Source organism: Rhodobacter capsulatus (genome assembly GCF_052363175.1).
Lineage (GTDB): Bacteria > Pseudomonadota > Alphaproteobacteria > Rhodobacterales > Rhodobacteraceae > Rhodobacter > Rhodobacter capsulatus_D.
Window position 1 is genome coordinate 2,941,493 of record NZ_CP198946.1, and the last position, 227,086, is coordinate 3,168,578.

Consider the following 227,086-nt stretch of genomic DNA (forward strand, 5'->3'; position numbering starts at 1 on the left):
CGACCTTCTCGAAGCCGAAGATCCTTGTTTGCGTGCCGCATGGCGCGACGCCGGTGGAAAAGCGGGCGATCCGGCAGTCGGTCCTGTCGGCGGGCGCCCGGCGCGCGGGTCTGGTGGCAGAGCCGATCGCGGCCGCCATCGGCGCGGGCATGCCGATCACCGATCCGACGGGGAACATGGTCGTCGACATCGGCGGCGGCACCACCGAGGTGGCGGTCCTGTCGCTCGGCGACATCGTTTACGCCCGCTCGGTCCGCGTCGGCGGTGACCGCATGGACGAGGCGATCATCTCTTATCTGCGCCGCAACCTGAACCTTCTGATCGGTGAATCCACCGCCGAGCGGATCAAGACCACCATCGGCACCGCCCGCATGCCCGACGATGGCCGCGGCACCAGCCTTCTGGTGCGGGGCCGTGACCTGCTCAACGGCGTGCCGAAGGAAATGGAAATCAATCAGGCGCAGGTCGCCGAAGCGCTGGCCGAGCCGGTGCAGCAGATCTGCGATGCGGTGATGCAGGCGCTCGAGACCACCCCGCCCGATCTGGCTGCCGATATCGTCGACCGCGGCGTAATGCTGACCGGCGGCGGCGCGCTTCTGGGCGAGCTCGACCTGTCGCTTCGCGAGCAGACCGGGCTGTCGATTTCCATCGCCGACCAGCCGCTCAACTGCGTGGCTCTGGGTACCGGCAAGGCGCTGGAATACGAAAAGCAACTGCGGCATGTGATCGACTACGACAGCTGAGGCCCCCGCCCAGTTTCAGTCGTGACCGGAGGCTTGCGTGGCGAGAGACCGCGACGAGGACTATGCCGGACCGCTGCGCCGCATCCTGATTGCGGCGTTGGCGATCGGCCTTGCCCTTTCCTTCCTGCTCTGGCGCATCGACGGCCCGCGGGTCGAACGGATGCGCTCGGCCTTTGTCGACCGCTTCGTGCCGACCTTCGACTGGGCGATGGTGCCGGTGTCGAAAGCCCTCGGCATGGTCGAGGGGTTCCAGAGCTACGCCCGGATCTATGCACAAAATCAGGAGCTTCGCCGCGAACTTCAGCAGATGAAGGCGTGGAAGGAAGCGGCGGTTCAGCTGGAACAGCAAAACGCCAAGCTGCTGGCGCAGAACCAGGTGCGGCTGGACCCGAAGCTGACCTCGGTGTCGGGCGTGGTGCTGGCGGACAGCGGCTCGCCCTTCCGGCAATCGGTGCTGCTCAATGTCGGCTCGCGCGACGGCATCGTCGATGGCTGGGCGACGATGGACGGACTCGGGCTTGTCGGGCGCATTTCGGGCGTCGGCAAGACGACGAGCCGGGTGGTACTCTTGACCGATACCGCCTCGCGCGTGCCGGTGACGATCCAGCCTGCCGGGCAGCGCGCGCTGCTGGCGGGCGACAACTCCACCCTGCCGCCGCTCGACTTTCTGGAAAACCCTGACCTCGTGCGGCCGGGCGACCGGGTCGTGACTTCGGGCGATGGCGGGGTGTTCCCGGCCGGGTTGCTTGTCGGTCAGGTCGTGCAGGGGCAGGACCGCCGCCTGCGCGTTCTTCTGGCCGCAGATTACCAACGCCTTGATTTCCTGCGCGTGCTGCGCTCGCATCCGGCCGAGCAGATCACCGATGTCGGCCCGCTGGTGCCACCGCCCGCGGTCGAGCCGCTGCCGCCCCCGGCGCCGGAGGGGGACGATGGTTGACCCGGTCACCTCGCGTCGCCTGATCCATGCAGCGCTTTACATCGGCCTTGTGCTGGTCGTCCTGTTCCTGCGAATGCTGCCGATCAACCCGGTCTCGGACGGATTTCCCGGCCCGGACCTGACGCTGGCGCTGACGCTCGCCTGGGTGATGCGCCGCCCCGATTATCTGCCCGCGCCGCTGATCGTCGCCGCCTTCCTGCTCGAAGACTTCATGTATTGGCGCCCGATCGGGCTCTGGACGCTGATCGTGCTTGGCGGCACCGAATTCCTGCGTGCGCGCGAGGAAAGCTCGCGCGATCTGCCCTTCGTGCTGGAGGCCGTGCTGATCGGCACGGTGATGATCGGCATGCTGATTGCCAACCGCTTCATTCTGGGTCTGGTCATGGTCGAACAGCCGCCGCTCGGGCGCGAGCTTTTGCGGATGCTGGCAACCTTTGTCGCCTATCCTTTCGTCGTGGCCCTGTCGGCGCTGGCTTTCGGGCTGCGCCGGGCCGCGCCGGGCGAGGTCGACGACCTCGGGCGGCCGTTGTGAGCGGAGGGCTTTGAGATGCTGAAGGGGCTCAGACAGCGCAATCAGGCCAATGCGCAGGCCAGCCGCACCTCGATCACCCGCCGCGCGCTGCTGCTCGGTGGCGCACAGGTCGCGGTCGTCGCCGCGCTGGGGCTGCGGATGCGCCACATGCAGCTGGAACGCGCGGACGAGTTCCGCATGCTGGCCGATGGCAACTCGATCAAGATCCGGCTGATTCCGCCCGCACGTGGCCTGATCTATGACCGCAACGGCCTGCTTCTGGCGGGCAATGAACAGAATTACCGCGTGACGATGACGCGCGAGGATGCCGAGGACGTACCGGGCGAACTGGCCGCGCTGCGCCGCCTGATCCCGATGACGGATGAGGAAGCGGCCGCGCTGCTCGAAGAAATCGACCGCCGTCCGGCCAATGCGCCGATCACCCTCGCCGATCGGCTGAGCTGGGAGCAATTCTGCTCGGTCTCGATCAACACCCCTGCCCTGCCCGGGATCACACCTGAGGTTGGCCTGTCGCGGCATTACCCGCATGGCGCCGATTTCGCGCATGTGCTGGGCTATGTCGGGCCGGTGTCGGATTACGACCTCTCGAAGCTCGAAAACCCCGATCCGCTGTTGCGCATTCCGCGCTTCCAGCTGGGCAAATCGGGGATCGAGGCGAAGCTGGAAGACGAGCTGCGCGGCAAGGCCGGGCAGCGCCGCGTCGAGGTGAATTCCGCCGGGCGCGAGATGCGCGAACTCAGCCGTCGCGAGGGCGATCCGGGCGTGGCGTTGCAGCTGACGCTGGATGCGCGGCTGCAGAATTTCGCCATGCAGCGGCTGGCGGGCGAAAGCGCCGCAACCGTGGTGATGGATGTGACGAATGGCGACATCATGGCCATCGCCTCGGCGCCGTCCTTCGATCCGAACCTGTTCGTGCGCGGCATTTCGGGCGCGGATTACAGCGCGCTGATGGAAAACGACCACCGGCCGCTCGCCGACAAGACGGTGCAGGGGGTCTATCCGCCGGGCTCGACCTTCAAGCTGGTGACGCTGCTTGCCGCGCTTGAGGCGGGTGTCATCGGCCCCGAAGAGACTGTCTATTGCCCGGGCTATGTGACCGTGGGCGGGCGCCGTTTCAACTGCTGGAAGCACTCCGGCCACGGCCGGGTGAATTCGGTCTACAGTCTCGAGCAGAGCTGCGACAGCTATTACTACGAGGTCTCGCAGCGCGTCGGCATCGAGGCGATCGCGGCGATGGCGAAGCGGCTGGGCATCGGCGTCAAGCATGATCTGCCAATGTCGGCGGTGGCCGAGGGCAATGCGCCGACCAAGGACTGGAAGCTGAAGCGCTATGGCAAGGACTGGCTGATCGGCGACACGATCAACGCCTCGATCGGTCAGGGCTATGTGCTGGCCTCGCCGCTGCAGCTGGCGGTGATGGCCTCGCGCGTGGCCTCGGGCCGGGCCATCGCGCCGCGGCTGGTGCGCGCGCGCGACGGGGTCGAGGTGCCTGCGCCCGAGGCCCCTGCCCTCGACATCGATCCGCGGCATCTGGCCGTGGCGCGGCGCGGCATGTGGGCGGTGGTGAACGGTTCGCACGGCACGGCGGGCGGCTCGAAAGTCGTGGCCGAGGAATGGCTGATGGCGGGCAAGACCGGCACGTCGCAGGTGCGCTCGGCCGTCGTCAACAACAAGGTGGTGCCGTGGATTCAACGTGACCACGCGCTTTTCATCTGCTTCGCGCCCTATGAGGCGCCGAAATATGCCGTTTCGCTGATCGTCGAACATGGCGGCGGGGGCTCGGCCGCCGCGGCGCCGATCGCGCGCGATATCCTGCTGTTTGCCCTCGCGGGCGGGCTGCCGCCGCTCTCGGCCTATCCATCGGCGCAGCGCGAGACGGTGAAGACCCGCTTCGAGGCGCTGGATCTGATCGATCCGGCCCAGTTCGCGGCACCGACCCGCGGCCGGGCGTAAGGGGGGGCGATGAGCTATCTCGAGAACAACCTCAAGACGATCCCGACCGGGCCGACGAAGATCCTGTTCCTGAACTGGCCGCTGATCTTCCTGCTGACCGCGGTGGCGGGCGCCGGGTTCCTGATGCTCTACTCGGTGGCGGGGGGCAATCTCGAAACCTGGGCCGAGCCGCAGATGAAACGCTTCGGCGTCGGCATCGTCGCGATGATCGCCGTCGGCATGACGCCGATCTGGTTCTGGCGCAACGTCTCGGGCGTGATCTACACGGTGGCGCTGCTGCTGCTGCTCGCCGTCGAGTTCTTCGGCGATATCGGCATGGGGGCGCAGCGCTGGCTCGATCTGGGGCCGGTGCGGTTGCAACCCTCTGAAATCATGAAGATCGGGTTGGTGATGCTGCTCGCCGCCTATTACGACTGGCTGCCCACCGAAAAGGTCTCGAGCCCGATCTGGGTTCTGGTCCCGGTGACGCTGATCCTGATGCCGACCTTTCTGGTGCTGACCCAGCCCGACCTTGGCACGGCGGTGATGCTGACGCTCGGCGGTGGCTTCGTGATGTTCGCGGCGGGCGTCAGCCTTTGGTATTTCGGCACCGTCATCGCGCTCGTTGTAGGGCTGGTGGCGACGGTGCTCGAAAGCCGTGGCACCTCCTGGCAGCTTCTGCACGACTATCAGTTCAAGCGCATCGACACCTTCCTTGACCCTGCCGCCGATCCGCTGGGCGCGGGCTACAACATCATGCAGGCGCAGATCGCGCTTGGCTCGGGCGGCTGGTCGGGGCGCGGCTTCATGCAGGGCACGCAAAGCCATCTGAACTTCCTGCCCGAGAAACACACCGACTTCATCTTCACCACGCTGGCCGAGGAATTCGGCTTCGTCGGCGCCTTTGGCCTGCTGGTGCTTTACGCCGGTATCATCGCCTTCGCGACCTATACGGCGCTCTCGACCAAGGACCGCTATGCCTCGCTCGTGTCGCTGGGCGTGGCCGGAACCTTCTTTTTCTTCTTTGCGATCAACATGGGGATGGTGATGGGGCTGATGCCCGTCGTCGGCGTGCCCTTGCCGATGGTCAGCTACGGCGGCACGGCGATGATGATCCTGCTTGCCGCCTTTGGGCTTGTCCAAAGCGCCCATGTCCACCGCCCGAGGTAAATCATGCTGACCGTCCTCTTCGCCGACCGCATCGAGAATTGGCCCGCCTATGAGCAGGCGCTGACCGCCGCGCTGGCCGAAGCCGGGATCGCCGCCCGGCTGGTGCTGCCGCCCACCGAGCCGGCGACGGTCGATTACATCGTCTACAGCCCGCGCGGCCCGGTGCAGGATTTCAGCGCCTACACGCGGGCCAAGGCGGTGCTGAACCTCTGGGCCGGGGTCGAGCGGGTGGTGGGCAACCCGACGCTGACCCAGCCCTTGTGCCGGATGGTCGACGAGGGGCTTGAGCGCGGCATGGTCGAATGGGTGACGGGCCATGCCCTGCGCGCTCATCTCAACATCGATTTTTTCCTGTCGCATCAGGATGGTGTCTGGCGGCAGGAGGGCAACGTGCCGCCCCTTGCCCGTGATCGCTCGGTCGTGGTTCTGGGGCTTGGCGCGCTGGGGGGGGCCTGCGCGGAAACGCTGGCCGGGCTCGGGTTTCAGGTCACCGGCTGGAGCCGGACGCAGAAGACACTGCCAGGCGTCACCTGCCTGTCCGGCGCCGAGGGGCTGCGCGCGGCGCTCTCGCGGGCCGAAATCCTCGTCACCGTGCTGCCGAACACGCCCGAGACCACCGATCTGCTGAACGCCGACACGCTGGCGCTTTTGCCGAAGGGCGCGGTGATCCTGAACCCCGGGCGCGGCAATCTGATCGACGACGACGCGCTTCTGGCCGCGCTCGACAGCAGGCAGGTCGGCCATGCGACGCTCGATGTCTTCCGCGTCGAACCGCTGCCGCCCGAGCACCCCTATTGGGCGCATCCAAAGGTCACCGTCACCCCGCATATCGCGGCGGAAACCCGCCCCGCCTCGGCCGCGCGGGTGATCGCCGAGAACATCCGCCGGTTCGAGGCGGGCGAGACGCCGCTGCATCTGGTGGATCGCAGCCGCGGGTATTGAGGCCGCGGCTCAGAGGACGGGCTTCGCGACCCCAAGCTGCGCACAAAGCGCCGCGAAAGGCGCTTCAAGGCCCGCCCAATCCGCAGAACGCGCGGCAAACAGCGTCGCCTGCGACTGGTGGATCATGCCGTCCGACAGGATCTTCAGGTGGTTCGCCCGCAGCGTTTCCCCCGACGAGGTGATATCGGCCACAGCCTCGGCGGTGAGGTTCTTCACCGTGCCTTCGGTCGCGCCCTGACTGTCGACCGACTGCCAGTCGGCCACGCCTTCACGCGCCAGAAACTCGCGCAGCAGACGATGATATTTCGTCGCGATCCGCATCCGGTGCCCATGCGCGGCCCGGAAGGCATGCGCCGCAGCATCAAGGTCTTCGAGCGTGTCGACATCGCTCCAGCAGGCAGGCACGGCGATGATCAGATCGGCATGGCCAAAGCCCATCGGCGCCAGATCGGCCACCTGCGTCTGCCAATCGGCCAGTTTCTCGCGCACGAGATCCGAGCCGGTGACCCCCAGATGGATCCGCCCCGCAGCCAGTTCACGCGGGATCTCGCCCGCCGAAAGCAGAACCAGTTCAACGGCTTCCGCGCCTTCGACCGCGCCCGCATATTCCCGATCCGAGCCCGTGCGTTTCAGGGTCAGGCCGCGCGCCGCGAACCAGTCGAAGCATTGCTCCATCAGCCGCCCTTTCGAGGGCACGCCCAGTTTGATCGCGCTCATGCCAGCCCCCCCAGATCGGCGACAAGACCCGGACGGATCACACCGCCCACCGCCGGAATTTCGCGCCCGCCACCCAGAACCCGGGTCAGCGCATCGTAGCGCCCGCCCGAGGCGATTGGCGGGAAGCCCGGATCGGCGGTCTCGAAGCTGAAGACGAAGCCGTCGTAATATTCCATCGTCGCACGCCCGTGGCTGGCCTCGAAAGCGAGCGCCGTCAGGTCGATGCCGCGCGCATCAAGCGCCGCGAGCCGCCGTTCGAGCCGCGCAATCGCCGGGGCCAGCGCCGCGATGCCAAGGTCGCTCAGCTGCGCGGGCGCCCGGTCGGCGGTGCAGCGCAGCGCAAAAAGTGCATCGAGCCGGGCCACATCCTCGGCCGCGATCGGCGCGGTCTCGGCATCGGCTTGCAGCACGGCGATGCGGGCGGTCATCTCTTCGGGCGTGCGCAGACCGATCCAGGGCGCGTCCGTCGTCGCCCCCGCCAGCAGCGCCGCGCGGCTTTCCGTCACGGGAACAAGCCCCGCGTAGCGTTCCATCAGCCGATGGAAGCGTTTGGGGCGCCAGATGTGCCGGGCGAGCGCCGCCTTGCGCGCGGGCAGCGTATCGAGCCCCTCAACCGCGGCGCGCAGCAGACCGATATCGCCGATGGTCGCGGAAAGCGCGAGCGGTTTCAGAAGCTTGGCGAAAAGCGCAAAGACTTCGGCATCGGCAGCCTCGGGGTCTTCGCGGTCAAAGACCTCGTAACCGGCTTGGAAATATTCGGCCACCCGCGCCGCGCCGCGATGATCCTGTTTGCGGAAGACCTCGCCCATATAGGCGTAGCGGGCGGGTTCCGCCCCCTCGGCCATGTGGGCCTGCACGACGGGCACGGTGAAGTCGGGGCGCAACATCATCTCGCCGCGCAAGGGGTCGGCGGTGACATAGGCGCGGGCGCGGATATCCTCGCCGTAAAGGTCCAGAAGCGCCTCAGCCGGTTGCAGGATGTCGGGGGTGACTTCCACCGCCCCCGCAGCTTCAAAGGCGGCCAGAAGACGTTGCCCGATCGATCGCGCTTCGGCCTTGGACGCCATCACTTCACCCCGTAACGCGCAAGAACCTCTTGCACTTTTGCAACCATTTCCCCGGTTGAAACCTCGAATTGCGCCGGTTGCGCTTTCCATTCTTCAACACTGGCGGAAGCGGCGATCTTTGCGCCCAGGATCAGGTCCTTGATCTGCACGACACCGCGGGCAGCCTCGTCGGCGCCCTGGATGATCGCCACCGGGCTTGCGCGCTTGTCGGCATATTTGAGCTGGTTGCCGAAGTTTTTCGGGTTGCCCAGATAAACCTCGGCGCGGATCCCGGCCCGGCGCAGCGTCGCCGCCATGGCGAGATACTCGCCCATCCGGTCGCGATCCATCACGGTGACGACGACCGGGCCTTGTGCCGTGCCGCCGATCCGTCCCTTGGCCCGCAGCGCCGCCAGCAGTCGGTCGACGCCAATCGAAACACCGGTCGCAGGTACTTCCTGTCCGGTGAAGCGCTTCACCAGATCATCATAGCGCCCGCCCCCCGCAACCGAGCCGAAGCTGCGTTTGCGGCCCTTTTCGTCCAGGATTTCAAAGGTCAGTTCGGCTTCGAAGACCGGGCCGGTGTAGTAGCCAAGGCCGCGCACAACGGAAGGGTCGATCACGATCCGGTCCGGGCCATAACCTTGGGATTCAAGAAGGGTGGCGATGATGCTTAGCTCATCAACACCTTCGTTGCCGACCTCGCTCTCCCCAACGATGCTTCGGAGGTAACCGATGGTTGCCTGATTTCTTGTCCATCCTGCAATTGGGTCTATCCCCAAGATCGACCGCACATCTGGATCGCTCGAATTTCTGGCTCGGGACAAATCGTCAGCCACATCAGACGCGCCATGATCCCGAACCCTTGCTTCTAATTGCAGCAAACGTCGGCTTATTGCTTTGTCTGCACCCACAAAGTTCATAATTACATCGGCTTGCGCGTCCGACAGCCCCGCGCCCTTGGTAAAATCGCCCGACTCGTCGAGCCGCCCCTTGCCCATCAGCGCGCGCACGCCCGCCTCGCCGAACTTGTCGAACTTGTCGATGGCGCGCAGCACGATGCCGCGTTCCTCGGCAAAGCGGTCGGAGTCCGAGGGGTCGAGCACCCCCGCCACTTCCATCACGCCGTTCAGCACCTTGCGGTTGTTCACCCGCACGATGTAATCGCCGCGATCGATGCCCACGGCCTCGAGCGCATCGGAAAGCATGCCGCAGATCTCGGCGTCAGCCGCCACCGAAGCCGCCCCAACTGTATCAGCATCGCATTGATAGAATTGACGAAACCGGCCCGGACCGGGCTTCTCGTTGCGCCAGACCGGCCCCATCGTATAGCGCCGATAGGGCGAGGGCAGGTCGTTGCGGAACTGCGCCGCAACGCGCGCGAGCGGCGCCGTCATGTCGTAGCGCAGCGCCAGCCAATCGCCGCCCTCGTCCTGCCAGGCAAAGACGCCCTCGTTCGGGCGGTCGACATCGGGCAGGAACTTGCCCAGCGCCTCGACCGTTTCGACGGCCGAGGTTTCCAGCGGGTCGAAGCCATGCGCGCGATAGACCTCGGCGATCTTGCCAAGCATCGCGGCCCTCTCGGTCACCTCGGCGCCGAAATAGTCGCGGAACCCCTTGGGCGTCTCGGCCTTCGGACGGCGCGGTTTCTTCTCGCTGGACATGGTCTTGCACCCGATCGTTTCTCGGGCGAGGGTGTAGCGGATGGGGGCCACCCCGGCAAGCACGAGAGGGCAAATGAGCGACAGGATCGAGCGCGCCGAGGAAGAACTGGCGCATCTGCGCAAGACCGTGGACGAACTCAGCGACGTTCTGGCGGCGCAGGGCCGCGACATTGAGCGGATGTCGCGGCTTTTGGGCATGCTGGTGGAGCGCGAGGCCGAGCGCGAATTTGCCGCAGGCGGAGCTATTCCCCTTGCGGATCAGAAGCCGCCGCACTGGTGAGCAGGCTCAGACCTCTTCCACCTGCACGACGCCGCGCAGGCTGCGCAGCGCGCCCTTGACCTGCGGGTTCACCGGCAGTTCGCGCCCGGCGGCAATCTGGTAGCGACGGCGCTTTTCCGGATCGAAGACGGAAAAGGTCACTTGTCCGCGCGATTTCACCCGCCCTTCGGCGGCAATACGTTCGAAAAGTGCTGCCACGGCCGAAACCGCCTCGGGCGTTTCGAGATGGATCAAAAGCCCCGATCCGGCCCCGGCATCGCTTGCCACGGTGTCGATCGGCGCCGCGGTCTGGCACAGCATCTTCACCGTCTCGCCCTCGACATCGACCTTGACCGTCAGCACCACGGCCAGCCCGGGTTCCAGATGCGCGCGACAGGCTTCGAGCGTGTCGGAAAAGACCGTGACCTCGTAAGGCCCGGTGGGGTCAGATAGCGACACGAAGGCAAAGCGGTTGCCCTTGGCCGATTTGCGTTCCGACCGCGCCGCGACCTGCCCGGCGATCTTGCCGATGAAAGGCCCCTGCCCCAGCGCCTTGGCCGTGACATCGGCCAAAGTCAGCACCTTTTTGCGTTTCAAAGCAGGCAGATAGTCGTCGAGCGGATGGCCCGAGAGGTAAAAGCCGATCGCCTTGTGTTCCTCGGCCAGACGTTCGCCCGGCAGCCAGTCGTCGGTATCGGCAAGCCGTGGCGGCGGCAGATCGTCGCCCGCCTCGCCGAAAAGCGACACCTGCGCCGAGGACTTCGCCTCGGTCACCGCCGCCGACCAGGCCATCAGCGATTCGAGGCTTTCGAACACGCGTTTCCGGTTCGGGTCGAGCTTGTCGAAGGCCCCCGCCCGCGCCAGCATCTCAAGCGGCCGCTTGCCGATCCGCTTGAGGTCACAGCGCCGCGCGAAGTCGACCAGATCGCGGAAGGGCTTGTCCTCGCGGGCTTTTTCGATGAGCCGCATGGCCTCGACGCCGACGTTCTTCAAGGCACCCAAGGCGTAGATCAGCTTCTGATCGACGACGTCAAAGGTCGCCAGCGAGCGGTTGACGCAAGGCGGCACCACCTCGATCCCCAGCCCCCGCCGCGCCTCGGCCGTGTAGATGGCGAGCTTGTCGGTCAGATGGATATCGCAGTTCATCACCCCGGCCATGAATTCGACAGGGTGGTTCGCCTTCAGCCAGGCGGTCTGATAGCTGACAATCGCATAGGCGGCCGCGTGCGATTTATTGAACCCGTAGTTCGCGAATTTCTCAAGCAGGTCAAAGACTTCGCCCGCCTTTTTCGCGTCGATGCCATGCGTGGCCTTGGCGCCCTCGATGAATTTCGGACGCTCTTTCGCCATTTCCTCGGCGATCTTTTTCCCCATCGCGCGACGCAGAAGGTCGGCACCGCCCAGGGAATACCCCCCCATGACCTGCGCGATCTGCATCACCTGTTCCTGATAAACGATGATGCCCTGCGTTTCCTTCAGGATCGGATCGATGGTCGGATGCAGCGATTCGAGCGGCCTCAGCCCGTGCTTCACCTCGCAATAGGTCGGGATATTCTCCATCGGGCCGGGGCGATAAAGCGCCACAAGCGCCACGATATCCTCGATGCAGGTCGGTTTCATCCGCCGCAGCGCATCCATCATGCCGGTGGATTCGACCTGGAACACCGCGACCGTCTTCGCCGCCGCGTAAAGCTCATAGGTCTTCGCATCGTCGATCGGGATCAGGTTGATCTCGTTCGCGGCCCCCTCGGCGGGCGTATAAAGCGTTTCCCCCAAGGGGTTTACATGCAGCGGACGGCCGGATTTGAGGATCAGGTTGACGGCGTTCTGAATCACCGTCAGCGTCTTCAGCCCCAGAAAGTCGAACTTCACCAGCCCCGCCTGTTCGACCCATTTCATGTTGAACTGCGTCGCGGGCATGTCGGACCGCGGATCCTGATAGAGCGGCACCAGCGCATCGAGCGGCCGGTCGCCGATCACCACCCCCGCGGCGTGGGTCGAGGCGTTGCGCAACAGCCCCTCGATCGCTTGGGCGTAGTTCAAGAGCCGCGCCACCACCTCTTCGGATTTCGCCGCTTCGCGCAAACGCGGCTCGTCCGCCAGCGCCTTTTCGATCGAGACCGGCTTCACCCCCTCGACCGGGATCATTTTCGACAATTTGTCGACATGTCCGTAAGACATCTGCAACACCCGGCCGACGTCGCGCACCGCAGCCTTGGACAAAAGCGCCCCGAAGGTGATGATCTGCCCCACCTTGTCACGACCATATTTGCCCTGCACATATTTGATCACCTCCTCGCGGCGATCCATGCAGAAGTCGATGTCGAAGTCGGGCATCGAGACCCGCTCGGGGTTTAGAAACCGTTCGAAAAGCAGCGAGTAGCGCAGCGGGTCAAGGTCGGTGATCGTCAGCGCATAGGCGACGAGCGACCCCGGCCCCGAACCCCGCCCCGGCCCCACCGGAATCCCCTGCGACTTGCCCCATTTGATGAAGTCGGCCACGATCAGGAAGTAGCCGGGGAAGCCCATCTGCTCGATGATGCCAAGTTCGAATTTCAATCTTTCTTCGTATTCGGCCACCGGCACCGCATGGGGGATCACGGCGAGCCTTGCGCTCAGCCCTTCCCAGGCCTGACGGCGGAGTTCCTCCACCTCATCATCGGCGAAGCGCGGCAGGATCGGCTTGCGCTTGAACGCGGCAAAGGCACAGCGTTTGGCGATTTCGACCGTATTTTCAAGCGCCTCGGGCAGATCGGCAAACAGCGCCGCCATCTCGGCTTCGGTCTTGAGATAATGCTGCGGCGTCAGACGGCGACGGGGCTCGATCTGGTCGACATAGGCACCCTCGGCGATGCAGATCATCGCGTCATGCGCCTCGTACATGTCCGATTTTGGAAAGTAGACGTCGTTCGTCGCAACGATCGGCAGGCCTAGGTCATAGGCCATTTCAAGGAACGGACGCTCGGTCATCCGCTCGCCCTCGGTCAGCTGCCCGCCCTCGCCCGGATGGCGTTGCAGCTCGACATAAAGCCGGGTCGGATAGCAGGCGGCAAGCCGCTCCATCAAGAGCCGGGCCTTGCCCGCCTGAGAATGCTGCAAGAGCTTGCCCACCGGCCCCTCGGCCCCGCCGCTCAGACAGATCAGACCCTCCGCATGGCGCTCCAGATCTTCGAGCGTCACCTGCGGCAGCTGCCCGCCCTTGTCGACGTAAAGACACGACGAGAGCTTCATCAGGTTCATGTAACCCGCTTCGTTCTGCGCAAGCAGCACAAGCGGCGCAGGCAGCCGTGGCTTCTCGCCGGGGGCAGCAATCTCATAGGCGACCGAGACCTGGCAGCCGACGATCGGCTGCAGCCCAGCCCCTTGTGCCAGAACGGAAAATTCAAGCGCCGCGAACATCGCATTGGTGTCGGTCACGGCAACGGCGGGCATGTTCATCGCGTCGCAAAGCTTGATCAGCTTCTTCACCGGAACCGCGCCCTCGAGCAGCGAATATTCGGTGTGCACACGCAGATGGATGAATCGGGGATCACTCATTGCGGCAGACTACGGGCCGCAAAGGGGCTGGGCAAGGGTGCGCGCGAACGCCCAAATATTGACCATCCGGTGCATTTTCATGCACCCCCACATCGAAATTCTTGCCAGAACCCGAAGCTTACGCAAAGCTGGTCTCAGGGAGAGCCCCTCGCTCTACGCCGCATCGGGTGGGGGAAGCCGAAAATCGGTATCGCGGCGGAACAAGCCATGGAAATTGCGTTTCTTCTCAATGGAGAAACCCGGCGGGTCAGGGTCGAGGACCCGCTGCAAAGCCTGCTCGACTGGCTGCGCGCCGAGGGTCTGACCGGCACCAAGGAAGGCTGCAACGAGGGCGATTGCGGCGCCTGCACGGTGATGGTGAGCGATGCGGCGGGCCGCCGGGCGGTGAACGCCTGCCTGACGATGCTGCCGCAGATCGCGGGCAAGGCGCTGCGCACCATCGAGGGGATCGCCGCGCCCGACGGCACCTTGCACCCGGTGCAGCAGGCGATGATCGACCATCACGGCAGCCAATGCGGCTTTTGCACGCCCGGTTTCATCGCGTCGATGGCCACTGCGCATGAGAACCGCCGCACGGATTACGACGATCTTCTGGCGGGCAACCTCTGTCGCTGCACCGGCTACGTGCCGATCCTGCGCGCGGCCGAAGCCGCCGCGCTGGAACAGCCTGCAGCGTGGCTGCGAACCGATGCCTCTTTCCCCTTGGCGGAAATGGCCACGGGGGGTCTGGGGCAGACAGACCCCGCCTTCCTGCCCGAAACTGGGGATGAGCTTGCACAGTGGTATCTTGCCCATCCCGAAGCGACGCTGATTGCGGGGGGAACCGATGTCAGCCTGTGGGTGACGAAAGCCCTGCGTGACCTGCCCGAAGTGGCGTTTCTAAGCCATTGCAAGGACTTGGCGCAAATCCGCGAAACCCCGGACGGCTTCGTGATCGGCGCAGGCGTCACCATCGCGGCCCTGCGCGCCTGGGCCGAGGGGCCGCATCCGGCGCTGGCCGGTTTTTTGCGCCGCTTTGCCTCGGAACAGGTGCGGCAGATGGCCACGATCGGCGGCAATATCGCCAATGGCTCGCCGATCGGGGATGGGCCGCCCGCGCTGATCGCGATGGGGGCCAGCCTGACACTGCGTCGGGGACAGGACCGCCGCAGGATGCCGCTGGAAGAGTTCTTCCTTGACTATCGCAAGCAAGACCGACGCCCGGGCGAGTTTGTCGAAAGCGTAAGCCTGCCGAAATCCGCACCGGGGCTACGCTGCTACAAACTGTCAAAAAGGTTCGATCAGGACATTTCTGCGGTCTGTGGCGCGTTTAATTTGACGATAAAAGGTTCGAAAATTGAAACTGCCCGCATAGCCTTTGGTGGCATGGCGGGGATCCCGAAACGGGCTTCTCGGTTCGAAACGGCGCTGATCGGGCAGCCCTTAACGGAAGAGTCGATGGCCGCCGCCTTGCCGCTGCTGGAACAGGATTTCACGCCCCTGTCCGACATGCGCGCCTCGGCCGCCTATCGGATGAATGCCGCGCAGGCGATGGCCCTGCGCCATGTGCGCGCGCTTTCGGGCGCGGCCGTTTCGGTGCTGGAGGTCACGCCATGAGCGTCGGAACATCCCTTCCGCATGACTCGGCGCGGGCGCATGTGACCGGACAGGCCCGCTACCTGGACGATCTGCCCTGCCCGGCAAACACCTTGCACCTGGCCTTCGGTCTTTCGACCGAGGCGTCGGCCGGGATCACCGCGCTTGACCTTGACCCGGTGCGGCAAAGCCCCGGCGTGGTGGCGGTTTTCACCGCGGCCGACCTGCCGCATGACAACGACGCCTCGCCCGCGCCCAGCCCCGAGCCGGTTCTGGCCACGGACGCGGTGCATTACCATGGCCAACCGATCTTTCTGGTCGCGGCAACCAGCCACCGCGCCGCCCGCATTGCGGCTCGGAAGGCGCGCATCACCTATGCCGCCCGCCCGGCGATCTTGACTCTGGATCAGGCGCTTGCCGCGAACAGCAGGTTCGAGGGCGGCCCAGTAATCTGGGCGCGCGGCGACGTAGAGACCGCCTTGGCCGGGGCCCTGCATCTGGCCGAAGGCACGCTCGAAATCGGTGGGCAGGAACATTTTTATCTGGAAGGCCAGGCGGCGATGGCGCTGCCCGCCGAGGGCGGTGTGGTCATCCACTGCTCGAGCCAGCATCCATCCGAGATCCAGCACAAGGTGGCCCATGCGCTGGGGCTCGCCTTCCACGATGTGCGTGTCGAGATGCGGCGGATGGGCGGGGGGTTTGGCGGCAAGGAAAGTCAGGGCAATCATCTGGCGATTGCCTGCGCCGTCGCCGCGCAGGCGACGGGCCGACCCTGCAAGATGCGCTACGACCGCGACGACGACATGGTGATCACCGGCAAGCGGCACGATTTCCGCATTCGCTACCGGATCGGCGCCGATGCCTCGGGCAAGCTGGTGGGGGCAGATTTCGTGCATCTGGCGCGTTGCGGCTGGTCAGCAGATCTGAGCCTGCCGGTCTGCGACCGCGCCATGCTGCATGCCGACAGCAGTTATTTCGTGCCTGCCCTGCGCATCGAAAGCCATCGGCTGCGCACGAACACGCAATCGAACACCGCCTTTCGGGGTTTTGGCGGCCCGCAAGGGATGCTGGGAATGGAACGCGCCATTGAGCATCTGGCGCGGGTGATGGGCTGCGATCCGGCCGAATTGAGGGCACGGAATTTCTACGCTCCGCCGATCATCAAGAATAGTCAGACCAAAGCACAAACCACCCATTACGGGCAGGAGGTTGAGGATTGCGTGCTGTCCGAGCTTGCCGCTCGCTTGCAGAAATCTGCGAATTTCGAGGCCCGGAAGGCCGATATCACCGAATGGAATAGCACAAATCGAACCTTGGCGCGGGGCATCGCGCTGTCGCCGGTGAAGTTTGGGATCTCCTTCACGCTGACCCATCTCAATCAGGCGGGAGCGCTGGTGCAGATCTATACTGATGGCTCGGTGGCGCTCAATCATGGCGGCACCGAGATGGGCCAGGGTCTTCATGCGAAGATGGTGCAGGTCGCGGCGGCAGTGCTGGGCATTGATGCGGCACAGGTGCGGATCACCGCGACCGACACCTCGAAAGTGCCCAATACCTCGGCCACGGCGGCGTCCTCTGGCGCGGACATGAACGGGATGGCGGTAAAGGACGCTTGCGAAACGCTGCGCGGGCGTCTGGCCGATTTCGTTGCCGCACGCGAGGGCTGTGCACCGGGCGAGGTGATCTTCGAGGGCGGCAAGGTGCAGGCGAAAGGCCAAAGCTGGCCCTTTGCCGAGATCGTCGCGGCCGCCTATATGGCGCGGATTTCGCTTTCCGCAACAGGGTATTACGCGACACCGAAACTCTCGTGGGATCGGTTGCGCGGTCAGGGGCGGCCGTTCCTGTATTTCGCTTATGGCGCCGCGATCACCGAGGTCGTCATCGATCGGCTGACCGGTGAAAACCGCATCCTGCGCGCCGATATCCTGCATGATGCCGGGGCGAGCCTGAACCCGGCGCTCGATATCGGGCAGATCGAGGGCGCCTATGTGCAGGGGGCGGGCTGGCTCACGACCGAGGAACTGGTCTGGGACGGTCGCGGGCGGCTGCTGACCCACGCGCCGTCGACCTACAAGATCCCGGCCTTTTCCGACCGGCCGCGCATCTTCAACGTCGCGCTTTGGGATCAACCGAACCGCGAGGACACGATCTTCCGCTCGAAAGCCGTGGGCGAGCCGCCCTTCATGCTGGGGATTTCGGCCTTTCTGGCGCTGACGGATGCCTGCGCCGCCTGCGGGCCGCAGTGGCCCGATCTGCAGGCCCCCGCCACGCCCGAGGCGGTGTTGGCGGCCGTCAGACGCGCCGAGGGGCGGGCATGAGTCTGCATCTTCAGGCCCTTGGACAGGCGGCGACCAAAGGGCCTTTCGTGCGCGTGCTGGTGGTCGAGACGAAGGGCTCGACCCCGCGCGAGGTGGGAGCCGAGATGCGGATCTGGCCGGACCAGACCGAAGGCACGATCGGCGGCGGCACGCTGGAAGCCGAGGCGATCACGATCGCCCGGGGCCTAAGCGGCCCCGCCCTGCGCCGTTTTGCACTGGGCCCGACGCTGGGTCAGTGCTGTGGCGGGTCGGTGACACTCGCGTTCGAACCGCTTGATACGGGAAAACTGGCACAAATCCGCGGGCCGATCCATGCCCGCCCGCTGATCTGCTCCGAAATGCCGCTCTCGGTGCAAAGGGCCCTCGCAAAAGCACGCAACAGCGGCGAGACCCCGCCGCTGCTTCTGGACGGCTGGTTGATCGAGCCGCTCTCAGCCCCGGCGCAGGAGCTTTGGATCTGGGGGGCGGGCCATGTCGGGCGCGCGCTGGTCACCACGCTGGCCCCGCTGCCGCATTGGTCGATCCGCTGGGCTGACATCGACCCGAGCCGATTCCCCGAGGCGATTCCCGACAGTGTCACCCCGGTCATCGCAAGCAATCCCGCCGATCTGGTTCCGCTTGCCGCTTCGTCAGCACACCATCTGATCCTGACCTTCTCGCACGCGCTCGACCTTGAGTTGTGCCACCAGATTCTGCGTCAGGACTTTGCCGCCTGCGGGCTGATCGGCTCCGCGACCAAATGGTCAAGATTTCAGCACCGACTGCACGATCTGGGGCATTCCCCCGCGCAAATTTCGCGCATTGCCTGCCCGATAGGCGATCCGGCGCTTGGAAAGGAGCCGCAAGCCATTGCGATTTCGGTCGCCGCCGCGCTACTGAGGGATCGGGTCAGCCGAGCCTCGCTGGCCGTCAACACGGAAGGACAGACCGGGTGACAGGGTCGCTGCTCAAGATCGAGGGCCTGACCAAGGCCTATCCCGGGGTCGTGGCGAACGACGGGGTCGGGTTCGAGGTCGCGCCGGGCAAGGTGCACGCGTTTCTGGGCGAAAACGGCGCCGGCAAGTCGACGCTCGTGAAGATGATCTACGGGCTGGTGAAACCCGATGCCGGGCGCATGGTGTTTCAGGGCCGCCCCTATACACCTGCCGAACCGCGCGCCGCGCGCGCCGCGGGCGTGGCGATGGTGTTTCAGCATTTCTCGCTTTTCGAGGCGTTGAATGTCGCGGAAAACGTCGCGCTTGGCATGGAAAATCCGCCGCCGATGCGCGATCTGGCCGAACGCATTCGCGCGATTTCAACGGCTTACGGGCTTCCCCTCGATCCCGCGCGCATCGTCGGCGATCTCTCGGCGGGTGAGCGGCAACGGGTCGAGATCATCCGCTGTCTTTTGCAGGACCCGAAGCTTCTGATCATGGACGAGCCGACCTCGGTGCTGACGCCGCAAGAGGTCGAGATCCTGTTTCACACCCTGCGCAAGCTCGCGGCCGAGGGCACGGCGATTCTTTATATCAGCCACAAGCTTGAGGAGATCCGCAGCCTGTGTGACGGCGCGACGATCCTGCGCGGCGGCAAGGTGGTGGCGAGCTGCATCCCGCGCGAGAAATCGGCGCGCGAACTGGCCGAGCTGATGGTGGGCGGCGAATTTGCCGCGACCGACCGGGCCGGGCGCGTCAGCGGCGCGACGATCCTTGAGGTTGCTCAGCTGAACCTGCCGCCGATGACGCAATTCGGCCCGGCGCTGAAGAATGTGAGCTTCAGTCTGGCCGCAGGCGAGGTGCTGGGCATCGGTGGCGTCGCGGGCAACGGGCAGGAAGAGCTGCTGGCCACCCTGTCCGGGGAACGGCCCTCGGGCGCGGGCACCGTCAGCCTGCATGGGCAGGATATTTCCGACCTTGGGCCGAACGACCGCCGCCGTCTGGGGCTGCTGGCGGCCCCCGAGGAACGGCTGGGTCATGCCGCCGTGCCGAACCTGAGTCTCACGGAAAACGCGATCCTGACCGGGACCGTGCGCCGTCCGCTGACGCGAAACGGCTTTCTGAACATGGGCGCGGCGCGGCGCTTTGCCGAGGAAATCATCAAGGGCTTTGACGTCCGCACGCCGGGGCCGCATGTGGCCGCACGCGCGCTGTCGGGGGGCAATCTGCAGAAATTCGTCATCGGCCGCGAGGTGCTGCAATCGCCCGAGGTTCTGGTGGTGAACCAGCCGACCTGGGGCGTCGATGCCGCCGCCGCCGCCGCGATCCGGCAGTCGCTCCTGGATCTGGCGGCGAAGGGCGCGGCCGTGATCGTGATCAGCCAAGACCTTGACGAGCTTATGGAAATCGCCGATCGCTTCTGTGCGCTGAACGAGGGGCGGCTGTCCGCGCCGCGCCCGACCGAGGGGCTGACAATGGAAGAGATCGGGCTGATGCTGGGCGGCGCCCATGGCATGCAGGAGGCGGCGCTGTGATAACGCTGATCAAACGCCCGACGCCCTCGCGATTCTGGTCCTTCACCACGCCGGTTCTGGCGGTCATCGCCACGATGATCGCGGGCGGCGTGCTGTTTGCGCTTCTGGGCAAGGATCCGGTCGCTGCCATCAAGGTGATCTTTTACGACCCGCTTTTTGGCGCGAATGCAGCCTATTTCCGCGGGCAACTGCTGGTGAAGGCGGGGCCCTTGATCCTGATCGCCGCGGGTCTGGCCGTCGGCTTTCGCGCGGGGATCTGGAACATCGGCGCCGAGGGGCAATACATCATGGGGGCGCTTGCGGGCGCCTCGGTCGCGCTGGCGGCCTATCCCGCGGAAAGCCATTGGCTGTTCCCGGCAATGGTGGTGGCGGGTGCGCTTGGCGGCTGGATCTGGGGGATGATCCCGGCGGTGCTGAAGGTGCTCTTTGGCACCTCGGAAATCCTTGTGTCCTTGATGCTCGTCTATGTGGCGCAGAATTTTCTGGCCTGGGCGGCGTTCGGCCCCTTGAAGAACCCCGAGGGCTACGGCTTTCCCGGCTCGCGCAACCTGCAGCAATATCCCTCCGCCCATAACCCTGAGTTGATCGCGGGAACGGGCATGCATTGGGGCGTCGTCGCGGCCCTCATCGCCGTGATCGCCACCTATGTGCTGATGCAGCGCCACATTGCGGGCTTCCGCATCCGCGTCGCGGGCGAGGCGCCGCGCGCCGCGCGCTTTGCAGGTGTTCTGCCCGCAAACCTTGTCATGTTCTGCCTTGGGCTTTCGGGCGCGCTTGCGGGCCTTGCCGGGATGTTCGAGGTCTCCGGCCCCTCGGGCCAGATCACCGACAGTTTCAACGCGGGCTATGGCTTCACCGCGATCATCGTGGCCTTCCTCGGGCGGCTGAATGCGATCGGCATTCTGCTTGCGGGGCTCCTCATGGCGCTGACCTATATCGGCGGCGACATGGCGCAGCTGATGCTGGGCCTGCCCACCGCGGCGATTCAGGTTTTCCAAGGCATGTTGTTGTTTTTCCTCTTGGGATTCGACCTGCTGACGCATTACCGTCTGCGGCTTGGAAAGGGCTCGAAATGATCGGCGGCATCGATATCGTCACCCTGATGGCGGCGCTGATGGCCGCTTCGACGCCGGTTCTGCTGGCGGCGACGGGCGAGCTCGTCGCGGAAAAGGCGGGCGTTCTGAACCTTGGCGTCGAGGGGATGATGATTGTGGGCGCCGTCGCAGGCTTTGCCACCGCCGTCACCACCGGCAGCCCGGTTCTGGGCTTCGCGGGCGGCGCCTTGGCGGCCGCGCTGATGGCCTCGCTTTTTGCCCTGCTGACGCAGGTGTTCCTGTCGAACCAGACCGCCACCGGCCTTGCGCTGACGCTGTTCGGGCTGGGGCTCTCGGCCCTTGCGGGCAAGGGCTTCGAGGGCGTGCGCCCGCCTGCGACCGGCAAGGTGCCCTTCGGCCCGCTCGCCGATCTGCCCGTCGTCGGTCCGATCGTCTTTGGCCATGACTGGATGGTCTATGTGTCGCTGGCGCTGGTGGCCGTGGTCTGGGCCTTCCTGAAATATGCCCGCCTTGGCCTGATCCTGCGCGCGGTGGGCGAGAACCACGACGCCGCCCATGCGCTTGGCTACCGGGTCATCGCCGTGCGCTTTGCCGCGCTTGCCTTCGGCGGCGCGCTGGCGGGGCTGGGCGGGGCTTACCTCAGCCTCGTGCGGGTGCCGCAATGGACCGAGGGGATGACTGCGGGCGCGGGCTGGATCGCCCTTGCCATCGTCGTCTTCGCGTCGTGGCGGGCCGAGCGCGTGCTGATCGGCGCCTATCTTTTCGGCGGCATCACCGCACTGCAATTGCAGCTGCAGGCGGCAGGCTATGCGATCCCGGTGCATTTCCTGTCGATGGCGCCTTACGTGATCACCGTCCTTGTGCTGGTGGTCCTCTCCGCAACCCACCGTCACGGAGCACCGGCCGCGCCGGCGGCGCTGGGGCGGTCGTTCCACGCCTCGAACTGAGGCCAAACCCGGGCCATTGCCCGCAACAAGGAAGCTCCCATGGACCGCAGATCCTTCCTGAAGACCACCGCCGCCACCGCGACCCTCGCCGCCGTCGGCCTGCCGGTGCGTGCCGCCGATCCGTTCAAGATCGGCTTCATCTACGTCGGCCCGGTGGGCGACATGGGCTGGTCGTATCAGCATGACGTCGCGCGCCGCGCGATGGAAGCGGAGCTGGGCGGCAAGGTCGTCACCTCGTTCATCGAGAACGTGCCCGAAGGCCCGGACGCCGAGCGCGCCCTGACCCAGCTCGCCCTTGAAGGCAACCAGCTGATCTTCGCGACCTCGTTCGGCTTCATGGAAGCCACGGTGAACATCGCCGCGAAATTCCCGAACGTGAAATTCGAGCATGCGACGGGCTACAAGCGCGCCGACAACCTCGCCACCTATGACGCGCGCTTCTACGAAGGCCGCGCGGTGCAGGGCACGATCGCGGGCCGGATGACGAAGACCAACAAGATCGGCTACATCGGCTCCTTCCCGATCCCCGAGGTGATCCAGGGCATCAACGCCGCCTATATCCACGCGAAAAAGGTGAACCCGGATGTCGAGATCAAGGTGGTCTGGGCCTACACCTGGTTCGACCCGGCCAAGGAAGCCGACGCCGCCGCCGCGCTGATCGCCGAGGGCTGCGACTTCATCCTGCAGCACACCGACTCGACCGCGCCGCAGGCGAAGGCTCAGGAAGCCGGCAACGTCTTCACCTTCGGGCAGGCCTCCGACATGGAAGCCTTCAAACCCTCGCCGCGCGTCGCCTCGACGATCGACAACTGGGCGCCCTACTACATCAAGCGCGCGCAAGCGCTGGTCGATGGCACCTGGAAATCCGAAGGCACCTGGGGCGGCATCGGCACCGGGATGGTGAAGATCGGCGAGATCACCGATGCGGTCCCCGCCGAAGTGAAGGCCGAAGCTGAAGAGCTGATCAAGAAGATCGGCGACGGCTCCTATCACCCGTTCACCGGCCCGCTGAAGAAGCAGGACGGCTCGGAATGGCTGGCCGACGGCAAGACCCCGGACGATGGCGAACTGGCTGGTCTGAACTTCTTCGTCGAGGGCATTGCGGCTGAAATGCCCAAGTGACCTGAGCATTTTTCCTGTTAAGGTTGTGGGGCGGACGCGAGTCCGCCCCCTTTCTTTTGGCCCCGGTCCAGCGGAACCGATCTTCTCGCTTGACAGGTCATAGATTCATATTCCCATATATGCATATACGGGCCTCGGCCCGACAGCCAGTTCGGGGAGGGACAGATGGCTCATATCGTGGTTCTGGGTGCCGGTTTGGGCGGTGCCATCATGGCGTACGAGTTGCGCGAACAGGTGCGCAAGGAAGACAAGGTCACCGTTATTACCAAGGACCCGATGTATCATTTCGTGCCCTCGAACCCCTGGGTGGCGGTGGGCTGGCGGTCGCGCAAGGACATCACCGTGGACCTTGCGCCGACGATGGCGCGCAAGAACATCAACTTCATCCCGGTGGCGGCCAAGCGGCTGCACCCTGACGAAAACCGGGTCGAGCTCGAAAATGGCCAGTCCGTCAGCTATGATCAGATCGTCATCGCCACCGGCCCGGAACTCGCCTTTGACGAGATCGAGGGTTTCGGCCCCGATGGCCACACGCAATCGATCTGCCACATCGATCATGCCGAAGATGCGCGCGTGGCCTTCGACCGCTTTTGCGAAAACCCGGGCCCGATCATCATCGGCGCGGCGCAAGGGGCGAGCTGCTTCGGCCCGGCCTATGAATTCGCCTTCATCCTTGATGCCGCGCTGCGCAAGCGCAAGATCCGCGACAAGGTGCCGATGACCTTCATCACTTCGGAACCCTATGTCGGCCATCTGGGCCTCGACGGCGTGGGCGACACCAAGGGGCTTTTGGAAAGCAACCTACGCGAAAAGCACATCAAATGGATGACCTCGAGCCGGATCAAGCGCGTCGAAAAGGGCAAGATGGTGGTCGAGGAGGTGAACGAGGACGGCTCGGTCAAGCCGGAAAAGGAAGTGCCCTTCGGCTATGCGATGATGCTGCCCGCCTTCCGCGGCATCAAGGCGTTGATGGGGATCGAGGGGCTGGTCAATCCGCGCGGCTTCGTCATCGTCGATCAGCACCAGCAGAACCCGAAATACAAGAATGTCTTCGCCGTCGGCGTCTGCGTCGCGATCCCGCCGATCGCCGCCACGCCCGTTCCCTGCGGCGTGCCGAAAACCGGCTTCATGATCGAAAGCATGGTCACCGCCACCGCCCATAACATCGGCCGCATCGTGCGCGGCTTCGAGGCGGACGAGGTCGGCAGCTGGAACGCCGTCTGTCTGGCCGATTTCGGCGATCAGGGCATCGCCTTCGTCGCGCAGCCGCAGATCCCGCCGCGCAACGTGAACTGGTCGAGCCAGGGCAAATGGGTGCACTGGGCGAAAGAGGGCTTCGAGCGCTATTTCATGCACAAGCTGCGCCGGGGCACCTCGGAAACTTTCTACGAGAAGGCGGCGATGAAATTCCTCGGCATCGACAAGCTGAAGGCGGTGAAGAAGGGCTAAGCCCCGTTCCGACCGGACTTGGACAGGCAGGCGCGGGATACCGCGCCTGTTTCATTTCAATTCGCCGGGGCTGCGGCCGTGCTGGCAGCAGGGGCTGGTTTCGCCGCGGCTGCAGCCGCGGCAGCTGCGGCCTGTGCCTTGGCCCGCTCCTCGTGCCGCCAGATCCCCAGAAATTCGAATCCCCCCAGAAGCAGGGCTATTCCCATCGCGATCAGATAATTCTTCGACGTGCCGAGCGGGGTCGGCGGCAGGTTCGACATCAGCATGCTCCTTTCGGATCGGCCGGAAGTGGCGCAGTCTTGATGGTAGGGCCGCCCGCGCGAAAGGACAGGGTCACAGGCCCGAACGCAGGAAACGCGCTTCGAAAGCCTGTCGCGACAGCGGCGGCGCCATCAGGAAGCCCTGCCCCATGTCGCAACCGATCTCCGCCAGCACGGCGGCCTCGGCCTCGGTCTCGATCCCCTCGGCGAGCGTGGCATAGCCGAAGCGTTTCGCCAGTCCGGTGATCGCCTCGACAATCAGCCGGGCATTGTGATCCGCCTCGATGCCGCGCACGAAATGCGCATCGATCTTCAGCATCGAGACCGGCAACCGCGCCAGATAGGCCAGCGAGGAATAGCCGGTGCCGAAATCGTCAATGGCAAGGCGCAGCCCCTGCGCCCGCAGCCGCTCCAGCGCCGCGACCGCTCCGGGCACGCGGTCGGCCAGTTGCTCTTCGGTCAGCTCGATCTGCAACCCGGCACAGCCGCAGCCGCAGCCGTGGCACCCCATCAGCACATCGGCCCAATCGGGCGCGGCCAGATCCGCCGCCGTCTGGTTGATCGACATCAGCCAATCCAGGCCGACCAGCCCCGATTTGCGCCAGCGGCACATCGTGGCCAGCGCCTCGGAAAAGACCCAGCGATCGAGCGCGGGCATCAGCCCGGCACGCTGTGCGACGGGCAGGAACTCGCCGGGCGAGATCAGCCCGCGGCCCGGCCTGTTCCAGCGGATCAGCGCCTCGCAGCCGCGCGGGACACGATCGCCAAGCCCGAAGAGCGGCTGGAAATGCAGCACCATCTCGCCCCGCTCCACCGCCCCGGCAAGGGCGTTGCGCAAATCCAGCTCGCGCGCAGCCTCGATGCCCATTTCCGGTTCGTAGACCATCACCCGATGCCGCTGGATCTTGCCCGCATACATCGCCAGATCGGCATTGCGCAACAGCACGTCGCGGCTGTCACCGTGGGCGCCGAAACAGGCGATGCCGACCGTCGCCGCAGGCCGATACTGATGCAGCCCCGGCAGATCGATCGGCGCCGCCAGCGCCTCGAGCAGGGCCTGCGCATGGGCCAGCGCCTCCGCCGCCCCGGCGTCGCCCAAAAGCAGCACGAATTCGTCGCCGCCGATGCGGGCGATGAAATGATCCGTGCCCTCGCCGATCCGCAGCCGCTGCGCCACCGCCGAAAGGAGCAGATCGCCGGTCTCGTGGCCCAGCGTGTCATTGACCGCCTTGAACTGGTCGAGGTCGATGAACAGCACCGCGAAAACCCGCCCGCTGCCGCCTGCAAGCCGGATCCAGGCGTCGATCCGCTCGGCCAGCATGTTGCGGTTCGGCAGCCCCGTCAGCAGGTCGTAATTCGCCAGCCGCAGATTGTCCGCCTGCGCCTGACGCAGCGGCGTCAGATCCGCAAACATCGCCACATGGCCCAGCATCCGTCCCGCCGAGTCGGCCAGCCGGGTGATCCGGCTCCAGCAGATGATCGTCTCTCCTTCGGAAGAGCGCACCGCCACCTCGCCGCGCCAGCTGCCCCGCTCGCGCAGTTCGGTCCGCAGCGTGCGCGAGGTGCCGGTCGGATCGCTCGGCCCTGCGGTCGCGACCAGTCCCTCGATCATCCGGCCGGCGAGCTGGGCATGCGCGAAGCCCGCGATCTGCTCGAACGCGGCATTGGCCCGCAGGATGCGCAGATCAGGATCGGTCAGCACGATGGCTTCGGTCGACTGGTCAAACACCATCTCGGCAAGTTCGCGGGCCCGCAGTTCCTCGGTCACATCGTGGCTTTGCGTCACCACACCGATCAGCTGGCCTGAAACATCAAAGAGCGGGCGCTTTTCGGTCTGATGCCGTTGCCAATTCGCGCCGATCACCCCCTCGGTCGCCATCATGACCTCCTCGGGCAAACGCCGCCGCGTCTGCTCGAAGGTAACTGCGGTCTGCGTCGCGCGCACCCTTGTATCGAGCTGCGTCGCATGCAGCGCCTCGATCAGCGGCAGGAATTCCTTCGGCATACGGCCGATCACCTCGGCCTCGGCGCGGCCCGTCTGCCGCAGATAGGCGCGGTTGGCCAGAGTGATCCGCCCCTCGGTATTGGTGACGCTCACCGGATCGGGGAACGCATCGAACAGAAGCCGCATCAGATCGGCATCGGCCGCCCCGGGCACCTGTTCGGGTTGCAGCATCAGCCACCAGGCATTGGGGCTGTCGGGATGCGGCTTGCGCGCCCGCAAGACCGAGGCCTGTGCCCCGCACTGCTGCCCGGCATCGGTGCGGAACATGAGCGGCACCACAATCTCGCCGGTCTCGGGTTCGTCGGCCTGTGTCAGCGCCGCCATCAGCCGCACGATCTGCGCGCGCGTCAACGCCCGGCGCAGCGCGGCCCCGCCATTGCGCTCAAAGCTCTCCCCCAGAAACCGCCGCGCCGCCTCGTTCGAATGTTGCAGCGCCAGATGGGCATCGATGCGCAGGACCGGCAGCGGCGCATTGCGCAAAAGCGTCCGCAACTCGTCCAGCGCTTCCTGCTGCCGTTCGCCTTCGTCGATCAGCTCCGACAGCGCGGCCGCCTGTTCCGCCACGCCCAGCCGCAGCCGGTTGAAGCCCAGCAGTGTCGTCTCGTCGAGCCCCGCCGCGATCAGCTGCTGCTCGACCAGACGGAACTGCATGTCGGTCAGGGTGACAAGATCATGGCCGAAGCCCCCCGCCAGCTCGGCGCGATCTGCATCGATCGTCGGTGCCGAAACCGAGGGGGGCGGGCTCATGAACCGGCCACCTCGTCGGTCTGACTGTGCCAGCGGGTGATCTCGATATGGCTGACCACCGCCCCGCCCTGCAGCCCGTCAAGCGGACGGGCATGCATCACGAACCAGCGCTGTTGGCCCGGGGCGTCACAGGGATATTCCATGGTGAAATGGCGCTGCTTGCCCGCCAGAACCCCCCGTATCCCCTCCACCGCACGTTTCGCATAGCTGGAATCGATCGCCGCCTCGCCGATGTCGCAACGTCCGACGTAGTTGGTGCCGACCCCGGTGTGCGCCAGCGCCGGATCGCCATTGTCGGTCGCAAACCGGGTCCAGGCGGCGTTCACCAGCAAAATATCGCCATGCCCGTCCAGCACCGCCACATGTTCCGCCAGCCCGTCGATCACGGCCTGCAACAGCTGCAGGTTGCGGGTCTGGGTGATGTCGACGAAGGTGACCACCGCGCCCTGCGCCGCCGAGGACGGCACGCGGTAAGGCAGCATCCGCACCAGATAATGCCGCCCGTTCAGCCCCGAAACCTCGCGCTCGGTGCGCGACTGGCCCTGCAGCGTGCGGCGCAGATCGTCGAGCAGCCCCGGATAATCGAGCCGATGCGTCAGATCGCCCAAGGGGCGGCCGATGTCGACATCGCGGATGCGGAACAGCTCGGCCGCATCCGGGCTGAAGCGCGTCACCGTCAGCTCGCTGTCGACGAAGATCGTGCCCATCGCCATGATCTCGGTCAGGCTGTCCAGATCGGCATTCGAACGGTTCAGAAGGTCGATCTTTTCCTGATATTCCGCATTGAGCGAGTTCAGCTCCTCGTTGACCGACTGCAATTCCTCGTTCGCCGATTGCAGTTCCTCGTTCGAGGCCATCATCTCCTCGTTCGTCGCCTGCAGCTCTTCGTTCGAGGTCTCAAGTTCCTCGATCATCGCCTGCAGGCTTTCGCGCGTCATCGCGAGTTCCGCTTCGAGCATCTCGATGCGCGCACCGACCTCGCGGTCGATGTCGATCCCCGAGATGCCATCATCGGCACCCTCATCGGGCTCGAAAGCCAGAACGTAAAGCCGCCCCTCGTCACTGTCGGTGCCCTGCTTCACTGGCACGACGCGCAGCCGCAGCCGCATCGGATCGGGGCCGATCAGCCCCTCGGCGATCGGGATCGAATCCGAGGCGGCTTCCTCGCCCAGCCGCGCCGATTTGAACAGCAGCGCCGAGGCCACGGGCAAGAGCGGCTCGACCAGCATCCGCCCGATTTCCAGCGAGGCCGCGCCTTCGCGCATCTGCATGAAACGGCTCACATCGCCATAGGAATGCAGAATCTCATGATGGCTGTTGACCAAAAGCGCGGGCGGCGGGGCATAGGCCCGCGACAGCGTGGCAAAGCCGCGCTCGACCGCGGTGACGGGGGCATTGTCGGCGCGCGTGCGCGGCGGACGCGGCGTGACGTAAAGCCCGGCGCGGCGGTCGGTGAGCGGCGCCGCCCCGGGGCGCAGCGCCTGCCAGATCCGGTGCCGCGCCGACAGGACCGAGAAATCATCTTGCACCTGCACCAGCGCCTCGGAGCCGCCAAGGAAGAGATACCCCCCCGTGCGCAGCGCGTAATGCATCCGCCGCAGCGCGCGTTCCTGCGCTTCGGGGCGGAAATAGATCAGCGTGTTGCGGCAGGTGACCAGATCCATCCGGGTGAAGGGCGGATCGGACAGCAGGTTGTGCCGGGCAAAGACGATGGTCTGCCGGATCTCCGGGCGGATCGTGTATTGGCCCCCGCGGGTGGTGAAGAACCGTTCAAGGAAGGTCGTCGGCAGGTCGGCGGCGATGGTTTCGGCAAAGAATCCGGCCGCCGCCGTCTCGATGTTCATCGGCTCGACATCGGTCGCAAAGATCTTCAGCGTCGGCCAGCGCCCGGCCCGCTCGAACGCGTCGAAGAACAACATCGCCAGCGTATAGGCCTCTTCGCCCGTCGCGCAGCCCGCCGTCCAGACCCGCAGCGTCGACCCCACCGCGGCCTGCGCCACCAGCGGGTCGATCACCTTCTCGGCCAGTTCGGCAAAGGAATCCGGGTCGCGGAAGAACGAGGTAACCGGGATCAGCATTTCGCGCCGCAGGCTCGCCAGTTCATTGCGGTCATGCGTCAGCAGTTCCAGATAGGAGGTCAGGTCCGGCACCTGCCGCACCCCCATCCGCCGTTCGATCCGACGCTGCACCGTGCCCGGCTTGTAATCGAGGAAGTTGACCTCGCCCGAAAGCGACAGGATCTCGACGATCCGGCCCAAAGCCTCGGCCGGTTCCAGCCCGTCGAACTGCCCGACCGCCAGACGGTCATCGTCCACCGCCGCGGTCCCCGCATCCGGGTGCTCGGCGCCGGTCAACTGACCAAGGCGCGGGCGGCGGATCAGGTAATCGGCGATCCAGGGGCCGATCCGCTCGATGCCCAGCGCGGAATCGATGAAGCCCGTCGCAATGGCCGAACGCGGCATGCCGTCAAAGCGCGCATCGCGCGGGTCCTGCGCGATGGCGACCCCGCCCGCCGCATGCACCGCGCCAACGCCGCGGGTGCCGTCCGACCCGGTGCCCGACAGCACGACCGCAACCGAGCGGCTGCCATAGCCCGAAGCCATCGACGTGAAGAAAGCATCGATCGGCAGCGACAGCACGCGGCGATCCTTCGGTGCCAGCCGCAGATGCCGCCCTTCCAGCGTCATGATCGTTGCGGGCGGGATCAGAAAGACCGTATCGGCGGCCAGTTCCATCTCGTCTTCGACGGTGACGACGGGCATCTTGGTATGCCGCGCCAAGAGCGAGGCCATGATCGACTTGTGGTCGGGCGACAGGTGCTGGATCACCACATAGGCCGCGCCGGTATCGGCGGGCAGCCCGTCAAAGAGACGCTCAAGCGCATCCAACCCCCCGGCCGAGGCGCCAATCGCCACCACCGCACGCGGTTCGGGCGCCGCCGACACCTCGGTCGCGCTTTGCGTCTGCAGGTCCGTCTCTTGCTCAGGAACGTCCATCATGATCGCTCCTTTCCGGGCCTCGCCCTAGCATTTTCGCCGGTTCCGGCCGCCTTCCGCGGCTCTCGCGGATTTCCTGCCCAACCACCGAAATTTCCCCGATTGAGAAGCACTTGGCCTCTCGCTGTCAACCCATTTCCTGACGAGGCCGGTCCGGCCCCGCCGTTCCGCTCCGCCGCTCAACAAATCCGCGGCAACTGCTCACCCACAAGCATGTCCACGATCCGCGCACCGCCGAAGGCCGTCCGCATACGCACCTGTCCCGCGTGCTCTGCCACCGCCCGCCCAACGACGCAAGCCCCTGCGCCCTCGGGCCGCGCCCGCATCGCCGCAAGCGCCGCCGCAGCCTCGTCTTCAGGCACGAAGACGACAAGCCGCCCCTCGTTTGCAAGGTAAAGCGGGTCAAGACCCAGGATCTCGCACAGCCCCACCACCTCGGGCCGCAGCGGCAGCGCGGTTTCGTCCAGCGTGATGCCACACCCCGCCGCTTGCGCGATCTCGTTCAGCGCCGAAGCAAGACCGCCCCGGGTCAGATCCCGCGCCGCGTGAATGCCCGGCGCCGCCGCAATCACATCGGCCATCAGATGGCCGAGCGCCGCGCAATCGCTTTCGATGTCGCTTGTCAGCGCCAGATCGCCCCGCGCCGCCAGAATGGTCGCGCCATGATCGCCCAGCACGCCATTGACGATTGCAACATCGCCGGGCTGCACCAGCCCCGCCGCCATCTCGCGGCCCGGCGGGATCACCCCCAACCCCGCGGTGGTGACGAAGACGCCATCACAGGCGCCGCGGCCGACCACCTTGGTGTCGCCGGTGACGATCCGCACCCCGGCCGCTTCGGCCTCGCGCGCCATCGTGGCAACGATCCGGCGCAACAGCGCGATCTCGGTCCCCTCTTCGATGATGAAAGCGGCCGAGAGCCAGAGCGGCCGCGCGCCCCCCACGGCCAGATCGTTCACCGTGCCGCAAACAGCGATCTTGCCGATATCGCCGCCCGGAAATTCAATCGGCGTCACCACATAGCTGTCGGTGGTAAAGGCCAGCCGCGCGCCCGGCTCGGCCAGCGCCGCCTCGGTCAGACGCGCCTGATCCTCCATGCCGGGCGGTTGAAAGACGGCAGTGAAGACCTCCTCGATCAGGTCCCGCATCGCCTTGCCGCCGCCGCCATGGGCCAGCGTCACCCGCTCATCTCTCAACGCCATTTCATCTTGCTCCAGATTTCGCAGGGGTCCGGGGGGGAGAGCGCCTCTCCCCCGGGCAGGGGGTGCGGGGGGCAGCCGCCCCCCGCCTGGGTCGGGGGCAAACGCCCCCGAGCCTATTCCGCCGCCCGCATGCCACCGTATTGCCAATATGCCGCGCAGGCCCCCTTCCGAACTCACCATCAAGGCGCCCAAGGGCATCTCGGGCGTGCAGCCCTTGCCGAATTGCGCACAGGCGACGGGCTTCATCCGCCCGGTCATCACCGCGCCGCAGGCACAGCCCTCGGCCTCCTCGACCTCGACGCGCTTGCCGGCATAACCGATGCCGAATTTCTCCTCGGCATCATAGGCGCGATATTTCGGACGGATCCGCAGCCCCGAGGCGTCGATCTCCCCCAGCCCCCGCCATTCGAACGAGGGCCGCCGCTCATAGACATCCGCGATCGCGGCGAGCGACACCTTGTTGCCATGCTCGGGCACGACGCGGGCATATTGGTTCTCGACCGCCGCGCGACCCTCGGCGATCTGGCGCAGCACCATCAGCACCGATTGCAGCAGATCCGTGGGTTCAAATCCCGCGACGACCAGCGGCTTGCCGTAGTCTTGCGCAATGAAATCATAGGGATGGATGCCGATCACCATCGACACATGCCCGGGCCCGATGAACCCGTCCAGCATCATGTAGGGGTCGTCAAGCAGCGCCTTGATCGGCTCGGGCACGGTAATGTGGTTGCAAAAGACGCTGAAATTCGTCAGCCCCTCGCGCGCCGCCTGTTGGATCGCCAAGGCGGTCGAGGGCGTCGTCGTCTCGAAGCCAAGGCCAAAGAACACCACTTCGCGCCCCGGATTGCGCCGGGCGAGTTCCAGCGCATCAAGCGGCGAATAGACCATGCGGATATCCGCCCCCGCCGCCTTCGCCTGCATGAGGCTCAGCTTCGAGCCCGGAACCCGCATCGCATCGCCGAAGGTGCAAAAGATCACCCCCGGACGCCGGGCGATCTCGATACATTCATCAACCCGCGCGCGCGGCAGCACGCAGACCGGACAGCCCGGCCCGTGGATGAATTCGATGCCCGGATGGATGAGCTTGTCGAGCCCGTAACGAAAGATCGAATGCGTATGCCCGCCGCAGATCTCCATGATGTGGACGGGCTTTTCGCGGGTGGCGCCGATCTGATCGGCGAGCCGGGCGATCTCGGCCAGCAGCCCCTTGGCCAAGGCCGGATCGCGGAATTCCGAGGCGAATTTCATCCCCGCCCCTCCAGCGCCGCGGCGCCCTCGGCCATCTGCGCCAGGGTCTCCTGCGCCTCGCCCAGATCGCGCAAAGCCTCCAGCGTGCGCGCGGCTTCGGCCTCATCGATCAGGCTCATCGCAAAACCGACATGGATCAGCGCCCAGTGCCCCAGAAGATCCTCAAGCGGCCCTTCGGCGACGCAGGCCACGTTCACCTCGCGCTTCACCCCCGACACATCGGCCAGCGCCATCATCCGACCGGCGTCGGTGATCGCCACGATCTGGCCCGGAATCCCCAGACACATCAGTCTTCCTCCTCTTCCTGCACCCGCCCCGCCGGATGCTCGATGCCGTAGCGGTCCAGCTTGGCGCGCAGGCCGACGCGGCTCAGCCCCAGCTCCGCCGCTGCCCGGCTCTTGTTCCAGCGGTTGCGGGTCAGCGTCTCGCGCAGGATCCGCATCTCGATCAGCTCGATGCGATCCTTCAGCGTGCCATCCGCCGTCATCACCTCCTCGGCCGACCGATCCGCGCCGCTTTCCGAGGGCGCGGCCTGCAGGATGTGGCGCGAAATCAGCTCGGCGCCGAGCACATTGTCCTGCGCGAAAATCAGCATGCGCGTGACTTCGTTGTGCAATTCCCGCAGGTTGCCGGGCCAGTCGTAGTTTTCCAGAAATTCGAGCGCCGCGGCATCGAAGCCAAGCGCCTGCTTGCCGTGCCGCACCGCCGCCTCGGCCAGCATCGATTGCGCCAGAAGCGCGACATCGCCCCGCCGCGCGCGCAGGGGCGGCAGCGCGATTTCCCCGGCCGAAAGTGCGTAGTAAAGATCGGATCGAAACCGTCCCTCGGCCACCATCGCACGCAAGTCGACCGCCGCCGCCGTGATCAGCCGCAGGTTGGTCGAGGCCGTTTCCTGCCCCCCCAAGGGTGTGATCGCACCATCGCCCAGCATCCGCAAAAGCGCCAGCTGCAGCGCTGGACTGGCCGCCTCGACCCCGGCCACGAAGAGCGTACCCCGGTCGGCCTTTTGCGCCAGACCGATCTTCGCCACCCCCCCCGGCAGCACGCCGCGACGCGCCCCGAACAGCTCGATCATCGCCAGATCCTCGGGCAGACCGGCAAGGTTGATCTCGTAAAACGGCTTGTCCGAGCGCAGCGAGACATAATGCATCGCCCGCGCCAGCTGTGCCCGGCCTGAGCCCGGCTCGCCGCGCAGCAGCACCGGCACGTCGAAACTGGCAAACTGCCGCGCCAACGCCACGGCCCCGTTCATCGCAGAATTCGGCGTGCGCAGGATCGTCTCGAACCCCATCCCCTCGCGCAGCGCGCGGCGGCGCTTTTCGACCCGGCTTTCCGAAGTGGAATTCAGAAGCCGCATCTCCAGCGAGAGCCGTTCGTTTTCCCGCGCCAGCGTGAACATCCGCGCCGCATTGCGGGCCGAGGACAGAAGCTGTTCGGGATGCCAGGGCTTGGTCAGAAACTGATGAATGCCCGCATCGTTGATCGCCGCCATCATCGAGGCGCTGTCGGTATAGCCGGTGATGATGATGCGCACGGTTTCCGGCCAGCGCTCGCGCACTTCGGTCAGGAAATCGACCCCGGTCCGGCCCGGCATGCGCTGGTCGCAGATGATGACCTGCACCCATTCCTCTTCCAGAATCGCGATCGCCGCCTCGGCGCCCTGCGCCGTCAGAACGTCGAAATCGTCTTCCAGCGCCAGTTTCATTGCCGCCAACGAATGCGGCTCGTCATCGACCAGAAGAATTGCGGGGGTCGAGGCGGACATCAGCGCGCCTTCCGTGCCAGACCTGCGCGCAGCCAGTCGATCCAGGCCTCCATCCCCGCCCCGGTGCGGGCCGAAACCCGCAACACCTCGATGGTCGGGTTCACGCGCCGGATATTGGCTTCGTAAAGATCAAGATCCACATCGCAATGTGGCGCCAGATCGACCTTGTTAAGGATCGCAAGCCCGGCCGCCGCGAACATGTCAGGGTATTTCAGCGGCTTGTCCTCGCCCTCCGTGACGGACAGGATCGCCACCTTGGCATCCTCGCCCAGATCGAAGGCGGCGGGGCAGACCAGATTGCCGACGTTTTCGATGAAGAGAAGCGCCCCCTCGGGCAGCGGCAGATGCGCCAGCGCCTGTTCGACCATCGCCCCGTCCAGATGGCAGCCCTTGCCGGTATTGACCTGAATCGCCGCCGCCCCCGTCGCACGGATACGGTCGGCATCGTTCGTCGTCTGCTGATCGCCTTCAATCACGGCCAGGGGCTGCGCGCCCAGCATCTGGATCGTCTTCACCAAAAGCGTCGTCTTGCCCGAACCGGGCGAGGACACGAGGTTGGTTGCAAAAACACTCTTTTGCGCCAGTCCGGCCCGGTTGCGCGCCGCATATTGGTTGTTTTTCGACAGGATGTCGGTCTCGATCTCGATCAGCCGCGCCTGCGACATGCCCGGCACTTCGGTCCCCGCAGGACCGTGGCCCAGATGAATGTCGTGCGCGCAAGCCTCATGCGAATGGCCGTGATCATGGCCATGCGCATGGGGATGATCGGTTTCCGCCTCGGCGCCATGACCGGCGTCGTGGCTGTGCGAATGGTCATGCGGGTGGCTGTGGCTCGTGCCATCGGCATGGGTGTGCCAATGGCTGTGGGAATGGCTGTGCGTGCCCTTCGCCTCGGCCAGAACGGCAAAGGGGGCGGGTTTGTGCGCCTCGGGGCCTTTGCCCTGAGCTTTGAGATGTTCCTTGAACTGGTCCTCGACGCTGTGACCGCCGCAACCGCATACCGTGCACATCAGAGCACCTCCAAGTCCTTGATCCGCATCTCCTCGCCCCCCTGCACCAGCAGACGGGCGCTGCCGCATTCCGGGCACAGATCCAGCCGATGTTCGATTTCGACAGTTTTTCCGCAGTCAAAGCACGCTGCCCGCCCCGGAATGTCGAGAATCTGCAACTCTGCCCCCTCGGCCAGAGATCCGCGCAAGACCACGTCAAAGGCGAATTCAAGCGCAGAACGCTCCACCCCGGCGAGCCGCCCGATCTCGAGCCGCACCTTCGTCACCTTTGAAAACCCGTTGGCGCGGCCAGCCTCCTCGATCGCCGTGCGAATTCCCTCGACGATCGACATTTCATGCATGCGCCAGCTCCTCCACCGAGACTGCCACACAGGGATCGAGAATGTCGATGACCAAAGCCGCAAGACCGGCTTTCGCCGCGGGCAACGTGGCCAAAGACAGCGCCAGCGCTCCGCCCGGGGCCAAGAGATGATCGGTGGGGGTCACGCGCGCGAGCGCCGTGACCATCCCGGCCTCGGCCCGGGCCGAGAGCGCATAGGTGCCACGCGCCGCCGCCACGACCGCCAGCCCCGGCTGTCGCGTCTCCGTAACCGTCGGCATTTGCGCCAAATGGTGCAGATCAAGGATGCGCCCCAGCGCCCGCCAGAACGGACCACGGCCGAAGCGCGCCTCGGCCTGACGCATCAGCGGATCCTCGGCCATGCGCCCGGCGGGAGAGTTTTCCTGTGCCGTCGCCGCCATCGGATCAGTCAACGGCGGCAGGACCGCCACCGCCTCGCCCGGAGCAAAGGCATGACCAAGGGTCGCCATCAGCGGCGCCAACCCCTGCCCCGAGGTCACGAACTGCCACAGATCCGCGGGTTTCGTGCCGCCCCAAAGCCAGTGCTGCAAGGCCGTCCCGCCCTCGGCCCAGGCGGCGGGCAAGGGCTGCGGTGCCAGACCCAGGAACTTCGGCCAGATCAGACAGAGCTTCGCCAGATGATCGCGCAGAATCTCGCGCCGCGAGGGCGCCTCGTCAACCTGCAACCCCAGCGCCAAGCGCGCCGCATGGCCCTGGGCCGCACCACAGAGGTTGAAAAGCCGCGGCAGCAGCACCGCCACCTCTTCGGGAGGCTTTCCCAGCATCAGCGCCGCCACCGGCAGCGGTTCGGGCGTATTCAGTGTCACCTCAAGCCGCTGCCCCGCGGGGCGCAGCACGACAGTCAGCGCAGCACTCATTCCGCACCCTCCTCCGCGTCATTGGCAAGACCCGCCGAGATCAACCGCCGCCGGGTCGGCTGCGCCATCGCCTCGACGCGGGCTTCGGTGGCCGTTTCTGCCGCCTCGGCCGCAGCAACTTCGGCCGTGCGCGTGGCACGGATTTCGGCGGCGCGATCGGTCTCGGCGCGGTTTTCTTCCTTGAAGAGCTCGATCATCACCGCGCGGGCCAGATCGACCGCCTGCATCTGGGTCTGGAAATCGCCCATCGTCGAATAGAGCGAACAGGCCTTGTAGCCGCCCACCATCTCGCGCCGGTTGTGAATGAATTCATAGGTGCCCGAGGGGAAATGGACGTCTTCCTTGACCCCCGGAATGAAGCCCGACCAATCTTCGCCCTCGGCGGGCAGCTGGATCAGGTTCATGAACCACGGGCTGACGAGCACGCCAAGGCCACGGCCCGCATGACTGCGAAAGCCCACGGCCTCGATCGACAGCGCCTTGTTCACCAAGGGCACGTCGCGCATTTTCGAATGCCAAATCTCGCGGAAATCGGCGACAAGGGCCGCCACCTGCGCATCGACGCGCTGCTGCTCCAGAAGCGCGGGCGCGCCGGGGTCGCTTTGCACAATGAACTGCGCTTTCGGCGCATCGCAATTCGGGCAATGCCAGTCCTCGGGCAGCTGGGTGAAGGGCGTGCCCGGCAGCACCTGCCGGAAATCATCGCCCGTCGCCGGATCGTAGGGCGTCCAGCAGATCTTGCATTCCATGATCGCCAGATCGGAAATCCGGTCATTGGCGCCAAGATAAGAGCCCTCGAACCCCGCGCGTGCCGCCCCGCTCAACGGATCGCCTCCAGCACTTCGCGGATGCGGGCGGCCGAGTCTTCAAGGTCTTCGCGCGCGGCCAAGGCCACTTCGGGCATTGTCGTCACTTCGATCGTGTCGAGGATCAGCGCATCGGTCGAATTGTAGAACTGCACGCGCCAGACATGCGGCGTCGCGGTCGCGGTGATCCGGCAATTGCCATAGCCGCGCGAGAGGATCGTCACCGCGCCCTCGCCCAGCATATAGTCGAGCAGCGTCAGGTCTTCTTCGGTATGCGGCAGGAGCGTCAGGTTGATCACATCCGCCGCACCGCCCACATAAGCCGCGGATTTGTCAAAGAGTTCCGCGATCAGCGCCGGGGCATTCACGACCCCGTCCGCAAGCGGCGGCAGCGCGGTCTGACCCTTGCGGAAGGGCTCGAACGCACGCGAGAGCGTCGCGGCGGGCACCGCCCCCACTTCGATGCGATCGACGCCCACGCCCGCCACCGACCAGACCCCGGCAAAGACCGATTCCTGCACCATCAGCGCCGGGATGCCGCGGATCTTCATCGCGACCTCGCCCTGCCCCATCGTCTCGGCGATCAGCGCGCGGTTCTGCGCATCAAGCCCTTCCAGATCGAAACTCGCCATGCCGCCCAGCGCACAGGCCTCGGCCGCCGCGGCGACGTCGGAAAGCAGTTTCAGCGCCGGGGCAACGGCGGAGGTATCCTCGACCTCGGGCAGATGCGCCGAATAGGTCCGCATGCCCGAGGGCAGCTGCATGTAGCCCAGTTCCTCATCGCCTTCGGGCTGCGAGCCGGGACCGAAACCGACGGGGGGCAGGTGGAAATTCGAAACCATGGCTCAGCCTTTCGCGGCAAGGATGTGGGACGTGCGGGCGATGTAATCGTCCCAGTCGCGGATCTTCTCGATGCCGCCAAGGAAGTCGCCGTCGCGGAAGAACAGGAACGAGGGGGTCTTCAGAACCCGGGTCGTTTCGCGCAGTTCGGCCTCGATGCCGTCACCGACCACGGCGCAGTCGAAGGCATTCTGGAAGGCCTGACGCAGCTCGGGCAGGACCACGGCCGCATCAGGGGTTTCCAGATTGCGCGCGCTGTCACCCGGCACGAACAGGCAATGCGCCCCGGGCCGCGTGGTGAATTCACGCAGGTCATGCGCATTGTCGAGCCGCGGCCAGCCGAAGTCGGTCGAAAGTCGGGCCACCAGCGGATGGGTCTTGCCCGAAGGCGCCGCCGTGTCGGGCATGTGAAAGTCGTGCATGGAAACCTCAGGCGCTGGTCTTGCCGGCGTCGAGCGCGGCTTGAAGATGGGGGGGAAGCTGGGGGCCGCGGGCTTCGAGATCGGCGAAGGCATCGCCCAGATCGCCACCTGCCATCAACGACCGCAGCCCACCAAGGGCCGCAGAAATCTGTGCCGCCTGTTCCGGCGTCAGCACTTCGCGCGCGGCGCCGAGGAAAGCCAGAACCCAGTCGCCGGGCCGCGCCTCGGGCGTCAGCGAGAGATCGACGAGACCCGGACGGCCATCCTCGATCACCTCGCCGCGGATACCCTCGACGGCGATCAGTTGCACGGGAATACCGACGCACATCAGGCGCGGACCTTCGCGGCGGAGGGGAAGAAGCGGTGATCGCCGATGCGGCAGGCCTCGTCTTCGGAGGGGCGACCGCGCTCGTAGACCTCACGGGCGAGCGAGGGATCGACGAGATCGTTGCTGACCGTCGCGCCTTTCGCCACATCGATGCCCCAGCCGTGCAGCTCGCGCACGGCCTCGAGGATCGCGTGATCGACCTGCTCGGCCACGGCCGGGCGCAGGGAGCCACCATAATCTTCAAGTTCGACCGGCTGGCACCCGATCAACGTCATGCGGCGCGGGCAATAGCCCATCAGCTGCGCCGTCGCGATCACGTCCTGAAAACCGGTCTGATGCAGCGACATCTTCTTCGCCCCCATGAAGGCGGGCACATCTTCATCACGCATCGTCACCAGCGTGCCGGGGGCGAAGCCGAAATCGACCGCATCAAAGACGATCAGCGCATCGGCCTCTTCGAGGAAGGGCAGCAGGTAAAGCCCCTGCGTGCCGCCATCAAGCAGGCGCACATTGGCCGGCAGGGCATGCGTTTCGGCCATGCGCTCGACACAGCGCACGCCAAAGCCCTCGTCGGCCCACAACACGTTGCCGATACCAAGAACAAGCACCCGTTCAGGTTGGAATGCTGGCATGGGTCCCTCCCTAAGACCGCCGCTCGCGCGGGCGTTCAGCCCCCTATGATGACCCAGCCCCCAGCCCCGGAAAACCCCGGGAAGAGAGTCGGATTATCGCAGATTTCGGAAACTAACTTATCAGTGTTTGATCAATTGCGGAAGCATAATTTCCACATCAAAACCGGGCGCAGATCGATCTGCGCCCGGCTCACAGCCTTGACCAAGGTCACTCGATACGGTCGTCCTTGAACGTCCGGTGGCCCGAGATCATCGTCGAGACCATCGACTGGCGGCTCATCACGTCCTCGCGGACCGCGGCGTAGATATGGATGATCGCGAAGATCACGATCGACCACATGCCGAGATGGTGCAGCGTATGCAGCCGTTGGCTGTTCTGCACGAGGCCCAGCACCCAACCGAAGAGCGTATCGGGAACCGAGCCTTGCCCCTCACCTTCGGCGTAAAGCGCCCAGCCCGTCACCATCATGAAGGTGATGCCGAGCGTGATGAAGGTGAACATCGCCGCCTGTGCCAACGGGTTGTGGCCGATGTACTTCTTCGGCTCTTCCTCAAGGAACAGATACCAGCGGAGTTCGAAGAAGAATTCCTGCCAGTAGCGCTTGTTGAAGACCGGGATGTAGAACATCTGCCAGGCGTGGCGGTTGCCCACGAAAGCCCAGTAGATGCGCCCGAAGAAGCCCACCGACAGCACCACGCCACAGGCGAAATGCGCAAAGCGGATGTAGCCCATGACGAACTGCTGCGTCGCCTCGCCGATCTGCATCGAGGGCAGCGGCGAGCCGATGAAGTAGCCGGTGATCACCAGAATGGTGATCGCCAGCGCGTTGACCCAGTGCCAGACCCGGACCGGGGCCTCGTAGACATAGACGGACGTGCGCCGCCGGATGCTTTCGAGGTCTTCGCGGGTGGCGTCACCGGTCAGTCGCGAGGCCTCGAAGATCTCGTCGGGGCCGCGGACTGGTGCGTTTATCCTTTCGTCGGAAACTCCCTTCATGGCGTCCCCCTTACCGGACCTTGACGGTGGTCAGGGGTTCGCCTTCGGCCGACATGACGTGGGTCGAGCAGGCCAGGCACGGGTCGAAGCTGTGCAGCGTGCGCAGGATTTCGACCGGTTCCTCGGGACGTTCCATCTTCGTGTTCAACAGCGAGGCCTCGAAGGCACCGATATTGCCCTGGCTGTCGCGGGGCGAGCCGTTCCAGGTCGTCGGCACGACGCATTGGTAGTTCTCGATGCGGCCGTCCTTGATCTTGACCCAGTGACCCAGCGCGCCGCGCGGCGCTTCGGTCATGCCGACGCCCTTGGCTTCCTTCGGCCAGGAGGACGGGTCCCACTTGTCGACATTCGCCGTCGAGCTGTCGCCGTTCTTGATGTTGGTGACGAGCTTGTCGAAGAAGTGCTTTTGCAGCCGCGTGCAGTATTCGGCCTCAAGCGCGCGCGCCGCAGTCCGGCCGAGCGTCGAGAACAGCGCCGAAACCGGCAGGTTCATGTCGCGCAGCAGGCCCTCGACCTGGTTCTTGATGTCTTCGTGACCCTTGGCATAGCCGACGATGTAGCGGGCAAGCGGCCCCACTTCCATCGCATTGCCGCGCCAGCGCGGCGCCTTGATCCACGAATATTTCGCGCCTTCGTCGATGTTCTCGATGTTGGTGCGGGTGCCCTTCAGGTTCGGGCCCAGCTCGAATTTCGGCTTGGTCTCACCATCCCAGGGGTGCAGACCCTTGCCCGGCTCGCCATACTCGTACCACGAGTGATCGACGAACTCCTGCACCTGCTCGGGGTCGGTCGTATCGACGTCATGCACCTCGTTCAGGTTGCCGTTGATGATCGCACCGCGCGGCAGATGCAGCTGCTCGGGGCTGAAATCATTCGGGTTTTCCGGGATATCGCCATAGGACAGCACCGACTTGCCCGAGAGGCCGCCGCCGTAGAGCCATTCCTTGTAGAAGCCGCCGATGGCCTTGAGGTCGGGCAGATAGACGTTGTTCGTGAATTCGATGCAGCGGTCGATGATCGAGGAGACGAGGTTCAACCGCTCCATGTTGATCGCGCCGACCGAACCCACGCCATCGACGTTGATCGGGCAGGGCACGCCGCCCACGAGCCAGTTCGGATGCGGGTTCTTGCCGCCGAAGATGGTGTGGATCTTGACGATGTCCTTTTGCAGGTCGAGCGCTTCCAGATAGTGCGTCGTCGCCATCAGATCGGCTTCGGGCGGCAGCTTGTAGGCCGGGTTGTCCCAATAGCCGTTCTTGAACAGCCCGAGCTGCCCGGATTCGACAAACTTCTTCAGACGGTTCTGCACGTCGCGGAAGTAGCCGGGGGAGGAGAGCGGATGGCTCGGGCTCACCATCTGCTGCAGTTCCGACGTCGCCTTCGGATCCGCCCGCAGCGCGTTGACCGGGTTCACCCAGTCGAGCGCATGCAGATGGTAGAAGTGCACGATGTGGTCGTGGATCTGCAGGTTCAGCTGCATGATGTTGCGGATCGAGTTCGCGTTGTCGGGGATGGTGATCCCCAGCGCGTTTTCGACCGCGCGGACCGAGGTCAGCGCATGGGTGCCGGTGCAGACGCCGCAGATGCGTTCGGTGAAGGCCCAGGCGTCGCGCGGATCGCGGCCCTTCAGGATGACTTCAAGGCCGCGCCACATCGTCCCGGTCGAGACGGCGTTGGTGATGATGCCCTGATCGTTCACGTTCACTTCGCAGCGCATGTGGCCTTCGATCCGGGTGACCGGGTCGACGACGATCCGCTTGCCTGCGTTGTCGAGGGTGAAGCCGTTCGGCGTTTGGGTCGTCATGGCTTACGCCTCCTCGTTCTTTTTCTGCGCGCGTTTCAGCACGGAGACGGCCGCATGGGCCGCGACGGCAGCACCGACCAGACCGGTCGCGGTCCAGCCGATCTTGTCAGCGGTGGCCTCGATGCCGAATTGCTTGATCGTGGTCAGCCGGTCATAGAAGCTGCCCTGATCCCAGAACCCGTCTTCCGAACAGCCGATGCAGCCGTGGCCCGACTGGATCGGGAAGCTGACGCCGCCGTTCCAGCGCACCGTCGAGCAGGCGTTGTAGGTGGTCGGGCCCTTGCAGCCCATCTTGTAAAGGCAATAGCCCTTGCGCGCGTTCTCGTCGTCCCAGTGCTCGACGAACTGACCGGCGTCGAAATGCGGGCGGCGGTAGCATTTGTCGTGGATGCGCTGGCTGTAGAACATCGCCGGGCGCCCCTGACGGTCGAGTTCCGGCATGCGTTCGAAGGTCAGCATGTAGGCGATGACGCCGGTCATGACTTCCGCGATCGGCGGGCAGCCCGGAACCTTGATGATCGGCTTGTCGGTGATCACCTTGTGCACCGGCGTCGCCTGCGTCGGGTTCGGCGCCGCGGCCTGCACGCAGCCATAAGACGCACAGGCGCCCCAGCTGATGATCGCCTTCGCGCCCTCGGCGGCATGGCGCAGTTTCTCGACGAAGGGCTTGCCGCCAGTGATGCAGAACATCCCGTCTTCGTTGAGCGGCGGGTTGCCCTCGACGGCCAGAATGTAGTTGCCCTTGTATTTCTCGATGGTTTCCTCGAACGCCGCTTCGGCGGCGTGACCGGCGGCGGCCATCAGCGTGTCGTCGTAATCGAGCGAGATCATCGACAGGACAACGTCCTTGGCCAGCGGATGCGCCGAGCGGATGAAGCTTTCCGAGCAGCAGGTGCACTCAAGCCCATGCACCCAAACGACCGGCGTGCGCGGCTTGGTTTCCATCGCTTCCGCAATCTTCGGCACGAAGGACGGGCCAAGACCCAGCGCCGCTGCGGTAAGCGAACAGAACTTCATGAAACTGCGCCGGGTGATCCCCTGACGCCGCATCACGTCATAGAAAGTTTCGATGTCCGACAATTATCCCTCCCTTGCCTCGGGATGCGTCGTGACCTGCAAGACGCGCCCATGGGTAGAGTGGAATTGTCACGGTTGGGTCGGTTTCCGCCAACGAGAAACGGCAAAATGTCGCAGAAAAAATTATCCTTCAATTTCAATCATGTGTAATTTTGTCACGCAAAAAATCTGGAAGGTTTTGGATCATTAAACCTTCCATTATGGTCAGAAGCCTTCCAATTTCACTGCCGCGACCAGCGCCTGCCCAAGGGCCAGCCCCCCATCGTTGGCGGGGATGCTGCGGTGCGTCAGAATCCTTTGCCCTGCCAGCATTTTTCGCGTCAAGGTTGCAAGTTTCGCATTCTGGAAACAGCCGCCCGACAGAGCCACCGCTTCGGCTCGACCGGTCTCGATCAGCCGTGCCGCCTCTGTGGCAAAAGCGCGGGCAAGGCTTGCATGCACCGCATGGGCGATGCGCGCGGGGCTCTCGCCTGCCGCCAAAAGTTGCAAGAGCGGCGCGGGATCGATCTCGCCCGCGACGACGGGCAGATCGGGGGCGGGTCCGGTGTCGGACGCCAGTGATTCCAACCGCATCGCCGCCTCGCCTTCGTAGCTTTGCCGCATCGGACAGAGGCCGAGACAGGCCGCAATCGCATCGAAAAGCCGCCCGGCGCTGGACGACAGCGGCGCGTTGATCCCCTTCGCTGCCATCTGCCGTGCCAGATCGCGCGGGGCATCCGGAAAAAGCCGATCCGCGAGATCGGAGAGCCCCGCCGCATCAAGCCGCACCAGCGCATTGCGCCAAGGCTCCATCTGCGCGCGATCCCCGCCGATCAGGGGCGCGGGCTTGAGCCAGGCGATGCGCTCGAAGCCGGTGTAATCGCCCAGAAGCAGCTCGCCGCCCCAGACCGTGCCATCGGGCCCAAGCCCGAGCCCGTCGAGCACGATCGCCGCCACCTTGCCGCCGTCCTTCGGCCAAAGGTTCTCGCCCAGACAGGCGGCCATATGGGCGTGGTGGTGCGCGACTTGGATCATCGGCACGCCAAGCGCCTCGGCCCGATTGGCGCCGTGGCGGGAGGCGCGGAAGTCGGGGTGCAGATCGACCGCCACCGCCTGCGGATGGTGGCCGAAAAGGCCCGCATAATCGGCATCGGCCTGCAGGAACGCCTCCCAGGTCAGGGCCTCGTCCAGCTCGCCAAGGTGATGGCCGAGCAGCGCCTGCCCGTTCTTGATCAGGCACAGCGCGGCCTTCATCTGCCCACCGTAAGCGACGACCTGCGGCGCGGTCTCGAACCCCGGCGGCAGCGGCAATGTGCCCGGCACCTGCCCGCGCGCGCGACGCAGCACCATCGGCGGATCGACCCGCACGACCGAGTCATCCAGCCGCCGGGCAATCTCGCGGTCATGCATCAGGAAGGAATCGGCAAAGGCCGACAGCTTGTCGCGCGCTTCCGCGTTGCCGATCACCTGCGGCTCGCCAGAGAGATTGCCGGAAGTCATCACCAGCACGCCGCCAAAGGCATCAAGCAACAGATGATGCAACGGCGTATAGGGCAGCATCACGCCCAGCTCGGCCACGCCGGGGGCGACGGTCTCGGGCAGCACGCCGCGCGACGGCATCAGCACGATTGGCGCGGCAGGATCGCGCAATGCGGAGAGTGCCTCGAGGCTGACGGACACGATCCGCTCCAGATCGCCTTCGCGGGCCATCAGCGCAAAGGGTTTTGCGGGGCGGCGTTTGCGCGCGCGCAATAGATCGACCGTCCCGGCATTGGCGGCATCGCAGGCCAGATGAAAGCCGCCGAGCCCTTTCACCGCAAGGATTTCCCCTGCCTTCAGCCGCTTAGCCGCCGCGGTGATGGCATCCCCCGCGACTTCGACGCCCCCGGCCTCGAGCCAAAGCCGCGGCCCGCACTCCGGGCAGGCAATCGGCTGAGCGTGAAACCTCCGGTCCGCCGGATCACCATACTCCGCGCGACAGGCCGGGCACATCGCAAAGGGGGCCATCGTCGTGCGGGAGCGATCATAGGGCAGCGATTGCAGGATGGTGAAGCGCGGCCCGCAATGGGTGCAGTTGGTGAAAGCATAGCCGCGCCGCCGCCCCTGCCCCCGGATTTCTTCCAGACAGGCCGGACAGGTCGCGGCATCGGGCGTCACCCGCGTCTCGGCCCCTGCCCCACCCGAGGCAATGATCTCGAACCCTTCGGGCAGGTCGTCAATAAAAACTGCGATCACCTCGACCGCATCAACCCGCGCCAGCGGCGGCGCCTGATCCCGCAAGGCATCGGCGAAATCGCCAAGCGCCCCGGCGATCCGCACCAGCACCCCCTCGGCGTCGTTCAGCACCACTCCGCGCAACCCGCGCGCCCGCGCCAATTGCCAGACGAAGGGCCGGAACCCGACCCCTTGCACCTGCCCGCGCACCCTGATCTGCCAACCCTGCATTTATCTTGCCTCAAATATCTCGGGGGTGTGGGGGCAGAGCCCCCACCGCGCTCAATGCACGGTGCACACCATGCAGGGATCGAAACTGCGCACGATATGCTGCACGGCGATCGGACTGTCCTCGCCCGGTTCGACCGGAGCCCCGACCAGCGCCGCCTCCAACGGCCCCGGCACGCCCGCGGCATCGCGGGGGGAAAAGTTCCAGGTCGTCGGCGCGATGATCTGATAGGAGGCGATCTTGCCGCCCTCGATCCGCAACCAATGGCCAAGACTGCCGCGCGCGGCCTCGACCAGCCCCGCGCCCGCGCCCGCCTCGGGCATCCGCCCCTGCCGCATGAAGACCGCGCCGGGGTCGAGCGCCTCGGCCCAGGCCTCCATCAGCGCCTGCGTCCGCGCCAGTTCCAGCAGCCGCCCGGCCACCCGCGCCAGCACGCCGCCGCCCGCAAGCTGCCCCGCCAGAGGATGGCCGTCGATCAGTTGTCGCGCCAGCGCGCCCACCTCGACCGGGGCGCCCTCCAGCCGCGGCGCTTTGCACCAGCTGTAGGCGCCCTCGCGCATCGTCTCGTCGGGGCGGGTCACGCCGTCGAAGGGATGCGCACTGCCGCCCAGCATCCACGAATGGCTCAGATCCTCGGCAATCGCCGCCATGTTCGGCGCCGTGACCTCGCCCGCCTGCCACAGGCCGGGGGCGAAGCCATGCCCCTCGACCAGCGGATAGGCGCCGAAACTCAGATAGCGCCCGGCGCCGCGGCCCAGCGCGTCCAGATCCAGATCGGCAGCGATTTCAAGGAAAAGCCCCGCATCGCCACGATCCCAGCGCATCAGCGCCGACCGGCTGTCGAGCGCCGCGAAGTCTTCCAGCGCGCCGCCGAAGACCTGCGTTTCCAGATGTTTGCGGAACATCCGCAGCTCGGTCTGGATGCGCAGCACGTCGCGCGCCCCCGGCGTGCGGGTGACGCCGCCCGGCTGCAGCGCCAGCGTATGCGGCCATTTCCCGGCGACAAGGCCAAGGATGTGCATCAGCCCCGCGCGCGCGGCGATGGCGGCCCGGGCCGCCTGCCCCTCGATCGCGGCGAAGCGCGCGACGGCACGCGGAGACCACGGCCGCGCGGCGTAACAGGGCCGGGTGAAATCGGGCATGAAGAACAGGTTGAAATGCACAAGATGGTCCGAGACATTCTCGACCGCATGGATCAGCGCCGCGAGCATCGCGCCCTGATCGGTCGGCACCAGCCCCATCGCCGCGCCGAGCGCCCGCGCGGCGGCGGCCGATTGCGAGATCGAGCAGATGCCGCAGATCCGCGGCGTCAGCGTCAGCGCATCGCGGGGATCACGGCCATCGAGCATGCGCTCGAACCCGCGATAGAGCGGCGCATTGACCCGGGCCGCGGTGACGCGCCCTTCGGCCACATCGAGATGCACTTCCAGATCGCCCTCGACCCGGTTGAAGGGGCCGACGACCAGACGCGGCGTCTCGCTCATCGCCGACCTCCGGGCTTGCGGATCGTCGGCGGCACGGTGATGCGCGGGGCCACGGCGTTCTTGGCGATCCGCTCGGGCGTGGCAGCTTTCGAGAGCGAGGCGAGCGCCATGAACCAGGCCTTCGGCATGTCGGCGGGCAGCCCCACCGGAATGCCTGCCACTTTCGGCGTTTCGGTGAAGGGGTGGCGGGGTTCCTCGAACTCGGGCGCGGTGCAGGCGATGCAGGGATAGCCGCCACGGGTGCACGACCCCTCGCCGTTCCAGGGGCGGATGTTGCAGTCGCCCACGGCCTGCGTGCCGACGCAGCCCAGATGTTCCATCATGCAGCCCAGATCCGACAGCTCGCGGGCCGAGGCCTTGTATTCATAGAATTCGTTGCGCGGGCAGCCGTGATGCACAAGATGCTGCGCATAAAAAAGCGGCCGCCCGAGACTGTCGAGATCGGTCTCGGTCAGCCGCGCCTTGGCCAGCAACATCAGCGTCTCGGTCACCCAGCCCGGATGGGTCGGGCAGCCCGCGACATTGACGACGGGCAGGCCCAGCCCGGCCCGGAAGCCCGCCGCCAGCACCCCGCCCGGATGCGCGCCGTCATACTGCAGCCCGACCGCATCGGACGGGTTCCCCCCGGCCGAGGTCACGCCGCCATAGGCCGCACAAGACCCCACCGCCACCACATGCGCGGCCTTCGGCGCGAGCGCCCGCACCCAGTCGAGCATCGAGCGCCCGGTGCCCGAGAGCATCTGAAACCGCCCGGTGCCCATCGGCCCGCGCGCAATCGCCCCTTCGACCGCCAAACAATCGAGCGCGATCTCGCCCGCCTCCAGCGCCTGCAGGAGCTGCGTCACCTCGCCCCCCGAGGCAAGGCTCAGCGCCGGATGCCAGAGGAACTCGACCCCCGCCGCGGCCAGCGTATCGATCAGATCAGGGGCCTCGGCACAAAGCGCCGACATCGTGCAGCCGCCGCAGCCCGAGGCCTGAAGCCACAGAACCTTCATTGCGGTTCCCCTGCCAGCGCCAGATCGAAGCAGAAACAGGCGCCGCCAAGCGGGCTTTCGGGCAAAAGCCTGAGCCGCCCGCCGTGTTCCTCGACGATCTTGTGACTGATCGAGAGGCCCAGCCCGGTGCCCTTGCCGACGTCCTTGGTGGTGAAGAACGGATCGAAGATCGTCGCGGCCACGTCCTCGGGCACGCCCGGCCCGGTGTCGGAGACGACGAGTTCGCCGCGGTCCCCGGCGATCCGCGCCTCGATGCGGATGCGGCCGTCCTGAAAATCGCCCATCGCATCGATGGCATTTTGCACCAGATTCATCACCACCTGCTGGATATGGCCGGGCCGCCCGATCACGTCGAGCTTCGGCAGGCCGGTGAAATCGACCGCTACCGCCGTTTTCGAGCCGCGCCGCACCCAATCGGCCGCCACCCCCGCCGTCGCCACCAGATCGAAGACGACCTGCTCGCCCGTGCCTTCGGAGGAGAGCCGGCGCAGATCTTCGACGATGGCGCGCACGCGCTCGGCCCCGTCGCGGGCGCCATTGATCGCGGTTCGCAGATTGCCGACCTCGCGTTCCAGCTTCAGATTTTCACGCAAGCTGACGAGCTCTTCGCGCGAGGCGCCCGCCTGCACCGCGGCGAAATAGGTCTCGAATTTCGCCGCGTAACGCTCCATCGCATGGGCATTGGCATAGACGAAGGAAATCGGGTTGTTCAGTTCATGCGCCACCCCCGCCAGCAACCGGCCAAGCGAGGCGAGCTTTTCATTGCGCACCAGCTGTGCCTGTGCCGCGATCAGCGCGGCATGCGAGCGTTCCAGTTCCGAATAGGCCTGCCGCAATTCGCCCAAGGGGCGACCGGTCAGCACATAGCCGATGATGCGGTCGCGCTCATCGAGCCTCGGACTGACCGAGAGTTCGAGTGGCGCGGGGCCGCGCGGACCCAGCAGCGCCGCCTCGACGGTGACCGGGGCGCGGCGGTTCGCGGCCTCGGCCATCGTCCGTTCAAGCCGCGCGCCCGAGGCCGGATCGAACATCGCCGCGAGGGGGCGACCCTGCCAGACCTCCGACCGCACGCCGGTCAGCGCCTCGACCGAGGCCGAGGTGCCCAGCACCTCCCCCGTGCGCGAGGCGACGATCAGCGCATCCGAGACCGAGGCGAAAATCGAGCCAAGATAGGACCGCAGATCCTCGAGTTCGTGGTTCTGCCGCTCAAGCCGCTCCTGATAATCGACAAGTTCGGCATAGGTGCGGTCGACGGCCGAGAGCACATCGACCCAGACGGCATCGCTGGCCTCCATGCCGGGCAGGAGGCCGCCCAGATTGGCCGGGTCGAAACGGGGCGGACTGTCCTTGACGGGCGGTCGGGGCATGATGCAGCTCCGGTATGGTCGGGGCTCAGCATATCGGGCCAAGAGCCCCGCGCAAGGGGCTGGCCCCGGCAGACCGCGCTGAAACGGGGGGCTTACTCGGCCGCCGGGCGACGGCGATCTTCGTGCAGGGGCGAAAGATCCTCAAGCGGGCCGGTCTCGGCCGCCTGCCAGCGATCCAGCCCCGGCCAGGACAGCAGCGGGATCAGAAAGCCCCAGGCCTTCGCCAGATTGGCCCGGGCGGTCTCGCTCAGGCCTTCCTCCAGCGCGAAGCTTTCCCCGCGCAGGCACAGGACGAAGGCGGGCGGCGGCTCGTCATGCATGACCTGTCGGAAGGCCTCAAGCACGCCTTCGGGGCCGATGCCGTGGCTCGTCGAATGGCCAAGGAAGCGGCGCGGCGCGGTCTGCACGAAGGCAAAGGGCGCGGGCGTGCCCATCCCGGCATCGATGAACAGTGCCATATCCTGCCCGACGAGATCGAGCGCATGTTCGACCTGCAGCTGCATATCCTCGATCAGCGTGATGTGCTGCCATCCCGCCGTCGCGATCCGGGCCGCCAGACGCGGGCCAAGCCCGTCATCGCCGCGACTTTCATTGCCCCAGGCAAAGACGACCAGACGCGGGCCTAGGATGGAACGCAGCATGATACCCCCCCGTCGGCGCCCCGGCGCAGGCCCGAGACAACCGCGCCCCCGGCGTCGATCAGTTCGACCGAGAGCGGCATCTGCCCCAGCGCATGGGTGGCGCAGGCCAGACAGGGGTCATAGGCGCGGATCGCGACCTCGATATGGCCCAAGAGCCCCTCGGTGATCTCGCTGCCGTCGAAATACTGCGCCGTAACGTTGCGGACCGCCTCGTTCATCGCCTGGGTGTTGTTCGTGGTCGAGATGATCAGCTCGCAGCGGCGCACGCGGGCGTCGTCGTCGACCTCGTAGCGGTGGAAAAGCGTGCCGCGCGGGGCTTCGATCACACCGATCGCCTCGCGTTGGGGCATGCCCCGGTCGGCCATCAGATCGTGCCCCAGCAGCTCGGGATCGTCGAGCAGGTCGCGGATCAGCTCGGCCGCATGCAGCAGCTCGACCAGCCGCGCCCCATGATAGAACAGCGTTCCATGCAACGGCTTCCCGCCACCGGCGGCGAGAAGCCGCTGCCGTTCGGTCTCGGCCTTCTCGGAGGTCAGAAGGTCGCAGACCTGCAAGCGGGCCAGCGGGCCGACGCGATACCAGCCCGTCTCGGGGCCAAGCGCGCGAATATGGGGACCGCCCGGGCCGGGCTCTTCGGCCAGAACGCCGCGATAGGCTGCGGGGGCGACACCGTCGAAGAGCGTCGCGCCCAGCGCATCGCGGGCCCGCAACCGACCGGTGTAGAAATCCAGCGCCCCACCCCGGCCGACAAGGCCGATCATGTTGCCGCCGACTTCGCCGAAATGATCGTAGAAGGCCGGGTTGGTGTCGTGCAGACGTTCGAGCACGCGCAGCGCGCCCACCGCCCAGTCGATCACCTGATCGACATCGGCGCGCAGCAGGTCACGGCTTTCCCGCGCCAGCGCCCGGCGCATGCCCCCCGGCACCGCGCCCGCCCCCGCAAGACGACGGCCCGCGACGGCGCGGACCACCTCCTGCCCGAAGCGGCGCATCAGCACGCCTTCGGTGGCGAGTTGCGGAAAGCCGCGCGCCACATCGACAAGGCCGCGCCGGTTGGTCTCGTTGTCGAAGCCCAGCAGCAGGTCGGGCTCGGTCAGATGATAGAGATGCACGGCATGGCTCTGCACGAACTGGCCGCAATGCATCAGCCGACGCAGCTTTTCCGCCGTGGGGGTGAGCCGGTCGTAGCCCGCGATCCGGTCCATCGCCTTGACGGCGGCCAGATGATGGCTGACCGGACAGATGCCGCAAAGCCGCTGCACCGCCTCTGGCACTTCGTCATAGGGACGGCCCTCGATGAATGCCTCGAAGCCGCGCAGGGCGAGGATCTGCAGATCGACCTGATGCACCCGCCCCCGCGCATCAAGCTGGATCGTGACCTTGCCACGTCCTTCGTGGCCCACCTCCTCGGACAGTGCGACCGGCTCGGGAAGCATCCGGGCCGGAAACCGGGGAACTGGGGTCGTCTCGAGGGCAAGCATCAGGGCACTCAACGGCAGTAGCGGGCGGCGGAACCGCCGAACGAGGGGAAAGGACCGGAGGGGCACGTGGCAAAGGAACAAGTCGCGCCAACGTCCGGTCGAGGGTCATGGAGAGGTCGAGCACAATCGCCCAAGGTCTTGTGGTCTGGTGCGGGTCTGTTCCGGCACCGACGCCATGTCATCAGGGGTCTTTGTGTCCGACCCGACCCCGTATCCATGTTCCAAGACCAGCGGCACCGCGCGGCTCGAACCTCTCCATCCTCCACCCTTCCCTTGGGATGAGTCAAAATTGCGCCCAACCGGGGGGGCGGGTCAAACGTTTTGCCCTGGTTGGTAAAAAGCTTTTCACCACGCCCTGACGAACCGCACCCCGCCCCGAAAAGCGCCACGCGGACAAACGTAATGCATACTGACCATTATGCCCGCGACCATTGAGACCCGGGCAGCGCCAGACAGGATTATCGGGGCGCCCCGGGCAATCCGGCTGAAAAATATAGACGAAAAGCCCTCCATCCGAAGCCCGCGCCGCGAAAACGAGCCTCAAAACACACGGAGCCGTGACTTGCGTGCGATTTTCGCACCGAAATATGGCCACATCGGCCTCATTTGCAGGCGGAGTTCGCGCGCGCAAATTTCGCCTCATGATTGATTATTTCTGAATAATACACCATCAATACGTGCATTTCCGCAAATATGCGCGGATCAGAGGACGCCCACAAAATACCCCGAGAACGGCGCGCTTGCCATCAGGGGAAAAAAATGGAAGCAAACTTTCCATTGACACCTTTTCAGCCAGAGTCACCCCTCATTCCCGGCTCCTTGCCCCCATCGGACGAAAGACACAGCCCCCAAACCAGAAGGAAAAACCGGAAAGCGACCCTTTGAAAGTCGCATGCGACATTAAGTCAACCTGAAACAACTCCAGAAATTCGAGGATTTCCGCCGATCTGTAAGGGATTATTGACAGATGGCTGCGACATTTGAGCTCCACTCCGCGATGTTTCCCAGTTTCGTCCGTAGCGTTCTGCGGCCCGGCCCGTCCAACCCTCCCAGTCTGCAAGGCCCATGAAAAACAAATTCTTCGGTATATCCGCTCGCATCTATGCGATCGTGGCCATCGCCGCGATCGCGCTGGTCATCCTGTCCGAAACCCTTGTGCATTTCGCAGTGAAAAACGCCTATGACATGAGGGAACAACACCTGAGCGACGTGGTCGATACCGCGATCGGCGTGCTGTCCGATCTCGAAGCACAGGTGCAGGCAGGCAAGCTCACCCCCGCCGAAGCAAAGGCGGAAGGGGCGCGTCGTCTGACGGGGCTGCGCTTCGACAAGTCGGGCTATTTCTTCATTCTGGACCATGACGGGGTGATTCAGGCGCATCCGACGATGCCGGCTTGGGTCGGGCAGTCGCAGCTTGATTACACCGACCCCTACGGCAAGAAGATCTTCGTCGAGATGCTCGACATCGCCAAGACCGCGGGCAGTGGCGAAGTGCATTATCATTTCAAGAAACCCGACAGCGAAACGCCGGAGGAAAAAATCGGTTTCGTGCGCGATTTCGCCCCCTGGGGCTGGATCGTCGGGACCGGATCCTATGTGGCCGATATCGCCGCAGCGTTGGCCGAATTGCGCAAGCTTTCGCTGATCTCGATGATCGTCGCCCTGCTGGCGCTGGGGGGCGCTGCAACGGCGCTGGCACGTTCGGTCACCGGGCCGTTCGGGGCCGTGCATGACCGGATGCGCAAGATGACCGAGGGGGATACCGAGACGGCGGTGCCCTGCACCACGATCCGCGGCGAAGTGGGCGAGATGGCGCGGGCGCTGGACGTGTTCCGGGCCTCGCTGGCGGAAAAAGCGGAACTGTCGCGGCAGCAGCGCGCGCAGGAAGCCGAGATGGCCCGGGCCGAGATGCAGGCGCGCGAACGCGAAGAAGCCCTGCGCAAGCGCGAGCAGGAGGCCGAAGCCGAACTGCAGCGCGCCGAGGCCGCACGTCAAGCCGAACGCGAAGCCGAACGTCAAAGGATCGAGGCCGAGCGCGAGGCGCAGATGCGCGAGCAGCTGAATGTCGTCACCGCTCTGGCGCAGGGCTTGCAGGCGCTGTCTTCGGGCGACCTGACGGCCCGAATCACCGAGATTTTCCCCCCCGCCTACGAGGGATTGCGCAAGGATTTCAACGCAGCCATCGACAAGGTCGCGGGGCTGATCACCTCGATCGTGCAAACGACCGACGTGGTCGAGACGGAAGCAGGGCAACTCGGCACGGCCTCGATGGAGCTTGGCCGACGCACGGAAACCCAGGCTGCGTCTCTTGAGGAGACCGCGGCGGCGATGAACGAGATGGCAGCCTCGGTTGCGCAATCGGTCGAAGGGGCGCGGTCTGCGGCGCAGGCGGTGAACCGCACCCGCGCCACCACCGCCACCGGGCGCGACGTGGTGCGTCAGACGCAGCGGGCGATGGACGACATTGCGCAAAGCTCGGACAAGATTTCGCGCATCACCCATGTGATCGACGACATCGCCTTCCAGACCAACCTTCTGGCGCTGAACGCCGGGGTCGAAGCGGCCCGTGCGGGCGAGACCGGGCGCGGCTTTGCCGTCGTCGCCTCCGAGGTGCGGGCGCTCGCGCAGCGTTCGTCGGAAGCGGCGCGCGAGATTGCGGCGCTGATCGACACGTCCTCGCGGCAGGTCGCGGCCGGGGTCGATCTGGCGGCACGGTCCGACACCGCTCTCGGCGAAATCGAAACGCTGGTCACCGAACTCGACACGCTGCTTGACGGGATTGCGAATGCTGCCGCCGAGCAATCCTCGGGCATTGCGGAGGTGACGGCCGCGGTGAACCAGCTCGATCAGGTGACCCAGCATAACGCCGCGATGTTCGAAGAGAATTCGGCCGCGACGCAGGGGCTTTTGCATGAGGCCCGCACGCTGAAGGAATTCAGCGCCGTCTTCCGCATCGGCACGCATGCCTCGGGAAATTCCTGGGATCATCAGATCGCTTGCTGAGGCACAGACCGCGCTGCGGCGCGGCACCTTTTCGCAAAGTCACGCAACCCCGGTCATCGCGCCGGGGTTCGTTTTGTGGCATCGGCGCCGGGGCGCCTGCGACAAAAACAACAAATTTATCAATCTGAGCGCGGCTTCACCTGCCTTTAATTCCTTTGGCGGATTTTGCGATGGCGAACTTTCGGAGCAACCGCATGGCACGCGCAGGCACGTCCCGCAGCTTCCTTTCCTACCTCACCCGCATGGGCCTCGTCATCGTCATCTGTACGGTGGCGGTCTTTGCAACTGTCTTCTATTCCGCCTTGATCGACCGGCATGCCGAACGTCAAAGCGTTGCCATTGCGGAATTGAATGCTGATCTTGCCACGCTCGAACGCACACTTGCTTCGGCGCGCGACCTCGAAGCGAAGTTCCGCATCGCGCGCGAAGAAGCGCAGATCGAGGATCATGCCCACAAGATCGCCCGGGCCTCGAACGAGCTCAAGAATCTGGTCGCCGAGGCCAATGGGCTCGGGCTGACCGATGCGGCGACACAGGCAGCCGCGATGCAAGATCTGCTCGACACTTATGAAGAGAATTTCGCGCTTTATGCGGACACCCGCAGGGTGCTTGGTCTCGATGCGGATTCGGGACTTGAGGGGCAATTGCGTGCCGCTGTCCACGCCGCAGAAAAGATGGTCAATTCGGTTTCCGTGCCGAAAGTCGAGATCACCTTGCTGAAGATGAGGCGGCACGAAAAAGACTTCATCATGCGCCTCGACCCAAAATACATCGGGAAACTCGACAAGGAGATCGAGACCTTCAAGACCTTTCCCGAATCGATGTTCCTGTCTCCACAGCACCGGGATCGGACCCTTGCCAAGCTGACGGAGTATCAGGAAGCCTTCCATCAATATGCAGATCTGGCCCTGCAGATCGACGACACCACCCGCGCCTGCGACGAAAGCTATGACACGATGCCGAAGGCGCTCGATGCCCTGCGCGCGCATTTCACCAATGACGTCGAAGAGATGCTGGCGCAGGCGGACGCGCAAAAGACCCGCGGCTACATCCTGATGGCGATTGCCGGCGTGATTGGAATGCTGGTGCTCGCCTTCTCCGCAGTGCGGCTGTTCCGGGCCACGGTGATGCCGCTGCGCGCGGTGACGGCGGCGGTGCAGGAATTGGCGGACGGCCGAACCGACATCAGCGTTCCGAACGCCCGAGTGAGCGAGGTGCGTTCGATCTCTGCAGCACTCGAAAGCTTCCGTGCGACGATTCTGGAACGGCAACGTCTCGAGGTTGAAAGTGCCGCCGCCGCCGAACGCGAGGATCAGGCGCGTGCCGCAGCCGCCGCGCAGGAGCGCGCCGAGATTGCCGAACGAGCCCGCAAGGCCGAAGAAGAGCGCGCCGCAGCCGCCGCCGCACAGGAACGCGAACATGCGGCCGCACAGGAAATTGCGGCAGTGGTCGCCGCTTGCGCCGAGGGTGACTTCTCGCGTCGGCTGCGCACCGATGACAAGACCGGGGTGTTTGCCGATCTTTGCGCCGGGATGAACCGGATCGGCGAAGCTGCGGATGAGGGTCTGACCGCAGTGCGTGTCGCGCTGGAACGTCTGGCGGAACGAGACCTGACGCATCGCATGCCGTCCCGCTTCCATGGCGTTTTTGCCGAGATCGCCGAAACGATGAACCGCACCACCGAGAGCCTGACCGGCACGCTGACCGACATTTCGGTCTCGGCCACGGCCGTGGACACCTCGGCCCGCGAAATTGCTGGCGCGGCTGACGATCTTGCCCGCCGCTCGGAACGCAATGCCGCGATGCTGGAACAGACCGCTTCGGCTCTGGAGCAGATGTCGGCGACGGTGCGGTCGGCCGCCAATTCCGCGCAGACGGCGCGCAGCGCCGTGACGGCGATTTCGACCCGGGCCGGAAAAGGGCATGAAGTCGTGAGCCGCGCGGTTTCGGCCATGGACGAGATCAAGGCCTCTTCCGAGGCGATCGGGCGAATCCTGCAGGTGATTGACGACATCGCCTTCCAGACCAACCTGCTGGCCCTGAACGCCGGGGTCGAAGCCGCGCGGGCGGGCGATGCGGGACGCGGTTTTGCCGTCGTTGCCTCGGAAGTGCGGGCGCTGGCGCAGCGGTCTTCCGAAGCCGCGCGCGAGATTGCCCGGCTGATCGAGACGGCCTCAAACAACGTGAACCACGGGGTCGGGCTCGTGCATGATTCCGGTCAGGCGCTGCGCGAAATCGTGGCCGGGGTCGAGGATGTGGCGCAAAAGATCGCCGAGATCGTCACCGCCTCGCAAGAGACAGCCACCGGCATCGGCGAGATTTCGAATGCCACGACGGAACTCGACCGCACCACACAACAGAACGCCGCCGTGTTCGAGGAAACCAATGCCGCCGTACGCTCGCTGCAGGGCGAAGCCACCTCGCTGGCAGAAGCGGTTGCGGCATTCCGGTTGAAGGGCGAGGAAATGACGCCCCGCTACGCGCCCGCAACGGAAGAGCCCGCTCCCGCGCTTTTCGTATCGCGGCGCAGCGCCTGAAACCTCGCGATCAGCTGGTCAGCGGCGTATCAAGCCAGCTGCGCAGCACCGCCGAGACCTCAAGCGGTTGCTCCAGCGGCGCCAGATGCCCGGCGCCAGGAATCAGCCTGAACTCGGCTTGCGGCATGAGTTCTGCCAGGAACTCGTGCCGCCGTGGCGGGCAGATCGTGTCATGTTCCCCGCAGATCAGCAGTGTTCGGACCCGGGTCATGCGCAGCGCACGCTGTTGGTCGGGCCGACGCATCAAGGCCCGGGATTGATTGGTGAACACCTCCGGGCCGAGCGTCCCGGCCATTTCCAGAAGCATTGCCTGCACTTCCGCCCGCCCTTCCCCCGGAGCAAGCGCACTGGCAGGAATTTCCTCGAGCATCACCTCATCGAGCCGCCCGGTCCGAGCGCGGATGATCCGTGGTTCGCGGCTCGCGGCCGTCGCCGGGGTCTCGGACAGATGCGAAACGTCGCTCATCACAAGGCCCGAGACCCGCTCGGGCACGCGGCGCAAAACTTCCATCGCAACAAGCGCGCCAAGCCAATGTCCAACGAGACAGAACCGCGGCGGGGCGACGGCGATGACAGCTTCCGCCATCTCCTCGATCGTCGCCCCGACCAGCGGCACGGCCATCACGGTTCGATCGGCGGAAAAATCGATGATCTGATGCCAGAACAGCCGCGCATCACACATGAAGCCCGGCAGAAAGATCAACGGATCGGCAGACATGCTCACCCCAGCCCCGCGCAGTTTCGCGCTTTTCCGCCAAGCTAGCGCGAAGGCCGAGTGAGGGCAAACCCCCGCCGCGCAAAGATCCGCGACCGGGGATCAGATCGGCGAAATCTCGTCGATCGTCGCCTTGATCAGGTCCAGATTCTCGGGCGCCGAGAAGTTGTGATCCGCGCCCTTCACCATCGTCAGCCGGATATCAGGACCCGAGGCATGGTGGAAGAGCTTCACCGCCCAATCGGGCGGCACGGCGCGGTCCTCGGACCCCTGCAACAGCCGCGTCGGGAAAGGCAACGGCAGAGGCTGGCGCAGCACGAAGTGATCACGGCCATCGACGATGAACTTGCGGCTGATGCGATAGGGCACCGGCCCGCCGTGGTGCAGATCAAGATAGCCTTGTTCCATCAGCTGCGCCTGCTGTTCGGGAGAGAGGCTGGCCCAATAGCCGTCCTCGGTAAAATCGGCAGCCGCTGCGATCGTCACCAGACCGGCGACCTTTTCCGGGCACTCCCGCGCCAGAAGCAACGCCAGCCAGCCGCCCATCGAGGAGCCCACCAGCACCTGCGGCCCCTCGGCCAGATGCAGCAGCACCGAGCGCGCATCCTGATACCACTCCGCGATCGAGGTTTCGGCATAAACCCCCGAGGATTGCCCGTGCCCCGAACAGTCAAAGCGCAGAAATGCCCGGCCGGTATCCCCCGCCCAGGCATCAAGCGCGGTGGCCTTGGTGCCGGTCATGTCGGAATGCAGCCCGTGCAGGAACATCACCCCCGGCCCCTTGCCCGGACGGCGGTCATAGGCGATGCGGTGGCCCTCGGGGCTGTCGAAGAAATCGGTCATGGCTCTCTCCTGTGACGTCGGGCCTGAAGCTTCGAGCCAGCCTAATCCGCAAGCCCGGCCCGGCTCAACCCGGCAATGCGGGTCGCGGCAAATCGCCCGCCGCCGGTCGCTTTCGGGATGGACGCCCCCTGCCCCGCAGGCTAGGCGAAAGCATGAGCCATCAAGACCGTATCCTGCCCGGCATCCTGCTGATGCTCGGCTTTTGCATCATCGCGCCGCTGATCGACGTCGCCTCGAAACTGGCTGCCCAAGCCGTGCCGGTCGGCACGGTCACGCTGGGCCGCTATGTCGCGCAGCTGCTCCTGATGGTGCCGATCGTCGCGCTTCTAGGACATCCCTGGGGGATGAGCCGCCGCGCCCTTGGCCTGACATTCGCCCGCGCCGCGGTTTCTGTCATGTCGACCTATTCCTTTGTCGCGGCCGTGCAGCACATGCCGATCGCCGATGCGCTGGCCATCGCCTTCGTCGAGCCCTTCGTCATCCTGTTCATCGGCCGCTTCTTCATGGGCGAAGAGGTCGGACCGCGCCGCATCGGTGCCTCGGTCGTGGGCTTCATCGGCGCGCTCTTCGTGATTCAGCCCTCGTTTGCGGTTTTTGGCGCCGTCGCGCTTTACCCCTTGGGCACGGCGGTCGGCTTTGCACTTTACATCCTGCTGACGCGGGCGCTGTCGCGCCACATGCATCCGGTGCCGATGAACCTGCACACCGCCTGGGCCGCGATCGTGATCCTGGTCCCGATCCTGGCCCTTGGCGGCAGCCTCGACATCGGACAGGTCCGGTTCGAGATGCCGGAGGGGATCTTCTGGCTCTGGTGCTTCTGCGTCGGCCTGGCCTCGACCGTCAGCCACATGTCGATGAGCTATGCGCTGAAATACGCCCCCTCCTCGACGCTGGCGCCGCTGCATTACTTCGAGATGCTGACCGCGACGCTGTTCGGCTATCTGGTCTTCGGGGATTTCCCGAATGCGCTGACCTGGGTCGGCATCGGGATCATCACCGTCTCGGGACTTTACATCATTCACCGCGAGCGGCTGGCGGCAAAAGCGCGTGCAGCACGGGCGTAAGCTGATCCTTCGGCACCAGCACCAGCATCGGGCCGTCGATCTGCACCTCGACCGGCCCGACCGCTTCATTGGAGGTGCCGGTACGGGTTTCAGGCGCGAAAGCGAGCCCGTCTATCGGCCAGCGCAACCCGGTCGAGCGCCCGGATGCTGGCCCCATCGGATGCAACGACACCCGCGTACCGACCGGCAGATCGAGGCAAAGCCGCGGCGGCGCGCGAAAGATCACCTCATCCTCGGCGATCAGGATCACGATCTGATCGGGGCGCGAGGTCAGCTCGGTCAACGCCGCCAGCGTGTGATCAAGGCGAAGCCCGGTGAAACCAAGGCACAGATAGAACCGCGCCGCGACATGCCGCAGGCATTTGCCGAAATCGGTGCTGTCCTGCTCGCCCACCGGATGGAGCCGCCCGGCCAGCGCCGCACGGCCCGCCGCCGACAGGCTGTCCATGTCGCCGATCACCGCCGCAGGCGTCAGACCCAAGGCAAGCGCCCGATCTCCGCCGCCATCCGCGGCCACCAGCACGGGCGCGATCGTTAACGAAATCGCAACATCCGTTGCAGAGGCGATTCCCCCGCCAAGGAGCGTTACCCCCGCTTCGCAATGGACAATTTCATCGTTCATGGCATGATTGATTACGATTAAGGCAAAGCCATGCAACCGATATCGCTAAAATTCCCTGCATTTGCCCTTTTTCGTTCACCGGAAAGAACCAGTTCTCGAAGATGGTGAATGCAATGAGGATCAGTAGAGGCGAAAGGCCCATGGTTGGAGCGAGCAAGATCTTAACCGTGTCCTACGGCACCTTCTCGTGCACGCTTGAGGGGTTCGACGAACCTTTCACCACGATGAAGGCGATTGCGGAATATTTCCGCGATCTGGCCGCAGAGGACCGGTATTTCGGCGCCGAGCCGCCGCAGCCCGATGCGGAGATGCTGCATCGCATCGCCGAGCGCGAAATGGCGCGTCGGGTCGAGGCGAAAATACAGAAAAATGGCGTGATCTTGCGGCCGGGCGATGCGGTGGCGCTGGAACAGGTGCAGGCCGCGCCTGCCCCCGTGGCGGTGACCGCTCCGACCAGCGTGCCGGGCACGGCGGCGCCCGTCGCCGACGCCCCTGCCGCAACGTCGCGGCCCGAACCGGCCAGTGATCCGATCAGCGAATCGGTGGCGGCGAAATTGCAGCGCATCCGCTCGGCCGTGGCGCAGGCCCGCGCCGCGCAGGCGGTCGCCGAACCGGAGCCCGATCCCGAGCCCGAAATCCGCACCGCCGCGGAACCCGCCACCGCGGCGCCCGAAGATTTCGGTTTTGCGCTCGATATTTCGGGGCCGCTCAGCGCCGATGAAGCCGAGGACATCGAGACCGATCTGCCCGCGCAAGACGAGGCGCCCGAGCACGACGACGAGGAGGAGGCGACGGCCTCGGGCATGGACCCGGAAAAGATCGAGCGCATGCGCCGTCGCGCCGAACGTCGCGCCGCACGTGTGCTGCAGGCCGACCCGGAGACGCCGACTGCAGAGGCGGCCGAAGCCGCTTTTGATGTCAGCGCCGATCCGGTTGAATCCACCCCGGCTCCCGTCGCCGAAACCGCCCCCGCCCCTGTAGAGGCCTCGCGGCCGGTGATCCGTGCCCGGGTCATCAAGCTGCGCCGCTCCGACGCGGCTGCGGATGGCACGCGCGCTGCCGAACGCATCGTGGAAGTTGCGCTGCCGCAAGTCGCCCCCGTGGCCGAACCAGTGGCCGAACCCGTCGCGGAAGCGACCTCGGCAGATGACGAGCTTGCGCAGATGATCGCCGCCGTTTCGGCAACGGTCGCCGCGCCGGGCAGCGACTCGGCCGAAGAGACCGCACCCGGGCTGAGCCCTGAGGCAGAAGCCGAGCTGATGGCAGAACTGGCGGCGCTGACGGAAAATCTGGACGATACCGATTGGGGCATCGAGGGCTGGAACACCGAACGCGCCGCAGAGACGCCCGAAGTCGCGGCCGCCCCCCTCGAAACCGAGGCCGCCCCCGTCACGACGGCGGAACGGGCCGAGGTGATCGAAGACCCCGAGGTCGCGCTCGAAGCGCTGGTGGTGGAGCTTGATGCCGAGCCGGAAGCCGCGGCCGAAGAAATCAGCACCCCGGTTGCTGCGCCCGAAGCGGCCGCTCCGACCATGTCCGAGATCGATATCGACGCGCTTTTTGCCGAAGATGAACCGGAACCCGAGTCGAAAGCGCCCCCCGCGCCGGAGGCCGCGCCCGCGGCCTCGATGGTGATCACTGCCGAACCCGAAGAGCTGCCCCCCGGCTTCGTGGATCGGCGCACCCATCCGACCGAGCCAGTCATCGTGCCCGTGCGCACGGCCTCGAAAGTGCCGCCGCTGCCCGAAGGCGACCTGCCGCGGCTTCTGGAAAAGGCCGATGCGCAGATGGCGGGCAACGAGAACCGGCGCCGGATCTCGGCAATCGCGCATCTCAAGGCCGCCGTTGCCGCCACCGTGGCCGAGCGCCGCGTGACGGGCGAAGGCGTCGAAAAGGATGAGACCGCACCCTACCGTCAGGATCTGACGCAAGCGGTGCGGCCGCGTCGGCCGGTGCTGCCCTCGGTCGGCGAAAGCCACCACCAGACCGCGGCCCGCCCCGAAGTGCGCCCCGCGCCGCTGGTGCTGGTGTCGGAACAGCGCGTCGACCGCGCCCCTGCCGAAACCGCAGCCAAGGCGCAGGCGGTCCGTCCGCGCCGGATCAGCGCTGCGAGCCTCGCGCAGGACACGGCGACCGAGAGCCTCGACGAGGATGAGGTGGAAGTGCCGCTGAGCCCCGAAGAGGCCTCGAGCTTTGCCGAATTCGCGCAAAGCCGGTCGCCGCAGGGTCTGGCCGAACTGCTCGAAGCCGCCGCTGCCTATACCGCGCAGGTCGAGGGGCGGCCGCATTTCTCGCCGCCGCAGATCATGAGCAAGGTCTCGGCGATCGGCGATGCCAGCTTCAGCCGCGAAGATCGGTTGCGGATGTTCGGCACGCTGCTGCGTCAGGGCAAGATCGCCAAGGTGAAACGCGGTCAATATGCGATCACCGAGGCGAGCCGGTTCTTCAAGGCCCGGGCCTGAAACCACGACCGAGAGAAAAGCAAAACGGAGGGGCAAGCCCCTCCGTTTTCATTTGTCATTCGTCTGCGGCGCGTCCGGGTCGGGTTTGCCGACGCCGATGAAGATCGGCTTCATCGGCGCGATCCAGAGGAAGCCGAGCACAACATAAACGAGCACCGATCCCCACCAAGGCATCGCCCCCCAGCGCCCTTCGGCCCAGGCCACGGCGCTGACCGCCACAACGATATAGGCGGGCAGGCCCACGACCAGAACGAACAGCGCAAGGCGGCGGCGGGTCTTGTAGGGGATCACCGGATCAATCCTCGAAGGGGTCGGTCACAAGGATGGTGTCGTCGCGCTCGGGGCTGGTGGAGAGCATCGCCACCGGGCACTGGATCAGCTCCTCGATGCGGCGGACATATTTCACCGCCGCGCCCGGCAGGTCGTTCCACGACCGCGCGCCCTGGGTGCTTTCCGACCAGCCCGCCATTTCTTCGTAGATCGGCTTCGCCTTCGCCTGCAGCGCGGCCTGCGTCGGCAGATAGTCGTAGCGCACACCATCGACATCGTAAGCGACACAGATCTTCAGCGTCTCGAAGCCGTCGAGCACGTCGAGCTTGGTCAACGCGATGCCCTTCATGCCCGAGATCGCACAGGTCTGGCGCACCAGCACCGCATCGAACCAGCCGCAGCGGCGCTTGCGCCCGGTGACGGTGCCGAATTCATGGCCGCGCGTGCCCAGACGCTCGCCGTCGTCGTCTTTCAGCTCGGTCGGGAACGGGCCTTCGCCGACGCGGGTGGTGTAAGCCTTGACGATGCCCAGCGAGTAATCGACCGCATTCGGCCCAAGGCCGACGCCCGTCGCCGCCTGCCCCGCGATCACGTTCGACGAGGTGACGAAGGGATAGGTGCCGAAATCGATGTCGAGCAGCGAGCCCTGCGCGCCTTCGAACAGGATGCGCTTGCCGGCCTTGCGCAGCTCGTTGAGCACTTTCCAGACCGGCTTCGCATATTGCAGGATCTCGGGGGCAATCTCGCGCAGCTGCGCCAGAAGCGCCTCGCGGTCGATCGGGCCAAGCCCGAGACCGGCGCGCAGCGCATTGTGGTGCACGAGCGCGCGATCGACGCGCAGTTGCAGGGTTTCGTCATCGGCCAGATCGGCAACGCGGATGACGCGACGGCCGACCTTGTCTTCGTAGCAGGGGCCGATGCCGCGGCCGGTGGTGCCGATCTTGGCGACCGAGGCCTGCGCCTCGCGGGCGCGGTCAAGCTCGCCGTGGAACGGCATGATGAGGGGGGTGTTTTCCGCGATCATCAGGTTCTCGGGGTTGATCGCGACGCCCTGCTCGCGGATCGCCGCGACTTCCTTGACCAGATGCCACGGGTCGAGCACGACGCCGTTGCCGATCACCGACAGCTTGCCGCCCCGCACGACCCCCGAGGGCAGCGCGTTCAGCTTGTAGACCTTGCCACCGATGACGAGCGTGTGGCCCGCATTATGGCCGCCCTGAAAGCGGGCGATCACGTCGGCCCGTTCCGAGAGCCAGTCCACGATCTTGCCCTTGCCCTCGTCGCCCCATTGGGCGCCGACAACCACCACGTTGGCCATTCGATTTCTCCGCTGGTCTGAAAACCGCGCGACATATAGCGGGGTGAGCGCCCGGGGGAAACCGATTTTTCGCCGCAATCGCCCGGGCCGCGGCTCTGCGCGGCAGAAAACCGGGTTGCGCGCAGACGGCCAAGCGCCTAGATAGGCGCGTCGATTGAAAAAAGGCGCGGCCCCCCTCATGGAAAACGTCCAAAACGTCATCCTCGTCGTCCACCTCGTGCTGGCGCTCCTCCTGATCGGGGTGGTGCTGCTGCAGCGCTCGGAAGGTGGCGGCCTTGGCATGGGCGGCGGTGGCGGTGGCGGCGTGATGACCGGGCGGCAAGCGGCCAATGCGCTGACCAAGCTGACCTGGGTCTTTGCCATCGCCTTTCTGACAACCTCGATCACGCTCACGGTGCTTTCGGCCCGGGCGGGCAAGGAAGCCTCGGTCGTCGACACCACCCCGGCGGAAGCGCCCGCCGCCCCGGGCGGCACCGGGACTGCGCCGCTGATCTCGGCGCCGCCGCCCTCGACCGATGAACCCGTCGTGCCGCCGGTGACGCCGCCCGCCGCGACCGAAGCACCGGCCCCGAGTGAGGCGCCCGTGCAGCCGGAAACCCCGGCGTCGGGCATGCCGGCACTGCCGGGCGGTGTGTCGCCCTATTCGCAGGCGCCCGCCTCGAACTGAGCCCACAACTACTGGGCGTTCGGCTCTTAGTTTACTCCAAGTCTTGCGGTCTGGTTGCGGGCAGGCTGCGAATCGTGTAACAGTCAAATCCCGTGGTTCCGGTCGATCCCGACCGGAACAAGCCTTTCTTTTGCTTGTCACGGGGGTCTCATGGCGCGTTATGTCTTCATCACCGGGGGCGTGGTTTCCTCGCTGGGCAAGGGCTTGGCTTCGGCCGCCCTCGGCGCCCTTCTGCAGGCCCGCGGCTTCTCGGTGCGACTGCGCAAGCTCGATCCCTATCTGAACGTCGATCCGGGCACGATGTCGCCCTTCGAGCATGGCGAAGTCTTCGTCACCGATGACGGCGCCGAGACCGACCTCGATCTGGGTCACTACGAGCGCTTCACCGGCGTCAGCGCCCGCAAGACGGATTCGGTGTCCTCGGGGCGGATCTATTCGAACGTGCTGGAGAAAGAGCGCCGCGGCGCATACTTGGGAAAAACCATTCAGGTGATCCCGCACGTGACCAATGAAATCAAGGACTTCATTGCCGTCGGTGATGACGAGGTCGATTTCATGCTCTGCGAGATCGGCGGCACCGTCGGCGATATCGAGGGCCTGCCCTTCTTCGAAGCGATCCGCCAATTCGCGCAGGAACGCCCGCGCGGGCAATGCATCTTCATGCACCTGACGCTGCTGCCCTATCTGGCGGCCTCCGGCGAATTGAAGACGAAACCGACGCAGCACTCGGTCAAGGAACTGCGCTCGATCGGCTTGCAGCCCGACGTGCTGGTGTGCCGCTCGGAGCATCCGATCCCGGACAAGGAACGCGCGAAGATCGCGCTCTTTTGCAACGTGCGGCCCGACAGCGTGATCCCGGCCTATGACCTGCGCTCGATCTACGAGGCGCCCTTGGCCTATCACCGCGCCGGGCTGGATCAGGCCGTGCTGAACGCCTTTGGCATCTCGCCCGCGCCGCGGCCCGACATGAGCCGCTGGGAAGACGTGATGGACCGGCTGACCCATGCCGAAGGCGAGGTCCGCGTCGCCATCGTCGGCAAATATGTGCAGCTCGAGGACGCCTACAAGTCGATCGCCGAGGCGCTGACACATGGCGGCATGGCGAACCGGGTCCGCGTGAAGGCGGAATGGATCGACGCCGAGATCTTCGAACGCGAAGACCCGGCGCCGCATCTGGAGCCCTTCCACGCGATCCTCGTGCCCGGCGGCTTTGGCGAGCGCGGCACCGAGGGCAAGATCCGCGCGGCGCAATTCGCGCGTGAAAAGGGCGTGCCCTATCTCGGCATCTGCCTTGGCATGCAGATGGCGGTGATCGAAGCGGCGCGCAACATGGCAGGCGTGACGAATGCCGGGTCCGAGGAATTCGACCATGAGGCGGGCGAAAAGCGTTTCACCCCCGTGGTTTACCACCTCAAGGAATGGGTGCAGGGCAACCACCGGGTCGAGCGGAAAGTGACCGACGACAAGGGCGGCACGATGCGGCTTGGCGCCTATTCGGCGCATCTGACCGAGGGCTCGAAAGTCGCCGAGGTCTACGGCAAGACCGAGATCGAGGAACGCCACCGCCACCGCTACGAGGTCGACATCACCTATCGCGAGGCGCTGGAAAACTGCGGTCTGGTGTTCTCGGGCATGAGCCCCGATGGCCGCCTGCCCGAGATCGTCGAGCACAAGGACCATCCGTGGTTCATCGGCGTGCAGTTCCACCCGGAACTGAAGTCGAAGCCCTTCGCGCCGCATCCGCTCTTTGCCGGTTTCGTGAAAGCCGCGCTGGCGCAAAGCCGTCTGGTCTGAACGCGCACGTCTGATCTGATACGAACAAGGCGCCCGCGACAGCGGGCGTTTTCATTCGACGCGTAGCGCCGCCGCAAGCCACGGCGCCTCGATCAGCGCGGGCGCCACGATCCGCTCGGCCAGGAGCCCCCGCAACCGCAAGGCCACCGCGCCGGGCAGATCGCCCATAGTTCCCGCCCGCGCGCTCAGCACGATACGGCGGCTCATCCCCGGCCCTGTCAGCGGCGCCAGCGCCACGCCCGCGCGCTTGCCATGCAGCACGCCCGAGGGGGTCAGGATCGACCAGCCCTGCCCCGCCGCCACCATCGCCAGAATCGCCGGGGTGCTGTCGATTTCGAACCGGTGCCCCGGGCTCTCGCCGATCCGCCCCAGATAGGCCGCGATCTGCTGGCCCATCAGCGTGCGGCGCGAATAATGCAGAAGCGGCAGATCGGCGCCCACCTGCCCCTCCGGCCAGACCGCCACGAAAGGCTCGGACAGAAGCGGATGCAGCTCCAGCCCCTCCTGCGCGCCTTCGATCTCGGCCGCCACCACCATGTCGAGCGCCCGCGCCTCGAGCTGCGCCGCCAGCCGATGGCTCGGCCCGGTTTCCAGCAGGAAGCGGCAGGCGGTCAGCTCCGCCCCCATGCCCGCGAGCAGAAGCGGCGTCACCTCGGCCTCGAAATCCTCGATCATGCCAAGACGAAAACTGCGCAGACCGGCGGGATCGGCGAGCCCCACCCCGGCACGCCCGCGCGCCAGTTCATCGAGCATCGCCTCGGCATGGGGCAAAAAGGCCCGGCCCGCGGCGGTCAATCCAAAGGGCCGCGCGGTGCGATCGACCAGTTCCGCCCCCAGCGCGGTTTCCAGCGCCACGATCTGCTGACTGACCGCCGAGGCCGAAACGCCCAGCCGCCGCGCGGCGGCGGTGATCGCGCCTTCCTCGGCCGTCGCCACCAGCATTTCGACCGCCCAGAGGCTGATCTTCTCGCCCCGCCCTTTCGCCTTGCCCGTCATCCGCGCCCCCCTGTCCGGGCCAGAATGACGGCCCCGGTCTTGCTTTGGCAAGCCCGCACCCATCGAAGCCCCTGCAATTTCAAGAAAAAAGGCCCGGATCAGGGCCGGGGGTCTCGGGGGCACGCCCCCGAGCGGGGGACCGGGGGGCAGCGCCCCCCCCGCCCTGCTCAAAGTTTCGACAGCTTCGACTGCAGATCGGCCAGTTGCTTCTTGATCGCGTCAAGCTCTTCGCGCCCACCGGCGGTATCACCGCCGCCCGCTTCGGGCGTGGTGCCGACCGCGGCGCCCCAGCCCGCCATCATCGTCTTCAGGAACGCTTCCTGCTGCCGCTGCAGCGCCTCGAAACCGGGAACCGCCGGGAAGGTGGCCAGATTCTCCATCATTTTCGACTGGCCTTCGCGCAGCATCTCGAAGCTCGCGGCCAGGAATTGCGGCACCACCGATTGCGCCTGCGTCGTGTAACTGCGCACCAGATCGGTCAGCACATCCACCGGCAGCACGTTCTCGCCCCGGCTTTCATGTTCCGCGATGATCTGCAGCAGATATTGCCGCGTCAGGTCGTCGCCCGATTTCAGATCGACGATCTGCACCTCGCGCCCCTGGCGGATGAAGGATGCGATGTCCTCAAGCGTGACGTAATCGCTCGTCTCGGTGTTGTAGAGCCGCCGGCTCGCATACCGCTTGATGAGCAAGGGTTTCGCCTCTTCGGCCATGGACTCTCCTCCCCGTGGTTTTTATTGGCGCTGCAGCAATGTTTAGGCCGCGCCGCGGCAAAAGCAACAAAAGGAAAGGGCGCACCGAAGTGCGCCCATGGTCAACCCGGCAGGGAGGAGAGAACCGGGTGGTTCCAATCACTTCGCCGCGACGGTCTTCTTGGCGGCGGCGGTCACTTCCTCGGTCGCTTTCTTCACGGCAGCGGTGGTTTCCTCGGTCATTTCCTTGCCAGCGGCCAGCATCAGCTCGACGGTGTCCATCTGAACCTTCTTCGCCACTTCGGCGAAGGCGGCGAGGTTTTCCGTCGCCATTTCGACCGAGGCCGAGGCGAAATCGCTCATCACCTTGGCGTAATCGGCCGGCTCGACTTTCGACGAGGTCAGCGCGCCGACTTTGGCCAGCGAGTCCTTGGCCCATTTCGCCGAGATGTCGGTCGATTTTTCAGCGGCGTCGATGGCAACCTTGGCCATCTTTTCGGTCAGCACGGTCTGCGCCTTGAACGCATCCTGCATCTTCGACATGTCCATCGGCATCGAAGCCATCATGTCTTGCATCATCTTGGTGAAATCTTGGGTCTTGGCCATTTCTGTCGCTCCGGTCAGGGGGGCCCTTCGAGGCGGCGGGGCCCGTTCGCTTGACTCAGATATAAATGCTGCAGCGCAGCATTGCAAGAAATAATTTCTGCATCGCAGCGCGTTTTTTCGCGCCCAGGTTGATTTGCATCAAGGTGTCTCACCAAAAGGAAAGGGGGCCGAAGCCCCCCTTTCGGGATCCTCCCGGCATCAAAGCACGACGACCTCGGCCACATAGGTGCCGGGCGCGGGGGCAAGCGGCGGATGGCGAGCGTCGCCCGGTTCGCGCGCGGCGACCATCTTGCCCGAATGGCCGGAGAGCCAGGCCCCCCAGCGCGGCCACCAGCTGCCCTTGGTATAGGTCGCACCAGCCCGCCATTCCTCCGGGTCCTCGATCGGCACCTCGGAGGTGTAATGGCCGTATTTCTCCTTCGTCGGCGGGTTCACGATCCCGGCGATATGGCCCGATTCCGACAGGATGAAGGTCTTGTCACTCGACCCCATCTGCGCGACGCCATTGAACGACGCGACCCATGGCGCGATATGGTCGGTCTCGCAGGCAATGGCGCAGAGCGGCACCTTGACCCCCGAGACATGCAGCACCTCGCCCATCAGATCGAAGCCGTCGGTGGTGAAGGCATCGGCCTGACAAAGCCCACGCAGATATTCCACCGCCATCTTGCCCGGCAGGTTCGTGCTGTCGCCGTTCCAGTAGAGCAGGTCAAAGGCTGGGGGTGATTCCCCCATCATGTAGCTGCGGATCGCGGGCTGATAGATCAGGTCATTCGCCCGCAGATAGGAGAAGGTGCGCGTCATGTAATAGCTCGACAGCACCCCGTCCATGCGCACCTGACGCTCGATCCCGTCGACGAAATCATCCTGCAGGAACGGGGTGAACTCGCCCTGATCGGAGAAATCCGTCAGCGTGGTAAAGAAGGTCGCGGTCTTGATCGAGCGGTCCTTGCGCTTCTCCAGCAGCGCCAGAACCAGGCTCAGCGTCGTTCCGGCGATGCAATAGCCCACCGCATTGACCTGCTTCTCGCCGGTGATCGCCTTCACCTCGTCGATCGCGGTCAGATAGCCGTCGCGGATGTAATCCTCCATCCCCACATCGGCGTAAGACCGGTCCGGGTTCTTCCAGCTGACGACGAAAAGGGTGAAGCCCTGATCGACGATCCAGCGGATCAGGCTGTTTTGCGGCTTCAGATCGAGGATGTAGAACTTGTTGATCCACGGCGGGAAGATGATCAGCGGTGTCTTGTGCACGGTGGGCGTCGTCGGCGTGTACTGGATCAGCTCCATCAGCCGGTTGCGATAGACCACCTGCCCCTTCGCCGTGCCGATGTTGTGCCCGACACTGAAAGCGTTCTTGTCCGCGAGCGTGATCACCAGATCGCCCCGGTTCGCCTCGATGTCGCGGACCAGGTTCTCCAGCCCGCGCACCAGGCTTTCCCCTTCTGTCGCAACGGCTTTTTCCAGCGCATCGGGGTTCGTCGCCAGAAAATTCGTCGGCGCCATCATGTCGATGATCTGCTTCGAGAACATCTCGAGGCGCCGGCGATCGACGGGATCAAGCCCCTCGATCTTCGCCAGCGCCTCTTCGATCGACGAGGAGGCAATCAGATATTGCTGCTTGATGAAGTTGAAATAGGGATGTGTATCCCAAAGCGGATTGGAAAAGCGGCGATCCTTCGGCCCCGGGTCGGCCGGCGGTTTGAACGTGCCTTGCGCGAAAGCATGGGTGGCGTCGATGTAATGCGTCATCGCCTGCGCCCAATAGTTCACCTGCGCCTCGAAGATCTTCGCGGGATTCGCCGTCATCTCGCGCATCAGCGCGGTCGAGGACGACACGTAAAGATCCAGCCCCGGCCCTTCCAGGGCCGGATTCAACGGGCGCTTTTGCGCGATGGCTTCTACCATGCGTTGCGTGAGTGTCTCAATTCGCGCCAGATTGTCCCGCATTTGCTGCGATGCAGCAGATTCGACCTTTTCAGGCGTTGTCATAACTATATTTCCTCCCTATCCTTGACTAAGAAACATAACGTCCGCTTGGACAGGGACAAGCGGCGATTGAGCGGTTTCTTGGGGAGCGCCAATGAAGGGCATGATGAGCTATGACCTGATGGAGACCATCAGGAACACGAATGAGTGGATGGGCGCCTCGGCCCGGGCCATGGCGTCCTACCCTGTCTGGGGGCTGACGCCACACCCGATGTTCAAGCTGATGTCGGCCTGGGGCCGCGTGACCGAGCGCAGCTTCGCGCGCATGGTCATCAAGCCCGACTGGGGCATCCGCTCGATTCCGGCCGCCGACGGCAAGGATCACCTGATCGAGATCGAGACGCTGGTCGACAAGCCCTTTGGCGCTCTGATCCATTTCAAGGTGCAGGGCCGGGCGCCGATGGCGCGGCGCATCCTTCTGGTGGCGCCGATGTCGGGCCATTATGCGACGCTCCTCCGCTCGACCGTGGCGAGCCTGCTGCCCGATGCTGACGTCTATGTGACGGATTGGCATAACGCGCGTGACATCCCTGTTTCCGCGGGCAAATTCGACATCGAGGATTACACGCTTTACCTTGTCGAGTTCATGCGCCTGCTTGGCCCCGACATCAACGTGATCGCGGTCTGTCAACCCGCGCCGCTGACGCTGGCCGCGACCGCCTATCTGGCCGAGGAAGAGCCCGAGGCGCAGCCGCGCACGCTGACGCTGATCGGCGGGCCGATCGACCCCGATGCCGCCGCGACCGAGGTGACCGATTTCGGCCGCCGCGTCACCATGGGGCAGCTGGAACACATGGTGATCCAGCGCGTCGGCTTCAAATACAAGGGCGCCGGGCGGCTGGTCTATCCGGGGCTGATGCAGCTTGCCTCGTTCATCTCGATGAACATGGACAAGCACACCAAGGCCTTCTCGGACAAGATCCTGATGGAGTCGAAGGGCGAAGGCTCTGAACATGACCATCACAACATCTTCTATGATGAATATCTGGCGGTGATGGACATGACCGCGGAATTCTACCTGTCCACGGTGGAACGGATCTTCAAGGGGCTCGAAATCGCGCAGAACCGCTTCGAGGTCGAGGGCAAGCGCGTCGATATCGGCAAGATCACCCGCGTTGCGGTGAAGACGGTCGAGGGCTCGAACGACGACATCTCGGCGCCCGGGCAATGCGTGGCGGCGCTGCGGCTTCTCACCGGCCTGCCCGAGGAGAAGAAGGCGCAGCATCTGGAACCGGGCGCGGGCCATTACGGCATCTTCGCGGGCTCGTCCTGGCGCAACAACATCCGGCCGCTGGTGCTGAATTTCATCGATGCGAATGCGGCTCCGCCGAAGGCGAACGTGACCGCAATCCGCGCCGTCTGAGTCCCCTGCCCCGTTCAATGCAAGACGCGCGCCTTCGGGCGCGCGTTTTATTTTGCCCTGCGCCTTTGCGACAAGGCCAAAAGCAAAAACCCGGCCGCGAGGCCGGGTTTTCGATCTGGTCTGGAAATCGGCTCAGTTCAGCCGGGTTTCCACTTCCGCGATCGAGGCGTCGATCATCTTCGACTTCTCGGCCGCCGACATCTGGTTCGCCAGAACCTCGGCCGCAGCGGCAACCGCCACTTGCACAGCGCGGTCCTTCACGTCCTTCAGCGCAGCGGCTTCCGCCGAGGCGATCCGGTCTTCGGCACCCTTCAGGCGGCGCGCGATGGCCTCCTTCAGGTCCGCCTTGGCTTGCTCGGCCGCCAGTTGCGCGTCGCGCTTGGCAGCGGCGACGATCTCGTCGGCCTGCCCTTGCACTTCGCGCGCCTTGCGCTCGTAGCTCGCCAGGATCTTCTGCGCTTCGTCACGCAGCGCCTTGGCCTCGTCCAGCTCCGACTTGATGCCTTCGGCACGCTTGTCAAGCATGGCCATCAGCATCGACGGAACCTTGAACTTGATCAGGACGCCGATGAAGATGAGGAACGCGGTGAGGATCACGAAATGCGCGTTGCGCAGCGAGACGAACGGGCCTTCTTCCGAAGCGAAAGCCGGGTTCGCCGCCAGAGCAACGAGCAGGAACGTCAGTTTCTTCATCGCGTTACCCCTTCACCCGCTGATCGACCGCGGCAGTGACCGCGCTCGTATCGGCTTTGCCGCCCAGCGCCGTGACGATGGCCGTGGCCGTGTCGGTGGCGACGATCTGCACCGCCTCCAGCGCACCGGCGCGGATTTCGGCGATCTTCACTTCCGACTGCGCGACCCGGGCCCCGATATCCGCATCGGCTTTCGCCGCGGCGGCATCGAGGTCCTTCTGGATCGCCGCACGAGTCTCGGCGATGATCTTTTGCGCTTGCGCACGGGCGTCGGCCAGCGCCTTGGCATAGGCCGCTTCCGCGTCCTTGGCCTTCAGCTTGTACTGTTCCGCCGCTTCGATATCACCGGTGATGGTGCCCGCGCGGTCCGCAAGGATCCCCGCGATGCGCGGAATGGCGATGTTGGTCAGAAGCCAGTAGATGGCGCCCAGAGCCAGCAGAAGCCAGAAGATCTGGTTCGGGAAGGTCGAGAAGTCGAGTTGCGGCATCCCGCCTTTTTCCGCAGCCTCGGCAGCGTGTCCGGCGACAGCAGCAGCGGCTTCGACCGCTTGAGTTTCGTTTGCCATGTCGTCCCCCTGGACCCCTCAGTTACCGGGTGGGTGCAGAACACCCACCCGACCGCAAGGATAGGTAGCAGGGATCAGACGGCGAACATCAGCAGAAGCGCGACGAGGAACGAGAAGATCCCCAGCGCTTCGGCGAACGCGATACCGATGAACATGGTGGCGGTTTGCGAAGCGGCCGCCGACGGGTTACGCAGCGCGCCCGAGATGAAGTTGCCGACGACGTGGCCCACACCGACGGCGGCGCCGCCCATGCCGGTGCACGCGAGACCAGCACCGATGTAGGCACCCATTTGAACGATATCGCCTTCCATGATGGACACTCCTTGAGGTTGGAATTGGCTGAATTGAGGTTGTTTCGAAGACCTGTCTGCGGTCCGGGCCTCAGTGGCCCGGATGCAGCGCGTCTTTCAGGTAGACGCAGGTCAGGATGGTGAAGACGTAGGCCTGCACGAAGGCCACGAGGATTTCGAGCGCATACATCGCCACGATCGCCAGCACCGACAAGGGCGTCACGATCACGCCGACGAAGGAGAACAGGATCAGCGGAGCGAAGGCCGCGAACACTTCCATCACCGCGTGGCCAGCCATCATGTTGCCGGCAAGACGAATGGAGTGGCTGACGGGACGCACGAAGTAGGAGATGACCTCGATCACGGCCAGGATCGGGCGCAGCGCCAGCGGCGCGGCCGAGACCCAGAACAGGCCGAGGAAGTGGCTGCCGTGCTTCATGAAACCAAGCGCGGTGACGCCGATGAACACACCCATCGCCATGACCGCGGTAACCGCGATGTGCGAGGTGGGGGTGAAGGCGCCGGGGATCAGGCCGAGGAAGTTCGAGAAGACGATGAACAGGAAGAGCGTGAAGATATAGGGGAAGTAGGCCAGCCCCTCTTTACCCGCAACGTCTTCGACCATCTTGTGGATGAAGCTGTAGGCCAGTTCCGCCACCGACTGGATGCGGCCCGGAACGATGGCGCGACGCAGCGTGCCCACGACCATCAGCAGCGCGATCATCAGAACGCCGATCGCCATCCACAGGGTGGTGTTGGTGGGAACGAAAAATTCGTACCAGCTGATCGGCTCGCCGCTGAACAGCGAGTGAATCTTGAACGGTTCCATCGGGTGGAACACAAGGCCGGTGCCAGCTTCTTCTGCCACGACTATTTCCCCTCTTTGCCAGCTGCGGCCGCAGCTGCCTGTGCCTTTGTCAAGTCCGCGGCCGAGCGAAGCATCACCTTCACCCCCGCCGCGAGACCGAGGAAGACGAAGATCAGCATCAGGAGAGGCTTGGTGCCGAAAACAGCGTCGAGCCCAAATCCGATGCCGAAGCCGATCCCCAGCCCCGAAACCAGTTCGATGACCATCCGCCAGGCCATGTCGGCCATCCGCAGATCCCCATCCGCTGCGCGTTTGGGCGCCTCCTCCGTCTTCTTCAGTTGCGAAATCCGTTTCTCAAGCGCCGCCAGGCGCTCGGGATCGGGTTCTTCCGCACTTTCATCGGACATGGATGCTCCCCGCAGGTTGAGGCTGTGTCTAACGGCGCAAGCCCGATGAGTCAACGCCGTTGACAGAGTCTTTCCGGCGCTGCAAGCTCATGTTTTCAAATACGTTTGCGCAACCATCCCCGCGCGGCGGACCGGGTTTTCGCACGGGTCGGGCCAAAGTGATATTCAACCGATCGGTTGACGTTTTGCCGCAGCATGCGCAAAGTCGGCGCATGACCCATGACCCTTCCTCTGCGCTTGATGCCGTCTTTGCGGCGCTTGCCGACCCGACGCGGCGGGCGATCCTGACCATGCTGCTCGAAGACGACATGGCGGTGACCGACGTGGCCGAGCCGTTTCAGATGTCGCTTGCGGCGATCTCGAAACATCTGTCGATCCTCGCCGAGGCTGGTCTGATCTCGCAGGAAAAGCGCGGCCGGGTGAAGTGGTGCAAGCTCGAACCGGCGGCGATGGAGGGGGCGATCGTCTGGATCCAGAGCTTCGGGCAGTTCGAGCCGCTCGATCTGGAAGCCTTCGAGCGGTTTCTGGAAACCGAACTGCACGCGCCGCAGGCGGAGTAAGGGGGCCAGCGCCCCCTGCCCCATCAGTCGAGATCGCAGCCATGCGTGCGATCGTAGCCATTGCGCGCAGGCGATACCCAGCCCGCGGGCGGGGCTTTCGGAGTAAACACTTCGACCAGCAGCGGATAGCAGGCCGCCGCATCCGAGGAATGCTCAGACGAGCAATCCCCGCCCGGGCAGGCCGAGAGCGCGCCGCCCAGATCGATCTCGGCGAAGAATTCCAGATAATCGCCCGGCCGCACCGGCGAGGCCTTCATGAAATACTGCCCGGTATCGCGGGTGAAGCCCGTGCACATGAAGACATTGAGCACGTCATGCACATGGAATTCGCAGGCGTGTTTCATCAGCCCCGTCGCCTCGGTCAGCGCGCGGGTCAGGTTCGAATGGCAGCAGTGGTGGTAAGTGTCGCCGCCCGACAGCATGTGATGCGTATAGGGGTCGCAGCGCGTGCCGATCACGTCATGCACCGAGCCGCCGTGCTCGTCGATGCCATACCAGTCGAGCGTGTCATCGGTGATCGTCGCCATCGGCCGCAGATAGGGGATCGAGGACCAGAGCTGATCTCCCGTCGACAGATGCGTGCCGTGCAGCGCCCGGGTCTTGCCGGAAAAGAAGCGCTCGTTCAGATCCTCGGCCGCCCAGAGGTTCAGGTCACCGACCTGCGGCCCCTCGATGGAGGTGATGCGGAAGAAGCACCCGGCCGGGACTTCGAAATATTTCGCCTCGCGCGCAGGGACGATCACCTCGGCGGTCTTCGTCCAGCTGTCGCGGGCGGCGCGCAGCGCGGCAAGATCGGGGCGCGGCAGCGTCTCGACCGGATAGCAGATCACCGGCTTGATCGCGCGCGCGTGCGCGGCATCGGCGGGCGGGGCATGTTCGGGATGGGTCAGTTTCACGGGGCGCGGTCTCCTTTACCCCAGTCTCACCCGGCTTTGGCGCAAAAGCAAAGCCCCCGCCGACCGGCAGGGGCGCTTTTGCGGCACGCGTGGCTCAGGCCGCGTAATATTCGAACATCTGTTCGATTTCGGTCTCTTCGATCAGGTCGGCCTTGCCACGGGCGGGCGTGTAATAGGCCCAGGCATCGGCCAGAATTCGCAGCGCTTCAGCGGCTTTTTCCTGCTCGGATTTCTTCCGGAAGGTGACGATCTTCGACATGGGATGCTCCTGTAGGTCGCTGGTCTCCCCTGCGACAATATATCCCACGTGCTCCCCGCCCGACAGCACAAATGCTGCAACCGCGATATGCATTTTCTGCAACGCAGCAAAAAGGCCCCTGCAGTACGGGGGCCTTTTGCGGGTCGAGACCGGATCAGACGTGCCGGTTGATCATCAGTTTCTTGATCTCGGCAATCGCTTTCGCCGGGTTCAGCCCCTTCGGGCAGGTCTTGGCGCAGTTCATGATCGTGTGGCAGCGATACAGCTTGAACGGGTCTTCAAGCGCATCGAGACGCTCGGCCGTGGCCTCGTCGCGGCTGTCGATGATCCAGCGATAGGCATGCAGCAGCGCCGCCGGACCAAGGTAGCGGTCGGAGTTCCACCAGTAGCTCGGGCACGAGGTCGAGCACGAGGCACACATCACGCATTCATAAAGACCATCGAGTTTCTTGCGGTCCTCGATCGACTGCAGCCATTCTTTCTCCGGCTTGTTCGTCGTCGTTTGCAGGAACGGCATGATCGAGGCGTGCTGCGCGTAGAACAGCGTCAGGTCGGGCACGAGATCCTTGACCACAGGCATGTGCGGCAGCGGGTAGATGCGGACATCGCCCTTGATCTCGTCGAGGCCGTAGATGCAGGCCAGCGTGTTGATCCCGTCGATGTTCATCGCGCAGGAACCGCAGATCCCCTCGCGGCAGGAGCGCCGGAAGGTCAGCGTCGGGTCGATCTCGTTTTTGATCTTCAGAAGCGCATCAAGAACCATCGGCCCGCAACGGTCCATGTCGAGGAAATAGGTGTCGACCCGCGGGTTTTCACCGGTATCCGGGTCCCAGCGGTAGATCTTGAACTTGCGCACGTTTTTGGCGCCCTCGGGCCGCGGCCAGGTCTTGCCGACGCGGATCTTGGAGTTTTTCGGAAGCGTGAACTGAACCATTGGGCGTCCTTTCAGTGCGAAGCGGACCGGGCCGGGGGCGGCTCGGCCAAGTCGAGAAGCTCGTCGGGCGTGGAAATCTGCTCGAGGAGGCGGATGAGATTGAGAACGGCCTGATCGACCGGGGCGGCCTGCGCCACAAGCCAGCGCAGGGCATCGTCGAGTACGGCCGCGCGCCAGGCCTCGTGGTCCCAGTGCCGGGCCAGCGGCACGCCCAGATCGGCGAAGGCGGCAAAGAGCGCGGGCAGGTCGTAGAAGGCCGCGTAAAGATGGCGGAATTCGCGCGGGGTCGTGTGCTCGGGCCCCTTGAACGTGCCCGAAACCGTCAGATGCCCGGCGACGACGTCGTGATAGTGCAGACTGCGGCAGCGCGGCGTCAGCACGGCCTTGCTGACATCCAGCCCCGAGCGGCGGCGCAGGATGTGAATGTCCTGATCGAGACGGCCCAGCAGCTGGCGGCCATGCAGCGCCGAGCCTTCGGCGAAGACCAGCACCTCGGCCTGCGCATAGCACTGCATCTGCGCGCGGATCGGCATCCGGCCCGGGTCGATCACGGTCACGCCCAGCTGCCCCAGCAGCCCGGCCAGATAGCCCTCGCCCAGATGGCCGCCACGGCCCGCTGCCACCATCCCGGCGCGGCTGACATAGACCAGCGGCAAGCGCTTTTGCCGGTCCAGCCCGTGATGGGTGGGCAGCCCGTCGAGCAGGTCCAGATAGGCCGGATCGGGGGCGATATCGCCCATCATCTCGCCCTGGGCGCAGACGCGCAATTCGGGGGCGAGGCTCGGCTCGGTGACAAAGCGCGCGCGACGTGGCGGCATCGTCAGCCAAGCGAAGATATCCTGCACCCAAAGCGCAAGCCCCTCGGGCGCAACGCCGGTGGGCAGGGTGAACAGCACCACGTCATCGGTGCGCTGATTGATGGCAGGCAACAGCCGGGTGATGTGTTCGGCAACGAGATGGCCGAATTCATGGCTGAGATAGCCGCCCCAAAGCGCCGGGCGGTGGAACTGCCGCACCGGCTTGCGCAGCGGCGGCGCGCTGTCGAGCGGGCGCCCGCCACGGCAAAAGCGCGGCGCGGTCTGACGCTCGAAATCGGGCCAGATCGGCCCGCCCAGCGGCACATGTTCGGAAATCCGGGTCACGGGCATCACGGGCACGTCGCTGAAGCAGAGCATCTCCATCTCAGCGCCTCCCCCCCACGTCGTAATAGGGGCGGCTCGGCGCCTGCCCGGCCCGGGCGCGGACGCAATTCGCATAGGCGACGCCGGGGTCTCCGGCAGCGCCCAGATGGAAGGTCAGATCGATATCCGAATGGAAGTTGCCATCCGAAGCAACGCCCATCCGGCCTTCGCCGGAAAGGGGCGCTTGCGGGGCAACGGCTTCGGCGCACAGCTCTTCGGCTTCGGGCAGGGCCATGGGGCCGCAACCGGCAAGGGCAAGCCCTGCCGCCGCGATCCCATATGCCCAGACCCGTGCCATCTCAGAACGTCCGCGCTTTCGGGGCGATCTTGGCGAGACTGATGCCGCCTTCGGCTTCGGTGGTCAGCGGTTCGGTGATCACCGGGCGGTAGGTCAGCTCGACCTTGTTGCCTTCGACCCGCATGATCGAGTGCTTGCGCCAGTTCACGTCGTCGCGCGTCGCATGGTCTTCCGAGGCATGGGCGCCGCGGCTTTCCTTGCGGGCTTCGGCACCGACGATGGTGGCCAGCGCGTTCGGCATCAGGTTCGTCAGTTCCAGCGTTTCCATCAGGTCGCTGTTCCAGACGAGCGAGCGGTCGGTGACTTTCAGATCCGACACTTTCGCCGCGATCTCGGTCATCTTCGCCTTGCCTTCGGCCAGCGTCTTGTCGGTGCGGAAGACGGCCGCATCGGCCTGCATCGTGCGCTGCATCTGCAGACGCAGATCCGCCGTGGGCGTGCCGCCCTTGGCATGGCGCAGCCCGTCGAAGCGATCGAAGCACTTGTCGACCGAGGCCTGATTGTAGGCCGCCGGACGCGCCTTCGGATCGACGATCTCACCGGCGCGGATCGCGGCGGCACGGCCGAAGACCACGAGGTCGATCAGCGAGTTCGAGCCAAGGCGGTTCGCCCCGTGCACCGAGGCGCAACCAGCCTCGCCCACGGCCATCAGGCCCGGAACGACGGCGTTCGGATTGTCCTTGGTCGGGTTCAGCGCTTCGCCCCAGTAGTTCGTCGGAATGCCGCCCATGTTGTAATGCACCGTCGGCAGAACCGGGATCGGCTCCTTGGTCACGTCGACACCGGCGAAGATCTTCGCCGATTCCGAGATGCCCGGCAGACGTTCGGCCAGCGCTTCTTTCGGCAGGTGGCTCAGGTTCAGGTGGATGTGGTCCTTGTGCTCGCCCACACCGCGGCCTTCGCGGATTTCCAGCGTCATGCAGCGCGAGACGTAATCGCGCGGCGCCAGATCCTTGTAGTGCGGCGCATAGCGTTCCATGAACCGCTCGCCTTGCGAGTTCGTCAGGTAACCACCCTCGCCGCGCGCGCCTTCGGTGATCAGGCAGCCCGAGCCATAGATGCCGGTCGGGTGGAACTGCACGAATTCCATGTCCTGCAGCGCAAGACCCGCCCGCGCCACCATCCCGCCGCCGTCGCCGGTGCAGGTATGCGCCGAAGTGGCCGAGAAATAGGCGCGGCCATAGCCGCCCGTCGCCAGCACGACCATCTTCGCGTTGAAGACGTGGAAGGTGCCGTCATCGAGTTTCCAGCAGACGACGCCCTGACAGACGCCATCGTCCGACATGATCAGATCGAGCGCGAAATATTCGATGAAGAATTCCGCGTTGTTCTTCAGCGACTGGCCATAGAGCGTGTGCAGGATGGCGTGGCCGGTGCGGTCGGCGGCGGCACAGGTGCGCTGCACCGGCGGGCCGTCGCCGAATTCGGTGGTGTGACCGCCGAACGGGCGCTGGTAGATCTTGCCCGCCTCGGTGCGGGAAAACGGCACGCCGTAATGTTCCAGCTCATAGACCGCCGCCGGGGCGGAGCGGGCCAGATATTCCATCGCATCGGTGTCGCCCAGCCAGTCCGAGCCCTTGACGGTATCGAACATGTGCCATTGCCAGCTGTCCGGGCCCATGTTGCCCAAGGAGGCCGCGATGCCGCCCTGCGCCGCCACGGTATGCGAGCGGGTCGGGAAGACCTTGGTCACGCAGGCGGTGCGCAGCCCCTGTTCGGCCATGCCCAGCGTTGCCCGCAGGCCCGCGCCACCGGCACCGACCACCACCACGTCATAGTTGTGGGTTTCATAAGTATAGGAAGCCATTGTCCGGGTATCCCTGTCAGTTCGCCGAGTTCAGCACGATGCTGAGGAAAGTCATTTTCGCCAGAGCGTAAAGCACGAGGGCCGTGATCACGTAGGACAGCGAATAGACGAGGATCACCAGACCCTTGCGCAGGCTGCCCTGGGTGTAGTCTTCCAGCATGACCTGCGCGCCCTTGGCGAAGTGGCGCATACCCACCAGCGTGACGAGGCCGGTCAGGATCGCCGGGAAGGGCCGGGCGAAATGCGCGATCACCTCTTCCTGCGTGCCGCCGATGGCCGAGCCGAAGACGAAGATGAAGGTCGGAACGAGGAAGGCGAGCGCCACCGAGGACATCGTCATCCACCAGAAATGCTCGGTCCCGGACCCCGAGGCCCCCTTGCCGACGGCGCGTTTGCGATCGGTCAGATAGCGCATGGTTGCCTCCTCAGAAAATCGCCAGAATGATCAGGGTCAGGAGCGTCAGCACGACCGAGCCGATGATCGCCCCCCAGCCGAGTTTCTCGGCGGTTTCGATATCGAGCCCCTTGCCGGTGTCCCACAGCAGGTGCCGCAGCCCGGTCAGGTAGTGATACCACATCGACCAAGCCATCCCCGCAAAGACGAGATAGCCCAGCCACGAGGTGACGATCCAGTTCACGAAGGCAAAATAGCCGGGGCTCGAAGCGGCGGCGATCAGCCACCACGCGCCGAGCACGAAGCCCGCAATGAGCGCGTTGCCGGTGATCCGGGTCAGGATCGAGCTCATCGACGTCATTTGCGGACGGTAATACGGGCCGATCATGAAGGGGGAAAGGGGTCGCTCGACCCGTTTCGGTTCAGCCATTTGGGGTCCCTCACTCGCTGGGCCGTCTGCGCGGGCCAGAGAGTGGAGGCAGACGGGTTGGCCGGAATTGTGAAACCTGAATAGGCGGTCACGGCGCCCAAGTCACGCATCCAGATCAAATTTCACCCGCGCAGTTGCAAAAAAACGCACGAAATTTCGCTTTGTGATCACAAAAATGAACAACCGGCAATTGTCGTCCGGTAACATTCAAATGCCGTTTTTCATCCCGGGCAAGGCGGCTTCCAGCCCGACGCATGGCAGCGCAAACAGATGGGGCGGAAACCGTGACCCGGTTTCCGCCCCGTTTGTCCGACTCACCCGCCACGCGGACGAATTTGCGATCACACCGGCATCAGCGCCCAGTAATCGAGATCAAGCAGCACCTCGGGCGCGTATTTTCCGTCCTCGCCCTTGAGCGCAAACGGCGCCGCGCCCTGCTTCACGGCGACAAGCCGCAGCCGGATCGCGCCGACGCCGGGGGCCTCGGTCTCGGCCTTGTCGAGAACCTCGGACCAGGCCTTGACGGTATCGCCCGCAAAGCAGGGATTCGCATGCGCGCCGCCGTTCAGCGCCACGATCATCTGCGCATTGGCGAGCCCGTTGAACGAAAGCGCCCGCGCCATCGAGATCACATGACCGCCGTAGATCAGCCGCTTGCCATCCTCGCGGAAGGTGGCGTCGAAATGCACCTTGGCGGTGTTCTGCCACAGCCGGGTGGCCAGCATGTGCTCGGCTTCCTCGATCGTCACGCCATCGACGTGGTCGATCTTTTCGCCGATCTCGTAATCGCCCCAGCGATGCGGCTCGCCCGACAGGATGAAGTCGTAATCCTCGAAGGTCAGCCCCTCGGGGATCACCAGATCCTCGGCGGGCACGACCTTGCGCAGCTCGGGCAGCACGGCCTCGGGCGCGGGGCTGGCGGCATCGCGTTTGCGCACCATCACCCAGCGGACATATTCCAGCACGACCTCGTCATTCTGGTTCAAGCCCTGCGTGCGGACATAGACATTGCCCGACTTGCCGTTCGAGTTTTCCTTGACGCCGATCACTTCCGAGACCGAGCGCAAAGTATCCCCCGAGTAGACCGGCAGCAGCCAGCGCCCCTCCGCATAGCCAAGGTTGGCGACGGCATTCAGCGAGACATCGGGAACGGTCTTGCCGAAAACGACATGGAAGGCCACGAGGTCATCGAGCGGCGAGCCGTCCAGACCAGAATTCGCGGCGAAGACATCGCTCGAATAGAGCGCATGCCGGGCCGGATAGAGCGCGTGATACAGCGCGCGCTCGCCTTCCGCCACGGTGCGGGGGACAGCGTGTTCGATCACCTGCCCCACCTTGTAATCCTCGAAGAACCGTCCGGGGTTCGTCTTCGCTGCCATTCACTGCTCTCCCAGTTTCAGATCGGGGTGGTAGTCGCCCGGCACATCCTTCACCACCGCCTGCGCACAGCGCATCACGCCGCGCGCGGCGTCGAAGCCATAGGCCGGGTCGCCATGCAGCGCCCAGCCTTTCGAGAGCGCCAGCGAGACCTTGTGACAGAAGGCCGACGTGTCATCCTCGGTCAGGAGCCGGTAGAGTTTCATGGATAGGTTCCCAGAAAGAGGCCGTGGCCGATGACGAGCTGGTGCACCCAGACGATGATGCCATAGAACATCAGCGTGCCGATCAGGTTCTTCAGATCGCCCTTGAGCGAGCCGGGTTTCGGTTTCTTCCACGGGCCGGCGCGGTTGATCAGCACCATCTCGGCCACCGCCCAGAGGCCCAGCGCGCCAAACAGCACGACCGAGGCCGGATCACCATTCACCAGCAGGTGCGCGACCGACCACAGAAGCATGCCCGTAAGCATCGGATGGCGCATCTTGTCGATCAGGATCGACCGCGACCCGCCGACGCCGAACAGATAGATCGCGATCAGCATCAGCGTATTGTTCGCATGCCCCATGCCCGGCAGCGGGTCGTAAAGGTTCGGCATCGCCTCGGTCGCGCGATAGCCGATCACCATCAGCGCAGTGCCGATCAGGATCAGCGCAGCGTCGATCGCCTTGATCTGCGGCATCAGCATGAGGTGCTTGCGCGGCGCAAGGCGCTTGAAGGAATGGGGCAGCACCCAAAGCAGGATGCCGAGGATCATCAATGACATGGCTTGCCTCTCAACTTGCGAGTGCGGCAATCGCCTCCGCTTTCGCAAGGACCTGCCGCGCCGTCACGATATGCAGGTTTTCGACAATCTTTCCATCCACAACCGCGACCCCCTGGCCTGCCGCTTGCGCCTCGTCAAAGGCGGCAATCTGGCGCCGGGCGAGGTCGATCTCGGCCTCGGAGGGCGCAAAGGCCGCGTTGGCAATCTCCAGCTGCGCCGGGTGGATCAGCGTCTTGCCGTCAAAGCCCATGTCGCGGCCCTGATCGCATTCGGCCTTCAGCCCCGCGTCATCCTTGAAGGCATTGTAGACGCCATCGACGATGATCTTGCCGAAGGCTTTCGCAGCGAGCAGGCACAGGCCCAGCCCGGTTTGCAGCGCCAGACGATCGGGGCGGAAGCGGCTTTGCAGCTCTTTCGCAAGGTCGTTCGTCCCCATCACCATGCCTTCAAGACGCGGATGCGCGGCGATGTCGGCCGCATTCAGCATGCCGAGCGCCGTCTCCATCATCGCCCAGAGCGGCACGGTCGGGATCAGGTTCGCCACCGCATCAAGGTCGGATTTGGTCGAAACCTTGGGGATCAGCACGGCGTCGATCTTCACGCCGTCCTTCAACGCCGCGGCCATGGCCAGCGCATCCTCGCGACCCCAGTCGCTGTCGAGCCCGTTGATCCGCACGATCCGCATCCGCGCGCCGAAATCGGCCTCGCGCAGCGCCGTGATCAGAATGGCACGCGCATTGACCTTTTCCTCGACCGCCACGGCATCCTCAAGGTCGAAGATGATCGCGTCGCAGGCCAGACCCGTGGCCTTTTCCAGCGCGCGCTCTTTCGAGCCGGGGATATAGAGCACCGAACGGGTGGGGCGGGCAGCGGTCATGATTCTCTCCTCGCAACAATCTTGCGCGATGAAGCACAAAGCGGACAGATTCAGCAAGTCCGGATTTGCCGCAGCGCAGAATAACGTCGCGAAATCGGGTCAGATCGGGGCCTGCGGCGCATTAACCTTATTTTGAATGAGTCGGGCGCAGCCTTTTTGCATCCCCAACCGCAAGAGGCATCCGATGCGCCCGCTTCTGTTCACGCTGTTCTCCGGCTTCGCGGCGCTTCTGGCCGCGGCCCTGCCCGCTGCCGCCGAAGGCCCGGCTTGCGGCACCCGTGCAGAAATCGTCCAGCAACTGGAAAACCGCTACGCCGAAAGCCGTCACGGCATGGGCATCGCCTCGAACGATTCCGTGCTGGAGATCTTCGCCTCTGATGCGAGCGGCACGTTTTCGGTGCTGGTCACTCTGCCCTCCGGCCAGACCTGCCTGATCGCTTCGGGCAATGACTATCAGAGCTTGGCAGAACCGCTGCCCGCCAAGGGCAAGGGCGCCTGACGCGGTCCGGCCCAAAGGGGGCTCTGCCCCCCGTCCCTGCGGGACTCCCCCCGGGATATTTGCGGCAAGGTAAAACAGCTCTCATTTATCTTGCCGCAAATATCCCGGGGTGCGGGGCAGCGCCCCGCTCGACGTGTCAGACAAGCACATCCCACAAAAGCTTGAGCGAGATCAGCAACAGCGCCCAGGTGACAAGCTTGTAGAAGATCTCGTGCGGCAGGATCCGCACCAGTTTCACGCCCAGAAAGACCGACAGCGCCGCCACCGGGGCCAGTTTCAGCGCGATGCCGAGGCTGCCAAGGTTGATCTGCCCCAGCGCCGCATAGGGGATGAGCTTGATCGCATTCACCCAGGCAAAGAGGATCGTCGAGGTTCCGGCAAAGACCGTGCGCGGCAGGTTGAGCGGGATCGTATAGGCCTGAAACGGCGGGCCGCCCGAATGGCTGACGAAGCTGGTGAAGCCGGTGATCGTGCCCCAGAAGATCCCCGGCGCCAGTCGCGCCTCACGCGCCGCGCCAAGGTTCGGGCGCACCAGCGCGTTCAGGGCAAAGACCACGCCGATCACGCCGACCAGCGCCGTCACCGCGGCTTCGGGCACGATCGAGGCCGTGGCCCAGCCCAGCCCCACGCCCACCGCCGTCGCGGGCACCATGATCTTCAGCACCCGCGCGTCGAACTCGCGCCGATAGGCGATCAGCCCGAACACATCCGACACGATATAGACCGGCAAAAGCAGCCCCGCCGCCGCGACCGGGTTCATCACCCCCGCCAGAAGCGGCACCGACAGCGACGAGATCATCGGCAAGCCCCCCTTCGCCATGCCGACGCTGACCGCCGCCAACACCGCCATGAGCCAGCCGAAAGCATCCAGTTCCATCGCCCCTCCGAGAATCACCTGCGCGCCCGCCCGGCTCTCCCCGATCAGGGGCCGCGCCGCAAGGAAATGTTTAGCGCAAACAGCAGGCAGATAGCGGTATGCAATCGCATACTATGCGAAGGAAGCGGCTTTGCTGCCCTGCAGCGCCCTTGCCAGACCTGCCCCGAGACGCTAGTCCTTCGCCACGCTTACACCATTCCCGACCTGTGGAGGAACCCATGGCCCGACCCAAGATCGCCCTTATCGGCGCCGGTCAGATCGGTGGCACGCTTGCCCACCTCGCCGCGATCAAAGAACTGGGGGACGTCGTCCTCTTCGACATCGCCGAGGGCACGCCGCAGGGCAAGGCGCTCGACATCGCCGAATCCGGTCCCTCCGAGGGCTTCGACGGCTGCTTCAAGGGCACCAACACCTATGAAGACATCGCGGGCGCCGATGTCTGCATCGTCACCGCCGGGGTTCCGCGCAAGCCGGGCATGTCGCGCGACGACCTGCTGGGCATCAACCTGAAAGTCATGAAATCGGTCGGCGAAGGCATCGCCAAATACGCGCCGAACGCTTTCGTGATCTGCATCACCAACCCGCTCGATGCGATGGTCTGGGCGCTGCAACAATTCTCGGGCCTGCCGGCCGAAAAAGTCGTCGGCATGGCCTGCGTGCTCGACTCGGCGCGCTTCCGTCACTTCCTCTCGGTCGAATTCGGCGTCTCGATGCGCGATGTCACCGCCTTTGTGCTGGGCGGCCATGGCGACACGATGGTGCCGCTGGCCCGTTACTCGACCGTCGCGGGCATCCCGCTGCCCGATCTGGTCTCGATGGGCTGGACCACGCAGGACAAGCTCGACGCGATCATCCAGCGCACCCGTGACGGCGGCGCCGAGATCGTCGGCCTCTTGAAAACCGGCTCGGCCTTCTACGCCCCGGCCACCTCGGCGATCGAGATGGCGGAAGCTTACCTCAACGACCAGAAACGCCTGCTGCCCTGCGCGGCCTGGGTGGATGGCGCCTTCGGCCTGGATGGCATGTATGTCGGCGTGCCGACGATCATCGGCGCCGGTGGCATCGAGAAAGTCATCGACATCAAGCTGAACGACGCCGAACAGGCGATGTTCGACAAGTCGGTCGACGCGGTCAAAGGTCTGGTCGCGGCCTGCAAGGCGATCGATCCGACGCTCGCCTGAGCGATCTGACATCTCTCGAAAGGGCGGGGTTTTCCCCGCCCTTTTTCGTTCGTCACGCAAGGCTTTCCGGGTCAAAGCCGAACTCGGCCCGAAGGCTTGCCAGCAAGTCCTGCTCGCGCGCGATCAGCGCCCGGTCAAAGGCGGCAGGGCTGAGGTCGGGGCAAAAGCCGAGCCGCGCCTCGAGACTTTGCGCGATGCCGGGCGCGTCGTGGCTCAGCACCCCGCGCGCCTCGAGCGCCGCCGCCTGCGGGCGGTCGAGCGTCTTTGCCAGTCGCCAGATCCGATGCAGCCGCTGCGCATCGCCCGCCCGGCCTGCAACCGCCGCAATCTGCACCAGACGCGCCGCGCTGTGGCGCGAGGGGGCGCCCGGAACAACCCCCTGCGCCCGGCGCAAGATCTTGAGAAGATAGTGCAATTCGGTCAGCCCGTCGAAATGCAGCAGACGCAGCCCCGGCAGCGACCCGTGCGCGGGCGCGCGCTCGCCCGCCCAGGTCTTCAGCCCGTGATGCACGCCCACGAACAGCCCCCGCCCGGCCCGCGCGCAGCATTTGCCGTTGTGATGCCCGGCGATGCCGTGATGCAGATACTCGCGCGCCGGCGCGGCGAAGACCTCGGCGCCCTCGGTGGCAAAGGCGCGCCAGGGCTTGCGGAAGGCACCCGCGAAAATATCGGCACCGGCGCGCCCGCCGATCTGCACCCGCTCGGCCACATCGACCGCGCCCCAATCGAGCGCCGCGGGGGCGGCGGCCAGCGCCTCGGCCACGCTGCCGCCCGATGCGGTCAGGAACTCGTCGGCGTCGCAATGCATCACCCAGTCGAGCCGGGTCTCGGCGAGCGTCTTCGAGGCGATATACTTCTGCCGCGCGGTATGCAGTTTCGGGCGCGGCCCGCCGCCCTGAAATGCCCAGCCATCCTCGCCCGTGTGGTGCAGATGCACCCCCGCCACCGCGCCCAGAAGATCGGCGGCCTCCGGGTCGGGCCGGTCAAGCCACAGGTGCACCTCGGCCGCCCCCGCCGCAAGATGATGCGCCGCATGAGCCGCCAGCAACACCGCCGGTTCATCGACCAGCGCAACCACGCCCCAACTTGCCATAGCGACCCCGGTTTTGAAATTTCCTTGCGAAAACCAAAGCCGATTCCGTTAACGCAATCAAGTTCGCTGCTCCGCGGCATATTGTGATCACACATTTGCGGGGCGTGATCACAAAGCCGATTTTTCTGCCCGGATGCCCTGTCTTTGCGCGATTTTGGGTTTGTGCCCGGGTCGGAATGTGCCAAACCACGCCAAACACATCAGCATGGGATAAATGCCATGAATATCCACGAATACCAGGCCAAGCAGTTGCTCAAGAGCTACGGCTGCCCGGTCTCGAACGGTCGCATCGTGCTCAAGGCAGATGAGGTCAAGGCAGCTGCCAGCGAACTCGACGGCCCGCTCTGGGTGGTCAAGGCGCAGATCCACGCCGGTGGTCGCGGCAAGGGCCATTTCAAGGAAGCCGAAGCGGGCGAAAAGGGCGGCGTGCGTCTGGCCCGTTCGGTGGCCGAGGCCGAAACGCTGGCCCGCCAGATGCTGGGCCGCACCCTTGTGACCCACCAGACCGGCCCGGCCGGCAAGCAGGTCAACCGCATCTATATCGAGGAAGGCTCGGACATCTCGCGCGAGCTTTACCTCGCGCTGCTCATCGACCGCAAATCCTCGCGCGTGTCCTTTGTCTGCTCGACCGAGGGCGGCATGGACATCGAGGAAGTCGCGGCCCACACGCCCGAAAAGATCCTCTCCTTCTCGGTCGATCCGGCGACGGGTCTGAGCGATTTCCACGGCCGCCGCATCGCCTTTGCGCTGGGTCTGGACGGCAACCTCGTCAAGCAATGCGTGGCGCTGATCAAGAAGCTCTACAAGGCCTTCCTCGAGAAGGACATGGAGATGCTGGAGATCAACCCGCTGATCGTCACCACCGACGGTCACCTGAAGGTTCTCGATGCGAAGCTCGGCTTCGACAACAACGCGCTTTACCGTCAGCCCGACGTGATGGACCTGCGCGACGTGACCGAGGAAGACCCGAAAGAACTCGAAGCCTCGCGGTTCGACCTGAACTACATCGCGCTCGATGGCGAGATCGGCTGCATGGTGAACGGCGCGGGTCTGGCGATGGCCACGATGGACATCATCAAGCTTTACGGCGCCGAACCGGCCAACTTCCTCGACGTGGGCGGTGGCGCCACCAAGGAAAAGGTGACCGAGGCGTTCAAGATCATCACCTCGGATCCGAAGGTGAAGGGCATTCTGGTCAACATCTTCGGCGGCATCATGCGCTGCGACATCATCGCGGAAGGCGTGCTGGCGGCGGTGAAGGAAGTCGGTCTGAAGGTGCCGCTGGTCGTGCGTCTTGAGGGCACGAACGTCGAGCTTGGCAAGGACATCATCGCCAAGTCGGGGCTCAATGTGATTGCCGCGGACGATCTCGCCGACGGCGCGAAGAAGATCGTGGCAGCGGTGAAAGGCTAAGAAGATGGCAGTCCTCGTCAACGAAAACACCAAGGTCATCTGCCAGGGCTTCACCGGCTCTCAGGGCACCTTCCACTCTGAACAAGCCATCGCCTATGGCACGAAAATGGTCGGCGGCGTGACCCCGGGCAAGGGCGGCACCGAACATCTCGGCCTGCCGGTCTTCAACTCGGTCCACGAGGCGAAACATGTCACCGGCGCCCATGCGACGGCGATCTACGTGCCGCCGCCCTTCGCCGCGGACAGCATCCTTGAAGCGATCGACGCCGAGATGGAGCTGATCGTCTGCATCACCGAAGGCATCCCGGTTCTGGACATGATGCGAGTGAAACGCGCGCTGATCGACAGCAAATCGCGCCTGATCGGGCCGAACTGCCCCGGCGTGATGACGCCGGATGCGTGCAAGATCGGCATCATGCCGGGCTCGATCTTCAAGCGCGGCTCGGTGGGCGTCGTCTCGCGCTCGGGCACGCTGACCTATGAAGCGGTGAAACAGACGACCGACGTGGGCCTTGGCCAGTCCTCGGCCGTGGGAATCGGCGGCGACCCGATCAAGGGCACCGAGCATATCGACGTGCTCGAGATGTTCCTCGCCGACCCGGAAACCACCTCGATCATCATGATCGGCGAAATCGGCGGGTCTGCCGAAGAAGAAGCCGCCGAATTCCTGATGGCGGAAAAGAAAAAAGGCCGCTGGAAACCGACCGCCGGTTTCATCGCGGGCCGCACCGCGCCTCCCGGGCGTCGCATGGGCCATGCCGGCGCCATCGTCTCGGGTGGCAAGGGTGATGCGGAAAGCAAGATCGAAGCGATGAAACGCGCGGGCATCGTGGTGGCGGACAGCCCCGCCCACCTCGGCGAAGCCGTGCTGAAAGCGATCAAGGGCTGAGGCCCCGCGGGGCCGCGGCAGAGGAGGCCGCGGCTCCACCCACTGGTAAGACGGGGTGTCGGGCCCCGAAAGACGAGTGCCACAGCGGCCGAAAGGCCAGAACGGGAGGTTCGAATGATGCTGAAACCTACGGCGGGGGCGATAGTCCTTGGGGCGCTGGCCCTCTCGGGCTGCGGCAATCCGACCGTGATCGACCCCTCGGCTTCGGGTCCGATCACCACCTATCCGATCGTGACGACGCAAAAGGTCCCTGCCGGCATGACCCCCACCGGTTCGACCGGCTATGCGGTGGCGAATTCAGCGCGCACGAATGGCACGATCGTCGATGGCACCGCCGCGACCTGCGGCCCGGAAAACACTGGTGGCAATTACGACATCGCCTGCAACGCTGCCGCCGGGCTTCCCGGCGTCGCTTCCCCCTACCGTCGCTAACCTGCCAGAGGCACAGAATGCTCCGTTCCGCGTCGGCCCTTCCGGCCGTCTTCCTGATGTTCACCCTTTCCGCCTGCATGCAGGTTGATCTTGCGCCGTCCTCGACCGGACAAGAGCTCGCGCCGCCGATCCCGGTGGACAACCGGCCCAAGGCGGATTTCGCGAAGATGACCGGCATCAACAGCGATGCCGTCGCGGCGATCTCGGGCGATGCGAAACGGTCCTATGTCTATTTCGACCTGTTCGCGGCCGACAAGGCGGCGGTGAAAGGCGCACCGGAACGACTTTGCAACCATTATGGCAGCAGTCTCAAGTCGTCCCATATCGCCGAGCCCGGGGACCATGTCCCGGGGATGAAGACCCTTGTGGTGGAGTGCAACTAGGCTCGCAAGGCCTCAGTCCTGAAAGGAAAGACGATGCGTCCCCTCACGCTCGCTCCGATCCTCCTCCTGCCGCGCGATGCGGCCCGCACCGGGGTGACCGCCCCGGTGCCCCGGGTTCTCTCGGCCCCCGCCCGCGGACGACCGCACCGGGCAAAGCGCCGCCTTTCCGTCAGCCCTTGAAGTAACCCGTGCCGGCGCGTCCCTCGCGCGCCGGAACCCCGTATCCCTCCGGCCTCCGGCCGTCCCGCAGCCGATCTCGCAAGGATCATCCCATGAACGACCACACACCGAACGACCAGTTCCACGCTTCGTCCTTCCTGCAAGGGGCGAACGCGGATTATGTCGAGCAGCTTTACGCCCGTTACGCCGCCGATCCGACCTCAGTCGATCCGAACTGGGCCTCTTTCTTCGAAAGCCTTGGCGACACCGAGCTTGACGCCAAGCGCTCGGCCCACGGGCCGAGCTGGGCGCGTGCCGACTGGCCGCCCTCCCCCACTGACGACCTGACCGCCGCGATGACCGGCGAATGGCCGATGCCCGTCGCGCCGAAGGAAAACAAGGCCGCGGCCGAGAAACTGGCCGCGGCGGTGAAGGCCGCGGGGGTGCAGGTCTCGGACGAGGCGATCAAGCGCGCCGTGCTCGATTCCATCCGCGCGCTGATGATCATCCGCGCCTACCGTATCCGGGGCCACCTGATCGCCGATCTCGACCCGCTTGGCATGCGCTCGGGCGAGTCGCACCCGGAACTTGACCCGCGCTCCTACGGCTTCACCGAAGCCGACATGGACCGGATGATCTTCATCGACAACGTGCTGGGCCTGCAGGTCGCCTCGATGCGGCAGATCCTCGACGTGCTCAAGCGCACCTATTGCGGCACCTTTGCGCTGCAATACATGCATATCTCGAACCCCGAGGAAGCCGCCTGGCTCAAGGAACGGATCGAGGGCTACGGCAAGGAAATCCAGTTCACCCGCGAAGGCCGCCGCGCCATCCTGAACAAGCTGGTAGAGGCCGAAGGCTTCGAGAAATTCCTGCATGTCAAATACACCGGCACCAAGCGCTTCGGCCTTGATGGGGCCGAGGCGCTGATCCCGGCGATGGAACAGATCATCAAGCGCGGCGGTGCGCTTGGGCTCAAGGAAGTCGTCGTCGGCATGCCGCACCGCGGCCGTCTGAACATTCTGGCGACGGTGCTGGCGAAACCCTACCGCGCGATCTTCCACGAATTCCAGGGCGGCTCCTACAAGCCCGAAGATGTGGACGGCTCGGGCGACGTGAAGTACCACCTCGGCGCGTCATCGGACCGCGCCTTTGACGGCCATACCGTCCACCTGTCGCTGACCGCGAACCCGTCGCACCTTGAGGCGGTGAACCCGGTCGTTCTGGGCAAGGTCCGCGCCAAGCAGGATCAGGCGCATGACGAAGACCGCACGCAGGTTCTGTCGATCCTGCTGCACGGCGATGCGGCCTTTGCGGGTCAGGGCATCGTCGCTGAATGTCTGCAGCTTTCCGGCATCAAGGGGCACCGCACCGGCGGCTGCATCCATATCGTCGTGAACAACCAGATCGGCTTCACCACGGCACCGCACTTCTCGCGGACCTCGCCCTATCCGACCGATATCGCCCTGATGGTGGAAGCGCCGATCTTCCACGTCAACGGCGATGACCCGGAGGCCGTCGTGCATGCCGCCAAGGTCGCGACCGAGTTCCGGCAGAAATTCCACAAGGACGTGGTCATCGACATCTTCTGCTACCGCCGCTTCGGTCACAACGAAGGCGACGAACCGATGTTCACCAACCCGGCGATGTATAAAAACATCAAGGGCCACAAGACCACGCTGCAGCTTTACACCGAACGTCTGGTCGCCGACGGCCTCATCCCCGAGGGTGAGATCGAGGATATGAAAGCCGCCTTCCAGGCGAAGCTGAACGAGGAATACGAAGCGGGCAAGACCTTCCGCCCGAACAAGGCGGACTGGCTGGATGGCCGCTGGAAGCACCTTGACCGGCAAAGCTCGGATTACGACGCGGGGGTGACCCCGATCTCGCCCGAACTCATGGCCGAGGTGGGCAAGGCGCTGACCTCCTATCCGGACGATTTCGACATCCACAAGACCGTCGCCCGCCAGCTTGAGGCGAAAAAGGCGATGTTCGAAACCGGCAAGGGCTTCGACTGGGCCACGGCCGAGGCGATGGCCTTCGGCTCGCTTCTGGCCGAGGGCTTCCCGGTGCGTCTGGCCGGACAGGACTGCACGCGCGGCACCTTCAGCCAGCGCCATTCGGGGCTGATCGATCAGGCGACCGAAGAACGCTACTACCCGCTCAACCACATCAAGCCCGGTCAGGCGAAATACGAAGTCATCGACTCGATGCTGTCGGAATATGCGGTGCTTGGCTTCGAATATGGCTATTCGCTGGCCGAACCGAACGCGCTGACGCTGTGGGAAGCGCAGTTCGGCGACTTTGCCAACGGCGCGCAGATCATGTTCGACCAGTTCATCAACTCGGGCGAACGGAAATGGCTGCGGATGTCGGGCCTTGTCTGCCTCTTGCCGCATGGCTTCGAGGGTCAGGGGCCGGAACACTCCTCCGCCCGTCTTGAGCGCTATCTGCAACTCTCGGCCGAGGATAACTGGATCGTCGCGAACTGCTCGACGCCCGCGAACTACTTCCACATCCTGCGCCGTCAGATCCACCGCAACTTCCGCAAGCCGTTGATCCTGATGACGCCGAAATCGCTTCTGCGCCATCCGCTCTGCGTGTCGAAAGCCGAGGAGTTCACCACCGGCTCGTTCTTCCGGCGCGTGATGTGGGACGATGCCGATGCGCAGCATCACGGCAATTCGGAAATGACGACCAAACCCGATGCCGAGATCAGCCGCGTCGTGATGTGTTCGGGCAAGGTCTACTATGACCTGCTCGCCGAGCGCGACAAGCGGGGTCTGGAAGACGTCTACATCCTGCGTGTCGAGCAGCTTTACCCCTTCCCGGCGCATTCGCTGGTGACCGAGCTTGGCCGCTTCAAGGACGCCCAGATCATCTGGTGTCAGGAAGAGCCGAAGAACCAGGGCGCCTGGAGCTTCATCGAGCCGAACCTCGAATGGGTGCTCTCGAAGATCGGGGCGAAGCATGGCCGCGCGCGCTATGCGGGCCGCGCCGCGTCCGCCTCGCCTGCCACGGGCCTCGCCTCGCGCCACAAGGCCGAGCAGGACGCCCTCGTGAACGACGCGCTGGAGGGCTGAGATGACCGAGATCCGCGTTCCCGGGCTTGGGGAAAGCGTCTCGGAAGCCACTGTCGCCACCTGGTTCGTGAAACCGGGCGAAATGGTCGTGGCCGATGCGATGCTCTGCGAGCTTGAAACCGACAAGGTGACGGTCGAGGTCCGCGCCCCCTCTGCGGGGGTGCTGAGCGAGATCGTCGCCAAGGAAGGCGAGACGGTGGCGGTGAACGCCCTGCTGGCCGTGCTTTTGTCCGCAGGCGCGATGGCGCCCGCGCAACCCAAACTCGACGGCCCGGCAGCCCCTCAAAAAGCCGCGCCGCAGATTCAAGAGGTCAAGATGACGGATGTCATGGTCCCCGCGCTGGGCGAAAGCGTTGCCGAAGCCACCGTTTCCACCTGGTTCAAGAAACCGGGCGATGCTGTCGCGCAGGACGAGATCCTGTGCGAGCTGGAAACCGACAAGGTCTCGGTCGAGGTTCCGGCGCCGGTCGCGGGCGTGCTGAGCGAGATCCTCGCCCCCGAGGGCGCCTCGGTCGCCGCGGGCGGGCGTCTGGCGATCATGGCCGCGGGGGCCGGTGCTGCTGCCGCTCCGGCCGCTGCCGCCCCTGCCCCGGCCGCGGCGCCTGCTGCCGCGCCCGCGAAGGACGTGGAACATGCGCCCTCGGCGAAAAAGGCGATGGCCGAAGCCGGTCTGTCTCCCGATCAGGTCGCGGGTTCGGGCCGCGATGGCCGGATCATGAAGGAAGACGTGGCGGCCGCCGCTGCCGCCCCGGCCCCGGCGGCGCCCGCTCCGGTCGCCACGGCGCAAGTCTCGATCGCGCCGCCGCCCGCCACCGTGCCGCGCGCGCCCGTCCCGGCCGAGGATGCGATGCGCGAAGAACGGGTCAAGATGACCCGCCTGCGCGCCACCATCGCGCGCCGCCTGAAGGATGCGCAGAACACCGCCGCGATGCTGACCACCTACAACGAGGTGGACATGTCGGGCGTGATGGACCTGCGCAACGTCTACAAGGACCAGTTCGAGAAGAAACACGGCGTCAAGCTTGGCTTCATGGGCTTCTTCGTGAAGGCCTGCTGCCACGCGCTGAAGGAAATCCCGGAAGTGAACGCCGAGATCGACGGCGGCGACATCATCTACAAGAACTACGTCCACATGGGCGTGGCCGTGGGCACGCCCTCGGGCCTTGTGGTGCCGGTGGTGCGTGACGCCGATCAGAAAGGCTTCGCCCATATCGAGCGCGAGATCGCCGAGCTGGGCAAGCGCGGCCGCGACGGCAAGCTGACGATGCAGGAAATGCAGGGCGGCTCGTTCACGATCTCGAACGGCGGGGTTTACGGTTCGCTGATGTCCTCGCCGATCCTGAACCCGCCGCAATCGGGCATCCTTGGCATGCACAAGATCCAGGATCGCCCGGTCGTCGTGAACGGTCAGATCGTGATCCGCCCGATGATGTATCTGGCGCTCTCCTACGATCACCGCATCGTCGACGGCAAGGGCGCGGTGACCTTCCTTGTGCGCGTGAAAGAAGCGCTGGAAGATCCGCGCCGTCTGCTGATGGATCTCTGATCCGGTCCGATGCCGCAGGGGGCGGTCCACCCGCCCCCTTCCTGCAAACCGCTCCCCTTTATCTTGCTGAAAATATCCCGGGGGGCTCGGGGGGCAGCGCCCCCCGCCATTCGACAGGGGAATGACCATGGCAGAATTCGACGTCATCATCATCGGCGGCGGCCCGGGCGGCTATGTCTGCGCCATCCGCTGCGCGCAACTGGGCTTGAAAACGGCCTGCGTCGAAGGGCGCGGCGCGCTCGGCGGCACTTGCCTCAACGTGGGCTGCATCCCCTCGAAGGCGCTGCTTCATGCCACGCATGAACTGCACGAGGTCCACGAGAACTTCGAAAAGATGGGCCTGATGGGCGCCAAGGTGAAGGTCGACTGGGCGAAGATGCAGTCCTACAAGCAGGACGTCATCGACGGCAACACCAAGGGCATCGAGTTCCTGTTCAAGAAGAACAAGGTGACCTACCTGCAGGGCTGGGGCTCGATCCCGGCGCCGGGTCAGGTGAAGGTCGGCGACGAGGTCCACTCGGCGAAGAACATCGTCATCGCCACCGGCTCGGAATCTTCGGGCCTGCCGGGCATCGAGATCGACGAGCAGACTGTCGTCACCTCGACCGGGGCGCTGTCGCTGGCGAAGGTGCCGAAGTCGATGGTAGTGATCGGCGCGGGGGTGATCGGGCTGGAACTCGGCTCGGTCTATGCGCGGCTCGGCGCCGAGGTGACGGTGGTCGAATATCTCGACGCGATCACGCCCGGCATGGATGGTGAAGTGGCCAAGGGCCTGCAGCGCATCCTGTCGAAACAGGGGCTGAAATTCGTGCTGGGCGCTGCCGTGCAGGGCGTAGACAAGGCGAAGGGCAAGAACACCGTGCGCTATAGCCTGCGCAAGGACGAGAGCGCCCATGCGATCGAGGCCGAGGTGGTGCTGGTCGCGACCGGCCGCAAACCTTTCACCAAGGGTCTGGGGCTTGAGGCACTTGGCGTCGAGATGCTGCCGCGTGGTCAGGTGAAGACTGACAGCCATTGGGCGACGACCGTGCCGGGCCTCTATGCGATCGGCGATGCGATCGTGGGCCCGATGCTCGCGCACAAGGCCGAGGACGAAGGCATGGCGGTGGCCGAAGTGATCGCGGGCAAGCATGGCCATGTGAATTACGACGTCATCCCCGGCGTGATCTACACCACGCCCGAGGTGGCCTGCGTCGGCAAGACCGAGGAAACGCTGAAGCAGGAAGGCCGGGCCTACAAGGTCGGCAAGTTCTCCTTCATGGGCAACGGCCGGGCGAAAGCGGTGTTTCAGGCCGAGGGTTTCGTGAAGATCCTCGCCGATGCGGCGACCGACCGGGTTCTGGGCTGCCACATCATCGGGCCCTCGGCGGGCGACATGATCCACGAGATCTGCGTGGCGATGGAATTCGGCGCCTCAGCGCAGGATATCGCGCTGACCTGTCACGCGCATCCGACCTATTCGGAAGCGGTGCGCGAAGCCGCGCTCGCCTGCGGTGACGGGGCGATCCACGCCTGATATATTTCGCCTCGCTTGCGCGAGGCGACCCGCGGGGGGCTCCGCCCCCCGCACCCCCCGGCGTATTTTACCAAGGAAAAGCTGAAGGCTCGGCTTTGACCTTTGCGGGATGGCTCCATCCGAGTCTTCGGAAGCCTGCCCTTCCCCCCAAAACCGACCCATCAAGCGTTCGACGCATTCGCCGGGCGCTCTTTTATCTTGCTCAAATACCTTGGGGTGAGACGGGATCGAAAAGCCTTCCAGTGGAAGGCTTTCCCGTCGAACGGGCTGCCCGTGGCAGCCCAGGGGAGCGAAGCCCCCGGCGGGTCGCAGAGGCCACACCGGGGCGAAATGAAAAACCCCGCCGTTTCCGGCGGGGCTTGTCTTGGGTTCTGATCCTAATCAGTGCCGGATCAGATGCAGCAGTTCTTCCAGCGATTTCTTCGCATCGCCGTAGAACATGCGGGTGTTTTCCTTGTAGAACAGCGGGTTCTCGATCCCCGAATAGCCCGTGCCCTGACCGCGCTTCGACACGAAGACCTGTTTCGCCTTCCAGCATTCCAGCACCGGCATCCCGGCGATCGGCGAGTTCGGATCTTCCTGCGCCGCCGGGTTCACGATGTCGTTCGAGCCGATGACGATCGCCACGTCGGTGCTCGGGAAGTCCTCGTTGATCTCGTCCATCTCCAGAACGATGTCGTAAGGCACCTTCGCCTCGGCCAGAAGCACGTTCATGTGCCCGGGCAGACGGCCCGCGACCGGGTGGATGGCGAAGCGCACGGTCTTGCCACGGCCCCGCAGCACCGAGGTCAGTTCCGACACCGCCATCTGCGCCTGCGCCACCGCCATGCCATAGCCCGGGATGATGATGATGCTGTCAGCCTCGTTCAGCGCATCGGCCACGCCCTGCGCGTCAATCGCGATCTGCTCGCCCTCGACGGCCATCGCCGGGCCCGAAGTGTTGCCGAAGCCGCCCAGGATCACCGAGATGAACGACCGATTCATCGCCTTGCACATGATGTAGCTCAGGATCGCGCCCGAGGAACCCACCAGCGCGCCGGTGACGATCAGAAGATCGTTGCCAAGCGAGAAGCCGATCGCCGCCGCGGCCCAGCCCGAGTAGCTGTTCAGCATCGACACCACCACCGGCATGTCGGCGCCGCCGATGCCCATGATCAGGTGATAGCCGATGAAGAAGGCCAGCAGCGTCATGCCGATCAGCGGCAGCGAGCCATAGCCGAGCATGAAGAACACGAGCATCGCGATCGAGGCCAGCGCCGCCGTCGCGTTCAGGAAGTGACCACCCGGCAGTTTCTTCGCCTTGGTGTCGACCTTGCCCGCGAGCTTGCCGAAGGCGATGATCGAACCCGTGAAGGTCACGGCCCCGATGAAGACGCCCAGGAACAGCTCGACGCGCAGGATCGCAAGCTCGGTCGGCGTCTTGTGGGCGACGAGCGCCGCAAAGCCCTCGAGCGCCGCTTTCGCGGCATCGTCCATGCCCGGCACGCGCACCGATTCAATATAGGCGTTGTAGCCGACCAGAACGGCCGCCAGACCGACGAGCGAGTGCATCGCAGCCACAAGCTGCGGCATCTCGGTCATCTGGACCTTTTTCGCGACCTTCATGCCATAAAAGCCGCCCGCGCCCAAGAGGATCAGCGACAGGACCCAAAGCCCCTGCCCCGGCCCGACGAGCGTCGCCGCCACGGCCAGCGCCATGCCGACGATGCCGTACCAGACGGCGCGTTTCGCGCTTTCCTGACCAGACAGGCCGCCCAGCGAGAGGATGAACAGAACTGCCGCAACGACGTAAGCGGCCGTGGTGAAACCGAAATCCATTGTTCTTTCCTCCGCTTACGACTTCTGGAACATCGCCAGCATGCGCCGGGTGACCATGAAACCGCCGAAGATGTTGATGCCCGCCATGAAGACCGAGATGCCCGAGAGCAGGATGACGAGGAACGAGCTCGACCCCACCTGCAGCAGCGCGCCGAGGATGATGATCGAGGAAATCGCGTTCGTCACCGCCATCAGCGGCGTGTGCAGCGAGTGGCTGACGTTCCAGATCACCTGGAAGCCGACGAAGCACGACAGCGCGAAGACGATGAAGTGCGCCATGAACGAGGCCGGAGCCACGAGCCCGATCGACAGCAGCAGCGCGCCGCCGATGCCCAGCATCAGGATCTGGTTGCGGGTTTCGCGGCGGAAGGCGGCTTTCTCGGCGGCCCGGATTTCTTCGGGCGTCAGGACCTTGGCCTTTTCCTTCGGCTTTTGCGCCGCGATGGCCGCGATTTTCGGCGGCGGCGGCGGGAAGGTGATCGCGCCTTCAAAGGCCACGGTCGCGCCGCGGATCACGTCATCTTCCATGTTGTGCACGACGACGCCATCCTTGCCGGGCGTCAGGTCGGTCATCATGTGACGGATGTTGGTCGAGTAAAGCTGCGACGACTGTTGCGCCATGCGCGACGGGAAGTCGGTGTAGCCGATCACGGTCACGCCGTTCTCGGTGACGACTTTCTCGTCCTTCTTCGTCAGTTCGCAGTTGCCGCCACGCTCGGCCGCCAGATCGACGATGACCGAGCCGCGTTTCATCTTCTCGACCATGTCCTTGGTCCAGAGGATCGGCGCATCCCGGCCGGGGATCAGCGCCGTGGTGATGACGATGTCCATCTCCGGCGCGAGTTCGCGGAATTTCTTCAGCTGAGCTTCGCGGAATTCCGGCGACGAGGGCGCTGCGTAACCACCGGTGGCGGCGCCATCCTGGGCCTGTTCCTCGAAATCGAGATAGACGAATTCGGCGCCCATCGATTCGATCTGTTCGGCCACTTCCGGGCGCACGTCAAAGGCATAGGTGATCGCGCCCAGCGCCGTCGAAGCGCCGATCGCGGCCAGACCCGCAACCCCGGCGCCAACGATCAGCACCTTGGCCGGGGGCACCTTGCCCGCCGCCGTCACCTGACCGGTGAAGAAGCGGCCGAAGTTGTTGCCCGCCTCGATCACCGCGCGGTAGCCCGAGATGTTCGCCATCGAGGACAGCGCATCCATCTTTTGCGCGCGCGAGATCCGCGGCACCATGTCCATCGCGATGACATTCGCCCCGGTGGCCTTGGCGGCCTCGAGCAGATCCTTGTTCTGCGCCGGATAGAAGAAGGAAATCAGCGTCTTGCCAGACTTCAGGCGGGCCACTTCGGCGTCAACCGGCGGGCGCACCTTGGCCACGACGTCCACCGCGTCGAAAAGCGCCTCGGCGCCCTTCACGACGGTCACGCCGACGGCCTCGTAGGCGGCATCCGCAAAGCCCGCGGCATGACCCGCGCCCGCTTCCACGAAACAAGTGTGCCCCAGCTTCTGAAGCTGGACCGCAGAGTCGGGGGTCAACGCAACACGCGCCTCTCCCTCGAAAATCTCCTTCGGAGCGCCGATTTTCACTTCTGTCTCTCCCAATGCTGCCCCGGGACGATTTCAGCCCGGGGACAAAACGTGGCGAGACCTCTTAACACTGCGTAAGAAAGTTTCACAAGCGCTTGGTCACACGTAAGAGTCGCAAAACTGGTTCCGGGTCGGGCCACCCCCGCAGTATACCTTTGCATACCATGTTACCGCTGACAATTTTGGCACGGATTCAAGGGTTTGGCAGGGGTCCCCTTCCCCGCCGCAGCGCGGATTTGGCACAAGGATTCCGAGGGGGTGCGACGATTTTTCTGCAATGCAGCAAATAGGTCACAGCCAGCGGCGGACGCGGGCACGATAGGCCTGATATTCGGGGCCAAAGAGGGTGGCGATGGCGACTTCCTCGCCGCGGATATAGCGCCGGGTGATCAGCGCCATGAAGGCCGGAACCAGCGGCGCGGCAAGGGCGGCATCCCAGACAAGGATCAGCCCGGCAAGGATCATCGCATCGGCCAGATAGATCGGATTGCGCGAAACCGCGAAAACGCCCGAAGTCACCAGCCGGCAGGGCTCGCGGCGTGGAATGACCGTCGTGCGCATCAGCACCATCTGCCCGGCGGCGACCAGCGTCAGCACGACGCCTGCCAGCACCAGCACATAGCCAACCGGATGCGTATAGGGCAGCGCCAGCGGCACGACGCTCCCGGTGATCCAGACCACGGCCGCGAAAGCGGCAAGCCAGAGCGGCGGCAGGTCGATGTCCCTCAGCGCGTCTTTCACGGTCATGATGGCCCCCCTGCCCCAAGGTGACGTCGGATCAGGCGCGGCGCACCCCCCCTTGCGGCGGCCGGGCGCCCGCGCCAGTTTGGTCGAAAGGAGACCGCGATGAGCACCGATTTTACCGCCACCAAGGCGCTTTTCGACCTGCCCCCGGACGTGATCTATCTGGACGGCAATTCGCTTGGCCCGCTGCCGCGCGCCGTGCCCGCCCGGGTCGAGGCCGCGATCCGCGCCGAATGGGGCGCGATGCTGATCACCGCCTGGAACAAGGCCGGGTGGATGGACCTGCCCGAGCGTCTGGGCAACCGGATCGGGCGGCTGATCGGGGCGGAGCCGGGCTCGGTGACGCTGGGCGATACGCTGTCGATCAAGGTGTTTCAGGCGCTTGATGCGGCGCTGCAACTGCGCCCCGAGCGTCGGGTGATCCTGTCCGACAGCGGCAACTTCCCGACCGATCTTTACATGGCGCAGGGGCTGACCGGGCTCTTGGGTCAGGGCTACGAGCTGCGCGTCGTCGCACCGGAGGAGGTCGAAGCCGCGATCGACGAGACCATCGCCGTCACCATGCTGACCGAGGTCGATTACCGCACCGGGCGCAAGCACGACATGAAAGCGCTGACCGCCAAGGCCCATGCAGCCGGGGCGCTGGCGTTCTGGGATCTCGCCCATTCGGCGGGCGCGGTGCCGGTCGATCTGGCCGGTGCGGGCGCCGATTTCGCGGCAGGCTGCACCTATAAATACCTGAACTCCGGCCCCGGCGGCCCGGCTTTCATCTATGTTGCCCCCCGCCATGCGGCGCAGGTGCAGCCGGTGCTCTCGGGCTGGCTCGGCCATGACGCGCCCTTTGCCTTTGAAGCCGGCTACCGCCCCGCCCCTGGCACCGCACGGATGCGCGTCGGCACGCCGCCGGTGCTGCAACTCGCCGCCCTCGACGCGGCGCTTGATGTCTGGGACGGCGTCTCGATGGCCGAGATCCGCGCCCGCTCGATCGAATTGACCGCGCGCTTCATCGCCGCGGTCGAAGCCGCCTGCCCCGATCTGACCCTTGTCACCCCGCGTGATCCGCAAACCCGCGGCAGCCAGGTCAGCTTCGCCCATCCGCAAGGTTACGCGATCATGCAGGCGCTGATCGCCCGCGGCGTCATCGGCGATTTCCGGGCACCGGACATCCTGCGCTTCGGCGTCACACCGCTTTACATCTGCGAGGCCGAGATCGACCGCGCCGCCGCGATCCTGACCGAGGTGATGGCGACCCGCGCCTGGGACCGGCCCGAATTCCACGCCCGGGCGAAAGTCACCTGAGGTCGCAAGACCGCGACAAGCCGCCGCAGCCGGGTCTTGCCGGGCGGCGGCACATCGCCTAATTTCAAGGCATGGAACGCCTGACCGACCCTTTTGCGCGGGCCATCACCTACCTGCGGGTTTCGGTGACGGATCGCTGCGATTTTCGCTGCAGCTATTGCATGGACGAGGGCACGCGGTTCCTGCCGCGCCGCGATCTGCTTTCGCTCGAAGAACTCGACCGGCTCTGCACCGCTTTTGTCGGGCTGGGCGTGAAGAAGCTGCGCATCACCGGCGGCGAGCCGCTCTTGCGGCGCAACGTGATGAGCCTGTTTCGGGCGCTTGCGCGGCATCTGGAAACGGGCGCGCTGCGCGAGCTGACGCTGACCACGAATGGCGCGACGCTCCCCACCCATGCCGCCGATCTGGCCGCCTGCGGGGTGAAACGGGTGAATGTCTCGCTCGACAGCCTGCGCCCGGATCGCTTCGCCGCGATCACAAGGCGCGGTGATCTGGCCGCCGTTCTGGCAGGCATCGCCGCCGCGAAAACGGCAGGGCTGCGGGTGAAGATCAACACCGTCGCCCTGCGCGGCGTGAACGAGGACGAGCTGCGCGATCTGGCCAGCTGGGCCGGGGCCGAGGGCCATGATCTGAGCTTCATCGAGGTGATGCCGGTGGGCGAAATGCCGATGACCGACCGCGCCGCCACCTTCCTGTCACTGGCCGAAGTGCGGGCGCGGCTCTCCGAGCATCTGACGCTGAGCGATTTGCCCGAAACGACCGGGGGGCCTGCGCGCTATGCACGGGCCGCCGAGACGGGGCAGAAGATCGGCTTCATCACGCCGCTCAGCCACGGATTTTGCGAGAGCTGCAACCGGGTGCGGATCAGCGCCACGGGCACACTTTACCCCTGTCTGGGGCAAGAGGGCGGCACCGATCTGCGCGGCCCCCTGCGCGGCTCCGAGAGCGATACGACCCTGATCACGGCCATCCGCGCCGCGATCGCGCGCAAGCCGCAGGGCCATGATTTCGGCTATGGCGCGACGGGCATCTCGGGCCGGGTCGGGCGCGGCATGAACCATACCGGGGGGTAAGTCCGGAACCGGACAGAAATCGTGACCTGTATCAAGGCGCCCGCCTGTTTATCGGGCAGAATGAAAACATCCGAAACGACGCCTTCAAAGGAGTCCGCCATGTATTCCAACATCATCGTGCCCGTCGCCTTCGACGCGGAACATAATCCCGACACCGCGCTGAATGTCGCGCGCACACTGGCCGCCCAGGGGGCGCGCATCACCATCGTGCATGTGATGGCCGATGTGCCCGGCTATGCGATCTCCTACATGCCCGAGGGCTATGACGCCGACCTGCGCCAGACGTTGCAAAACCAGCTCGACGCGCTGGCAAACGACTTCGAGAACGGCGCGGGCGTGCTGCGCCAAGGCCATGCGGCGAACGAGATCCTCGATCTGGTCGACGAGATCGGCGCCGACTGCATCGTGATCGCCGGACATCGGCCCGGCTTTGGCGATTTCCTGATCGGCTCGACCGCCGCCCGCGTCGTGCGCCATGCGCCCTGCTCGGTCATGGTGCTGAGGTAAGGAAAAGGGGGCTCCGCCCCCACGGCCTTGCGGCCGTCCCCCCGGCGTATTTGCGCCAAGAAAAAACCGATGATCTTTTTCTTGGCGCAAATATGCCGGGGGGTGAATTTGCCGACAGGCAAAGAGGGGGGCAGCGCCCCCCTTTCGCGTCTCAGGCGGCGGGCATCCGGCTTTCGACCATCCCGGCATACCAGCTCGATCCGAAGGGAATCGCGCTGTCGTCGAAATCATAGGCCGGGTGGTGCACCATCGCGCTGTCGCCATTGCCCAGGAAGATATAGGCCCCCGGCCGCGCGTTCAGCATGTAGGAGAAATCCTCGCCCCCCATCATCGGCGCCACCGTCGTATCGACATGGCCCGAAACCGCCTGCGCCACTTCGATGGCATAATCGGTGTTTTCGGGCGTGTTCATCGTCACCGGATAGCCGCGGATATAGCTGATCTCGGCCGTCGCCCCATGCGCGGCGGCGATGCCCTCGGCCACCGCCTTCACCCGCGCCTCGGCCAGATCGCGCACGGCGGGGTCAAGCGAGCGGACCGTGCCTTTCAGCGCCACCGTCTGCGGAATGACGTTATAGGCCTCGCTCTCGGTCCGGAACGTGCAGATCGAGACCACGACCTGTTTCAGAGGATCGACATTGCGCGAGGCGATCTGCTGCATCGCGACGACGATATGCGACGCCACAAGGGTCGTATCGATGCAGTCATGCGGTTTCGCCGCGTGCCCGCCCTTGCCGGTCACCACGATGTCGAACTGATCGGTGGCGGCCATCATCGGGCCCGGGCGGATCGCGAAGCTGCCGACCGGGAAGCCCGGCATGTTGTGCATGCCGTAGACTTCCTGAATGCCCCAGCGCTCCATCATGCCATCGTCGACCATCGCCTTGCCGCCGCCGCCGCCCTCCTCCGCCGGTTGGAAGATGACGACCGCCGTGCCGTCGAAATTCCGCGTCTCGGCCAGATATTTCGCGGCGCCAAGCAGCATCGCAGTGTGGCCGTCATGGCCGCAGGCATGCATCTTGCCCGGCACTTTCGAGGCATGCGCCGCCCCGGTCTGTTCCACGATCGGCAGCGCATCCATGTCGGCCCGCAAGCCCACCACCCGGCCCGCCGTATCCGTGCGGCCCTTGATCACGCCGACGACGCCGGTCTGGCCGATGCCCTCGACCACCTCGTCGCAGCCGAACTCGCGCAGAAGTCCCGCGACCTTGGCGGCGGTGCGGTGCACTTCATAGAGAAGTTCCGGGTTTTCGTGAATGTCGCGCCGCCAGGCAGTGATCTCGGGCAGCAATTCGGCGAAGCGGTTCTTGACAGGCATGTGCTTGCTCTTCCTATGGAAAACGGCAGGATCGCCTGGGCAGGCTGGCAGGGACGCCCGCCCTTGGCAAGGTCAGAAGGTGGGGCCGAGGTCGATTTTTGATCCGTCGGTAAAACGACCCCAGCGGAAGCGGGTCAGATCATGACCGGGGGCTTGACCGGTCATCAGGCTGGCCATCACCCGCCCGACGCCCGGCCCGATGCCGAAGCCGTGCCCCGAAAGCCCGGTGGCGACGTAAAGCCCGGAGATCGGCGCGGCATCGAGCACGGGCACGGTGTCGGGCATCACGTCGATCATCCCCGCCCAGTCGCGCACCAGTTTCGGTTCGCCCAGAGACGGGAAGGCCCGACCGAAAGCGCGCTGGACGTTGTGCAGGAACACCCGGTTCGGCGCAGGGTCGAGAATGCGGCAGCGCTCGAACGGGCTTTCGCGATCCTCCGACCAGCTGCGTGCCGTCGTCCAGCCATCAGGCCAGCCCGGCTCGGGCGCGCGCGGATGGATCGAGGTCTTCGACAGGTCGCGGGCCATCTGCGGCATGTATTTACGGAAATGCCGCAGCCCATCCGGCCCCATGTAGAAGTCGTGCGAGGTCCCGGGCGCAACCGTGTAGCTGCCATCGAGCCGCCGCCGCCAGGCAAAGACATCATCGACGCCCGACACTTGCGTGATCTCGGGCAGGGGCGCGGTCTGCGCCACGGTCGAGCGGACAAGCAGCTGCGGCAGGCTCAGCCCGTGCCGACGCAGGAACAGCGAGGACCAGGCCCCCGCCGCGACCAAAACCTGCTCGCAGCGGATGCGGCCATTTTCGGTGACGACGCCCGCCACCTGCCCGGCCGCGATATCCAGCGCCCGCACCGCGCAATGCTCGATCACCGTCACACCGGCCCGCCGCGCGCGCTCGGCCAGCATCGGCACGGCGACAAAGGGCTCGGCCCGCGCATCCGACGGCGTGATGAGGCCCGCCACCCAGGTCGTCGCATGGGGAATCGCTGCGGCCAGTTGCGCCCGGCCGAGCAGGTGACTTTCGAGCCCATGCGCCCGCGCCAAATCGACCCAGGCCGCGAAGCCCTCTGCCGCGGCGGGCTTGTCCGACAGATAGGCGACACCGCAGCGGCGGAAGCCAAGCTCGGGGCCAAGCTCGGCCGCGATCTCCTCCCAAAGCCGGATCGACTCCTGCATGATCGGCAATTCCGCCGGATCGCGGCCCTGTTGCCGGATCCAGCCCCAGTTTCGCGAAGATTGCTCGCCCGCCACCCGGCCCTTTTCCAAAATCACCACCCGACGCCCGGCGCGCGCAAGATAATGAGCCGCCATCACACCGGCGACACCTGCGCCCACGATCACGACATCGGTGGTTTCAGGCAGTGCCGCAGAAAAACGGACGGGATCATTGAGCGAAATCACAAACGGCATCGGGCGCTCCTTCGGGTCGGGACAAGGCAGGCTTGACCGCGAACCGACCAAGGTCAAGCCCGGACAGACGCCAAAGGGACATGCGCAGGCCGCAGGGCTTCCCCAGCGTTAGCGCTTGCACTGGCCGTGAAAATCTCTAACACTCGGTCAAATTCGATCACCGATTGGTGAGCGGCAAGAAAAACCAGCGCAAAAAACGCTGCAAATACAAAGACTGGGGGACGCCATGCGCGATGGGGCGCAGCCCGTGCTTGAGGTGACGAACCTCAAGACGATTTTTCGCACCCGTGGCGGCGAGGTGCATGCGGTCAACTCTGTCTCGTTCGATCTGAAGCCCGGCGAATTGCTGGGCGTCGTTGGCGAGTCGGGGTCCGGCAAATCCGTCACCATGATGTCGCTGATCGGGCTTCTGCCCTCGCCCCCCGCCGAGGTGCGGGACGGGCGGGTGATGTTCGACGGGCTTGATCTGCTCAAATGCACCCCGGCCCAGCTGCGCGCGGTGCGCGGCCCGGGCGTCGGCTTCATCTTCCAAGACCCGATGACCTCGCTCAACCCGGTCTTCACCGTGGGCTATCAACTGCGCGAGCCGCTGATGAAGCATATGGGGATGACGAAAGCGCAGGCGCAGGTCCGGGCCAAGGAGCTGCTGGAGCTTGTCGGCATTCCCGATGCGGAACGGCGATTGAAGGATTTCCCGCACCAGTTCTCGGGCGGGATGCGGCAGCGGGTGATGATCGCCATCGCGCTCGCCTGCGATCCGAAAGTGCTGATCGCCGACGAGCCGACGACCGCGCTTGATGTGACGATTCAGGCGCAAATCCTTGAACTGGTGAAGGATCTTCGCCAGAAGCTCGGCATGGCGATCATCTGGATCACCCATGATCTGGGCGTGATCGCGGGCATCGCTGACCGGATCATGGTCATGTATGGCGGCCAGATCGTCGAACATGGCACGGTGAAGGAAGTCTTCGCCAAACCCCGCCACCCCTACACGCGCGCGCTGTTGCAAACGGTGCCCTCCGTGCGTGGCGAGCGTGCCGAGAAACTGAACGTGATCGAGGGCCAGCCGCCGATCCTGCGCGCCGCGCCCGCCGCCTGTCCGTTCCGCGACCGCTGCAGCTTGCGCTTTTCGGCTTGCGACGCGGCCAACCCGGCGCGTTATGATGTCGGCCCGGGCCATGATGCGGCCTGTTTCTGGGATTTCGACGCGAATGCCCCGCGCAAGGAAGTGACGGAGAAAGCCCATGTTTGACGGCGGCAAGCGGCCTCTGGTCGAGGTCGAAGGGCTGAAGATGTATTTTCCGATCACGGCGGGGCTGTTCCGCACCAAGGTCGGCGATGTGAAGGCCGTCGATGACGTGACCTTCACCATTTACGAAGGCGAGACGCTGGGTCTGGTGGGCGAATCGGGCTGCGGGAAATCGACCTGCGGCCGGGCGATCCTGCGGCTTTACGAACCGACCGCGGGCTCGGTGACGATCGATGGCGAGGATGTTCTGGCGGCACCGCCGTCCGAATTGCGCGCGATGCGGCCGAAGATGCAGATGGTGTTTCAGGACCCGCAGGCGTCGCTCAACCCGCGCATGACGGTGGCCGGGATCATCGGCGAGCCGCTTGACGAGCACACGACGCTCTCGAAGGCGCAAAAGCTCGCCCGGATCTACGAGCTGATGGACAAGGTCGGGCTGAACCGCGATTTTGCCAACCGTTATCCGCACGAGTTTTCCGGCGGCCAGCGCCAGCGCATCGGCATTGCCCGGGCGCTTGCGCTCAACCCGCGCTTCATCGTTTGCGACGAGCCGATTGCCGCGCTTGACGTGTCGATTCAGGCGCAGGTGGTGAACCTGCTCGAAGAGCTGCAGGACAGCCTTGGGCTGACCTATCTGTTCATCAGCCACGATCTGTCGATGGTGCGCCACATCGCCGACCGCGTGGCGGTGATGTATCTGGGGCGGATCGTCGAGCTTGCCTCGCGCGATGCGCTTTACGAAGCGCCGCTGCATCCCTACACGCAGGCGCTGCTCTCGGCCGTGCCCGAACCTGATCCGAATGCGGAAAAGACGCGGCAGCGGATCATCCTGACGGGCGACGTGCCCTCGCCTGCCAATCCGCCCAAGGGCTGCAACTTCTGCACCCGCTGCCCGAAGGTGATGGATCTGTGCCGGTCGGTGGAACCCGAGTTCCGCGAAGTGGCCCCCGGTCACTTCACCGCCTGCCATCTGCACAATCAGACCGCCGGGCAAACGGCGGCATGACACGCGGGCAAGAGCCCGAGCAAACGTGATCTCTGCATCCATGAAGGAGAGGACGCATGAAACTCAAGACCGCATTGATGGGGGCCGCCGCCGTGCTGGCCTTTGCGCCCGCCGCGTTCGCCGAACGCGGTTCGGACGGTGAACTGAAGATCATCCAGTCGCAGGCCGCCTCGACGATGAACCAGTATCTGTCCTCGGGCACCAAGGACATCAACGCCTCCTCGATGGTCTCGGAACCGCTGGCCTCCTACAAGCCCGATGGCACGCTGATGGCCCGCCTCGCCTCGGAAATCCCGACGCTGGACAATGGCGGCGTCTCGGCCGATGGCAAGACCATCACCTGGAAACTGCTGCCGGGCGTGAAATGGTCGGATGGCACCGATTTCACCGCCGATGACGTGGTCTTCACCGGCCAATACTGCATGGACCCGGCGGGCGGCTGCGCGCAGCTGTCGAAATTCGAAGGCATCGAGAAGATCGAAGCCGTCGATCCGCTGACCGTGAAGATCACCTTCCTGAAGCCGAAGACGAACCCCTATTCGGCTTTCGTCGGCGCGCTGGCGCCGATCCTGCAGAAGAAACAGTTCGAGAAATGCCTCGGCGCGAATGCCTCGAGCTGCACCGATGCGAACTTCAAGCCGATCGGCACCGGCCCGTTCGCGGTCACCGACTTCAAGACCAACGACGTGGCCGTCTTCGTGGCGAACCCCTATTACCGCGACCCGGCGAAACCGGCCTTCGCCACCGCCACGCTGAAGGGCGGCAACGACGCGATGTCGACCGCGCGCGCCGTGATGGAAACCGGCGAATACGACTACGGCTGGAACACCCAGATCGAGCCGGAAGTGCAGGCGCAGATGGTTGCCGCCGGCAAGGGCAAGTTCATGACCGCTTACGGCGGCCTTGTCGAACGGCTCGAGCTGAACATGACCGACCCGTCTTCGGCCCTGCCCGAGGGCGAGCGCTCGACCGCCAAGCATCCGCATCCGATCTTCTCGGACATCCGCGTGCGCGAAGCGCTGTCGAAAGCGATCGACCGTGGCCTGCTCGTTGAAATCGGCTACGGCGAGGCCGCCCGTCCGACTTGCAACCTGGTGCCCGCGCCCGAGATGTTCGCGTCGGACAACACCGGCTGCCTGACGCAGGACGTGGAAGGCGCCAAGAAGCTTCTGGATGAAGCGGGCTGGACCGACAGCGACGGCGACGGCATCCGCGACAAGGACGGCAAGAAGCTGAGCCTGGTGTTCCAGACCTCGGTCAACCCGATCCGCCAGAACTTCCAGGCGATGATCAAGCAATGGTGGAACGATGTCGGCGTGGAAGTCGAGCTGAAACAGATCGACCCGTCCGTGTTCTTCGGCGGCGATGCGGGCTCGCCCGACACGTTCCAGAAGTTCTACGCCGACGTGCAGATGTTCGCGAACGAATGGGACGGGACCGACCCGCAAGCCTATCTGGCGCAGCTGACCTGTGAAAAGGCGCCGAAGCCGGAAGACCAGTGGCAGGGCGAGAACATCCCGCGCTTCTGCAACCCGGATTATGACGCGCTGATCAAGGAAATGCTGACCACCGCCGATCCGGCCAAGCGCGCCGACCAGATCAAGCAGCTGAACGACATGGTCACCAAGGATGCGATGGTCACCGTGCCGCTGGCGAACCGCGCGCGCTTCTCGGCCGTGTCGAACACCCTCGTGGGCGTCGACATGAACGCCTGGGACAGCGAATACTGGAACGTGGCCGACTGGTCGCGGGCGAAGTGATCGCAGCATAAGAGACCGTGAGGTCGGACCGGCAGGGCCGGTCCGACCCGGGCGGGGGGGACGCCGGGCCGTTGGCCCGGCGTCCCCCGCCACCCCCCGAGAGACAAGAGAGACGAGCCGAGGCGCCGATGTTCCAGTATACCCTGCGACGATTGCTGATCGCGATCCCGACGCTTCTGATCATCTCTCTGGTGATCTTCCTGCTTCTGGAGGCCGCGCCCGGCGACCCTCTGGGCGAGGTTCCGCTGACCGTGCCGCCGGAAGTGAAGGCGAAGATGCGCACCGCGCTTGGCCTCGATGCGTCCTGGTATGTGCGCTATTTCCTCTGGCTCAAGCAGATGTTCTGGATCGAGCCGATGCATCTGTGGGACAATTTGTTCGGCACCCACATGGCCGATGACATGCAGCGCGTGATCTCGTTCCAGTCGCGCCAGCCGGTGATGGACATCATTGCGCAGCGCATGCCGCAAACCCTGATCGTCGTCGGCTCTGCCTATGTGATCGGCGTGCTGATCGCGGTGCCCATCGGCATCCTGTCCGCCTACCGGCAATATTCGTGGTTCGACAACCTTGGCACCTTCATCTCGATGATCGGCTTTTCGGTGCCGACCTTCTTTACCGGCGTCGTCCTGATCGTGATCTTCGCGGTCAAGCTGCAATGGTTCCCGATGGTCTACGACACCACCTTGCAGGTCACCGACTGGGAAAGCTTCACCAAGCAGCTCCGGCAGATGGTGATGCCGGTCACGGTGCTCTCGCTGTTCAACGCGGCGCAGATCTCGCGGTTCATGCGCTCGTCCATGCTCGACAACCTCGGCCAGGACTACGTCCGCACCGCCCGCGCCAAGGGCCTGACCGAGCGCGTCGTCGTGCTGATCCACGTGCTGCGCAACTCGCTCATCCCCGTCGTCACCGTGATCGCGCTTGGCGTGCCCTCGATCTTCGGCGGGGCGATCATCACCGAGCAGGTGTTCAAGGTGAACGGGCTCGGCCAGCAGCTGATCCTTGCCATCCACGCGAACGACCTGCCGATGGTGATGACGCTGACCTTCATCTTTGCCGTGCTGATCGTGCTCTTCAACCTGATCGCCGACCTGCTTTATGGCATCCTCGACCCGCGGATCCGTTATGACTGACACCACCGTTAAAATCCGCCCGCCCCGCAACCAGTGGTGGGATGTCTGGGACCAGTTCAAGACCCACAAGGGGGCGCTGGTCGGCCTGACGATCTTTGTCGCGATCCTCGCGCTGATCCTGGTCGGGCCGATGATCTGGCACATGGACCCGACCTATGTCGACTTCCGCGCCCGAAACAAGGGCTTCTCGTTCGCCCATCCCTTGGGCACCGACCAGCTGGGCCGCGATCTCTTGGCGCGGATGATGGCGGGGGGCAAGGTCTCGATCTCGGTCGGGCTGACGGCGATGTCGCTCTCGATCTTCCTTGGCGCCGCGATCGGCGTGCTGGCGGGCTATTTCAAGCGGCTCGACGGGCATCTGATGCGGCTGACCGACCTGTTCCTTGCCCTGCCGCTGCTGCCGCTGCTGCTGCTGATGGTGACGCTCTTCCGCGATCCGCTGTCGAAAGGCTTCGGCCCCGAGGGCGGGATTTTCCTGCTGATCGTCACCGCGATCGGGGCGACCTCGTGGATGCAGACCGCGCGGATCGTGCGCGGCGAGGTGCTGGCACTTAAGGAACGCGAATTCGTTCTGGCGGCGCGCTCGATCGGCACGCCCGCGCATCGGCTCGTGTTGCGCCACATCCTGCCCAACGTCATGTCGCCGATCATGGTCTCGGCCACGCTCGGCATCGCCTCGGCGATCATCACGGAATCGGCGCTGTCGTTCCTTGGCCTCGGCTTCCCGCCGGACTTCCCGACCTGGGGTCGGCTCTTGTTCGATGCCGTCGATCAGATCCAGCTTTACCCGATGCGGGTGATCCTGCCCGGCATCGCGATTTCGCTGACGGTGCTCTCGGTCAACTACATCGGCGATGGTCTGCGTGACGCGCTTGATCCGCGCATTCGCGGCCGCTGATCACCACGGCATCGAGATCTGCGCCGGAGGCTCTGCCTCCGGCGTTTTCATTTTGGCAAGGAACGCCTCGGCCTCGGCGGTGATCGCGGCCCGCTCCCCCTTCCCCATCGCCGCCAGCGCCTTGTAGGGCAGGGCCATGCGCGGGTTCTTTCCGAACCGCGCCTGATGGGTGATCAGGAAATTCCAGTAAAGGAAATTCATCGGACAGGCATTCCGTCCGGTCCGCGCTTTCGCATCATAGCCACAGCCGCGGCAGTAATCCGACATCCGCCCGATATAGGCCGCCGCCGCCGCATAGGGCTTCGAGCCGAGCCGCCCGCCATCGGCATGGGCCACCATGCCATGCACATTCGGCAGCTCGACCCATTCGAAGGCATCGGCATAGACGGCCAGATACCACGCCTCGATCTCGGCAGGGGCAATCCCAGCCAAAAGCGCGAAATTCCCCGTCACCATCAGGCGCTGAATGTGATGAGCATAGGCATTCTCGCGCGTGCCCCGGACCACCTCGGCGATGCAGCGCATCCGCGTGTCGCCGGTCCAGTAGAACGACGGGAGCGGCCGCGTCGCGTTCAAGGCATTCGTTTGCGCATAGCCGGGCATCTCGGTCCAATAGATCCCGCGCACGAATTCGCGCCAGCCGATCACCTGCCGGATGAAGCCCTCGACCGCATTGAGGGGCGCCCTGCCCTCAAGGTATTCCCGTTCCGCCGCTGCCGCGACCTCGAGCGCGGTCAGCAACCCGATGTTCAGCGCGGGCGCGATCAGGGAATGATAGAGGAAATCCTCCCCCGCCTGCATCGCATCCTGCCAATCGCCAAAAGACGGCAGAGCGACGCGCAGGAAATCATCAAGCGCCAGAAGCGCCTCGGTGCGCGTCACCGGCCAGCCGAATTGGTCGAGCGTGCCGAAGTGATCGGCAAAGCGCGTCTCGACCAAGGTCATCACCTCGGCCGTCACGGCATCGGGGGCAAAGCGCTTGCGCTTCGGTGCGCGATGGCCGCGCGGCAGCGCCTTGCGGTTCTCGGCGTCGTAATTCCACTTGCCGCCGACGGGCTTGGCCCCCTCCATCAAGAGCCCGGTGCGACGGCGCATCTCGCGGTAGAAATATTCCATCCGCCCGGTCTTGCCCGCCGTGGTCAGGCGCGCAAATTCCGCGGGCTGGCACAGGAAGCGATCGTCGTCGCGGATCTCGACCGGAAGTCCCAAAGCCTCGGACCAACCCTGCATCAGTTGCAGCACCCGCCATTCACCGGGATGCGTCACCACCACCGCCTCGGGCAGATGCCGGGCGACAGCGCGGGCGAGTTCCGCGCAGAAATCCTGCCGGTTTTCGGGGGCGTCCAGACGGACGTAATCGACCCTGATCCCTTCGGCCCGCAGCTCCTCGGCAAAGTGGCGCATGGCCGAGAGGATCAGCACCAGCTTCTGCTTGTGATGGCGGACATAGGTCGCTTCGGCCGCGACCTCGACCATCAGCACCACATCGCGCGCAGGGTCGATCCCGTCGAGCGACGAGATCCCCCGCGTCAGCTGATCGCCCAAGATGAAAACCAGCCTCATCGCGCGCGGCGGCAGCGGTCCGAGCAGAACCGGACGTTTTCCCACTCCCGCGCCCATTTCTTGCGCCAGGTGAACGGGCGACCGCAGCAGGCACAAAGCTTTTGCGGCAGATCGCCCTTGCGCAGCATCTTCGCCAAATCAGGCCCCCGGCAAAAGCGGCTCGAACGCGCCGCGGATCGCGCTGCCTTCGGGCTTCGTCATCGAGCCCCAGGTGGCCACAACCTTGCCATTCCCATCCAGCAGCACCTTGTTGAAGTTCCAGCGCGGCACGAAGCCCTGCGTTTCCTTCAGCCATTTGTAGAACGGATGCGCCTCGTCGCCGAGCACATGGGTGATGTCGGCCATCGGGAAGGTGATGCCATAGGTCACGGTGCAGAACTCGGACACTTCCTTGCCGTTGTCCAGCTCCTGCTTGAAATCGTCCGAGGGCACGGCGAGCACGATCAGCCCCTTCGGCCCCCAGACCTTGTGCAGCGCCTGCAACCCTTCGAGCTGCGAGGTGAAGCCGCAGAGCGAGGCGGTGTTGACGACCAGCACCGGATGGCCGCGATAGGCGGCCGTGTCGATCACGCCCCCCTCGATCGAGGGGAAGGTGAAGGTCGGGGCCTCGGCCTCGTCCGCGCGCGCTGCGGGGCTGGAAAGCGCCCCGAAGCCGGTCAGGACCGCGGCCGCCATCAGCTTGAGATTCATTGCAGTTTCCTCCTGCGCAAAAGAAGCGTTGCCGTCACGAGCGAAAGCCCGACAGCGGCGAGTGAGAGCACCGGCCAGTCCCCCGCCCGGGCATTCGACACGATCACCCCAAAGAGCGCCCAGCCCGCGCCAAAGGCGTAGCTGGGCACCTCGGGGCGGCGCCAGACGATGATCAGCGCGGCAAGAATGACCCCCGTCAGCGACAGATAGGCCGCCTGCGCGCCGGTCAACACCCCTTGCCCGCCCAGCGTGATCGCGATGGCGACGCCACAGGCCGCCGTCACCCAGCCCGCATAAAGCCCGACCGGCCCCGCCGCCCAAAGCCCGGCCCCGCCTTTGCCGGTCGGCGCGCGCAGAAAGGCGGCAATCGCGGTCGCGGCCATGAAGATCAGCATCACCGTCGCCAGCACCGGTTGCAGGTTCGCCACCGTGATCCAGAAACTGCCCACGGCCAGCGACAGGATCAGCGCAAGCCGCATCTCCTGCCAGTCCGGGTTGCGCCATGCCCGGACGAGCCCGTAACCCGCGCCCACGATCAGCCACAGATAGATCGCCCCCCAGATCGAGAAGGCCCAGCCCACCGGCTGCACCGGCCAGCGATCGGCGACGACCGGGAATTGCGACGGCGTGAAGCCGCGAAAACCGTCGGACAGGAAGGGCGATCCGGCAAAGGTCAACGCCACGATCAGCGTCAGCGGGGCAAGCAGCTTGCGGTCCATCCTCGTCCTCCCTTTGCAGCCATCCTGCGGGCCCGCGCCGCCAAGTGCAACCGCGGCGGTTGTCATCGCGGCGGGCCTCGTGGCATTCTCCTCTCGACAAGACGCAACCGGCGGGCAAAAGGTTGCGTCCGAAACGACAAAAGCGGCGAAAGGCAACCGGATCAGATGGCGGATGCAGGACAGGATCTGGGCGAATTGCTCGCGCGGGTGGCGTTGGCCGACCGTGCCGCCTTCGAGCGGCTTTATTCCGTGCAGGGCGCGAAACTTTTTGGCCTCTGCCTGCGTCTCCTCAAGGACCGCCGGGAAGCGGAGGATGCCTTGCAGGATGTGTTCGTGAAGATCTGGATGAATGCCGACCGTTATGTGCCGGAGGTGGCGAGCCCCGCCGCCTGGCTCAATTCGGTCACGCGCAACCTGTGCATCGACCGGCTGCGGCGGCGCAAGGGCGGCGAGATCGGCGTCGAGGCGCTGGAAGAGCTGCCCGCCGAGGCCCCCGGCCCCGAGGCGGCGGCGATCCGCGCCTCGGAAGGGCGGCGGATTGACGATTGCATGACGCGCCTTGACACCACCCGCGCCGAAGCCGTGCGAAGGGCCTATGTGGAGGGCGAAAGCTATCTGGAACTGGCCGAGCGCTTTGCCGTGCCGCTCAACACGATGCGGTCCTGGCTGCGCCGGTCGCTGATCTCGCTGCGGGAGTGTCTGGAAGGATGAGCGGGTTGCGGCAGGACGATATTGCGCTCGCGGGCGAATATGTGCTGGGCACACTGCCCGGCACGGAACGGCAGGCGGCGACGCGGCGGATCGCCACCGATCCGGATTTCGCGCGCGAGGTGGCCCGCTGGGAAAGCCGCTTCGATCCGCTGGCCGACGAGGTGACGCCGGTGGCCCCGCCCGGTCGGGTCTGGGGCGGTGTCGAGACGCGAGTCTTCGGGCGCCCCGAGCGGACGGGCGCCGGGCTCTGGCGCTGGCTCGCCGGGGCTTCGGGGCTGTCGGTCGCGTTTCTGGCGGCGCTGCTGACGCTTGGCGAGCCGATCTTGCCCGCGCGCGGGCCCCTGCTGGTGTCGGACATGGTGTCTCAGGATGGCGCGGTGCGGCTGGCGGCGCTTTATGACAGCGAGACGGGCGAGATGCGGGTCTCGATGGGCGGCGATGCGCCCGCGCCGGGGCATGATTTCGAGCTTTGGGTGATCGCGGGCAACGCCGCGCCGATCTCGCTTGGCGTGATGCCGCGGCAGGGCAAGGCGGCGATGCCGATCCCCGAGGCGATCCGGCCGATGCTGGCCGATGCGACGCTCGCCATCACCGAGGAACCTTTGGGCGGCTCCCCCGAAGGCGTGGCGACCGGACCGCTGGTGGCCAAGGCGGCGCTGCGGCGGATCTAGCCTTCCACGCCGGGACCAAAGCCACCCGTCATCGGGGTGCTGGGCGCGCGGCGCTGGTGCAGGCTTGTCACCACTTCGTCGATCTGCGCGCGGCATCCCGGGCAGATGACGTAATCCACCGCCGCGGGGTGATCCGCGCCCAGATCCTCGGCAAAATTCCAGCCCTGTCCGGGCTGATGCACCGCGCCGCAGAACGAGCATTTCCGCGCCTCGGCCGCTTCGTCGGCGTGCCAGCGCGGCAGCGCCTCCTCGAAACTGCGGGCATCGCGCAGGTCATGCACCATCAGCACGCGCCCGTCCTTCATCGGCTGGATCGTCATCTGGAAACGCCGCAACAGCGTCGGGCTGTCACAGCGATAATCGATGCGCAGCGGCCCCTGCGTCTCGCGCACGGCGTCGATCATCCGCGCCAGCGCCGCCCGCGTTTCTGCCCCCACCACATGATGGGCAAGCGGCGTGGCCAGCACGGCGTTCGAGCGCGCGCCCGAGCCACCATTCGCCAGCGCAAACTCGTCCCACTCGCCGCCGATCCACAGAATCCGGCTCTCGGGGTCAAGGACATAGTAAACCTGTTGGAATTTCAAGAGCTTCGTCCGACTTCAGGCGCCGCCCGACCGCGACACCCTGTCAGACTGTCTCACGTGCACCTTGTCGCAGGCAAGACAAATGCACGGACGCGGCAAATTAATGCCTTGTCCGTGCATCTTTGCGGGATTGCGCAGCGCTTATGCGCTGTGCACGATCCGCACCGATTTCGACGGCCGCGCGGCGGCCATCGCCGTATCACGGATGTCATTCGCGGTCAGACCGGCCCAAGCATACATTTCCTCGGGCGAACCGTGGTCGATGTAGCGATCGGGCAGCGTCATCGTGCGGATGGCCCGGCCCTTCTCGAGCTGCCCGGTGCGGGCCAGATGGTGCAGCACCATCGCCCCGAAACCGCCCATCGCGCCCTGCTCGACGGTGATCAGCGCCGCGTGGTTGTCGAGCAGCCGGTCGATCAGATCGGTGTCGAGCGGACGGCAGAAGCGCGCATCGGCAACGGTGGTCGAGACGCCTTCGGCTTCCAGCATCTCGGCCGCCTTCAGCGCCTGCGAAAGATGCGCGCCAAAGGACAGGATCGCGACCTCGGTGCCTTCTTTCAGCACCCGGCCCTTGCCGATTTCCAGCACTTCGCCGCGTTCGGGCATCTCGACGCCGCGACCCTCGCCACGCGGATAGCGCAGCGCGATCGGGCCGCTGTCATGCGCCGCCGCGGTGACAACCATGTGGCACAGCTCCGCTTCGTCGGCGGCGGCCATGACGGTGAAGTTCGGCAGGTTCGCCAGCATCGAGACGTCAAACGCCCCGGCATGGGTCGCCCCGTCTTGCCCCACCAGACCCGCGCGGTCGATCATCAGCCGCACCGGCAGGTTTTGCAGCGCAACGTCATGCACGATCTGGTCATAGCCGCGCTGCACGAAACTGGAATAAAGCGCGAGGAAGGGTTTCAGCCCGGCAGCCGCCATCCCGGCGGCAAAGGTCACCGCATGTTGCTCCGCGATACCCACGTCGAAAACGCGGCGCGGGAAGCGTTTTTGCATGATGTCGAGGCCGGTGCCGGTGGGCATCGCCGCCGTCACCGCCACGATCGACTGATCGCGCGCGGCTTCCTCGGTCAGGCGCTCGCCGAAGACGGCGGTATAGTTCGGGGCGTTCGGGATCGATTTCTTCTGCTTGCCGGTCTCGATGTCGAATTTCGACACGCCATGCAGCTTGTCCTCGGCGCCTTCGGCGGGGGCATAACCCTTGCCCTTGGTGGTGCAGACATGGATCAGCACCGGGCCCGAAGCGCGGGCGCGGGTGACGCGCAGCGTTTCGACGAGTTCCGCCATGTCGTGCCCGTCGACCGGACCGATGTAGTCGAAGCCAAGCTCTTCAAACAGCGTCGCGCCGCCGGGCATCGCCGTCACCATCTGCCGCGCGCGTCGGGCGCCATCGCGCACCGGGCCGGGCAGATGCATCTCGATCCCCTCGGCCGCGGCCTTCAGCGCCGCGAAGGGTTTTTGCCGCGCGATCGTGTTCAGATAGTGCTGCAGCGCGCCCACCGGCGGCGCGATCGACATGTCGTTGTCGTTCAGGATGACGAACATGCGCGATTTCAAGTGGCCCGCGTGGTTCAGCGCCTCGTAGGCCATGCCCGCGGTGATCGAGCCGTCCCCGATGATGGCAATCGTGTCACCGACCGGCTGGCCCAGTTCCCGACCGACTGCAAAGCCCAAAGCGGCCGAGATCGAGGTCGAGGAATGGCCCGCGCCAAAGGCGTCATGCGGGCTTTCCGACCGTTTCGGAAAGCCCGAGATCCCGCCCGCCTGACGCAGCGTCAGCATGCGCGCGCGGCGACCGGTCAGGATCTTGTGCGGATAGCATTGGTGCCCCACGTCCCAGATCAGCTTGTCGCCGGGCGAGTTGAAGACCGCATGCAGCGCGACCGTCAGTTCGACGACGCCAAGCGAGGAGCCAAGATGCCCCCCGGTCTGGCTGACCACTTCGACGATCTCGCGCCGGACTTCGGAGGCGAGCGCCGTCAGATCGGCAATGCTCATCGCCTTCAGGTCGGCGGGACCGGTCACACGGTCAAGATGGGGGGTGCGGGATGGCGTGGCGCTCATGGCTGCGTCCTCCGATGAGCCTTCTGGTCTAAAAGGGTGCCGCGGGGGTCGGACCTGCGGCACCAGGTGCCTGAATTAACAGGGAAGGGATTCGGGGCTGTGGGCCCCGGAGTTTCCGGAGCCTTGGCCCGGAACGGAATACCCCGGCCGCGCGCATCGACGCGCGGCCGGGGGAAGGGGTCTTACACGACTTCGGTCGTGTGCATCACCACGATTTCGCTGGTGTTCGGGTAGGGCGTCGGCGTCTGGTGCGACCGCTCGGGAAGCATCAGGCCGAGACCGTAGGAACCCATCACCAGGCCGAGGCCGAGCAGGAAGGGGATCGAGCCAAGGAAGGCACCATAGGCCATCTGACGACCGATCCAGAGTCCCATCTCGAACTTGGAACCGTTTTCGTAGTCGAAGGGTTTGTCGAACATGGACATGGTCTCTTCTCCTTACGGGGTCACGGGGGCATAGCCGTGGACTTGCGCCCAGACATACCAGTTGTCGACAACGGTGCCCGAGAGCAGGATGCCGATACCACCGGTCAGCGTCACCATCACGGCCATCCAGATCGCCCAGCGGTGGATGCCTTCCATGGTGGCGTTGAAGCCCATCGTCCAGCGCCAGAACAGGGCGGCGCGTTCCGAAGCAGTCCCGCGGTCGACGATCTGTTCGAGTTCGCGGTCACCACCGAAGCGGGTCACCGCAAGGATGGTCGCGCCGTGCATGGCAAACAGGAGCGCCGAGCCGTAGAGCGAAGCGATCGAGAGGCCGTGGAACGGGTTGTAGAACAGGTTGCCGTGGTCGAGCGAGAACTGGTTGGTCCAGTCGAGGTGCGAGAAGATGCCGTAGGGCGGAGCCACCGACCACGACCCCATCAGGATCGGGCGCCAGAAGCCGAGGACCGACCACAGCCAGATCGCCGAGAGGAAAGCCCAGGCCATGTGCTTGCCCATGCCGAGCTGGTCGGCGCGGGTATAGACACGGACCCACCAGGCGATGACCGAGATCGCCATGAACAGCGAGGCGATCTGCCACACACCACCTTCACGCAGCGGAGCAAGCGCAAGGCCATATTCGGCTGGCGGCGGCTCCAGGCTGAAGAAGAACAGGTCGCGCATGAAGATGAAGGGATCGAAACCGGCTTGATACCAGTACCACACCCCGATCGTCATGAACCAGGCCGCGCCGAACACCAGAGAGGTGATGCCCGCGATGCCGAGATAGATCGGCCCGAGCTGGGCGTTCCCCATCCAGCCAAGCAGGCTGAAGAAGGTGGCGGGGGTACGTTCGAACGTGTCGACCCCTTCCTTGAGCCCCATTTCGGGCTCGCCCTTCACCTGCACCTGGGTAAAGAAGTTCTGATACTCAGCCATTGATGCCTCCTGCCATGTCAGCCCAGAACGGCATGTTCACCCACCAGTACCACCAGTCACTCCACAGATCGAAGTAGATGGTGCCAGAGACGAGCATGCACATGGCCGACCAGAACACCGCGTTCAGCGCGAGCAGCAGACCGAGGCGGTGGATGCCGAGCGTGCCGAGCGAATAGCCGATGAGGTCACGGAAGTAGGTGTCCTCGTGGTCCGGCGTCCGCATCGTCTTGCCTTTGACGGGGTTGGCCGCCGAAAGGATCAGAGCCCCGTGCATCGCCAGCGCCCAGGCGGTGGTGAAGAACAGGCTGATGCCCAGCATGTGGAACGGGTTGTAGTGGAAGTTGCCGTAGGTGTAGCCGGTGTTCGACACCCAGTCGAGGTGCGTCCAGATACCATAGGGGAAGGCGTAGCCCCACGACCCCATCAGCATCGGACGGATGACGACGAGGACCAGATAGGCGAAGATCGCCATCGAGAAGGCGGCCGGAATGTGGAAGCCAATCCCGAGTTTGCGGCAGATTTCGACTTCACGCAGCGCCCAGCTGCAGAAAGCCCCCGTCGCGCAGACGGTGATAACCTGCCAAAGACCGCCCTTGTCGAGCGCGGCCACGTTCAGACCATTTTCCACCGGCGGCGGAACGATGGAGATCAGTTGGGGGTTCCACGTGCCCTGCATCGCGGCTCCCCAAAGGATAAGCAAAAAGCCGAGCGTGGCGAAGAAGATGGTGGTGACCCCGAAGAACCCGACATAGAAGGGTCCGACCCAGAAGTCGAAAAGGCTCCCGCCAATCAAGGTGCCGCCCGGCACACGGTATTTTCGTTCGAAGCTGAGCAAAGCCATGCCCGTGTCTCCGCTGTTGCGGGACGGTCCTTGGCCCGGCAAAAGGCCTCAGATCGTGCCGATGGGTTGCGTCTTGCGGTATGGTCGCGGGCGGGGCGAGGGTCTCGCCCCGCCCGCAACGCTCAGTAACGCTTACTGGGCAGCAGCCACGTAGCCATGCTTGGCAGTGGCAACGGTCAGCCAGTTGAAAGCGGGGGTCGAGAGCAGGATCAGGTGGATCAGCACCGCGAGCAGGAACAGGAACACGCCCTGAGCCACGAACACGCGACGGGGGTCGAAAACGAGCCAGATTTTGTAGAACTTGGACATTTTCAGTTTCTCCTCAGAACCACGGACGCCAGATCATGACCGCCAGATGGGCGAGCACCGCGACGGCGATGAACGCCGACAGCCCGCTCATGTAGACGGCATGCAGTTCTTGCGCTTGCTCGTCGGTAAGACCTGTGAAGCTCAGGTCGTTCTTATCAGCCATAACAACCTCCGGATTGGCAGACTGACGCCGCATTCCCTGCGGCTGGGCAAACGAAATGGCACCTGCCATCCCGCATTTCCACCACGAGGGGCTCATCCCACCCGTGGAGAACTTGACCCGACGGGGCTATGGCCCCCGCCGGAATTCCGTACCGGCTCAGGGCCGGAAAATCTCGGGCGTGATCTCGCCTGCCTCGCGCCAGGCGCGGGCGAAGGGCCCGCACTCGGGAAGACGGCGCTCGCGCACCAGGGACATGACCCAGCCGACCAGCGCGAAGGGCACCGCGACGATCAGGATCAGCGAAAAGTAAAGCGCGAACTCGGGACGCGGCACACGGTCGACATGTTGGACCCCATGAGCGCGAAGACGCTGGCTTTGCATTTCAGTTCCCCCCCTTCCGATCCATGGTCGCATCCCCAAGGGCTTCGACCATTTCAAGAACCACTCTTTCAGCCCCCTGATCGAGAGCCACCTTCTCGGCCGCGTCACGCAGCGACTTGGCCGCCGAAATCCGTGTCAGAACCGGGTGTTGCGACACGATCCGGTCCAGAGCCGCCTGCGCATCCGCATCCCAGGGCATGTCACGACGCAAGGTTGCCGGTGTTGCCGCAGCGCTGTCCATTTCGGAAGCAAGCGGCAGGATATTGAACAGCGCGTCGAACAGTCCGTTACAGATTTCTTGCAGCAGGTAGACGCTACCCATGTAACCCATGAAGGGGGTGCCCGTCGCGCGGCGGATCGCCGCGCCGGGGAAGGAAGCGGGCACGAACGAGGCCGCAGGGCCGTGGCCTGCCTTGGTTTCGGCCAGATAAATCTTCTCGTTGATCGAGCCGAACACAACCAAGGGGCGAGTTTGGCGGATCAAACCGCGAACTTCGTCGCTTTTCGTCTTCTCTCCGGCCTTTCGGGCCACCGCAAAGGCGCAAGGCAGGCCCAGATCGCCCTCGAGATAGGCTTTTATGCCGCGGGCATAGGTCTCGGTGGCGCAGATTCCGAAGCTCGCCGTCGCAAAGAAGTCTTGCGTGACAGATCGCCACAGATCCCACAAGGGCTTCAAAGTTGCATGTTTTTCGCGCTCGATGAAGGGCTCGGGGTCCAATCCGAGCAGTTCGCCAAGGCTGCGCAGGAACTTTGTCGTGCTCTCAAGCCCGATCGGCGCCTGCAGATAGGGTTTGCCGAGAATCTCTGCCAGGTTCCGGCCGAATTCGCGGTACATGACGACGTTCACATCGGCATTCACGAGGTTGCGGACCTCGCTCAGGTGAGTCCCGAGCGGGAAGACCATGTTCACCTCGGCGCCGATTCCCTCAACCAGACGGCGAATCTCGTGCAGGTCCGAGGCCATGTTGAAGGCGCCATACATCGGCCCCAGGATGTTGACCCGCGGCTTCGCCCCTTCGGGCCGCAAACGCTCGCCCGGCATCCGGCCTTTGGTCATGCCGTATTCGGTGAAAAGCCAGGTCATCGCGCGGTCGGCGCATTGCCACTGGTCTTCGTCGATGGTGCGGGCAAGGAAGCGTTGCAGGTTCGTGCCCTGCGGCGTCACGCCGCCGCCGATCATCTCGGCGATCGAGCCGGTGACGACGACCGAGGGCAGCAGCGGATCGAGCGTCTTCCACGCCCGACTCATCGCGCCTTCGGTGCCGTCGCGACCCAGCTCGGCCTCACCGAGACCGGTGACGACGATCGGCAATTCATGCGGCGGCAGCCCGTCGGTGTAATGCAGCACCGAGGTCACCGGCAGGTTTTCGCAGCCCACCGGACCATCGATGACCACTTGCAGGCCCTTGACGGCGCAGAACGTATAAACCGCGCCCCAATAGCCCCCTGCCCTGTCGTGATCGAGGAGAAACATCAGATCATCTCCTCGGCTTTGGCCAGTTTGGCGGCTTTTTCCATCTTCTTGCGCTGTTGTTCGCGGAAGTCGGGGTAAAGCTTCGGCGTATCCTGCCAGATCCCGGCCGTGTCACCCTCGCCCACGCCCTCGAAGAAGGCCTTCATCTTGCCCATGCGTTCACGGTTGCCCATGGCGGCATTCATCACCTGCGCCAGCGATCCGGCGCCCGCAGGCCCCATCAGCGGCCGGGCCGAGATCAGGTTGGTGAAGTAAAGCGCGGGAATGCCGAGCGATTTCGCCTTTTGCACCAAGGGCGTCGTGCCGATGGCCAGATCGGGTTCAAACCCCTCCATCGCGGCACAGTCGTCTTCGAGGCTGGCACGGTATTTGACCACCACGCCCCGCGCCTCGAGCCAGTCCTTGTCCCAGGCGCTCCAGGGCGTCCGGGGGGCGGCGGTGCCGACATAGGGCACTTCGGCGCCGGATTCGATCAGAAGACGCGCCACCAGCAGTTCCGAACCCTCATAGCCCGAAACGGTGATCCGCCCCTTGATCGGCGCGCCCGCAATGGCGCCCTTGATCGCAGGACCAAAGGCATTCTGCGCGGCGGCAATCTTGTCAGCCGAGACGTCATAGGCACGGCCGATATTGGCGAGCCATTCCATCGTGCCGTCGTGACCGACAGGCGCCGAGCCGACGATGGCGCGGCCTGCGGTTTCGAACTGCCGAATGGCCGAGGTGTAGAACGGGTGGATCGCCGCGATGACCTTGCTGTCGAGCGCGGCATAAAGCTCGCGCCAGTCGCGCATCGGCACGGTCGGACCGACAGCCAGCCCCATCGGTGCCAGCATCGCCCCAATCACCATCGGATCGGCGGGGAACATCTCGCCCAAAAGCGTGACAGTCGGACGGTCGGACCGGCCCGAGACCGGCGCAGGCACCGGTCCGGCCATGATTTCCTGCCGCGCATAGGCGAGCATCGCGCCCGAAAGCACGTCCTTGGCTTCCGCATGGGTCGGAACGCCAAAGCCCGGCACGTCGATGCCCACAACGCGGACACCGTTGATTTCGTTCGGCAACAGCTGCAGCGGCACGCCCGAAGCGGTGGGCACACAGAGGTTGATGACGACAATCGCATCATAGCGCGCGGGATCGGCCAGATCATGGACCGAGGCGCGGACATCCTCGAACAGTTTCCCGGTGACGAGCGTTTCGGAATCGAAGGGCACATAGCCCACCGAACGCCGCGCGCCATAGAAGTGCGAGATGAACGACAGCCCGTAGACGCAGCAGGCCGAGCCGCAAAGCACGGTGGCGACACGGCGCATCCGCAGCCCGACGCGCAGCGCGCCGAAGGCCGGACACATCGTCTGCGGCTTGTCATGCGGGCCGACCGGATAGTCGGCCTTGAAACGCGCCATCAGCTCGGCATTGCCCGAAGCGGCGGCTTGCGCTGCCAGACGTTCGGCCCCCGCGCCACAGCCGCCTTCGGCTTGAGGAAGATCGGTCATGCCCGGCCCTCCTTGCAAGCGGCCCGGACTTCAACGGCAGTGCAGTCAGACATCGTCGTAGATCACTTCCAGAGATTTCTTCGGCGCGGCGTTCGAGCCACGCAGGTCTTCGTCGGTCGCCGGAACCAGATCGACGATCCGGTATTCCTCGTCGGTGTCGAAGAGGCCCAGCAGCCCGTCGGGCGTCAGCGGACGCGGCCGCAGCGGCGGCGCATCGGCGACATTGCCCGCGAGCTCCTCGAAGAGCTTGCCCCAGGGCGTCGCATGGGTGCCGACGATCTGATAGGCGGCCGACTTGCGGCGCAGCTCCTCGTCGGCCGGGATCGCGGCAAGAACCGGAATACCCACGGCTTCCGCAAAAGCATGCGCCTCGCCGGTGCCGTCGTCCTTGTTGATCACGATCCCCGCCACGCCGACGTTGCCGCCGAGCTTGCGGAAATATTCCACCGCGTTGCAGACGTTGTTCGCCACATAGAGCGACTGCAAGTCGTTCGAGCCGACCACGATCACCTTTTGCGCCATGTCGCGGGCGATCGGCAGACCGAAGCCGCCGCAAACCACGTCGCCCAGGAAGTCGAGCAGGACGAAGTCGAAATCCCAGTCATGGAAGCCGAGCTTTTCCAGAAGCTCGAAGCCGTGGATGATGCCCCGGCCGCCGCAGCCGCGACCGACTTCCGGCCCGCCGAGTTCCATCGCGAAGACGCCGCCCGATTTGAAGCAGACGTCGCCGACTTTCACCTCTTCGCCCGCAAGTTTCTTCTTCGTCGCGGTCTCGATGATCGTCGGGCAGTTCTTGCCGCCAAACAGCAGCGAAGTGGTGTCCGATTTCGGATCGCAGCCGATCAGCAGCACGCGCTTGCCCATTTCGGCCATCATGTGGCTGAGGTTGGCAAGGGTGAACGACTTGCCCGAACCGCCCTTGCCGTAGATCGCGATGATCTGCGTTTTCTTGGTCGGCGGATGCTCGGGGATTTCGAGCGTCGGATCTTCGGCGGCTTCTTCCCGCAGGCGGGCGTCAAATCCCTTCAGGTTGGGTGCGTCAGTCATTATTTTGCATCTTTCCAGTCAAGGATCATCTTCAGGCAGTCAGGGTTTTCGAAAGCGGTCTGATAGGCCTCGGCCGCCTCCGCCGCGGGGCGGCGATGCGTGATGAGACCATCCAGCGAGAGTGCCCCGCTTTCGATCAGCGCGCGCGTCGCCGAAAGGTCGGCTGGCTGCCATTCGGCAGCGATGCGCAGGCGCATTTCCTTCATGAAGGCAGGGACGAAGGCGAAGCTGACCGGCACGGTATAGAAGCCGCACAGCACCAGTTCGCCACCCTTGCCCAGACGCCCGACGAGCTGGTCGATCAGACCGGGCGCGCCCGAAGCGTCATAGATGGCCTTGTAGTCGCGACGGGGGTCGGCTTCGGGGTCCAGAACCTCGTAGCCCACCGCACCCGAGCGACGCGCAGGATTGGTTTCCCACACCATCGGCGGCTTGCCACCGGCAGCAAGGGTCAGACGCGCGAGCAAACGGCCAAGGGTGCCGTGGCCCACGATCAGATCGGGAAGAGCATTGTCGAAACCGGCCAGCGCATGACGCGCGGTCGCGGCGAGTGCCAGCAGGGCCCCCTCTGGCCCCATCGCGGCATCGAGGCGGCAGACCCGCGACGCAGCCGTGACAAGACGTTTGGAGGCCCCACCGAACAACCCGCGCACACCGCCGGTAAAGCAGTTTGCGCCGGGTACGAAGACGTGATCGCCCGGTCGGAAGCCGGTGTCGGGGGCGGCTTGAACGACCTCTCCGAAGCTTTCGTAGCCAGGAACAAGCGGGTATCCCATGCCCGGGAAGGGTGGCATGGTGCCGAGCCAGAACAATTTCTCGGTGCCAGTCGAAATGCCAGAGTAGGCGATGTCTACGACGAGATCCCCCGGTCCGGGGTCGGTCAGACCGGCGATGCCCGTCGAGATGGCCTTGGGCCCGGACATTATGACGACTTGCGTTTCCATTTCTTGCTCCCGGTATGATCGAGCCGGAGAGTCGGGCTGATCACGCCTGTGTGTATCATTGAACTTACACGCCCGACTGTCAATTTGATTAGACACTTTTGCGACAGACGGATGTGCGACTTTCTGCCCCTCGAACACCGGAAGGGGTCAGAACGCGGCCATCTCAGCCGCGTTCGGCCTCGATCACGGAGGTGATGAAGGGACGCAGGGCACGCGGCTTCGAAACCTTCGAGAACCCAGCCTTTTCAAGCATTTGCTTGATCTCTTCGGGGGATCGCGTGCGCCCCGAGCTCATCGCCATCGTGTAGAAGGCGAAGTAGACATCGCAGGCGCGATCGGGCTTTGCGCCGCCCGCCATCGCTTCCGAAATAATTAGACGCCCGCCCGGCGGCAACGCGGCATGCACCTTGGCCAGAAGCGGCTCGACCACGCTGTCAGGATGGTCATACAGCACGCGCACCAAAGTGATGACATCGGCGCCCTGCGGGATCGGATCGTCACGGAAACTGCCCGGCGCGAAGTCGAGCTTCGGGCTGAAGCGGTCCGCCACGGCCAGCACATGCGGCAGGTCGAACAGCGTCAGCGGCAGCTCGGGATATTGCTTGGCGACCGAGCGCAAGAAGGCCCCGGTGCCGCCGCCCACATCCATCACCCGCTTGGCGCGGCGCAGATCGACCATGCGCAGCGTGTCATCGGCGACGACGCGCTGACTGTCAGCCATCAGCTGCGAATAGCGTTCGGCCAGCCCCGCGTCTTCCTGCGCCAGCGGCCCGAAGACATAGGGCCAGAAACCCGCCAGCTCCGGCTCGGTGTCGCCCTTCAGGAAGGCCACCGGATCGGCCAGATCGCGGTAAAGGACGGGGTGATGGCGCACCATCGCCTCAAGCCCCGGCACGGTGATGAAGGCAGCCCCGCGCGGGGCGAGCTGCCACATACCGCGGCGGCATTTCACCAGCTTCAAGGCAGCAGCGGCTTGCATCAGCACCGCCAGCCGGTTTTCCGGCAGGCCCGTGCGCTCGGCCAGTTGCGGCAGCGGCCACGATGCCCCGGCCAGAATGTGCAGCACCCGGAATTCGACGACGGCCAGAAGAACCTGACTTTGCACGAAGCCCGAGACGACATCGAACAGCGCTTCGCCCTCGCGCCGGGTGACCCGGCGCATCAGCGGCATGCGTTCGAAAATCTCATGCAGTCGCGGCGACAGCGCGATGCGGGTGAAGAAATTCACCCGGCCCGGCTGCACCGGCACGGCCCCGGGCTGGCCCGGAACCAGAGGTTGTTTTCCCGTCGCTGTCGGCGCCGAGGCCCGCTCGGACGTCGCGCCTTTGTGGTCGTCCTTCGGCACGATCAGCCCCTCTCGGCGCTGGCCGGGATGTCCATGATCTTGTGCGCGTAAAGCTGCACCATCTGGGCGAGCTTCGCCTCACCCGGGCAGGACGGGATCGAGGCGATCGCCCCGGCCAGAACATCCTGCAGATGCTTGCGCGCCCCCTCGATGCCCATGGTCTTCACGGCATTCGGGCGCTCGTTCGCGATGTCCTGCCCGGCGGGTTTGCCCATCGCCTCGGCCGACATCAGCGCGTCTTTCAGATCATCGGCAATCTGGAAGGCGGAGCCGATCCGCATGCCGAGATCGAACCACGGCTCGGCCTCATAGCCCGCCGCAATCGCGCCCATCTGGGTCGCGGCAATGAACAGCGCCCCGGTCTTCGCCTGATGATAGGCGGCCAGATCGACCTTGGATTCGCTTTCCCAGGCCTGCCCGGCGCAGATGCCGCCACGGGCGCCCGAAAGCTGACCGAGTTTCGAAATCAGTTTCAGCGCGCGGTCGGGGTTGACGTGCCCCACATCGGCCAAAACTTCGAAGCCGCGGATCAGCAGGCTGTCGCCCGCCAGAACCGCCAGCGGCTCGTTGTAGGCCTTGTGCAGGCTCGGCTTGCCGCGCCGGATGTCGGCATTGTCGAAGGCGGGCAGGTCGTCATGCACGAGGCTCGCGCAGTGCATCAGCTCCAGCGCCACGGCCGCGGCATCGGTGACGGCCGGGCAATCGTCACCACAGGCGAGCGCGACCGACACAAGGATCGTCGGCCGGATCCGCGCCCCGCCGGGGAACACGCCATAGGGCAGCGCAGTGGCAAGCAGAGGCGGACATTCGCCCAAAGCTTCGGGCGACAGCGCCTTAAGCAGCGCCGACTCGATACGTTTATCCAGAGACATGACAGAGCCCTCCGCTGCGTCACGACGCACATTGGCATTCGCACCTACCTGTGTAAACTGAAACTTACACCCAAGAATATGGGACAAAATTGCACTCCCGAGGGGGTGCGGATGGCGGTGCGTGCGGGAGCGAGCGATGCGGAGTGAAACGGACGTCGTGGTGATCGGCGCCGGAATGGGCGGCCTTGCGGCGGCCATCGGTGCGGCGGCGGCGGGCCTGCGGGTAACGGTTGTTGAGGCGGGCGACGCGCCCGGAGGCAAGGCGCGGGCGGTTCCGACCCCCGGCGGGCCTGCGGATACGGGGCCCACGGTCTTGACGATGCGGCATGTTCTGGATGCGCTCTTTGCCGCCTGCGGCACCCGCACCGATGAACATCTGACGCTGATCCCCCTGCCCCGACTCGCCCGGCATTTCTGGCCCGATGGCTCCTCGCTCGACCTCTTCACAGATACCGAGGCCAATATCGAGGCGATCCGCGCCTTTGCAGGCGACAAGGAAGCTGCGGCATTCCGCCGCTTCGATCGACTGACACTCGGGCTCTGGGAGGCGTTCCACAAGTCCGTCATCGCGGCGCCGAAGCCGGATCTGCTGCGAATCGCTGCGGCAACGGTGACGCGCCCGCAGCTTTGGCCGGCGCTGCGGCCCGGCCTGACGATGCGCGATCTGCTCGGCGCGACCTTCAAGGACCCGCGGCTGGCGCAGCTCTTCGGTCGCTATGCCACCTATGTCGGCGGCCGTCCGGGGGCGACGCCCGCGGTGCTGTCGCTGATCTGGCAGGCCGAGGTTCAGGGCGTCTGGGCGATCCGCGAAGGGATGCATGGCGTTGCCGCCGCCCTTGCCCGCGTCGCCGAGGCGAAGGGGGTCCGGTTCCATTACGGCGCCAAGGCCAAGCGCATCGTGCGCAAGGAAGGCCGGGTGACCGCGGTCGAGATCGAGACCGGGGCCTCGATCCCCTGCAACGCCTGCATCTTCAACGGCGATCCGGGCGCGTTGCGCGACGGGCTTCTGGGCGATGCCGCCCGCGCCTCGATGGAGAAATCCGCCCGCCCCGATCCGAGCTTGTCCGCCTGGGTCTGGGCCTTCGGCGCGACGCCCATTGGCGTTGATCTGGCGCATCACAACGTCTTCTTCACCGCCGATCCGGAACTGGAATTCGGCCCGATCGGCGCGGGCGAGATGCCCGAGGAACCCACGCTCTACATCTGTGCCCAGGACCGCGAGATGGCCGCCCCGGTGCCGGAGATCGAGCGCTTCGAGATCATCATGAACGGCCCCGCAGGCCATCAACCCTTTCCTCAGGAGGAGGCACAATGCAGGGCACGCACCTTCCCGATGCTCGCCGCGATGGGACTGACCTTCAGCCCGGACCCGGAAAGCAAGGCGCTGACAACCCCGGCGCTGCTGTCACGGCGGTTCCCGGGCTCGCTGGGGGCGATCTACGGCGGCTCGCCGGAGGGGACGCTGGCGACGTTCCGGCGGCCCTTGGCGCGGACGGGGCTCAAGGGGCTTTATCTGGCGGGTGGGGGAACGCACCCGGGTGCCGGGGTGCCCATGGCGCTGACTTCCGGGACGCATGCAGCACGGGCCTTGCTGGCGGACCGGACTTCCGCCGCGAAGTAGGGCCGAACGGCTACGCCTGGTGGTATTGCGACGGCATTTCCGACGACGGCGAAAAGGCCTTCTCGATGATCGCCTTTATCGGCTCGGTCTTCAGCCCGTGGTATCGCTGGTCGGGGCGGCGCGAGCCGCAAAACCATTGCTGCATCAACATGGTGACGACCGGCACGGACGGGCGCTTCACGATGACCGACCGCGGCCGGTCTGCCCTGCGGCAGTCGCGCGATGTGTTTCAGGTCGGGCCGTCGAAGCTGACCTGGACCGGCAAGGAACTCGTCATCGACGTCGATGAATGGGGGGCGCTGCCGAAGCTGGGCAAGCTCAAGGGCCGGGTCGTGCTGACACCGCGCGCGGTGACCGGGGTCGAAGTGCGGCTTACGCCCGATGCAGGCCACACCTGGCGCCCCTTTGCCCCCATCGCCGATGTCGAGGTCGATCTGGCGCCGGGGCACAAATGGACCGGGCATGGCTATTTCGACGCCAATTTCGGCACTCGGGCGCTGGAGGAAGATTTCTCGTTCTGGACCTGGGGGCGGTTCCCGCTGAAAGACCGGACAGTGTGCTTCTACGATGCGACGCGGCTCGACCGGTCCAAAGTGGCGCTCGCCGTGCAGATCAACCCCGATGGCTCGGTCTGCGAGATCGACAGCCCTCCCCCGCTCGTCAAGATGAAGCGCACGCCCTGGTTCGTGCGCCGTGAAACCCGCTGCGATCCGGGCGCGCATCCGGCAGGCGTTTATTCGCTGCTCGAAGCGCCGTTCTATTCGCGCGCGCTGATGCGGACGACGATCGACGGCGAGGAAACGGTGGGGATGCACGAGGCGCTGGATCTGGTGCGGTTCCGCCAGCCGGTGCTGAAACCGATGCTCGCCGTGCGGGTGCCGCGCCGGGCCGGATGGACCCACAGGGACTAAACAAAAGGCCCCGCCGGTCATCCCGGCGGGGCCTTTGCAAGCTTGGGTCAGGTCAAAGCTCGATCGGCTTTTCGCCCGGGTTGAGCCGCCAGACGCTGAAGTTCAGCGCGCCCGCGGCGGTGACCCAGGCCACATAGGGCACGAACATCAGCCCCGAAACCCAGTCGACCATCCAGAACAGGACGCAGGTGGCAAAGACGCTCAGCCACAGCAGCACCAGAACCAGCATCCCGCCCGCAAGACGGTGCAGGCCGAAGAAGATCGGCGTCCAGAGCGTGTTGACCGCGATCTGCACCGCCCAGAGGCCGAGCCCCAGCACGGCCAATTCATTTTCCATCGCCAGCCCGGAGATGCGGGCAGCCGAAATCGACATCAGGATGTAAAGCGTGGACCAGGCAACGGGAAACAGCCAGTTCGGCGGGATCCAGCTCGGCTTCTTCAGGCTGTCATACCAAGCGCCCGGGCGAAAGATCGCGCCGGTCGCGCCCGCACAGGCGCAGGCGACGAAATAGACGGCAAACAGGGTCAGGCTCATGATGGCCTCCGGTTGTGAACACGCCCCGTTGTGGACCCGGGGCGCGCACACGTCCAGTGACTTTCCGTCGCGGTCGCTCACGAAGCCCCGCGTCAGGACGCCCTGTCGACCACCAGCCCCCGGTCCCGCGCCTTCAGCGCCATCAGCGCCGAGATCAGAACCTCGGACCGTTCGGGGTTCAGGTTGCGATGCGCCGCGGCATCGACCAGATAGGCCACCTCGGGTTCGGGCTTGGCATGAACCCGAGGCGAGAGCGGCAGCATCGAGGTCGCCGTCGCCGACATGGCGGAATTCGCCAGAAGCCACATCTTGCGGCCCTTGGTGGTATGGGCGCGTTGGGTGATGTTGTCGTATTTCGCCTTGGCCACTTCCGTACCGATCGCGGCATAGATCTTGCCCGCGGCCAGAATCCCCGGACGGCAATCGAAGGGCAGAAGCCTCACCCCCGTCGCCGCACGCCAGTAAAGCCGGTCGGCGCGGTTCAACAACCGCTCGGTCACCCGGCGGATCCCCTTGGTGGGTTGCGGATCGCGCAGGAAGTCGTGCGGATCGATCCCCTCCTCAAGCATCCAGTCAACCGGCAGGAAAAGACGCCCGGCGCGGGCATCCTCGCCCACGTCGCGGGCGATGTTCGACATCTGCATGGCAAGACCGAGATCGCAGGCCCGCGCCAGCGCATCGGGGTCGCGCACCCGCATCAGCACGCACATCATCGCGCCCACGGCGGCGGCGACGCGCGCCGAATAGGCCTGCACGTCCGAAAGCGTGTGATACCACCGCCCCTCGGCATCCCAGGCGAGACCCTCCAGCAGTGCCTCGGGCAGTTCCCGCGGCATCTCGAATTCCTCGACCACCGCCGCAAAGGCGCGGTCGCAAGGGGTGTTGCGCGGACGGCCGGAATAGATGTCCTCCAGCCGGTCGCCCAGTTTGCACACCGCAGCCGCCTTGTCGCGATGACCGACCTCGTCGACCTCGTCATCGGCGATCCGGCAAAAGGCGTAAAGCGCCAGCGCGGGGTTTCGCACCCGCTCCGGCAGAACTTTGGACGCCGCATGGAAGGAGTAACTGCCGGTGCGGATCAGCTCCCGGCAGATCTCCATATCCTCGGTCGAGATCATTGCGCCGCCTTGGCCCGGGGCGTCCGGGCCTTGGGCGCAGCCGCCGCGGGGGTCTCGGGCTTCGGCGCATCGGGGATCATCTGCGCGACGATCTCGCCCGAACCGATCACCGAGGGCACACCGGCGCCCGGATGGGTGCCCGCGCCGACGAGATAAAGCCCGTCCACCTCTTCCGAGGCATTGTGCGGACGGAACCAGGCCGATTGCAGGATCCGCGGTTCGAGCGAGAACCCGGCGCCCAGCGGCGACAGATAGCGGTCGCGGAAGGTTTCGGGCGTGAACACCACTTCCTCGGTGATCTTGTCGGCAACGCCCGGCAGCAGCCGTTCTTCGATCACTTTCAAGACTTTGGCCTTGTATTTCTCGGCCTCGACCGACCAATCCACGCCATTGTCGAAGCCAAGGTTCGGCACCGGCGAGAGCACATAGAAGGTGTCGTCGCCCTTCGGCGCCGCGGTCGGATCAGTGACCGAGGGACGGTGGACATAAAGGCTCATGTCCTCGGCCAACTCGCCCTTGATGAAGATGTCCTGCACATGTTCCTTGTAGCGCGGCCCGACGACGACGGTGTGGTGCCCCACATCCTTCCACATCTTGGCCGTGCCTTTGGTGCCAAAATACCAGACGAAAAGCCCCATCGACCAGCGCTTCTTGTCGAGCTTCTCGTCGGTCCAGCGCCAGCGGTCACGGTTGCGCAACAGGCGCTTGTAGGTGTGGCCCGCATCGGCGTTCGATACGACAACCTGCGCCGGAAGCTCGGTGCCGTCCATCAGACGGATGCCGGTCGCCTTGCCGTCGCGCGACACCAGAATCTCGTCGACCTCGGTCGACATCCGCATTTCGCCGCCCTGCTCGGTGATCACCTTGGCCATCGCATCGGCAATCGCCTGCACGCCGCCGATCGCGTAATGCACACCGAATTTCTTTTCGAGCTGGCTGACGAGGATATACATCGACGTCACATGGAAGGGGTCGCCGCCGATGAAGAGCGGGTGGAACGACAGCGCGAAACGCAGATGTTCGTCCTTCACCATCTTCTTGGCATGGCCATAGACCGAGCGGTCGGCGCGCAGCCAGCCAAAGGTCGGCAGAACCTTGATCAGGTCCCACAGCTTGCTCATCGGCTTGCGGCCGAGATTTTCATAGCCGAATTCATAGCGGGCCTTGGCGTCCCACATGAAATGGCGGAAGCCCTCGACATCGCCGGGGCTGATCCGCGCCACTTCGGCCTTGACCTTGGCGTCATCGCCGTAAGCGGTGTATTTCTCACCATCGGGGAAATCGATGGTGTAAAAGGGCTCCATCGGCACAAGGCTCACGTCCTTGTCGAAATCACGCCCGCAATCGGCCCAAAGCTCGCGCAAGCGGTCCGGCACCGTGACGATGGTCGGCCCAAGGTCGAATCGATGCCCGCCCTTGGTGATCGAAGAGCCACGCCCGCCGGGCCGATCAAGACGATCGACGACCGTCACCTTGTAACCTTTTGCGCCAAGCCGCATCGCCGCAGCAAGACCGCCAAGGCTGGCACCGATAACAACGGCGCGACCCATACCTTCTGTGTTCTTGGACATGGTTTCTTCGGTAGTTTCAGGTTTCATTGTGGGGATGATAGGTCGTCAATTCCGATTTACAACTGTCGACGCCGTCTCGCGACAAAACGTCTGAGGCCTTCCATTACAAGGGTGCCAGATGTAAATATCGCGTTACACTTCATAGGGGAGGACGTAGATGCCTGTCGCCTCACTCAGCCTGTTCCGTTTTGACGGCACAAGCTCGCTGCCCTGGGTCATCAGCCAGATGATCCTGTCCCGTCGCCCCCTGAACGACGAGCCGCGGGTGAAGTTCTACAAGCTTTGCGGATCGGGCACCGGCGAGGGCTTCACGCCGAAGCCGAACTGGCGCGTCTGGGCGATCATGGCGGCTTTCGATACCGAAGCCGATGCCCGCGACGTGACAACGAACCACCCGGTCTGGAAGCGCTGGCGCGCGCATGCGGCCGAAACGCTGGTGCTGCATCTGCAACCGCTGTCCGCGCGCGGCACCTGGGGCGGTGTGAACCCGTTCCTGCCCGAAAAGGCCGCCGAGCCGAGTGGCGACGAACCCGTCGTCGCGCTGACCCGCGCCGCGATCAAACCGCACAAGGCCAATGCCTTCTGGTCGCGCGTGCCCAATATTTCCGAGAAAGTCGGCGAGGATCAGAACCTGATGTTCAAGATCGGGATCGGGGAAATTCCCCTTTTCCATCAAGTGACTTTCTCGATCTGGCCGGATGTGGCAAAGATGAATGCCTTTGCCCGCGGCGACACGCCGCATGGCAAGGCGATCCGCGCTGCGCGTGAAGAAGGTTGGTTCACCGAAGAACTCTATGCCCGGTTCCGTCTGCTTGGGACCGAGGGGAGCTGGATGGGCAAGGACCCGCTCGCCAGCCAAGTCTTGGAAAGGGAAACTGCATGACTACCGCCGTCGCTCGACTTCAACCCTCCGCCTCCGGGGCGAAGACGAGACCCGTATTTCCCTTTTCCGCCATCGTCGGTCAGGAAGACATGAAACTGGCGCTGCTGTTGACCGCGGTTGATCCCGGCATCGGCGGCGTTCTGGTCTTTGGCGACCGCGGCACCGGCAAATCGACCGCCGTGCGCGCGCTGGCTGCCCTGCTGCCCGAAATCGAGGCGGTCGCGGGCTGCCCGGTGTCCTCGCCCAATGTGGACATGATCCCCGACTGGGCCACCGTGCTTTCGACCGAGGTGGTGCGCAAGCCGACCCCGGTGGTCGACCTGCCGCTGGGTGTGTCCGAAGACCGCGTGGTGGGCGCGCTCGATATCGAACGCGCGATCTCGAAGGGCGAGAAAGCCTTCGAACCGGGTCTTCTGGCCCGCGCCAACCGCGGCTATCTCTACATCGACGAATGCAACCTGCTTGAAGATCACATCGTCGACCTGCTGCTCGACGTGGCGCAATCGGGTGAAAACGTGGTGGAACGCGATGGTCTGTCGATCCGTCACCCGGCCCGTTTCGTTCTGGTAGGTTCGGGCAACCCGGAAGAGGGCGACCTGCGGCCGCAGCTGCTGGACCGTTTCGGCCTTTCGGTCGAGGTTCTGTCCCCCCGCGACGTCGAAACCCGGGTCGAGGTGATCCGGCGCCGCGACACCTATGACGCCGATCCGAAAGCCTTCCTGGAAGAATGGCGTCCGAAAGACATGGACATCCGCAACCAGATCCTGGAAGCGCGCGAACGTCTGCCGAAGGTCGAGGCGCCCAATACTGCGCTTTATGACTGCGCTGCGCTCTGCATCGCGCTGGGGTCGGACGGTCTACGGGGCGAACTGACGCTTCTGCGCTCGGCCCGTGCTCTTGCGGCGCTCGAAGGGGCAACGGCGGTTGGTCGTGATCACCTGAAGCGGGTGGCGACGATGGCGCTGTCGCACCGTCTGCGCCGCGATCCCCTTGATGAAGCTGGCTCGACGGCCCGCGTGGCCCGGACGGTCGAAGAAACGTTGCCGTAACATGGACCACGAACGCCTGAAGTCGGCCCTTGCGGTGCTGACGGTCGACCCCGCCGCGGTCGGAGGATTGTGGCTGCGCTCGCGCGCCGGTCCCATTCGGCTGGCCTTCACCGACACGCTGGCCAAGCTGCCCTTCCCGATGGCGCTGCGCCGTCTGCCGCCGAACGTGGATGATTCCGCGCTTTATGGTGGCCTCGACGTGGCCGAGACGCTGCATTCCGGCAAACCCGTCCTGAAGGGCGGGATGCTGGACCGGCCGAGCGTCTTCATCCTGCCGATGGCGGAACGCTGCACGGCGAAGCTGGGCGCGCGCTTGGCGCAGGCGCTGGATGTGCGCCAGCATGCACTGATCGCGCTGGATGAAGCCGCCGAACCCGACGAGGCGCTGCCGCATGCGGTGGCCGACCGGCTCGGGCTGTTCGTCGATCTCTCCGAGGTCCGCTCGATCGACGGGCCGGGGCTTCTGCCAGACACCGCGCAGATCGAGCGCGCGCGCGAGCTGCTGCCCCAGGTCACGATGCCCGCGGAGCGCGTCAGCGAGATTGTCGAGGGCTGTCGGCAGCTCGGCATCGCCAGCCTGCGTGCGCCGATGCTGGCGCTGACCGCGGCGCGGATCCTGACCGCTTTGGCAGGCCGCACCACCGTCGAGGCCGAGGATGTGCTGCACGCCGCGGAACTGACGCTGGCGCATCGGGCGCTGCCGCTGCAAGACGCGCCGCCGCCCCCTCCCCCGCCGCCGCCGGAACCGCCGGAACAGAACGAGGGCGAGAACCAGCAGGACGAACAGGATCAGATCGACCCGCTCGACGGCATCCCGCCCGAGATCGTGGTCGAGGCCGTCCGGGCGATGCTGCCCGACAACATCTTGCAAACGCTGAACATGGGCAGCCGGTTGCGCGCGGCCTCGGGCGGTCAGGGTGCCGGGCAAGAGCAGATCGGCAACCGTCGCGGTCGCCCCCTGCCTGCGCGCAAGGGCAAGCTGGAAGACGATGCCAAGATCGATCTGGTGGCGACGCTGCGCTCGGCCGCGCCGTGGCAGGGCCTGCGGCGCCGTCAAGCGCCCGCGGGCACCGAACGGGTGCTGCTGGTCGAAAGCTCCGACATCCACATCAAGCGCCGCAAGGAAATGTCCGACCGCGTGCTGATCTTTGCCGTCGACGCCTCGGGCTCGGCGGCGGTGGCGCGGCTTTCCGAAGCCAAGGGCGCGGTTGAACTGCTGCTGGGCCGGGCCTATGCGGCGCGGGACCATGTGTCGTTGATCACCTTCCGGGGCACGGCGGCGCAAGTTCTGCTGCAACCGTCCCGCTCGCTGACGCAGACGAAGCGGCAGCTGCAGGGCCTGCCGGGCGGCGGTGGCACGCCGCTCGCAAGCGGGCTTGAAATGGCGATGGTGACGGCGAAACAGGCGCGCTCGCGCGGCATGACGCCGACGATCGCGGTGCTGACCGACGGTCGCGGAAACATCGCGCTGGATGGCACGGCGAACCGCGAACTCGCAGGCGAGCAGGCGACCAAGGTCGCCCGTGCGATCCGGGCCAGCGGCATGCCGGCGGTGATCATCGACACGGCGATGCGGCCCAATCCGGCGCTGGTCGACCTTGCCCGCAACATGGACGCCCACTACATTGCCCTCCCAAGGGCGACGGCGCACAAGATGGCCGACGTTCTGGGAGCGGCTCTGGAGGCGTAACGATGGACCCACGCGTGCTGCCGGCAAACTGGCCCTATCGGTCGGCCGCAGCGCGCCACAGGGTCGGGCCCATCGACTGGTGGGTGATAGACACCGGCCCTGCTGACGGGCCGGTGTTGCTTTTGCTGCATGGGCTTGGCGCCTCGGGCCACAGTTTCCGCAAGATGATCCCGGGGCTTGTGGCCGCGGGCTATCGGGTGATCGTGCCCGATCTGCCGGGGCATGGCTGTTCGCGTTCGACCGCGCGCAACCGCTTTGGCCTCAAGCCGATGGCCGAGGATGTCTGGAAGCTCTGTCAGCAGATGGCAATCAAGCCTGCGGCGGTGATCGGCCATTCCGCGGGCGGCGCGATCGCGCTGCAGCTCGCGCTCGACACCCCGGTGCCGCGGGTGGTGGGGGTCAACGCCGCGCTCGATCACTTCGAGGGCGTGGCGGGAGTGATCTTCCCGATGATGGCGCGGGGCCTCGCCGCCCTGCCCTTCACCGCGCCGCTGGTGACGCGGTTCGGCGCCTCTCGCCAAAGGATCGGGCAGCTCCTCGACATGACCGGCAGCACGATCGACGCGGCGGGCAAGGCGCAATACACGTTCCTGATCCAGAACCCCGAGCATGTGGATGGCGGGCTGCGAATGATGGCGCAATGGGAGCTCGGCCCGCTGATCGGCGCCCTGCCCCGAATCGCCAAGCCGGTATTCCTGATTGCGGGGAATGGCGACAAGGCGGTGCCCGCCCATGTTTCCGCCGATGCGGCGCGGTTTCTGCCGTTGCCCACACTCAGGCGGATCGACGGCGGACACCTGATCCACGAGGTGGCACCGGACGGGCTGTCGGGGATGATCCTGGACTGGCTCGAGAGGTGAGATTTCGCCTTGGCTGCGCCAAGGCGACTCGCCGGTGGCTCCGCCCCCCGGACCCCCGAGATATTTGGAGCAAGATAAAGAGGAACCCGGGGGATCCGCCCCGCGAAGCGATCAAACGCTCAACCCACTCCGGCTTTTTCCTTGGCAAAATACGCCTTGGGGGGTGCGGGGGGCGGAGCCCCCCGCGGGTTGCCCGGGGCGCAAGCCCCCCGGGCGAAATCTTACGCCACGACCGGCGGAAAGATCATGTCGCGGTGTTGCTCGATGTAGATCTTCAGCCAGGGCGTGAAGCGCTCCGGATTGGCGTGGATCTCCGAGCGCAGCGCGTCGATGCGGACCCATTCGGTATCGGCGACCTCTTCCGGATCGGGCTGCGGCTCGACGCCTTCGGGCGCTTCGGCGGTGAAGACCTCCACCACCTCATGCTCGATCATGCCGTTGTTCACATCGGCCCGGTATTCGAGCTGCCCCATGTGGCGCAGCTTCAGCCCGACGATGCCCAGCTCCTGCCCCAGACGCCGCGCAGCGCAGGTCGGCGCGTCCTCGCCCCAATAGGGATGGGTGCAGCAGGTGTTCGCCCAAAGCCCCGGCGTGTGATATTTCGACAGCGCGCGTTGTTGCAGCAGCACCTTGTTGCCGCGTGTCACGAAGACCGAGATCGCCAGATGCCGCAGGCCCTTCCTGTGGGCCTCCAGCTTCTCGACGGGTTGCAGCACGCCCTCGACCCAGGCGGGGATCATTTCCTCGGCCATGATCAGGTCCACTGCGGCGACACGAGGCCCGACAGGTGCGCCAGGTTCTTGAAGCCGATCTTCAGGTTCTTCATCGGCTGGAACTTGGTCATCTTCTTGTTCATGTAGCTCTCGAACGTCATGCGCTGCACGTCGACGTCATGGCAGAGCGACACGAAGCGCTCGCGGCGCTCATCGCTGTGGTAATACTTGTCCTGCATCATCCGCAGCACCTTGAAGACGGTGCCATGCTCTTTCATGAACCCGGCCCGCGCCAATTTCAGATCGGCAGGCTTGCCCGATTTCAGAAAGGCCATCGCGGCTTCCGCCGCATAGCGGCCACCGGCATGGGCGTAATAGATCCCCTCGCCCGAGGAGGGTGCCACGACGCCCGCGGCATCGCCCGAAAGCACCACGTCCTTGCCGTTGTCCCAGACATCGAGCGGTTGCAGCGGGATCGGCGCGCCTTCCTTGCGGATGGTTTCCTCGCCCGCCAGACCCGACATCTCGCGCAGAAGCGCGGTGCAATCCTTCAGGCTGACATCGGGAAGCTCGGTCCCCATGCCGATCGAGGCGGTCTTGCCATGCGGGAAGACCCAGCCGTAGAAATCCGGGCTGATCCGGCCGTCATAATAGACATCGCAGCGCGTCGGGTCGTAGTTCGCAACATTGGTCGGCGCCTTGATGATCTCGTGATAGGCGAAAACCAGCGGGATCTTCGTCGCGGGCACTTCGTTGCGCACCTGCGAGTTTGCGCCGTCGGCACCGATCACCACGCGGGTCTCGGCCTTCATTTCCTCGCCCGTGACCTTGTCGCGCCAGACGACGACGGTCTTGCCGCTGTCGCGCTCGATCCGCAGCCAGGTGCCGGTGATCCGGTCCGCCCCCGCCTTGCCCGCGCGCTCGCGCAGCCATTCGTCATAATCCTCGCGGTCGACCATGCCGACGAAGCCGTTCTCGATCGGAATGTCGACGAAGCGGCCCGTGGGCGAGATCATCCGCGCCGAGGTGATCTTGGCCACCAGCAGGTGATCGGGAATGTCGAAGTCGCGGATCAGCCGCGGCGGGATCGCGCCGCCGCAGGGCTTGATGCGACCGGCCCGGTCAAGCAGAGCCACCTTGAGACCCGCGCGGGCCATATCCCATGCGGCAGTAGACCCGGCAGGGCCGCCACCAACCACGAAAGCATCGTATTTCATTTCATTCACCCGCCATGACCGTGGGAACCCGTGCCGCGCCCCGTGCTGCGACCGTGCCGGTCGCCATCATGGCCGCGACGATGAACAGGAGCGCCTGCGCCCCGAAAACCACCCCGAACGCCGTGGCGTCGGGCAAAACCAGCCGCATCACATCGGCCGCTCCAGCGCCCATCAGACCGCCGAACCCGGCCGCAATCCCCTGTGCCGCGCCCCAAAGGCCCATCCGCGTGCCTTCGCGGGCCGAGCGCCCCTCGCCCGCCAGCGACATCATCGCGCCAACGGCAGACACGGCGAAGACGCCGTTGAAATATCCAAGCGCCCAGACCGCGGGCAGGATGCGTCCGCCCTCGACCTGCCCCATCGCGGCAACCCCGGCGATGGCGGCGGCAGAGCCGATGCAACCCGCCACGACCCAGCCGCGCAGGGTGCCGATCTTCAGCCCCGACAGCGCCAGCCCGACCGTGGCCATCCCCAGAAACACGCCCTGATGCTGCACCGAGGTCAGCTTCGTCGTCTCGCCCGCGGTGAAGCCGAAGACGAGCCCCGCATAGGGTTCAAGGATCAGCTCCTGCAGGAAATAGGCGGTCATCGACAGGAAGATGAAGAGGGTGAAACGTCGCGCCTGCGGTTCCGCCCAGACCTCGCGCAGACCGTCGATGAGCTTGACCGAGGCTTCCTCGGTCGCGGGGGCGCCAAGCTTGCGCTCGATCCCCCAGACGGCGGCGGTGGTCACGGTAACGGCGATCAGCGCCACGGCGGCGACGATCCAGAGAAGCCGCACGGGCGAATAGGGGTCGAGCAGGCTGCCCACCACACCCGCGGTGACGGCAATGCCGAAGATCATCATCAGCCAGGTGATCGTCGCGGCCGCGGCGCGGCGGCGCGGGTCGGTGCCCGAGGCGAGCAGCGCCAGAAGCGACGTGCCCGAGGCGCCAACCCCGAAGCCGATCAGCACATAGGCCAAGACCGAAAGCACCAGCGCCTGCCATCCGGCAAGCGGATAGATCGCAACGGCCAGCGCGGCAAGGAAGGTGCCAAGACCAAGCGCCGCCATGCCGCCGATGATGAAGGCGGTGCGGTTGCCCTTGGTGTCCGAGCGCAGGCCAAAGGCCGGGCGGCTCATCTGCAGCGCATAGTGAAGCGCGACGAGCGCGCCCGGAAGAATCGCAGGCAGGGCCAGTTCCACGACCATCAGCCGGTTCAGGGTCGAGGTGGTCAGCACCACGACCGAACCGATGCACAGCTGGACAAGACCCAGCCGGACGATCTGGCCCCAGCCCAAGGTCATGACGGCAGGCCCGTGAAGCCCCGCAGCGCAAAGGCGGTGATCATCATGCCCGAGACATACATCACGACGCCGGTGCCGTTATACCAGGGCGCCTTGCCCTCGGGGTCGCGCATCCAGACCGCCATCGCCCAGAACTGACCGAAGAGCAGGAACAGAACGGCCGTGGCATGGTAGGGCTTCGAGAACAGGAAGAGCATGGTGATGACCAGCGACTGCGCCAGCCCCATCACCGTGCAGGCAATCTTCGCCGCGATCTCCGGGCCGTAGACGGCGGGCAGCGATTTGATGCCAAGCTTGCGGTCGCCCTCGATCGCCTTGAAATCGTTGATCGTCATGATGCCATGCGCGCCAAGCGCATAAAGCGTCGCCATCATCACGATCGGGAAGCCGGGCGAGCTGTCCGTGGTCGCCAGCAGCACGGCGGCGCCGGTGATCCAGGGCAGGCCTTCATAGGCCAGACCCACCAGCCCCGGCCCCCACCAGCCCGAGCGTTTCAGCCGGACCGGCTCGACCGAATAGGCCCAGGCGGCGGCGACGCCCAGAAGCGTCGCGACAAAGCCCCAGCTGCCCAGTTGCCAGCCGACGACGAGCGACAGAAGCGACATGGCGATGGCGATATAAAGCCCCCAGAGGCCCGGGATGCGCCCGGACGGGATCGGCCGGTGCGGCTCGTTGATCGCGTCGACATGGCGGTCGCACCAGTCATTCGCGGCCTGGCTCATGCCACAGACGATCGGACCGGCCAGAACGATGCCCAGCACGACGACGCCCTTGTTCTCCCAGATCGGCACGTTCGACGAGACCGCACCGCAGAGATAGGCCCACATCGGCGGGAACCACGTCACCGGCTTGATCAGTTCCAGCATCGCCCGCGGTTCGGGGATGCTGCGGCGGCTGGGCGAAAGGTCTTGGGCGCTCATGGGGTCAGGTCACCGGAAGTTGCGGGGCATGGGCCCGAAGGGGCCTCAGCCGGAGTGGACAGAGCTGGGCATAGCCGCTTTCTTGCCATGCGGATGCAGGACAAAAAGGCACGGCCCCCCGCTGACCGAGGCGCAGGAGATTTCCTCCACCGCCACCTCGGGCCAGACAAGCGTGCCGAAAAGCCGTTCGAACACAGCCGCATGCCAGAAGCACGAGGGGCGTTCAGCCGCGTCGGCGCGCAGCGGATTGTCATCGATGCGGAAGGTCAGCGGGCGAAAACTTTCCACCCGGAACCGCCCGGAGCCGACAAAGGTCCAGGCGTGTTTGGTGATCGCAGAGGCAAGGAAGCGCGCGCCGAGGAACCCCGGCAGCGCGCGGATGATCGCCTTGGCGAACCCCGGAATGCGGTTGGCAAGGATATAGTCGCCGGTCGCAAGCCCCGAGAGCCACAAGAGACCCTCGGAGGCTTCGCCCTGATCGACACGCAGCGCCTGATGCACGGCCCGGCACTGGCTTTCCGGCAGCATGCCCGAGTCAGGCGGCGGGACGGGCACGCCCGCCAGCCGCATGATCCGGTCGCGCTCGGCACGGCCAAGGTGGCGGTCGAGCACGCCGATCGTTTGCAGGATGGCATTGGGCCCGATCCGGGGCTCGTCATCCTGCGGCGCATGCTCGGCACCGCTCATGGCCGTCTCTCCTTCTTATTCCGCGGCGTCGACCATCTGGTCTTTGCCGCCACCGCAGGCCATCGCCGCATGTTCGGCGCTGCGTGCTTCGTGCGTTTCGGCCGAGAGGTCGAACTCGTCTTCCGCATCCGCGGGCATCACGAAGTTCGCGGTATTGCGGTCGGCGGCGCGGTCCTTCATCTGGGCGCGCAGCGCTTCCTGCCGTTCCTTGTGCTTGCGCGACCGATCCGCGGCAGCTTCCCAGTCGGCCACCTGCGCCTCGGCGATCTGCCGGGTGGTGTCGAAGTGGAAATCGACCGTATCCTTGGTCTGCGGGCCCCAATAGCCGGCCTTGCCGAGGTCATAGAAGGTGCGCCCCACCCCGGCCTTGAGGAAGGCCTTGAGGCAGCCGAGCAGATAGCGGCGGCGGAAGCCGGTGCCGCGCCACGGATAGTGGAACAGCGCCTTGCGCATGTAGAAGCGGCGGTAGTTCTTCATCACGCCGTCCAGAAGCTCGCCGCGGGTCAGCGCCTTGGGCTTCATGATCGGGGTCACGAAGTTGTATTTCGAGAAGTCGAAGACCTCGACCTGATCGCGCAGCTCCTGGAAGAGCGGCGTGAAGGGCCAGGGCGTGTACATCGACCAGTTCGCCAGATCCGGCTGCCAGTCCCAGGCCATCTGGAAGGTTTCTTCCAGCGTTTCCTTGGTCTCGTTGTCGAGGCCAACGATGAACTGCGCTTCAGTGAAGATGTCGGCCTCGCGCAGAAGGCGGATCGCCTCCTTGTTCTCGGCGACGGTGGTTTCCTTGTTGAACAGGTCGAGCTTCAGCTGCGCCGCGGCTTCGGTGCCGAGCGAGATGTGCACGAGGCCCGCTTCACGGTAGAACTTGAGCAGGTCGCGGTCGCGGTAGATGTCGGTCACGCGGGTGTTGATGCCCCATTTGACCTTGTGGTTCAGACCGCGGTCGATCATCTCCTGGCAGAATTCGACGAATTTCTTCTTGTTGATCGTCGGTTCTTCGTCGGCCAGGATGAAGAAGCCGACATCGTGGTTCGTCACCAGATCTTCGATTTCATCCACCACCGCCTTGGGCGAACGAACGCGGTAGTCGCGCCAGAATTTCCATTGCGAGCAGAACGAGCAGGTGAAGGGGCAGCCCCGCGCCATGTTCGGGATCGCCACGCGCACACCCAGCGGGATGTAGATGTAGTGTTTCCAGTCGATCAGCGACCAGTCGGGTTTCAGGCTGTCGATGTCCTTGACCGTCGGCGCGGCTTGCGTCGCAACGATCTCGGTGCCGTCATGATAGGCCAGACCCTTGATCGAGGCGCGATCTTCCGGCCAGCGGCCTTCGGAGACGCATTTGGCCAGCTCGACCATGATTTCTTCGCCCTCGCCGCGGACGATCGCATCGACCCAGGGCGCTTCCGACAGCACCTGACGGAACATGAAGGTCGCATGCACGCCGCCCAGAACGCGCACCGCATTCGGCACGACTTCCTTGGCGATCTTCAGCGTCTCTTCCGCCTCGTAGATCGAGGGGGTGATCGAGGTCACGCCGATCAGGTCGGGCTGCAGTTCGGCAAATTTCTTGCGCAGTTCATCGTGGGACACGTTGAGCGTCATCGCATCGATGAAATGGATGTCGTCGAAACCCGCTTTTTTCAGGTGACCGGCAAGATAGGGGACCCATGACGGGGGCCAGTTCCCCGCGATCTCGGCCCCGCCGGAGTGGTAATTGGGGTGGACGAAAAGGATGCGCATGGCTGACCCTCCAGGGCGTAGGTGTAAACCTCAGTTGACATGTATCCCAACCATATTAAATCGCACAGGTCAAATGCAGAAAATTGCCGCACCCCTGTCGCGGCGGTCAATCAGTGCTCGCAAGTTTTTGATATTCCTTGATTCTGTTTGAGCCCCCTTCCCCACCCGGGGGACCTGCGACGGGGTGGCGCAGCCGGAAATGGACAGGGGGAAAGGGTGAACAGCGACCCCGGAAAAAGGGGCCACGCGGCCCTCGCGGGCAGCGATGTTTTCAAAGGTGAATCAGGTATGGGGAATTTAGGGCCTGAAGGATCAGAGTCTCGGGCAGATCGGGCAAGGCCCCGCCTTTCCCGCCCCGATCCGATCTTCAGCGGTGGTCTTATTCCGCGTCCTTCGACAGCAGCCCGAACTTGCGCAGCTTCACGTAAAGCGACTGGCGCGACAGAGACAGCAGCTCGGCCGCCGCCACCCGGTTGTTGCCGGTCAGCTCCAGCGCGGTCTCGATGCACATCTTCTCGATGATCTCGGTGGTTTCCGAAACGATATCGCGCAGCGTCGCATAGCCGACCATCTGCATGACATTGCGCAGCCCCTCGTTGCTGGCCATGCCGGGCATGATCCGCGTCGCATCGGCCAGGTTGCTGTCGCGGATCACCAACGCGATCGTCGGCGTCGCCCGATCATGGAACAGCGTCGCCGAAAGCTCGACCGTGACCTGCCCCGAGAAATCGGTGTTCAGCCGCGTCACGTAATGGCGCAGGTGACCGATGCGCTTGACGTTGTCCAGAAGCACGTTGAGGTCGATCGCGCCGCGCGACATGAATTCCGCAAAGGACCGCCCCTGCACCAGCGCCGCCGAGCCCGCATCGGTCAGATACAGAAAGGCGTCGTTCGCCGCCCGGATCGTGCCGTCGGCGTCCAGAAACACCATCGCATCGATGCCCTTGAGGAAGAGCCGTTCGCTCAGCTCGACCGTGTCATCGACGCGGGTGCGTTGCGCCTCGGCCTCGCCCAGACGGCACAGCAGCAGACGGTCGCCCGCCGCGCGGAACAGCGTCGCCGTCACCGTCACCTTGCGGCGCGAGCGACGGATCGTCAGCTCGATCCCGCCAAGCGGGTCGGACCCGGCCAGCTTCGCCAGATTCTCAAGGAATTCGCCGCGCCGACGGCCGTCCAGCTCCTGCCCCACCGGCGCATCGATCAGCTCGGCCCGGGTGGCGCCGATCATCTCGGCAGCGGCAATGTTCAGATCGGCAATCCGCCCGGTCGACATCGATACGATCAGAAGCGGCGACGGATGCGCCTCAAGCAGAACACGATAGCGGGTCTCGATCTCGCGCTGTGCCTCGTAATCGCGTTCCAGCGCCAACTGCGCCTTGACCAGCTGCTGCTGCACCTCGGCCAAGGGCTGCATGTCCCGCCCGATCATCAGAAGCGTGCCATCATCGCCGGAACGGGTGATCGAATAGCGGATCGGCAAGGTGAAGGTGTCGCCGCAATGGGTCAGCTCCAACTGCAACGTCCGACCGGGCTCCGGCCCGTCGGCAAGACGGCTGTCCAGCTTCTGCGCGCTTTCGGGGCTGAAGAGCGCGCCAAGACGCGCGCCTTGCCACTGCGAAAAGCGCTCGGACGGACCAAGATTTGGGCTGACCATGACGGATTCGATGACCCGCCCGGGCGACACGACCAAAGCGATATCACAGGCTGATGTCACGATGTCAGACAACAGCTCGGGGGCGACCCTTTGCAGGGCCTCCCGGCGCATCAAGAAGCTTCCATCAGATGTCACGGCCGCAACCTTTCCACAACCCGTGTCTCTTCGTCAGCCTTCCCTCGTCATCCTCGACCCACAACCGTTTTCAGTCATACCAGAGAAAATTCCGAAATGACGAGCGAAAGATCGTTCGTCACCAGATCCGCTCCGGTTCTTGCGAGTGCTTCCGCGCGTTGCGATACGATGGCCCCACCTACCGCAACCCGCATCCGCCCCTTTGTCAGGCTGGAAAGGGTTTTGACAAGTTTAGCGCAGATTTCAACCCTGTCCATGCTGCCAACCGTGATCAAAGCCGCATCGAACCGGGTTGTCGCCATCAAACGCGACAAATCACTCAACCCCGGGGCGAAAAGCATCCGTACGGACACCCCCCTGCGGCGGAGTTCCGTCGCCACGATCAGCGACCCGAGGGTATGCTGCTCGCCCGGCGGCACGATCAGAAGCACCGTCGCACCGTTAGCGCAACCAACTGAGTCGGCCGTCACCAGCGTCTGCGCGGCATGCACCAACTCCTGCAGGCGCGAAATCGCGATTGTCACCTGCGCAAAACCGATCCGGTCTGCATCCCAGGCGGCGCCGACCTGACGGGCCGCCTCAGGGATGTATTGAGTGATCATCTCATCGACCGAAACGTGTGCAACGCGGAATTCATCGAACAGCAGGTCCATCGCACCAAGCTCCGGTCCCGTTGCAAGCTCGACCATCCTGTTCACAAGCACGGCCTGCAGTTCCGACACTCCATTCATGCGACGCGCGACAAGCCGCCCGATCGCTTCGAGCGCAAGACCGACGAAACCATCAAGGCATCCCGTCGAGCCATGCTCGAGTTCAACACTTATATCCCGCATTCGAGTCCCCGAAACCCAACGTCGTCAAGGATCGTTCCTCATCCTCGACGAGCGGAACATGACATGGGTCAATAAACCCACATCTTTTACACATCAACTCGCTGTTCCTGTCCATCCGAAGCCGCAAATTTCGACGATGTTCCCATCGCCGCGCCGCAAGGCTCGGGCCAGACTTGGAAAAGCGCGTCCCGCCCCGCCCGGACTTCTGCACGGACGAGTCGTGGCACGGGTTTAGCCGGGGGGGGGCCGCTGCATCAAGGCGGCCCGGCGCGCAAGGGCAGCGGCGTTTCGTCCCGCCCCTGAGTGTAAGTTTTCATTGACACTTTCTTGTGACAAGCCCAGTTTTACAGCAGAGTGCGCTCACGAAGAAAGGCTGGCTGCCACTATGCCAAACTCCCCCCAAAACCCGTCGCGAAAAGCACTCTACACCGACGAAGAACGCGCCCGCAGGGACGCGACGCCGTGGACGCTGGTGCAGGCCATCCTTGCCCCCTTGCAGTTCCTGGCCTTCGGTGTCTCGCTCGTGCTCGTGGTCAGATTTCTTTTGACCGGAGAGGGTTACGAGGCTGCGACAATCTCGATCCTGATCAAGACGCTCTTGCTCTACACGATCATGGTGACCGGAGCGATCTGGGAAAAAGTCGTGTTCGGGCAGTATCTTTTCGCCCCCGCCTTCTTCTGGGAAGACGTGTTTTCCTTCGGGGTGATCGCGCTGCACACGGCCTATCTCTGGGCGCTTTTCACCGACCAGCCCGATACCACGCAGATGTTCATCGCGCTGGCCGCCTACGCAACTTATGTCATCAACGCCGGACAGTTCCTGTGGAAATTGCGTCAGGCGCGGCTTCAGGCAGCTTCCGAAGCGGCCGGGTCCCTGGTGATGGAACGGGGGACGCGATGAGTCTCGATTCGCCGACTTTCGGCTGCACCGATTCTCCGGTGCGGCGCGAGCGTGGTCAAAAAGCCGTCTTCTGCGGCCTGACCTCGATCGTCTGGCTGCACCGCAAGATGCAGGACGCCTTCTTTCTGGTCGTCGGCTCGCGCACCTGCGCGCATCTGCTGCAGGCCGCCGCGGGCGTGATGATCTTCGCCGAACCGCGCTTCGGCACCGCCGTTCTGGAAGAACAGGATCTGGCGGGTCTGGCCGATGCGCACAAGGAGCTCGACCGCGAGGTCGCGAAGCTTCTGGAGCGCCGCCCCGATATCCGGCAGCTGTTCCTTGTCGGCTCCTGCCCCTCGGAAGTGCTGAAGCTCGACCTCGACCGCGCCGCCGAGCGGCTGAGCGGCATCCACGCGCCGCATGTGCGGGTGTACAGCTACACCGGCTCGGGTCTGGACACGACCTTCACGCAAGGCGAGGACACCTGTCTGGCCGCGATGGTGCCGACGCTTGAGGCCACCGATGCGGCCGAGCTGCTGGTCGTCGGCGCGCTGCCCGATGTGGTCGAAGATCAGTGCCTTTCGCTTCTGACGCAACTGGGCGTCGGCCCGGTGCGGATGCTACCCGCGCGGCGCTCCGACATCGAGCCCGCCGTCGGGCCGAACACCCGGTTCATTCTGGCGCAGCCCTTCCTTGGCGAAACCACCGGGGCGCTGGAGCGGCGTGGGGCGAAACGGATCGTGGCGCCCTTCCCCTTTGGCGAAGAAGGCACGACGCTGTGGCTGAAAGCCGTGGCCGATGCCTATGGCGTCTCGGCTGAAAAGTTCGAAGCCGTCACCGCTGCCCCCCGGGCGCGGGCGAAAAAAGCGATTGCCGCGCATCTGGACACGCTTTCCGGCAAGTCGCTCTTCATGTTCCCCGACAGTCAGCTGGAAATTCCGCTGGCGCGGTTCCTCGCACGCGAATGCGGGATGAAGACGACCGAGATTGCCACCCCCTTCCTGCACAAGGCGATCATGGCGCCTGACCTGGCCCTGCTGCCCTCGAACACCGCGCTGACCGAGGGTCAGGATCTGGAAGCCCAGCTCGACCGTCACGAGGCGATCAACCCCGATCTGACCGTCTGCGGTCTGGGTCTGGCGAACCCGCTCGAGGCGAAAGGTCATGCGACGAAGTGGGCAATCGAACTGGTGTTCACGCCGGTGCATTTCTACGAGCAGGCGGGGGATCTGGCCGGGCTGTTCTCGCGCCCGTTGCGCCGTCGTGCATTGCTGAACGGAGGCGCGGCATGAAGCTGACGCTCTGGACCTATGAGGGCCCGCCGCATGTCGGCGCGATGCGTGTTGCCACGGCAATGAAGGACCTGCAGCTGGTGCTGCACGGGCCTCAGGGCGACACTTACGCCGATCTTCTGTTCACGATGATCGAGCGCCGCAACGCCCGCCCGCCGGTGAGCTTCTCGACCTTCGAGGCCTCGCATATGGGGACCGACACGGCGATCCTGCTGAAGGATGCGCTGGCCGCCGCCCATGCGCGCTACAAGCCACAGGCGATGGCCGTGGCGCTGACCTGCACGGCGGAACTGCTGCAAGACGATCCGAACGGGATCTCGCGGGCGCTGAACCTGCCCATCCCGGTCGTGCCGCTGGAACTGCCGAGCTATTCGCGCAAAGAAAACTACGGCGCGGACGAGACCTTCCGGGCGCTTGTCCGCGCCCTCGCCGTGCCGATGGAGCGCACGCCCGAGGTGACCTGCAACCTGCTCGGCGCGACCGCGCTTGGCTTCCGTCATCGCGACGACGTGGCCGAGGTGACGAAGCTTTTGGCCACGATGGGGATCAAGGTCAATGTCTGCGCGCCGCTCGGTGCCAGCCCCGATGACCTGCGCAAGCTCGGTCAGGCGCATTTCAACGTGCTGATGTATCCCGAAACCGGGGAATCGGCGGCGCGGCATCTGGAACGGGCCTGCAAGCAGCCCTTCACCAAGGTTGTCCCGATCGGCGTCGGCGCCACCCGCGATTTCCTGGCCGAAGTCAGCAAGATCACCGGCCTGCCGGTCGTCACCGACGAATCGACGCTGCGCCAGCCGTGGTGGTCGGCCTCGGTCGACTCCACCTACCTCACCGGCAAGCGTGTCTTCATCTTTGGCGACGGCACCCATGTGATCGCCGCGGCGCGGATCGCCGCGAAGGAAGTCGGTTTCGAAGTCGTCGGCATGGGCTGCTACAACCGCGAGATGGCCCGCCCCCTGCGCACGGCGGCGGCCGAATACGGGCTCGAGGCGCTCGTCACCGACGATTATCTGGAAGTGGAAAAGGCCATCGAGGCCGCAGCACCGGAACTGATCCTCGGCACGCAGATGGAACGCAACATCGCCAAGAAGCTGGGCCTGCCCTGCGCGGTGATCTCGGCGCCCGTCCATGTGCAGGACTTCCCCGCCCGCTATGCCCCGCAGATGGGCTTTGAGGGCGCGAACGTCCTTTTTGACACCTGGGTGCATCCGCTGGTGATGGGCCTTGAGGAACATCTGCTGACGATGTTCCGCGAAGATTTCGAATTCCACGACGCGGCCGGGGCCAGCCATCATGGCGGCAAGGCGGTCGCCCGGGAAGAAACCCCTGTTGCCCCGGCCGCAGAAGCGGCCCCAGCGGCGACCTCCGACACCCCGGCAGCGCCCTCGCCGGTAGTCGACACCCCCGCCAGCGGCGAAATCCGCTGGATGCCCGAGGCCGAGCGCGAATTGCGCAAGATCCCGTTCTTTGTGCGGGGCAAGGCCAAGCGCAACACCGAACTGTATGCCGCGCACAAAGGCGTGTGCGACATCACCGTCGAAACCCTCTATGAGGCCAAGGCCCATTATGCACGATGAGTCGATGAGCGGAACCATGCCGCTGCCGCCGCACCGTCCGGGCGGCTATAACGTCGTGATCATCACGCTCGACCAGCATGCCGCCGGTCCGGCTGCCCGCGCTTTGCCGCGGCTGCAACACGACTTTCCCGACATCCATGTTTCCGTCCACGCCGCCGCCGAATGGTCGGAAAACCCGGCCAAGCTGGCGGCTGCGAAAGCGGCCGTCCTTGGCGCGAATATCGTCGTCGCGAACCTTCTGTTCATCGACGAGCATCTGCAGATGATCCTGCCCGAGATGCAGGCGGTCCGTGACGGGCTGGATGCCTTCGTCGGCATGGTCGCCGATCCGCAGATCGTCCGTCTGACGAAGATGGGCGATCTGGACATGACCAAGCCCGCTTCGGGGCCGATGGCGCTTTTGAAAAAGCTGCGCGGCAAGAACGAACCCGGTGCCGGCTCTGCCGAAAAGCAGATGTCGATGCTGCGGACGATCCCGAAGATGCTGAAGTTCATCCCGGGCAAGGCGCAGGATCTGCGGGCCTGGTTCCTGTGCATGCAGTATTGGCTGGGCGGGTCCGAGGACAACATCGAATCGATGGTCCGCTATCTTGTGGGCCGCTATGCCGACAACCGCGACTGGCGCGGCATCAAGGCGGCGGCGCCGATCGACTACCCCGAGGTCGGGCTTTATCACCCCGACATGCCGGGCCGGATCACCACCGATCCGAAGAAACTGCCGCAGCCTGCGAACCCGGTCGCCACGATCGGCATCCTGATGCTGCGCAGCTACATCCTCGCCAATGACACCGCGCATTATGATGCGGTGATCCGCGAATTGCAGGCGCATGGCGTCGCCGTTCTGCCCGCCTTTGCCGGTGGCCTGGATGGCCGCCCGGCGATCGAGGAATTCCTGCACGGCAAGATCGACACGCTTCTGTCGCTCTCCGGCTTCTCGCTGGTCGGTGGCCCCGCCTATAACGACAGCGACGCGGCGGTCGAAACGCTGAAAGCGCTCGACGTGCCCTATGTCACCGCGCAACCGCTCGAATTCCAGACGCTCGGCCAATGGCGGGCGTCGGGGGGCGGGCTTGGTCCGGTGGAAACCACCATGCTGATCGCGCTGCCCGAAATCGACGGCGCGACGAACCCGACCGTCTTTGCGGGCCGCCATGATCCGGCGGGCTGCCTGACCTGTGCGCGCGGCTGCAAACCCGATCCCGAGGCCGAAAGCCACGCCATGGCCCCCTGCCCCGAGCGGATCGAGACGCTGGTGGACAAGGTCGTGCGGATGGCGAAGCTGCGCCGCTCGAAAGTCGCGGAACGCAAGGTCGGCATCGTGCTTTACGGCTTCCCGCCGAACGCGGGCGCGGCCGGGACCGCGGCTTACCTGTCGGTTTTCGAGAGCCTTTTCAACGTGATGCACGCGATGAAGGCGAACGGCTACCAGATGGGCGAGCTGCCCGCTTCGGTGCAGGAGCTGCGCGACGCGGTGCTCTGCGGTCCGAACACGACGCATGGCCAGCCCGCGCAGATCGCGGCCCGCATCCCCGCGGCCGAGTTCGTGGCGCGCACGAAATGGCTCAAGGACATCGAAGCTGCCTGGGGTTCCAGCCCCGGCAAGCACCAGACCGACGGGCGCGACGTCTTCGTGCTCGGCCGTCAGTTCGGCAATGTCTTCGTCGGCCTGCAGCCGGTCTTCGGCTACGAGGGCGACCCGATGCGGTTGCTTTTCGAAAAGGGCTTCGCCCCGACCCATGCCTTCGCGGCCTTCTACCGCTGGCTGCGCGAGGACTTCGCCGCCGACACGCTGCTGCATTTCGGGATGCACGGGGCGCTTGAGTTCATGCCCGGCAAACAGGCGGGCATGTGCGAAAGCTGCTGGCCGGATCGGCTGATCGGCAACCTGCCGAACGTCTATCTTTATGCCGCCAACAACCCCTCCGAAGCGACGCTGGCGAAACGCCGCTCGAACGCGGTGATCGTTTCGCACCTGACGCCGCCCTTGGCGCAATCGGGGCTTTACAAGGGGCTGTCGGAAATCAAGGAAAGCCTTGGCCGTCTGCGCGCCCTGCCCCCCGACTCGCCCGAGGCCGAAGACCTCGAAGCGCTCGTGCGCGAACAGGCCAAGGGCGTGAACATGGACGCCTCGGACCTCTCGACGCTTTGGGAAAAACTCCTTGAGACCGAGGGCGCGCTGATCACCGAAGGCCTGCATGTCGTCGGCAAGGTGATGACGCCCGAGGCGCGCGCCGAGATGCTGGCCCTGATGCCGGAAAATGCCGATCGCGCGCGGGCGGACAAGTTCCTGCAAGAAGAGCATGAAATCGCTGGGCTTTTGCGGGCGCTTGACGGCCGATTCACGCCACCGGTGCCGGGGGGCGATCTGGTGCGCTCGCCCGAGATCCTGCCGACGGGGCGCAACATCCACGCCTTCGACCCGTTCCGCATGCCGACCGCTTTCGCGATCAAGGACGGCGCGGCGCAGGCGGCGCGGCTTCTGGCCACCCACCCCACCCTGCCGCGCTCGATCGCGCTGGTTCTGTGGGGCTCGGACAACATCAAGTCGGACGGCGGCCCGATCGGTCAGGCCCTCGCCCTGATGGGCGCGCGGCCGCGGTTTGACAACTACGGGCGCCTGGCCGGGGCGGAGCTGATCCCGCTGGCCGAACTTGGCCGTCCGCGGATCGACGTGGTGATGACGCTTTCGGGCATCTTCCGCGACCTGCTGCCGTTGCAAACCAAACTGCTGGCCGAAGCCGCCTATCTGTGCGCCTCGGCGGAAAACGAGCCGCTGGCGCAGAACTTCATCCGCGCCAACGTGCTGGCCACGATGCAGGACACCGGAATGGACTTCGAGACGGCCTCGCTCCGGGTCTTCTCGAATGCCGAAGGGGCTTACGGCTCGAACGTCAACACGCTGGTCGGCTCGGCCGGCTTTGGCGATGAAGACGAACTCGCCGATGCCTATGAGGCGCGCAAGTCCTTTGCCTATGGGCGCGACGGCAAGTCGACCAAGCAGGTGAACCTGCTGCAAAACGTGCTGTCCAAGGTCGATCTGGCCTACCAGAACCTTGAGTCCGTGGAACTCGGTGTCACCACCGTCGACCACTATTTCGACACGCTGGGCGGCATCGCGCGGGCGACGAAACGGGCGCAGGGCGGCAAGGAAACTGCCGTATACATCGGCGACCAGACCCGCGGCGCGGGCACGGTGCGCACGCTGCAAGACCAGATCGCGCTGGAGACCCGGGCGCGAAGCCTCAACCCGAAATTCTACGAAGGGTTGTTGAAGCACGGCGCCGAAGGCGTGCGGCAGATCGAAGCGCAGGTCACGAACACCCTTGGCTGGTCTGCCACGACAGGGCAGGTTGAACCGTGGGTCTATCAACGGCTTTCGGAAACCTTTGTCCTTGACGACGAGATGCGCGAGCGGCTTGCCAGCCTGAACTCGGCAGCCTCGAGCCGGATGGCGCAACGGCTTCTGGAAGCTTCGGACCGCAACTACTGGCAACCGGACCCGGCGACGCTGGCGGCTTTGCAAGCCGCGGCGGACGAGCTGGAAGACCGGATGGAAGGCGTTGCGGCAGAATGACATGGACGACGACGAAAAGGAGGGCCGCATGAGCCCGCGCGACGATATTCCCGACCTGAAGGGCTTCGACGGTGACGGCGAAGGCTCGGTGCAGGTGCACGACAGCGAAGACATCGGCCTCGATGTCGGCGGCGCGCGCGTGTTTTCGGTCTATGGCAAGGGGGGGATCGGCAAATCGACGACCTCCTCGAACCTCTCGGCCGCTTTCTCGCTTCTGGGCAAGCGCGTGCTGCAGATCGGCTGCGATCCGAAGCATGACAGCACCTTCACCCTGACGGGTCGGCTGCAGGAAACCGTGATCGACATCCTCAAGCAGGTGAACTTCCACCCGGAAGAACTGCGCCCCGAGGATTACGTGACCGAGGGCTTCAACGGCGTGATGTGCGTCGAAGCTGGCGGCCCGCCCGCGGGGACCGGTTGTGGCGGCTATGTCGTCGGTCAGACGGTGAAACTGCTCAAGCAGCACCACCTGCTGGAAGATACCGACGTGGTGGTGTTCGACGTTCTGGGCGACGTGGTCTGCGGCGGCTTTGCGGCCCCCCTGCAGCATGCTGACCGGGCGCTGATCGTGACCGCGAACGACTTCGACAGCATCTATGCGATGAACCGCATCATCGCGGCCGTGCAGGCGAAAGCGGTGAACTACAAGGTCCGCTTAGCGGGCTGCGTGGCCAACCGCTCGCGCGAAACGAACGAGGTGGACCGCTACTGCGAGGCCGCCAACTTCAAGCGCATCGCCCATATGCCGGATCTCGACTCGATCCGCCGCTCGCGGCTGAAGAAGCGCACCCTGTTCGAAATGGACGATGCCGAGGATGTGGTGATGGCGCGCGCCGAATACATCCGTCTGGCCGAGACGCTCTGGCGTTCGACTGGCGAGCCGGGCCTGACGCCCGAGCCGCTGACCGATCGCCATATCTTCGAACTTCTGGGATTCGATTGAGATGGCCTCCGATTACGCAGAGATCCGCAACCGCGTCGAACACTATTTCGACCGCACCGCGACCCGGGCCTGGGAACGGCTGACGACCGCGGATGCGAAGGTGAGCAAGGTTCGCCAGACCGTCCGCGAGGGCCGCGACACGATGCGCGCCGTCATGCTGTCGCGGCTGCCCGACGATCTGACCGGCTGCCGTGTCATGGACGCGGGCTGCGGCACGGGTCTGACGACGGCCGAACTGGCCAAGCGCGGCGCCGAGGTGGTGGCGGTGGATATCTCGCCCCAGCTGATCGACATCGCGAAAGGGCGCCTTGCGCCCGAATTGCAGGGCAAGGTCAGCTTCCATGTCGGTGACATGGCGGACCCGGCTCTGGGCCAGTTCGACTATGTCGTGGCGATGGACAGCTTGATCTACTACCGCGCGCCGGACATCGGCCGGGTGCTGACCGAGCTGGGCAAGCGCACGCATAGCGCTATCGTCTTCACCGTCGCGCCGAAAACGGCCTTCCTGATGGCGTTCTGGTGGCTGGGCAAACTCTTCCCGCGCTCGAACCGCTCGCCGGTGATGATCCCGCATGCGCTCGACAAGTTGCAGCGCCATGCGGGCGACAGCCTGATCAAGATCGACCGCGTCGCGCGCGGTTTCTACATCTCGGAATGCCTGGAGTATCGGCCATGATACTCTCCCGCCGCATGATCGGTTCGCTGGCGATGACCTGGCTGCCCTTCGCCGATGCGGCGTCCGAAACCCTGCCGCTGCGGCAATTGCTGCGGCTCTCGCTGTTCCAGGTTTCCGTCGGCATGGCGCAGGTTCTGCTTCTGGGCACGCTCAACCGGGTGATGATCCTGGAGCTGGGCGTGCCCGCGCTTGTCGTCGCCGCGATGATCTCGATTCCGGTGCTGGTGGCGCCCTTCCGGGCCATCCTCGGGCACCGTTCTGACACCTACCGGTCCGCCCTTGGCTGGAAGCGCGTGCCCTACCTGTGGTTCGGATCGCTGTGGCAGATGGGCGGGCTGGCGCTGATGCCGTTCTCGCTCATTCTGCTTTCGGGCGATCAGACGATGGGACCCGACTGGGCGGGCGAGGCCTTTGCGGCCGTTGCCTTCCTGATGGCGGGTCTTGGCATGCACATGACCCAGACCGCGGGTCTGGCACTCGCCGCCGACCGCGCGACCGAGGAAACCCGGCCGCAGGTGGTGGCGCTGCTTTACGTCATGTTCCTTGTCGGCATGGGCATTTCGGCCGTGATCGTCGGCTGGCTGCTGCGCGACTTCGACCAGATCACCCTGATCCGCGTCGTGCAGGGCTGCGGGGCGATGACGCTGGTGCTGAACGTCATCGCGCTGTGGAAACAGGAAGTGATGCGGCCGATGACCAAGGCCGAACGCGAAGCGCCCCGGCAAAGCTTCCGCGAGGCCTGGAGCCTGCTCGCCGCCGAGACCGGAGCCCTGCGGCTTCTGGCCACGGTGATGGTTGGCACACTTGCCTTTTCTATGCAGGACGTGCTTCTCGAACCCTATGGCGGGCAGGTGCTTGGCTTGAAGGTGGGGCAGACGACCTGGCTCACCGCAGGCTGGAGCTTCGGCGCGCTTGTCGGTTTCATCTGGTCGGCACGGCGCCTTGCACAGGGTGCCGTGGCGCATCGCATCGCTGCGCGCGGGCTTCTGGTCGGCATCGTCGCCTTCACGACGGTGCTGTTCTCGGCGCTTTTCGCCAGCAAGGTGCTGTTCTTCGCTTCTGCCATGGGCATCGGCCTTGGCAGCGGCATGTTCGGAATTGCCACGCTCACCGTGGCGATGATGGTGGTCGTGCGGGGTGCCTCGGGCATCGCGCTCGGCGCCTGGGGTGCTGCGCAGGCCACGGCGGCGGGGCTTGCGGTGTTCATCGGGGGTGCGACGCGTGACCTCGTTGCCCACGCCGCCGCAGCGGGGTATTTGGGGTCACTCCATAGCCCGGCGCTCGGCTACACGGTGGTCTATGTGACCGAAATCGGACTGCTCTTCATCACTCTTGCCGTGCTCGGACCGCTCGTTCGCCCCGGCAGCCTTTTCCCCAAGAAGCCGGAAGCCTGCGAGGCTCGGATCGGCCTTGCCGAATTTCCAACCTGACAAAGGAGGACCAACATGGTCGGTGTCAATTTCTTCGGAGACTTCGATCTGGCCAGTCTTGCAATCTGGTCGTTCTGGGCGTTCCTCGCCTATCTGATCTACTATCTGCAAACCGAGAACATGCGCGAAGGCTATCCGCTCGAAAATGACGATGGTCTGGAATCGGTGAACCAGGGTCCGTTCCCGGTGCCCTCGCCGAAGACCTTCGAGCTGGCCAACGGCCGCAAGGTTGTCGTTCCCTCGGTCGAGAACGAAGAAGCCCACCGTCGCACCGACCTCGCGCTCGAGCGCACCTCGGTCAACGAAGGCTACCCGTTCCGCCCGACCGGCGACCCGATGAAAGACGGCGTGGGCCCGGCTTCGTGGGTGCCGCGGCGGGACGAACCCGAGGTTGACGCGCATGGTCACAACAAGATCCAGCCGATGCGCAAGACCGAGATGACGGTTTCGGCCGGTCGCGATCCGCGCGGTCTTCCGGTGCAGGCGGGTGATACCGAAGTTGTCGGCAAGATCACCGACATGTGGGTCGACGTTCCGGAACAGCTGGTGCGCTACCTCGAAGTCGAGCTGAACTCGGGCAAGAAAAAACTTCTCCCGATGACCATGCTCAAGATCTGGTCGGACCGTGTTCGCGTCAATGCGATCACCTCGGACCTGTTCGACGCCATCCCCGACATCAAGTCGCCGGATGTCGTCACCAAGCTCGAAGAAGAAAAGATCTCGGCCTATATCGCCGGGGGCTACATGTACGCCAAGGGTGTCAAACCCTACGCGCTCTGATGCGAGCCTACGGGGACGGCGCGCGCCCGCGCCGTCCCGTCTGACCGCACTACTGGAATACGGAGGTCTGCATGTCAGACCATGACTTCGACTTCGAACCCCAACCGGGGATCCCTGCCCCTCTGCCCGAGGGCGAAGAGATTCTCTGGCAGGGCAAGCCCGACATGTGGACGCTGGCGCGTGACGCCTACAAGATCCGCTGGATGACGGGCATCATGCTTTTCGTGGCCGCATGGCGGACCGTGCTTTACTGGCACGATGAAGGCGCCCGGGTGGCGCTGCCGACCGCGGTCCTTTTCCTTCTGATGGCCGCTGCGATCTACGGGCTGATGCTTCTGCTCGCCTGGGTGCAGGCCCGTGCCACGATCTACACCATCACCTCGGCGCGCGCGATTCTGCGGGTCGGCGCGGCGCTTCAGGTGACCTTCACCGTGCCCTTCACCGTGATCGAAGCGATGTCGCTGGCCAAGGTCGGCCGCCGCGGCATGGGCACGATCGCGCTGCAGACGCGCTCGGACATGCGTCTCTCCTATGGCGTCCTTTGGCCGCACGCGCGTCCGTGGCACTTCCGCACGCCGCAACCCGCCTTCCGCTGCATCCCCGAGGCCGAAAAGGTCGCCCGCATCCTCGCCGAGGCCGCACAGGCGAAACTGAACGAGCCGCAGATCAGCGCCGCGCCGCAGGCCGGGGCCGGTCTCGCAGTGGCGCAGTAAACGAGGGCAGACATGGCACAACATCCCGTCTCCCCTGCCCCGCAGCGTCCCGACCTCAAGGCCGGTCGCAAGCCCGAGCCCGAGCTGATTCCGAAACCGCTTCTGCGGGCGATGATCGGCATCGCGCTGCTGTCGCTCGCCCTGACCACCTATTCCGTGCTGACCAAGCGTCCGCATGAAGGCGTGCCCCCCGCGGGCAAGGTGGTGGCCGAGAAGCTCGTGGTGCTGAAAGATATCGACGCCCGTCATGCGACGGTGGCCGATGCCGATGGCAAGATCCTGCTGGATCTGCCCGAAGGCGGCTTCGTCGACGTGATGGCCGCCGCCGTGCGCCGCTCGCGCGCCGTGGCGCGGATCACCGACAACCCGCCGGTGCGGATCGTGCGTTACGACAACGGCCGTCTGACGATGGAAGACCCGGCCACCGGCTGGTCCACCGAACTTTACGCCTTTGGCGCCGACAGCAAGGCCGCCTTTGAGCGTATTCTCGACATGAAGTGAGGAACCCATGCCCGCTTTGACCGCCCATTGCCTCCCGAGATCCGCCGCAGCCAAGGCGCGGCGGGAGGTGCGGTCTTGCGGGTCTTGCGTTACCGCCCCCGTGGCGGTCCGGATCGGGGCGATGGGCGCGTCCCCCGGTCCAGCGCGGCGCCCCCGTGATCGGGGGTGCCGCGCATGAACAATCCGTCGCTCGTGGCGCTGACGACGATCTTCGTGTGGTGGTTCTCCACCGGCGCGATCCTGTGGCGCATCCGCCGTGCCGACCTGTCGGGCCGCGCCGCGCATATGCGCTCGGTCGTCGGCGGGTTGCCGCTTCTGATTGGCGGCTATATCGCCATGTCGAACTCGGCCGATGACACTTCGGTGCGGGGCGCCCATGTGGCGTTCCTCTCGGCCGTTTCGGTCTGGGGCTGGTTCGAGCTTGCCTTCCTCTCGGGCGTCGTCGCCGGACCGAATCGCGACCATTGCCCGCCCTTCGCCTCGATGACCGAACGCTTCATCCGCTCGGTCGGCACGCTGTTGTGGCATGAAATCGGCCTGATCTCGGCATTGATCCTGTGCGCGGTGCTGGTCTGGGACGGCGAGAATCGCTTCGGTCTCTGGACCTTCGGCACGCTCTTCCTCGCCCGCGTTTCGGCGAAGCTGAACCTCTTCTTCGGCGTGCCGCGGATCAACGTGCAATTCCTGCCGAAGCCGCTGGCCCATCTGGCGAGCCACTTCCGCCATGCGCGTATGAACTTCCTGTTCCCGGTCTCGATCACCGTTCTGACCTTTGCCACCGGCTGCTGGATGGAGCGCGCCGTCGCCGCCGAAACCGACGGTATCTTCATCGGCTTCGTCTTGCTGACCGTGCTGACCGCGCTCGCGCTGCTCGAACACTGGTTCATGGTCCTGCCGCTGCCCGATCAGAAGCTCTGGACCTGGATGCTGCCCTCGGTCGACGAGACCGAAGACGACGCGATGATCGACACCATTCCGGTGCGGATTCCCGCGGGCGAGTGACGCATCCAATCTGACGCGCGCAATCGTGAACGCGGGCCCCGGCGAAATGTGACGAGGTCACAGACGCCCCCTTCCCTGCCCGCTTATCTGCCCGCATTCGCTCCTTTCACAAGGTTTTCGCCGATGCGCGCTGCGACCTTCTCTCTTCTGATTGCGCTTGCCTGCCCGACCGCCGTCCTTGCGGGCAATGAAACCGCCCAATGCATGGCCGATGCCACGACGCCCGAGGCGCAGCTGGCCTGCGTCGGCAAATCCTCGGATGCCTGCCGCGCGCATCTGGTCGATGCCCAGCCCTCGCTGGTGGCAGGCTGCATCACCGACGAGGTGGGCTGGTGGCGCCATCGCATGATGGATGCCGAAGCGGCGATGCAGGCGCGGGCCGAGAAACTCGACGTGCCCTATACGAAACAGATCGCCGATGGCGCGCCGCGGCTGACCGACGATTTCGACACCATGCGCAAGGCCTGGACCAACTGGGCCGAGAAGCGCTGCACCTTCGAGGCGATGCTGCATCGCAATTCGCCGCGGCGGATGGTATATGCCATCGACTGCCACCTGCACCTGACGGCCGAACAGGCGCTTTATCTCGAAGCCGCGGCCAAGGGCCAGTAATCCAAGGAACCTTCCATGCTCATCGCTGTTGCCAGCCAGAATTTCCGCACCATTTCCGGCCGCGCCGGAGAGACCGGCCCGTTCCTGATCTACGAGGTCGAAGCGGGCGGCAAGGCGCAGGAAGTGGCGCGGATCGATCTGCCCGAGGCGCTGCAGATGCCCGCCGAGGATGCGGGCTCCCCGCATCCGTTCGACGACATGACCGCGGTGATTTCGTCGACGGCGATCGAGGCCTTCGGCGACCGGATGGCGGCGCGCGGCGTTCTGGCCGTGGTGAGCGAGGAAGAGACCGATCCCGCCACCGCTGCGGGTTCGCTTGCCGTGGCCATCGTCGAGGCGCTTTCGGCGGCGGGGATGCGGCTGGAGGATCTGGAGGGCTGCGGCTGCGGCTGCGGTTGTGGCGATCACGGCCGCGAAGGCTGCGACGGTCAGGGCGGCTGCGGCGGCCATGACCACGATCACGACCATGATCACGGGCACGACCATGATCACGGCGGTTGCGGCTGTGGCGGCGGCGGGCATCGTCACGGGCACGGCGGGCACGGGCACGGGGGGCACGGCCACGGGCGCCGTCGCGGTGGTGGCGGCTGTGGCTGTGGCGGCCACGATCATGCGGCCGAGGCGGTTCCGGTTCTGCGCGATGCGCCGCGCCAAAGCGGCGGCGGCTGTGGCTGCGGGGGCGGCGGTGGCGGCTCTTGCCGGGGCTGACCCCCGCCCTATCTGACCGAAACCCAAATCCGGAGCGATCATGACCGAGCGAAAGCCCGAAATGAAACCTTTGCCCGTGCCGTCCTCGCGCTTCGTGCGCGCGGCGAAGCTCGGGGGGCTGGCGTCAAGCATTGCGGGCTCGGTGATGGCCGAGGGGGCGAAAAGCCTTGCCCGCGGGCAGCGCCCGGTGATGAGCGATCTGCTGCTGACGCCGCAAAACGCGCTCAAGGTCGCCGACAAGCTGGCGCAGATGCGCGGCGCGGCGATGAAGATGGGGCAGCTGATGTCGATGGACGCGGGCGAGATGCTGCCGCCTGAGCTCGCCCAGATCATGGCCCGGCTGCGCGCCGAGGCGCATTTCATGCCGCCCGCACAGCTGAAAAAGGTGCTGATCACCGCCTGGGGGCCGGATTTCCTGAAGCATTTCAAGAAATTCGACGTGCATCCCATCGCCGCCGCTTCGATCGGGCAGGTGCACCGCGCCTGGACCAAGGACGGCCGCGATCTGGCGATCAAGGTGCAATATCCGGGCGTGCGCAAGTCGATCGATTCGGATGTCGACAATGTCGCGACGCTGATGAAGATTTCCGGGCTGGTGCCGAAGGGGCTCGACATTTCGCCGATGCTCGACGAGGCGAAGCGACAGCTGCACGAGGAAGCCGATTACGAACGCGAGGGGCGGTATCTGGCGCTCTTCGGGCAGCTGAAATCGCAAAGCGCCGATTTCACCGTGCCCGCGCTGCATGCAGATCTGACCACACGCGAGGTTCTGGCGATGTCCTTCGTCGAGGGCATGCCGATCGAAAGCCTTGAAACCGCGCCGCAGGCCGAGCGCGACCGGGTGATGCGGCTGATCGTCGATCTGATCTTCCGCGAGCTTTTCGACTACCGGCTGATGCAGACCGACCCGAATTTCGCGAATTTCCGCTACGATCCGGCGACGGGCCGGGTGATCCTGCTCGATTTCGGCGCGACCCGCGAATTCCCCGAGGAATTTGCCGCGCGCTATCGGCGGCTTCTGCGCGCGGGGCTCGACGACGACATGACCGGCGTGCGCGATGCTGCGCGCGAGATCGGCTTCCTGCATGCCGAAATGCCCGCGGATCTGGAGGCGATGCTGCTTGAAGTGTTCCGCATGTCGGTCGAGCCGCTTCGGCAGCCCGGGCTTTACGATTTTGGCCAGAACGATCTGGCGCTGCGGATGCGCGACGAAAGCATGGCACTGCAATCGCATCGGCATCACTTCCGCTTCCCGCCAGTGGACAGCCTGTTCCTGCAACGCAAGTTCGGCGGCGTCTATCTGCTGGCGACGAAGCTGCGCGCCCGGATCGACCTGCGCAACGTCGTCGAGAGCTGGCTCTGACCCTGTCAGGGGCAGAGCCGAAGCCCGGTCATTCTCCGAACGTCACCACCACCCGTGCCTGACCGGCGCGGATCGATTTCTCGACCGTGGCCCCCATCGCGGCCGCCAAGGCCGCGACGATCGACAGGCCAAGCCCAAGGCCGCGAGATCCCGGGCCCTTGCGGAAGGCCTCCTCGACAAAGCCCGTCTGCGCGGTCGGGTTCTCGATCATCAGCGCCGGTCCCTGCCCCGCCTGCGCCGGACGGATGACCACGCGGACCGGCCCGGTGCCATGCTCAAGCGCGTTTTCCAGAAGATTGCGGATCAGGATCGCCAAAGCATCGGCATCGACGGCCAGGCTCAGGCGTTCCAGATCGGCATCGTCGAAGCGGATCGCCACTCCGGGGCGCCGGGCATCTTCGACCAGAAGACGCACCACCTGCACCAGATCGGCCGGGCCACGGCCAAGCCCCAGACCGGCTTCCGAGCGCGACAGCTGCAGCAGCCGTTCCACCCGGCGGGTGAGATCGTCGAGCATCGGCAGCGCCGCCTCGGCCCCGGCCCCGCCTCCCAGATCCAGCCGCGCACGGATCGCTGCGATCGGCGTGCGCAGCTCATGCGCCGCATTGGCGATGAACCGGCGTTCGATCGCGCGCAGATCGTCGATCCGGGCCAGATAGCTGTTCAGACCATGTGCCAATGGGTGCAGCTCGCGCGGCAGCCCGGCCTCGGGCACCGGCGACAGATCGTCGGGACTGCGTCCGGCAATCGCCCCCGCCAGAGCATCGAGCGGCCGAAGCGCCCGCGCCAGCGCCCGCATCAGCCCCCAGATCAGCAACCCCACCACGGGCCCGACAAGGATCAGCAACGAGACCGCCGCCTCGGCCATCTCCTTGTGCCGCCAGCCGCGGTTATGCGCCACCTCGACCACCTCGTGATCGCCGGTGCGTCGCAGCGCCCGCCAGCCCATCGAGTCGAAATAACCATCCTCGGTGGGCGAGACCCAGGGCACCTGCGGCTCGGGCACCCCGGGCCGGATGATCCGCAACAGCCGTTCGTTCTCTTTTGCGGTCACCGCCACAAGCCGCGGCACGATGCGATCGGCCCCGGTTTCAAGCGCCACCAGCGTCGTTTCGGCAACCAGTTCCAGTTCTTCATCGAACCCCTCGTTCATCTCGCGGTCGATGAAGAGAACGGTCAGCGCCACCGTGCCAAGCCAGCCCAGCGCCACAATCCCGAGCACCGCCCGCAGCAGTCGGTTCCGGATCGAGCGGGGGGCAGGCTGGCGGCTCATGGCAGCACGTAGCCCAGACCGCGCCGGGTCTCGATCACCTCGGAGCCCAATTTGCCGCGCAGCCGCGAGACATAGACTTCAATCGCATTGCCCTCGATCCGGTCGTCAAAGGCGTAAAGCGCCTCTTCCAGCGCGGATTTGCCCAGAACCCTGCCACGCGCGCCCAAAAGCGCCTCGAAAAGCGCCCATTCCCGCGCCGTCAGCCGCACCTCGACCCCGTCCCGCCAGACCCGCGCCAGCGCGCGATCGACCTCAAGCCGCCCCAGCACAATCCGCGCCTCGGGCACGCCCTGCGCGCGCCGGGCATGGGCCCGGATCCGCGCCGACAGCTCGTTCAGATCGAAGGGCTTGACGACGTAATCATCGGCCCCGGCATCAAGCCCGGCAATGCGGTCGGAAATCTGGTCCCGCGCGGTGGCGATGATGACGGGCGTGCGGTCGCCCCGGTCGCGCCGGTCGCGCAGCACCGCCAGCCCCGATCCGTCCGGCAGCCCAAGATCAAGGATCACGCAGGCATATTCGGTAACCGCCAGCGCCGCGAGGGCGCCTTCGACATCTTCCGCCAGATCGACGGCATGGCCCTCGGCGCGCAGATGGCGCGCAAGGGTCTCGGCCAGATCGGCAGTATCTTCGACAAGCAGCAGACGCATGGACCCGGCATAGCCCCGCGCGGCGGCTTTGACGAGGATTTTCCATGTCGAAGATTTTACCTTGCAGTCGGCAATCGTAAGCTTGGCGCAAGGCAGCACGACGACATGGGCCGCAAGACCCCAAGGAGAGCAGCATGTCGACCCCACCCCTTCCCTTCCCGCCGTCGCCCCCCGATCAGACCCCGGGCAAAGGCCGGTTCGAACTGACCCCCTTGGGGCTCAATCTGATCGTTGCGGCCTATCTGCTTGCAGTGCTGAACGGCGGGATGTGGACGTCGATCTTCAAGGTCTTCGCCGCGGACCCGGTGGCGCTGGTGGCCTTCAGCGTCTCGGTCAGCCTGCTCCTGCTCGTGCTGATGTCCTTCATCACCCTGCCCTGGCTGCAACGCCCGGCGCTGGCCTTCATGATCCTCACCGCCGCGGTGGCCGAGCATTTCCGCCATGCCTACGGCGTGCTGATCGACCGCGACATGATCCAGAATGCGATGCTGACCACGCCCACGGAAAGCAAGCATCTGTTCACCGCGCAATTCCTCCGTGACATCGGGCTTCTGGGCCTGCTGCCCGCCGCGCTCGTCTTCGTGCCGCGGCTGCGCGTGACCCCGCTGCGCCATCTGCTCTGGCGCTGGCCGCTGGGCATCGCGCTTTCGCTTGCGGTGGTGGTGGCGATGGTTGCTGCCAACTACCGCTCGTTCGCGCCTGCGGTGCGCAACCACCACGAAATGCTCGCCTCCTTCCAGCCCGGCGCGCCGATCCGCGCCATGGCCCGGTATGGCGCGCTGCGCTTTGCCACCGCTGACATCACCGCTGCCCCCTATGGCCGCGATGCCGTTCAGGGGCCGCTGCTGAAAGCGGCGAAAAAGCCGGTGCTCTTCGTGCTCTTTGTCGGCGAAACCGCCCGGGCAAAGAACTTCGGGCTGAACGGCTATGCCCGCGACACCACGCCGGAACTATCCAAGCTTGATCTGGTGAATTTCCCCGACACTTGGTCCTGCGGCACCTCTACGGCCGTCTCGGTACCCTGCATGTTCTCGGGGCTTGGCACCGACGATTATTCGCAAAAACGCTTCCTTGGACGCGAAAATCTGGTCGATATCCTGGTTCATGCCGGGCTGAAGGTCGAATGGATCGACAACAACACCGGCGATCAGCAGGTGGCGAAGCGGCTGAACGGCATCACCCGGATCGACGCGACCATCGATCCCGCCGCCTGTGCTGGCGGCGAATGCACCGACGCGGCCTTCCTGCCGATCCTCAAGGCACGGATGGAGACGATCACCGAAAATACCGTGCTCGTGTTTCACATGATCGGCAGCCACGGCCCGGCCTATTACCTGCGCTACCCGGCCGATCAGGCGGTCTTCACCCCCGATTGCCGCTCCTCCGCCTTTGCCGATTGCGCACAGGAGACGATCGTCAATTCCTATGACAATTCGCTGCGCATGACCGACCATGTTCTGGCCGAGACGATCCGGATGATGGCGGCACAGGACCGCGTGATCCCGGCCATGTATTTCGTCTCGGATCACGGCGAGAGCCTTGGCGAAAACGGGCTTTACCTGCATGCGGCGCCGATGTTCATGGCCCCCGACGAACAGCGCAAGGTGCCCTTCGTGATCTGGATGTCGCAAGCCTTCCAGGACACGCTCGACGTGCCGCAATCCTGCCTTGCCGCCAAGGCCGGGCAGCCCGCTTCGCAGGACAACCTGTTCCATTCGGTGCTGGGCCTGCTCGACATCCAGACCGCGGTGCGAGAGGATGCGCTGGATCTCAGCCACGGGTGCCGCAAGGGAGGGGCGTGATGGCCAAGGAAGACAAACCCGCGCCGCAGGTGGTGCCACCACGGCCGGGGCTTGGGCATCTGATTGATGCGACGGGATATTCGATGGCCGGAACGGTGCGCCTTTGGCACGAGACCGCGGCCCGGCAAGAGCTGATCCTCGGTCTGGTGATGCTGATCCTGCTGGCCGTTTTCGGCGCGGACGCGGGGCATTACCTGACCTATGGGGTGCTTTTCGCGCTGATGATCGCGGTCGAGGCCCTGAACACAGCGATCGAGGTGCTGACCGACCGGGTCTCGCCCGAATGGTCGAAGGCGGCGAAGGACGCCAAGGATCTCGGATCGCTCGCGGTCGGGCTGATGGTGGTGTGCAACCTCGGCTTCGTCGGTGCCGTGGGGCTTGGCCTTCTCTGATCCCGTCCGGATGGACAAATGCGCCGCGCGGCCCTAGGGTCCGCGCGGTTTTTGCTGCCCCGATGGAGAGGAGCGCCGTGACATCCCCCCGCCCCAAGCCTGACGGCTGGCAGCTGCGCGCCTATCTGGCCGCGCGACCGCTCTTGCAGCCGCTGATGCGCGCCGTGCTGGCGCGGCGGCTCAAGCAGGGCAAGGAAGATCCGGCCCGCCTGCCCGAAAAGCTGGGCCAGCCGACTGCCGTGCGGCCTGAAGGACGGCTTGTCTGGCTGCATGCGGTGGGGCTGGGCGAGGTGCTGGCGCTGCGCCCGCTGATCACCGCGCTGCAGGCCGAAGATCCGGGACTGTCGGTGCTGATCACCTCGACCGCGCGATCTTCGGCGCAGGTGCTGGGGGCGAACCTGCCGCCGCGCTGCATGCATCAGTTCCTGCCGCTCGACGGGCCGGACTTCCTGCGCCGGTTCCTCGATCACTGGCGCCCGGATCTGTCGATCTGGTCCGAGCAGGATCTCTGGCCCGGGGCGATCTGCGACACTGCCGCGCGCGGCGTGCCGCTGGCCTATGTGAACGCGCGGATCGGCGCCAAGGCCGCGGCAAAACGGGCGCGGCTTCGCGGGCTTTACCGCGACGTGCTCGCCCGTTTCGCGCTGATCGCGGCACAGGATGCGGGTTCGGCCGAGCATCTGCGCGCCCTTGGGGCAACCGAAGTGCGGGTGATGCGCTCGCTCAAACCCGCGGCCGCGCCGCTCGGCGTCGATGCGGCGGAGCTCGCCCGGTTTCAGACCGCTCTGGCCGGGCGCAAAGTCTGGGTCGCCGCCTCGACCCATGCCGCAGATGAAGTGGTGGCGATTGACGCCGCCCGGCGGCTTGCGGCGCAAGATCAAAGCTGGCTGATGATCCTTGCCCCGCGGGTGCCCGCCCGGTCCGACACGATCCTTGCGGCGCTGACGCAAGCGGGCCTTGCGACGGCGCGGCGCAGCGCGGGCGAAATGCCGGGACCGCAGGTGCAAGTCTATCTGGCCGACAGTTTCGGCGAGCTGGGCCTCTGGTATCGGCTGGCCCGCATCGCCTGCGTCGGCGGCAGTTTCGGCAGCACCGGCGGGCATAACCCGTGGGAGCCGGTCTGCCTTGGCCTGCCCGTGCTCTTCGGCCCCGTCACCCATAATTTCGCCGCCGATTACGCCGATCTGACCGCAGCAGGCCTTGCGCAGCGTATCGAGATCGGACCGGAGGCGGGCGCAACCCTCGCCCGCGCCGTCGCCGAGACCGAGCCCGCCGCCCGCGACCGCGCCCGCGCGCTGGTCGAGGCCGCCCGGGCCGACTTGACCCCGCTTGCCCGCGACTTGCGCGCGCTGATGGAGACGCGTCGATGATCCTGCGGCTGTTCCTGATCGCCTATCGGCTGCTCTGGCTCGTCGGCCTGCCCTTGGTGCTGGTCTATCTGTGGCGCCGCGGCCGTCGCGACCCGGCCTATCTGCAGGCGCTGCCCGAACGCTTCGGCTTTTATGGCCGCCCACTGCCGCAGGGCGCGATCTGGCTGCATGCGGTCTCCCTGGGCGAGATGCGCTCGGCGATTGCGCTGGTGCGACTGCTGCTCGATCGCGGCGAAACCGTCGTGCTGACCCATTTCACCCCGGCCGGGCGCAGCGAATCCGCCCGCGCCTTCGGCCCCGAGATCGCCGCGGGTCGGGTCACGGTGGTCTGGGTGCCGCTCGACATGGGCTGGTGCTGGCGGCGCTTCCTGCGGGCCTGCCGTCCGCGCCTTGGCCTGACGCTCGAAGTCGAGATCTGGCCCGCGATGATCATGGCCAGCCGCGCCGCGGGGGTGCCACTTTACGCTGCAAACGCGATCTATACGCAGGGCCGCTTTGCCCGCGATCGCAAGGGCTTGCGGCTACGCCAGCGGGTGATTGCGCAACTTTCCGGGGCCTTCGTCAAATCGCGCCTTCAAGCCGAGCGGTTTGCCACAACGGGGCTGGCGAACATCACCGTCACCGGCGAATTGCGCTTTGACCAGCCGGTGCCCCCGGCGTTTCTGACGGCCGCCGAACGCCTGCGCCCCGCCCTTGCCGCGGGCCGCGAGGTGATCACCATCGCCAGCTGCGTCGAAGCCGAAGAGCCGCTTTTCGCGGGCGTCATCGCCGAAATCACCGCGAAAGCCCGCAGCGAAAACCGCCCCGCGCCGCTCTTCGTGCATGTCCCCCGCGCCCCCGAACGCTTCGAGGCGGTGGCGGCGGGGCTTGAAGCCGCGGGGCTCACTGTCCTGCGCCGCAGCCGCGTGCTTGACCGCGATCTGGCCCCGACCGGCCCGCTTGCCGCGCCCGATGTGCTTCTGGGCGACAGTCTGGGCGAGATGTTCTTCTACCTTGCGCTGGCTGATCGGGTGATCGTCGGTGGCGGCTTCAGCCCGAAGGGCGCGCATAACGTGATCGAGCCGCTGATGCTGGGCAAACCCGTGCTGACCGGCCCGCATGTGCACACGATCGAATATCCCTTTGCCGAGGCCGCAGCGGCCGGGGTGGCACAAAGCCTGCCCGACCGGGCGGCGCTGCTCGCGGCGCTGGCGAAACCGGCGCCCGACAACCGCGCCGCCATCGCGGCCTTTCTGGCCGAGCACACCGGGGCAAGCGCCCGCACCCTTGCCGCCATTGACCACGCGACCGCCCGCCGCTGAGCTTGCCGCGACGCAAAGTCCCGCTCTGCCGCACCGGTCCCGACCGACTGGACTTGGCCCAAGGATCGGGTCACAACGGGCGGGTATTCACGCAAGAGGTTGAGGATGAACGGCAAGGCATTTCTGGCAGGCGCAGCCGTGATTGCGGTCGCAGCGGGCGGATATTGGTGGATCGCCACGCCCCATGTGACACAGGCCGAGGTCGAGCGGCTGCGCGGCGAACTTGAGGCGACGCTGGGACCGGCGGCAAAGGCCGTGACCCTCACCCCGCAAGGCGATCACTACACCGTCGTCATCGACCCCACCCCCGTTCTGGCGCCACGGCTCGCGGGCACCGCGGCCAAGGCAACGATCACCCCCTACACGATGCGCCTGACCCCCGAGGGCAAGGGCTTCTGGCATCTGGAAGGTGACCCGCAAACGGTCGATCTGCACCTGCAGATCCCGCGACCCCAGGGCTTGCCGCCCACACGTCTCGACTACCGGCTGGAGGGCATGCAGGTCTCCGGGCGGATCGACGAAAGCCTGCACGCGATGACAGAGGTCGACAGCAAGGTGCTCCGGATCATCATGCATCAGATCGATCCCCAAGGGGCTGCGGGCACGGTCGAAACCACCACGACGCAGGGTCCGATGACCTCGCAAACCCGGGCGAAACAGGGGGCGACGGGGCTGGAGCTGAGCGGGCACGCGACGGTCGGCACCGTCGAGCAGACCATCGCGCTGCCCACGCCGCAAAGGCAGGGCGGCGCCGGAACGCTGGCCCCCGCCCCGGTCCCGCAGAAGATCGTGATCCGGATGCATGACGTGCAAAGCGACGGCACGCTCACCGGGCTGCGTTGGGACGAGATCCTGACCCTTGTGCGCAAGCTCGTCGCGCTGCGGCCCGATGGCCAGCCGGTGCCGACAGCGGCGCGGCCGGAAGTCGTGCAGCTGATGCGCGACGCCTTGCCGCTCTTCGACGGCGTGACCAGCACGACTTCGATGACCAACGTGACAATCGACGCCTTCGGCAAGAGCTTCGCACTTGCCCGTGCCGAAGCCTCACTGGAGAGCTCCGGCATGACCGATCGCGCGCATCTGCGTGAGGTTGTCACTCTGGAGGGGCTGAGCCTGCCGCCCGGCCTTGGCGCGGACTGGGCGCTGCCAATCGTGCCGAAACAGCTGCGGGTCGATATCTCGGCGGCCGATCTCGATCTGAAGGCGGCGGCGGGTCTGGTGCTTGACGCGACCAAGACCGGAGAGACGACGAACACGCCCGCCTTCAATGCGAAGCTCGCCGCGGCGCTGATGCCCGAAGGCACGATCGCGCTGGCGCTGGGGCCAAGCCATATCCAGGGCGAGGGATATCGGTTCGAGGCCGAGGCGGAAAAACGGGTCGGCCCCAACACAGGGGCCCCGCAACCCTTCTCGGCGAAACTGCGTCTTGCCGGGCTCGACACGCTGTTGACGGTGCTGCAAAAGGCGCCCGAGGATGTGCGGCAGGTCTCGATGGCGCTGATGATGACGCGCGGCTTTGCCAAGGTGGCGCCCGATGGCGCCCTCAGCTGGGCGCTGACAACCACCCCTGAGGGGATTCTGACGGTAAACGGCACGCCGCTGAGCGGGCTGAAGGGAATGATGCCATGATCGAGATTACATTGTCGTCACCGCTCGCCCCCGAGCTGGCGCTTTTGCACGAACGCCATACGGTGGCGATGCATGCGGATACCCCGCCCGAGTCGATCCACATGCTGCCCGCTTCGGCGCTGGCGGCGCCGGGGATCTGGTTTTACGTGTTGCGGTTCGAGGGCCGACCCGTCGGCATGGGGGCGCTGAAGCGGATCAGCGCGCATCATGCCGAGGTGAAATCGATGCATGTGCTGTCGGAGATGCGCGGCCGCGGACTGGCGCGGGCGCTGCTTTTGCACCTCGTCGCCGAGGCGCGGCGTCTGGGCTTTGACCGCGTCAGCCTTGAAACCGGCTCGCAAGACAGTTTCGGCCCGGCCCGCGCGCTCTATCTGGCCGAAGGGTTCGTCGAATGCGGCCCCTTCGAGGGCTATGGGCACGATCCGAATTCGGTGTTCATGACCTGCGTGCTCTGAATGCTTGCATGCCCTCCGCGCTTGTCGCAAAAGGGGGGCGTGCGGTCCCGTAGCTCAGCTGGATAGAGCAGCTGCCTTCTAAGCAGCGGGTCAGGGGTTCGAATCCTCTCGGGATCGCCACCCTAATAAAACAGCGTTGTTTTATATGGATTATTTCGCGTTTTTTACAGGATGGACCGGACGTTTTACAGAGTTCCGGCCTTGTTCTGTTCCCGTCACCGCTGCGCGGCGGTTGGCAGACTCGGTATAGTGCTGCACCTCGGACAGGCTCTGGTGACCGGTCCAAGCGGCAATCTGATGCGTCGTGGCCCCCGCCTCGGCCAGTTGCTGGGCGCGAGATTTGCGCAGCCCGTGCGCGCTGCGCCCGCTGATTTCCGCCGATCTGGCGGCCTCGGCGATAACCGTGCCGAGCGCCTTGTGCGACCGCGTCCGGCCACCATGCGTCGCCAAAAATGTCATCTGCCCGGAGAGGCACGCCAGTGCCTGGTGCATCGTGTCTCGATCCTCGAGCATATCCTCGGCATAGGCCGGTAACTGGCAGTGCCATGGCACGAATGCCTCATCGCCCGTTTTTTGTTGCCGGAACGCCAGAACCCCGTCGCGGCCGACCATGCCCGGGCCGATCCGCACCGCATCAGAGATGCGCGCACCGGTCCAGAAAAGCAGCTCGAAACAGGCCCGCGGCACGGTGCCGATGGGCCAGCGGACGCGGAACCGCTCGATCTCGGCGGCGGACCATGGCGGATGGCCATCTGTTTTTGGGGCCTTTGGCTTGATCACCGCGTGCGACGGATCGGATTTCAGCAGCCGCCTTTCGACGCCAAATTTGCAGACTGCCCGCCACGTTTTGAGGCGCGCGCCTGCGACGTTTGGCTTTAGGGGCGCGAGGTCGTCGGCAATGTCATCGGCGCGCAGGTGGCTGGCCAAGGCGTCCTCGGCCTGCTCGCGGATTGCCTCAATGTGGCGGCGCAGGGTCGCACGGTAGCTGACTGAGTGGGCGAGGTAGGAGTCCGACCGCAGATAGGCCTCGCAAAGCGCGGCGATGGTGCCGGTGGTGGCGCGTATCTGTTTCGGCGCTGCGGCGCGGGCGGCGGCATAGGCCGCCAAAAACTCTGGGTGGTCAAGCGGCAGATCTGGCAGTTTTACGCGCGGCTGGCCCGGGATGCGCAGGTAGCGGTAGACCTTGCCTCCGGCGCGGATGGTCTGGATATGCTCCAGCGTCACCGTGCTCTCCCGAATTTGCCGGCGCATGTGTTGACGGCCTCCGATTCGATCGCCTCGCCCTCAATGGGCAGCGCCGAGGCGAAGGCGTCAAGGTCGTAGCGATCGTAGAGGCGCTTGGCTCCGAGCATCCGGCGCGGGATGTCGAGGCCGCGCAGTGTCGTCTGGCTGACGCCGAGATAAAGCGCCGCCTCTGGCGCGGGCAGCAAGCGCGGCACAAAATGGGGCTCGTGACGGCTCATAGAGGCTCCAGCGGCGGCAGGGATCGAAGAAACTCATTGGCCTCATCGGCAAAAGGACGGCCAGTCTTGACTGTCTGTGACGCCTTGCGCGGCGCTTCATGGCCGCGCCATTGTATTTCGCGCGCTACCGCAATCAGGCGCACGCACTCAGACACCAGGCCAGCCTTTCGACCGGGCCATGACTGGCCTGTTGCGTTGCTCTGCTTGGTCAGGTCGAGATAGATGGGGACAAGATCTTTCATGGTCATGCGCTCAAGCTGTGAGCGCGTGAGCAGCAGTACCGGACTAGGCGGCATTGCGCCCTCCCGGCATTTCGTCCCAAGTGCGCCCGTCGAGAAGGCGGCCAGCCGCGCGCTTGCCGCGCTTGTCCATCAGCCAAGCATCAGGCCCATAGGCGAGCAAGCCAGATGTGGTGCCTCCGTCTGCCTTGATGATCAGAGATTTGCGTGCGTCCAGAAGATCGGTTTCATGGGCCGCGCGTCGCGGCGCCCACTCTCCCCACTGCTTGAAATGGAATGCCACGCCCGCGCTTACGCACTGGTCGCGCAGGCTGCGGACCCAATCCGGGTGCATGGGCCGGGCGCGAGGGCCGCTCTCGCCGCCGACGATCACGAGATCGAGGCATGGCGTGTCTGGGTGATGCTGAACCATGTAGTGGTTGCAGTCAGGGCAGACCGGCTCCCATTCCGACGATCCGCACGCCGGGCAAAACTCGACCGCGCCGCTTTCCTGCCCATATTCCTCTTGGCACGGCACGCAACGATCGATGGCCGGGTGTTGCGCGAGGCGAGTGCCGCAACCGCCTCCGCACTCGTAACAGCCAGGCATGTATGCGCGCAGATCCAACGCCCCCAGCAGCGGCTCGGCAGAGACGAATTTGATCGCGGCAGGCGTTTGCAGCAGATGCGGGATGCGCGCGTCAGCGGTGAACTGATCTTCGATCGAGGTGCCAAGCCAGACGTTCGGCAGTGGCCAGCCGCGAGCAAGGCCACGATTTTCGAGTTTCGGGACAATGTCGGCATGCTCGAAATCCTCGACCAAGCCGATGCGATCGCAGGCAATGTCAAACGCGGTGAGGCTTTTGCATTCCCCGTGCCCGCGTGACCGCAGGCGTTTTGCATAGGCGCGAACGATCCGCGAAACCGCATCGCCCGTCACATATTCCCGCATCCTCTCGGGCCGTTTGGTCAGCACCTGAAACGTATGCTGCGGGCAAAGCGCCATGACCGCGAAAACCCGGTCGATCCATTCGTCTGGCACCGACTCGTGAAACAGGTCGCCATGCGCGCAGACGAAGATCCTGCGCGGCGCGCGCCAGCGCAGCGGCTGGTCGAGCCAGCCCTCGTTGAACCGCACCTCGCCCGTCCAGACCGCCCGCCCGCCCGTTTCGCGGGTCAGCCCGGCCCGGCTGGGGTGATGTTGCAGCCGAGACGCCGCCAGCCCCATGGCGTAGCAGTTGGTGCAGCCCGCGCTGACCATGCTGCAGCCGGTGATGATGTTCCAGGTCGCGTCGGTCCAGCCGATCAGGGATTTGTCAGCCATCAGAAATCCTCCGGACGCACGATCCCCGGACCAGCCTCGCAGGGAATCAGATGGGGGCGACCATCGTAGGTGCCGCAGGTGCAACAGGCGCCGCGTGGCTGGCGCTTTGTCGTCTCGGCCTGCTCGATCTCGCGCAAGGTGTGCGGGGCGGTGATATTGGCGGCGTCCCAGATCATCACAGCCCTGCCCCGGTTCCGGCCGCGATCAGCCACAGACCAAGCGCGGCCATCGCGCAGAGCGCATAAGCGGGCAGGAAGATTGCCAGCCCACCGGTCACATGGTCCGGCCCGTCGTCGGCCATGTCGGCAATGGTGGCGCGGCGCAGCGCCCAGATGCCGATCGCAGCGATGACGATCAGCGCGACCCCAGCGAACGCGGTCATTGCGCGGCCTCGGCGGTCAGGTGCGGCCAGCTGGCGCGGAGTTCCGCGGGCAGCCAAGCGTCGATCGCGGCGGCCTGATCGCGCGAGAGGCCAAGGGCCTCGCGGAAATCGTCGTCGCCGAACAGCTGCCCGAGGTCGCGGGCTTTGTCGGCTTTTTTCATCGACCGGAAGTCGCCTGCCCGGTCGAGATCGGCAGGGACCAGCTTGCTCCAGATCGCATCGAGCTGACCCGGCTTGAGGCGCTTGAAAAACTCGGCATCCGGCGTCCAGACGGTGCGCGGATTGGCGCCTGCAAGCGCGGCCACCTCGGCCGAGAGGTGGCAAGACCAGCCAGAGACGGACCGGATCAGGGCGCGGGTGACCTCAAGCTCAAGCGCTTTCTTGCTGCGCGCAAGAGTGGCGGTCAGCACCTCGGAGGGGTTCGACAGGTGATCCTGCTCGCGGTCGCCGCCGGTCAGCTGCTCGCTGACGCGCACCTCGCCTTTTTCTGGCTTGATCAAAGTTTGCACAGCAGTGACGCCCATCGGGTGCTTGTAGGGTGCAAGGCCGGAGGTAAGCGCGATATGCTGCAGCGCCAGCACCAGATCATGGCGGGTCATCAGCGCGGTCTGCAGCGTCAGCGACTGGATGCGGCGCAAATCGTCAAGCACCGACTGCGGCAGTTTCTCGACGCTGGTCACGACGGCGCCCGTGGTGTCATCGGCCTGCGTTTTAGCCTCGCGCGGCCGATAGACGCAACCGAGCGTGAGCTTTCCCGCCTTGTCGACCACGTAAAACGCGATCCCGGTTTCCCGGTCGGCGTCGGTGTAATCGCCTGCCGCTCTGGCTTCCAGCTCCTCAAGCCGCGCGAGTTCGGTGTCGGTCAGTTCTTCGACTTCGGCCCGGGCTGTCAGCTCTTCGAGCTCGTCGCGGTCAGCCTCGGGCAAATCAACCGGGGTCGGGTGGATATCGTCCATGTCCTCCGTTGCGGGATAGGGCACATAGGTCTCGGTGCAGACGCGCACTTGCGCCCATCCGGTCCCGGCGCGCAAGCGATCGGCGGCCTCGGCGCAGCAGCGCTCAAAGAGGGTATCGAGGAGTTGCGAGTCGAGCAGCTGGGCTTCGTCCAGGAACAGGCTTTCGGCCACCTGCCCGCCCTCGGCGCAGTAGAGGTCGAGGCCGACAAAGATGGCGCGGCGATCGGTGGCGGGCACGGCGCCCGGTTGCAGGGCGCGTTTGATGGCGAGCGCACTGCGCATCTGCCAGTCATTTTGCGCGATGCGGGGCAGAAGATCCAGCACCTGCGCCTCGGTGCCAAGGGTCAGCGCCGCAGCCTGATCGAGCGACAACGAGCCAGTGCGCAGCAGGTCGAGCGCGGCATCTGGCAGGGTCGCAAGTTTCAGGCGCCCGCGAACATGGCGAGCAGTGGTCGCAAAGGCCTTGGCGATGCGCTCGGGGTCAGCGCCCGCCGCGCCCATGCGGCGATAGGCCAGCACCTCGTCGGCCGGGTTGAGGGCGGCGCGGGCGGTGTTTTCTGTCAGGGCCCATTCGCGCGCCGTGGCCTCGTCGTCGGTGACCAGCACCGGAATATCGTCGATTGCATCGGCGCCGTGGATCAGCTGCAGTGCCCGCAAGCGGCGACCGCCGCCGACGATGCCGGTGCCGTCGCGTTTGCGGGCGGGATCGCGAAACCCCAGCAGGTTTTGCAGCAGGCCCGCGGTTTTCAGCGACTCGGCCAGCGCGGCAATTTCGTCATCGGAGGGTGCGGGGCGGGCGTTGAGCGGGTGGAGGTAAAGGTCACTCAGTGGGAGATCGAGCAGCTCAGCCATGGGTGACCGCCCCGAGCGCAAGCCCGACAATCACGCCCGCCGCGAAGGCAACCAGCACGATGCCCGCGCCGTTCAGGGCGCTGCTGATGCCCCAAAGGGACCAGGTGATATCTGTTTGCCAAAAGTCCTTGAGCGGCATCTTGCATCCTTTCGTTGATCGTGGATCTGGTCGGGGTGGCGGGGTTCGAACCCGCGACCTGCTGTACCCAAAACAGCCGCGCTACCTGGCTGCGCTACGCCCCGAGGTGAGACGGCGGGCGAGGCCATGAGAGCCGGGAACCACGATCCCCGCCCGCATCAGCGCCACCGCGGCGCCGATTGGTGTTTGATCCCCGCCGCGCTGGCGGCTCTGGCCGGGGAGCGGCCCGTTTCCGATGCTTGCGCCCTCACTCGATTGCGCCGCGCGTCAGCATCGGCATCTGCCGGGATCTGCGACCCGGTTGCACTGGCGCTGTCAGTGGCTCCCGCCGCGGGGCGCCGGAAGGATCTCGAGCTTGATGCCTGCACCGGCGAGCCGCGCAACGGCGCCGATGCGGTTGGCCGCGCCAAGTTTGGTGGTGATGGCGCGAAAGGTTTGTTTGGCGGCGCTGTCGGACACGCCCAACCGGTGCGCCGCGATGCTGATGGGTAGCGCGATCAGTGGCAGGGCCCGGCGCTCGGCCGGGGTGAAATGCGCGGCGCCGTCAAGCATGGGCGGCCCCGGTGCGACGGCGCAGCGCGGCGCGCAGCAATTCGGCCCGCATGTGGTCGATCCAGTCTCCGTGGGCCATCAGGGTGTCAATCGCCTCCGACAAATCGTCGGCCGTGGCGTCGGCGGCAAAGAGCGCGAAGCGTGCCGCCTCAAGGCGCTGAGCGCGTGAGGCAAGGATTTCGCGCAGATCGACGGCCGAGAAGACCTGAGAAGCCGCGGCGGCCAGAGCGGCGGGGTTGGGTGTGAAGGTCATCGTTGCCTCCGTGGTTGATGGGAGGCAAACTAGTGGACATTTTGTCCATCAGTCAAGAAGCAAAATGGACAAAAGGTCCATTGCGCGCAGTCGGAATCGTTGCCATAACCCCCATGAAGGGGGTTAACCTATGTATTCACTCACAGATTTTCTTGTTCTGGCAGCTGCAACTTTGACCGGGCGCCCGGTTTCCCAGATTTATCGGGTGCGGTCCAGGCTCGCAGCGACAGTCAAGCGGGCGTGGCGATCTGTCAGGTAGCCTTTGCTTCGGCGTCATCCTTGGCTTTCTTCAAGCGAACGGCTTGAAGGTTGGCAGCGACAGCTGAACGCAAATCGGGCGGGGTATCAGAAAGTACGCCGCGATATATGAAGTCCAATCCAAAGCCGTAAAAATCGGCAATCCTGGCCCCGACAATGATGTCGAGGCCTTTAGTGCCGCTTTCGACTTTGCTCATGGTGCTGCGATCCAACTCCAAGGAGTCTGCGAACTCTGCCTTGGACATGTTCAGGGTCTGGCGGATCGCAGCAACGCGCTCGCCGACCCTGTCGGGGTGCATTTCCGGTGAGAGGACGGCCGCGGCGATGAGCTTCTTCATTGGCGCAGATTGGGCGGCGTTGGAAAAAACGTCCATCGACTTTATTTCCACCGTTGACTAGTGGACCTTTTGTCCATTATCGAATGTGCATGTCCACTTTCAGCGCAGTCAAAGACCTCATCGATCTGTGGCCAATCCGGAGGGATTTGGCATCCGACATCGGGGTGTCCGTCGACAGGGTCAACAAGTGGGTTCGGGGGGGATCGATCCCGGCAAAGTATCACGGGCCAATTCTGCGGGCCGCAGTCATCCGCGGGTTTTCTGTTTCGGCAAATGACTTGGTGGAGCTGCACGACTGCTCGAGTGATCTTGGAGGAGCGCAATGATGTCATGGGGCTATCCAGAAAAGCAGGGCGCCATCGCCGACAGCGCTGGCGTTGCCGACATCGGAGAGGGTGATTTTCACGGTGCCGCGGCGCTTGATTTCCGTGACGTGTTCAAGCTGGTAGGGCTCGCCGTCGATGAAGGCGCCATGCATTCCGACGCGGGCGGGTTCTGTGGCGTCGTTTTGCACGATGATGGTGATTTGCGGTTCAAGCGGCTGATCGGCGCCCGCGCGAATGTCTCGCGGCAAAGCCGCCTTGATCATGTCGATCCGGGTTTTGTCGGACCGCATGACTGCGGCTGTGCGACCGTCGACATTTCCAGCCTCGATCTGCAGCGCAGAGCCAGATTTCGAGCCGAGGGCTACAACAGGCAAGTCGGCCCGGACGATAGCGAATTGGCTCATGCCATTCTGGGTGCAGCCGACAAACGTGGCGCCGGGAATTCCGGCGGCAATCGCTGTCGCAATGGCTGGGCCATGCTTGGCGCAGTTTTCCGCGGAGATGGTGTCGATGCCGATGTCCGCGGAGGCGACAAGCGCCCCGCCTCCGGCTGCGACGGTCTCGATGTCGGAGGTGTAGATGGTCGCGGTGATTGGCGCCTTGCAGCCGCTAAGCGCAGCAATCGCGATCAGGCAGAGAGATCGTTTCATCGGGCAATGTCCTTTCGGGGTGATGCAATGCCCGAAAGCGTATCTCCGCACGCAGCCCTCAATCAACCGGAGACCTGACATGCGCCTGCTGTCCCGCCTGATCCTGACGCTGATCCCCCGGGCCGTGCTGGCCGAGGTGCTGGATCGCGCCGTTGCCGATGACATCGCCGAAATCCGCCGCCGGGCCGAGGTGCTGACGTTTCGCATCGGCGCGGTCGAGCGGCAGTTGGGGCAGCACCAGCGCGCGCTGTTCCGGCGCACTGGCGCGGCCGTCGCCGATGCGAGTTTTGCCGAGAGCGCGCCCGAGGGGGCGATGTTCGGGCCGCTGGTGCCCGGCAAACCGGTTTGGCGCGGCAACGGCATCTGAGGGTTCTGCCCCGTCCGGTCGCGCGGCCGGGGCAGATCAAGCGCGGCATGCATGGGCCCCTCCTCCTCCCTGCTCATGTGTGTCGATCCCGGGCGGCGGAGGCGTTGCCGTCGCCCGGGGGCCTTCGATGGGGAGAGATTGGCCCGAGGGGTGGGCCGATGCAACGAAACGGGGTTTTCCATGTCGGATCTGTTGAGACGCATCCATGAGACGGCGCGGGCGCTGGTGCAGGGTCACGGCTGTCTCGACAGCGTGTCGGCGTTGATCGAGGCGCGGTTCGGGCGCGGCCCGGGCAAGGGGACGTTGTCAAAGCGGATGTCGGGCGAGCTGGACTGGACGCTGCCCGATATCATCGCGCTCGAAGACGCAGCGGGCCGGTATCCGGTGACCGATCTGCTGTGTCGGCGCCGGGCGGACCTGGACGCGCGGGCGGTGCGGGTCGATCTGATCGCGCAGGCCGGGGCGATCTCGAAGGAGCATGGCGAGGCGATGGGCGCGATGATGCGCGCCATAGGCTCGCAGGATGCCGGGGACCGAGCGCGCGCCGCCGTCGAAATGCGCGAAGCGATCGAGGCGATGACCAAGGCGCTGCACGCGCTGGAGGGCGCGTGATGGGCCGTTTTTTTGATCGCGCCAAACAGATCGCGCCGAACTCGCCAGAGAGCGACAACCGTTTGGTGATGGCGCTCAACATGCGTCATCGCGGCTGCAGCACGGGTGAGATTGCGGCGGCGCTTGGGATGTCGAGGGGCGCGGTCTCGCGCGACCTGCGTGCGATTGTTGAGGCGGACCGGGCTGCAGCGGCCAGTGGCGACGCCGGGGCACCCTGTCTGTCGATCGCTGAGGCCTATCCGTGGGCCTGAGATGAGACACCGGACCGGGTCTTGCCTGCGGTCCGGCAACCTGGCGCGGCGGGACTGCTCGCCTGCCGCGCCTCTTTTCCGGGGATCGAGCGTGAAGCCCATTGGCAAAGTCGCGGCGAAGATGGTGGCGGACCGGGTTTCGGTGGCGCGGCGCGTCGATCTGCCGGTGGGCGATTGCGTGGCCTCGGTGCTGGAGGCCGAGGGCGCGGTGCAGGTGATCTAGGGCCGGTTTGATCCGGCCGAGCCCGGGCGGGCGCTGATGAACGATTTCACGACGCCGGAAATGGCGGGGCAACTGCGGCGGCTGGCCGATGCGGTCGAGGCGGCGGAACAGCGGAGGGAAAGATGATGGATCTTGGATCGATGACGCTGAGCGATCTGTGCCTGCTGCGCGATCGGCTCGGTGTGCTAGTCGAGGCGGGCGCCCTTTTGCAGCGCTTGCCGGGTGATGGCGGGGCGATGCGGTTTGACCTGACCCCGGATGAGCTTGTGGTGATCACGACGCATTGGCGCGCGCCGTCCGCCACGGTATCGGACGCCGCGCCGGATTTCGAGCTTGTCGATCCCGAAACGCCGCAGACCGAGGTCGAGGCGCAGGGGGTGCGCGAGCGGATCGTGGAAATGTTTGCGGGCGTGGTTCCGCCCTGTGCCGCGGCGATCATTGATCCGGCGATGCAGGGCGCTGATGCCTGGGCTACGGCGGCGGCACTGGCCGTGGCCGATCTGGATGCGGCGCGTCCGGGCAACGATATGTCGACCGAGTCCGCCGAAGTGGGCGGCGGTGAGGGCGTGACGGTGCAGGCCGTTGCGTCTGATCCGTCGCCTGCGCCGAGTGAGATCATTTCCGCCGCACCCACCCCGGCGGCGGAAACCGTGGCGCCCGCATCCCCAGCGGAGGCGCCGCAACCCACCCCGGCCGAGGCTGCCCCCGAAGCGGCACCGGCCGGGGATCGGGCTGGGATGCCCTGGAGCGCTGAGGACGATCAGCGCCTGGCGCAGCTACGGGCTTCTGGAAAGACGGTGCGAGACTGTGCCGAGGCTCTGGGTCGGCCGGTACCTGCGACGCAGATGCGTCTGTCGCGGCTGCGCAAGCCGGATGCGGACACGCGGCTGACGAAGACAAAGCGAGATACCAGCGGGCCCGCGGCGGCTGCGCCGAAGCCGGTCAAACCGGCGGTGCAGGCGATAGCCCCGAAAGGATCGGCTGAGGCGGCCGATCCGGTGACGGCGAAAAGAGACCCGGCGCAGGGCGCGCAAGCGGGCAAGGCTGTTTCCAAACCGGCGGCGGTCGCGGGCGCCGCCGGGGATCATTCGAAGCTGGCCAGCGGTGGCACGGTTCTTGGCGGTGGCGGTCTCGTTGGGGAGCGCGCGACGCAGGAGGCTGCCCCGCGTCCGGCATGGTTTCGCGAGATCGACGCGATGCTGACGGCGCTGGGATACAAGGGCGGGTTCGCGCCCGCGATCGATCTGGCGATCGTCGAATGCATCGCCGGGCAGAACGCGCCCGAGGTCGTGGCCGATGAGCTGGGCATGGAAGTCCGCACGATGCGCGAGCGGTTCGTGCAGCTGACGCCGGACTGCGTCGATCGGAATGGCCGCCGCAAGGTCACGGTCGAGGATCAGGCGCGCCTGCTGACGGTGCTGCGCGCCCGGGCGGAAGGCGGTGCGAAATGAGCGAAAACATTGAATTCATTCGGGCTCAGTACGAAGGCATGCTCGCGGCAGCGAATAACATCATCGATGGTCTGGGCGTCGAAAATGACCGGATGCGCGCAGCCCTTACTGCCGCAGATGGCTATCTTGATCGCGGCCTGTATGAAATGGCGCGCAATGTCACTCGTGCGGCCATTGCTGAGACCCCGATCACCCCGGATGAGGCGCACACAGCAACCAATCGCATCCGCGCCGATGAGTGCGAGCAGGTAATGGCGGTTGCAAAAGGTGCGATCACCGACTTGATGGCAGCCGCACTTGATGCGGGTCTTATAAACCGTCGTGAAGGCCTGCGTGATGCTCTGGATGTCGTGAACGAGATCGCCGCCGCCCGGAAAGGCGGTGTGCTGTGAAGATCACCATCACCGAAAATCTGGCCTGCGATCCGCGCGTGCGGTTCCGCTGCGCGATTGACGAGGGCGCGGGCTTCGAGGGGCGCGGCGAAACCCGGGCGGACGCGCTTTATCAGACGGCGTTTTCGATGCGGCGCCAGGAGCTGGCGGATGCCGTGCTGCAGGGGCGCGACGGGGGTGAGGGATGAGCGAGGCGCTGCAGTTCGAAAAGCAGATGGGTGTGGATGTGTCGCCATCGGATGTGGCCCAGGCCATCCGTCTGATGCACGCCGTTGGTGGGCAAGGGCGCATTGTCCTCAAGCTGAACGACAATACCGCGATGGCCGTCGCGCGCGCTATCGAGGCGGGCCTGGCGCGGCCTGTCGTTCCCCACCAGCGCCTGATGGCGGATCTGCGCGCGGCGTCGCCCGCGCGGACCTTTGCGCTGATTGCCACGATCTGGATGGCCGTAGCGCTGTTCGTGAGGTCGTGGGGATGAGCGGCAGCGCGATCAATTGGGGCCCGGTGCTGGATCCGGAGGGCGCTTGGTCGCCGCCGGTGCATGTCGGCGCCTCGCCCGAGGTGGTGGCACGGCACAATTCGGGGCTCGCCTATCTGGCGACGCCCTACACCAAAGAGGTGCTGGTCAAGGGCAAGTGGTCGTTCGAGCGGTCGGTAATGCTGTCGACGCTCGCCTCGCGCCATGTGCTGCTGCTGATGCGGGCAGGCGCAACGGCGGTCAGCCCGATCGTGCTGGCGGCCGAGGCGCTGCACGCGCAGCCGTCGGTGCCGGGGCGCAAGGTTTCGCCGCTTGACCGTGCGCGCTGGACCGAGTGGTGCCGCCCGATGTTCTGCGCGGCGCAGTTGGTCGTGGTCCCGAATATCCCGGGCTGGGACCGGTCGGAGGGTATCTGGGCCGATGTGCAGGCGGCGCTGGCGCATAACACGCCCGTTTTCATCTACGGGGGCGGGCGATGAGCGGATTTCCGAATGATCCGCGCCCGGCCGAGGCGAATGCGCGGCCGATCTTCGAGGTCGCTGATCTGCTGTCGATCGAGGTCGGGCGCGGGTCTGTCGAGCGGCAAGGCCCCTGCCCCCGCTGTGGCGGCGCGGACCGGTTCGGGCTCAACGCCCGCAAAAACGTGTTCCTGTGCCGCCACTGCGAGCATGACGGCGGCAAGGGCGGTCCGCTCGATCTGGTGATGTTCGTGCGCGGCTGCACCTTTCCCGAGGCGCTGGATTGGCTGTGCGGGCCGAAGCCCGAGCTGAGCGCGGCCGAGCTGGCCGAGCGGGAACGCAAGGCAGCCGAGCGCAAGGCGGCCCAGGCGCGGGCCGCGGCGAAATTCCGGGCCGAGGCGATCGAGGATGCGCAGCGCATCTGGTCGGATACGATCCCGGCCGAGGGCACGGTGGTCGTCGATTACCTCGATCGGCGCGGGATCAGCCGCGAGCTGCTGCCCCGCACCCCGGCTGCGCTGCGGTTCCAGCTGGCGGCGCGCTACATGATCCCTGACGGCAATCACGGATGGCGCGAGATTCACCGGGGCCCGGCGATGGTGGCCGGGGTGCTTGACCGCAATGGCGTGTTGACCGCGGTGCATCGCACCTGGATCGATCTGGATCAGCCTAAGGGCAAGGTGGTGTTGCCGCGGCTTGATAAGCCGGGCGAGACCTGGCCCGCGAAAAAGGTGCTGGGCGCGAAAAAGGGCGGCGCGATCCGGCTGGTTACCCCGCAGGGCGCCGACACGCTGGTGATGGGCGAGGGTCTGGAGACGACGTTTTCGGCGCTGGTCGCTGATCGCGGCCGGGGCGCGGCCTATTGGTGCGGCGTCGATCTGGGCAACATGGCCGGGCAGCGGATGCACGGCAAGGGCCTGAAATATGCAGGCATCCCCGACATGGAGGATGCCGAGGCTTTCGTGCCGCCGGAATGGGTCAAGCGGCTGGTCTATCTGCAGGACGGTGACAGCGAACCGCGGTTGACGCGGGCGCAGCTGCTGGCGGGGATCAGGCGCGCGATGGTGCTGCGGCCCGGGTTGCGGGGCTGGATTGTTCCATGCCCCACCGGCGCCGATCTGAACGACGTGCTGTTGGGACATGTGCCGATCGATCCGACCGAAGGGGGCGGCGATGACGCATGAGCCGGTGCGCTGGACGCGGGGCCGCAACACCCAGGACGGGGCCGAAGTCTGGCTGGGGACGGTCGACGGGCGGCGGTTCGCGATCACCGTCCACAAGGTCGGCGGCGTGAAGATCTGGAATGCGGATGACGAGGGGCGGTTGGGCGAGCTGGTCTCGCTCAATCTGCGCGACCTCGAGGCGGCCAAGAGGGCCTGTTTGAGACGGATGGGGAGGGTGGAGTGATCATTCGGGAGGAGCGCATCGGCGGGCAGCGGCTGATCCTTGGCGATTGCCGGGAGGTTATGCCGTTGCTGGGGCGGTTTGATGCCGTGGTGACGGATCCGCCTTATGGTATTGGAGCTGCGGCCGGAATTGGCGGCGGCGGAACTGACGCTACTGGTCGATGGAAACGCAGGCCGCGCCAATATCATGGCTCGTGGGACGACGAGAGGCCGTCTGCTGACGCGTTTTTCGCGATGGCTCAATTGGCGTCCGAGCATATAATCTGGGGAGGGAACTTCTTCGCGGACATTCTCCCTATCGGCGGTCGTTGGCTGATCTGGGACAAAATGAACTCGATGCCGAGTTATTCCGATGCGGAACTGGCTTGGACAAGCATAGCTGGCTCATCCGTGAAAAAATTTACACAGTGCGCCAGCGGCCCTGCGGCGAACAGGGATGGTCGCGCGCACCCAACGCAAAAACCTGTTGCCCTCATGGAATGGTGCCTCGGCTTCATTCCCGCCGCGCAAATCATTCTTGACCCGTACATGGGCAGCGGTACCACCTTGGTCGCATGCCAGCGCACGGGGCGGAATGGCACCGGGATTGAGCTGGACCCGGAGTATTTTGAGATTGCCTGTCGCCGCGTCGATGAAGCCGGGCGCCAGCCGGATCTGCTGATCAAGGCGCCGCAGCCGCAACCAGTGCAGCGGGGGTTTGACCTGTGACCGCCGTCGATCGCGTGGCCGCGGTGATGCGGCAGGCCGAAGAGGTCGATCTGCCCGAGGATCTGGCGGGCGCCTCGGCCGCGCCGGGCGAGGATGCGGGCGGCTGGGACGGGTTCGAGCCGGATTTCGGGCCGCCGCCCGGCAGTGACGGCCCCGCACCCCCGATCGGTGGCGATGGGGAGGAAGAGCCGCCCGAGGCGCGCTGCGCCAAGCTGCCGTTGAACGATTTCGGCAACGGCCAGCGGCTGTTGGAGCATTTCGGCGCGGATATCTGCAATGTGCCCCGCGTCGGCTGGCATCTGTGGACCGGAACGCGCTGGCAGGTCGATCCCGACGATATCGCGGTGCGGCGGCTGGCGCAGGGCATTTCGGCGCTGATCGCGAAGGAGACGCGCTATCTGGTGCTGGGCGAGCGGCAACAGGAGATCATCGCCGCGGCCGAGGGCGCAGAGGCCGAGATCGAGGATCTGCTGGCGATTCCGAAGGGCAAGCGCACACCGGAACAGGCCGATCAGCTGAAGGCGGCGCAGGCGCGGCTTGGCGCGGCGGCCGAGGTGCTGGACGGGCACAAGACCTCGGTCGCGCGGCGTCTGACGCATGCGAAGAATGCGGGCAACACGAACGCGATCAAGAACATGCTGACCGAGGCGGCGGTGCAGAAGGTGGTTGAGCTGGACGCGCTGGACGCTGACCCGCTGGTGATCAATACCGAAATCGCAGTGCTGCGCTTTGTCGTGACCGAGGAACAGGACGGGCGCCGTTTTGCCGAGCTGGTGACCGAGCCGCATGATCGCGCCCAGATGCTGTCGAAGATCATGCCGGTGCGCTGGGACCCGGGCGCGCGCTGCCCGACCTTTGACGCTTTCATTGAACGCATCCAGCCGATTCCGGAAATGCGGCGCTTCCTGCAGCGATGGCTTGGGCTGAGCATGACGGGCCTGACCGGAGAGCAGAAATTCGCGTTTTTCTATGGGACCGGCGCGAACGGCAAATCGGTGCTGATGGACCTGATTTTGCGCCTTATGGGGGATTATGCCGCCTCGGCCAAGATCGAGAGCCTGACCGGGTCGAACCGGCGCGGCGGCGGCGATGCGACGCCGGACCTGATGCAGCTGATCGGCGCGCGGTTTGTGCGGGCATCAGAGCCGGACGAGGGCATGCGGTTCCAAGAGGCGCTGATCAAGGAGCTGACCGGGGGCGAGGTGATGCTGGTGCGGGCGCTGCACACCAACTTTGTCGAGTTCCGGCCGCGCTTCAAGCTCTCGATCAGCGGCAACCACAAGCCCGAGATCAGGGGCGGTGATGACGGGATCTGGCGGCGCGTGCTGCTGGTGCCGTTTGATATCCAGATCCCGCCCGAGGAGCGGGATGCGAAGCTGGGCGACAAGCTCTGGGCCGAGCGGGACGGGATCTTCCGCTGGCTGGTCAACGGGCTGCTGGAATACTTAGAGCTGGGGTTGATGGTGCCCTCAATCGTCAGCGACGCGACCAAGGACTATCGCGAGGAAAGCGATCCCTATGGCGCGTTCCTGTCGGGCTGTTGCCATGTGTCTGGAGATCCGCAGGACACGCTTTGGGCGCGCGATCTGTGTGAGGCGTTCAACTTCTGGCTAGATGAGAACGGCAAGGGTGCGTTCAAGCCGATGACCGTGTCGAAGAAGATGGCGGGTCTGGCGGGGCGCTGGAAGCACCCGGAAACCGGGCGGACGTTTGCTAAGGGCAAGGCCTCGATCAGCCAGTATCTGGGCATCCGGTTTGCCGAGCCGTTCGGATCGCGGTTCCGCGGCATGCCGCGCGATGCGCAGGGGCGCATCCTGCGCAATGGCTCGATGTCCTCCGATGAGTGACGCCCCGCACCCCGCTATCGCCGCATCGTGGGAGGCTAGGGAGGCTGGCGGCGTTGGAGTGGGAGGCTGCGATGACTCGGGGTCCGGGGGGATTGGTGCGCGTTATCATGGCCTTGCGGCGCATCGTGGGAGGCTAGGGAGGCTAGGGAGGGTAAATGCAGGTAACGCGTATACGCGCGCGAAACAAAGGGTGCGGGGCTGATTTGAAGGCATCTCTTACACGTTACTTTGGAATACCCTCCCTAGCCTCCCCAGCCTCCCATGAAGGAAGGCAACCAGCGGAAAAGATTAAAGAAAGACGGCAGTGAATGTGTGGGAGGGTAGTGGTTTTGAAGGTGCGTAGCCTCCCTAGCCTCCCATAGAGAAAAGCGGAAGCGCAACGGATAGCTAAAACCAGAACGAAAGGCACAAGATATGGCAATAGAAACGAACGGGCGGGAATTTGAGGCGGCGGTGGCGCGGTCTGTGGCGGCGAAGATGCGGGTGATCGGGCAGCTGGCGCGGGGCTATGGGCTGCCGGACCCGTTCGAGGGTGATGCGGACCGGCTGGCGCAGATCAAGGCGTCGGCCGAGCCGCCGGTCAGCTGCGGGCCGGAGATGATCCCTGCCCCGGCGCGCGGGCCGATGGTGCGCTTTGCCCCGATTGCCGTGACGCCTGTGGGCGCGGATGGGTTCGAGGTCAGCCATGTCGGGTTCCGCGGCCGGGATGCGGCGCGGGCTGCTGATGCGTTCGACGTTATGGAAGCACAGTCCCGGCGCAAAAAGGGTGAGGCGTATCAGGCCCTGTTCACCCGTGCGCAGGTGCTTGCTGGCCGTCGCTATGCCGAGCTTGTCGAGCGCCATTCGGCGGTCGGGATGCGTTGCGCATCGGCCGAGGCGCTCGCGGCTGGATCTGGCGGCGGGCGCAACGATGGCGGCTATATCGATGCCGTGATCCATGAGGGCGACTGCATTCGCCGGATCGAGGCTGCGATCGGTGCGTGGGTCGCTCTTGCACCCCGGCGCGGCCGGATCGGTATCCGACGGGTAATCACGAATCTCGAACTGGTACAGCTGGTGTGCTTGCGCGGCCTGACGCTCTCCCAGGTGCTGAAAGCGCGAGGATGGACGGTCAATCGGTCCGCATTGGAGAGGGCGCACAAGGCGCTGTGCGCCGCGCTGGATCGGATGGTTTAGGAGCAGTTAAGAAAGGGGATTGACGGCTAAACAATCCGCGGGCAGATTACTTGACATCATCTACAGCTGCGCCCGGGGGAAACCTCGGGCGCTTTGCATTGGAGGTTTCGGTGCAGCCAGTGCGGATCGATCTGGATGATCGGTTGCTGCGCCGACAGCTGACGAACCTGGAGCGTGCGCAGTTGCCCTATGCTGGGGCGATGGCGCTGAACGACACGGCCAAGGATGCGCTTAAGCACATTCAGGACCGGATGAAGGTCGAGTTCGATCGCCCGACGCGCTTCACCCTGAACGCCTTCATGGTCTGGAGAGCGACAAAGAAAACCCTCGAAGCGCAGGTAAAAGAGCGCCCAGACGTTGGCCCGCGACATTACCTCAAGGTGCAAGAGGCTGGGGGGCAGCGACCTAAAACCGGTATCGAACGGGCGCTGGAGGCCAATTTGGCCTATGATGGCATCCTTGCTGCCATTGTCCCGGCAGCGAAGGCGCGGCTGGACGGATATGGAAACTGGTCGCCTGGCGAGCGTAACCAAGTTCTTTCAGCACTTGGAGCGCAGCGGGATAAGGCCGCGAACGAAACCGAGAGGTCCCGCAAACGGGCACCGAAACGCGCCAGCTATTTCGTCGAAGGACATGGCGTCTACAGGCGGAGCACCGACGGCAAAGTTGATCGTGTCCTGCATCTTCTTGACGCGATGCCGAGTTATTCGCCGCGTCTTGGATTTCACGACGGCGTCGACGAGGTATGGCGCAAGCGGATGCCTGAGCACCTGCAGAGATGGCTCGCAAAGGCGGTGGCATCGGCCAGATAAGTGCGGGTCCTTCCCCCGCCACAGCGCCGCGCGGGTAATTCGCACCCCGGTGGTTGTGCGCGGCTTAACACTTGGAAAAGCCTAAACAATTGGCTGCTTAACACCTCTGAAAGGGGGCAATCTGAGAGGTGTAAAATGGACCTGAGCGCGTCGCAACTTGCGCAGCAGCTGAACCTGTCACGAGCGCGGATCTCACAACTGGTAAGCGAAGGAAAGCTCGAAGGCTGTTACGTCGGCGAAAACCGTCAGCGACGGTTTGACCTGGGGAAAGCTCGGGCCGCTTTGCTCGGCCGGCTCGATCCTGGTCAGATGATGGGAAACGGTGCAGAGACCAAGCGCGCGCTGCGAGAGATTGCAGAGACGCCGATTGCGCCCGCATCTGCGCGATCGCAGCGCGACGGCGTGCTGCCGCCAGCTGACCCAGATCGATACGAGCTGGCGCGGATCGAAAGTGCGGAACAGGATGCGCGGCGTAAGCGCCGTGACAATGAGCGAGACGAGGGCAAGTGGGTGCTGGCCGAGGCGGCCGAGCGCGAGGCTGCCAGACTGCTGGCGCGTGAGATTGCGCAGTTCGAAACCGTGCTGCGCGATGCGGCCCGCGATGTCGCAGACAAATTCGGCGCGGATTTTCGCGAGGTGCGCGCGGTGTTGCTGACGCGTTGGCGTACCTACCGCCTGGAGCGCTCCAGCGCATTGGCCGATGAGGCGTCTGCCGCGACGTTGACGGACGACGAACGGACGGCAGACGCCTAAGATGGGATTTCTCAGCCCGGCCAGTGCGGCAGTTCTGCGGGGGACGTCTAGGGCGATGGCGCCGCCGCCGCCGCCGGATATCACCCGCTGGTGCTTCGAAAACGTCGAGTTCGACGACCGCTCGCCGTTCCCGGGAAAATTCCGGATCGAGAGGTTTCCGTTCCTGCGGAAAATTCATGAGGTCCTGTCGCCAGAACATCCGGCGCGTGAGGTGACGATCAGGGGATCGGCGCAATGGGGAAAGACGATCTCGATCGTCAATCCGACCGTGGCTGCTTGGCATGAGTATGGGCCACTCGACAGTCTGGTTGTGCATCCGACCACATCGTCAGCGACCGAATGGGTACGCGCAAAATGGATGCCGCTGCGCCGTTCTGCGCCATCGCTGATTGCCCTCTTCGGAGACGGGGGGCGCGGGGAGCAAACCGACACGCTGCACAATCAGGAAACCGTGGCGCGCAATGGCACGCTCAAGGTCACCTCGGCAGGGTCACCGGACGATCTCGCCGGTACTACCCGCAAACTTGTGGTGATGGACGACGTCTCGAAATTCGAGATGCACCAGAAGGGCGATCCGGAAATGATGGCGGTCAGCCGCGCTTCCGGGTTTGAGGACGCGAAAATTCTGCGGGTGTCGACGCCGCAGATTGCCGGGGCGTGTCGCGTAAGCCGGGCGTTCGCGCGCTCAACGCAGCTGCACTACCATGTGCCGTGCCCGCATTGCGGAAACATGGCGCCGCTCACATGGGATAATTTTCGCCGCAACATCGACCCGGAGCGGTTGCATGCGGCGCACTTCAGCTGCGATGCCTGCGGCTGCCGGATCGATCACGCAGATAAGGTGCGGATCGTTGCGGCAGGGGATTGGGTGGCGCACAACCCGGCCGGGGATCACCCTGGGTTTCACCTATGGCGGGCCTATGTACCGCAACGGGACTGGGCTTCGATCGCAGTCGAATATGCGCAGGTCATGGGCTGGACAACTGGGCACGCGATCAGCACCGAGGGCGGTGAGCCAACCGATGCGCAGACAGAGCAAACGTTTTATAACGACGTGCTGGGTCTGCCATACGAGCAGGCGAGCAAAGGGCCGGACTGGGAAAAGCTGCGCGACCGCGTCGAGAGGGCAGATCCGGAGCAGCGGCCCCTGCCGCGCGGGGTATTACCCGCCGAGGGGTTTATCTTTTCGGCCGGGGTGGACTGTCAGGGCGACCGGATCGAAGTGCATTTGGCGGCTTTCGGGCGTAACTATCGCCGCTGGGCAATCGACTATCAGGTGATACCGCATCACATTTCCTCGGATGAGGGCCGAGCGGCGCTGAACCAGTTGTTAAAATCGACATGGCGCACCGAGACCGGACGCCGCGTCGGGCTGGATGTGCTGGCAATCGACGGCGGGGCCTATACCGAGGATGTCTGGGATTGGGCGCTGCGCCACCCCTATACCCGGGTAATCGTAGTCAAAGGCGCGACAAGTTCGGCGGCTCCGGGCTTGAAGCGGATGGAGTTCGACAAGCGGTCGGACCGGATGGCACGGCGCAAGCGCAAGCAGGGATTCGTGGTTGGTGTGAGCCAGCTCAAGGCCGATTTCTATGGCTGGCTGGACAAGGGGGACCCAGCAGAGCGCGGGCATTGCGCTTTCGCCGTTGGCCTAGGTGACGAATATTACCGACAGCTGACAGCTGAGGTGCGGGTGCTCAAGCGCGCCAGTTCTGGGGCGATGGTTAGTCGGTGGATCATCGCCGAGGCAGGGCGGCGAAACGAGGGCCTTGATACGATGCTCTATGCCGAGGCTGGGGCACGGTTCAAAACATGGACCTACATGAGCGAGGGCGCGTGGGACGTGCTCGATCTCGAGCGAGGTGGCGCTCCAGAGGAGGTTCAGGGAGATCTGTTTTCGTCGCAGGTGGCGGTCATCGCTGAACCGTCTCCCGCCGCCGCGAGCGACAGTCCTGCATCTGCCCAAGTGCCGCAGGTTGGAGCTGCGAAACGACCAGCGGTAGCGGCCGCAAAAACGGATGACGACTGGATACCGCCGCGGGAGGAATGGCTGTGAGCTACACACCGGAACAAGTGGCCGCGCTGCGCGCCGCGATCGCGACCGGAGCGACGCGGGTGCGGATGAATGGTGAGGAAGTGCAGTATCGCAGCCTCGGGGAAATGGAGCGGATCCTTGCATTGGCAGAGGCGTCTCTTGGCGGATCTGCTGCGCGGCGCCCGACGCATTTTCACCCGACCTTCGATCGGGGTGTGTGAGGTCCGATGAACATCTTTGACAAGGCCCTGAGCGTCATCGCCCCGATGGCGGCGCTGCGCCGTGCGCGGGCCCGGCTCGCGCTCGGAGCAGTCATGCGCTACGAGGCAGCGACAAGCGGCCGACGCGGATCAGCGTGGCGCCCGGTGGGGAGCGATGCCGATACGGCGTCGGACAGTGCGCGGCGTCGGCTGGCCTATGTGGCCAGGGACATGGTGCGCAACACCGCATTCGCCGCGCGGGCGCAGCAGGTGGTGACGGCCGCCGTGATCGGGGATGGGATCATCCCGAAAATCATCGGCACAGATGCCGCGCAGAAAGCGGCGTTGCTTGCCGCAATCGAGGCCCATTGTGATACGGTGGCGATCGACGCGGACGGTCGGCAAAACCTGTATGGTCTGCAGCGTTTGGCGATGAATACAATCGTCGATTCCGGCGAGGTGCTGATCCGATACCGGGCGCGGGACAGATCCGACGGCTTGCCGCTGCCGTTCCAGCTGCAAATCCTCGAGCCGGACTATCTGGATGACAGCCGCGACGGGGTTTTGCCTGGCGGCAACATGGTGCGCGACGGCATCGAATACGACCTGATTGGTCGGCGCGTTGCCTATTACCTGTTCACCGAGCACCCGGGAGCAAATGGTCCGCGGCTGCGCGCGCCGGAAAGCCGCCGCGTGCCAGCCGAGAGTGTGCTGCATATCTACCGGCAGGACCGTCCCGGGCAGATGCGCGGTGTGAGCTGGTATGCCCCGATCGCGCTGCGGCTGCAGGATTTCGCAGATGCGCAGGATGCCCACCTGATGCGCCAGAAAATCGCCGCCTGTTTCGTCGGGTTTCGTGTGTCGCCCGAGGCCGATCCTGTCGGTGCCGATCCAGCCGATCCGGCGGGACTGATTGCTGACAAGATGATGCCGGGACGGATCCAGAACCTCGCGCCCGGAGAGGACATCAAATTCGGAGATCCGCCCGGCGTGAACGGCGTCGAGGATTTCTACCGCTGGGTGATGCGCGGGGCGGCGGCGGACATCGGGATCACCTATGAGGCGCTGACCGGGGACCTGACCGGCGTCAACTGGGCGAGCTACAAGGCCGGACACCTTTACATGGAGCGCAATGTCTCGTCGTGGCAGTGGCTGACGATGGTGACACAGATGATGCAGCCGATCGGGCGATGGATCCTGCGCGACTGGGCGATGGTTTCGCAGGTGCTGCGGCCGAAGGTTTCGCTCGATTGGGTGCCGCCGCCACGCTTCATCGTCGACCCGACACGGGAAATTCCAGCCATGGCAGACCAGGTGCGCGCCGGATTCACGAGCCGCTCCGAACAGATCCGACGCCTTGGCTATGATCCCGAGCGGGTGCGGGCAGAGATCGAAGCGGAGCGCGCCGAAGATCACGCTGCAGGCGTGGTGTTTGATAGCGACGCGGGCGCAATCGCCGGGTTGCGGGCATATCCGGCCGATGCCGGAGCAAATCAAGGGAGTTCGAAATGAACGAAATCCGGCTTTACGGCTCGGTGGGCATGAGCTTCTGGGATGAGGATTACTTCACCGCCGAGCAAGTTCGCGCCCAGATCTCCGGCATGTCTGGCCCGCTGACGGTACGGATCAACTCAGCTGGCGGGATCGCCGTGGAGGGCAATGCGATCTACACGATGCTGGTCGATTACCCAGGCGAAGTGCACGTCATCATCGATGCCGTCGCGATGTCGGCGGCGAGTCTCATCGCTATGGCTGGCGACACCATCACCATGCGGCTCGGAAGTTATTTGCTGATCCACGATCCGGCGCAGGGGTATCTCGACGGCCGCGGCACCTCTGAAGAACACCGCCGAGCCGCCGCGCAACTTGACGTCATCGCGGGCGCCTATGCCGCGGTCTATGCGAAGCGCGCGGGGATCAGCATCGACGAAGCACGGCAGATCATGCGCGACGAGACGGTGATGGACGGGCCGATGGCGTTGCAGATGGGGTTTGCGACGGCCACTGACGACACCCCGGCCGATCCTGTGGCGCGGTTCAACTACGGTATCTACGCCCATGCGCCGGAAGCGTTGCGCGCGGCGTGCAAGTATCTCGGGCAGGCCCCGGGCAAGGCGGCCGTTCTGGCCATGATGGCGGGGCTGCGGCCCAACATTCCCAAAAAGGAGACGATGATGACGGTGAAACCCACCGATGACCCGGCGGTGGAGACCGCCGTTGAAACCAAAACGCCCACCGCCCAGACGGTGGACGATTCTGCGCCGGGGGGTGCTGCCCCGGTTGCGCATGCGATGTCGCAGACCGCGATCGCGAAAATCCGCAACACCGTCGCCCTGGGCGGGTTCGCTCCCGAGATGGCGCTGGACATGATTGCCCGCGGGCTGACGCCGGATCAGGCGCTGACCGAGGTGCTGGCGAAACGCAAACAGGAGGACATCGAGATGAGCGGCGCGCCGCACTCGGGCCATGCCCCGGCCCGCATTACCGCCGACGCGCGGGACAAGTTCAAGACCGGCGCGCAACTTGCGCTGATGGCGAAATGCGGTCTCGGCGGCGAGCGCAACGAGTTTTCGTCGCTGACGCTGTCCGAGGTTGCTCGTGCCTCGATCGAAATGGCGGGCGAGCGTGCGTCGTTTACCGATCGGCGCGCGATGGTCGGCCGTGCGTTCACGATGGCCGGCACGCATACCACGTCCGATTTCGGAACGATCCTGTCGAACGTCATGGGCAAGGCGGTGCTGAAGGGCTGGGAAGAGGCCGAGGAAACCTATCACCTCTGGACCTCGAAGGGCGCGCTGCCGGATTTCAAGGACGCGAAGCGCGTCGGCCTGGGCGGTTTTGATGCGCTGCGCAAGGTGTCCGAGGGAGCCGACTACAAGTATGTGACGATCGGTGAGCGCGGCGAGACCATCGCGCTGGCGACCTATGGCGAGCTGATCCGGATTTCGCGGCAGGCGATCATCAACGATGATCTCGACATGTTCGGCAAGATCCCGATGAAGATGGGCCGCGCCGCGCGGCGTACCATCGGTGATCTGGTCTATGCGGTGCTGACCTCGAACCCGAACATGTCGGACGGCGTGGCGCTGTTCCACGCGACCCACGCGAACCTTGCGGGTACCGCGGCGGCGCCGAACGTCACCAGCCTTTCGCAGGCCCGGGCGGCGATGAAGACGCAGAAAGAGAAAGCGGGTGGCACGGCTCTCAACATCAGCCCGTCGTATCTGATCGTTCCGGCCGCGCTGGAAACCGTTGCGCAACAGCACATGGTTTCGACGGTCGACCCGACCGCGAACAAGGGGCACGCCTCCAACCCGGTGGCCGGGATGGCCGAGGTGGTCGCCGATGGCCGCCTTGATGCTGCGTCGTCGACGGCCTGGTATCTGGCCGCCAATCCCGGTGCCTTCGATACGATCGAGGTTGCCTATCTGGACGGTGTCGAGGCGCCGATGCTCGAGGAGCAGGCGGGCTGGACCAGCGACGGGACCGAGATGAAAGTCCGGATCGACGCCGGAGTTGCGCCGCTCGATTTCCGGACGCTCTACAAGAACGCCGGCGCCTGACGCTTTGCTGAAATGATCTGACGAAAGGGCGCCGCAGGGCGCCCTTCGTCGTTCTGGAAACCCTTTCGGGAGATCACGATGAAAAACTATGTCGATTATGGCGATACCGCGAAAGTCGCCGCGCCGTATGCCGTCGCGTCTGGCGGCGGCGCCCTGGTCGGGACGCTGTTCGGTGTCGCTCAAGCCGCTGCCGCCTCTGGCGCGGATGTTGTGCTGTCATTGCGCGGCACTTTCGATCTGGCAAAAACTGCCTCGCAGGCCTGGACGGTCGGCGCGGCCATCTACTGGGACGACACCAACAAGGTCTGCACCACGACGGCGAGCGACAATACGCTCATTGGCAAGGCGCTCGCCGCAGTGGGCAGCGGCGCCGGTGAAACGATCGGCCGCGTCCGCCTGAACGGCTGACATGGCATCGATTTTCGACGGACTTGCCGGGGTGCTGAACGCAACGTTGGGCGCCTCGGTTACCTATCTGCCCATGGGCGGCGCGGAGCTCGCCGTGCAATCTGTGTTCCGTGAGGAGCCGATCACTGTCACCGGCGACAATGGGCAGGATGTACTGATCGAGGCGCCCAGTTGGAGGGTGCCGAAATCTGTGCTGACCGATGTCCGGCGCGGTGATCGGATCCGGGTGGCGGATGGGCGCGTCTTCCGCATCCTGAACAGCATCGGGACCGGTTCCCCCGCGGTCGATGCGTTCGTGCTTTACGAGCTCGAGCCCGTCACATGAGTGGATCCGACAGAGCTGCAGTCCGAGCACAGGCGGCAACGGCACTGGCGAGTGTTCCCGGGCTTGATGAAGCGACCAGGATTTCGGCGTGGGCGCAATCCGTCGATGCCAAGGCCTTGCCAGCCTATGCCGTCGCCACGCCGTCCGAGCGCAGCAGTCCAGAAACCTTCGACACGGAGCAGCGCGATCTGACGCTGATCGCGGTGCTGAAGCGTCTGGGCGGCGACGATATCGAAGACGTTTTGGACGGCGATGCCGATCTGATCGAGGCGGCAATCTATGACGCGATCAGATCTGAAAACCGACTTTGCGCGCTGGTGCAGAGCGATACCAGAGTCGATGGCGACGGCGGTCAGCGCGTCGGCACGATCACCATGACATTCACCGTCACCTATTGGACGCAGGTCCGATAGGGCAAAGCAGCAAAGGAGAGAGACATGTCGAGTGTTGGCGTGCGGATTGGGCACGGCACCATCGTTCGGATCGGGCGCGGATCGACGCCGGTGTGGACGACGCTGAGCGGCTGCGAGGATGTGACGTTCCCGGCGCAAAAACGGGCCGATGAAGACGTGACGTCGATGGACAGCCCGAATGAAACCGAAGAGTCGATCGGTGGCCTGAAAGCCGCGGCGGACTGGAAGGTGACCAAGCATTACGTTCCGGACGATGCGGAGGATGAGCTGCTGACCGATCTGGTCGAAACCCGCGAGAAAGTCATCCTGGAGATCACCCCGCCCGGATCGACCATCCCGCGGAAATGGCTTGGCTACGTGCAGGGCTGGACCCCGACGATGCCGGTTAAGGGCGCGATGAAGGGCGATCTGGAAATGCGCATCATGGCGGCGGTGTCCTGATGGCGCGGCGGGGAGAAGGGCGGTCGACGTTCGTCGTCGGGGAAAAGCTTTATTCTGTCGTTGTCGATTTCAACACGCTCGCAGATTTCGAGGCAGAAGCGAAATGCAATGCGATGCAGCGCTTCACCGAACTCGACACGAAACCGCTGAGCGCCGGAGAAACGCGCGCGCTGTTCTGGGCGGCGTTGCGCGATGGCCATCCGGATATCTCCATTCGCGATGCCGGTTCGCTGCTCGTGTCTGGGCAGGATGCGCTCAAAACGGCAATGCAGAGCGCGATGGACGCAGATGAGATGCAAGAGCCAGACCAGGGAAACGTCTGAGCCCGGACACAGAGCCGGGTTGGTCGACGATCACAGATCTCGCCGTGCGTTTTGTCGCGGCGGGTTTTGATGAAACAGAGTTCTGGCACCTATCCCCTGCCGCCTACGCTCGGAGAATGCGCGGGGCGCGAGATCGAGCCACTGGCGAAATGCTCCGGACGGCGGAAGCGGTGCGCGCCGGTATGCATCTGTCCAGTGACGACTATGCGCGTTGGGCGGAGCAGGTCGCTGGGCGCGACACACGCTTGCCCGAGGTTGCCCTGACCGGGTTGCTACGCCAGTCGAGCGCGGGACTGGAAAGCATCAGTTTGGAAGAAGCGCTGAGGAGAATGTCCTGATGGCTGGTGGTTTGCAGGATCTGGTCGCCAAACTGCGGCTGGACACGACGGGATTTTCCAAAGGCCTGCGCAATGTTCAGACGACGATCCGCAATATCGGTGTCGGGCTTACCGCGGCGAGCACCGGGATTGCGCTGGCGATCAAGGGGCAACTGGACGCTGCCGATGACCTGTCGAAAATGTCCCAGAAATTCGGGATCTCGATCGAGGATCTGAGCCGCCTTGGATATGCAGCCGATCTTTCTGGCGTGTCGATGGATAGCATGGCCGCGTCGCTGAAAAAGTTGTCGCGAAACATGTCTGATGCTGCTTCTGGCCAAAAGGCGCAGGTCGAGCTGTTCAAGCGTCTCGGAATTTCCGTAACCGATTCCGAGGGACGAATGCGCAGCACGGAAGCGGTTATGAAAGATATCGCCGACGTGATGGCGAAACTCCCCGACGGCGCAGAGAAAACTGCGCTGGCGCTTGATCTGTTCGGGAAGTCCGGGGCGGAAATGATCCCGATGCTCAATGGCGGATCGAGCTCCTTGGCGGAATTGACCGCCGAGGCGCAGTCGATGGGCATTGTGATTACGGCGGAAACTGGACGTTCGGCCGAGGCGTTCAACGACAACATCAGCCGCATTCAGACCGCCGTGAGCGGCCTTGTCGTGCAGTTGTCCGCATCACTGGCGCCGACGCTGGCGTCGATCAGCGCCAGCGTGGTCGAGATTACCAAGTCGTTTCAGAACCTTTCACCGCAAACGCAAGAACTTGGTGCGAAAATCGCGGTGATCGGCATGGTGATCGGACCCGTGATGCTGGGTGTGGCATGGGCGATTTCGACGATCGGGACGGCCGTAGCCACAATAAGCGCAGTTGCCACGTCGCTGTGGAGCATCGTGACCGCGGCAGCGGCGGCTGGTGCAGCGATTGTCGCGGCGGTCGGGTGGCCGGTGACCCTGACCGTTGCGGCAATCGCCGCTGCAGTTACTGGCATCGTCGTCTATTGGGATGAGATCAAGGCCGGGGCAACCGCGGCGGGAGCCTATATCAAGGCCGAGGTGATGACCTGGCCGGATGGGTTTCGCGCAGCATGGCAATACATCAAGGCGGAAATTGCAACTTGGCCGCAAGCGTTCATCGACACCGGGCGCTACATCGTTGAGGGGCTTAAGCAGGGCATCCAGGAGCAATGGGATGCGATGATTGAGTGGTTCAGGGGGAAAGTCCAAGCCCTCAAGGACCTTGTACCCGATATGTTCACGGTCAAATCCCCGTCTCGCTACATGATGGATGTTGGCGGCCATATTACGGACGGCCTGCGGATTGGCTTGGAAAATGGGACGCCTGCTGCTGCGGCCGCGATGACCGGGCTCGGGCAAGAGGTGAAAGCTGCAGCACAGGGAATCGGCGATCTATGGGGAGATGCTGGTGACAGCGCCAAAAGCGCCTTCCGGTCGATGGCTCTCGAAGGCACGAGCGCGGCAGATGCGCTGCGAAATGCCTTTGGCAATTTCTTGATGAGCAAAGGTGGCCAGCTTTTCGACCTTGGCTTTGATGCGCTTTGGTCTGGGCTGGGAGGCCTGCTTGGTTTCGCAAATGGCGGGATATTCGTAGGCGGTCGCCCCATGGCGTTCGCCAATGGCGGTGTGGTCACGGGGCCCACGGTTTTTCCGATGGCGCGAGGTATTGGCCTGATGGGCGAAGCTGGGCCTGAGGCAATCATGCCATTGACCCGAGGGACGGACGGAAAACTTGGTGTGCGCGCAGCAGGTCGGGCTGGTGATGGTGGGTCCGCATTGCAGGTGCATGTCACGGCATCGTTTGATGAAAGCGGAAATCTCTACGTCAAGGATGTCGCAAGCCGAACCATGGCGCAGGGCATTGCGGCCTATGATGCCAACCTTCCAGCCCGCGTCGGTCAGGTAAATCGCAGCCCGAGGAAGCGCTGATGGCACTGAGTTTCCCATACCCGCTCGAATTCCTATCGGCGGATCTTCGCATGGCCTCAATCCCTCTGACCCTTCGCAGATTTGACGAAAAATCAGGATCTGCAGACGGCCGCTTTTGGTCTGCCCAGATGGCCGCGCCTTTATGGTCTGCGGTTGTTCCTCTGGTCACTCGCACATCAGTCGCAGCGCGCGAGATTGATGCAAAAATCATTGCGCTCGGTGGTATGGCGAAAACATTTCTATGGTCTGATCCGTCGTATGCTCCCGCGGGTGGCGGCGCTCCCGGGACCGGTGTCACGCTGAGCGAGATCTCCCAAGATCGCACATCTGTTGCATTGGCTGGTCTGCCTGCGGGCTACCATATTGCCGTTGGGGATCGTCTGAGCATTTCATATTCTGGGCGCGTTTGGATGGCGACGTTTTCCGAGGCGCGAACGGCGAACGGATCTGGCGCAGTCGCATCGACAGCGGTTTATCCATATGTGCCACTGTCGGTTGATATCGGCGCATCCGTGGAAATGGCGGTGCCATATTTCCGCGCTATGGTCGAAAGCTACACAGGCTTTGTCGCAGTTCCGGGAAAGATTTCGCGGTCGGCGACCCTCACTCTCCTGCAAAAGCCCTGACCCATGCAGACACTTGACGCCTCTCTGATCGCGAGCCTGTCGGCTGCGCGCGACACGGGCATTGCCCCGGCGTGGTTTGTCTCGATCATCGCCAAGGACCGCGACACCGGCGCCGCCCAGCGTGTCGGCCTCTGGTCCGGTGACGAGGACATCACGCTCAACGTGCCGATGCCGGGCGGGTTGACCGAGAGCCGCGTCTATATCGGCGGCTGCAATCTCGATGTGTCCGGCATCCAGTACGTGGCCGATCTGACCGACAATGCCGTGACCGTTACCATGAGCCAGATTGCCCCTGCGGCACAGGAGATCGTGCGCGGGCTGGATGTGCGCATGGCCTATGTCGAGATCCATGCCACGACCTGGACCGGCGGGGCGCTGACCTCGGCACCGCAGTTGCAGTGGATCGGCATCGTGGATACGGGCCCGATCAGCACGCCAGCCGCAGGCAGTGAGGGCGGGATCTCGTTGTCTGTGCGCTCCGAAATCATGGTGCAGTTGCAGGCTGTCAACCCCGCGAAATCGTCGGACAGCCACCAGCGGCGGCGGCTCTCGACAGATCGGTTTTGCGAATATGGCGGCGTGATCGGATCGAGGGATGTGCAGTGGTATCAGACCTGAAACGCCTGCCCGGCTGGCGGGCCCGGTTGCACGCCGAGATCGAGGCGCACCGTCACGAGCCATTTACATGGGGAGCATGGGACTGCGCGCTCGGGCTGGCGGCTGGCGTGGTCGAGGCGATCACGGGCGCCGATCTGCGGCCGGCGGTGAGCTACGACACTGCAGCGGGGGCGCTGCGCGCGCTGCGCGCCGCGGGGCATGCCAGCCTTGGCGATGCGGTGGCGGCTGTGCTGCCGGAAATCCATCCCGCGATGGCGCGCGACGGGGATATTGCGCTTGTCGATGAGGGCGAGATCGGGGGGCTGGCGGTGTTTTCGGGTGGCACGCTGATCGTGCTGACGCTGGACGGTCTGGGTGTGCGCGAGCGCGCGGCGGCGAAACGGGCGTATCGGGTCGGGTAATCGATGAAAAAGCTTCTGATCATTACCACGGCGCTGGTCGCGTTCGGGGCCGGTCCAGCGCACGCTGATCCTGTCACTGGCTGGCTGGCCGGATCGGTTTTCGCATGGGCAGGTGGCGCCGCGATGGCGCTGTCTCAGCTTGTTGTCGGCATCGGCACGAGCTTCATCGGCACCGCAATCCAGAAGGCGACGATGAAATCCCCGGAGGTCTCGGTCAAAACCGAGATCGACCTCGGCGACGACACGCCACTGAGCTTCGTCGTCGGCGACTATGTGACCGCCGGGAAGCGCAAATACGCCGGATCGTGGGGCCGCAATACCCGCTTTATCACGGAGGTCATCGAGGTCTCATGCCTGCCGCAGGGGCTGGCCGGGCTCTGGGTCGATGATGAGGCGGGCGAATGGGCAACCGGAGAGGATGCACATGCGTTTGTGACGGCAGCTGGTGCCCCTGGTGATGTGCGAGAGCTGACCTATGCCGCATCGGCTACGCCCGGCGTGGGGCAGATCTATGTCGGTCGGTGCCTTGCGAACAATATCGACGACCATCCGGTTTTGGCGGTGCGCTACTACGACGGTACGCAGACCACGGCTGACCCTTACTTGCTGTGGGCATTTGGCGCGGACCCGGATTACCCGTGGACTGCCGATCACATCGGGACAGGCAAATCCTACGTCGTGGTCACCGCCTATTACAGCTCCGAGACGCAGACGAGCTACCCGCAATTTCTATGGCAGCTCGATCCGCTGCCGCTTTACGACCCGCGCAAGGACAGCACCAACGGCGGCTCCGGCGCGCACCGCTGGGGCAATCGCGCCACCTATGAGCCAAGCCGCAATCCTGCCGTGATCGCCTACAACCTCGCCCGCGGCATCTACTGGGGCGACGAGTGGATTTTCGGCGGGCGCAATCTCGCAGCATGGCGCCTTTCGGTGGCCGAATGGTTCGCGGCGATGAACGCCGCCGACGCGACCGTGACGCTGGCAGCGGGTGGCACCGAGCCAGCCTATCGCGCAGGGGCCGAGATCACTGTGGACATGGATCCCGCGGGCGTGCTCGAAGAGATCGCCAAGGCCGCGAACATGCGCTTCGCCGAGGTCGGTGGGCTGCTGAAGCCGCAGATCGAGGTGCCATCGGCAGCGGTGCTGCACATCACGGATGACGACGTCATCATCACCGAGGGGCAGAGCTATTCGCCTTTCCTCGCGGTCGGAGACACCTACAACGCGCTTGCCGCGACCTATCCAGACCCGAAAGAGAAATGGGCCAGCAAAGACGCGCGGGAGTATGTCGATGCCGATGCCACTGCCGAGGATGGCCAGTGGGTGCCGAACGCTACCGGCGCGCTGGTCTGGGTGCCGCGCTATCTGCCGACCTCCGTAACCTACGGCGCCGCTCCCTATCGTAGTCAGGTCCAGCGCCTCATGCGCGCGCAGATGCGCGATTACCGTCGGATGCGGCAGCACGAATTCCAACTGCCGCCGATGGCCTATGCGCTTGAGCCGCTGGTGGACAAAATCACATGGACCTCGGCGCGAAATGGCTATGTGGCGAAAGAGTTTTTGATCGAAAAGGTCCGGAAGCTACCGGGCATGTGCGTCCCTATCGCCATCCGCGAAGTGGACGCCGGCGATTACGACTGGTCGAGCGATTTCGAGCTGCCGACGACTGATGTGACGCCGGTCAATCCGACACTGCCGCTGCAGCCAATCAGCGGATTTACTGCGGTCGGCGTGACGATCCTCGATACAGACGGCATTGCGCGCCGCCCCGCGATCAGATGCGAATGTGCGAGCGGCGAAAATGCGAGCGCGATTCGAATTCAGGCGCGGAGATCAGGGGCGACGGATGCCGAGATCGACGTGACGCGCCCGTATGATGCACCCTATCGCTGGTTCGTGCTCGATGTCGTCGGTGGCGTCCCCTATCAAGTGCGGGGCAAGCTGGACGCACGCCGGGCCGAATGGTCTGCGTGGGTCTCGGCCACTGCTCCGGTCGTCGCTACCGAGACGGCAGATGTGTCAGCCGAGGTTGCGGCCGCGATACAGACGGCCCAGGACCAAGCCGCAGCCGCAGTCGCAGCTGCAAACACCGCGACCGCGATCGTCGCTGATCTGCAGGACCAAACGGCAACCCTTCTTGCCGATGTCGACGCCGCCTTGGCCGATGTGCCGACGCCTGCGGAGGTCGACGCCGCCATCGGTGCCGCCATTACCACAGAGGCCACGACGCGGGCGTCCGCCGACAGTTCGCTCTCGGCGCAGATCACGTCGGTCTCGGCAATTGCGGCGCGGTCGCGCACCTATCGGCAGGCGGCGGCTCCGGCTACTGGAATGGTGACGGGTGATCTGTGGTTCGACACCGACGATAATAACCGGGCTTATCGATATTCTGGGACGGCGTGGGTCCATGTCGATGATGCACGGATCGACAGCAATGCGGCGGCGATTACCGCTGAATCGGTTGCGCGGGCCAACGCCGACAGTTCGCTGGCTGCTCAGATCACCACCGTCTCGGCCACCGCCAGCCGCGCGCGGACCTATCGGCAGGCAGCTGCCCCGGCGACCGGCATGGCGACGGGGGACCTATGGTTCGACAGCGACAATGGCAATCGCGCTTATCGCTGGTCTGGTACGGCATGGGTGGAGACGGATGACGCGCGGATTGCCGACACCGCCGCCGCCGTCAGTGCCGAGGCTGCAGCTCGTGCAGATGCAGACGGGGCATTGGCGTCGCAGATCATGACCGTGTCGGCGGCTGCAGCCAGGTCGCGCACCTATCGTCAGGGAACCGCTCCGGCGTCTGGCATGGTTGCAGGTGACCTATGGTTTGACACCAAAAACGGCAACCGCGCCTATCGTTACAGCGGATCGGCATGGGTGGCGACCTCCGACACACGGATCGATAGCCTGACTGCATCGGTAACCACCCAGGCGACCGCAATTGCTGACCTGACGGCTGGCGCGTCGGCTGGGTACCTGATCCGGGTGCAGGCTGGCGGGGCGGTGTCGCTGCTCGATCTGGTCGCGGCGGATGGATCTGGTGATGTCCCGGCATCGGTGGCGCGCATCGCGGCAACCGACATCCTGCTCGACGGATCGGTTGCAGCGTCGCAGCTCACCGTCACCGACCTGACCGGAAACCTGATCGGCAACGGTGATTTCGCAGCTGGTGATTTGCGCGGCTGGACCGCTACCGGATATGACGGTGCCTCCGTCATTGTGGGTGCTGATGTATCTGCACCATCCGAATATGTCCTGCGGTTTGCGGCAAATAACGGGCAGGCCGGTATCACGCTATCCCGCCAGACGCAGCACTGCGTCGCTGGTGAGCGGTTTTCGTTGGGCTATCAGTATTATGCGCCAACCGGGGCGTCTGGGCAAATATACCTGCAGGCGCTTTGGTACGATGCCACCGGAACGATGTTATCCGCGTCATCGGTCAGGGCTGACATCACGGGCAACACTGGTGGGTGGCAGGCAGCCGCTGGTGTGCTCGTGGCCCCATCTGGAGCAGTGCGCATGGTGCTGCGTTTGGTGCGCGCGGCGCCAAGCGGGTCGTATACCGGTGCGGGGATTATCCGGATTGCATTGGCCTATGTCCGCCGCCAGCAATCTGGCGCGGTGCTGATCACTCCGACATCCATCACCGGCGAACTGGTGCAGGCGCGGACGCTGCGTGGCGAGCATCTAGAGGCTGGAACAATCACGGCGGCGAGCGGGGTCATCGGTGATCTTGCCGTCGATACATTGCAGATTGCAGGCAATGCGGTCACGATCCCGACCAGCGCGTTTGCCGCATCTGAGCTGGCTCTGCCGGTAACGATCGGTCCCTATAACGTGGTGCAGAGCGTATCCTACACCTCGACTGGGGCTCCTGTTCTGATCAGTTTCGGGTTTTCGTTTTTCGGTACAGGGACGACCGACTCTGACAGCATCACGATCCGGGTGCGGCGCGGCGCCACCACGCTGTACAGCGCCACATGTTCTCTTCTGGCTGACATCCCGATCTCCGGAACGCTGATCGATGCCAATGCCGCGACGGGCGCGCGCACCTACACGCTGGAGATTGCGATCAACACGACGGTCTCGTCGCTGTCGATCCGGAACCGGTCCCTTACAGCAATCGAGGTCAAAAAATGACGCAGTTTGCAGTTATCGATGCGGGTGGGCGCATTGTCCGCACCGGCCATTGTGTGGCCGCGGATGTGCCGCTGCAGGCCCGCGCCGGGGAAACGGCGATCGAGACGGATGGCGCGATCGGCGACGACACCCACTATTTCGCGGGCGGCGAATTTCGCGAGCTGCCGCCGCGTCCATCGGAGGCCTGCGTTTTCGACGTCGCGTCCGAGTCATGGATTGACCCGCGCACTGAGGCAGATATGGCTGCAGAGCTGGCGGCCGCACAGGTGACTGCAGTCGCGGCGGTCAATGCGGCGGCAGAGGCGGCGCGGTCGCGGTTTGTCACTCCTGGCTCGGGTCAGGCGATGGTCTATCTCGAAAAACAGGCCGAGGCGCGGGCGTGGCTTGCAGCTGGTGAGCCTGATGATCTGACCGGCTACCCGCACCTCGCGGCAGAGGTCGGCATCACGGCCCCGACGGCATATCAGCTGGCCACGATCTGGCTCGCACTCGCTGGCATCTGGCTTACAGCATCGGCGAGGATCGAGCCAATTCGGCTGTCGGCCAGCGCTGTGATCGAGACTGCGCAGACCATCTCGGACATCACTGCCGCGCGGGACGCTGCCGTCGTCATGCTCGGAGCGATCATGCCAGCAGCAATTTGAGGCGGGATGTCCGCCAGCCTAGAAAGGGAAAATAATGAGCGAAACCCGCGGCCTCGTTGAGGTCATCGATGCCCTATGGGGAGGAGCCATCACGACGCTGGCAGCGGCGCTGGCCGGGCGGCTGATGTGGCACTCGACCGAGGTGCGGGCGCGGCGGCGGCGGTTTTTCGGGCGCGAGCTGCTGTGGGAGCTGCCGGTGGCCATCGGCATGGCGATCATCGGCGAGGCCGTGGCGGCCTATTTCGGGCTCTCGCGCACCGTGACGACCGGGGTGATTGCCTCGCTGTCCTATCTCGGGCCGCGCGGCGCCGAGGCGCTGCTGAGGCAGATCTTCGCCAAGGACAAGGAGGGGTGATGCTGACAGTCGATCATCTTGACCAGATCACCGGCAACGGCGGCAACGCCGGACGCAAGGTCGCTCTGGTCGACCGGCTAGCGCGCTTCGGTGGGCCGATCTGCGCGCCCCCGGTGCTGGCCCAATGTCTCGCGCAGATGATGCACGAGAGCGGTGCCCTGCGTTATGTCCGCGAAATCTGGGGGCCTACCAAAGCGCAGCGCGGGTATGATGGGCGGCTCGATCTGGGCAATATCATCCCAGGTGACGGCAAGCGCTACCTCGGCCGCGATCTGCTGCAGGTGACCGGTCGAAGCAATTATCGAGCGCTGACAGCATGGGTGCGCGAGGAATTCGGTGACGGCCCGGATTTCGAGGCAGTTCCGGATCTGCTTGAGGATGGTCGGTGGCTCGGCATCGGGGCGATCTGGTATCTGCGCACGCGTCCCGGGCTGCTGGGCTATGCCGTCGCGGGCAATATCGAAATGGTCACGCGACGGATCAACGGCGGGCTGAATGGCTATGCCGACCGGCTTGAATGGTATCGGCGCACTGCGCTGGTGCTACTCGGTTACGGCCGCGATGAGGTGGCGCGATTCCAGTGTGACCATGGCCTGACGGCTGACGGCATCTGCGGCCCTGCCACCCGGGCAACGCTGCACCACGAACTCAACGATATCTGAGGAGACCACGAAAATGACCGACGCCATCACCGCGATGGTCGTACAGCAGATCGTGCTGCCGATCGTCGCCACCATTGTCACCGCCATCATCGGCTGGGCAGCCGCGCAGGCCCGGGCTCGCTGGGGGATCGAGATCGAGGCGAAGCAGCGCGAGGCCTTGCATCAGGCCCTGATGACCGGCGCGCAGCTCGCCGTGACGCGGCTCGGAGCCCGCGCGACACCCACGGCGCTTGAGGTCTCGGCGATCGAATACGCGCAGCGGTCTGTGCCTGGCGCGATTGCCGCTCTCAAACCCCGCGCGTCCACCCTGCACGATCTGGCTGCGGCCAAGATCGCCACCATCGCCAAGTGAGGCCGCTATGACCGACCAATTCCAGTACCACACGCCCGGCCTCGACGCCCCGTCTCTCGGCGGCAATGCCATCACCCCGAGCGATACTGTCGATCTTCCTGCGCCCATCCGTGCGGTGACGATCGGCACTGCGGGCGGCACGATCCGCTATACTCATGCGCGCACGGGCAAGATTTGCACCACTGGCCCGCTGCCGGTTAACTCGTACTCGATCTGGGCCAGCCGCATCTGGGCGACGGGCACCACGGCAACCGGCCTGACGGGGTGGGAATGATGGGGCTCGGTCTCTCGATCATGTTCGGCGGTGGCGGCGGTGCTGGTATCCCCGGTCCCGCGGCGCCGACACTGTCTGGCCTGCCTGATCTGACCGCGCCGGTTGGCACGGGCGTGACCGTCAACTGCGCAGGCTATGCCACGGGCAGCGGCCTGCTGTGGTCGCTGAGCGGGCTGGACTGGGCGACGATCAATCCGACGACAGGGCAGATTACGGGCACGCCGGATGTGGCGGGGTCGGCCACAGGCGTGGTCACGGTGAGCAATGGTGGCGGGAGCGCCAGCGACAGTTTCGCGGTGACGATCACGGCGGGATCTGGCGCGACCGCCCCCGGACAGGTCACCGGCCTGACGGCTACCGCTGGCGACGCGCAGGTTGCGCTTGCGTGGACCGCCCCCAGCGATGGCGGATCGGCAATCACCGACTATGTGATCGAGCGGCAGGCTGGCGGCGGATCATGGGTGACCGTCTCAGATGGCGTCGGCACCGGCACCAGTTACATCGACACTGGGCTTACAAACGGCACGGCCTACAGCTACCGGGTGTCTGCGATCAACGCGATCGGAACCGGCGCGGCCAGTGCGACGGCCAGCGCGACGCCTGCCGCGGCTGTTGGGGACGTCGCTGGCTACGATGTTTTCATCCTCGCCGGTCAGTCGAATATGGTCGGGATCGGTACCGGCATCGACGCGGTGCTGGATGCTACCGATCCGCGCATCCTGCAGTTCGGGTATTCGTCGCAGACCGTGACGTTGGCCTCTGACCCGTTGGAACATTACGACCAATTCGCCAACTCTGTCGGCATGGGCATGACATTCGCCAAGCAGCATCTTGCGAACATGCCCGCCAATCGGAAAGTCCTGCTGGTTCCTGTGGCGCGCGGCAGCACGACGTTCTCGGGTGGGTTCTGGACCGCTGGCGGGTCGTGCGATACCAACGCCATCGCTCGCGCCAATGCGGCCATGACACAGGTTCTGGAGGCTGGCGGCGTCAACCGCATCGTCGGTATCCTGTGGCATCAGGGCGAGTACGATTATTCGCTCACCGAGGCGCAGTATGCTGCACATCTTGATGCGCTGATCGCTCGGTGGCGCGCGTCCATCACTGGGGCAGCGAACGCGCCGTTCATCTGCGGGCAGTTGGTCGACGGCGGCTATTACAGCACGCTATCGGTCGGGCGCGCGCTGGAGAAAACGCCGCTTCGCGTGGCCAAAGCCGGGTTTGCAAAATCCGATTTCCTGCCCGCCGTGGCAGGAAATATCCATTTCACCGCCGCATCTGAGCGAGAGCTGGGCCGTCGCTATTACGCTGAGTTCCGGCGCATCGTGACAGGTGCCCCAATCTCGCGGGTTTCCCCTGCGATCAGCGGGAATTGTGCGGTTGGTCAGACGCTCACGGCAACCGCTGGCACGTGGGACGGCGACACGCCCTCTCTGGCCTATCAATGGGCGCGCGATGGCGTCGCGATCAGCGGGGCCACCGCCTCGACCTATGCTCTGCAGGCCGCTGACGTCGCCGCGAGCATCACGGTTGCGGTCACCGCGACAAACTCGGCAGGGGGCGCGACGGCGACTTCCGCTGCAGTTGGGCCGATCGCGGCGGCGCTGGCGGCACCTGCGCAGGTCACTGGCCTGACGGCGACGGCAGGAGACGGCAAAGTGTCTCTCGGGTGGCTCGCTCCGGCCAGTAACGGCAGCCCCATCACGGATTACGTGATCGAGCGGCAGTCTGGCGGCGGATCGTGGGTGACCGTTTCGGATGGGGTCGGCACCGGCACCAGTTACATCGACACTGGGCTTACAAACGGCACGGCCTACAGCTACCGGGTGTCGGCGATCAACGCGATCGGAACCGGCGCGGCCAGTGCGACGGCCAGCGCGACGGCGAGCGCGACGCGCGAAACTCACGTGTTCATCGTGGCAGGGGCTGGCAACGCCACAGAGACTGCGACATGGGATAATGGCGCAGATTGGCCGACTGGTGTCTATCAGTTGGAGCGCTGGTCAGCCCCGATTGTGGACGATATGATCGCATCCGGCGCAACGCAGATCGCGGCGACGTCGGCGCAGATCATTTCGAACATGCTGCCGCTGCATAACCACTACAAAACCCCGGTTTCGGCCAGAAAACTGAGCTCTGCGCAGCAGTTCGTGGTGGACTATCGGGCCGCAAACCCAGACGTCGATATCGTGCTGATCCCGTGCGCCTACGCCGGGGCGTCGTTCAACGCATCGAAATGGGGCACTGCCGGGACACTCTACGCCGACATGATTGCGCGCACGAATGCAGTCATGGCCGCGCATCCGACATGGCAGCTCTCGGGCGTGCTCTGGCATCAGGGCGAGGATGATAGCGCGTATCCGTCCTACGCCTATGCCTATGTGGCGGGGGCGGCTTTGGACGCCCAGATCGCGGCGTTCAGGACCGCGGTCTCCGCGCCCAACCTGCCGTGGGTCTGTATCGGGTATGCCTCTCGCTATGCCAAGGCCTCCCCCGCGGCGGCATACACGATGTCCGTGCAAGAGCGCGTGGGGGACCGCATCCCGTACGCCGCTTTCGTCTCGTCTGAGGGAACAGATGGTGATATCGGGAACGCGTATGCCGGTTTTGTGGCCGCCGATGCACGTTTGATTGGCAGCAGGTCTGTTCCGGCTCTGCGGATGGCGGCGGCGAATGCCCCCGGCGTCCCGTCTCAGGTCAAGAAGCTCTATGCCGTCGCGGCTCCGGGCTCAGTCACGCTCTACTGGGACCGCGCTGGCGGTGTCGGCAGCGCCGTCACTGACTATCTGATTGAGGTCAGCACAGACGGCGGGGCCAACTGGTCAACCGTCACCAAATCCGTCTCGACCGCGACGAGCTACACGCACACTGGTCTGACGAACGGCACCAACTACACCTATCGGGTCAGCGCGGTGAATGGAGTTGGCGCCGGGCCTGCCAGCGCAACCGCCAATGCAACTCCTGTCGCGGCTGGGTCGATGGGCCTGATCTTGCTCGACACATTTTCGGGCGAAGCCACGACAAAAGCGCTGGAACTCCATACCGGGGAAATCGGCGCGACGTGGGCGAAGCATCCGCTGAACACCGCGACCATCAACGTCAAGGCGGACGGAAGGGCCTATGTCACCGGCGCGGGGGCGTCGCCGTTCTATTTGGCCTCTGCCGCGCCGCCGACCGCGGACTATGAAATCCGGGCGTCGTTTCTGGTGAACGGTTTCGACGCCGTCAGCAACAACAACAGTTTTGGGGTGACGGGCCGTTCGGACAGCACTGCGCGCACTTACTATGCGGTGTCGCTGGCGTTCAACTCCGGAAGCGGCGGTACGGCAATTGCCCCAACGATCAGTATCTCAAAAGTCGTTGCCGGGACGACCACAATCCTCGGATATCGTCTGCTCGCCTACACGGCGGCGTCCGAATACGAACTGGGCCTGCGGATGCTCGGCGGCGTGCTGACCTGCGTCCTCAATGGGGCCGATCTGTTCTCTGTGTATGACACAGAAATCACCGATGCAGGGAAAATCGGACTGCGTGGATACCTCAACACGGCGGCAAAAGAGGGTCAGGGATACGTCCTGTCGTCGGTGAAGGCGTGGGCGGCATGACCGTCACCTCAATAAAGCAGGTGCGGGCACGATTAGAGCGGGCGCACAGGTTGATGCACCCGCTCGACGCTCTTGAGCCTGCCCAGATCACGGGCCTGCTGATCGACGCCGGATACAGTCCGCGCACTGCGGCGGATGCGGCCGAGATCGCCTATTCCGTGGCGGCAACCTTGAGAACCGGACGGCCGGTCCCGCCGCGATGGGGGTTGGGAGATTAATCGGGCACTATGCAGATTGCGCATAGTGCCCAGCATAATGCACATAGTGCAGATTATACTTTCGGTAGGCTCTTGTCGCATAGTTCGATATGACCCAATCAATTTTACAATGTCGCCTGCAAGCCATTGAAATCTAATGAGCATCAATTTTGCAGATTTACAGGCTATCCTGCTGATATCGCAAAATTTGCGCCGTCCTCTCGGGATCGCCACATCTGCACAAATCAAACGCAACGGGTGCGGCGGGACCGATCCCCGACGCTGCTGCACCGGGTGCTCTGCCCCTTGCGCGGACCGACGATCACGACTCGGCCCCCCTTTGGGCGCAGCCTAGGGGGCGCCCCCCCAGGGCCCTTGCAGCGGCGCGCCGCAAACCGGAGCCATCCGGGCGTTGCAATCCTGCGCTTGCCCTCTACATCCTGAGATGGATCCCCGCCCCCGTGGCCGCAAGGCAGGAGCAGCGCATGCCCGAGCATACCCCCCGCGGAACGCCTGTTACGGGCTGTCTACATGATGCTTGGCCTGATCTTTACCGCCGTTGCCTTCGTCGGGATTTTCCTGCCGGTCCTGCCAACCGTGCCCTTTCTGATCCTCGCCGCAGCGTTTTTCGCCCGATCCTCCGAACGGCTGGAGGGATGGCTGATGACACATCCCCGCTTCGGGCCAATGCTGCGAGACTGGCGAGACCGCGGCGCCATTCCGCTGCGCGGCAAGGTGATGGCCCTGTGCGGCTCCACATTCGGGCTGGGCCTGTTCATCGGCCTGCGCCATCCGCCGCTGTGGCAAGCGGCGACGGTGGCTGCGGTCATGGTCACGGGAATCGTCTATGTCTTCACCCGCCCGACGGCCTGAGCGCTTCGCGGCGAGGGCCGGATTTCGGCGGAAAAATTCCGTCGCAGATTTCGCGATTTTTCCTCTTGCGCCCCCCCGCAGCCTTGGCTAAACACCGCCGCACAGCGTTGGGGTATCGCCAAGCGGTAAGGCAGCGGTTTTTGGTACCGCCATTCCTAGGTTCGAATCCTAGTACCCCAGCCAAACCTCCAGATCAGCCTTGAAAAACAGACACCTTGCCCCTGCGGCTTGGGAATTCTGGGGGCAGGTTACACAAGAGGTTGCACACCGGGTTACACAAACACCCCGTGCATCCCTCTAGAACCCGAAGCGGCCAGGACCTCGTCAGCGACTTTGAGAAGAGGTCGTCATGAGGGTCACGCCCTATCTTTGCCAGCGTCGAGGGCGCTTCTATTTTCGTCGTCGCGTCCCGGGGTTTTCCCCAAAAATGCGACCGGTGATGGTCTCGGCTTGCGACGACAGACGCCCGGACAGCGTTTAAATTATGCGTGCAGCTCACTGCGCACATGGACCTTATGCTGACGGACACCCTCCATAGCCCCCTGTCGGACGCGGACATCACCGCCTTCTTTCATGCAGAATTGCTCAGCTATCTGGGCAGCCTGCGTGAACAGCGCCTGCATGAACGCATCGACGGCTCGCTCACCTCCGAGAAAGCCCGCAAGAACCGGCTGGAGGCCTTGGTGTTGCGCGGGATGGTCGAAGATGGCCTGCGCGAAGAAATGCCGACCGAAAGATCGAACGCGCTCGAGGCCGGAGAGAGCGAAACCGCCCGGAGCCTGTACGACGCCCATCTCCAGCATTTCCTGCGCCCGGCCTTCAATGACGATATCCAACGCCGGGCCATCGCCCTTCTCGGAAACCGCGATCTGACCGCCTTCGACAAGCTGCAGCTGCGCTGGGCCGCCGTCGAGGCCAGCGCGGCGGCACATGAGGCCGTCGAGGCGGTGCCGCTGCACAGGGCCGAAGCCGCGCGCGGCGCAGCAATCGCGCTCTTGCACGACATGCTTGGCGCGGCACGCCCCCAGTCGCCGTTGCGGACCCTCTCCCGAAGACGACGCCCCCTGTCGCAGCGCCGATACCCTTCCCCTCCGGCCCCGCGCCCGATCCTGTCGCACCGCTCACCCCGGGCGTTGAGCTGATCACAGGCCGCTTCACGGCGACGACCCTCAAAGCGCAAAGAGAGCAGGCGGAAAACCAGCCCGAAATCGGTCCATTCGACGGGCACGCCTCCGCGCCCCAAACCGAGGCGATTTTCGGCACCGATCTCTTCGGCACCACCGTGCGCATGAACCGCCGGTCGCGGGCCAAGGACGAAAGCTGCACGCAAAAGCTCAAGACCGTCACGCTGTTCATCTATCTGACCGGTGTGCAGCGGGTGACCGAGATCCGGCAGCATCACCTCGACCTGTTCGGGCGGGAGATGGAGCACAACCTGCCAAAGTATTACTGGAAATCACCTTCGCAACAGGATCTGACCTATCGCGAATTGCTCGACACCTGTCGCAACCTGCCCCGCGACGCGATCGGCGTGTCGCGCGGAACGATCAAGCGTCATGTGACGGTGATGAAGGAGATCATCGGCTACGCCGCTCAAGAAGGCCATGGCGCCGCCTTCGCCCCGGCAACCGCACATCTGTTGCCGCCCGAAGAGCGCACCGACGCGGAGAAGCGCCCGGTTTTCACTGCTGAACAGGTCCGCAAGGTCTTCAGCCACCCGCTTTGGACCGGGTGCAAATCGGAATACCGGCGCCACACGCCCGGCAAGAAGGTGGTCAAGGATCACCATTTCTGGGTCAACCTGCTGCTTGTCTACACCGGCGCCCGCCGCAGCGAGATTGCAGGGTTGCAGGCCACCGACCTGAGCGAGGAAAACGGCATCCCGTTCATCTCGGTGCGCCCCAACCACCTGCGCGGCCTGAAGAATCGCCATTCCAAGCGGCGCATCCCCCTGCATCCGCACCTGATCGAAGAGGGATTTCTGGAGTTCGTCGAAAAGGCGCGCAACCGCGGCGCGCCAATCCTCTTCCCCGAGGCGATCCCCGCCAATAAACGCGCCGCGGTCTTGCGCGACACGGATGCGCGGCCGAGTTATGACCCGAAATTCGGCCCCGAGACGTCATTGGGCGCTTGATCATGTCTGGCGCGAATGCCTTGAGCGAAGCCTTCCGGACGCCCCGAAAGGCCTGTGCCTGCACAGCCTGCGCGGGTATGTCAACGATACGCTGATCAACCTGCGCGAAGCCGATGGGCGCACACAGATGGTGCCCGACATCGATCGTCGCGATCTGATGGGCCATGTGGCGACCGACACCAACGAGGCCAACTATCGCCGCGACGAGAAGCCGCTTGGCCCCCTTTATGAAGCCGTGAAACTCCTGCCGCAGGTATTTTAGCAGGTTTTATGTCGTAGTTGATGAAGAAGGGGGAGAGGAGATGAGGAAAAGATCGGAAAGAGAGAAATGGCACAGATCGTGAACGAGAAATGGAACTCAGAAAATAGTTGAAGTGGCCTTGAAAATAAATAGGAGAAAAAGCGAAAAAGCTCCACCTATATCAACAAGAAAGACAAGACTTATATCAGGCGTTCACAATTGATCTCCAGCTTAGCGGGCCGCTTCTTTGGTTGCCGCCCGTAATGTAAGAGGATTTTGGCCTTGTTGGCGAGTGAGCGAGTGCGGTCTTCGTATAGGCCTCGTTTCGCGGCACTTCGAGAAGCCGCAGCATTTATTTCCACCCAGAACTGAGCCGGGCTTTCCATCGAGAATTGAGCCACCCCTGATTATGGATATTTCGTCAGTCGTGGGGCAAGGGTGGGTTTCACTCCTTCTTTTTGCGGGTTGCGGCGGCTGAGCACGCCTTGAAGCGGAAGCTGTCGTTTCCGGTTTCAAGGATGTGACAGGGGTGGGTCAGGCGGTCGAGCAATGCGGTAGCAATGCGGTGGTCATCTTGGCATCGCCGAAGACCGTATGGGCCGGGCTCGCCCGGATGGGTCGACGCGTGTGGACCAGGCGCGATGTCCCCTGTCTTGAGGGGGTTCGACGTGGACTGCCACCACCCGGCGGCGACCGTCGCGCCACGAACCGCAGGCAAGGGCGTGCTCGCCTTTGGGCAAAGATCCCGGACTTTCGAGCATGTGAGGTCGGCCGATCCGTCAGAGCGGGTTTCCAGAACGCTGAGCGATCATTCTGCGGTATCGGCCCGGAAAAACCGGGTCATTTCCTCGACGAAGGCGCGCACCGCCGGGCGGACCAGATGGCCGGGCGGATGCAGCACCCAGGCGCCGATATTGGCCTCGCCGATCTGCCCCCAGGACACAAGCCGACCTGCCGCCAGATCCGGGGCAACCAGCGACAAGGGCAGGATGCCCGCGCCCGCGCCTGCCAGCACCGCCTCGTGGACGAGCAGCATCGACGAGGATCGCACCACCGGGCGGTGACGCAGGCGCCGCTCCGCCCCCTCAAAGAGCAGCGTCCAGATCTCCGGCGCGGGCCGGGAGGAGAGCACGACAGCGGGCACCTCGGCCTCGGGCGCCTCGGGCCGCGGCAGATCCGGCACCGCCGCGACGATCCCGCGCGTGCGCAGGAAAAGCCGCCCGACAAGCTCGGACTCGGGCGCAGGATTGGCCCGGATCACCAGATCATAGCCGTCGCGCAGCGGATCGACGAACCGGTCGTCGACGTCGATCTCCAGCGTCACCTCGGGGTGATGGCGCAGGAAATCGGTGGCGAAGGCGGCGATCCCGAACCGCGCCAGCAGCGCCGGAACCGAGATCCGCAACACCCCGCGCACCGCCCCCCGGCCCCCGCGCAACTCTGCCCCCGCCGCCAGAAGGGCCGCCAGATGCGGCGCCGTGCGCTCGTAAAGCGCGCGGCCTTCCTCGGTCAAGACAAACGTGAGGGGCGGAAAGCGGACGGTGGCCGCGCCGTGCGGTTCCGCGATCGCGTCCCGAAAGCAGTCATTCGATGGAGGGGGTGGGCCTGCCGTCGAACGTTCTCCAGCCTGGCTCAGCCTTCGAATTCGGGATAAGGTCCGTTCAAAAAAAGAAAATCACGCAGCGCCTCGACGTACGCAAACAGCGCTTCGTCGTTTTCGAATTCGATGTCCGTTCTGCGCGCGTAATCGTCAGCGGTCAGAGACCGGTTTCCCAAGACATAATCGAAATTCCGACGCAGGCGCTCAGACCATTCGCTCGACCACCCGAGTTCTTCTTTCAATTTGTCCGGGCCATACACGTTCGCCCCGCAATAGAGGAACATGTCATCCAGCCAAGCCTGGGTCCGCAGGTCGAGAGATTTCATTGTCGCGCTTCCATCGGATACATCGTGACCAGCACAGGCTCGTCGCCAATCCCGGCCAATGCCGCCAAAAAAGTCATTCCGGAAATGGTCCGCGTTGGAAAAGAAAGTCGAACATCGCCCGAAGGTAGCCGTACATCTCTTCGTCATTGTCAAAATGGAACCCGATATCCTTTTCGTATTCGTCGGCAGTCAACGGCCTGTACCGCAAGACCGCCTCGAAGCGTTCCCGGAATCGGCGCGAGTCATCAGGGTCAATCTCAAGACCCGCCTTCAAGGCGTCGGGATCGTAGGTCTCCGGCCCACAAAGCAGGAACATAGTCCTTTTCCAACTGTCTAGGCTGACCATTTTCTACCTCGTGATCGGGTACATGGTGACGAGCGCAGGTTCACTGCCCTGCACATGGCGGAATACAGCCAGCAGGTTGCCACGATCGAAATCTGCGCTGATGGCGCCTCCGCCGGCAGTCCTGACTCCCTCTACGAGGCGCAGGTAGTCCGGGCCAAGCGCGTCCTCCAAAGGAAGAACGACGAGGAAGCTGCCGCGCTGATATGCCGGTTCGAATTGCGCAGCGTCTCGAGCCGCGCGATATTCGGGCGTTCGCCGCACGAAGCGCTCGGCGGCAACGAATGCCTCAGGCGACGTGATACGGCTGGCAATCGGTGGCGCGCGGTGCGGTCTCCCGGTCACGCCGTCTCTCGAAGTCCCGGTCATCGGATCTATGCCGAGCAACACGCGGTCGATCAGCATCTGTCGAGTGACCGCGCCTTCGTGACGCTGCGGGCCGTGCCCCTGCGTTGCCAACTCGGCAAATCTGCGCGCGACGAAGCTGTCGACCGTGGCGCTCCGCATGGCGATCATGCCGTCGATGCGCAGGGCAGCCGAGCGCAAGCCGACGATTGCTGCCCGCGGTGAGAGCCGTGCTACCCCTACCCCAAGCCGTGCGAGCGTCGTCGTAAGGACCACGCCCCCGAGCGTTGTCGCTGCGTCCAGATAGGCGACGTCGCGATAGGCCTTGAGCAATGCGTCTTCCGAGGCGAGCCCGAGACGGAATTCGAGGTCGAGCAGACGCAGGTCCGCGTGTCTGGCGTCGAAATAGTCGACGAAGGCTTCGCTCAGTTGGCGGACGGTCTCGGCGTCGAGATCGGCGAGCGCTCGAATGGCGCTGGCCAGGCTTTCGCGCATGGCGAGGCGCTCGGCCTCCTCCTCAGGCGTGATCACACCGAACAGGCGCCGGTAACCAAGCCACGAAAAGCGGAACAGATTGTAGACCGAAATCGCACCGCCTGCTGCTGCATCTGCCGCTGCGTCGGTGAGCCCGTCGGCTTGCGCCTGGGCTATCCTCTCGCTGAGGTCTGGAGATGTCGGGAAATCTGTGAGCAGGATCGTTCCGTCGACGATCGCCGGTTCGGCGACGCATCGGCAGTTGTAGCCGTGACCGGGCGGACCATCGGGGAATTCGTCTTGCCAGGAATAGACCCTGTCATCGCGTTCGGCGTGCGCCGCGCGGACCTTCTCATCGTCCTGCGTCCGCCAGACAAAATGGGTCACGCCCAACCGTCGTTGGCGCCATTCGTTGATCTGGGTCAGAAATCGACGCGCGAGCCAATCGGAAAGTGTCGAAACATCGGCGTCAGCAACGCTCGGGTCAGTGGTTGCCATGATCGCTGAAGCCTGTTCCGAAAAGTCAGCCCGCTCGCGGGAAATCTCGGTCTCTACGTCTTCGACAGTCGGATCAGCGACGATGCCTGCACGCGCGAACGCTCCCGTCAAGGCGGACCAATTCTCTGCCGCAAGCTCGCGCAGCCGCTGTTCAAATGCATCCGTAACGGTACTGTCCAGTCGCGCGTGCTTTAGCTCCATCGCAAGTTCAATCGCACGAAGGCCGAGGACAATGGTCGCGTGGCCGCCGTGTCGTACGAACTGGTTGAAGCTGACAAATGAACTCATGGTTCCCCCTGCAGATGTCGGGGAACCTACCTCACTTTGGGCCTAGAAGCGTTAACGAACCGTTCGGTCCCAGAGAAGGTTGGATTTGGGTGGCGTTCGGTCGTGCTTGGCGGAGTGAGGTGCCCCTAGTTTATTGACACTGACTTGCCCCCAGCGATAGCCGGCTCGGGATTTTTCTGCACCACACCATAAACGGCCGCTTCGGGGCAACCGCACCGCCGCATGAAGCCCGTTTCGACCGACCGCAATGGGCCGCACGCGTAGGCCACTTGCGCGGCACGAGAATGGGAGGTGACGCTCATCAGGGCCTCTCGGGGTGTGCAGCAAAGTATTTTTTGATGCACAGCGCGATCTTTGGGAAGGCGTCCCTTCGCATCAAAGGGCCAACGACCGCGCAATGGCAGCATTCCTCTGACCTCGGGCCTGTCGCCGGGAAGCGGACAAACACCCGGCGGCAGTGCATACCTCGCACTTGCGCTTGACAGAAAGGCCGTGGCGAGGTTGCATGGGGACGAGCATCCGTGGTTGCACATATGCTGATGCGGTCTTTGCGGCGCGCCCTCAAGGCACTGGTTCAAAAGAGGAATCAGACCATCTGTTTTGGTTTGTGGGCATCCTAGTACCCCAGCCACTTCTTCCGCATCCGAGTTGAAGAGAGACCGCAAACCGGAACGGTTTGAGGTTCAACGCATTTGAGACAGCGCTCCTTTCCTTGCCCGTGGGAAGGCTCCTGCCTTGGCGCGGCCTCTGAAGTTTCCGCAAGATGCGACCGGCGATGATCTTTCCTTGAAACGACAGACGGCCGCAGCCCCTGCATCTTTGGGCCGCCTGCTCCCGTCATCATTTTCTTATCCGAAACAGGATTTTAGCCTCGTTCTTCGCCCGAAAAGTCACGATTGGCGCGGGGGCGCGCGCCCCGGATTTCCAGTAGCCCTTCGCGCCGCCCCGATCTAGGCTGGCGCAAACCGCAGGAGTGCCCCCGTGTCGCAAACCATCTTCATCCTCAACGGCCCGAACCTGAACCTTCTGGGCAAGCGCCAACCGGAAATCTACGGCGCCGACACGCTCGCCGATGTCGAGAACCGCTGCCGCGCCCTTGCCGAAAGCCTTGGCTTCAAGATCGAACTGTTCCAGTCGAACCACGAGGGCGTGATCATCGACACGATCCACCGCGCCCGCGAGGAAGCCGCTGCGATCGTCATCAACCCCGGCGCTTTCACCCATACCTCGGTCGCCATTCTGGATGCGCTCAATGCCTATGACGGTCTCGTCTTCGAATGCCATATCTCGAACGTCCACAAGCGCGAGACCTTCCGCCACCACAGCTTTGTCTCGGGGCGTGCCGATGGCGTGATGGCGGGCTTCGGCACCGAAGGGTACGAGTTGTGCGTGCGCCGCGCTTGTTCGCTCCTTGCGCAAAAGTGAGGTCGGCCCATCCCGCGCCCGGGCGCCACGTGCAGGCGAGCTTCCGGCAACCGGGGGCGCAGATAGATCTGTGACCCCGGTCGCAGCGCGTGCAGGGACGCCGTCACCGACAAGACGAGACGCCCCGCATCGGGTTGATCCCCCGACACGACCGGCCCGAAACGTCTTTCCGCGATGCTGCTGGCCGAGTTGAAATCACACCGCGCGCGCCCTATACCTTGCACAATGTCCATCTCTCAAAATTCCACCACACCGCGCGCGGGCCGACGGTCTTCGGGCGAAGGCGCCGCACCTTTCCTGCCGATGAGCCGGGCCGAAATGACGGCCTTGGGCTGGGACGAGTGCGATATCGTCCTTGTCACCGGCGATGCCTATGTCGATCACCCGAGCTTCGGCATGGCGATCATCGGCCGCCTGCTTGAATCGAAGGGCTTCCGCGTCGGGATCCTGTCGCAGCCCGACTGGCAATCGGCCGAGCCGTTCAAGGCGCTCGGCAAGCCGCGGCTCTTCTTCGGCGTGACCGGCGGCAACATGGATTCGATGGTGAACCGCTACACCTCGGACCGGCGCCTGCGCAGCGACGACGCCTATACCGCGGGCGGCGAAGGCGGCAAGCGGCCCGACCGCTCGACCATCGTCTACACCCAGCGCTGCCGCGAGGCGTTCAAGGACGTGCCGGTGATCCTTGGCGGGATCGAGGCGTCGCTGCGCCGCATCGCCCATTACGACTACTGGTCGGACAAGGTCCGCCGCTCGATCCTCGCCGATGCCAAGGCCGATCTGCTGCTTTACGGCAATGCCGAGCGCGCCGTGGTCGAGGTGGCGCAACGTCTGGCCGCCGGGGAAAGCCCCCGCGCGCTTTGTGACATCCGCGGCGTCGCGCTGTTCCGCCCGGTGCCCGAAGGCTACACCGAACTGCCCGCCGACGATCTCGACAGCGCCGACGAGGGCGCAAGCCGCACGACGGGCGACACGGTGATCCGCCTGCCCTCCTTCGAGCAGGTCGAAACCGACCGCGAGGCCTACGCCCGCGCCTCGCGCGTGCTGCACCGCGAGGCCAATCCGGGCAATGCCCGGCCGCTGGTGCAACGGCACGGCGACCGCGATCTGTGGCTGAACCCGCCGCCGATCCCGCTGTCGTCCGAGGAGATGGACGCGGTCTATGACCTGCCCTATGCCCGCGCGCCGCACCCGTCCTATGGCGAGGCGAAGATCCCGGCCTGGGACATGATCAAGACCTCGGTCACGGTGATGCGCGGCTGCTTTGGCGGCTGCACCTTCTGCTCGATCACCGAGCACGAGGGGCGGGTGATCCAGAGCCGCTCGGAAGCCTCGATCCTGCGCGAAATCGAGCATATCCGCGACAAGACCCCGGGCTTTGCGGGGGTGATCTCGGATATTGGCGGCCCGACCGCGAACATGTACCGGATGGCCTGCAAGGACCCGAAGATTCAGGCCGCCTGCCGCCTGCCCTCCTGCGTCTTCCCGGACATCTGCCCGAACCTTGATACCTCGCATGACGATCTGATCCGGCTTTATCGCAAGGTCCGCGAGGTGAAGGGGATCAAGAAGGTGATGGTGGCCTCGGGCGTGCGCTATGATCTGGCGGTGAAGAGCCCGGACTACATCAAGGAACTGGTGACCCATCACGTCGGCGGTTACCTCAAGATCGCGCCGGAGCATACCGAGCGCGGGCCGCTTGACGTGATGATGAAGCCCGGCATCGGCACCTATGACCGGTTCAAGGAAATGTTCGACGCCGCGGCGAAACAGGCGGGCAAGAAGTATTTCCTGATCCCCTATTTCATCGCCGCCCATCCCGGCACCACCGACGAGGACATGCTGAACCTCGCGCTGTGGCTGAAGAAGAACCGCTATCGGGCCGATCAGGTGCAGACCTTCCTGCCCTCGCCGATGGCGACCTCGACGGCGATGTATCACACCGGCA

Annotated in this window: 217 protein-coding genes, 3 tRNA genes and 2 pseudogenes (2 of these 222 cut by a window edge); 112 read left to right on the forward strand and 110 right to left on the reverse strand. The window is 65.0% G+C overall.

Features of this window, described 5'->3' with window-relative positions:
- The 6 genes in view from ACTTAI_RS15360 to ACTTAI_RS15385 are tightly spaced (at most 37 nt apart) and all read left to right on the forward strand, a layout consistent with a single transcriptional unit that may run on beyond the window.
- Positions 1-743, forward strand: partial view of a rod shape-determining protein gene (locus tag ACTTAI_RS15360; RefSeq protein WP_444452388.1) — the 3' portion only. 295 nt of this gene lie to the left of the window's left edge; 743 of the gene's 1,038 nt are visible here — the last part of the coding sequence; its start codon lies beyond the left edge, outside the window; it ends in the stop codon at positions 741-743.
- A gap of 37 nt (positions 744-780) precedes the next feature.
- The gene (mreC, locus tag ACTTAI_RS15365) at positions 781-1,680 is read left to right on the forward strand and encodes a rod shape-determining protein MreC (RefSeq protein WP_444452389.1); all 900 of its coding nucleotides are present in this window, start codon (positions 781-783) and stop codon (positions 1,678-1,680) included.
- Entirely contained in the window at positions 1,673-2,212 is a 540-nt protein-coding gene (locus ACTTAI_RS15370; protein WP_110805328.1) for a rod shape-determining protein MreD, read from the forward strand. Before mreC ends, ACTTAI_RS15370 begins: the two co-directional genes overlap by 8 nt.
- Positions 2,213-2,227: 15 nt before the next feature.
- Entirely contained in the window at positions 2,228-4,165 is a 1,938-nt protein-coding gene (gene mrdA, locus ACTTAI_RS15375) for a penicillin-binding protein 2 (RefSeq protein WP_444452390.1), read from the forward strand.
- A 9-nt stretch (positions 4,166-4,174) separates the two neighbouring features.
- A complete protein-coding gene (gene rodA, locus ACTTAI_RS15380) occupies positions 4,175-5,314 on the forward strand; it encodes a rod shape-determining protein RodA (RefSeq protein ID WP_444452391.1) in 1,140 nt (379 codons plus the stop codon).
- Between the two features lie 3 nt (positions 5,315-5,317).
- A complete protein-coding gene (locus ACTTAI_RS15385; RefSeq protein WP_444452392.1) occupies positions 5,318-6,256 on the forward strand; it encodes a 2-hydroxyacid dehydrogenase in 939 nt (312 codons plus the stop codon).
- Positions 6,257-6,265: 9 nt separating this feature from the next.
- Here ACTTAI_RS15385 and hisG read toward each other — a convergent pair whose 3' ends face one another.
- Genes hisG through hisS form a run of 3 tightly spaced genes read right to left on the reverse strand, consistent with a single transcriptional unit; the run spans position 6,266 to position 9,683 of the window.
- Positions 6,266-6,973: an ATP phosphoribosyltransferase gene (gene hisG / locus ACTTAI_RS15390; RefSeq protein WP_444452393.1), complete on the reverse strand. Its 708-nt coding sequence runs from the start codon at positions 6,971-6,973 to the stop codon at positions 6,266-6,268.
- Positions 6,970-8,040 (reverse strand): ATP phosphoribosyltransferase regulatory subunit, encoded by a 1,071-nt coding sequence (locus ACTTAI_RS15395; protein ID WP_444452394.1) that lies wholly within the window; start codon positions 8,038-8,040, stop codon positions 6,970-6,972. The genes hisG and ACTTAI_RS15395 overlap by 4 nt, the downstream gene beginning before the upstream one ends.
- A complete protein-coding gene (gene hisS / locus ACTTAI_RS15400) occupies positions 8,040-9,683 on the reverse strand; it encodes a histidine--tRNA ligase (protein WP_444452395.1) in 1,644 nt (547 codons plus the stop codon). The genes ACTTAI_RS15395 and hisS overlap by 1 nt, the downstream gene beginning before the upstream one ends.
- A gap of 73 nt (positions 9,684-9,756) precedes the next feature.
- Here hisS and ACTTAI_RS15405 point away from each other — a divergent pair, with 73 nt between their 5' ends.
- Positions 9,757-9,963, forward strand: coding sequence for a SlyX family protein (locus tag ACTTAI_RS15405; protein ID WP_013066538.1), 207 nt, complete (start codon positions 9,757-9,759; stop codon positions 9,961-9,963).
- A gap of 6 nt (positions 9,964-9,969) precedes the next feature.
- Here ACTTAI_RS15405 and dnaE read toward each other — a convergent pair whose 3' ends face one another.
- Entirely contained in the window at positions 9,970-13,479 is a 3,510-nt protein-coding gene (dnaE, locus tag ACTTAI_RS15410) for a DNA polymerase III subunit alpha (protein WP_444452396.1), read from the reverse strand.
- A 207-nt stretch (positions 13,480-13,686) separates the two neighbouring features.
- On the opposite strand from dnaE, the gene xdhA reads away from it, so the two are divergent.
- The 8 genes from xdhA (at position 13,687) to ACTTAI_RS15450 (ending at position 24,394) form a co-directional block, all read left to right on the forward strand.
- Entirely contained in the window at positions 13,687-15,075 is a 1,389-nt protein-coding gene (gene xdhA / locus ACTTAI_RS15415; protein ID WP_444452397.1) for a xanthine dehydrogenase small subunit, read from the forward strand.
- Positions 15,072-17,372 (forward strand): xanthine dehydrogenase molybdopterin binding subunit, encoded by a 2,301-nt coding sequence (gene xdhB, locus ACTTAI_RS15420; RefSeq protein WP_444452398.1) that lies wholly within the window; start codon positions 15,072-15,074, stop codon positions 17,370-17,372. Before xdhA ends, xdhB begins: the two co-directional genes overlap by 4 nt.
- A complete protein-coding gene (gene xdhC / locus ACTTAI_RS15425; RefSeq protein WP_444452399.1) occupies positions 17,369-18,307 on the forward strand; it encodes a xanthine dehydrogenase accessory protein XdhC in 939 nt (312 codons plus the stop codon). Before xdhB ends, xdhC begins: the two co-directional genes overlap by 4 nt.
- Positions 18,304-19,821: an ABC transporter ATP-binding protein gene (locus ACTTAI_RS15430; RefSeq protein ID WP_444452400.1), complete on the forward strand. Its 1,518-nt coding sequence runs from the start codon at positions 18,304-18,306 to the stop codon at positions 19,819-19,821. The genes xdhC and ACTTAI_RS15430 overlap by 4 nt, the downstream gene beginning before the upstream one ends.
- Positions 19,818-20,897 carry an ABC transporter permease gene (locus ACTTAI_RS15435; protein ID WP_444452401.1) on the forward strand — a complete coding sequence of 360 codons (1,080 nt, stop codon included), beginning with the start codon at positions 19,818-19,820 and terminating at the stop codon, positions 20,895-20,897. The genes ACTTAI_RS15430 and ACTTAI_RS15435 overlap by 4 nt, the downstream gene beginning before the upstream one ends.
- Positions 20,894-21,823, forward strand: a complete 930-nt coding sequence (locus ACTTAI_RS15440; protein WP_444452402.1) for an ABC transporter permease — start codon at positions 20,894-20,896, stop codon at positions 21,821-21,823. The genes ACTTAI_RS15435 and ACTTAI_RS15440 overlap by 4 nt, the downstream gene beginning before the upstream one ends.
- A gap of 39 nt (positions 21,824-21,862) precedes the next feature.
- Positions 21,863-22,945, forward strand: a complete 1,083-nt coding sequence (locus tag ACTTAI_RS15445) for a BMP family ABC transporter substrate-binding protein (protein ID WP_444452403.1) — start codon at positions 21,863-21,865, stop codon at positions 22,943-22,945.
- 165 nt (positions 22,946-23,110) lie between these two features.
- A complete protein-coding gene (locus tag ACTTAI_RS15450) occupies positions 23,111-24,394 on the forward strand; it encodes an NAD(P)/FAD-dependent oxidoreductase (RefSeq protein ID WP_444452404.1) in 1,284 nt (427 codons plus the stop codon).
- Positions 24,395-24,450: 56 nt separating this feature from the next.
- Here the strand turns inward: ACTTAI_RS15450 and ACTTAI_RS15455 are convergent, their stop codons facing one another.
- From ACTTAI_RS15455 to ACTTAI_RS15570, 24 genes and pseudogenes are all read right to left on the reverse strand, one after another.
- Positions 24,451-24,654, reverse strand: coding sequence for a hypothetical protein (locus tag ACTTAI_RS15455; protein ID WP_444452405.1), 204 nt, complete (start codon positions 24,652-24,654; stop codon positions 24,451-24,453).
- A 73-nt stretch (positions 24,655-24,727) separates the two neighbouring features.
- Positions 24,728-27,406, reverse strand: a complete 2,679-nt coding sequence (locus ACTTAI_RS15460; RefSeq protein ID WP_444452406.1) for an EAL domain-containing protein — start codon at positions 27,404-27,406, stop codon at positions 24,728-24,730.
- Positions 27,403-30,405 (reverse strand): CheR family methyltransferase, encoded by a 3,003-nt coding sequence (locus tag ACTTAI_RS15465; protein ID WP_444452407.1) that lies wholly within the window; start codon positions 30,403-30,405, stop codon positions 27,403-27,405. The genes ACTTAI_RS15460 and ACTTAI_RS15465 overlap by 4 nt, the downstream gene beginning before the upstream one ends.
- Before the next feature lie 176 nt (positions 30,406-30,581).
- A complete protein-coding gene (gene hypE / locus ACTTAI_RS15470) occupies positions 30,582-31,604 on the reverse strand; it encodes a hydrogenase expression/formation protein HypE (protein ID WP_444452408.1) in 1,023 nt (340 codons plus the stop codon).
- A 113-nt stretch (positions 31,605-31,717) separates the two neighbouring features.
- A pseudogene (gene hypD / locus ACTTAI_RS15475) lies at positions 31,718-32,852 on the reverse strand (hydrogenase formation protein HypD).
- Positions 32,849-33,139, reverse strand: a complete 291-nt coding sequence (gene hypC / locus ACTTAI_RS15480) for a HypC/HybG/HupF family hydrogenase formation chaperone (RefSeq protein ID WP_444452409.1) — start codon at positions 33,137-33,139, stop codon at positions 32,849-32,851. Before hypC ends, hypD begins: the two are co-directional and overlap by 4 nt.
- A complete protein-coding gene (locus ACTTAI_RS15485; RefSeq protein WP_444452410.1) occupies positions 33,139-34,617 on the reverse strand; it encodes a sigma-54-dependent transcriptional regulator in 1,479 nt (492 codons plus the stop codon). Before ACTTAI_RS15485 ends, hypC begins: the two co-directional genes overlap by 1 nt.
- Positions 34,617-35,627, reverse strand: coding sequence for a hydrogenase nickel incorporation protein HypB (gene hypB, locus ACTTAI_RS15490; protein ID WP_444452411.1), 1,011 nt, complete (start codon positions 35,625-35,627; stop codon positions 34,617-34,619). Before hypB ends, ACTTAI_RS15485 begins: the two co-directional genes overlap by 1 nt.
- Positions 35,627-35,968 carry a hydrogenase maturation nickel metallochaperone HypA gene (gene hypA / locus ACTTAI_RS15495; RefSeq protein WP_444452412.1) on the reverse strand — a complete coding sequence of 114 codons (342 nt, stop codon included), beginning with the start codon at positions 35,966-35,968 and terminating at the stop codon, positions 35,627-35,629. The genes hypB and hypA overlap by 1 nt, the downstream gene beginning before the upstream one ends.
- On the reverse strand, positions 35,961-36,845 hold the full coding sequence (locus tag ACTTAI_RS15500; RefSeq protein ID WP_444452413.1) for a hypothetical protein: 885 nt from the start codon (positions 36,843-36,845) through the stop codon (positions 35,961-35,963). The genes hypA and ACTTAI_RS15500 overlap by 8 nt, the downstream gene beginning before the upstream one ends.
- Complete coding sequence (locus ACTTAI_RS15505; protein WP_444455785.1) at positions 36,842-37,594, reverse strand: [NiFe]-hydrogenase assembly chaperone HybE; 753 nt, start codon at positions 37,592-37,594, stop codon at positions 36,842-36,844. Before ACTTAI_RS15505 ends, ACTTAI_RS15500 begins: the two co-directional genes overlap by 4 nt.
- Positions 37,595-37,665: 71 nt before the next feature.
- On the reverse strand, positions 37,666-38,493 hold the full coding sequence (locus ACTTAI_RS15510) for a hydrogenase expression/formation protein (RefSeq protein WP_444452414.1): 828 nt from the start codon (positions 38,491-38,493) through the stop codon (positions 37,666-37,668).
- A 3-nt stretch (positions 38,494-38,496) separates the two neighbouring features.
- Positions 38,497-38,913, reverse strand: coding sequence for a hydrogenase accessory protein (locus ACTTAI_RS15515; protein WP_444452415.1), 417 nt, complete (start codon positions 38,911-38,913; stop codon positions 38,497-38,499).
- Between the two features lie 7 nt (positions 38,914-38,920).
- On the reverse strand, positions 38,921-39,241 hold the full coding sequence (locus ACTTAI_RS15520) for a HypC/HybG/HupF family hydrogenase formation chaperone (RefSeq protein ID WP_444452416.1): 321 nt from the start codon (positions 39,239-39,241) through the stop codon (positions 38,921-38,923).
- Positions 39,241-39,873: a HyaD/HybD family hydrogenase maturation endopeptidase gene (locus tag ACTTAI_RS15525; RefSeq protein WP_444452417.1), complete on the reverse strand. Its 633-nt coding sequence runs from the start codon at positions 39,871-39,873 to the stop codon at positions 39,241-39,243. Before ACTTAI_RS15525 ends, ACTTAI_RS15520 begins: the two co-directional genes overlap by 1 nt.
- 208 nt (positions 39,874-40,081) lie before the next feature.
- A complete protein-coding gene (gene cybH, locus ACTTAI_RS15530; protein WP_444452418.1) occupies positions 40,082-40,870 on the reverse strand; it encodes a Ni/Fe-hydrogenase, b-type cytochrome subunit in 789 nt (262 codons plus the stop codon).
- Positions 40,871-40,880: 10 nt separating this feature from the next.
- A complete protein-coding gene (locus ACTTAI_RS15535) occupies positions 40,881-42,674 on the reverse strand; it encodes a nickel-dependent hydrogenase large subunit (protein ID WP_444452419.1) in 1,794 nt (597 codons plus the stop codon).
- Between the two features lie 3 nt (positions 42,675-42,677).
- The gene (locus ACTTAI_RS15540) at positions 42,678-43,754 is read right to left on the reverse strand and encodes a hydrogenase small subunit (RefSeq protein WP_444452420.1); all 1,077 of its coding nucleotides are present in this window, start codon (positions 43,752-43,754) and stop codon (positions 42,678-42,680) included.
- Between the two features lie 201 nt (positions 43,755-43,955).
- Positions 43,956-46,175 (reverse strand): carbamoyltransferase HypF, encoded by a 2,220-nt coding sequence (hypF, locus tag ACTTAI_RS15545; protein ID WP_444452421.1) that lies wholly within the window; start codon positions 46,173-46,175, stop codon positions 43,956-43,958.
- A gap of 51 nt (positions 46,176-46,226) precedes the next feature.
- Positions 46,227-47,657, reverse strand: a complete 1,431-nt coding sequence (locus tag ACTTAI_RS15550) for a nickel-dependent hydrogenase large subunit (protein ID WP_444452422.1) — start codon at positions 47,655-47,657, stop codon at positions 46,227-46,229.
- Positions 47,654-48,652: a HupU protein gene (locus tag ACTTAI_RS15555; RefSeq protein ID WP_444452423.1), complete on the reverse strand. Its 999-nt coding sequence runs from the start codon at positions 48,650-48,652 to the stop codon at positions 47,654-47,656. The genes ACTTAI_RS15550 and ACTTAI_RS15555 overlap by 4 nt, the downstream gene beginning before the upstream one ends.
- A complete protein-coding gene (locus ACTTAI_RS15560; protein ID WP_444455787.1) occupies positions 48,649-49,947 on the reverse strand; it encodes a sensor histidine kinase in 1,299 nt (432 codons plus the stop codon). The genes ACTTAI_RS15555 and ACTTAI_RS15560 overlap by 4 nt, the downstream gene beginning before the upstream one ends.
- A 164-nt stretch (positions 49,948-50,111) precedes the next feature.
- The gene (locus tag ACTTAI_RS15565; RefSeq protein WP_444452424.1) at positions 50,112-50,660 is read right to left on the reverse strand and encodes a hydrogenase maturation protease; all 549 of its coding nucleotides are present in this window, start codon (positions 50,658-50,660) and stop codon (positions 50,112-50,114) included.
- Positions 50,642-52,141, reverse strand: coding sequence for a Ni/Fe hydrogenase subunit alpha (locus ACTTAI_RS15570; protein WP_444452425.1), 1,500 nt, complete (start codon positions 52,139-52,141; stop codon positions 50,642-50,644). The genes ACTTAI_RS15565 and ACTTAI_RS15570 overlap by 19 nt, the downstream gene beginning before the upstream one ends.
- A gap of 1,065 nt (positions 52,142-53,206) precedes the next feature.
- Here ACTTAI_RS15570 and ACTTAI_RS15575 point away from each other — a divergent pair.
- Together ACTTAI_RS15575 and ACTTAI_RS15580 are read left to right on the forward strand one after the other, a co-directional pair.
- Complete coding sequence (locus ACTTAI_RS15575; RefSeq protein WP_444452426.1) at positions 53,207-55,144, forward strand: methyl-accepting chemotaxis protein; 1,938 nt, start codon at positions 53,207-53,209, stop codon at positions 55,142-55,144.
- A 194-nt stretch (positions 55,145-55,338) separates the two neighbouring features.
- Positions 55,339-57,681: a methyl-accepting chemotaxis protein gene (locus tag ACTTAI_RS15580; RefSeq protein WP_444452427.1), complete on the forward strand. Its 2,343-nt coding sequence runs from the start codon at positions 55,339-55,341 to the stop codon at positions 57,679-57,681.
- A 10-nt stretch (positions 57,682-57,691) separates the two neighbouring features.
- Here the strand turns inward: ACTTAI_RS15580 and ACTTAI_RS15585 are convergent, their stop codons facing one another.
- Together ACTTAI_RS15585 and ACTTAI_RS15590 are read right to left on the reverse strand one after the other, a co-directional pair.
- Positions 57,692-58,399 (reverse strand): alpha/beta fold hydrolase, encoded by a 708-nt coding sequence (locus ACTTAI_RS15585; RefSeq protein ID WP_444452428.1) that lies wholly within the window; start codon positions 58,397-58,399, stop codon positions 57,692-57,694.
- Positions 58,400-58,498: 99 nt separating this feature from the next.
- Positions 58,499-59,239 (reverse strand): alpha/beta fold hydrolase, encoded by a 741-nt coding sequence (locus ACTTAI_RS15590; RefSeq protein ID WP_444452429.1) that lies wholly within the window; start codon positions 59,237-59,239, stop codon positions 58,499-58,501.
- A 152-nt stretch (positions 59,240-59,391) separates the two neighbouring features.
- Between ACTTAI_RS15590 and ACTTAI_RS15595 the strand changes: the two genes are divergently transcribed.
- On the forward strand, positions 59,392-60,303 hold the full coding sequence (locus ACTTAI_RS15595) for a DMT family transporter (protein ID WP_444452430.1): 912 nt from the start codon (positions 59,392-59,394) through the stop codon (positions 60,301-60,303).
- On the opposite strand, the gene ACTTAI_RS15600 is transcribed toward ACTTAI_RS15595, so the two are convergent.
- Complete coding sequence (locus tag ACTTAI_RS15600) at positions 60,254-60,925, reverse strand: thiamine diphosphokinase (RefSeq protein ID WP_444452431.1); 672 nt, start codon at positions 60,923-60,925, stop codon at positions 60,254-60,256. The genes ACTTAI_RS15595 and ACTTAI_RS15600 overlap by 50 nt on opposite strands.
- Positions 60,926-61,092: 167 nt before the next feature.
- Here ACTTAI_RS15600 and ACTTAI_RS15605 point away from each other — a divergent pair, with 167 nt between their 5' ends.
- Entirely contained in the window at positions 61,093-63,387 is a 2,295-nt protein-coding gene (locus ACTTAI_RS15605) for a hypothetical protein (protein ID WP_444452432.1), read from the forward strand.
- Between the two features lie 48 nt (positions 63,388-63,435).
- Here the strand turns inward: ACTTAI_RS15605 and ACTTAI_RS15610 are convergent, their stop codons facing one another.
- Positions 63,436-63,678, reverse strand: coding sequence for a DUF2842 domain-containing protein (locus ACTTAI_RS15610; RefSeq protein ID WP_444452433.1), 243 nt, complete (start codon positions 63,676-63,678; stop codon positions 63,436-63,438).
- A 4-nt stretch (positions 63,679-63,682) separates the two neighbouring features.
- Positions 63,683-64,975, reverse strand: coding sequence for an adenylosuccinate synthase (locus ACTTAI_RS15615; RefSeq protein WP_444452434.1), 1,293 nt, complete (start codon positions 64,973-64,975; stop codon positions 63,683-63,685).
- Positions 64,976-65,153: 178 nt separating this feature from the next.
- Between ACTTAI_RS15615 and secG the strand changes: the two genes are divergently transcribed.
- Both secG and ACTTAI_RS15625 read left to right on the forward strand, forming a co-directional pair.
- Positions 65,154-65,642 (forward strand): preprotein translocase subunit SecG, encoded by a 489-nt coding sequence (secG, locus tag ACTTAI_RS15620; protein WP_444452435.1) that lies wholly within the window; start codon positions 65,154-65,156, stop codon positions 65,640-65,642.
- A 150-nt stretch (positions 65,643-65,792) separates the two neighbouring features.
- The gene (locus ACTTAI_RS15625) at positions 65,793-67,436 is read left to right on the forward strand and encodes a CTP synthase (protein WP_444452436.1); all 1,644 of its coding nucleotides are present in this window, start codon (positions 65,793-65,795) and stop codon (positions 67,434-67,436) included.
- A gap of 51 nt (positions 67,437-67,487) precedes the next feature.
- Here the strand turns inward: ACTTAI_RS15625 and ACTTAI_RS15630 are convergent, their stop codons facing one another.
- From ACTTAI_RS15630 to ACTTAI_RS15645, 4 genes are all read right to left on the reverse strand, one after another.
- Positions 67,488-68,432, reverse strand: a complete 945-nt coding sequence (locus ACTTAI_RS15630; protein ID WP_444452437.1) for a LysR family transcriptional regulator — start codon at positions 68,430-68,432, stop codon at positions 67,488-67,490.
- Between the two features lie 167 nt (positions 68,433-68,599).
- Complete coding sequence (phaR, locus tag ACTTAI_RS15635; RefSeq protein WP_444452438.1) at positions 68,600-69,145, reverse strand: polyhydroxyalkanoate synthesis repressor PhaR; 546 nt, start codon at positions 69,143-69,145, stop codon at positions 68,600-68,602.
- 138 nt (positions 69,146-69,283) lie between these two features.
- Positions 69,284-69,730: a Phasin gene (locus tag ACTTAI_RS15640; protein ID WP_444452439.1), complete on the reverse strand. Its 447-nt coding sequence runs from the start codon at positions 69,728-69,730 to the stop codon at positions 69,284-69,286.
- Positions 69,731-69,928: 198 nt separating this feature from the next.
- Positions 69,929-71,722, reverse strand: a complete 1,794-nt coding sequence (locus ACTTAI_RS15645; RefSeq protein WP_444452440.1) for a class I poly(R)-hydroxyalkanoic acid synthase — start codon at positions 71,720-71,722, stop codon at positions 69,929-69,931.
- 91 nt (positions 71,723-71,813) lie between these two features.
- Between ACTTAI_RS15645 and phaZ the strand changes: the two genes are divergently transcribed.
- A complete protein-coding gene (gene phaZ, locus ACTTAI_RS15650) occupies positions 71,814-73,082 on the forward strand; it encodes a polyhydroxyalkanoate depolymerase (protein WP_444452441.1) in 1,269 nt (422 codons plus the stop codon).
- A gap of 132 nt (positions 73,083-73,214) precedes the next feature.
- On the opposite strand, the gene ACTTAI_RS15655 is transcribed toward phaZ, so the two are convergent.
- From ACTTAI_RS15655 to ACTTAI_RS15675, 5 genes are all read right to left on the reverse strand, one after another.
- Positions 73,215-73,775 (reverse strand): F0F1 ATP synthase subunit B, encoded by a 561-nt coding sequence (locus tag ACTTAI_RS15655; protein ID WP_444452442.1) that lies wholly within the window; start codon positions 73,773-73,775, stop codon positions 73,215-73,217.
- 4 nt (positions 73,776-73,779) lie between these two features.
- On the reverse strand, positions 73,780-74,340 hold the full coding sequence (locus ACTTAI_RS15660; protein ID WP_444452443.1) for a F0F1 ATP synthase subunit B': 561 nt from the start codon (positions 74,338-74,340) through the stop codon (positions 73,780-73,782).
- A gap of 74 nt (positions 74,341-74,414) precedes the next feature.
- Positions 74,415-74,651 carry a F0F1 ATP synthase subunit C gene (locus ACTTAI_RS15665; protein ID WP_013066486.1) on the reverse strand — a complete coding sequence of 79 codons (237 nt, stop codon included), beginning with the start codon at positions 74,649-74,651 and terminating at the stop codon, positions 74,415-74,417.
- Positions 74,652-74,721: 70 nt separating this feature from the next.
- Positions 74,722-75,498, reverse strand: a complete 777-nt coding sequence (locus tag ACTTAI_RS15670) for a F0F1 ATP synthase subunit A (protein ID WP_444452444.1) — start codon at positions 75,496-75,498, stop codon at positions 74,722-74,724.
- A gap of 2 nt (positions 75,499-75,500) precedes the next feature.
- Positions 75,501-75,845, reverse strand: a complete 345-nt coding sequence (locus ACTTAI_RS15675) for an AtpZ/AtpI family protein (protein WP_444452445.1) — start codon at positions 75,843-75,845, stop codon at positions 75,501-75,503.
- A 212-nt stretch (positions 75,846-76,057) separates the two neighbouring features.
- On the opposite strand from ACTTAI_RS15675, the gene ACTTAI_RS15680 reads away from it, so the two are divergent.
- On the forward strand, positions 76,058-76,405 hold the full coding sequence (locus ACTTAI_RS15680; protein WP_444452446.1) for an ArsR/SmtB family transcription factor: 348 nt from the start codon (positions 76,058-76,060) through the stop codon (positions 76,403-76,405).
- A 23-nt stretch (positions 76,406-76,428) separates the two neighbouring features.
- On the opposite strand, the gene ACTTAI_RS15685 is transcribed toward ACTTAI_RS15680, so the two are convergent.
- The 12 genes from ACTTAI_RS15685 to ACTTAI_RS15740 all read right to left on the reverse strand — a co-directional run bounded on the left by ACTTAI_RS15685 (position 76,429) and on the right by ACTTAI_RS15740 (position 85,621).
- Positions 76,429-77,301, reverse strand: coding sequence for an urea carboxylase-associated family protein (locus ACTTAI_RS15685; protein WP_444452447.1), 873 nt, complete (start codon positions 77,299-77,301; stop codon positions 76,429-76,431).
- A gap of 94 nt (positions 77,302-77,395) precedes the next feature.
- The gene (locus ACTTAI_RS15690) at positions 77,396-77,560 is read right to left on the reverse strand and encodes a hypothetical protein (protein WP_444452448.1); all 165 of its coding nucleotides are present in this window, start codon (positions 77,558-77,560) and stop codon (positions 77,396-77,398) included.
- Positions 77,561-77,714: 154 nt separating this feature from the next.
- Positions 77,715-78,494, reverse strand: coding sequence for a succinate dehydrogenase iron-sulfur subunit (locus ACTTAI_RS15695; RefSeq protein WP_444452449.1), 780 nt, complete (start codon positions 78,492-78,494; stop codon positions 77,715-77,717).
- A gap of 11 nt (positions 78,495-78,505) precedes the next feature.
- Positions 78,506-79,675 carry a glycosyltransferase 61 family protein gene (locus ACTTAI_RS15700; protein WP_444452450.1) on the reverse strand — a complete coding sequence of 390 codons (1,170 nt, stop codon included), beginning with the start codon at positions 79,673-79,675 and terminating at the stop codon, positions 78,506-78,508.
- A 1-nt stretch (position 79,676) separates the two neighbouring features.
- Entirely contained in the window at positions 79,677-79,973 is a 297-nt protein-coding gene (locus ACTTAI_RS15705) for a hypothetical protein (RefSeq protein ID WP_444452451.1), read from the reverse strand.
- A gap of 1 nt (position 79,974) precedes the next feature.
- The gene (sdhA, locus tag ACTTAI_RS15710) at positions 79,975-81,780 is read right to left on the reverse strand and encodes a succinate dehydrogenase flavoprotein subunit (RefSeq protein WP_444452452.1); all 1,806 of its coding nucleotides are present in this window, start codon (positions 81,778-81,780) and stop codon (positions 79,975-79,977) included.
- A gap of 16 nt (positions 81,781-81,796) precedes the next feature.
- Positions 81,797-82,195 (reverse strand): succinate dehydrogenase, hydrophobic membrane anchor protein, encoded by a 399-nt coding sequence (sdhD, locus tag ACTTAI_RS15715; protein WP_444452453.1) that lies wholly within the window; start codon positions 82,193-82,195, stop codon positions 81,797-81,799.
- Positions 82,196-82,205: 10 nt separating this feature from the next.
- Positions 82,206-82,604 (reverse strand): succinate dehydrogenase, cytochrome b556 subunit, encoded by a 399-nt coding sequence (gene sdhC, locus ACTTAI_RS15720; RefSeq protein WP_444452454.1) that lies wholly within the window; start codon positions 82,602-82,604, stop codon positions 82,206-82,208.
- 341 nt (positions 82,605-82,945) lie between these two features.
- Positions 82,946-83,983: a MaoC family dehydratase gene (locus tag ACTTAI_RS15725; RefSeq protein WP_444452455.1), complete on the reverse strand. Its 1,038-nt coding sequence runs from the start codon at positions 83,981-83,983 to the stop codon at positions 82,946-82,948.
- A complete protein-coding gene (locus tag ACTTAI_RS15730; protein WP_110805261.1) occupies positions 83,984-84,187 on the reverse strand; it encodes a DUF1737 domain-containing protein in 204 nt (67 codons plus the stop codon).
- Positions 84,184-84,744, reverse strand: a complete 561-nt coding sequence (locus ACTTAI_RS15735) for an NnrU family protein (RefSeq protein WP_444452456.1) — start codon at positions 84,742-84,744, stop codon at positions 84,184-84,186. The genes ACTTAI_RS15730 and ACTTAI_RS15735 overlap by 4 nt, the downstream gene beginning before the upstream one ends.
- Before the next feature lie 10 nt (positions 84,745-84,754).
- Positions 84,755-85,621 (reverse strand): HpcH/HpaI aldolase/citrate lyase family protein, encoded by an 867-nt coding sequence (locus ACTTAI_RS15740; protein WP_444452457.1) that lies wholly within the window; start codon positions 85,619-85,621, stop codon positions 84,755-84,757.
- A 184-nt stretch (positions 85,622-85,805) separates the two neighbouring features.
- Between ACTTAI_RS15740 and ACTTAI_RS15745 the strand changes: the two genes are divergently transcribed.
- Positions 85,806-86,120, forward strand: a complete 315-nt coding sequence (locus tag ACTTAI_RS15745; RefSeq protein WP_444452458.1) for a hypothetical protein — start codon at positions 85,806-85,808, stop codon at positions 86,118-86,120.
- 136 nt (positions 86,121-86,256) lie between these two features.
- Here ACTTAI_RS15745 and ACTTAI_RS15750 read toward each other — a convergent pair whose 3' ends face one another.
- Positions 86,257-86,991: a sulfite exporter TauE/SafE family protein gene (locus ACTTAI_RS15750; protein WP_444455789.1), complete on the reverse strand. Its 735-nt coding sequence runs from the start codon at positions 86,989-86,991 to the stop codon at positions 86,257-86,259.
- A gap of 224 nt (positions 86,992-87,215) precedes the next feature.
- Here ACTTAI_RS15750 and mdh point away from each other — a divergent pair, with 224 nt between their 5' ends.
- On the forward strand, positions 87,216-88,178 hold the full coding sequence (mdh, locus tag ACTTAI_RS15755; RefSeq protein ID WP_444452459.1) for a malate dehydrogenase: 963 nt from the start codon (positions 87,216-87,218) through the stop codon (positions 88,176-88,178).
- Between the two features lie 52 nt (positions 88,179-88,230).
- Here mdh and ACTTAI_RS15760 read toward each other — a convergent pair whose 3' ends face one another.
- Entirely contained in the window at positions 88,231-89,271 is a 1,041-nt protein-coding gene (locus tag ACTTAI_RS15760) for a glycosyltransferase family 2 protein (protein WP_444452460.1), read from the reverse strand.
- Positions 89,272-89,490: 219 nt separating this feature from the next.
- Here ACTTAI_RS15760 and sucC point away from each other — a divergent pair, with 219 nt between their 5' ends.
- The 7 genes from sucC to lpdA all read left to right on the forward strand — a co-directional run bounded on the left by sucC (position 89,491) and on the right by lpdA (position 98,692).
- Complete coding sequence (gene sucC, locus ACTTAI_RS15765; protein WP_444452461.1) at positions 89,491-90,684, forward strand: ADP-forming succinate--CoA ligase subunit beta; 1,194 nt, start codon at positions 89,491-89,493, stop codon at positions 90,682-90,684.
- 4 nt (positions 90,685-90,688) lie between these two features.
- Positions 90,689-91,573: a succinate--CoA ligase subunit alpha gene (gene sucD, locus ACTTAI_RS15770; RefSeq protein ID WP_444452462.1), complete on the forward strand. Its 885-nt coding sequence runs from the start codon at positions 90,689-90,691 to the stop codon at positions 91,571-91,573.
- A 114-nt stretch (positions 91,574-91,687) separates the two neighbouring features.
- Complete coding sequence (locus tag ACTTAI_RS15775; protein WP_444452463.1) at positions 91,688-92,005, forward strand: hypothetical protein; 318 nt, start codon at positions 91,688-91,690, stop codon at positions 92,003-92,005.
- Between the two features lie 17 nt (positions 92,006-92,022).
- Positions 92,023-92,388 (forward strand): hypothetical protein, encoded by a 366-nt coding sequence (locus ACTTAI_RS15780; RefSeq protein ID WP_444452464.1) that lies wholly within the window; start codon positions 92,023-92,025, stop codon positions 92,386-92,388.
- Positions 92,389-92,660: 272 nt separating this feature from the next.
- Positions 92,661-95,630: a 2-oxoglutarate dehydrogenase E1 component gene (locus tag ACTTAI_RS15785; RefSeq protein WP_444452465.1), complete on the forward strand. Its 2,970-nt coding sequence runs from the start codon at positions 92,661-92,663 to the stop codon at positions 95,628-95,630.
- A 1-nt stretch (position 95,631) separates the two neighbouring features.
- Positions 95,632-97,176, forward strand: a complete 1,545-nt coding sequence (gene odhB, locus ACTTAI_RS15790; RefSeq protein ID WP_444452466.1) for a 2-oxoglutarate dehydrogenase complex dihydrolipoyllysine-residue succinyltransferase — start codon at positions 95,632-95,634, stop codon at positions 97,174-97,176.
- 127 nt (positions 97,177-97,303) lie between these two features.
- Positions 97,304-98,692 carry a dihydrolipoyl dehydrogenase gene (gene lpdA / locus ACTTAI_RS15795; protein ID WP_444452467.1) on the forward strand — a complete coding sequence of 463 codons (1,389 nt, stop codon included), beginning with the start codon at positions 97,304-97,306 and terminating at the stop codon, positions 98,690-98,692.
- Between the two features lie 381 nt (positions 98,693-99,073).
- Here lpdA and ACTTAI_RS15800 read toward each other — a convergent pair whose 3' ends face one another.
- The 3 genes from ACTTAI_RS15800 to ACTTAI_RS15810 all read right to left on the reverse strand — a co-directional run bounded on the left by ACTTAI_RS15800 (position 99,074) and on the right by ACTTAI_RS15810 (position 102,847).
- Positions 99,074-100,510, reverse strand: a complete 1,437-nt coding sequence (locus ACTTAI_RS15800) for an NAD(P)(+) transhydrogenase (Re/Si-specific) subunit beta (RefSeq protein WP_444452468.1) — start codon at positions 100,508-100,510, stop codon at positions 99,074-99,076.
- Between the two features lie 15 nt (positions 100,511-100,525).
- Positions 100,526-102,100: a Re/Si-specific NAD(P)(+) transhydrogenase subunit alpha gene (locus ACTTAI_RS15805; RefSeq protein WP_444452469.1), complete on the reverse strand. Its 1,575-nt coding sequence runs from the start codon at positions 102,098-102,100 to the stop codon at positions 100,526-100,528.
- A 291-nt stretch (positions 102,101-102,391) separates the two neighbouring features.
- Positions 102,392-102,847, reverse strand: coding sequence for a methyltransferase family protein (locus ACTTAI_RS15810; protein WP_444452470.1), 456 nt, complete (start codon positions 102,845-102,847; stop codon positions 102,392-102,394).
- A gap of 99 nt (positions 102,848-102,946) precedes the next feature.
- On the opposite strand from ACTTAI_RS15810, the gene kynU reads away from it, so the two are divergent.
- From kynU to ACTTAI_RS15825, 3 genes are all read left to right on the forward strand, one after another.
- Positions 102,947-104,143: a kynureninase gene (gene kynU, locus ACTTAI_RS15815; RefSeq protein WP_444452471.1), complete on the forward strand. Its 1,197-nt coding sequence runs from the start codon at positions 102,947-102,949 to the stop codon at positions 104,141-104,143.
- 71 nt (positions 104,144-104,214) lie between these two features.
- Positions 104,215-105,216: a GTP 3',8-cyclase MoaA gene (gene moaA, locus ACTTAI_RS15820; protein ID WP_444452472.1), complete on the forward strand. Its 1,002-nt coding sequence runs from the start codon at positions 104,215-104,217 to the stop codon at positions 105,214-105,216.
- A 99-nt stretch (positions 105,217-105,315) separates the two neighbouring features.
- Positions 105,316-105,723, forward strand: a complete 408-nt coding sequence (locus ACTTAI_RS15825; RefSeq protein WP_444452473.1) for a universal stress protein — start codon at positions 105,316-105,318, stop codon at positions 105,721-105,723.
- Positions 105,724-105,874: 151 nt separating this feature from the next.
- On the opposite strand, the gene ACTTAI_RS15830 is transcribed toward ACTTAI_RS15825, so the two are convergent.
- Both ACTTAI_RS15830 and ACTTAI_RS15835 read right to left on the reverse strand, forming a co-directional pair.
- Positions 105,875-107,041, reverse strand: a complete 1,167-nt coding sequence (locus ACTTAI_RS15830) for a M20 aminoacylase family protein (RefSeq protein WP_444452474.1) — start codon at positions 107,039-107,041, stop codon at positions 105,875-105,877.
- A 72-nt stretch (positions 107,042-107,113) separates the two neighbouring features.
- Entirely contained in the window at positions 107,114-108,454 is a 1,341-nt protein-coding gene (locus ACTTAI_RS15835; RefSeq protein ID WP_444452475.1) for an NAD(P)/FAD-dependent oxidoreductase, read from the reverse strand.
- Between the two features lie 226 nt (positions 108,455-108,680).
- On the opposite strand from ACTTAI_RS15835, the gene ACTTAI_RS15840 reads away from it, so the two are divergent.
- The 5 genes from ACTTAI_RS15840 to ACTTAI_RS15860 all read left to right on the forward strand — a co-directional run bounded on the left by ACTTAI_RS15840 (position 108,681) and on the right by ACTTAI_RS15860 (position 114,503).
- Positions 108,681-109,706 (forward strand): ABC transporter ATP-binding protein, encoded by a 1,026-nt coding sequence (locus ACTTAI_RS15840; protein WP_444452476.1) that lies wholly within the window; start codon positions 108,681-108,683, stop codon positions 109,704-109,706.
- Positions 109,699-110,709 (forward strand): ABC transporter ATP-binding protein, encoded by a 1,011-nt coding sequence (locus ACTTAI_RS15845; protein WP_444452477.1) that lies wholly within the window; start codon positions 109,699-109,701, stop codon positions 110,707-110,709. The genes ACTTAI_RS15840 and ACTTAI_RS15845 overlap by 8 nt, the downstream gene beginning before the upstream one ends.
- 56 nt (positions 110,710-110,765) lie before the next feature.
- Positions 110,766-112,469: a peptide ABC transporter substrate-binding protein gene (locus ACTTAI_RS15850; RefSeq protein WP_444452478.1), complete on the forward strand. Its 1,704-nt coding sequence runs from the start codon at positions 110,766-110,768 to the stop codon at positions 112,467-112,469.
- A 128-nt stretch (positions 112,470-112,597) separates the two neighbouring features.
- A complete protein-coding gene (locus ACTTAI_RS15855; protein WP_444452479.1) occupies positions 112,598-113,605 on the forward strand; it encodes an ABC transporter permease in 1,008 nt (335 codons plus the stop codon).
- On the forward strand, positions 113,598-114,503 hold the full coding sequence (locus ACTTAI_RS15860; protein WP_444452480.1) for an ABC transporter permease: 906 nt from the start codon (positions 113,598-113,600) through the stop codon (positions 114,501-114,503). Before ACTTAI_RS15855 ends, ACTTAI_RS15860 begins: the two co-directional genes overlap by 8 nt.
- Here ACTTAI_RS15860 and ACTTAI_RS15865 read toward each other — a convergent pair whose 3' ends face one another.
- From ACTTAI_RS15865 to ACTTAI_RS15880, 4 genes are read right to left on the reverse strand one after another with little or no spacing between them, the layout of a single operon-like run.
- Positions 114,504-116,066, reverse strand: coding sequence for a cryptochrome/photolyase family protein (locus tag ACTTAI_RS15865; protein ID WP_444452481.1), 1,563 nt, complete (start codon positions 116,064-116,066; stop codon positions 114,504-114,506). It lies immediately after the preceding gene.
- Positions 116,063-116,203 (reverse strand): DUF2256 domain-containing protein, encoded by a 141-nt coding sequence (locus ACTTAI_RS15870; RefSeq protein ID WP_444452482.1) that lies wholly within the window; start codon positions 116,201-116,203, stop codon positions 116,063-116,065. The genes ACTTAI_RS15865 and ACTTAI_RS15870 overlap by 4 nt, the downstream gene beginning before the upstream one ends.
- Position 116,204: 1 nt before the next feature.
- Positions 116,205-116,756, reverse strand: a complete 552-nt coding sequence (locus ACTTAI_RS15875; protein WP_444452483.1) for a glutathione peroxidase — start codon at positions 116,754-116,756, stop codon at positions 116,205-116,207.
- Positions 116,753-117,475: a hypothetical protein gene (locus ACTTAI_RS15880; RefSeq protein ID WP_444452484.1), complete on the reverse strand. Its 723-nt coding sequence runs from the start codon at positions 117,473-117,475 to the stop codon at positions 116,753-116,755. Before ACTTAI_RS15880 ends, ACTTAI_RS15875 begins: the two co-directional genes overlap by 4 nt.
- Positions 117,476-117,640: 165 nt before the next feature.
- Here ACTTAI_RS15880 and ACTTAI_RS15885 point away from each other — a divergent pair, with 165 nt between their 5' ends.
- Together ACTTAI_RS15885 and ACTTAI_RS15890 are read left to right on the forward strand one after the other, a co-directional pair.
- Positions 117,641-118,186, forward strand: a complete 546-nt coding sequence (locus ACTTAI_RS15885) for a sigma-70 family RNA polymerase sigma factor (RefSeq protein ID WP_444452485.1) — start codon at positions 117,641-117,643, stop codon at positions 118,184-118,186.
- Complete coding sequence (locus ACTTAI_RS15890) at positions 118,183-118,857, forward strand: anti-sigma factor (protein WP_444452486.1); 675 nt, start codon at positions 118,183-118,185, stop codon at positions 118,855-118,857. Before ACTTAI_RS15885 ends, ACTTAI_RS15890 begins: the two co-directional genes overlap by 4 nt.
- On the opposite strand, the gene ACTTAI_RS15895 is transcribed toward ACTTAI_RS15890, so the two are convergent.
- The 14 genes from ACTTAI_RS15895 to ACTTAI_RS15960 form a co-directional block, all read right to left on the reverse strand.
- The gene (locus ACTTAI_RS15895) at positions 118,854-119,441 is read right to left on the reverse strand and encodes a hypothetical protein (protein WP_444452487.1); all 588 of its coding nucleotides are present in this window, start codon (positions 119,439-119,441) and stop codon (positions 118,854-118,856) included. The genes ACTTAI_RS15890 and ACTTAI_RS15895 overlap by 4 nt on opposite strands.
- Before the next feature lie 141 nt (positions 119,442-119,582).
- Positions 119,583-121,508 (reverse strand): 1-deoxy-D-xylulose-5-phosphate synthase, encoded by a 1,926-nt coding sequence (gene dxs / locus ACTTAI_RS15900; protein ID WP_444452488.1) that lies wholly within the window; start codon positions 121,506-121,508, stop codon positions 119,583-119,585.
- Between the two features lie 182 nt (positions 121,509-121,690).
- Positions 121,691-121,933 (reverse strand): RC-LH1 core complex protein PufX, encoded by a 243-nt coding sequence (gene pufX / locus ACTTAI_RS15905; protein ID WP_444452489.1) that lies wholly within the window; start codon positions 121,931-121,933, stop codon positions 121,691-121,693.
- A gap of 12 nt (positions 121,934-121,945) precedes the next feature.
- A complete protein-coding gene (gene pufM / locus ACTTAI_RS15910; protein WP_444452490.1) occupies positions 121,946-122,869 on the reverse strand; it encodes a photosynthetic reaction center subunit M in 924 nt (307 codons plus the stop codon).
- Positions 122,862-123,710: a photosynthetic reaction center subunit L gene (gene pufL, locus ACTTAI_RS15915; RefSeq protein WP_444452491.1), complete on the reverse strand. Its 849-nt coding sequence runs from the start codon at positions 123,708-123,710 to the stop codon at positions 122,862-122,864. The genes pufM and pufL overlap by 8 nt, the downstream gene beginning before the upstream one ends.
- A 132-nt stretch (positions 123,711-123,842) precedes the next feature.
- Positions 123,843-124,019, reverse strand: coding sequence for a light-harvesting antenna LH1, alpha subunit (pufA, locus tag ACTTAI_RS15920; RefSeq protein ID WP_013066436.1), 177 nt, complete (start codon positions 124,017-124,019; stop codon positions 123,843-123,845).
- 13 nt (positions 124,020-124,032) lie between these two features.
- Positions 124,033-124,182 (reverse strand): light-harvesting antenna LH1, beta subunit, encoded by a 150-nt coding sequence (pufB, locus tag ACTTAI_RS15925; protein WP_013066435.1) that lies wholly within the window; start codon positions 124,180-124,182, stop codon positions 124,033-124,035.
- Positions 124,183-124,338: 156 nt separating this feature from the next.
- A complete protein-coding gene (pufQ, locus tag ACTTAI_RS15930) occupies positions 124,339-124,563 on the reverse strand; it encodes a cytochrome PufQ (protein ID WP_444452492.1) in 225 nt (74 codons plus the stop codon).
- A 1-nt stretch (position 124,564) separates the two neighbouring features.
- Positions 124,565-126,037: a chlorophyllide a reductase subunit Z gene (bchZ, locus tag ACTTAI_RS15935; RefSeq protein ID WP_444452493.1), complete on the reverse strand. Its 1,473-nt coding sequence runs from the start codon at positions 126,035-126,037 to the stop codon at positions 124,565-124,567.
- A complete protein-coding gene (gene bchY, locus ACTTAI_RS15940; RefSeq protein WP_444452494.1) occupies positions 126,037-127,530 on the reverse strand; it encodes a chlorophyllide a reductase subunit Y in 1,494 nt (497 codons plus the stop codon). The genes bchZ and bchY overlap by 1 nt, the downstream gene beginning before the upstream one ends.
- A 45-nt stretch (positions 127,531-127,575) precedes the next feature.
- Positions 127,576-128,577, reverse strand: coding sequence for a chlorophyllide a reductase iron protein subunit X (locus tag ACTTAI_RS15945; RefSeq protein WP_444452495.1), 1,002 nt, complete (start codon positions 128,575-128,577; stop codon positions 127,576-127,578).
- Positions 128,577-129,521: a chlorophyll synthesis pathway protein BchC gene (bchC, locus tag ACTTAI_RS15950; RefSeq protein ID WP_444452496.1), complete on the reverse strand. Its 945-nt coding sequence runs from the start codon at positions 129,519-129,521 to the stop codon at positions 128,577-128,579. Before bchC ends, ACTTAI_RS15945 begins: the two co-directional genes overlap by 1 nt.
- Before the next feature lie 163 nt (positions 129,522-129,684).
- Positions 129,685-130,866 carry a methyltransferase gene (locus tag ACTTAI_RS15955; protein ID WP_444452497.1) on the reverse strand — a complete coding sequence of 394 codons (1,182 nt, stop codon included), beginning with the start codon at positions 130,864-130,866 and terminating at the stop codon, positions 129,685-129,687.
- Between the two features lie 2 nt (positions 130,867-130,868).
- Positions 130,869-131,738, reverse strand: a complete 870-nt coding sequence (locus ACTTAI_RS15960; protein WP_444452498.1) for a polyprenyl synthetase family protein — start codon at positions 131,736-131,738, stop codon at positions 130,869-130,871.
- 136 nt (positions 131,739-131,874) lie between these two features.
- On the opposite strand from ACTTAI_RS15960, the gene crtD reads away from it, so the two are divergent.
- A complete protein-coding gene (gene crtD, locus ACTTAI_RS15965; protein ID WP_444452499.1) occupies positions 131,875-133,359 on the forward strand; it encodes a 1-hydroxycarotenoid 3,4-desaturase CrtD in 1,485 nt (494 codons plus the stop codon).
- 65 nt (positions 133,360-133,424) lie between these two features.
- Positions 133,425-134,270, forward strand: coding sequence for a carotenoid 1,2-hydratase (gene crtC, locus ACTTAI_RS15970; RefSeq protein WP_444452500.1), 846 nt, complete (start codon positions 133,425-133,427; stop codon positions 134,268-134,270).
- Positions 134,271-134,322: 52 nt separating this feature from the next.
- Here the strand turns inward: crtC and tspO are convergent, their stop codons facing one another.
- The 3 genes from tspO to ACTTAI_RS15985 all read right to left on the reverse strand — a co-directional run bounded on the left by tspO (position 134,323) and on the right by ACTTAI_RS15985 (position 137,494).
- A complete protein-coding gene (gene tspO / locus ACTTAI_RS15975) occupies positions 134,323-134,805 on the reverse strand; it encodes a tryptophan-rich sensory protein TspO (protein WP_444452501.1) in 483 nt (160 codons plus the stop codon).
- A 92-nt stretch (positions 134,806-134,897) separates the two neighbouring features.
- On the reverse strand, positions 134,898-135,923 hold the full coding sequence (gene crtB / locus ACTTAI_RS15980) for a 15-cis-phytoene synthase (protein ID WP_444452502.1): 1,026 nt from the start codon (positions 135,921-135,923) through the stop codon (positions 134,898-134,900).
- A complete protein-coding gene (locus tag ACTTAI_RS15985; protein WP_444452503.1) occupies positions 135,920-137,494 on the reverse strand; it encodes a phytoene desaturase in 1,575 nt (524 codons plus the stop codon). Before ACTTAI_RS15985 ends, crtB begins: the two co-directional genes overlap by 4 nt.
- Positions 137,495-137,651: 157 nt before the next feature.
- Here ACTTAI_RS15985 and crtA point away from each other — a divergent pair, with 157 nt between their 5' ends.
- The 4 genes from crtA to bchO are packed head-to-tail and all read left to right on the forward strand — an operon-like array spanning position 137,652 to position 141,976.
- A complete protein-coding gene (gene crtA / locus ACTTAI_RS15990; RefSeq protein WP_444452504.1) occupies positions 137,652-138,377 on the forward strand; it encodes a spheroidene monooxygenase in 726 nt (241 codons plus the stop codon).
- A complete protein-coding gene (gene bchI, locus ACTTAI_RS15995) occupies positions 138,374-139,426 on the forward strand; it encodes a magnesium chelatase ATPase subunit I (RefSeq protein WP_444452505.1) in 1,053 nt (350 codons plus the stop codon). The genes crtA and bchI overlap by 4 nt, the downstream gene beginning before the upstream one ends.
- Before the next feature lies 1 nt (position 139,427).
- The gene (locus ACTTAI_RS16000) at positions 139,428-141,116 is read left to right on the forward strand and encodes a magnesium chelatase subunit D (RefSeq protein WP_444452506.1); all 1,689 of its coding nucleotides are present in this window, start codon (positions 139,428-139,430) and stop codon (positions 141,114-141,116) included.
- Positions 141,117-141,118: 2 nt separating this feature from the next.
- Complete coding sequence (gene bchO / locus ACTTAI_RS16005) at positions 141,119-141,976, forward strand: alpha/beta fold hydrolase BchO (protein WP_444452507.1); 858 nt, start codon at positions 141,119-141,121, stop codon at positions 141,974-141,976.
- A 221-nt stretch (positions 141,977-142,197) separates the two neighbouring features.
- Here bchO and idi read toward each other — a convergent pair whose 3' ends face one another.
- The 8 genes from idi to ACTTAI_RS16045 form a co-directional block, all read right to left on the reverse strand.
- Positions 142,198-142,728 (reverse strand): isopentenyl-diphosphate Delta-isomerase, encoded by a 531-nt coding sequence (gene idi / locus ACTTAI_RS16010; RefSeq protein ID WP_444452508.1) that lies wholly within the window; start codon positions 142,726-142,728, stop codon positions 142,198-142,200.
- 2 nt (positions 142,729-142,730) lie between these two features.
- The gene (locus ACTTAI_RS16015; RefSeq protein ID WP_110805086.1) at positions 142,731-143,906 is read right to left on the reverse strand and encodes a geranylgeranyl diphosphate reductase; all 1,176 of its coding nucleotides are present in this window, start codon (positions 143,904-143,906) and stop codon (positions 142,731-142,733) included.
- 1 nt (position 143,907) lies between these two features.
- Positions 143,908-145,194: a BCD family MFS transporter gene (locus ACTTAI_RS16020; protein ID WP_444452509.1), complete on the reverse strand. Its 1,287-nt coding sequence runs from the start codon at positions 145,192-145,194 to the stop codon at positions 143,908-143,910.
- Positions 145,191-146,114, reverse strand: a complete 924-nt coding sequence (gene chlG, locus ACTTAI_RS16025; protein WP_444452510.1) for a chlorophyll synthase ChlG — start codon at positions 146,112-146,114, stop codon at positions 145,191-145,193. Before chlG ends, ACTTAI_RS16020 begins: the two co-directional genes overlap by 4 nt.
- A 45-nt stretch (positions 146,115-146,159) precedes the next feature.
- Positions 146,160-146,801, reverse strand: coding sequence for a bacteriochlorophyll 4-vinyl reductase (gene bchJ / locus ACTTAI_RS16030; protein ID WP_444452511.1), 642 nt, complete (start codon positions 146,799-146,801; stop codon positions 146,160-146,162).
- 15 nt (positions 146,802-146,816) lie between these two features.
- On the reverse strand, positions 146,817-148,544 hold the full coding sequence (bchE, locus tag ACTTAI_RS16035; RefSeq protein ID WP_444452512.1) for a magnesium-protoporphyrin IX monomethyl ester anaerobic oxidative cyclase: 1,728 nt from the start codon (positions 148,542-148,544) through the stop codon (positions 146,817-146,819).
- 379 nt (positions 148,545-148,923) lie between these two features.
- The gene (gene ppsR, locus ACTTAI_RS16040) at positions 148,924-150,309 is read right to left on the reverse strand and encodes a transcriptional regulator PpsR (protein WP_444452513.1); all 1,386 of its coding nucleotides are present in this window, start codon (positions 150,307-150,309) and stop codon (positions 148,924-148,926) included.
- 98 nt (positions 150,310-150,407) lie between these two features.
- Positions 150,408-151,166 carry a cobalamin B12-binding domain-containing protein gene (locus ACTTAI_RS16045; protein ID WP_444452514.1) on the reverse strand — a complete coding sequence of 253 codons (759 nt, stop codon included), beginning with the start codon at positions 151,164-151,166 and terminating at the stop codon, positions 150,408-150,410.
- A gap of 385 nt (positions 151,167-151,551) precedes the next feature.
- Here ACTTAI_RS16045 and bchF point away from each other — a divergent pair, with 385 nt between their 5' ends.
- From bchF to ACTTAI_RS16115, 14 genes are all read left to right on the forward strand, one after another.
- Positions 151,552-152,067, forward strand: a complete 516-nt coding sequence (bchF, locus tag ACTTAI_RS16050; protein WP_444452515.1) for a 2-vinyl bacteriochlorophyllide hydratase — start codon at positions 151,552-151,554, stop codon at positions 152,065-152,067.
- On the forward strand, positions 152,064-153,338 hold the full coding sequence (locus ACTTAI_RS16055; protein WP_444452516.1) for a ferredoxin:protochlorophyllide reductase (ATP-dependent) subunit N: 1,275 nt from the start codon (positions 152,064-152,066) through the stop codon (positions 153,336-153,338). Before bchF ends, ACTTAI_RS16055 begins: the two co-directional genes overlap by 4 nt.
- Entirely contained in the window at positions 153,335-154,915 is a 1,581-nt protein-coding gene (gene bchB, locus ACTTAI_RS16060) for a ferredoxin:protochlorophyllide reductase (ATP-dependent) subunit B (protein WP_444452517.1), read from the forward strand. The genes ACTTAI_RS16055 and bchB overlap by 4 nt, the downstream gene beginning before the upstream one ends.
- A gap of 4 nt (positions 154,916-154,919) precedes the next feature.
- The gene (locus ACTTAI_RS16065; protein WP_444452518.1) at positions 154,920-158,489 is read left to right on the forward strand and encodes a magnesium chelatase subunit H; all 3,570 of its coding nucleotides are present in this window, start codon (positions 154,920-154,922) and stop codon (positions 158,487-158,489) included.
- A gap of 28 nt (positions 158,490-158,517) precedes the next feature.
- Positions 158,518-159,432: a ferredoxin:protochlorophyllide reductase (ATP-dependent) iron-sulfur ATP-binding protein gene (gene bchL / locus ACTTAI_RS16070; protein WP_055209649.1), complete on the forward strand. Its 915-nt coding sequence runs from the start codon at positions 158,518-158,520 to the stop codon at positions 159,430-159,432.
- A gap of 1 nt (position 159,433) precedes the next feature.
- Positions 159,434-160,108 carry a magnesium protoporphyrin IX methyltransferase gene (bchM, locus tag ACTTAI_RS16075; protein ID WP_444452519.1) on the forward strand — a complete coding sequence of 225 codons (675 nt, stop codon included), beginning with the start codon at positions 159,434-159,436 and terminating at the stop codon, positions 160,106-160,108.
- The gene (locus tag ACTTAI_RS16080) at positions 160,105-161,538 is read left to right on the forward strand and encodes a PucC family protein (protein ID WP_444452520.1); all 1,434 of its coding nucleotides are present in this window, start codon (positions 160,105-160,107) and stop codon (positions 161,536-161,538) included. The genes bchM and ACTTAI_RS16080 overlap by 4 nt, the downstream gene beginning before the upstream one ends.
- 15 nt (positions 161,539-161,553) lie before the next feature.
- The gene (puhA, locus tag ACTTAI_RS16085) at positions 161,554-162,318 is read left to right on the forward strand and encodes a photosynthetic reaction center subunit H (RefSeq protein WP_444452521.1); all 765 of its coding nucleotides are present in this window, start codon (positions 161,554-161,556) and stop codon (positions 162,316-162,318) included.
- 71 nt (positions 162,319-162,389) lie between these two features.
- On the forward strand, positions 162,390-163,031 hold the full coding sequence (gene puhB, locus ACTTAI_RS16090; RefSeq protein WP_444452522.1) for a photosynthetic complex putative assembly protein PuhB: 642 nt from the start codon (positions 162,390-162,392) through the stop codon (positions 163,029-163,031).
- A 12-nt stretch (positions 163,032-163,043) separates the two neighbouring features.
- The gene (gene puhC, locus ACTTAI_RS16095; RefSeq protein ID WP_444452523.1) at positions 163,044-163,532 is read left to right on the forward strand and encodes a photosynthetic complex assembly protein PuhC; all 489 of its coding nucleotides are present in this window, start codon (positions 163,044-163,046) and stop codon (positions 163,530-163,532) included.
- A gap of 174 nt (positions 163,533-163,706) precedes the next feature.
- On the forward strand, positions 163,707-164,534 hold the full coding sequence (gene puhE, locus ACTTAI_RS16100; RefSeq protein ID WP_444452524.1) for a putative photosynthetic complex assembly protein PuhE: 828 nt from the start codon (positions 163,707-163,709) through the stop codon (positions 164,532-164,534).
- Positions 164,535-164,657: 123 nt separating this feature from the next.
- A complete protein-coding gene (locus tag ACTTAI_RS16105; RefSeq protein ID WP_444452525.1) occupies positions 164,658-165,146 on the forward strand; it encodes a lysozyme inhibitor LprI family protein in 489 nt (162 codons plus the stop codon).
- Between the two features lie 15 nt (positions 165,147-165,161).
- Positions 165,162-165,854 (forward strand): NifB/NifX family molybdenum-iron cluster-binding protein, encoded by a 693-nt coding sequence (locus ACTTAI_RS16110; protein WP_444452526.1) that lies wholly within the window; start codon positions 165,162-165,164, stop codon positions 165,852-165,854.
- Positions 165,855-165,894: 40 nt separating this feature from the next.
- Entirely contained in the window at positions 165,895-167,217 is a 1,323-nt protein-coding gene (locus tag ACTTAI_RS16115; RefSeq protein ID WP_444452527.1) for an ABC1 kinase family protein, read from the forward strand.
- 28 nt (positions 167,218-167,245) lie between these two features.
- Here ACTTAI_RS16115 and ACTTAI_RS16120 read toward each other — a convergent pair whose 3' ends face one another.
- Both ACTTAI_RS16120 and ACTTAI_RS16125 read right to left on the reverse strand, forming a co-directional pair.
- Positions 167,246-168,490: a histidine kinase dimerization/phospho-acceptor domain-containing protein gene (locus ACTTAI_RS16120; RefSeq protein WP_444452528.1), complete on the reverse strand. Its 1,245-nt coding sequence runs from the start codon at positions 168,488-168,490 to the stop codon at positions 167,246-167,248.
- Positions 168,487-169,140, reverse strand: coding sequence for a response regulator (locus ACTTAI_RS16125; RefSeq protein WP_444452529.1), 654 nt, complete (start codon positions 169,138-169,140; stop codon positions 168,487-168,489). Before ACTTAI_RS16125 ends, ACTTAI_RS16120 begins: the two co-directional genes overlap by 4 nt.
- A gap of 134 nt (positions 169,141-169,274) precedes the next feature.
- Here ACTTAI_RS16125 and ACTTAI_RS16130 point away from each other — a divergent pair, with 134 nt between their 5' ends.
- The 7 genes from ACTTAI_RS16130 (at position 169,275) to ACTTAI_RS16160 (ending at position 176,209) form a co-directional block, all read left to right on the forward strand.
- Positions 169,275-170,942, forward strand: a complete 1,668-nt coding sequence (locus tag ACTTAI_RS16130; RefSeq protein ID WP_444452530.1) for a phosphoethanolamine transferase — start codon at positions 169,275-169,277, stop codon at positions 170,940-170,942.
- Complete coding sequence (locus ACTTAI_RS16135) at positions 170,942-171,334, forward strand: diacylglycerol kinase (protein ID WP_444452531.1); 393 nt, start codon at positions 170,942-170,944, stop codon at positions 171,332-171,334. Before ACTTAI_RS16130 ends, ACTTAI_RS16135 begins: the two co-directional genes overlap by 1 nt.
- Before the next feature lie 77 nt (positions 171,335-171,411).
- A complete protein-coding gene (locus ACTTAI_RS16140; protein WP_444452532.1) occupies positions 171,412-172,704 on the forward strand; it encodes a 3-deoxy-D-manno-octulosonic acid transferase in 1,293 nt (430 codons plus the stop codon).
- Positions 172,701-174,005, forward strand: coding sequence for a 3-deoxy-D-manno-octulosonic acid transferase (locus ACTTAI_RS16145; protein WP_444452533.1), 1,305 nt, complete (start codon positions 172,701-172,703; stop codon positions 174,003-174,005). The genes ACTTAI_RS16140 and ACTTAI_RS16145 overlap by 4 nt, the downstream gene beginning before the upstream one ends.
- Before the next feature lie 105 nt (positions 174,006-174,110).
- Complete coding sequence (locus tag ACTTAI_RS16150) at positions 174,111-175,634, forward strand: hypothetical protein (RefSeq protein ID WP_444452534.1); 1,524 nt, start codon at positions 174,111-174,113, stop codon at positions 175,632-175,634.
- Positions 175,631-176,089 (forward strand): GNAT family N-acetyltransferase, encoded by a 459-nt coding sequence (locus ACTTAI_RS16155; protein ID WP_444452535.1) that lies wholly within the window; start codon positions 175,631-175,633, stop codon positions 176,087-176,089. Before ACTTAI_RS16150 ends, ACTTAI_RS16155 begins: the two co-directional genes overlap by 4 nt.
- A gap of 43 nt (positions 176,090-176,132) precedes the next feature.
- Positions 176,133-176,209: transfer RNA gene (locus ACTTAI_RS16160), tRNA-Arg, on the forward strand.
- Between the two features lie 30 nt (positions 176,210-176,239).
- Here the strand turns inward: ACTTAI_RS16160 and ACTTAI_RS16165 are convergent.
- From ACTTAI_RS16165 to ACTTAI_RS16225, 13 genes are all read right to left on the reverse strand, one after another.
- Positions 176,240-177,313, reverse strand: a complete 1,074-nt coding sequence (locus ACTTAI_RS16165; RefSeq protein WP_444452536.1) for a tyrosine-type recombinase/integrase — start codon at positions 177,311-177,313, stop codon at positions 176,240-176,242.
- Positions 177,310-177,552: a helix-turn-helix domain-containing protein gene (locus ACTTAI_RS16170; RefSeq protein WP_444452537.1), complete on the reverse strand. Its 243-nt coding sequence runs from the start codon at positions 177,550-177,552 to the stop codon at positions 177,310-177,312. The genes ACTTAI_RS16165 and ACTTAI_RS16170 overlap by 4 nt, the downstream gene beginning before the upstream one ends.
- Entirely contained in the window at positions 177,549-177,800 is a 252-nt protein-coding gene (locus ACTTAI_RS16175) for a hypothetical protein (protein ID WP_444452538.1), read from the reverse strand. Before ACTTAI_RS16175 ends, ACTTAI_RS16170 begins: the two co-directional genes overlap by 4 nt.
- A 37-nt stretch (positions 177,801-177,837) precedes the next feature.
- Positions 177,838-179,094 (reverse strand): DUF5131 family protein, encoded by a 1,257-nt coding sequence (locus ACTTAI_RS16180; protein WP_444452539.1) that lies wholly within the window; start codon positions 179,092-179,094, stop codon positions 177,838-177,840.
- Positions 179,094-179,270: a hypothetical protein gene (locus ACTTAI_RS16185; RefSeq protein WP_444452540.1), complete on the reverse strand. Its 177-nt coding sequence runs from the start codon at positions 179,268-179,270 to the stop codon at positions 179,094-179,096. Before ACTTAI_RS16185 ends, ACTTAI_RS16180 begins: the two co-directional genes overlap by 1 nt.
- A complete protein-coding gene (locus ACTTAI_RS16190) occupies positions 179,270-179,476 on the reverse strand; it encodes a hypothetical protein (RefSeq protein WP_444452541.1) in 207 nt (68 codons plus the stop codon). Before ACTTAI_RS16190 ends, ACTTAI_RS16185 begins: the two co-directional genes overlap by 1 nt.
- Entirely contained in the window at positions 179,473-181,284 is a 1,812-nt protein-coding gene (locus ACTTAI_RS16195) for a ParB/RepB/Spo0J family partition protein (protein WP_444452542.1), read from the reverse strand. Before ACTTAI_RS16195 ends, ACTTAI_RS16190 begins: the two co-directional genes overlap by 4 nt.
- Complete coding sequence (locus ACTTAI_RS16200; RefSeq protein ID WP_444452543.1) at positions 181,277-181,423, reverse strand: hypothetical protein; 147 nt, start codon at positions 181,421-181,423, stop codon at positions 181,277-181,279. Before ACTTAI_RS16200 ends, ACTTAI_RS16195 begins: the two co-directional genes overlap by 8 nt.
- Before the next feature lie 27 nt (positions 181,424-181,450).
- Positions 181,451-181,527 (reverse strand) — tRNA-Pro (locus ACTTAI_RS16205).
- A gap of 211 nt (positions 181,528-181,738) precedes the next feature.
- A complete protein-coding gene (locus ACTTAI_RS16210) occupies positions 181,739-181,975 on the reverse strand; it encodes a hypothetical protein (RefSeq protein WP_444452544.1) in 237 nt (78 codons plus the stop codon).
- A complete protein-coding gene (locus ACTTAI_RS16215) occupies positions 181,968-182,228 on the reverse strand; it encodes a hypothetical protein (RefSeq protein ID WP_444452545.1) in 261 nt (86 codons plus the stop codon). The genes ACTTAI_RS16210 and ACTTAI_RS16215 overlap by 8 nt, the downstream gene beginning before the upstream one ends.
- Positions 182,229-182,479: 251 nt before the next feature.
- The gene (locus ACTTAI_RS16220) at positions 182,480-182,860 is read right to left on the reverse strand and encodes a helix-turn-helix domain-containing protein (protein WP_444452546.1); all 381 of its coding nucleotides are present in this window, start codon (positions 182,858-182,860) and stop codon (positions 182,480-182,482) included.
- Between the two features lie 292 nt (positions 182,861-183,152).
- The gene (locus ACTTAI_RS16225) at positions 183,153-183,800 is read right to left on the reverse strand and encodes a DUF7424 family protein (protein WP_444452547.1); all 648 of its coding nucleotides are present in this window, start codon (positions 183,798-183,800) and stop codon (positions 183,153-183,155) included.
- Between the two features lie 79 nt (positions 183,801-183,879).
- Between ACTTAI_RS16225 and ACTTAI_RS16230 the strand changes: the two genes are divergently transcribed.
- The 41 genes from ACTTAI_RS16230 to ACTTAI_RS16430 all read left to right on the forward strand — a co-directional run bounded on the left by ACTTAI_RS16230 (position 183,880) and on the right by ACTTAI_RS16430 (position 219,860).
- Entirely contained in the window at positions 183,880-184,167 is a 288-nt protein-coding gene (locus ACTTAI_RS16230; RefSeq protein ID WP_444452548.1) for a hypothetical protein, read from the forward strand.
- A 180-nt stretch (positions 184,168-184,347) separates the two neighbouring features.
- Positions 184,348-184,779, forward strand: coding sequence for a hypothetical protein (locus ACTTAI_RS16235; protein WP_444452549.1), 432 nt, complete (start codon positions 184,348-184,350; stop codon positions 184,777-184,779).
- Positions 184,779-185,030 (forward strand): ArsR family transcriptional regulator, encoded by a 252-nt coding sequence (locus ACTTAI_RS16240; protein ID WP_444452550.1) that lies wholly within the window; start codon positions 184,779-184,781, stop codon positions 185,028-185,030. The genes ACTTAI_RS16235 and ACTTAI_RS16240 overlap by 1 nt, the downstream gene beginning before the upstream one ends.
- 91 nt (positions 185,031-185,121) lie before the next feature.
- Positions 185,122-185,253, forward strand: coding sequence for a hypothetical protein (locus tag ACTTAI_RS16245; RefSeq protein ID WP_444452551.1), 132 nt, complete (start codon positions 185,122-185,124; stop codon positions 185,251-185,253).
- Positions 185,254-185,375: 122 nt separating this feature from the next.
- Complete coding sequence (locus tag ACTTAI_RS16250) at positions 185,376-186,704, forward strand: hypothetical protein (RefSeq protein ID WP_444452552.1); 1,329 nt, start codon at positions 185,376-185,378, stop codon at positions 186,702-186,704.
- Positions 186,701-187,096 (forward strand): hypothetical protein, encoded by a 396-nt coding sequence (locus tag ACTTAI_RS16255; protein ID WP_444452553.1) that lies wholly within the window; start codon positions 186,701-186,703, stop codon positions 187,094-187,096. The genes ACTTAI_RS16250 and ACTTAI_RS16255 overlap by 4 nt, the downstream gene beginning before the upstream one ends.
- Positions 187,093-187,284 carry a hypothetical protein gene (locus ACTTAI_RS16260; RefSeq protein WP_444452554.1) on the forward strand — a complete coding sequence of 64 codons (192 nt, stop codon included), beginning with the start codon at positions 187,093-187,095 and terminating at the stop codon, positions 187,282-187,284. Before ACTTAI_RS16255 ends, ACTTAI_RS16260 begins: the two co-directional genes overlap by 4 nt.
- Positions 187,281-187,574 (forward strand): hypothetical protein, encoded by a 294-nt coding sequence (locus ACTTAI_RS16265; RefSeq protein ID WP_444452555.1) that lies wholly within the window; start codon positions 187,281-187,283, stop codon positions 187,572-187,574. The genes ACTTAI_RS16260 and ACTTAI_RS16265 overlap by 4 nt, the downstream gene beginning before the upstream one ends.
- Complete coding sequence (locus tag ACTTAI_RS16270; RefSeq protein WP_444452556.1) at positions 187,571-188,053, forward strand: DUF1937 family protein; 483 nt, start codon at positions 187,571-187,573, stop codon at positions 188,051-188,053. Before ACTTAI_RS16265 ends, ACTTAI_RS16270 begins: the two co-directional genes overlap by 4 nt.
- Complete coding sequence (locus tag ACTTAI_RS16275) at positions 188,050-189,216, forward strand: DUF7146 domain-containing protein (protein WP_444452557.1); 1,167 nt, start codon at positions 188,050-188,052, stop codon at positions 189,214-189,216. The genes ACTTAI_RS16270 and ACTTAI_RS16275 overlap by 4 nt, the downstream gene beginning before the upstream one ends.
- Positions 189,206-189,439, forward strand: coding sequence for a hypothetical protein (locus ACTTAI_RS16280; RefSeq protein WP_444452558.1), 234 nt, complete (start codon positions 189,206-189,208; stop codon positions 189,437-189,439). The genes ACTTAI_RS16275 and ACTTAI_RS16280 overlap by 11 nt, the downstream gene beginning before the upstream one ends.
- The gene (locus tag ACTTAI_RS16285; protein WP_444452559.1) at positions 189,436-190,146 is read left to right on the forward strand and encodes a DNA-methyltransferase; all 711 of its coding nucleotides are present in this window, start codon (positions 189,436-189,438) and stop codon (positions 190,144-190,146) included. Before ACTTAI_RS16280 ends, ACTTAI_RS16285 begins: the two co-directional genes overlap by 4 nt.
- Positions 190,143-191,993, forward strand: coding sequence for a phage/plasmid primase, P4 family (locus ACTTAI_RS16290; RefSeq protein ID WP_444452560.1), 1,851 nt, complete (start codon positions 190,143-190,145; stop codon positions 191,991-191,993). Before ACTTAI_RS16285 ends, ACTTAI_RS16290 begins: the two co-directional genes overlap by 4 nt.
- A 414-nt stretch (positions 191,994-192,407) precedes the next feature.
- A complete protein-coding gene (locus ACTTAI_RS16295) occupies positions 192,408-193,169 on the forward strand; it encodes a hypothetical protein (RefSeq protein ID WP_444452561.1) in 762 nt (253 codons plus the stop codon).
- Between the two features lie 119 nt (positions 193,170-193,288).
- Positions 193,289-193,981 carry a hypothetical protein gene (locus tag ACTTAI_RS16300; RefSeq protein ID WP_444452562.1) on the forward strand — a complete coding sequence of 231 codons (693 nt, stop codon included), beginning with the start codon at positions 193,289-193,291 and terminating at the stop codon, positions 193,979-193,981.
- Positions 193,982-194,116: 135 nt separating this feature from the next.
- Positions 194,117-194,734, forward strand: a complete 618-nt coding sequence (locus tag ACTTAI_RS16305; protein WP_444452563.1) for a hypothetical protein — start codon at positions 194,117-194,119, stop codon at positions 194,732-194,734.
- Between the two features lie 55 nt (positions 194,735-194,789).
- Positions 194,790-196,790: a phage terminase large subunit family protein gene (locus ACTTAI_RS16310; protein WP_444452564.1), complete on the forward strand. Its 2,001-nt coding sequence runs from the start codon at positions 194,790-194,792 to the stop codon at positions 196,788-196,790.
- Positions 196,787-196,990, forward strand: a complete 204-nt coding sequence (locus ACTTAI_RS16315; protein ID WP_444452565.1) for a phage head-tail joining protein — start codon at positions 196,787-196,789, stop codon at positions 196,988-196,990. The genes ACTTAI_RS16310 and ACTTAI_RS16315 overlap by 4 nt, the downstream gene beginning before the upstream one ends.
- A gap of 45 nt (positions 196,991-197,035) precedes the next feature.
- Entirely contained in the window at positions 197,036-198,481 is a 1,446-nt protein-coding gene (locus tag ACTTAI_RS16320; RefSeq protein WP_444452566.1) for a phage portal protein, read from the forward strand.
- Positions 198,478-200,532, forward strand: coding sequence for a ClpP-like prohead protease/major capsid protein fusion protein (locus ACTTAI_RS16325; RefSeq protein WP_444452567.1), 2,055 nt, complete (start codon positions 198,478-198,480; stop codon positions 200,530-200,532). The genes ACTTAI_RS16320 and ACTTAI_RS16325 overlap by 4 nt, the downstream gene beginning before the upstream one ends.
- A gap of 78 nt (positions 200,533-200,610) precedes the next feature.
- Positions 200,611-200,940: a DUF2190 family protein gene (locus ACTTAI_RS16330; RefSeq protein WP_444452568.1), complete on the forward strand. Its 330-nt coding sequence runs from the start codon at positions 200,611-200,613 to the stop codon at positions 200,938-200,940.
- Between the two features lies 1 nt (position 200,941).
- Positions 200,942-201,265, forward strand: a complete 324-nt coding sequence (locus ACTTAI_RS16335) for a head-tail joining protein (RefSeq protein ID WP_444452569.1) — start codon at positions 200,942-200,944, stop codon at positions 201,263-201,265.
- Complete coding sequence (locus tag ACTTAI_RS16340; protein WP_444452570.1) at positions 201,262-201,678, forward strand: hypothetical protein; 417 nt, start codon at positions 201,262-201,264, stop codon at positions 201,676-201,678. Before ACTTAI_RS16335 ends, ACTTAI_RS16340 begins: the two co-directional genes overlap by 4 nt.
- Positions 201,679-201,702: 24 nt before the next feature.
- Positions 201,703-202,119, forward strand: coding sequence for a hypothetical protein (locus ACTTAI_RS16345; protein WP_444452571.1), 417 nt, complete (start codon positions 201,703-201,705; stop codon positions 202,117-202,119).
- Positions 202,119-202,442: a hypothetical protein gene (locus ACTTAI_RS16350; RefSeq protein ID WP_444452572.1), complete on the forward strand. Its 324-nt coding sequence runs from the start codon at positions 202,119-202,121 to the stop codon at positions 202,440-202,442. Before ACTTAI_RS16345 ends, ACTTAI_RS16350 begins: the two co-directional genes overlap by 1 nt.
- A gap of 337 nt (positions 202,443-202,779) precedes the next feature.
- A complete protein-coding gene (locus tag ACTTAI_RS16355) occupies positions 202,780-204,714 on the forward strand; it encodes a phage tail tape measure protein (RefSeq protein WP_444452573.1) in 1,935 nt (644 codons plus the stop codon).
- Complete coding sequence (locus tag ACTTAI_RS16360) at positions 204,714-205,340, forward strand: hypothetical protein (protein WP_444452574.1); 627 nt, start codon at positions 204,714-204,716, stop codon at positions 205,338-205,340. Before ACTTAI_RS16355 ends, ACTTAI_RS16360 begins: the two co-directional genes overlap by 1 nt.
- 3 nt (positions 205,341-205,343) lie before the next feature.
- Positions 205,344-205,958 carry a hypothetical protein gene (locus tag ACTTAI_RS16365; RefSeq protein ID WP_444452575.1) on the forward strand — a complete coding sequence of 205 codons (615 nt, stop codon included), beginning with the start codon at positions 205,344-205,346 and terminating at the stop codon, positions 205,956-205,958.
- Positions 205,943-206,359 carry a DUF6950 family protein gene (locus ACTTAI_RS16370; protein WP_444452576.1) on the forward strand — a complete coding sequence of 139 codons (417 nt, stop codon included), beginning with the start codon at positions 205,943-205,945 and terminating at the stop codon, positions 206,357-206,359. The genes ACTTAI_RS16365 and ACTTAI_RS16370 overlap by 16 nt, the downstream gene beginning before the upstream one ends.
- Positions 206,360-206,362: 3 nt before the next feature.
- Positions 206,363-210,502, forward strand: coding sequence for a hypothetical protein (locus ACTTAI_RS16375; RefSeq protein WP_444452577.1), 4,140 nt, complete (start codon positions 206,363-206,365; stop codon positions 210,500-210,502).
- Complete coding sequence (locus ACTTAI_RS16380; RefSeq protein WP_444452578.1) at positions 210,499-211,146, forward strand: hypothetical protein; 648 nt, start codon at positions 210,499-210,501, stop codon at positions 211,144-211,146. The genes ACTTAI_RS16375 and ACTTAI_RS16380 overlap by 4 nt, the downstream gene beginning before the upstream one ends.
- Positions 211,147-211,180: 34 nt before the next feature.
- Positions 211,181-211,501: a phage holin family protein gene (locus ACTTAI_RS16385; protein WP_444452579.1), complete on the forward strand. Its 321-nt coding sequence runs from the start codon at positions 211,181-211,183 to the stop codon at positions 211,499-211,501.
- Positions 211,501-212,163, forward strand: coding sequence for a peptidoglycan-binding protein (locus ACTTAI_RS16390; RefSeq protein WP_444452580.1), 663 nt, complete (start codon positions 211,501-211,503; stop codon positions 212,161-212,163). Before ACTTAI_RS16385 ends, ACTTAI_RS16390 begins: the two co-directional genes overlap by 1 nt.
- Positions 212,164-212,176: 13 nt before the next feature.
- Positions 212,177-212,515, forward strand: a complete 339-nt coding sequence (locus tag ACTTAI_RS16395; protein WP_444452581.1) for a hypothetical protein — start codon at positions 212,177-212,179, stop codon at positions 212,513-212,515.
- Between the two features lie 7 nt (positions 212,516-212,522).
- Positions 212,523-212,789 carry a spike base protein, RCAP_Rcc01079 family gene (locus ACTTAI_RS16400; RefSeq protein WP_444452582.1) on the forward strand — a complete coding sequence of 89 codons (267 nt, stop codon included), beginning with the start codon at positions 212,523-212,525 and terminating at the stop codon, positions 212,787-212,789.
- The gene (locus ACTTAI_RS16405; RefSeq protein WP_444452583.1) at positions 212,786-216,394 is read left to right on the forward strand and encodes a sialate O-acetylesterase; all 3,609 of its coding nucleotides are present in this window, start codon (positions 212,786-212,788) and stop codon (positions 216,392-216,394) included. Before ACTTAI_RS16400 ends, ACTTAI_RS16405 begins: the two co-directional genes overlap by 4 nt.
- Before the next feature lie 728 nt (positions 216,395-217,122).
- A complete protein-coding gene (locus tag ACTTAI_RS16410; RefSeq protein WP_444452584.1) occupies positions 217,123-217,464 on the forward strand; it encodes a YbaN family protein in 342 nt (113 codons plus the stop codon).
- 108 nt (positions 217,465-217,572) lie between these two features.
- A tRNA-Gln gene (locus tag ACTTAI_RS16415) sits at positions 217,573-217,647 on the forward strand.
- Positions 217,648-217,979: 332 nt separating this feature from the next.
- Entirely contained in the window at positions 217,980-218,606 is a 627-nt protein-coding gene (locus ACTTAI_RS16420) for a hypothetical protein (RefSeq protein ID WP_444452585.1), read from the forward strand.
- 146 nt (positions 218,607-218,752) lie between these two features.
- Positions 218,753-219,598, forward strand: coding sequence for a hypothetical protein (locus tag ACTTAI_RS16425; protein ID WP_444452586.1), 846 nt, complete (start codon positions 218,753-218,755; stop codon positions 219,596-219,598).
- Positions 219,558-219,860 (forward strand): hypothetical protein, encoded by a 303-nt coding sequence (locus tag ACTTAI_RS16430; protein WP_444452587.1) that lies wholly within the window; start codon positions 219,558-219,560, stop codon positions 219,858-219,860. The genes ACTTAI_RS16425 and ACTTAI_RS16430 overlap by 41 nt, the downstream gene beginning before the upstream one ends.
- A 424-nt stretch (positions 219,861-220,284) precedes the next feature.
- Here ACTTAI_RS16430 and ACTTAI_RS16435 read toward each other — a convergent pair.
- From ACTTAI_RS16435 to ACTTAI_RS16455, 5 genes and pseudogenes are all read right to left on the reverse strand, one after another.
- Positions 220,285-220,430: pseudogene (locus ACTTAI_RS16435) on the reverse strand (ATP-binding protein); the annotation flags it as partial.
- 217 nt (positions 220,431-220,647) lie between these two features.
- Positions 220,648-221,352, reverse strand: coding sequence for a substrate binding domain-containing protein (locus tag ACTTAI_RS16440; RefSeq protein ID WP_444452588.1), 705 nt, complete (start codon positions 221,350-221,352; stop codon positions 220,648-220,650).
- Between the two features lie 119 nt (positions 221,353-221,471).
- Positions 221,472-221,765 (reverse strand): hypothetical protein, encoded by a 294-nt coding sequence (locus ACTTAI_RS16445; protein ID WP_444452589.1) that lies wholly within the window; start codon positions 221,763-221,765, stop codon positions 221,472-221,474.
- Positions 221,766-221,838: 73 nt separating this feature from the next.
- Positions 221,839-222,081 (reverse strand): hypothetical protein, encoded by a 243-nt coding sequence (locus tag ACTTAI_RS16450; RefSeq protein ID WP_074555898.1) that lies wholly within the window; start codon positions 222,079-222,081, stop codon positions 221,839-221,841.
- 33 nt (positions 222,082-222,114) lie between these two features.
- Entirely contained in the window at positions 222,115-223,713 is a 1,599-nt protein-coding gene (locus ACTTAI_RS16455) for a phage minor head protein (RefSeq protein ID WP_444452590.1), read from the reverse strand.
- A gap of 981 nt (positions 223,714-224,694) precedes the next feature.
- Here ACTTAI_RS16455 and aroQ point away from each other — a divergent pair.
- Entirely contained in the window at positions 224,695-225,138 is a 444-nt protein-coding gene (aroQ, locus tag ACTTAI_RS16460; protein WP_444452591.1) for a type II 3-dehydroquinate dehydratase, read from the forward strand.
- A 225-nt stretch (positions 225,139-225,363) separates the two neighbouring features.
- Positions 225,364-227,086 carry the 5' portion of a YgiQ family radical SAM protein gene (locus ACTTAI_RS16465; protein WP_444452592.1) on the forward strand. It continues 326 nt past the right edge of the window, so the window shows 1,723 of its 2,049 coding nt (coding positions 1-1,723); it begins with the start codon at positions 225,364-225,366; the stop codon falls past the right edge of the window.

Coding starts and splice junctions, on each gene's coding strand:
- hisS (WP_444452395.1), bottom strand. CDS start 9,683: ATGTCCAGCGAGAAGAAACCGCGCCGTCCGAAGGCCGAGACGCCCAAG.
- ACTTAI_RS15800 (WP_444452468.1), bottom strand. CDS start 100,510: ATGGATTTCGGTTTCACCACGGCCGCTTACGTCGTTGCGGCAGTTCTG.
- ACTTAI_RS16190 (WP_444452541.1), bottom strand. CDS start 179,476: ATGACCGCGTTCGCTGGGGTCGCGCTGATCGTCATCGCTGCGATCGGC.
- ACTTAI_RS15855 (WP_444452479.1), top strand. CDS start 112,598: ATGTTCCAGTATACCCTGCGACGATTGCTGATCGCGATCCCGACGCTT.
- ACTTAI_RS16410 (WP_444452584.1), top strand. CDS start 217,123: ATGATGCTTGGCCTGATCTTTACCGCCGTTGCCTTCGTCGGGATTTTC.
- ACTTAI_RS16220 (WP_444452546.1), bottom strand. CDS start 182,860: ATGGACGTTTTTTCCAACGCCGCCCAATCTGCGCCAATGAAGAAGCTC.
- ACTTAI_RS16145 (WP_444452533.1), top strand. CDS start 172,701: ATGATCCTGCGGCTGTTCCTGATCGCCTATCGGCTGCTCTGGCTCGTC.
- ACTTAI_RS16185 (WP_444452540.1), bottom strand. CDS start 179,270: ATGATCTGGGACGCCGCCAATATCACCGCCCCGCACACCTTGCGCGAG.
- ACTTAI_RS15850 (WP_444452478.1), top strand. CDS start 110,766: ATGAAACTCAAGACCGCATTGATGGGGGCCGCCGCCGTGCTGGCCTTT.
- puhC (WP_444452523.1), top strand. CDS start 163,044: ATGGCACAACATCCCGTCTCCCCTGCCCCGCAGCGTCCCGACCTCAAG.
- crtD (WP_444452499.1), top strand. CDS start 131,875: ATGCGGAGTGAAACGGACGTCGTGGTGATCGGCGCCGGAATGGGCGGC.
- ACTTAI_RS16365 (WP_444452575.1), top strand. CDS start 205,344: ATGCAGACACTTGACGCCTCTCTGATCGCGAGCCTGTCGGCTGCGCGC.
- ACTTAI_RS16265 (WP_444452555.1), top strand. CDS start 187,281: ATGAGCGAGGCGCTGCAGTTCGAAAAGCAGATGGGTGTGGATGTGTCG.
- ACTTAI_RS15885 (WP_444452485.1), top strand. CDS start 117,641: ATGGCGGATGCAGGACAGGATCTGGGCGAATTGCTCGCGCGGGTGGCG.
- puhE (WP_444452524.1), top strand. CDS start 163,707: ATGAACAATCCGTCGCTCGTGGCGCTGACGACGATCTTCGTGTGGTGG.
- ACTTAI_RS16015 (WP_110805086.1), bottom strand. CDS start 143,906: ATGAAATACGATGCTTTCGTGGTTGGTGGCGGCCCTGCCGGGTCTACT.
- ACTTAI_RS16350 (WP_444452572.1), top strand. CDS start 202,119: ATGGCGCGGCGGGGAGAAGGGCGGTCGACGTTCGTCGTCGGGGAAAAG.
- tspO (WP_444452501.1), bottom strand. CDS start 134,805: ATGAGCCTGACCCTGTTTGCCGTCTATTTCGTCGCCTGCGCCTGTGCG.
- hypB (WP_444452411.1), bottom strand. CDS start 35,627: ATGTGCACGGTATGCGGTTGCGGCGGTCACAGCGTCGAGGACCAGTTC.
- ACTTAI_RS15485 (WP_444452410.1), bottom strand. CDS start 34,617: ATGTCCGCCTCGACCCCCGCAATTCTTCTGGTCGATGACGAGCCGCAT.
- ACTTAI_RS16110 (WP_444452526.1), top strand. CDS start 165,162: ATGCTCATCGCTGTTGCCAGCCAGAATTTCCGCACCATTTCCGGCCGC.
- ACTTAI_RS16395 (WP_444452581.1), top strand. CDS start 212,177: ATGACCGACGCCATCACCGCGATGGTCGTACAGCAGATCGTGCTGCCG.
- ACTTAI_RS16240 (WP_444452550.1), top strand. CDS start 184,779: ATGGGCCGTTTTTTTGATCGCGCCAAACAGATCGCGCCGAACTCGCCA.
- ACTTAI_RS16055 (WP_444452516.1), top strand. CDS start 152,064: ATGAGTCTCGATTCGCCGACTTTCGGCTGCACCGATTCTCCGGTGCGG.
- ACTTAI_RS16425 (WP_444452586.1), top strand. CDS start 218,753: ATGAACCGCCGGTCGCGGGCCAAGGACGAAAGCTGCACGCAAAAGCTC.
- ACTTAI_RS15505 (WP_444455785.1), bottom strand. CDS start 37,594: ATGGAATGCAAGATCTGCTGGACGCCCTACGATCCGGCGACGGGCGAT.
- bchO (WP_444452507.1), top strand. CDS start 141,119: ATGGACCCACGCGTGCTGCCGGCAAACTGGCCCTATCGGTCGGCCGCA.
- ACTTAI_RS15465 (WP_444452407.1), bottom strand. CDS start 30,405: ATGATGGACGTTCCTGAGCAAGAGACGGACCTGCAGACGCAAAGCGCG.
- mrdA (WP_444452390.1), top strand. CDS start 2,228: ATGCTGAAGGGGCTCAGACAGCGCAATCAGGCCAATGCGCAGGCCAGC.
- ACTTAI_RS15875 (WP_444452483.1), bottom strand. CDS start 116,756: ATGAATCTCAAGCTGATGGCGGCCGCGGTCCTGACCGGCTTCGGGGCG.
- ACTTAI_RS15395 (WP_444452394.1), bottom strand. CDS start 8,040: ATGGCGTCCAAGGCCGAAGCGCGATCGATCGGGCAACGTCTTCTGGCC.
- bchY (WP_444452494.1), bottom strand. CDS start 127,530: ATGACCGATCTTCCTCAAGCCGAAGGCGGCTGTGGCGCGGGGGCCGAA.
- ACTTAI_RS16275 (WP_444452557.1), top strand. CDS start 188,050: ATGAGCGGATTTCCGAATGATCCGCGCCCGGCCGAGGCGAATGCGCGG.
- ACTTAI_RS15590 (WP_444452429.1), bottom strand. CDS start 59,239: ATGACCGATTTCTTCGACAGCCCCGAGGGCCACCGCATCGCCTATGAC.
- ACTTAI_RS16020 (WP_444452509.1), bottom strand. CDS start 145,194: ATGACCTTGGGCTGGGGCCAGATCGTCCGGCTGGGTCTTGTCCAGCTG.
- chlG (WP_444452510.1), bottom strand. CDS start 146,114: ATGAGCGCCCAAGACCTTTCGCCCAGCCGCCGCAGCATCCCCGAACCG.
- ACTTAI_RS16335 (WP_444452569.1), top strand. CDS start 200,942: ATGGCATCGATTTTCGACGGACTTGCCGGGGTGCTGAACGCAACGTTG.
- ACTTAI_RS15730 (WP_110805261.1), bottom strand. CDS start 84,187: ATGAAACTCTACCGGCTCCTGACCGAGGATGACACGTCGGCCTTCTGT.
- ACTTAI_RS16180 (WP_444452539.1), bottom strand. CDS start 179,094: ATGGCTGACAAATCCCTGATCGGCTGGACCGACGCGACCTGGAACATC.
- ACTTAI_RS16120 (WP_444452528.1), bottom strand. CDS start 168,490: ATGAGCCGCCAGCCTGCCCCCCGCTCGATCCGGAACCGACTGCTGCGG.
- dxs (WP_444452488.1), bottom strand. CDS start 121,508: ATGAGCGCCACGCCATCCCGCACCCCCCATCTTGACCGTGTGACCGGT.
- ACTTAI_RS15440 (WP_444452402.1), top strand. CDS start 20,894: ATGATCGGCGGCATCGATATCGTCACCCTGATGGCGGCGCTGATGGCC.
- ACTTAI_RS16390 (WP_444452580.1), top strand. CDS start 211,501: ATGCTGACAGTCGATCATCTTGACCAGATCACCGGCAACGGCGGCAAC.
- ACTTAI_RS16215 (WP_444452545.1), bottom strand. CDS start 182,228: ATGACCTTCACACCCAACCCCGCCGCTCTGGCCGCCGCGGCTTCTCAG.
- ACTTAI_RS16065 (WP_444452518.1), top strand. CDS start 154,920: ATGAGCGGAACCATGCCGCTGCCGCCGCACCGTCCGGGCGGCTATAAC.
- ACTTAI_RS16455 (WP_444452590.1), bottom strand. CDS start 223,713: ATGAGTTCATTTGTCAGCTTCAACCAGTTCGTACGACACGGCGGCCAC.
- ACTTAI_RS16330 (WP_444452568.1), top strand. CDS start 200,611: ATGAAAAACTATGTCGATTATGGCGATACCGCGAAAGTCGCCGCGCCG.
- bchE (WP_444452512.1), bottom strand. CDS start 148,544: ATGCGCATCCTTTTCGTCCACCCCAATTACCACTCCGGCGGGGCCGAG.
- sdhD (WP_444452453.1), bottom strand. CDS start 82,195: ATGCGCTATCTGACCGATCGCAAACGCGCCGTCGGCAAGGGGGCCTCG.
- ACTTAI_RS15615 (WP_444452434.1), bottom strand. CDS start 64,975: ATGGCCAACGTGGTGGTTGTCGGCGCCCAATGGGGCGACGAGGGCAAG.
- ACTTAI_RS15500 (WP_444452413.1), bottom strand. CDS start 36,845: ATGAGTGCTGCGCTGACTGTCGTGCTGCGCCCCGCGGGGCAGCGGCTT.
- ACTTAI_RS15460 (WP_444452406.1), bottom strand. CDS start 27,406: ATGAGCCCGCCCCCCTCGGTTTCGGCACCGACGATCGATGCAGATCGC.
- ACTTAI_RS16325 (WP_444452567.1), top strand. CDS start 198,478: ATGAACGAAATCCGGCTTTACGGCTCGGTGGGCATGAGCTTCTGGGAT.
- ACTTAI_RS16450 (WP_074555898.1), bottom strand. CDS start 222,081: ATGTTCCTGCTTTGTGGGCCGGAGACCTACGATCCCGACGCCTTGAAG.
- ACTTAI_RS15445 (WP_444452403.1), top strand. CDS start 21,863: ATGGACCGCAGATCCTTCCTGAAGACCACCGCCGCCACCGCGACCCTC.
- ACTTAI_RS15690 (WP_444452448.1), bottom strand. CDS start 77,560: ATGTCGAAGATCGTCACCTTCCGGAAGAAATCCGAGCAGGAAAAAGCC.
- ACTTAI_RS15455 (WP_444452405.1), bottom strand. CDS start 24,654: ATGTCGAACCTGCCGCCGACCCCGCTCGGCACGTCGAAGAATTATCTG.
- ACTTAI_RS16305 (WP_444452563.1), top strand. CDS start 194,117: ATGGACCTGAGCGCGTCGCAACTTGCGCAGCAGCTGAACCTGTCACGA.
- ACTTAI_RS15865 (WP_444452481.1), bottom strand. CDS start 116,066: ATGAGGCTGGTTTTCATCTTGGGCGATCAGCTGACGCGGGGGATCTCG.
- ACTTAI_RS16360 (WP_444452574.1), top strand. CDS start 204,714: ATGGCACTGAGTTTCCCATACCCGCTCGAATTCCTATCGGCGGATCTT.
- ACTTAI_RS16405 (WP_444452583.1), top strand. CDS start 212,786: ATGATGGGGCTCGGTCTCTCGATCATGTTCGGCGGTGGCGGCGGTGCT.
- ACTTAI_RS16380 (WP_444452578.1), top strand. CDS start 210,499: ATGACGCAGTTTGCAGTTATCGATGCGGGTGGGCGCATTGTCCGCACC.
- ACTTAI_RS15740 (WP_444452457.1), bottom strand. CDS start 85,621: ATGACCGCTGCCCGCCCCACCCGTTCGGTGCTCTATATCCCCGGCTCG.
- xdhA (WP_444452397.1), top strand. CDS start 13,687: ATGGAAATTGCGTTTCTTCTCAATGGAGAAACCCGGCGGGTCAGGGTC.
- idi (WP_444452508.1), bottom strand. CDS start 142,728: ATGGCCGAGGAAATGATCCCCGCCTGGGTCGAGGGCGTGCTGCAACCC.
- hisG (WP_444452393.1), bottom strand. CDS start 6,973: ATGAGCGCGATCAAACTGGGCGTGCCCTCGAAAGGGCGGCTGATGGAG.
- ACTTAI_RS15845 (WP_444452477.1), top strand. CDS start 109,699: ATGTTTGACGGCGGCAAGCGGCCTCTGGTCGAGGTCGAAGGGCTGAAG.
- ACTTAI_RS15735 (WP_444452456.1), bottom strand. CDS start 84,744: ATGTCATTGATGATCCTCGGCATCCTGCTTTGGGTGCTGCCCCATTCC.
- ACTTAI_RS15830 (WP_444452474.1), bottom strand. CDS start 107,041: ATGCCTGTCAAGAACCGCTTCGCCGAATTGCTGCCCGAGATCACTGCC.
- ACTTAI_RS15405 (WP_013066538.1), top strand. CDS start 9,757: ATGAGCGACAGGATCGAGCGCGCCGAGGAAGAACTGGCGCATCTGCGC.
- ACTTAI_RS15520 (WP_444452416.1), bottom strand. CDS start 39,241: ATGTGCGTCGGTATTCCCGTGCAACTGATCGCCGTCGAGGGTATCCGC.
- ACTTAI_RS16320 (WP_444452566.1), top strand. CDS start 197,036: ATGGCGGCGCTGCGCCGTGCGCGGGCCCGGCTCGCGCTCGGAGCAGTC.
- pufB (WP_013066435.1), bottom strand. CDS start 124,182: ATGGCTGATAAGAACGACCTGAGCTTCACAGGTCTTACCGACGAGCAA.
- ACTTAI_RS16445 (WP_444452589.1), bottom strand. CDS start 221,765: ATGAAATCTCTCGACCTGCGGACCCAGGCTTGGCTGGATGACATGTTC.
- pufM (WP_444452490.1), bottom strand. CDS start 122,869: ATGGCTGAGTATCAGAACTTCTTTACCCAGGTGCAGGTGAAGGGCGAG.
- ACTTAI_RS15510 (WP_444452414.1), bottom strand. CDS start 38,493: ATGGTTTCGAATTTCCACCTGCCCCCCGTCGGTTTCGGTCCCGGCTCG.
- ACTTAI_RS16310 (WP_444452564.1), top strand. CDS start 194,790: ATGGCGCCGCCGCCGCCGCCGGATATCACCCGCTGGTGCTTCGAAAAC.
- bchB (WP_444452517.1), top strand. CDS start 153,335: ATGAAGCTGACGCTCTGGACCTATGAGGGCCCGCCGCATGTCGGCGCG.
- lpdA (WP_444452467.1), top strand. CDS start 97,304: ATGGCAGAATTCGACGTCATCATCATCGGCGGCGGCCCGGGCGGCTAT.
- sdhA (WP_444452452.1), bottom strand. CDS start 81,780: ATGGCTTCCTATACTTATGAAACCCACAACTATGACGTGGTGGTGGTC.
- pufL (WP_444452491.1), bottom strand. CDS start 123,710: ATGGCTTTGCTCAGCTTCGAACGAAAATACCGTGTGCCGGGCGGCACC.
- ACTTAI_RS16000 (WP_444452506.1), top strand. CDS start 139,428: ATGGACCACGAACGCCTGAAGTCGGCCCTTGCGGTGCTGACGGTCGAC.
- ACTTAI_RS16200 (WP_444452543.1), bottom strand. CDS start 181,423: ATGCCGCTCAAGGACTTTTGGCAAACAGATATCACCTGGTCCCTTTGG.
- ACTTAI_RS15525 (WP_444452417.1), bottom strand. CDS start 39,873: ATGCCAGCATTCCAACCTGAACGGGTGCTTGTTCTTGGTATCGGCAAC.
- sucD (WP_444452462.1), top strand. CDS start 90,689: ATGGCAGTCCTCGTCAACGAAAACACCAAGGTCATCTGCCAGGGCTTC.
- ACTTAI_RS16280 (WP_444452558.1), top strand. CDS start 189,206: ATGACGCATGAGCCGGTGCGCTGGACGCGGGGCCGCAACACCCAGGAC.
- kynU (WP_444452471.1), top strand. CDS start 102,947: ATGAGCACCGATTTTACCGCCACCAAGGCGCTTTTCGACCTGCCCCCG.
- ACTTAI_RS15595 (WP_444452430.1), top strand. CDS start 59,392: ATGAGCCATCAAGACCGTATCCTGCCCGGCATCCTGCTGATGCTCGGC.
- puhB (WP_444452522.1), top strand. CDS start 162,390: ATGTCAGACCATGACTTCGACTTCGAACCCCAACCGGGGATCCCTGCC.
- ACTTAI_RS16195 (WP_444452542.1), bottom strand. CDS start 181,284: ATGGCTGAGCTGCTCGATCTCCCACTGAGTGACCTTTACCTCCACCCG.
- ACTTAI_RS15810 (WP_444452470.1), bottom strand. CDS start 102,847: ATGACCGTGAAAGACGCGCTGAGGGACATCGACCTGCCGCCGCTCTGG.
- ACTTAI_RS15825 (WP_444452473.1), top strand. CDS start 105,316: ATGTATTCCAACATCATCGTGCCCGTCGCCTTCGACGCGGAACATAAT.
- ACTTAI_RS16235 (WP_444452549.1), top strand. CDS start 184,348: ATGTCGGATCTGTTGAGACGCATCCATGAGACGGCGCGGGCGCTGGTG.
- ACTTAI_RS16155 (WP_444452535.1), top strand. CDS start 175,631: ATGATCGAGATTACATTGTCGTCACCGCTCGCCCCCGAGCTGGCGCTT.
- ACTTAI_RS16355 (WP_444452573.1), top strand. CDS start 202,780: ATGGCTGGTGGTTTGCAGGATCTGGTCGCCAAACTGCGGCTGGACACG.
- bchF (WP_444452515.1), top strand. CDS start 151,552: ATGCCAAACTCCCCCCAAAACCCGTCGCGAAAAGCACTCTACACCGAC.
- rodA (WP_444452391.1), top strand. CDS start 4,175: ATGAGCTATCTCGAGAACAACCTCAAGACGATCCCGACCGGGCCGACG.
- ACTTAI_RS15695 (WP_444452449.1), bottom strand. CDS start 78,494: ATGGTTCAGTTCACGCTTCCGAAAAACTCCAAGATCCGCGTCGGCAAG.
- ACTTAI_RS15450 (WP_444452404.1), top strand. CDS start 23,111: ATGGCTCATATCGTGGTTCTGGGTGCCGGTTTGGGCGGTGCCATCATG.
- ACTTAI_RS15840 (WP_444452476.1), top strand. CDS start 108,681: ATGCGCGATGGGGCGCAGCCCGTGCTTGAGGTGACGAACCTCAAGACG.
- ACTTAI_RS16375 (WP_444452577.1), top strand. CDS start 206,363: ATGAAAAAGCTTCTGATCATTACCACGGCGCTGGTCGCGTTCGGGGCC.
- ACTTAI_RS15775 (WP_444452463.1), top strand. CDS start 91,688: ATGATGCTGAAACCTACGGCGGGGGCGATAGTCCTTGGGGCGCTGGCC.
- ACTTAI_RS15785 (WP_444452465.1), top strand. CDS start 92,661: ATGAACGACCACACACCGAACGACCAGTTCCACGCTTCGTCCTTCCTG.
- ACTTAI_RS15645 (WP_444452440.1), bottom strand. CDS start 71,722: ATGACAACGCCTGAAAAGGTCGAATCTGCTGCATCGCAGCAAATGCGG.
- ACTTAI_RS16295 (WP_444452561.1), top strand. CDS start 192,408: ATGGCAATAGAAACGAACGGGCGGGAATTTGAGGCGGCGGTGGCGCGG.
- crtB (WP_444452502.1), bottom strand. CDS start 135,923: ATGATCTCGACCGAGGATATGGAGATCTGCCGGGAGCTGATCCGCACC.
- ACTTAI_RS16385 (WP_444452579.1), top strand. CDS start 211,181: ATGAGCGAAACCCGCGGCCTCGTTGAGGTCATCGATGCCCTATGGGGA.
- ACTTAI_RS16225 (WP_444452547.1), bottom strand. CDS start 183,800: ATGAAACGATCTCTCTGCCTGATCGCGATTGCTGCGCTTAGCGGCTGC.
- ACTTAI_RS15835 (WP_444452475.1), bottom strand. CDS start 108,454: ATGCCGTTTGTGATTTCGCTCAATGATCCCGTCCGTTTTTCTGCGGCA.
- sdhC (WP_444452454.1), bottom strand. CDS start 82,604: ATGGCTGAACCGAAACGGGTCGAGCGACCCCTTTCCCCCTTCATGATC.
- ACTTAI_RS15370 (WP_110805328.1), top strand. CDS start 1,673: ATGGTTGACCCGGTCACCTCGCGTCGCCTGATCCATGCAGCGCTTTAC.
- ACTTAI_RS16340 (WP_444452570.1), top strand. CDS start 201,262: ATGAGTGGATCCGACAGAGCTGCAGTCCGAGCACAGGCGGCAACGGCA.
- ACTTAI_RS16420 (WP_444452585.1), top strand. CDS start 217,980: ATGCTGACGGACACCCTCCATAGCCCCCTGTCGGACGCGGACATCACC.
- sucC (WP_444452461.1), top strand. CDS start 89,491: ATGAATATCCACGAATACCAGGCCAAGCAGTTGCTCAAGAGCTACGGC.
- phaR (WP_444452438.1), bottom strand. CDS start 69,145: ATGGCCGAAGAGGCGAAACCCTTGCTCATCAAGCGGTATGCGAGCCGG.
- ACTTAI_RS15600 (WP_444452431.1), bottom strand. CDS start 60,925: ATGAACGATGAAATTGTCCATTGCGAAGCGGGGGTAACGCTCCTTGGC.
- ACTTAI_RS15960 (WP_444452498.1), bottom strand. CDS start 131,738: ATGTCTCTGGATAAACGTATCGAGTCGGCGCTGCTTAAGGCGCTGTCG.
- ACTTAI_RS15565 (WP_444452424.1), bottom strand. CDS start 50,660: ATGCTGCGTTCCATCCTAGGCCCGCGTCTGGTCGTCTTTGCCTGGGGC.
- ACTTAI_RS15660 (WP_444452443.1), bottom strand. CDS start 74,340: ATGGCAAACGAAACTCAAGCGGTCGAAGCCGCTGCTGCTGTCGCCGGA.
- ACTTAI_RS15640 (WP_444452439.1), bottom strand. CDS start 69,730: ATGGCCAAGACCCAAGATTTCACCAAGATGATGCAAGACATGATGGCT.
- secG (WP_444452435.1), top strand. CDS start 65,154: ATGGAAAACGTCCAAAACGTCATCCTCGTCGTCCACCTCGTGCTGGCG.
- ACTTAI_RS16250 (WP_444452552.1), top strand. CDS start 185,376: ATGATGGATCTTGGATCGATGACGCTGAGCGATCTGTGCCTGCTGCGC.
- hypF (WP_444452421.1), bottom strand. CDS start 46,175: ATGCAGGGTTGGCAGATCAGGGTGCGCGGGCAGGTGCAAGGGGTCGGG.
- odhB (WP_444452466.1), top strand. CDS start 95,632: ATGACCGAGATCCGCGTTCCCGGGCTTGGGGAAAGCGTCTCGGAAGCC.
- puhA (WP_444452521.1), top strand. CDS start 161,554: ATGGTCGGTGTCAATTTCTTCGGAGACTTCGATCTGGCCAGTCTTGCA.
- ACTTAI_RS15725 (WP_444452455.1), bottom strand. CDS start 83,983: ATGGCAGCGAAGACGAACCCCGGACGGTTCTTCGAGGATTACAAGGTG.
- ACTTAI_RS15580 (WP_444452427.1), top strand. CDS start 55,339: ATGGCACGCGCAGGCACGTCCCGCAGCTTCCTTTCCTACCTCACCCGC.
- ACTTAI_RS15570 (WP_444452425.1), bottom strand. CDS start 52,141: ATGCTTGCCCTCGAGACGACCCCAGTTCCCCGGTTTCCGGCCCGGATG.
- ACTTAI_RS15575 (WP_444452426.1), top strand. CDS start 53,207: ATGAAAAACAAATTCTTCGGTATATCCGCTCGCATCTATGCGATCGTG.
- ACTTAI_RS15560 (WP_444455787.1), bottom strand. CDS start 49,947: ATGGAGGCCAGCGATGCCGTCTGGGTCGATGTGCTCTCGGCCGTCGAC.
- ACTTAI_RS15535 (WP_444452419.1), bottom strand. CDS start 42,674: ATGACGACCCAAACGCCGAACGGCTTCACCCTCGACAACGCAGGCAAG.
- hypA (WP_444452412.1), bottom strand. CDS start 35,968: ATGCATGAAATGTCGATCGTCGAGGGAATTCGCACGGCGATCGAGGAG.
- moaA (WP_444452472.1), top strand. CDS start 104,215: ATGGAACGCCTGACCGACCCTTTTGCGCGGGCCATCACCTACCTGCGG.
- ACTTAI_RS15585 (WP_444452428.1), bottom strand. CDS start 58,399: ATGTCTGCCGATCCGTTGATCTTTCTGCCGGGCTTCATGTGTGATGCG.
- ACTTAI_RS16135 (WP_444452531.1), top strand. CDS start 170,942: ATGGCCAAGGAAGACAAACCCGCGCCGCAGGTGGTGCCACCACGGCCG.
- ACTTAI_RS16080 (WP_444452520.1), top strand. CDS start 160,105: ATGATACTCTCCCGCCGCATGATCGGTTCGCTGGCGATGACCTGGCTG.
- ACTTAI_RS16170 (WP_444452537.1), bottom strand. CDS start 177,552: ATGAGCCGTCACGAGCCCCATTTTGTGCCGCGCTTGCTGCCCGCGCCA.
- bchI (WP_444452505.1), top strand. CDS start 138,374: ATGACTACCGCCGTCGCTCGACTTCAACCCTCCGCCTCCGGGGCGAAG.
- ACTTAI_RS15880 (WP_444452484.1), bottom strand. CDS start 117,475: ATGGACCGCAAGCTGCTTGCCCCGCTGACGCTGATCGTGGCGTTGACC.
- bchZ (WP_444452493.1), bottom strand. CDS start 126,037: ATGTTTCTCCTCGATCACGACAGGGCAGGGGGCTATTGGGGCGCGGTT.
- ACTTAI_RS16150 (WP_444452534.1), top strand. CDS start 174,111: ATGAACGGCAAGGCATTTCTGGCAGGCGCAGCCGTGATTGCGGTCGCA.
- ACTTAI_RS15655 (WP_444452442.1), bottom strand. CDS start 73,775: ATGAAGAAACTGACGTTCCTGCTCGTTGCTCTGGCGGCGAACCCGGCT.
- ACTTAI_RS16105 (WP_444452525.1), top strand. CDS start 164,658: ATGCGCGCTGCGACCTTCTCTCTTCTGATTGCGCTTGCCTGCCCGACC.
- dnaE (WP_444452396.1), bottom strand. CDS start 13,479: ATGAGTGATCCCCGATTCATCCATCTGCGTGTGCACACCGAATATTCG.
- bchJ (WP_444452511.1), bottom strand. CDS start 146,801: ATGAGCGGTGCCGAGCATGCGCCGCAGGATGACGAGCCCCGGATCGGG.
- ACTTAI_RS16175 (WP_444452538.1), bottom strand. CDS start 177,800: ATGACCATGAAAGATCTTGTCCCCATCTATCTCGACCTGACCAAGCAG.
- ACTTAI_RS15705 (WP_444452451.1), bottom strand. CDS start 79,973: ATGGCACGGGTCTGGGCATATGGGATCGCGGCGGCAGGGCTTGCCCTT.
- ACTTAI_RS16255 (WP_444452553.1), top strand. CDS start 186,701: ATGAGCGAAAACATTGAATTCATTCGGGCTCAGTACGAAGGCATGCTC.
- ACTTAI_RS15515 (WP_444452415.1), bottom strand. CDS start 38,913: ATGCACGACTTTCACATGCCCGACACGGCGGCGCCTTCGGGCAAGACC.
- bchC (WP_444452496.1), bottom strand. CDS start 129,521: ATGGAAACGCAAGTCGTCATAATGTCCGGGCCCAAGGCCATCTCGACG.
- ACTTAI_RS16125 (WP_444452529.1), bottom strand. CDS start 169,140: ATGCGTCTGCTGCTTGTCGAAGATACTGCCGATCTGGCCGAGACCCTT.
- mdh (WP_444452459.1), top strand. CDS start 87,216: ATGGCCCGACCCAAGATCGCCCTTATCGGCGCCGGTCAGATCGGTGGC.
- ACTTAI_RS15675 (WP_444452445.1), bottom strand. CDS start 75,845: ATGTCCGATGAAAGTGCGGAAGAACCCGATCCCGAGCGCCTGGCGGCG.
- ACTTAI_RS15780 (WP_444452464.1), top strand. CDS start 92,023: ATGCTCCGTTCCGCGTCGGCCCTTCCGGCCGTCTTCCTGATGTTCACC.
- ACTTAI_RS16345 (WP_444452571.1), top strand. CDS start 201,703: ATGTCGAGTGTTGGCGTGCGGATTGGGCACGGCACCATCGTTCGGATC.
- bchL (WP_055209649.1), top strand. CDS start 158,518: ATGAGCCCGCGCGACGATATTCCCGACCTGAAGGGCTTCGACGGTGAC.
- ACTTAI_RS15985 (WP_444452503.1), bottom strand. CDS start 137,494: ATGTCCAAGAACACAGAAGGTATGGGTCGCGCCGTTGTTATCGGTGCC.
- ACTTAI_RS15550 (WP_444452422.1), bottom strand. CDS start 47,657: ATGAGCGAGACGCCGCGTCTGGTCGTCGGCCCCTTCAACCGGGTCGAG.
- ACTTAI_RS16115 (WP_444452527.1), top strand. CDS start 165,895: ATGACCGAGCGAAAGCCCGAAATGAAACCTTTGCCCGTGCCGTCCTCG.
- ACTTAI_RS15680 (WP_444452446.1), top strand. CDS start 76,058: ATGACCCATGACCCTTCCTCTGCGCTTGATGCCGTCTTTGCGGCGCTT.
- ACTTAI_RS16210 (WP_444452544.1), bottom strand. CDS start 181,975: ATGCTTGACGGCGCCGCGCATTTCACCCCGGCCGAGCGCCGGGCCCTG.
- crtC (WP_444452500.1), top strand. CDS start 133,425: ATGATCGCCTTTATCGGCTCGGTCTTCAGCCCGTGGTATCGCTGGTCG.
- ACTTAI_RS15745 (WP_444452458.1), top strand. CDS start 85,806: ATGCGCCCGCTTCTGTTCACGCTGTTCTCCGGCTTCGCGGCGCTTCTG.
- ACTTAI_RS15760 (WP_444452460.1), bottom strand. CDS start 89,271: ATGGCAAGTTGGGGCGTGGTTGCGCTGGTCGATGAACCGGCGGTGTTG.
- ACTTAI_RS15630 (WP_444452437.1), bottom strand. CDS start 68,432: ATGACGGGCAAGGCGAAAGGGCGGGGCGAGAAGATCAGCCTCTGGGCG.
- ACTTAI_RS15700 (WP_444452450.1), bottom strand. CDS start 79,675: ATGGAGATGCTCTGCTTCAGCGACGTGCCCGTGATGCCCGTGACCCGG.
- ACTTAI_RS15860 (WP_444452480.1), top strand. CDS start 113,598: ATGACTGACACCACCGTTAAAATCCGCCCGCCCCGCAACCAGTGGTGG.
- ACTTAI_RS16230 (WP_444452548.1), top strand. CDS start 183,880: ATGCGCCTGCTGTCCCGCCTGATCCTGACGCTGATCCCCCGGGCCGTG.
- cybH (WP_444452418.1), bottom strand. CDS start 40,870: ATGAAGGGAGTTTCCGACGAAAGGATAAACGCACCAGTCCGCGGCCCC.
- hypC (WP_444452409.1), bottom strand. CDS start 33,139: ATGTGTCTGGGGATTCCGGGCCAGATCGTGGCGATCACCGACGCCGGT.
- bchM (WP_444452519.1), top strand. CDS start 159,434: ATGGCCTCCGATTACGCAGAGATCCGCAACCGCGTCGAACACTATTTC.
- xdhB (WP_444452398.1), top strand. CDS start 15,072: ATGAGCGTCGGAACATCCCTTCCGCATGACTCGGCGCGGGCGCATGTG.
- pufX (WP_444452489.1), bottom strand. CDS start 121,933: ATGTCCATGTTCGACAAACCCTTCGACTACGAAAACGGTTCCAAGTTC.
- ACTTAI_RS16430 (WP_444452587.1), top strand. CDS start 219,558: ATGACCCGAAATTCGGCCCCGAGACGTCATTGGGCGCTTGATCATGTC.
- ACTTAI_RS15890 (WP_444452486.1), top strand. CDS start 118,183: ATGAGCGGGTTGCGGCAGGACGATATTGCGCTCGCGGGCGAATATGTG.
- ACTTAI_RS15555 (WP_444452423.1), bottom strand. CDS start 48,652: ATGAAGGTTCTGTGGCTTCAGGCCTCGGGCTGCGGCGGCTGCACGATG.
- ACTTAI_RS16400 (WP_444452582.1), top strand. CDS start 212,523: ATGACCGACCAATTCCAGTACCACACGCCCGGCCTCGACGCCCCGTCT.
- ACTTAI_RS15945 (WP_444452495.1), bottom strand. CDS start 128,577: ATGACTGACGCACCCAACCTGAAGGGATTTGACGCCCGCCTGCGGGAA.
- ppsR (WP_444452513.1), bottom strand. CDS start 150,309: ATGCGCCGGGAGGCCCTGCAAAGGGTCGCCCCCGAGCTGTTGTCTGAC.
- hypE (WP_444452408.1), bottom strand. CDS start 31,604: ATGGCGTTGAGAGATGAGCGGGTGACGCTGGCCCATGGCGGCGGCGGC.
- pufQ (WP_444452492.1), bottom strand. CDS start 124,563: ATGCAAAGCCAGCGTCTTCGCGCTCATGGGGTCCAACATGTCGACCGT.
- ACTTAI_RS16130 (WP_444452530.1), top strand. CDS start 169,275: ATGTCGACCCCACCCCTTCCCTTCCCGCCGTCGCCCCCCGATCAGACC.
- crtA (WP_444452504.1), top strand. CDS start 137,652: ATGCCTGTCGCCTCACTCAGCCTGTTCCGTTTTGACGGCACAAGCTCG.
- ACTTAI_RS15385 (WP_444452392.1), top strand. CDS start 5,318: ATGCTGACCGTCCTCTTCGCCGACCGCATCGAGAATTGGCCCGCCTAT.
- ACTTAI_RS15665 (WP_013066486.1), bottom strand. CDS start 74,651: ATGGAAGGCGATATCGTTCAAATGGGTGCCTACATCGGTGCTGGTCTC.
- phaZ (WP_444452441.1), top strand. CDS start 71,814: ATGAAGGGCATGATGAGCTATGACCTGATGGAGACCATCAGGAACACG.
- ACTTAI_RS15625 (WP_444452436.1), top strand. CDS start 65,793: ATGGCGCGTTATGTCTTCATCACCGGGGGCGTGGTTTCCTCGCTGGGC.
- xdhC (WP_444452399.1), top strand. CDS start 17,369: ATGAGTCTGCATCTTCAGGCCCTTGGACAGGCGGCGACCAAAGGGCCT.
- ACTTAI_RS16270 (WP_444452556.1), top strand. CDS start 187,571: ATGAGCGGCAGCGCGATCAATTGGGGCCCGGTGCTGGATCCGGAGGGC.
- pufA (WP_013066436.1), bottom strand. CDS start 124,019: ATGTCCAAGTTCTACAAAATCTGGCTCGTTTTCGACCCCCGTCGCGTG.
- ACTTAI_RS16045 (WP_444452514.1), bottom strand. CDS start 151,166: ATGCGGGATATAAGTGTTGAACTCGAGCATGGCTCGACGGGATGCCTT.